This is a genomic window from Exiguobacterium sp. s89, assembly GCF_018617735.1.
Lineage (GTDB): Bacteria > Bacillota > Bacilli > Exiguobacteriales > Exiguobacteriaceae > Exiguobacterium > Exiguobacterium marinum.
Genome location: NZ_JACSKS010000001.1, coordinates 574,023 through 804,708 on the forward strand (window position 1 = coordinate 574,023; position 230,686 = coordinate 804,708).

At 47.2% G+C, this 230,686-nt stretch carries 238 protein-coding genes, 1 riboswitch and 1 other annotated feature (1 of these 240 running past the window's edge); of the genes, 17 read left to right on the top strand and 221 right to left on the bottom strand.

The window, feature by feature from the left end; translation table 11 throughout:
* From KNO96_RS02945 to bshB1, 13 genes are all read right to left on the bottom strand, one after another.
* Positions 1–194, bottom strand: the beginning of a protein-coding gene (locus tag KNO96_RS02945) for a DnaD domain-containing protein (RefSeq protein ID WP_026826145.1). 391 nt of this gene lie to the left of the window's left edge; the window shows 194 of its 585 coding nt (coding positions 1–194); its start codon is at positions 192–194; the stop codon falls past the left edge of the window.
* A 62-nt stretch (positions 195–256) separates the two neighbouring features.
* Entirely contained in the window at positions 257–1,558 is a 1,302-nt protein-coding gene (gene asnS, locus KNO96_RS02950; RefSeq protein WP_214702198.1) for an asparagine--tRNA ligase, read from the bottom strand.
* Between the two features lie 20 nt (positions 1,559–1,578).
* Entirely contained in the window at positions 1,579–2,766 is a 1,188-nt protein-coding gene (locus KNO96_RS02955; protein ID WP_026826147.1) for a pyridoxal phosphate-dependent aminotransferase, read from the bottom strand.
* 20 nt (positions 2,767–2,786) lie between these two features.
* On the bottom strand, positions 2,787–3,272 hold the full coding sequence (locus tag KNO96_RS02960) for a hypothetical protein (protein ID WP_026826148.1): 486 nt from the start codon (positions 3,270–3,272) through the stop codon (positions 2,787–2,789).
* Complete coding sequence (locus KNO96_RS02965; RefSeq protein ID WP_015881492.1) at positions 3,269–3,454, bottom strand: YpmA family protein; 186 nt, start codon at positions 3,452–3,454, stop codon at positions 3,269–3,271. Before KNO96_RS02965 ends, KNO96_RS02960 begins: the two co-directional genes overlap by 4 nt.
* Before the next feature lie 64 nt (positions 3,455–3,518).
* A complete protein-coding gene (gene dinG / locus KNO96_RS02970) occupies positions 3,519–6,329 on the bottom strand; it encodes an ATP-dependent DNA helicase DinG (protein WP_214702199.1) in 2,811 nt (936 codons plus the stop codon).
* Positions 6,330–6,435: 106 nt separating this feature from the next.
* Positions 6,436–6,819 (bottom strand): aspartate 1-decarboxylase, encoded by a 384-nt coding sequence (gene panD / locus KNO96_RS02975; RefSeq protein WP_026826150.1) that lies wholly within the window; start codon positions 6,817–6,819, stop codon positions 6,436–6,438.
* A 5-nt stretch (positions 6,820–6,824) separates the two neighbouring features.
* Positions 6,825–7,655: a pantoate--beta-alanine ligase gene (gene panC / locus KNO96_RS02980; protein ID WP_026826151.1), complete on the bottom strand. Its 831-nt coding sequence runs from the start codon at positions 7,653–7,655 to the stop codon at positions 6,825–6,827.
* The gene (panB, locus tag KNO96_RS02985; RefSeq protein WP_214698296.1) at positions 7,655–8,488 is read right to left on the bottom strand and encodes a 3-methyl-2-oxobutanoate hydroxymethyltransferase; all 834 of its coding nucleotides are present in this window, start codon (positions 8,486–8,488) and stop codon (positions 7,655–7,657) included. The genes panC and panB overlap by 1 nt, the downstream gene beginning before the upstream one ends.
* Before the next feature lie 225 nt (positions 8,489–8,713).
* The gene (locus KNO96_RS02990; RefSeq protein WP_214702201.1) at positions 8,714–9,676 is read right to left on the bottom strand and encodes a biotin--[acetyl-CoA-carboxylase] ligase; all 963 of its coding nucleotides are present in this window, start codon (positions 9,674–9,676) and stop codon (positions 8,714–8,716) included.
* Positions 9,649–10,788: a CCA tRNA nucleotidyltransferase gene (locus KNO96_RS02995; protein WP_026826154.1), complete on the bottom strand. Its 1,140-nt coding sequence runs from the start codon at positions 10,786–10,788 to the stop codon at positions 9,649–9,651. The genes KNO96_RS02990 and KNO96_RS02995 overlap by 28 nt, the downstream gene beginning before the upstream one ends.
* Positions 10,785–11,906 (bottom strand): N-acetyl-alpha-D-glucosaminyl L-malate synthase BshA, encoded by a 1,122-nt coding sequence (gene bshA, locus KNO96_RS03000; protein ID WP_214702203.1) that lies wholly within the window; start codon positions 11,904–11,906, stop codon positions 10,785–10,787. The genes KNO96_RS02995 and bshA overlap by 4 nt, the downstream gene beginning before the upstream one ends.
* Positions 11,903–12,586, bottom strand: a complete 684-nt coding sequence (bshB1, locus tag KNO96_RS03005) for a bacillithiol biosynthesis deacetylase BshB1 (RefSeq protein ID WP_214702204.1) — start codon at positions 12,584–12,586, stop codon at positions 11,903–11,905. The genes bshA and bshB1 overlap by 4 nt, the downstream gene beginning before the upstream one ends.
* Positions 12,587–12,698: 112 nt before the next feature.
* Between bshB1 and KNO96_RS03010 the strand changes: the two genes are divergently transcribed.
* The gene (locus tag KNO96_RS03010; RefSeq protein ID WP_026826157.1) at positions 12,699–13,574 is read left to right on the top strand and encodes a YitT family protein; all 876 of its coding nucleotides are present in this window, start codon (positions 12,699–12,701) and stop codon (positions 13,572–13,574) included.
* 46 nt (positions 13,575–13,620) lie between these two features.
* On the opposite strand, the gene KNO96_RS03015 is transcribed toward KNO96_RS03010, so the two are convergent.
* From KNO96_RS03015 to prsW, 27 genes are all read right to left on the bottom strand, one after another.
* On the bottom strand, positions 13,621–14,079 hold the full coding sequence (locus KNO96_RS03015) for a GreA/GreB family elongation factor (RefSeq protein WP_026826158.1): 459 nt from the start codon (positions 14,077–14,079) through the stop codon (positions 13,621–13,623).
* Positions 14,080–14,136: 57 nt separating this feature from the next.
* On the bottom strand, positions 14,137–14,820 hold the full coding sequence (locus KNO96_RS03020; protein ID WP_026826159.1) for a zinc metallopeptidase: 684 nt from the start codon (positions 14,818–14,820) through the stop codon (positions 14,137–14,139).
* A gap of 38 nt (positions 14,821–14,858) precedes the next feature.
* A complete protein-coding gene (locus KNO96_RS03025) occupies positions 14,859–15,476 on the bottom strand; it encodes a DUF1405 domain-containing protein (RefSeq protein ID WP_214702205.1) in 618 nt (205 codons plus the stop codon).
* A gap of 80 nt (positions 15,477–15,556) precedes the next feature.
* Complete coding sequence (locus KNO96_RS03030; protein WP_214698286.1) at positions 15,557–16,351, bottom strand: menaquinol-cytochrome c reductase cytochrome b/c subunit; 795 nt, start codon at positions 16,349–16,351, stop codon at positions 15,557–15,559.
* A gap of 33 nt (positions 16,352–16,384) precedes the next feature.
* Entirely contained in the window at positions 16,385–17,056 is a 672-nt protein-coding gene (gene qcrB, locus KNO96_RS03035; RefSeq protein WP_026826162.1) for a menaquinol-cytochrome c reductase cytochrome b subunit, read from the bottom strand.
* A gap of 15 nt (positions 17,057–17,071) precedes the next feature.
* Positions 17,072–17,575 (bottom strand): QcrA and Rieske domain-containing protein, encoded by a 504-nt coding sequence (locus tag KNO96_RS03040; RefSeq protein ID WP_026826163.1) that lies wholly within the window; start codon positions 17,573–17,575, stop codon positions 17,072–17,074.
* 110 nt (positions 17,576–17,685) lie between these two features.
* Complete coding sequence (locus tag KNO96_RS03045; protein ID WP_214702206.1) at positions 17,686–18,126, bottom strand: DUF2487 family protein; 441 nt, start codon at positions 18,124–18,126, stop codon at positions 17,686–17,688.
* A gap of 160 nt (positions 18,127–18,286) precedes the next feature.
* Positions 18,287–18,820, bottom strand: coding sequence for a ReoY family proteolytic degradation factor (locus KNO96_RS03050; RefSeq protein ID WP_214702207.1), 534 nt, complete (start codon positions 18,818–18,820; stop codon positions 18,287–18,289).
* Positions 18,821–18,843: 23 nt separating this feature from the next.
* Positions 18,844–20,118 (bottom strand): tetratricopeptide repeat protein, encoded by a 1,275-nt coding sequence (locus tag KNO96_RS03055; RefSeq protein WP_214702208.1) that lies wholly within the window; start codon positions 20,116–20,118, stop codon positions 18,844–18,846.
* 29 nt (positions 20,119–20,147) lie between these two features.
* Complete coding sequence (gene aroA, locus KNO96_RS03060) at positions 20,148–21,398, bottom strand: 3-phosphoshikimate 1-carboxyvinyltransferase (RefSeq protein WP_214702209.1); 1,251 nt, start codon at positions 21,396–21,398, stop codon at positions 20,148–20,150.
* Complete coding sequence (locus tag KNO96_RS03065; RefSeq protein WP_214702211.1) at positions 21,395–22,450, bottom strand: 3-dehydroquinate synthase; 1,056 nt, start codon at positions 22,448–22,450, stop codon at positions 21,395–21,397. Before KNO96_RS03065 ends, aroA begins: the two co-directional genes overlap by 4 nt.
* Positions 22,444–23,607, bottom strand: coding sequence for a chorismate synthase (aroC, locus tag KNO96_RS03070; protein ID WP_026826169.1), 1,164 nt, complete (start codon positions 23,605–23,607; stop codon positions 22,444–22,446). The genes KNO96_RS03065 and aroC overlap by 7 nt, the downstream gene beginning before the upstream one ends.
* Before the next feature lie 9 nt (positions 23,608–23,616).
* A complete protein-coding gene (locus tag KNO96_RS03075; protein WP_026826170.1) occupies positions 23,617–24,396 on the bottom strand; it encodes a CheR family methyltransferase in 780 nt (259 codons plus the stop codon).
* A 100-nt stretch (positions 24,397–24,496) separates the two neighbouring features.
* The gene (gene ndk / locus KNO96_RS03080) at positions 24,497–24,916 is read right to left on the bottom strand and encodes a nucleoside-diphosphate kinase (protein ID WP_026826171.1); all 420 of its coding nucleotides are present in this window, start codon (positions 24,914–24,916) and stop codon (positions 24,497–24,499) included.
* A gap of 91 nt (positions 24,917–25,007) precedes the next feature.
* A complete protein-coding gene (locus tag KNO96_RS03085; RefSeq protein WP_026826172.1) occupies positions 25,008–25,970 on the bottom strand; it encodes a polyprenyl synthetase family protein in 963 nt (320 codons plus the stop codon).
* Positions 25,971–25,973: 3 nt separating this feature from the next.
* Positions 25,974–26,675, bottom strand: a complete 702-nt coding sequence (locus KNO96_RS03090) for a demethylmenaquinone methyltransferase (protein WP_214702213.1) — start codon at positions 26,673–26,675, stop codon at positions 25,974–25,976.
* Positions 26,676–26,695: 20 nt separating this feature from the next.
* Positions 26,696–27,268: a heptaprenyl diphosphate synthase component 1 gene (locus KNO96_RS03095; RefSeq protein WP_214702215.1), complete on the bottom strand. Its 573-nt coding sequence runs from the start codon at positions 27,266–27,268 to the stop codon at positions 26,696–26,698.
* A gap of 125 nt (positions 27,269–27,393) precedes the next feature.
* Positions 27,394–27,666, bottom strand: a complete 273-nt coding sequence (locus tag KNO96_RS03100; protein WP_015881465.1) for an HU family DNA-binding protein — start codon at positions 27,664–27,666, stop codon at positions 27,394–27,396.
* A gap of 109 nt (positions 27,667–27,775) precedes the next feature.
* Positions 27,776–28,486: a hypothetical protein gene (locus tag KNO96_RS03105; protein ID WP_214698274.1), complete on the bottom strand. Its 711-nt coding sequence runs from the start codon at positions 28,484–28,486 to the stop codon at positions 27,776–27,778.
* A 5-nt stretch (positions 28,487–28,491) separates the two neighbouring features.
* The gene (locus tag KNO96_RS03110) at positions 28,492–28,692 is read right to left on the bottom strand and encodes a DUF2768 domain-containing protein (protein ID WP_026826176.1); all 201 of its coding nucleotides are present in this window, start codon (positions 28,690–28,692) and stop codon (positions 28,492–28,494) included.
* Positions 28,693–28,789: 97 nt separating this feature from the next.
* Positions 28,790–29,815: an NAD(P)H-dependent glycerol-3-phosphate dehydrogenase gene (locus KNO96_RS03115; RefSeq protein WP_214702217.1), complete on the bottom strand. Its 1,026-nt coding sequence runs from the start codon at positions 29,813–29,815 to the stop codon at positions 28,790–28,792.
* Between the two features lie 17 nt (positions 29,816–29,832).
* On the bottom strand, positions 29,833–31,143 hold the full coding sequence (gene der, locus KNO96_RS03120; RefSeq protein WP_214698268.1) for a ribosome biogenesis GTPase Der: 1,311 nt from the start codon (positions 31,141–31,143) through the stop codon (positions 29,833–29,835).
* Between the two features lie 137 nt (positions 31,144–31,280).
* On the bottom strand, positions 31,281–32,429 hold the full coding sequence (rpsA, locus tag KNO96_RS03125; protein WP_214702218.1) for a 30S ribosomal protein S1: 1,149 nt from the start codon (positions 32,427–32,429) through the stop codon (positions 31,281–31,283).
* 155 nt (positions 32,430–32,584) lie between these two features.
* Positions 32,585–33,208: a lysophospholipid acyltransferase family protein gene (locus KNO96_RS03130; protein WP_251125012.1), complete on the bottom strand. Its 624-nt coding sequence runs from the start codon at positions 33,206–33,208 to the stop codon at positions 32,585–32,587.
* Positions 33,205–33,879 (bottom strand): (d)CMP kinase, encoded by a 675-nt coding sequence (gene cmk, locus KNO96_RS03135; protein ID WP_214702220.1) that lies wholly within the window; start codon positions 33,877–33,879, stop codon positions 33,205–33,207. The genes KNO96_RS03130 and cmk overlap by 4 nt, the downstream gene beginning before the upstream one ends.
* Positions 33,880–33,953: 74 nt before the next feature.
* A complete protein-coding gene (locus tag KNO96_RS03140; protein ID WP_214702221.1) occupies positions 33,954–34,619 on the bottom strand; it encodes a flagellar brake protein in 666 nt (221 codons plus the stop codon).
* A 15-nt stretch (positions 34,620–34,634) separates the two neighbouring features.
* Positions 34,635–35,291: a glutamic-type intramembrane protease PrsW gene (gene prsW / locus KNO96_RS03145; RefSeq protein WP_026826183.1), complete on the bottom strand. Its 657-nt coding sequence runs from the start codon at positions 35,289–35,291 to the stop codon at positions 34,635–34,637.
* Between the two features lie 107 nt (positions 35,292–35,398).
* Between prsW and KNO96_RS03150 the strand changes: the two genes are divergently transcribed.
* Complete coding sequence (locus KNO96_RS03150; RefSeq protein WP_214702223.1) at positions 35,399–36,370, top strand: asparaginase; 972 nt, start codon at positions 35,399–35,401, stop codon at positions 36,368–36,370.
* Between the two features lie 51 nt (positions 36,371–36,421).
* The gene (locus KNO96_RS03155; RefSeq protein ID WP_026826185.1) at positions 36,422–37,402 is read left to right on the top strand and encodes a YpdA family putative bacillithiol disulfide reductase; all 981 of its coding nucleotides are present in this window, start codon (positions 36,422–36,424) and stop codon (positions 37,400–37,402) included.
* A 78-nt stretch (positions 37,403–37,480) separates the two neighbouring features.
* Here the strand turns inward: KNO96_RS03155 and KNO96_RS03160 are convergent, their stop codons facing one another.
* The 7 genes from KNO96_RS03160 to KNO96_RS03190 all read right to left on the bottom strand — a co-directional run bounded on the left by KNO96_RS03160 (position 37,481) and on the right by KNO96_RS03190 (position 44,238).
* A complete protein-coding gene (locus tag KNO96_RS03160; protein WP_026826186.1) occupies positions 37,481–38,749 on the bottom strand; it encodes a Glu/Leu/Phe/Val family dehydrogenase in 1,269 nt (422 codons plus the stop codon).
* A 144-nt stretch (positions 38,750–38,893) separates the two neighbouring features.
* Positions 38,894–39,820, bottom strand: a complete 927-nt coding sequence (locus KNO96_RS03165) for a D-alanine--D-alanine ligase (protein ID WP_214702224.1) — start codon at positions 39,818–39,820, stop codon at positions 38,894–38,896.
* 97 nt (positions 39,821–39,917) lie between these two features.
* Positions 39,918–40,496 carry an adaptor protein MecA gene (locus KNO96_RS03170; protein ID WP_026826188.1) on the bottom strand — a complete coding sequence of 193 codons (579 nt, stop codon included), beginning with the start codon at positions 40,494–40,496 and terminating at the stop codon, positions 39,918–39,920.
* Between the two features lie 60 nt (positions 40,497–40,556).
* Complete coding sequence (locus tag KNO96_RS03175) at positions 40,557–41,426, bottom strand: MerR family transcriptional regulator (RefSeq protein WP_026826189.1); 870 nt, start codon at positions 41,424–41,426, stop codon at positions 40,557–40,559.
* 136 nt (positions 41,427–41,562) lie between these two features.
* Entirely contained in the window at positions 41,563–41,763 is a 201-nt protein-coding gene (locus KNO96_RS03180; RefSeq protein WP_026826190.1) for a hypothetical protein, read from the bottom strand.
* A gap of 41 nt (positions 41,764–41,804) precedes the next feature.
* Entirely contained in the window at positions 41,805–43,232 is a 1,428-nt protein-coding gene (locus KNO96_RS03185) for a RecQ family ATP-dependent DNA helicase (protein WP_353047575.1), read from the bottom strand.
* A complete protein-coding gene (locus KNO96_RS03190; protein WP_214698250.1) occupies positions 43,216–44,238 on the bottom strand; it encodes a YpbB family protein in 1,023 nt (340 codons plus the stop codon). Before KNO96_RS03190 ends, KNO96_RS03185 begins: the two co-directional genes overlap by 17 nt.
* 142 nt (positions 44,239–44,380) lie before the next feature.
* Between KNO96_RS03190 and KNO96_RS03195 the strand changes: the two genes are divergently transcribed.
* Positions 44,381–44,629 (top strand): ferredoxin, encoded by a 249-nt coding sequence (locus KNO96_RS03195; RefSeq protein ID WP_026826193.1) that lies wholly within the window; start codon positions 44,381–44,383, stop codon positions 44,627–44,629.
* Positions 44,630–44,791: 162 nt separating this feature from the next.
* Here the strand turns inward: KNO96_RS03195 and KNO96_RS03200 are convergent, their stop codons facing one another.
* From KNO96_RS03200 to smc, 84 genes are all read right to left on the bottom strand, one after another.
* Positions 44,792–45,751 (bottom strand): ABC transporter permease, encoded by a 960-nt coding sequence (locus KNO96_RS03200; RefSeq protein ID WP_026826194.1) that lies wholly within the window; start codon positions 45,749–45,751, stop codon positions 44,792–44,794.
* Complete coding sequence (locus KNO96_RS03205) at positions 45,748–46,815, bottom strand: ABC transporter permease (protein ID WP_026826195.1); 1,068 nt, start codon at positions 46,813–46,815, stop codon at positions 45,748–45,750. The genes KNO96_RS03200 and KNO96_RS03205 overlap by 4 nt, the downstream gene beginning before the upstream one ends.
* Positions 46,812–48,338: an ABC transporter ATP-binding protein gene (locus tag KNO96_RS03210; protein WP_026826196.1), complete on the bottom strand. Its 1,527-nt coding sequence runs from the start codon at positions 48,336–48,338 to the stop codon at positions 46,812–46,814. The genes KNO96_RS03205 and KNO96_RS03210 overlap by 4 nt, the downstream gene beginning before the upstream one ends.
* Positions 48,339–48,401: 63 nt before the next feature.
* On the bottom strand, positions 48,402–49,490 hold the full coding sequence (locus KNO96_RS03215; protein WP_214702863.1) for a BMP family lipoprotein: 1,089 nt from the start codon (positions 49,488–49,490) through the stop codon (positions 48,402–48,404).
* Between the two features lie 133 nt (positions 49,491–49,623).
* Positions 49,624–50,343 (bottom strand): GntR family transcriptional regulator, encoded by a 720-nt coding sequence (locus KNO96_RS03220; RefSeq protein ID WP_026826198.1) that lies wholly within the window; start codon positions 50,341–50,343, stop codon positions 49,624–49,626.
* Between the two features lie 398 nt (positions 50,344–50,741).
* Positions 50,742–52,937 carry a DNA translocase FtsK gene (locus tag KNO96_RS14325; protein ID WP_214702226.1) on the bottom strand — a complete coding sequence of 732 codons (2,196 nt, stop codon included), beginning with the start codon at positions 52,935–52,937 and terminating at the stop codon, positions 50,742–50,744.
* A gap of 61 nt (positions 52,938–52,998) precedes the next feature.
* A complete protein-coding gene (locus KNO96_RS03230) occupies positions 52,999–54,666 on the bottom strand; it encodes a ribonuclease J (RefSeq protein WP_026826200.1) in 1,668 nt (555 codons plus the stop codon).
* A 95-nt stretch (positions 54,667–54,761) separates the two neighbouring features.
* Positions 54,762–55,415 carry a M15 family metallopeptidase gene (locus KNO96_RS03235; RefSeq protein WP_214702227.1) on the bottom strand — a complete coding sequence of 218 codons (654 nt, stop codon included), beginning with the start codon at positions 55,413–55,415 and terminating at the stop codon, positions 54,762–54,764.
* On the bottom strand, positions 55,412–56,665 hold the full coding sequence (locus KNO96_RS03240) for a lipid II:glycine glycyltransferase FemX (protein WP_026826202.1): 1,254 nt from the start codon (positions 56,663–56,665) through the stop codon (positions 55,412–55,414). Before KNO96_RS03240 ends, KNO96_RS03235 begins: the two co-directional genes overlap by 4 nt.
* A gap of 3 nt (positions 56,666–56,668) precedes the next feature.
* Entirely contained in the window at positions 56,669–58,162 is a 1,494-nt protein-coding gene (locus KNO96_RS03245; RefSeq protein ID WP_235181849.1) for a UDP-N-acetylmuramoyl-L-alanyl-D-glutamate--2,6-diaminopimelate ligase, read from the bottom strand.
* Positions 58,163–58,213: 51 nt separating this feature from the next.
* Positions 58,214–59,431, bottom strand: coding sequence for a M16 family metallopeptidase (locus KNO96_RS03250; RefSeq protein ID WP_214702228.1), 1,218 nt, complete (start codon positions 59,429–59,431; stop codon positions 58,214–58,216).
* 51 nt (positions 59,432–59,482) lie between these two features.
* The gene (pnp, locus tag KNO96_RS03255; RefSeq protein ID WP_026826205.1) at positions 59,483–61,699 is read right to left on the bottom strand and encodes a polyribonucleotide nucleotidyltransferase; all 2,217 of its coding nucleotides are present in this window, start codon (positions 61,697–61,699) and stop codon (positions 59,483–59,485) included.
* Between the two features lie 129 nt (positions 61,700–61,828).
* Positions 61,829–62,098, bottom strand: coding sequence for a 30S ribosomal protein S15 (gene rpsO / locus KNO96_RS03260; RefSeq protein ID WP_026826206.1), 270 nt, complete (start codon positions 62,096–62,098; stop codon positions 61,829–61,831).
* Between the two features lie 124 nt (positions 62,099–62,222).
* Positions 62,223–63,149: a bifunctional riboflavin kinase/FAD synthetase gene (locus KNO96_RS03265; RefSeq protein ID WP_214702230.1), complete on the bottom strand. Its 927-nt coding sequence runs from the start codon at positions 63,147–63,149 to the stop codon at positions 62,223–62,225.
* 17 nt (positions 63,150–63,166) lie between these two features.
* A complete protein-coding gene (gene truB, locus KNO96_RS03270; RefSeq protein WP_251125009.1) occupies positions 63,167–64,081 on the bottom strand; it encodes a tRNA pseudouridine(55) synthase TruB in 915 nt (304 codons plus the stop codon).
* 42 nt (positions 64,082–64,123) lie between these two features.
* On the bottom strand, positions 64,124–64,471 hold the full coding sequence (gene rbfA, locus KNO96_RS03275; RefSeq protein WP_026826209.1) for a 30S ribosome-binding factor RbfA: 348 nt from the start codon (positions 64,469–64,471) through the stop codon (positions 64,124–64,126).
* An 18-nt stretch (positions 64,472–64,489) separates the two neighbouring features.
* Positions 64,490–66,685 carry a translation initiation factor IF-2 gene (gene infB / locus KNO96_RS03280; RefSeq protein WP_026826210.1) on the bottom strand — a complete coding sequence of 732 codons (2,196 nt, stop codon included), beginning with the start codon at positions 66,683–66,685 and terminating at the stop codon, positions 64,490–64,492.
* A 21-nt stretch (positions 66,686–66,706) separates the two neighbouring features.
* Positions 66,707–67,003, bottom strand: a complete 297-nt coding sequence (locus tag KNO96_RS03285; protein ID WP_026826211.1) for a YlxQ family RNA-binding protein — start codon at positions 67,001–67,003, stop codon at positions 66,707–66,709.
* Positions 67,000–67,275, bottom strand: coding sequence for an RNase P modulator RnpM (rnpM, locus tag KNO96_RS03290; protein WP_200868282.1), 276 nt, complete (start codon positions 67,273–67,275; stop codon positions 67,000–67,002). Before rnpM ends, KNO96_RS03285 begins: the two co-directional genes overlap by 4 nt.
* Positions 67,272–68,435 carry a transcription termination factor NusA gene (gene nusA, locus KNO96_RS03295; protein ID WP_026826213.1) on the bottom strand — a complete coding sequence of 388 codons (1,164 nt, stop codon included), beginning with the start codon at positions 68,433–68,435 and terminating at the stop codon, positions 67,272–67,274. The genes rnpM and nusA overlap by 4 nt, the downstream gene beginning before the upstream one ends.
* A gap of 14 nt (positions 68,436–68,449) precedes the next feature.
* Positions 68,450–68,920, bottom strand: a complete 471-nt coding sequence (gene rimP, locus KNO96_RS03300; protein ID WP_026826214.1) for a ribosome maturation factor RimP — start codon at positions 68,918–68,920, stop codon at positions 68,450–68,452.
* A gap of 119 nt (positions 68,921–69,039) precedes the next feature.
* Positions 69,040–73,335, bottom strand: a complete 4,296-nt coding sequence (locus KNO96_RS03305; RefSeq protein ID WP_214702234.1) for a PolC-type DNA polymerase III — start codon at positions 73,333–73,335, stop codon at positions 69,040–69,042.
* Between the two features lie 70 nt (positions 73,336–73,405).
* Entirely contained in the window at positions 73,406–75,106 is a 1,701-nt protein-coding gene (locus KNO96_RS03310; RefSeq protein WP_026826216.1) for a proline--tRNA ligase, read from the bottom strand.
* Positions 75,107–75,138: 32 nt separating this feature from the next.
* The gene (gene rseP, locus KNO96_RS03315) at positions 75,139–76,389 is read right to left on the bottom strand and encodes an RIP metalloprotease RseP (protein WP_214702236.1); all 1,251 of its coding nucleotides are present in this window, start codon (positions 76,387–76,389) and stop codon (positions 75,139–75,141) included.
* A 3-nt stretch (positions 76,390–76,392) separates the two neighbouring features.
* The gene (gene dxr / locus KNO96_RS03320; protein ID WP_026826218.1) at positions 76,393–77,550 is read right to left on the bottom strand and encodes a 1-deoxy-D-xylulose-5-phosphate reductoisomerase; all 1,158 of its coding nucleotides are present in this window, start codon (positions 77,548–77,550) and stop codon (positions 76,393–76,395) included.
* A 13-nt stretch (positions 77,551–77,563) separates the two neighbouring features.
* The gene (locus KNO96_RS03325; RefSeq protein WP_026826219.1) at positions 77,564–78,361 is read right to left on the bottom strand and encodes a phosphatidate cytidylyltransferase; all 798 of its coding nucleotides are present in this window, start codon (positions 78,359–78,361) and stop codon (positions 77,564–77,566) included.
* Position 78,362: 1 nt separating this feature from the next.
* Positions 78,363–79,100: an undecaprenyl pyrophosphate synthase gene (locus KNO96_RS03330; protein WP_026826220.1), complete on the bottom strand. Its 738-nt coding sequence runs from the start codon at positions 79,098–79,100 to the stop codon at positions 78,363–78,365.
* 84 nt (positions 79,101–79,184) lie between these two features.
* Complete coding sequence (gene frr / locus KNO96_RS03335) at positions 79,185–79,745, bottom strand: ribosome recycling factor (protein WP_026826221.1); 561 nt, start codon at positions 79,743–79,745, stop codon at positions 79,185–79,187.
* Positions 79,742–80,467, bottom strand: a complete 726-nt coding sequence (gene pyrH / locus KNO96_RS03340; protein WP_026826222.1) for a UMP kinase — start codon at positions 80,465–80,467, stop codon at positions 79,742–79,744. Before pyrH ends, frr begins: the two co-directional genes overlap by 4 nt.
* Before the next feature lie 110 nt (positions 80,468–80,577).
* Positions 80,578–81,459, bottom strand: coding sequence for a translation elongation factor Ts (tsf, locus tag KNO96_RS03345; RefSeq protein WP_026826223.1), 882 nt, complete (start codon positions 81,457–81,459; stop codon positions 80,578–80,580).
* Between the two features lie 116 nt (positions 81,460–81,575).
* Entirely contained in the window at positions 81,576–82,316 is a 741-nt protein-coding gene (gene rpsB, locus KNO96_RS03350; RefSeq protein ID WP_015881415.1) for a 30S ribosomal protein S2, read from the bottom strand.
* Between the two features lie 152 nt (positions 82,317–82,468).
* On the bottom strand, positions 82,469–82,861 hold the full coding sequence (locus KNO96_RS03355) for a hypothetical protein (RefSeq protein ID WP_026826224.1): 393 nt from the start codon (positions 82,859–82,861) through the stop codon (positions 82,469–82,471).
* 12 nt (positions 82,862–82,873) lie between these two features.
* Positions 82,874–83,644, bottom strand: a complete 771-nt coding sequence (locus tag KNO96_RS03360) for a FliA/WhiG family RNA polymerase sigma factor (protein WP_026826225.1) — start codon at positions 83,642–83,644, stop codon at positions 82,874–82,876.
* A 12-nt stretch (positions 83,645–83,656) separates the two neighbouring features.
* Entirely contained in the window at positions 83,657–84,142 is a 486-nt protein-coding gene (locus KNO96_RS03365; RefSeq protein ID WP_026826226.1) for a chemotaxis protein CheD, read from the bottom strand.
* The gene (locus tag KNO96_RS03370; RefSeq protein WP_026826227.1) at positions 84,135–84,734 is read right to left on the bottom strand and encodes a chemotaxis protein CheC; all 600 of its coding nucleotides are present in this window, start codon (positions 84,732–84,734) and stop codon (positions 84,135–84,137) included. The genes KNO96_RS03365 and KNO96_RS03370 overlap by 8 nt, the downstream gene beginning before the upstream one ends.
* Entirely contained in the window at positions 84,724–85,155 is a 432-nt protein-coding gene (locus tag KNO96_RS03375; protein WP_026826228.1) for a chemotaxis protein CheW, read from the bottom strand. The genes KNO96_RS03370 and KNO96_RS03375 overlap by 11 nt, the downstream gene beginning before the upstream one ends.
* Positions 85,156–85,167: 12 nt before the next feature.
* A complete protein-coding gene (locus tag KNO96_RS03380) occupies positions 85,168–87,168 on the bottom strand; it encodes a chemotaxis protein CheA (protein ID WP_214702238.1) in 2,001 nt (666 codons plus the stop codon).
* A 19-nt stretch (positions 87,169–87,187) separates the two neighbouring features.
* Complete coding sequence (locus KNO96_RS03385; protein ID WP_034771109.1) at positions 87,188–88,027, bottom strand: MinD/ParA family protein; 840 nt, start codon at positions 88,025–88,027, stop codon at positions 87,188–87,190.
* Entirely contained in the window at positions 88,006–89,064 is a 1,059-nt protein-coding gene (locus KNO96_RS03390; protein ID WP_026826231.1) for a flagellar biosynthesis protein FlhF, read from the bottom strand. Before KNO96_RS03390 ends, KNO96_RS03385 begins: the two co-directional genes overlap by 22 nt.
* Position 89,065: 1 nt before the next feature.
* A complete protein-coding gene (flhA, locus tag KNO96_RS03395) occupies positions 89,066–91,087 on the bottom strand; it encodes a flagellar biosynthesis protein FlhA (RefSeq protein WP_026826232.1) in 2,022 nt (673 codons plus the stop codon).
* Positions 91,088–91,100: 13 nt separating this feature from the next.
* Complete coding sequence (gene flhB, locus KNO96_RS03400) at positions 91,101–92,195, bottom strand: flagellar biosynthesis protein FlhB (RefSeq protein ID WP_026826233.1); 1,095 nt, start codon at positions 92,193–92,195, stop codon at positions 91,101–91,103.
* Entirely contained in the window at positions 92,192–92,962 is a 771-nt protein-coding gene (gene fliR / locus KNO96_RS03405) for a flagellar biosynthetic protein FliR (protein WP_026826234.1), read from the bottom strand. Before fliR ends, flhB begins: the two co-directional genes overlap by 4 nt.
* Entirely contained in the window at positions 92,959–93,231 is a 273-nt protein-coding gene (gene fliQ, locus KNO96_RS03410) for a flagellar biosynthesis protein FliQ (RefSeq protein WP_026826235.1), read from the bottom strand. Before fliQ ends, fliR begins: the two co-directional genes overlap by 4 nt.
* A gap of 11 nt (positions 93,232–93,242) precedes the next feature.
* On the bottom strand, positions 93,243–93,908 hold the full coding sequence (gene fliP, locus KNO96_RS03415) for a flagellar type III secretion system pore protein FliP (protein WP_026826236.1): 666 nt from the start codon (positions 93,906–93,908) through the stop codon (positions 93,243–93,245).
* Entirely contained in the window at positions 93,905–94,399 is a 495-nt protein-coding gene (locus KNO96_RS03420; protein ID WP_026826237.1) for a flagellar biosynthetic protein FliO, read from the bottom strand. The genes fliP and KNO96_RS03420 overlap by 4 nt, the downstream gene beginning before the upstream one ends.
* Positions 94,396–94,761: a response regulator gene (locus KNO96_RS03425; RefSeq protein ID WP_026826238.1), complete on the bottom strand. Its 366-nt coding sequence runs from the start codon at positions 94,759–94,761 to the stop codon at positions 94,396–94,398. Before KNO96_RS03425 ends, KNO96_RS03420 begins: the two co-directional genes overlap by 4 nt.
* Before the next feature lie 13 nt (positions 94,762–94,774).
* Entirely contained in the window at positions 94,775–95,890 is a 1,116-nt protein-coding gene (fliY, locus tag KNO96_RS03430) for a flagellar motor switch phosphatase FliY (RefSeq protein ID WP_026826239.1), read from the bottom strand.
* Entirely contained in the window at positions 95,887–96,876 is a 990-nt protein-coding gene (fliM, locus tag KNO96_RS03435) for a flagellar motor switch protein FliM (RefSeq protein ID WP_026826240.1), read from the bottom strand. The genes fliY and fliM overlap by 4 nt, the downstream gene beginning before the upstream one ends.
* Before the next feature lie 9 nt (positions 96,877–96,885).
* Entirely contained in the window at positions 96,886–97,338 is a 453-nt protein-coding gene (locus KNO96_RS03440) for a flagellar basal body-associated FliL family protein (RefSeq protein WP_026826241.1), read from the bottom strand.
* On the bottom strand, positions 97,331–97,549 hold the full coding sequence (locus KNO96_RS03445) for a flagellar FlbD family protein (protein ID WP_026826242.1): 219 nt from the start codon (positions 97,547–97,549) through the stop codon (positions 97,331–97,333). The genes KNO96_RS03440 and KNO96_RS03445 overlap by 8 nt, the downstream gene beginning before the upstream one ends.
* Positions 97,549–98,439 carry a flagellar basal body rod protein FlgG gene (flgG, locus tag KNO96_RS03450; RefSeq protein WP_026826243.1) on the bottom strand — a complete coding sequence of 297 codons (891 nt, stop codon included), beginning with the start codon at positions 98,437–98,439 and terminating at the stop codon, positions 97,549–97,551. Before flgG ends, KNO96_RS03445 begins: the two co-directional genes overlap by 1 nt.
* Before the next feature lie 17 nt (positions 98,440–98,456).
* Entirely contained in the window at positions 98,457–98,885 is a 429-nt protein-coding gene (locus KNO96_RS03455; RefSeq protein ID WP_026826244.1) for a flagellar hook capping FlgD N-terminal domain-containing protein, read from the bottom strand.
* A complete protein-coding gene (locus KNO96_RS03460; RefSeq protein WP_214702240.1) occupies positions 98,857–99,942 on the bottom strand; it encodes a flagellar hook-length control protein FliK in 1,086 nt (361 codons plus the stop codon). The genes KNO96_RS03455 and KNO96_RS03460 overlap by 29 nt, the downstream gene beginning before the upstream one ends.
* A gap of 22 nt (positions 99,943–99,964) precedes the next feature.
* Positions 99,965–100,531 (bottom strand): MotE family protein, encoded by a 567-nt coding sequence (locus KNO96_RS03465; protein WP_026826246.1) that lies wholly within the window; start codon positions 100,529–100,531, stop codon positions 99,965–99,967.
* 1 nt (position 100,532) lies between these two features.
* Positions 100,533–100,967, bottom strand: coding sequence for a flagellar FliJ family protein (locus tag KNO96_RS03470; protein ID WP_214702241.1), 435 nt, complete (start codon positions 100,965–100,967; stop codon positions 100,533–100,535).
* A complete protein-coding gene (gene fliI / locus KNO96_RS03475; RefSeq protein ID WP_026826248.1) occupies positions 100,964–102,283 on the bottom strand; it encodes a flagellar protein export ATPase FliI in 1,320 nt (439 codons plus the stop codon). The genes KNO96_RS03470 and fliI overlap by 4 nt, the downstream gene beginning before the upstream one ends.
* Positions 102,270–102,995, bottom strand: a complete 726-nt coding sequence (locus tag KNO96_RS03480) for a FliH/SctL family protein (protein ID WP_214702242.1) — start codon at positions 102,993–102,995, stop codon at positions 102,270–102,272. The genes fliI and KNO96_RS03480 overlap by 14 nt, the downstream gene beginning before the upstream one ends.
* Complete coding sequence (gene fliG, locus KNO96_RS03485) at positions 102,979–103,986, bottom strand: flagellar motor switch protein FliG (RefSeq protein ID WP_026826250.1); 1,008 nt, start codon at positions 103,984–103,986, stop codon at positions 102,979–102,981. Before fliG ends, KNO96_RS03480 begins: the two co-directional genes overlap by 17 nt.
* Before the next feature lie 5 nt (positions 103,987–103,991).
* Positions 103,992–105,563 (bottom strand): flagellar basal-body MS-ring/collar protein FliF, encoded by a 1,572-nt coding sequence (gene fliF / locus KNO96_RS03490; RefSeq protein WP_214702243.1) that lies wholly within the window; start codon positions 105,561–105,563, stop codon positions 103,992–103,994.
* Positions 105,564–105,585: 22 nt separating this feature from the next.
* Positions 105,586–105,867: a flagellar hook-basal body complex protein FliE gene (gene fliE, locus KNO96_RS03495; protein WP_026826252.1), complete on the bottom strand. Its 282-nt coding sequence runs from the start codon at positions 105,865–105,867 to the stop codon at positions 105,586–105,588.
* Between the two features lie 13 nt (positions 105,868–105,880).
* A complete protein-coding gene (gene flgC / locus KNO96_RS03500) occupies positions 105,881–106,309 on the bottom strand; it encodes a flagellar basal body rod protein FlgC (protein ID WP_026826253.1) in 429 nt (142 codons plus the stop codon).
* Positions 106,310–106,312: 3 nt separating this feature from the next.
* On the bottom strand, positions 106,313–106,681 hold the full coding sequence (flgB, locus tag KNO96_RS03505; protein WP_214702244.1) for a flagellar basal body rod protein FlgB: 369 nt from the start codon (positions 106,679–106,681) through the stop codon (positions 106,313–106,315).
* Between the two features lie 272 nt (positions 106,682–106,953).
* Positions 106,954–107,733, bottom strand: coding sequence for a GTP-sensing pleiotropic transcriptional regulator CodY (gene codY / locus KNO96_RS03510; protein WP_026826255.1), 780 nt, complete (start codon positions 107,731–107,733; stop codon positions 106,954–106,956).
* A 36-nt stretch (positions 107,734–107,769) separates the two neighbouring features.
* Positions 107,770–109,140: an ATP-dependent protease ATPase subunit HslU gene (gene hslU, locus KNO96_RS03515; protein WP_214702245.1), complete on the bottom strand. Its 1,371-nt coding sequence runs from the start codon at positions 109,138–109,140 to the stop codon at positions 107,770–107,772.
* Entirely contained in the window at positions 109,137–109,685 is a 549-nt protein-coding gene (hslV, locus tag KNO96_RS03520) for an ATP-dependent protease subunit HslV (protein WP_026826257.1), read from the bottom strand. Before hslV ends, hslU begins: the two co-directional genes overlap by 4 nt.
* Before the next feature lie 11 nt (positions 109,686–109,696).
* Positions 109,697–110,578: a tyrosine recombinase XerC gene (locus KNO96_RS03525; protein ID WP_026826258.1), complete on the bottom strand. Its 882-nt coding sequence runs from the start codon at positions 110,576–110,578 to the stop codon at positions 109,697–109,699.
* 184 nt (positions 110,579–110,762) lie between these two features.
* A complete protein-coding gene (trmFO, locus tag KNO96_RS03530) occupies positions 110,763–112,073 on the bottom strand; it encodes an FADH(2)-oxidizing methylenetetrahydrofolate--tRNA-(uracil(54)-C(5))-methyltransferase TrmFO (RefSeq protein ID WP_214702246.1) in 1,311 nt (436 codons plus the stop codon).
* Complete coding sequence (gene topA / locus KNO96_RS03535) at positions 112,073–114,169, bottom strand: type I DNA topoisomerase (RefSeq protein WP_214702247.1); 2,097 nt, start codon at positions 114,167–114,169, stop codon at positions 112,073–112,075. Before topA ends, trmFO begins: the two co-directional genes overlap by 1 nt.
* A 65-nt stretch (positions 114,170–114,234) precedes the next feature.
* Entirely contained in the window at positions 114,235–115,029 is a 795-nt protein-coding gene (dprA, locus tag KNO96_RS03540) for a DNA-processing protein DprA (protein ID WP_214702249.1), read from the bottom strand.
* A gap of 50 nt (positions 115,030–115,079) precedes the next feature.
* The gene (sucD, locus tag KNO96_RS03545) at positions 115,080–115,997 is read right to left on the bottom strand and encodes a succinate--CoA ligase subunit alpha (protein WP_026826262.1); all 918 of its coding nucleotides are present in this window, start codon (positions 115,995–115,997) and stop codon (positions 115,080–115,082) included.
* 12 nt (positions 115,998–116,009) lie between these two features.
* Positions 116,010–117,170: an ADP-forming succinate--CoA ligase subunit beta gene (gene sucC / locus KNO96_RS03550; protein WP_026826263.1), complete on the bottom strand. Its 1,161-nt coding sequence runs from the start codon at positions 117,168–117,170 to the stop codon at positions 116,010–116,012.
* A gap of 120 nt (positions 117,171–117,290) precedes the next feature.
* Entirely contained in the window at positions 117,291–117,551 is a 261-nt protein-coding gene (locus KNO96_RS03555) for an EscU/YscU/HrcU family type III secretion system export apparatus switch protein (protein ID WP_026826264.1), read from the bottom strand.
* Positions 117,548–118,393 (bottom strand): hypothetical protein, encoded by an 846-nt coding sequence (locus KNO96_RS03560; protein WP_214702250.1) that lies wholly within the window; start codon positions 118,391–118,393, stop codon positions 117,548–117,550. Before KNO96_RS03560 ends, KNO96_RS03555 begins: the two co-directional genes overlap by 4 nt.
* 14 nt (positions 118,394–118,407) lie before the next feature.
* Positions 118,408–119,160, bottom strand: coding sequence for a ribonuclease HII (locus tag KNO96_RS03565; protein WP_214698206.1), 753 nt, complete (start codon positions 119,158–119,160; stop codon positions 118,408–118,410).
* 44 nt (positions 119,161–119,204) lie between these two features.
* Complete coding sequence (ylqF, locus tag KNO96_RS03570) at positions 119,205–120,065, bottom strand: ribosome biogenesis GTPase YlqF (RefSeq protein ID WP_214698205.1); 861 nt, start codon at positions 120,063–120,065, stop codon at positions 119,205–119,207.
* Between the two features lie 12 nt (positions 120,066–120,077).
* Positions 120,078–120,620 (bottom strand): signal peptidase I, encoded by a 543-nt coding sequence (gene lepB / locus KNO96_RS03575; protein ID WP_026826268.1) that lies wholly within the window; start codon positions 120,618–120,620, stop codon positions 120,078–120,080.
* Between the two features lie 82 nt (positions 120,621–120,702).
* Complete coding sequence (rplS, locus tag KNO96_RS03580; RefSeq protein WP_015881369.1) at positions 120,703–121,056, bottom strand: 50S ribosomal protein L19; 354 nt, start codon at positions 121,054–121,056, stop codon at positions 120,703–120,705.
* Positions 121,057–121,170: 114 nt separating this feature from the next.
* Positions 121,171–121,887, bottom strand: coding sequence for a tRNA (guanosine(37)-N1)-methyltransferase TrmD (gene trmD / locus KNO96_RS03585; RefSeq protein ID WP_026826269.1), 717 nt, complete (start codon positions 121,885–121,887; stop codon positions 121,171–121,173).
* Positions 121,877–122,395 (bottom strand): ribosome maturation factor RimM, encoded by a 519-nt coding sequence (gene rimM, locus KNO96_RS03590; RefSeq protein ID WP_214698201.1) that lies wholly within the window; start codon positions 122,393–122,395, stop codon positions 121,877–121,879. The genes trmD and rimM overlap by 11 nt, the downstream gene beginning before the upstream one ends.
* A gap of 54 nt (positions 122,396–122,449) precedes the next feature.
* The gene (gene rpsP, locus KNO96_RS03595) at positions 122,450–122,725 is read right to left on the bottom strand and encodes a 30S ribosomal protein S16 (RefSeq protein WP_015881366.1); all 276 of its coding nucleotides are present in this window, start codon (positions 122,723–122,725) and stop codon (positions 122,450–122,452) included.
* 82 nt (positions 122,726–122,807) lie between these two features.
* Positions 122,808–124,148 carry a signal recognition particle protein gene (gene ffh / locus KNO96_RS03600; protein ID WP_214702251.1) on the bottom strand — a complete coding sequence of 447 codons (1,341 nt, stop codon included), beginning with the start codon at positions 124,146–124,148 and terminating at the stop codon, positions 122,808–122,810.
* Between the two features lie 11 nt (positions 124,149–124,159).
* Complete coding sequence (locus tag KNO96_RS03605) at positions 124,160–124,483, bottom strand: putative DNA-binding protein (RefSeq protein ID WP_214702252.1); 324 nt, start codon at positions 124,481–124,483, stop codon at positions 124,160–124,162.
* A gap of 96 nt (positions 124,484–124,579) precedes the next feature.
* Positions 124,580–125,605, bottom strand: coding sequence for a signal recognition particle-docking protein FtsY (gene ftsY / locus KNO96_RS03610; RefSeq protein ID WP_026826273.1), 1,026 nt, complete (start codon positions 125,603–125,605; stop codon positions 124,580–124,582).
* Positions 125,602–129,159 (bottom strand): chromosome segregation protein SMC, encoded by a 3,558-nt coding sequence (smc, locus tag KNO96_RS03615; protein WP_214702253.1) that lies wholly within the window; start codon positions 129,157–129,159, stop codon positions 125,602–125,604. The genes ftsY and smc overlap by 4 nt, the downstream gene beginning before the upstream one ends.
* A 114-nt stretch (positions 129,160–129,273) precedes the next feature.
* Here smc and KNO96_RS03620 point away from each other — a divergent pair, with 114 nt between their 5' ends.
* The gene (locus KNO96_RS03620) at positions 129,274–129,468 is read left to right on the top strand and encodes a DUF1128 family protein (protein ID WP_214702254.1); all 195 of its coding nucleotides are present in this window, start codon (positions 129,274–129,276) and stop codon (positions 129,466–129,468) included.
* 36 nt (positions 129,469–129,504) lie between these two features.
* Here the strand turns inward: KNO96_RS03620 and rnc are convergent, their stop codons facing one another.
* From rnc to KNO96_RS03675, 11 genes are all read right to left on the bottom strand, one after another.
* Positions 129,505–130,284 (bottom strand): ribonuclease III, encoded by a 780-nt coding sequence (rnc, locus tag KNO96_RS03625; protein ID WP_285800405.1) that lies wholly within the window; start codon positions 130,282–130,284, stop codon positions 129,505–129,507.
* A 60-nt stretch (positions 130,285–130,344) separates the two neighbouring features.
* On the bottom strand, positions 130,345–130,584 hold the full coding sequence (acpP, locus tag KNO96_RS03630) for an acyl carrier protein (RefSeq protein WP_026826277.1): 240 nt from the start codon (positions 130,582–130,584) through the stop codon (positions 130,345–130,347).
* A 58-nt stretch (positions 130,585–130,642) separates the two neighbouring features.
* The gene (gene fabG / locus KNO96_RS03635; protein ID WP_026826278.1) at positions 130,643–131,383 is read right to left on the bottom strand and encodes a 3-oxoacyl-[acyl-carrier-protein] reductase; all 741 of its coding nucleotides are present in this window, start codon (positions 131,381–131,383) and stop codon (positions 130,643–130,645) included.
* A complete protein-coding gene (fabD, locus tag KNO96_RS03640) occupies positions 131,376–132,296 on the bottom strand; it encodes an ACP S-malonyltransferase (protein ID WP_214702255.1) in 921 nt (306 codons plus the stop codon). The genes fabG and fabD overlap by 8 nt, the downstream gene beginning before the upstream one ends.
* 18 nt (positions 132,297–132,314) lie before the next feature.
* Positions 132,315–133,304: a phosphate acyltransferase PlsX gene (gene plsX / locus KNO96_RS03645; RefSeq protein ID WP_214702257.1), complete on the bottom strand. Its 990-nt coding sequence runs from the start codon at positions 133,302–133,304 to the stop codon at positions 132,315–132,317.
* The gene (gene fapR / locus KNO96_RS03650; RefSeq protein WP_015881355.1) at positions 133,301–133,870 is read right to left on the bottom strand and encodes a transcription factor FapR; all 570 of its coding nucleotides are present in this window, start codon (positions 133,868–133,870) and stop codon (positions 133,301–133,303) included. Before fapR ends, plsX begins: the two co-directional genes overlap by 4 nt.
* Positions 133,871–133,955: 85 nt before the next feature.
* Positions 133,956–135,986, bottom strand: coding sequence for an ATP-dependent DNA helicase RecG (gene recG / locus KNO96_RS03655; RefSeq protein WP_214698191.1), 2,031 nt, complete (start codon positions 135,984–135,986; stop codon positions 133,956–133,958).
* Positions 135,973–136,860 (bottom strand): L-serine ammonia-lyase, iron-sulfur-dependent, subunit alpha, encoded by an 888-nt coding sequence (gene sdaAA, locus KNO96_RS03660; protein ID WP_026826282.1) that lies wholly within the window; start codon positions 136,858–136,860, stop codon positions 135,973–135,975. The genes recG and sdaAA overlap by 14 nt, the downstream gene beginning before the upstream one ends.
* 12 nt (positions 136,861–136,872) lie before the next feature.
* Positions 136,873–137,535, bottom strand: coding sequence for an L-serine ammonia-lyase, iron-sulfur-dependent subunit beta (gene sdaAB / locus KNO96_RS03665; protein ID WP_214698189.1), 663 nt, complete (start codon positions 137,533–137,535; stop codon positions 136,873–136,875).
* A gap of 62 nt (positions 137,536–137,597) precedes the next feature.
* Entirely contained in the window at positions 137,598–139,277 is a 1,680-nt protein-coding gene (locus KNO96_RS03670; protein ID WP_214702259.1) for a DAK2 domain-containing protein, read from the bottom strand.
* A 22-nt stretch (positions 139,278–139,299) separates the two neighbouring features.
* On the bottom strand, positions 139,300–139,662 hold the full coding sequence (locus tag KNO96_RS03675) for an Asp23/Gls24 family envelope stress response protein (protein ID WP_015881350.1): 363 nt from the start codon (positions 139,660–139,662) through the stop codon (positions 139,300–139,302).
* A 252-nt stretch (positions 139,663–139,914) separates the two neighbouring features.
* Between KNO96_RS03675 and rpmB the strand changes: the two genes are divergently transcribed.
* Positions 139,915–140,103, top strand: coding sequence for a 50S ribosomal protein L28 (gene rpmB / locus KNO96_RS03680; protein WP_015881349.1), 189 nt, complete (start codon positions 139,915–139,917; stop codon positions 140,101–140,103).
* 57 nt (positions 140,104–140,160) lie between these two features.
* Here rpmB and KNO96_RS03685 read toward each other — a convergent pair whose 3' ends face one another.
* The 13 genes from KNO96_RS03685 to gmk form a co-directional block, all read right to left on the bottom strand.
* Positions 140,161–140,745 carry a thiamine diphosphokinase gene (locus KNO96_RS03685; protein WP_214702260.1) on the bottom strand — a complete coding sequence of 195 codons (585 nt, stop codon included), beginning with the start codon at positions 140,743–140,745 and terminating at the stop codon, positions 140,161–140,163.
* Positions 140,742–141,317 (bottom strand): energy-coupled thiamine transporter ThiT, encoded by a 576-nt coding sequence (gene thiT, locus KNO96_RS03690; protein WP_026826286.1) that lies wholly within the window; start codon positions 141,315–141,317, stop codon positions 140,742–140,744. Before thiT ends, KNO96_RS03685 begins: the two co-directional genes overlap by 4 nt.
* Before the next feature lie 73 nt (positions 141,318–141,390).
* A riboswitch (TPP riboswitch) is annotated at positions 141,391–141,491 on the bottom strand.
* A gap of 20 nt (positions 141,492–141,511) precedes the next feature.
* Positions 141,512–142,168, bottom strand: coding sequence for a ribulose-phosphate 3-epimerase (gene rpe / locus KNO96_RS03695; protein WP_026826287.1), 657 nt, complete (start codon positions 142,166–142,168; stop codon positions 141,512–141,514).
* 3 nt (positions 142,169–142,171) lie between these two features.
* On the bottom strand, positions 142,172–143,059 hold the full coding sequence (gene rsgA / locus KNO96_RS03700; protein ID WP_214702870.1) for a ribosome small subunit-dependent GTPase A: 888 nt from the start codon (positions 143,057–143,059) through the stop codon (positions 142,172–142,174).
* Positions 143,060–143,100: 41 nt separating this feature from the next.
* Positions 143,101–145,053: a Stk1 family PASTA domain-containing Ser/Thr kinase gene (gene pknB / locus KNO96_RS03705; protein WP_214702261.1), complete on the bottom strand. Its 1,953-nt coding sequence runs from the start codon at positions 145,051–145,053 to the stop codon at positions 143,101–143,103.
* A gap of 5 nt (positions 145,054–145,058) precedes the next feature.
* Complete coding sequence (locus KNO96_RS03710; protein WP_026826290.1) at positions 145,059–145,793, bottom strand: Stp1/IreP family PP2C-type Ser/Thr phosphatase; 735 nt, start codon at positions 145,791–145,793, stop codon at positions 145,059–145,061.
* An 8-nt stretch (positions 145,794–145,801) separates the two neighbouring features.
* Complete coding sequence (rlmN, locus tag KNO96_RS03715) at positions 145,802–146,887, bottom strand: dual-specificity RNA methyltransferase RlmN (RefSeq protein ID WP_214702262.1); 1,086 nt, start codon at positions 146,885–146,887, stop codon at positions 145,802–145,804.
* Positions 146,888–146,891: 4 nt separating this feature from the next.
* Complete coding sequence (gene rsmB / locus KNO96_RS03720; RefSeq protein WP_214702263.1) at positions 146,892–148,223, bottom strand: 16S rRNA (cytosine(967)-C(5))-methyltransferase RsmB; 1,332 nt, start codon at positions 148,221–148,223, stop codon at positions 146,892–146,894.
* Positions 148,210–149,610, bottom strand: a complete 1,401-nt coding sequence (gene fmt, locus KNO96_RS03725; RefSeq protein WP_214702264.1) for a methionyl-tRNA formyltransferase — start codon at positions 149,608–149,610, stop codon at positions 148,210–148,212. Before fmt ends, rsmB begins: the two co-directional genes overlap by 14 nt.
* Before the next feature lie 11 nt (positions 149,611–149,621).
* Positions 149,622–151,946: a primosomal protein N' gene (gene priA, locus KNO96_RS03730; protein WP_214702265.1), complete on the bottom strand. Its 2,325-nt coding sequence runs from the start codon at positions 151,944–151,946 to the stop codon at positions 149,622–149,624.
* Positions 151,943–153,133 (bottom strand): bifunctional phosphopantothenoylcysteine decarboxylase/phosphopantothenate--cysteine ligase CoaBC, encoded by a 1,191-nt coding sequence (gene coaBC, locus KNO96_RS03735; protein ID WP_214702266.1) that lies wholly within the window; start codon positions 153,131–153,133, stop codon positions 151,943–151,945. Before coaBC ends, priA begins: the two co-directional genes overlap by 4 nt.
* Before the next feature lie 58 nt (positions 153,134–153,191).
* Positions 153,192–153,401 carry a DNA-directed RNA polymerase subunit omega gene (gene rpoZ, locus KNO96_RS03740; protein ID WP_026826295.1) on the bottom strand — a complete coding sequence of 70 codons (210 nt, stop codon included), beginning with the start codon at positions 153,399–153,401 and terminating at the stop codon, positions 153,192–153,194.
* Positions 153,401–154,048 carry a guanylate kinase gene (gmk, locus tag KNO96_RS03745; RefSeq protein WP_214702267.1) on the bottom strand — a complete coding sequence of 216 codons (648 nt, stop codon included), beginning with the start codon at positions 154,046–154,048 and terminating at the stop codon, positions 153,401–153,403. Before gmk ends, rpoZ begins: the two co-directional genes overlap by 1 nt.
* Positions 154,049–154,179: 131 nt before the next feature.
* On the opposite strand from gmk, the gene KNO96_RS03750 reads away from it, so the two are divergent.
* On the top strand, positions 154,180–155,871 hold the full coding sequence (locus tag KNO96_RS03750) for an Rqc2 family fibronectin-binding protein (protein ID WP_214702268.1): 1,692 nt from the start codon (positions 154,180–154,182) through the stop codon (positions 155,869–155,871).
* Between the two features lie 588 nt (positions 155,872–156,459).
* On the opposite strand, the gene KNO96_RS03755 is transcribed toward KNO96_RS03750, so the two are convergent.
* The 36 genes from KNO96_RS03755 to KNO96_RS03930 all read right to left on the bottom strand — a co-directional run bounded on the left by KNO96_RS03755 (position 156,460) and on the right by KNO96_RS03930 (position 193,437).
* Positions 156,460–157,398: an FUSC family protein gene (locus KNO96_RS03755; protein WP_214702269.1), complete on the bottom strand. Its 939-nt coding sequence runs from the start codon at positions 157,396–157,398 to the stop codon at positions 156,460–156,462.
* The gene (locus tag KNO96_RS03760) at positions 157,395–158,225 is read right to left on the bottom strand and encodes a hypothetical protein (protein ID WP_214702270.1); all 831 of its coding nucleotides are present in this window, start codon (positions 158,223–158,225) and stop codon (positions 157,395–157,397) included. Before KNO96_RS03760 ends, KNO96_RS03755 begins: the two co-directional genes overlap by 4 nt.
* A gap of 89 nt (positions 158,226–158,314) precedes the next feature.
* Positions 158,315–158,941 carry an orotate phosphoribosyltransferase gene (pyrE, locus tag KNO96_RS03765; RefSeq protein ID WP_026826300.1) on the bottom strand — a complete coding sequence of 209 codons (627 nt, stop codon included), beginning with the start codon at positions 158,939–158,941 and terminating at the stop codon, positions 158,315–158,317.
* Positions 158,925–159,629, bottom strand: coding sequence for an orotidine-5'-phosphate decarboxylase (pyrF, locus tag KNO96_RS03770; RefSeq protein ID WP_214702272.1), 705 nt, complete (start codon positions 159,627–159,629; stop codon positions 158,925–158,927). Before pyrF ends, pyrE begins: the two co-directional genes overlap by 17 nt.
* Complete coding sequence (locus tag KNO96_RS03775; protein ID WP_214702274.1) at positions 159,604–160,530, bottom strand: dihydroorotate dehydrogenase; 927 nt, start codon at positions 160,528–160,530, stop codon at positions 159,604–159,606. The genes pyrF and KNO96_RS03775 overlap by 26 nt, the downstream gene beginning before the upstream one ends.
* On the bottom strand, positions 160,527–161,246 hold the full coding sequence (locus tag KNO96_RS03780; RefSeq protein ID WP_214702275.1) for a dihydroorotate dehydrogenase electron transfer subunit: 720 nt from the start codon (positions 161,244–161,246) through the stop codon (positions 160,527–160,529). The genes KNO96_RS03775 and KNO96_RS03780 overlap by 4 nt, the downstream gene beginning before the upstream one ends.
* On the bottom strand, positions 161,243–164,446 hold the full coding sequence (gene carB / locus KNO96_RS03785) for a carbamoyl-phosphate synthase large subunit (protein ID WP_214702276.1): 3,204 nt from the start codon (positions 164,444–164,446) through the stop codon (positions 161,243–161,245). The genes KNO96_RS03780 and carB overlap by 4 nt, the downstream gene beginning before the upstream one ends.
* A gap of 1 nt (position 164,447) precedes the next feature.
* The gene (locus KNO96_RS03790) at positions 164,448–165,530 is read right to left on the bottom strand and encodes a carbamoyl phosphate synthase small subunit (RefSeq protein WP_214702277.1); all 1,083 of its coding nucleotides are present in this window, start codon (positions 165,528–165,530) and stop codon (positions 164,448–164,450) included.
* On the bottom strand, positions 165,508–166,788 hold the full coding sequence (locus tag KNO96_RS03795) for a dihydroorotase (protein ID WP_214702278.1): 1,281 nt from the start codon (positions 166,786–166,788) through the stop codon (positions 165,508–165,510). The genes KNO96_RS03790 and KNO96_RS03795 overlap by 23 nt, the downstream gene beginning before the upstream one ends.
* The gene (locus KNO96_RS03800; protein WP_214702279.1) at positions 166,785–167,699 is read right to left on the bottom strand and encodes an aspartate carbamoyltransferase catalytic subunit; all 915 of its coding nucleotides are present in this window, start codon (positions 167,697–167,699) and stop codon (positions 166,785–166,787) included. The genes KNO96_RS03795 and KNO96_RS03800 overlap by 4 nt, the downstream gene beginning before the upstream one ends.
* A 127-nt stretch (positions 167,700–167,826) precedes the next feature.
* A complete protein-coding gene (locus KNO96_RS03805) occupies positions 167,827–169,131 on the bottom strand; it encodes a uracil-xanthine permease family protein (protein ID WP_026826308.1) in 1,305 nt (434 codons plus the stop codon).
* Positions 169,132–169,179: 48 nt separating this feature from the next.
* Positions 169,180–169,713, bottom strand: a complete 534-nt coding sequence (gene pyrR, locus KNO96_RS03810) for a bifunctional pyr operon transcriptional regulator/uracil phosphoribosyltransferase PyrR (RefSeq protein ID WP_026826309.1) — start codon at positions 169,711–169,713, stop codon at positions 169,180–169,182.
* Positions 169,714–169,913: 200 nt separating this feature from the next.
* Positions 169,914–170,825: an RluA family pseudouridine synthase gene (locus tag KNO96_RS03815; RefSeq protein WP_214698154.1), complete on the bottom strand. Its 912-nt coding sequence runs from the start codon at positions 170,823–170,825 to the stop codon at positions 169,914–169,916.
* Positions 170,825–171,298 (bottom strand): signal peptidase II, encoded by a 474-nt coding sequence (gene lspA, locus KNO96_RS03820; protein WP_026826311.1) that lies wholly within the window; start codon positions 171,296–171,298, stop codon positions 170,825–170,827. The genes KNO96_RS03815 and lspA overlap by 1 nt, the downstream gene beginning before the upstream one ends.
* A gap of 57 nt (positions 171,299–171,355) precedes the next feature.
* Positions 171,356–174,082, bottom strand: a complete 2,727-nt coding sequence (gene ileS / locus KNO96_RS03825; protein WP_214702280.1) for an isoleucine--tRNA ligase — start codon at positions 174,080–174,082, stop codon at positions 171,356–171,358.
* Positions 174,083–174,135: 53 nt separating this feature from the next.
* Positions 174,136–174,356, bottom strand: a binding site (T-box leader).
* A 3-nt stretch (positions 174,357–174,359) separates the two neighbouring features.
* Positions 174,360–174,908 carry a DivIVA domain-containing protein gene (locus KNO96_RS03830; RefSeq protein WP_026826313.1) on the bottom strand — a complete coding sequence of 183 codons (549 nt, stop codon included), beginning with the start codon at positions 174,906–174,908 and terminating at the stop codon, positions 174,360–174,362.
* Between the two features lie 19 nt (positions 174,909–174,927).
* On the bottom strand, positions 174,928–175,698 hold the full coding sequence (locus tag KNO96_RS03835) for a YlmH family RNA-binding protein (protein WP_214702282.1): 771 nt from the start codon (positions 175,696–175,698) through the stop codon (positions 174,928–174,930).
* A 3-nt stretch (positions 175,699–175,701) separates the two neighbouring features.
* On the bottom strand, positions 175,702–175,971 hold the full coding sequence (locus tag KNO96_RS03840; RefSeq protein WP_026826315.1) for a YggT family protein: 270 nt from the start codon (positions 175,969–175,971) through the stop codon (positions 175,702–175,704).
* Between the two features lie 4 nt (positions 175,972–175,975).
* Entirely contained in the window at positions 175,976–176,446 is a 471-nt protein-coding gene (locus KNO96_RS03845; RefSeq protein ID WP_026826316.1) for a cell division protein SepF, read from the bottom strand.
* A 23-nt stretch (positions 176,447–176,469) separates the two neighbouring features.
* Positions 176,470–177,123 (bottom strand): YggS family pyridoxal phosphate-dependent enzyme, encoded by a 654-nt coding sequence (locus KNO96_RS03850; RefSeq protein WP_214702283.1) that lies wholly within the window; start codon positions 177,121–177,123, stop codon positions 176,470–176,472.
* Positions 177,120–177,881: a purine nucleoside phosphorylase YfiH/LACC1 family protein gene (locus KNO96_RS03855; protein ID WP_214702285.1), complete on the bottom strand. Its 762-nt coding sequence runs from the start codon at positions 177,879–177,881 to the stop codon at positions 177,120–177,122. Before KNO96_RS03855 ends, KNO96_RS03850 begins: the two co-directional genes overlap by 4 nt.
* 52 nt (positions 177,882–177,933) lie before the next feature.
* Positions 177,934–179,076: a cell division protein FtsZ gene (gene ftsZ / locus KNO96_RS03860; RefSeq protein WP_026826319.1), complete on the bottom strand. Its 1,143-nt coding sequence runs from the start codon at positions 179,074–179,076 to the stop codon at positions 177,934–177,936.
* 47 nt (positions 179,077–179,123) lie between these two features.
* Complete coding sequence (gene ftsA / locus KNO96_RS03865) at positions 179,124–180,410, bottom strand: cell division protein FtsA (protein WP_214702287.1); 1,287 nt, start codon at positions 180,408–180,410, stop codon at positions 179,124–179,126.
* 228 nt (positions 180,411–180,638) lie between these two features.
* Positions 180,639–181,409 carry a cell division protein FtsQ/DivIB gene (locus KNO96_RS03870; protein WP_026826321.1) on the bottom strand — a complete coding sequence of 257 codons (771 nt, stop codon included), beginning with the start codon at positions 181,407–181,409 and terminating at the stop codon, positions 180,639–180,641.
* A gap of 14 nt (positions 181,410–181,423) precedes the next feature.
* The gene (murG, locus tag KNO96_RS03875; protein ID WP_214702288.1) at positions 181,424–182,500 is read right to left on the bottom strand and encodes an undecaprenyldiphospho-muramoylpentapeptide beta-N-acetylglucosaminyltransferase; all 1,077 of its coding nucleotides are present in this window, start codon (positions 182,498–182,500) and stop codon (positions 181,424–181,426) included.
* Complete coding sequence (gene murD, locus KNO96_RS03880) at positions 182,497–183,834, bottom strand: UDP-N-acetylmuramoyl-L-alanine--D-glutamate ligase (RefSeq protein ID WP_026826323.1); 1,338 nt, start codon at positions 183,832–183,834, stop codon at positions 182,497–182,499. Before murD ends, murG begins: the two co-directional genes overlap by 4 nt.
* A 13-nt stretch (positions 183,835–183,847) precedes the next feature.
* Positions 183,848–184,807 (bottom strand): phospho-N-acetylmuramoyl-pentapeptide-transferase, encoded by a 960-nt coding sequence (gene mraY, locus KNO96_RS03885; protein WP_026826324.1) that lies wholly within the window; start codon positions 184,805–184,807, stop codon positions 183,848–183,850.
* 21 nt (positions 184,808–184,828) lie between these two features.
* A complete protein-coding gene (locus KNO96_RS03890; protein ID WP_214702290.1) occupies positions 184,829–186,133 on the bottom strand; it encodes a UDP-N-acetylmuramoyl-tripeptide--D-alanyl-D-alanine ligase in 1,305 nt (434 codons plus the stop codon).
* 57 nt (positions 186,134–186,190) lie between these two features.
* The gene (locus KNO96_RS03895) at positions 186,191–188,338 is read right to left on the bottom strand and encodes a penicillin-binding protein (protein ID WP_026826326.1); all 2,148 of its coding nucleotides are present in this window, start codon (positions 188,336–188,338) and stop codon (positions 186,191–186,193) included.
* The gene (gene ftsL, locus KNO96_RS03900; protein ID WP_026826327.1) at positions 188,338–188,700 is read right to left on the bottom strand and encodes a cell division protein FtsL; all 363 of its coding nucleotides are present in this window, start codon (positions 188,698–188,700) and stop codon (positions 188,338–188,340) included. Before ftsL ends, KNO96_RS03895 begins: the two co-directional genes overlap by 1 nt.
* 24 nt (positions 188,701–188,724) lie before the next feature.
* Positions 188,725–189,657 carry a 16S rRNA (cytosine(1402)-N(4))-methyltransferase RsmH gene (gene rsmH / locus KNO96_RS03905; RefSeq protein ID WP_214702291.1) on the bottom strand — a complete coding sequence of 311 codons (933 nt, stop codon included), beginning with the start codon at positions 189,655–189,657 and terminating at the stop codon, positions 188,725–188,727.
* A 157-nt stretch (positions 189,658–189,814) separates the two neighbouring features.
* Positions 189,815–191,371 (bottom strand): bacillithiol biosynthesis cysteine-adding enzyme BshC, encoded by a 1,557-nt coding sequence (gene bshC, locus KNO96_RS03910; RefSeq protein WP_026826329.1) that lies wholly within the window; start codon positions 191,369–191,371, stop codon positions 189,815–189,817.
* Positions 191,372–191,395: 24 nt separating this feature from the next.
* A complete protein-coding gene (locus KNO96_RS03915; RefSeq protein ID WP_026826330.1) occupies positions 191,396–191,755 on the bottom strand; it encodes a DUF3397 domain-containing protein in 360 nt (119 codons plus the stop codon).
* Positions 191,749–192,594: a ketopantoate reductase C-terminal domain-containing protein gene (locus KNO96_RS03920; RefSeq protein ID WP_026826331.1), complete on the bottom strand. Its 846-nt coding sequence runs from the start codon at positions 192,592–192,594 to the stop codon at positions 191,749–191,751. The genes KNO96_RS03915 and KNO96_RS03920 overlap by 7 nt, the downstream gene beginning before the upstream one ends.
* 119 nt (positions 192,595–192,713) lie before the next feature.
* On the bottom strand, positions 192,714–192,887 hold the full coding sequence (gene rpmF / locus KNO96_RS03925) for a 50S ribosomal protein L32 (protein ID WP_015881300.1): 174 nt from the start codon (positions 192,885–192,887) through the stop codon (positions 192,714–192,716).
* A 22-nt stretch (positions 192,888–192,909) separates the two neighbouring features.
* Complete coding sequence (locus KNO96_RS03930) at positions 192,910–193,437, bottom strand: YceD family protein (RefSeq protein WP_026826332.1); 528 nt, start codon at positions 193,435–193,437, stop codon at positions 192,910–192,912.
* A gap of 156 nt (positions 193,438–193,593) precedes the next feature.
* On the opposite strand from KNO96_RS03930, the gene KNO96_RS03935 reads away from it, so the two are divergent.
* Positions 193,594–194,724, top strand: coding sequence for a tRNA(Met) cytidine acetate ligase (locus tag KNO96_RS03935; protein ID WP_214702292.1), 1,131 nt, complete (start codon positions 193,594–193,596; stop codon positions 194,722–194,724).
* Here the strand turns inward: KNO96_RS03935 and KNO96_RS03940 are convergent.
* The 5 genes from KNO96_RS03940 to KNO96_RS03960 are packed head-to-tail and all read right to left on the bottom strand — an operon-like array spanning position 194,703 to position 197,498.
* Positions 194,703–195,695, bottom strand: a complete 993-nt coding sequence (locus tag KNO96_RS03940; protein ID WP_026826334.1) for a SepM family pheromone-processing serine protease — start codon at positions 195,693–195,695, stop codon at positions 194,703–194,705. The genes KNO96_RS03935 and KNO96_RS03940 overlap by 22 nt on opposite strands.
* Complete coding sequence (coaD, locus tag KNO96_RS03945) at positions 195,692–196,186, bottom strand: pantetheine-phosphate adenylyltransferase (protein ID WP_026826335.1); 495 nt, start codon at positions 196,184–196,186, stop codon at positions 195,692–195,694. Before coaD ends, KNO96_RS03940 begins: the two co-directional genes overlap by 4 nt.
* 5 nt (positions 196,187–196,191) lie before the next feature.
* On the bottom strand, positions 196,192–196,758 hold the full coding sequence (gene rsmD / locus KNO96_RS03950) for a 16S rRNA (guanine(966)-N(2))-methyltransferase RsmD (RefSeq protein WP_026826336.1): 567 nt from the start codon (positions 196,756–196,758) through the stop codon (positions 196,192–196,194).
* Between the two features lie 52 nt (positions 196,759–196,810).
* Complete coding sequence (locus KNO96_RS03955; RefSeq protein ID WP_235181850.1) at positions 196,811–197,065, bottom strand: DUF2129 domain-containing protein; 255 nt, start codon at positions 197,063–197,065, stop codon at positions 196,811–196,813.
* Positions 197,049–197,498 (bottom strand): YlbF/YmcA family competence regulator, encoded by a 450-nt coding sequence (locus tag KNO96_RS03960; RefSeq protein ID WP_026826338.1) that lies wholly within the window; start codon positions 197,496–197,498, stop codon positions 197,049–197,051. Before KNO96_RS03960 ends, KNO96_RS03955 begins: the two co-directional genes overlap by 17 nt.
* A 132-nt stretch (positions 197,499–197,630) precedes the next feature.
* Between KNO96_RS03960 and KNO96_RS03965 the strand changes: the two genes are divergently transcribed.
* Complete coding sequence (locus KNO96_RS03965; protein ID WP_026826339.1) at positions 197,631–198,386, top strand: ATP-grasp domain-containing protein; 756 nt, start codon at positions 197,631–197,633, stop codon at positions 198,384–198,386.
* Between the two features lie 104 nt (positions 198,387–198,490).
* Positions 198,491–198,853, top strand: coding sequence for a YugN family protein (locus tag KNO96_RS03970; protein WP_015881291.1), 363 nt, complete (start codon positions 198,491–198,493; stop codon positions 198,851–198,853).
* A 456-nt stretch (positions 198,854–199,309) separates the two neighbouring features.
* Here the strand turns inward: KNO96_RS03970 and KNO96_RS03975 are convergent, their stop codons facing one another.
* The 9 genes from KNO96_RS03975 to cyoE all read right to left on the bottom strand — a co-directional run bounded on the left by KNO96_RS03975 (position 199,310) and on the right by cyoE (position 206,633).
* Positions 199,310–199,585: a hypothetical protein gene (locus KNO96_RS03975; protein WP_214702293.1), complete on the bottom strand. Its 276-nt coding sequence runs from the start codon at positions 199,583–199,585 to the stop codon at positions 199,310–199,312.
* A gap of 5 nt (positions 199,586–199,590) precedes the next feature.
* A complete protein-coding gene (locus KNO96_RS03980) occupies positions 199,591–200,205 on the bottom strand; it encodes an SCO family protein (protein ID WP_026826342.1) in 615 nt (204 codons plus the stop codon).
* Between the two features lie 21 nt (positions 200,206–200,226).
* Positions 200,227–200,688 (bottom strand): DUF420 domain-containing protein, encoded by a 462-nt coding sequence (locus tag KNO96_RS03985; protein ID WP_214698118.1) that lies wholly within the window; start codon positions 200,686–200,688, stop codon positions 200,227–200,229.
* A 23-nt stretch (positions 200,689–200,711) separates the two neighbouring features.
* Positions 200,712–201,635 (bottom strand): cytochrome c oxidase assembly protein, encoded by a 924-nt coding sequence (locus KNO96_RS03990; protein WP_026826344.1) that lies wholly within the window; start codon positions 201,633–201,635, stop codon positions 200,712–200,714.
* Positions 201,636–201,769: 134 nt separating this feature from the next.
* Entirely contained in the window at positions 201,770–202,099 is a 330-nt protein-coding gene (locus KNO96_RS03995; RefSeq protein WP_214698117.1) for a cytochrome C oxidase subunit IV family protein, read from the bottom strand.
* Position 202,100: 1 nt separating this feature from the next.
* On the bottom strand, positions 202,101–202,727 hold the full coding sequence (locus KNO96_RS04000) for a cytochrome (ubi)quinol oxidase subunit III (RefSeq protein WP_034771133.1): 627 nt from the start codon (positions 202,725–202,727) through the stop codon (positions 202,101–202,103).
* Positions 202,728–204,596: a cytochrome c oxidase subunit I gene (gene ctaD, locus KNO96_RS04005; RefSeq protein WP_214702872.1), complete on the bottom strand. Its 1,869-nt coding sequence runs from the start codon at positions 204,594–204,596 to the stop codon at positions 202,728–202,730.
* A 38-nt stretch (positions 204,597–204,634) separates the two neighbouring features.
* A complete protein-coding gene (coxB, locus tag KNO96_RS04010; protein ID WP_214702874.1) occupies positions 204,635–205,612 on the bottom strand; it encodes a cytochrome c oxidase subunit II in 978 nt (325 codons plus the stop codon).
* A 97-nt stretch (positions 205,613–205,709) separates the two neighbouring features.
* The gene (gene cyoE / locus KNO96_RS04015) at positions 205,710–206,633 is read right to left on the bottom strand and encodes a heme o synthase (RefSeq protein WP_214698116.1); all 924 of its coding nucleotides are present in this window, start codon (positions 206,631–206,633) and stop codon (positions 205,710–205,712) included.
* Positions 206,634–206,966: 333 nt separating this feature from the next.
* On the opposite strand from cyoE, the gene KNO96_RS04020 reads away from it, so the two are divergent.
* Positions 206,967–207,872, top strand: a complete 906-nt coding sequence (locus tag KNO96_RS04020; protein ID WP_214702294.1) for a COX15/CtaA family protein — start codon at positions 206,967–206,969, stop codon at positions 207,870–207,872.
* A 33-nt stretch (positions 207,873–207,905) separates the two neighbouring features.
* On the opposite strand, the gene KNO96_RS04025 is transcribed toward KNO96_RS04020, so the two are convergent.
* The 4 genes from KNO96_RS04025 to KNO96_RS04040 all read right to left on the bottom strand — a co-directional run bounded on the left by KNO96_RS04025 (position 207,906) and on the right by KNO96_RS04040 (position 214,383).
* Positions 207,906–209,258 (bottom strand): cryptochrome/photolyase family protein, encoded by a 1,353-nt coding sequence (locus KNO96_RS04025; RefSeq protein ID WP_214702295.1) that lies wholly within the window; start codon positions 209,256–209,258, stop codon positions 207,906–207,908.
* A gap of 53 nt (positions 209,259–209,311) precedes the next feature.
* Positions 209,312–212,761, bottom strand: a complete 3,450-nt coding sequence (locus KNO96_RS04030; RefSeq protein ID WP_214702296.1) for a pyruvate carboxylase — start codon at positions 212,759–212,761, stop codon at positions 209,312–209,314.
* Between the two features lie 21 nt (positions 212,762–212,782).
* Entirely contained in the window at positions 212,783–214,018 is a 1,236-nt protein-coding gene (locus KNO96_RS04035) for an FtsW/RodA/SpoVE family cell cycle protein (RefSeq protein WP_214702297.1), read from the bottom strand.
* 86 nt (positions 214,019–214,104) lie between these two features.
* A complete protein-coding gene (locus KNO96_RS04040) occupies positions 214,105–214,383 on the bottom strand; it encodes an Fpa/YlaN family protein (RefSeq protein WP_015881276.1) in 279 nt (92 codons plus the stop codon).
* A 171-nt stretch (positions 214,384–214,554) separates the two neighbouring features.
* On the opposite strand from KNO96_RS04040, the gene KNO96_RS04045 reads away from it, so the two are divergent.
* Together KNO96_RS04045 and KNO96_RS04050 are read left to right on the top strand one after the other, a co-directional pair.
* A complete protein-coding gene (locus tag KNO96_RS04045) occupies positions 214,555–215,022 on the top strand; it encodes a hypothetical protein (RefSeq protein ID WP_214702298.1) in 468 nt (155 codons plus the stop codon).
* A 125-nt stretch (positions 215,023–215,147) separates the two neighbouring features.
* Positions 215,148–216,320, top strand: a complete 1,173-nt coding sequence (locus KNO96_RS04050) for a multidrug efflux MFS transporter (RefSeq protein ID WP_251125006.1) — start codon at positions 215,148–215,150, stop codon at positions 216,318–216,320.
* A gap of 39 nt (positions 216,321–216,359) precedes the next feature.
* Here KNO96_RS04050 and KNO96_RS04055 read toward each other — a convergent pair whose 3' ends face one another.
* Both KNO96_RS04055 and KNO96_RS04060 read right to left on the bottom strand, forming a co-directional pair.
* Positions 216,360–217,676, bottom strand: a complete 1,317-nt coding sequence (locus KNO96_RS04055; protein ID WP_026826356.1) for a PhoH family protein — start codon at positions 217,674–217,676, stop codon at positions 216,360–216,362.
* A 33-nt stretch (positions 217,677–217,709) separates the two neighbouring features.
* The gene (locus tag KNO96_RS04060) at positions 217,710–218,159 is read right to left on the bottom strand and encodes a PNPOx family protein (protein ID WP_214702299.1); all 450 of its coding nucleotides are present in this window, start codon (positions 218,157–218,159) and stop codon (positions 217,710–217,712) included.
* A gap of 115 nt (positions 218,160–218,274) precedes the next feature.
* Here KNO96_RS04060 and KNO96_RS04065 point away from each other — a divergent pair, with 115 nt between their 5' ends.
* A complete protein-coding gene (locus KNO96_RS04065) occupies positions 218,275–218,475 on the top strand; it encodes a YlaI family protein (RefSeq protein ID WP_026826358.1) in 201 nt (66 codons plus the stop codon).
* Positions 218,476–218,512: 37 nt separating this feature from the next.
* On the opposite strand, the gene KNO96_RS04070 is transcribed toward KNO96_RS04065, so the two are convergent.
* Together KNO96_RS04070 and typA are read right to left on the bottom strand one after the other, a co-directional pair.
* The gene (locus KNO96_RS04070; protein WP_051545981.1) at positions 218,513–218,857 is read right to left on the bottom strand and encodes a YlaH-like family protein; all 345 of its coding nucleotides are present in this window, start codon (positions 218,855–218,857) and stop codon (positions 218,513–218,515) included.
* 85 nt (positions 218,858–218,942) lie between these two features.
* Positions 218,943–220,787: a translational GTPase TypA gene (gene typA, locus KNO96_RS04075; protein WP_026826360.1), complete on the bottom strand. Its 1,845-nt coding sequence runs from the start codon at positions 220,785–220,787 to the stop codon at positions 218,943–218,945.
* A gap of 163 nt (positions 220,788–220,950) precedes the next feature.
* Here typA and KNO96_RS04080 point away from each other — a divergent pair, with 163 nt between their 5' ends.
* Positions 220,951–221,130, top strand: a complete 180-nt coding sequence (locus KNO96_RS04080; protein WP_026826361.1) for a DUF5325 family protein — start codon at positions 220,951–220,953, stop codon at positions 221,128–221,130.
* Positions 221,131–221,183: 53 nt separating this feature from the next.
* Here the strand turns inward: KNO96_RS04080 and KNO96_RS04085 are convergent, their stop codons facing one another.
* The 3 genes from KNO96_RS04085 to KNO96_RS04095 all read right to left on the bottom strand — a co-directional run bounded on the left by KNO96_RS04085 (position 221,184) and on the right by KNO96_RS04095 (position 223,205).
* Complete coding sequence (locus KNO96_RS04085) at positions 221,184–222,437, bottom strand: inositol monophosphatase family protein (RefSeq protein ID WP_214702300.1); 1,254 nt, start codon at positions 222,435–222,437, stop codon at positions 221,184–221,186.
* Positions 222,438–222,513: 76 nt separating this feature from the next.
* Complete coding sequence (locus tag KNO96_RS04090; protein WP_015881266.1) at positions 222,514–222,702, bottom strand: hypothetical protein; 189 nt, start codon at positions 222,700–222,702, stop codon at positions 222,514–222,516.
* Between the two features lie 236 nt (positions 222,703–222,938).
* Positions 222,939–223,205 carry a UPF0223 family protein gene (locus KNO96_RS04095; protein ID WP_026826363.1) on the bottom strand — a complete coding sequence of 89 codons (267 nt, stop codon included), beginning with the start codon at positions 223,203–223,205 and terminating at the stop codon, positions 222,939–222,941.
* 157 nt (positions 223,206–223,362) lie between these two features.
* Here KNO96_RS04095 and KNO96_RS04100 point away from each other — a divergent pair, with 157 nt between their 5' ends.
* The gene (locus KNO96_RS04100) at positions 223,363–224,844 is read left to right on the top strand and encodes an aminotransferase class I/II-fold pyridoxal phosphate-dependent enzyme (protein ID WP_214702301.1); all 1,482 of its coding nucleotides are present in this window, start codon (positions 223,363–223,365) and stop codon (positions 224,842–224,844) included.
* A gap of 119 nt (positions 224,845–224,963) precedes the next feature.
* Here KNO96_RS04100 and KNO96_RS04105 read toward each other — a convergent pair whose 3' ends face one another.
* A complete protein-coding gene (locus KNO96_RS04105; protein WP_034771146.1) occupies positions 224,964–225,269 on the bottom strand; it encodes a DUF3055 domain-containing protein in 306 nt (101 codons plus the stop codon).
* A gap of 79 nt (positions 225,270–225,348) precedes the next feature.
* Between KNO96_RS04105 and aac(6') the strand changes: the two genes are divergently transcribed.
* Positions 225,349–225,801 (top strand): aminoglycoside 6'-N-acetyltransferase, encoded by a 453-nt coding sequence (gene aac(6'), locus KNO96_RS04110; RefSeq protein ID WP_214702302.1) that lies wholly within the window; start codon positions 225,349–225,351, stop codon positions 225,799–225,801.
* Between the two features lie 19 nt (positions 225,802–225,820).
* Here the strand turns inward: aac(6') and lpdA are convergent, their stop codons facing one another.
* The 4 genes from lpdA to pdhA all read right to left on the bottom strand — a co-directional run bounded on the left by lpdA (position 225,821) and on the right by pdhA (position 230,675).
* Positions 225,821–227,233, bottom strand: coding sequence for a dihydrolipoyl dehydrogenase (gene lpdA / locus KNO96_RS04115; protein WP_026826367.1), 1,413 nt, complete (start codon positions 227,231–227,233; stop codon positions 225,821–225,823).
* A 4-nt stretch (positions 227,234–227,237) separates the two neighbouring features.
* Positions 227,238–228,530 (bottom strand): dihydrolipoamide acetyltransferase family protein, encoded by a 1,293-nt coding sequence (locus KNO96_RS04120; RefSeq protein WP_214702303.1) that lies wholly within the window; start codon positions 228,528–228,530, stop codon positions 227,238–227,240.
* 78 nt (positions 228,531–228,608) lie between these two features.
* Positions 228,609–229,586, bottom strand: a complete 978-nt coding sequence (locus KNO96_RS04125) for an alpha-ketoacid dehydrogenase subunit beta (RefSeq protein ID WP_026826369.1) — start codon at positions 229,584–229,586, stop codon at positions 228,609–228,611.
* A gap of 3 nt (positions 229,587–229,589) precedes the next feature.
* Positions 229,590–230,675 carry a pyruvate dehydrogenase (acetyl-transferring) E1 component subunit alpha gene (pdhA, locus tag KNO96_RS04130; RefSeq protein WP_026826370.1) on the bottom strand — a complete coding sequence of 362 codons (1,086 nt, stop codon included), beginning with the start codon at positions 230,673–230,675 and terminating at the stop codon, positions 229,590–229,592.
* Positions 230,676–230,686: the final 11 nt, after the last annotated feature.

Sequence of the window (230,686 nt, forward strand, 5' to 3'; positions counted from 1 at the left end):
TCCGACACATTCAACCGTTTCCCTAACTCGCTCGGAAGAGGCATGACGATGCCTTCACCAGTCATTTCGAGTAGATGAACGATAAGACTGAACTCAATCGGTGACAAATCGAGTCGTCTTGCATCGGTAAACAGTTTTCGCGGAATGACGACCGGACTTTGCTCGAATAATTGAATCAATTGATGTGCATCCATGTCGCACTTCCTTTCTAAGACACATCAATCGGGGAGGACATGACGTCTTCCCCGATTAATCGTTAAGGGTGGATTCGGTTTAATAGACGTGGGAACGGGATCGCTTCACGGATGTGCTCGATTCCACTAATCCAAGCGACCGTACGCTCGAGTCCGAGTCCGAAACCAGAATGAGGGACCGAACCGTATTGACGGAGTTCGAGGTACCAATCGTAAGCATCTGTTTCGTCAAGACCTTCTTTGATGATCTCTTCTTTTAGACGATCGTAGTCGTCCTCACGTTGAGATCCCCCGATGATTTCTCCATATCCTTCTGGTGCAATCAAATCTGCACACAGAACGAGTTCTGGGTTTTCCGGGTCCACTTTCATGTAAAACGGTTTGATTTCTTTTGGCCAGTGCGTGATGAATACTGGTTGATCGTGTGCGTTGGCAATCGCCGTCTCATGTGGTGCACCAAAATCGTCGCCGAATTCGATATCATCGAACCCTTCTGATTTTAAGAATGTTATTGCATCCTCATAACGGACACGTGGGAATGGTGCCTTCACTTGCGCCAATTTTTCAAGGTCACGTTCGAGAAGTTCAAGCTCGTTCTTACAGTTCGTAAGCGCTGATTGCGCAATGTATGAGACGTATTGTTCTTGAATCTCGAGGCTCATGTCGTGATCGAAGAATGCCATCTCTGGCTCAATCATCCAGAACTCGATTAAGTGACGACGTGTTTTTGATTTTTCCGCACGGAACGTCGGACCGAATGAGAATACTTTACCGAGCGCCATTGCAGCGGCTTCCATATACAATTGACCCGTCTGCGAGAGGTAGGCTGATTGACCGAAGTAGTCTGTCTCGAACAACTCTGTCGTGCCTTCCGGTGCACTGCTCGTAAGGATTGGCGGATCGATTTTGACGAATCCTTCTTTGTTGAAGAATTCATATGTCGCACGAATGATTTCGTTACGAACTTTCATGATCGCGTGTTGGCGACGTGAACGGAGCCATAAATGACGATTGTCCATCAAGAATTCCGTTCCGTGCTCTTTTGGTGTGATTGGGTAATCCACTGACTCCGCAATCACTTCTAAATCTGACACTTCTAACTCAAATCCGAGTGGTGTACGTCCACCATCCGATTTGACGTTACCTGTTACCCATACAGAAGTCTCTTGTGTCACGCCTTTAGCGAGGGTGAACAATTCTTCAGCAACATCAGCTTTCACGACGACTGCTTGAGCAAATCCGCTCCCATCACGTAGTTGGAGGAACGCAATCTTCCCGCTTGATCGTTTGTTAGCAATCCAGGCCCCTACACGGACCGTTTGGCCTTCATAGTCTTTAAATTGGTTAATCGAAATTGTTGTCATGTTCATTTCCATCCTTTCGCTTATCGAGCGCGCTTCGTAACGAAGTCTTCTACTCGATCGAGCGCTTCTAAAACGCGTTTTAATTCAGTAGCATATGATAATCGTACGTAATCGTCCTGTCCAAAACCAGAACCTGGCACGAGTGCCACGTTCGCCTCTTCGAGAACAGCCTCACACCAATCATCTACTGTATCGTATCCGCTCTCTGTCGCGGCAACTTTTGCATTGGCATATAAGTAAAATGCGCCTTGCGGTTTCAAACATGTGATTCCAGGGATTTTGACGAGACGATCATAGACGATTTCAAGTCGTTCTTCAAACGATTGACGCATCATTTCCACATCATCCTGTGGGCCGTTATAAGCTTCCACTGCAGCCGCTTGGGCGAGAGACGTCGGGTTCGACGTCGAATGTGAAGCCAAATTCGTCATCGCACCAATAATTTTAGCATCACCAACAGCGTAACCAATCCGCCATCCCGTCATCGCATGAGACTTCGATACACCATTGATGATGATGGTACGTTCGCGCATATTTGGGAGTGTGGCAATCGATACGAATTCCGCATCACCGTAAATCAATTTTTCATAAATCTCATCGCTCACAACGAGAAGGTTGTGTCGAAGAACGACATCGGCGAGTGCCTGTAGCTCTTCTTTCGTATAAATCATTCCCGTTGGATTCGAAGGACTGTTTAAGATAACGGCCTTCGTGCGAGCTGTAATCGCATTCTCGAGTTGATTTGGCGTCAATTTAAATGACGTCTCTTCATTCGTATCGACTAGGACAGGCTCTCCGTCCGCCAATTTGATTTGTTCTGGGTAACTGACCCAATACGGTGTCGGGACAATCACTTCGTCCCCTTCATCTAGAATGGCTTGGAACAAAGCATAAAGGGCATGTTTCGCACCAGAAGCGACCATCACCTCGTTGCGTTCGAACGACAATCCACTATCGCGTTTCGTCTTTTCGATGATGGCATCTTTCAACGCGACCGTCCCGCCAGATGGCGTGTATTTTGTATCCCCATCTCGAGCCGCTTGACAAGCAGCATCAATGATTCGTTCCGGAGTATTGAAATCCGGCTCACCCGCCCCAAGACCAATGACGTCTTTGCCCGAAGCCTTGAGCGCCTTTGCTTTAGCTGTGATTGCTAACGTTGTCGATGGCGTAAGTTGTTTCACTCGTTTCGCTAATAGATGATCCATCATAATCCCCCTCTAATTCGTCACATTTGATCAGTCAGTTGAACACGTCGAATAAACTCTCCGGACTGTAGCGTATAGTATGAGTACGTATAAGATGCATCTGCTTTTGTAACCACTTCGATGAGTGCTCGCTCGTCGAACCCATATTTACAGCTGACAAGTTGTCCGCCAGTTTCCTCGATAGAACGTGCGCAGACGTCTTTCGCTTTCACTTCACCGAATTCACGTTGCTCAATCTCTAGTTTGTCATCAAGTGGAACAAACCAAATAGAATTCCCGTTTTCTTCTGAAAAAACAACATACGCATCCGTTCCATTGAACAGTTCACCCTGTTCCACTTTCAGGTTAGGTGCCTCTTCAGTGAGACGATTCGTCGCTTCCTCGACAAGTTGTTCCTTTTGGTTTTCTGTATATCCAATCGTGAAGCGATACATCAAACTAAAGACAAGGACGACACCAATCAGTGCCGTCAGTAACGAGACGATCCATTTTGTTTTTCTTGTCATTCTGTACGATAGATGGTGAAAACCATCTCTTCCTTCTTTGGATCATTCACTTTCTTCTCAAGTGAAAGTCCGAACATCAAATCTTGACTTTTTAAAGTACGATTCAATAAATCGACAATCTTATAGACGTCCGCCGTCGGTTCGATGCGTACGCTCGCAAGCGTCTCGATATTCGAATTCATATTGATTCCTCCTCCAAAACACTATACGTATCATTATAAAGCGATAATATCATGATGCCTAGCGTTATCTATCATTTCGTGTTACAGACTTTTCTTTCTCATCTAAGAACAATTCCAACTCAGACAGAGAGGTATCTAACGTTCCTTCGATTCGATCGACTTTTGGCAAACTATTGATAAACTGTTTGCCATAACGGGTCGTCTCCACACGACGATCAAATACAAAAATCGCCCCGTAGTCCCCTTTTGATCGAATCAATCGACCGATACCCTGTTTAAATCGAATGACGGCTTGAGGGAGTGATAGTTCAAAGAATGGCGATTTCCCTATCGACTCAATTTTTTCTGAACGGGCTTGCATGATAGGCTGATCCGGTGGGGCGAATGGTAGTCGAACAATGACCAGGCACGTCAACGCCTCTCCCGGAATGTCGACACCTTCCCAAAAACTTGCTGTCCCAAAGAGAATGGATTGTTCCATCCGCTTGAACTGTTTCGTCAATCGGCTACGAGAGCCTCCGCTGACACCTTGTGCGAGGAGCGTATAAGACGGGTCGAGGTGATCTTTTACTTGTTCGTAAGTCAAACGTAACAACTCATTCGATGTGAAGAGGACAAGCATTCGTCCTTTTGTCACGTTCGCAATTTGAACAATCGATTGCGCCGTCTGGTCGACAAACTGTGAAAGCGGTACATCGTTAATCAACGGGAAGTCTGATGGGATAAACAACTTGGCTTGTTCTTTAAAGTTAAACGGTGAAGGTAATACGACTCTTCGGATTGGCTCACCTTCTAACCCGAGCCGTCGCTCCATAAAACTAAACTTACCAGAGACCGTCATCGTCGCCGATGTTAAAATCGTCGGTCTCTTCTTAAACAGCCGTTCATGTAACAACGGTCCAATTTCAACCGGTTGCGTATATACCGAGGTCAACTTTCGGTTACCTAAATTCAACTCGACCCAACTGACTGCATCATCGTCTCGTGTCAACATTGTTTCATAGATGACACTCTCAAGTTCTCGAACATCCCCGATTAGTGTTTTTAAATCACCCAAGAGCGCGCGTTGTTTAAACGTCATGTGCTCTTTCCGTTCATCAAGGAGTCGATGCAAATGCCTAAGTGACGTTCTGAGCGTCCGAAGCTTGTCCTCTAATCGATTCGCCACCTCACGAATCGGGCTGAACGATGAGCTTTCCCGTTCAAAACGAACCGTTTGTCGTGGTTCTTTTTTCTTCCCTAACGATTGGAGCGCCGTCAGGAGGTCTTCAAGTTCTTCTTCGACCTTGGCGAGTGATGAATCAATCTGTTGGCTAAACGCTTCCGCCTCTTCGGTGACGGATGTCAAGTCCGCCAGCTGAATGATGCGAGAATGGAATTTCCCATCCGCGCCATATCCGAACCACTTGAATAACCGATCAAATTGAATAGCGTCAAACGTTACACCAAAGTGATGCGAAGCTACTTCTTCGACTTGATGCGCCTCGTCTAGGACGAGTGGTGTATCGGTTGGCAAAATACCTGCCTGATGTTGTAAGTCGGAGAACAACAAAGCATGATTCGTTACAATCAAGTCTGCTTCTTTTGATCGAAGCACAGCTTTTGTGAAAAAGTCACGACTATACCATGGGTCAAATCGACCGAATTCACTCGAAGCATCGGCTTGAATCAAACGTTTGAACGAGGCGGGACCTTGCGTCGCAGATCCTGGAAAGGAGAGCTCTTCTAAATCTCCAGTCTCCGTTTCCGTCAGCCATACGAGGACCATCGCTTTACACATCGCTACCAAGAGTCCGTCATTTGATTCATCTAGTATCATCTCAAACTTACGTAAATCGATATAGTTTCGTCTTCCTTTTAAAAGTGTAAATTCAATCTCAGGAAAAATTTGGCGAAGTACCGGTAAATCTCGATTTAGTAATTGTTCTTGCAATTGTATCGTATGCGTACTAATAACAACTGGTCTTTTCGTCTCGAGTGCATGATGGGCACTCGGAATCAAATACGCCAACGTCTTTCCTGTCCCGGTTCCGGCTTCAACCAATAACGTCTCCTCGTCATCTAACGCTTTATAGACGTGTCGCATCATTTCAAATTGACTTTGTCTCGGCTCGAACTGCTCAAAAAGTGACGGGAGCGTCTCTTCAATCGTGCGAAGTAGGAACGGTTCAAACGGTTCGCGATCTTCGGCCGGAACAAATCCGTCTGTCGGTCGATGTAGCGCAATTTTTCGATGAATATCAAAGCGTGACTCGTCGTCCGGTCGAATCCCAACATCCAAAATCAATTCATCAAATAACGGTTCGATGTGGCTTGTCCACGACTCAGACAAGACGCGAAGTTTCTTCAATGTCACCATAGGTAAATCGCGTAATCGGTCGAGCATCCGGATGAAAAGCTCGGCTGTCGCGTCGGCATCACTAAGTGCCCGATGCGCGTCTGTATGTATGAGGTTAAATGTATCGGATAATGCTTCTAACGCATGGCTCTCCAATGTCGGATAAAGAATACGAGCCAATTCTACCGTATCAATCGCTCGTCCTTGAAATGGAAGATACCCAGCTTGTTCAAGACTCTCGTTTAAAAAAGTTAAATCAAAGGCGACGTTATGCGCGACAAATACCCGACCATCTAACATCTTCCAAATGTCGGGAATCACATCTTCGAATGTCGGTGCATCACTTACGTCATCATCACTAATCGTTGTTAATTGCGTAATAAAAGGTGGGATTGGTCGACTCGGTCGAATCAAGGTGCTGTAGCGCTCAATCACTTCACCATCTCGTACGACGACCGCTGCAAACTCAATCAATTCATCACCGGACTTAACGGAATGTCCCGTCGTCTCTATATCCACAATCACATACGTGTCCATAACATCCATCCCATCTTAGGCACGCTCGTGCTTTCTATCTGTCTCATCTTACCATAGAATGAACGACGAAAAAACGGGGATGCCTCTGTCGACACCCCCGAATAATTCACAAAATTGTATGGGCAATCTCTTCGTAAAGAAGTTGATCTACCTCGTTTTGCTCGTTCAATACAGCAACTTTTGGACGGTGCGTATTTGCCTCTTCCGCAGTCATTTGACCGTACGCCATAATAATGACGACATCACCGACTTGGAAATGGCGTGCTGCCGCTCCATTCAAACAAATCACACCAGATCCACGTTCTCCTTTGATGACATACGTCTCAATGCGTGCCCCGTTATGGTTATTTGTGATGTGCACATGCTCATTTTCCATGATGCCTACAGCATCCATCAAATCCTCATCGATTGTAATCGAACCGACGTAGTGTAAGTTTGCTTCTGTCACCGTTGCCTTATGAAGCTTAGCGTGCATAAATGTTCGAATCATTGGATTCACCCCTTCTTCCAAATCACATTATCAATCAATCGGGCCCGTTCAAACTGAACAGCCACCGCAAGTAATAGTTCATCTGAGTCGTTTGAGGCAATACCGAGCGTCGGATAATCGACGAGTTCTACATAATCGATTTGACTGTTCGGAATCTCGTTTAATCGTACGGTCAGTTGTCGTTTCACTTCTTCAATCTCAAGACCTGCCTCAAGCGTTTCTCTTGCTGCCCTCAGCGCTTTAAAGATTTGACTCGCCTCTTCTTTTTCGACGTCAGACAAATACACGTTTCGAGAAGACTTGGCAAGTCCTGTCTCCTCACGAATAATCGGGCAACGTCGAATCTCGACCGGCACAAAGTAATCTCGGACATAGCCTTCAATGAGAGCTACTTGCTGGGCATCTTTTAGACCGAAGTACGCACGTGTCGGTTGAACAAGATTAAATAATTTAGAAACGATTGTCAATACACCATCAAAGTGACCAGGACGACTCGCTCCGCACAGTACGTCAGCTCCCTTTCGAATGGAAACGCGTGCCATATCGATTGGATACATCGTTTCCGTCACCGGATAGAACAGAAGGTCGACACCTGCTTCTCGAGCCAACTTTTCATCTCGTTTAAAATCTCGTGGATAACGATCGAGGTCTTCGTTCGGACCGAACTGAGTCGGGTTAACAAAGATACTCATGACAACAAAGTCATTTTCGCGACGCGCATTTTCGACGAGACTCATATGACCTTCATGTAAATAACCCATCGTCGGAACAAAGCCGATGGTTTGATTAAACGGTAGAGCGTGACGTAATTCTTCGACAGTCGATACAATCTTCATCATTTTCCTCCATACAACGAGTCGAGTAGTGACTCATCCATCGTGAACGTATGGCGTTCAAGCGGGAAGTGACCATTCTTCGTCTCTTCGACATAAGAACGGATGGCATCAGTCGCCACTTCACTCACATCCGCATACGCTTGAACGAATTTAGGGAGACGATCGACTCCATATTTCAAGACGTCATGGTAGACGAGGACTTGGCCGTCGACATCCGCTCCCGCACCGATTCCGATGACAGGAATCGTCAATTCTTCCGCGATTCGTTTTGCCAATTGATGAGGGACACATTCGAGAACGAGCATCTTCGCACCAGCCCGTTCAGCATCTAAGCTATCACGAAGGAGCATTTCAGCAGCCTCGAGAGACTTTCCTTGTACTTTATATCCTTCTAGCACCCCAACCGATTGAGGCGTCAATCCTAGATGGGCAACACAAGGCATTCCTACTTGAGTGAGACGTTCAATCGTTTGAAGTACTTCACCGGCACCTTCTAGTTTGATGGCATCCGCATGGCCTTCTTGGAACATGCGAGAAGCTGCTTGAAGCGTCCGATCAAAATCTCCATGATATGTCGCAAATGGCATATCCACAACGACGAACGTATTTTGTGCTCCACGGCGCACTGCTTTCGAATGATGGAGCATATCTTCCGTTGTCACGGGGATTGTCGAGTCGTAACCGAGGACGACCATACCGAGTGAGTCGCCGACTAAAATCAAATCTACCCCAGCCGCCTCGGCAAGTTTGGCTGATGGATAGTCATACGCCGTCAACATGACGAGCTTTTCCTGCTCATTCATCTTTTTTAATAACGAAGTCATCGTGTGCATGTGTTTCTCCTCCTAAACGTGGAGACAGGAAAGAATAAACGCCTTCTTACACGATTGGCAAGAAGGCGCACGAAAAACAAATTCATGGTTTTCATGAGTTAGTGTCCTTCTGTCCCTGTCAAAATGATCAAGGCAGACAACTGAATGTGACAGTCTGCAAGCGCGGTACACTTCAAGAATCGATAGCGTCCGACACATTAAGTATAGACGATGGTCTCGCTTTCATCAATCATTCCACACTGCAATCTCTGCAGAGTAAATCGATTCAATCTTTCCTTCTTCTTCAAGAAGTAAAGCTCCTTCATCGGAAATACCTCGCATTACGCCCGTGCGAGTTGTTCGGGAAGCATGTATAGTAACCGTTTCATTCAAATAAGCAGCATGTCGCATCCAATTTGTGCGAATCGGCGCAAATCCTGACTCGAGGAATTGATCGTACTCGATTTCGAGTTCTGTTAATAGGTCGGCTAGTATCTCGCTTCGATGATATTTTGTCTCGGTCTCTAGATAGAGTGAGCTGGCCCGGTGCGCTAGCTCTGTCGGTATTTCTTCACCGTTTACATTTATCCCAAAACCTAAGATGACCGCCTGGATACGATCGCCTTCCGTCTGCATCTCTGTCAAAATGCCGCCAATTTTCTTTCCATTCATCAGTAAATCATTCGGCCATTTGATTGTCACATCGATATTTCGGTTGTTGAGCGCCCTTGCGAACGCACTTGCTGCCATCAAGGTCAATTTCGACGCATCTCGAATCGGCAACTCCGGTCTCAGGATAACGCTCGCCGCAATATTAACATGCTTCGGATTATGCCAGTTACGACCAAGTTGCCCACGACCCGACGTCTGTTCTTCGCTGATGACGAGCGTTCCTTCCGTCACGTGTTGTTGTGCGAGTTCATGCGCAATTCGTTGTGTCGTATCGACCTGATTGAACGCATGGACGACTTGACCGAAACGTCCTTTACGAAACGAGACAAAGGCTGGCTCATCAAACCGATCACTCTGTTCAAGCAATTGATATCCTTTCCTTGGAATGGTATGAATCGCATATCCGTCTTGTTTAAGGGTTTCGATATGTTTCCAAATAGCGGTACGTGAAATATTTAACTGACGTGCCAGCTCTTGACCGCTCCATACTTCACCGTCTTGTAATAATGTCAGGACACGCCCGCGCGTTGAAGCCATCGTTTCGCCTCCTCTTTCAATACAGTCTCGTGGTTCGGCACCTCTTGTAAGACGACGCGCTGTTCAAGGTCGGCCAACAGATGCTTGATGGTTTCCCCTCTCGCCCCGAGTTCAAGGGCATCTCGTCCGTTAAACATCATCTCTTTGCGTGATTTCATCGGAAGCGACTGTTTCAGTTCGTGGCTACGGTCACTTTCTCCGTTCATTCGGAAATAGGTCGAGAGCGTGTGTTCGTCCGTCAGATAAACGGTCATCGTATCAAGTCCCACCTCACATAATCGTGCAAGCGTACGTGCCTCTCGTTTAATAGTGTTAGATCGTTTCCACGGCAGAAGCCAATCCTCGTCTTTCGCATGATAGATAAAGAGCGCCCATCCACTGACCGCATTCACCGGTGTTCGCACGTCTTCCTGTACACATCGCATCAGTTCTGTCGAAACGTTCGGTAAGTAGTGATGAATACCGAGCTCAATCATTTCACCTAACGCCCGTCTGTAGGCAGGACCGGTCAACAGTTTTTCAAATTCGATTGCGATGCGCTCCATCGCAATGTGTTCGAGCCTGTGACCTAGCCTATTCGCTGCGTGGCGCAACTCCTCATGTAACGTGAAGTCGAGCTGCGACATAAACCGGAGTGCACGCATAATGCGTAGGGCGTCCTCTCCGAACCGCTCGTATGGGCTTCCGACCGTCCGGATGATTCGTTCCTCAAGGTCATGTTGACCACCAAACAAATCAACGACTTGCCCATCATGGAATGCCATCGCGTTCATCGTGAAATCACGACGCAACAAATCTTCTTCTAGCGACACCCCTAGCGCGACATGGTCGGGCCGTCTCGAATCCGAATACGAGCCTTCCGAACGGAATGTCGTCACCTCGAACGGGTGATGATTGAGAATGACGGTGACCGTTCCATGTTCAATACCGGTCGGGACTGCTTTCGGGAACAGCGTCATTACCTCTTCAGGAAAAAGTGAGGTCGCCAAATCAATATCGTCTGGCAAACTCCCGAGCACATAATCGCGTACGGCGCCACCGACAATATAGGCTTCACCGCCATGGTATTCAATTGTTTCGATGATTTTTTTTGCATATTCCCATTCTGTCATGATGTCACCACCTGTTCATACAAACGCTCATATTCGGTCACGATGTCTTGCGAGGCAAAGCGTCGGGATTTCTCTAATCCGTTCTGGCTGAAGCGTTCTCGTAGCGAATCATCTGTCAACATACGTTGTATCGCCTCTGCGGCCTGTGTCACATCTCCTCTCGGTACGACAAAGCCGTCCTCGCCATCTGTGATCACTTCTGGGAGACCTCCTGCGTCACTTACGACTGACGGCACGCCTGTCGCCATTGCTTCGAGGGCGACGAGACCAAACGCTTCTTTATCTGATAACAAAACATGGACGTCACTTATTGCGAGAAGAGCGGCGACTTGTTCTTGCTTTCCTGCAAAAATGACCTGGTCTTCAAGCCCCATCTCTGCCACGAATCGACGCATCGCCCCCATCAGCGGACCGTCACCTACAAGCAATAGTTTTTTGTTCGGCACATCCATTTGGTCGAATGCTTCCAAAACCAGGTCGACTCGTTTGACAGGACGGAAGTTCGAGATGTGGATGACGACCCGGTCCTCTTTCGACAAGCCGTATCGTTCCCTTAGCGTCGGGTCGAGTTGAGGCGTATAGACCGATTCGTCGATAAAGTTGTGAATGACTCGAATCGGTAAATCACTCGCAATCCGCTCTTCAGTCTCTCGCTTCAAACTGTGTGACACGGCCGTAATCGCGTTCGATTGACGCAATCCGTATAAAATGGCAGGTTTCAATTCCTCATCCTCACCGAGCACCGTGATGTCCGTTCCATGTAACGTCGAGACGATTGGAGTCTTCACCCCTGCCATCTCACGACCGAGCGCTGCACATACGGCGTGCGGTACCGCATAATGGGCATGTATGACATCGAGCCCGAACGTTTGGATGACACTTGCGATTTTCGCTGAAAGCGTCATGTCGTACGGTGGATAACGGAAGACCGAATATTGGTTGATCTCGACTTGATGGAACGTAATATTCGGATGGTAGGCGTTCAGACGAAACGGCATGCTACTCGTGATGAAATGGACGTCATGTCCCCGATCTGCGAGCTTCATCCCGAGTTCTGTCGCCAAAATCCCCGAACCACCGACTGACGGATAACAAAGAATCCCGATTGAATACTTCATGCAAGATCACCTGCTTGTTTCACGACATATGGTCGAACACGTTTTAATCCTTCCGCGTACGCCACACCGATCAAACTACCAAAATGTCGTTCGCGGGCGACGACTCGTTCCACGTACGCGTCAGTCAAAGGTGTCTGTACCCCATCCACGGGTGTGAATTGACTCGCATAACACTGTAACGCCTGTTTTTTCACTTCAATCATGTCACTAATATCCACACACACATCCGGCTCTACGTATGCATTAATCATGTACTGATATACACTTTCCGGACGGTATGCGTCGAGATCAGGTAAGTATTTGCGGATGCCGGCATTAAACAGCGCCTCGGTCACGAGGTGTGCGCAGGCCGCATGATCCGGATGACGATCGACCTCATAGGGATACAGCAAATGAGTCGGGCGCTCATTGCGAATCAAAGAAACGATGGCTTTTAGTTGTTCCTCACTTCCGTCGATTCCTCGGTCTTTGAACCCTAAATTTACACGGCGTACACCTAACACCGAATTTGCTTCCCTCGCTTCTTGTTGTCTCATTTCGACATCTCCATTAGAAGACAACTCCGCTCTCGTCAAATCGACATAAACGACTTCAATCTTCTCTTTCGTCCATTGGGCGGTCATGCCGGCGATCCCGATTTCAATATCGTCTGGATGTGCCCCGATGGCTACTACTTTCATTTACATCACCTCTTCTTTGAAAAGTATAGCCGACTCGTTTCTGAATGTCATATGTTCAGGCTAGTCAACTGAACTGTTTTTCGAGTACTCTATCTAAGGGGAGGTGAACCTGATGACGGTACAATTACCGATTCGCGTTCGGAATATTATTTTTATACTAATAGGTTCGTTTATTTTTGCATTCGGCGTTTATCACTTCAACGTCCAAAATAATTTGGCTGAAGGTGGATTCACCGGAATCACATTGATCCTTCGTGGTCTGTTCGATATTTCGCCATCTGTCACCAACTTGGCTCTAAACATCCCACTCTTTTTCATGAGTTATAAACTGTTAGGTCGAACGACCTTCATCTATACGCTCATCGGGACGTTCTCATTTTCACTTTGGTATGCGCTTATCGCTAAATACTCGACGCTCGTCATCGACTTGACAGACGACATGGTGCTTGCGAGTCTCTTCGCTGGTCTCTTTATCGGGGTCGGGCTTGGTATCATCTTCAATAACGGTGGCACGACTGGAGGAGTGGATATTATCGCTCGTCTCGTACAACGATATTTTGGTTGGTCAATTGGCAAGACGTTTCTCATCTTTGACTTCTTTGTCATCGTCCTCAGTTTGACTTATCTCGATATCCGCGAAGCGATGTATACACTTCTCGCCGTCTATATCGGGGCTCGTGTCATCGACTCGATGCAGGAAGGGACATATGCTGGTAAGGCGGCGATGATCATCAGCGACCATCGGACCGCCATTGCGGACGGGATCCATGCGACGATGAATCGTGGAACGACAAGATTGCTCGCAAAAGGTGGCTACTCGAACCGAGAACTCGAGGTCCTCTACGTCGTCGTCGGTCGAAACGAAGTGAATCGATTGAAAACAATCGTTAAACAAATCGATCCGCACGCGTTCGTCACGTTCCACCATGTTTATGAAGTCGGTGGAGAAGGATTTACGTTCGACGAGAACCGTATGCCGCTGAAATAAGGTCATACAAACATCGCTCCGTTCACTTAATGAACGGAGCGATGTTTTATGCCTCGATTTGGAGAACTTCAAATTGAAGTGCACCACCTGGTGATTCAATCTGAACAATTTGGCCGGCCTCCGCACCAATCAACTCACGACCGAGTGGCGATGTGATTGAAATGGTCCCATTTTCTATGTTTGCCTCGGCTTCACCGACAATCCGATAATTTTCGGTCTCATCCTCTCCCACTTCTCGAATGACGACCTTGTTACCGAACGTGACAATTTTCGATTGTTCCGACTCGATGATGACCGCATCATCAAGCACCCGTTCAATTTCTAAAATATCGGTCTCAATCTGTTCATAATGATCGACTGCCTCGGCGTATGTGACATCCTCTCGGAAATCGCAAAACTTACGGGCAGTGCGAAGGCGTTCCCGTGCATCCGTCTTTTCGTCTCTCAACTTCGAAAGTCTAGTCTGCAGTTGATTGTGACCGTCTACCGTCAGTTTTGGTTTCATCATCAAACATTCCTTTCAGACAATAATAAAAATCCCGTCATTCGACGGGATTCACTTCTATTCATCACGTGGCATAAAGACGATGAGCGCCAAGCGAATGAGTTCGGCAACCGCAACGAGTGTTGCAGCCACGTATGTCCATGCGGCAGCATTCAACACTTTTCGTGCACCTGTCTCTTCCGTCGCCGTCACGATTCCGTGCGACGTCAACTGAGTCATCGCACGCTTCGAAGCATCGAACTCGACCGGTAACGTGATGAGTTGGAATATGACCGCCCCGAGCATCATGATGACACCGAGTTGTGCAAGTCCGAGTGCGCCGAACAAGAAACCACCAAGTAATAATGGGAATGACAAGTTTGATGTGATGTTGACGACAGGAACAAGACTATGACGAACACGCATCATCTTATAGTCCGTTGCATCTTGAATCACGTGACCGATTTCGTGCGCCGCGATTGCAGCCGATGAAATCGTCGATCCTTGATACACTTCACGCGACAACCGTACAACTTTATTGACCGGGTCGTAGTGGTCGCTCATCAATCCATCGACCATCTCGATTCGAACATTATGAACACCGTTTTGTTTCATGATGAAATCAGCTACTTGTGCACCTGTGACACCGCTTTGGAGCGGTTTTTGTAGAAACTGTTTATACGTACTTTTCACTCGCATCTGGGCCCATAATGGAATGAGCATAATCAGTGCAAGATAGAAAATATAGCCACCTAATGACATTTTCTATTTCACCTCTGAATGTATTTGATAATTTGATTTTACATTCTTATGAACTTATTTTCAAGCGATGGACGCAGGACGAACGCATATCCCATAAAAAAACATAATCCCGTCAACCAGAACGAGCCGTAGCCGATCCACATAATCTCTTCTGCGAGTGACGGATAACGTGGCCATTGACCGAGCACATAATCTACTACGTCGTTATGAATCACCCAAATTAGAGAACAGACAAACGATGCAACCGTCCATTTCATAAACGGAGCATAGATGAGTGCTTGCAAAGCCATCGCACCGTGCGAAACCATCAACATAACTGCCATCAAGATGGTAATGGTCGGTGCATCCGCCGGTAGCTTTCCTAAATACATAATATTCATTATGACTGCCCAGACTCCATATTTAATCAACGTAATAAACGCAAGTGTCTCGAATAAAGGGGAGCTTTTTTTTATCATCCATAATCCGAGCACAATCGTAAAGAAGAGAGATGCCGTCGGACTGTCCGGGACGAATGGCCAATAAATATATGGAGTGTCTCGTAGTTGCGGTTCATACCAGATATAGCCGTAAATCGTACCCCCTAAGTTAATCATGAAAAGAATGGTTAGTACGATTCGATGCGTCAAGAAAGGTTTTAAAAACATCGGGTTCATTGTCTCAATCCTTTTTTCTTTCAGTTTATCGTAATTAAAGTAAAAAAGTGTAGCCCGGTATTCAGGCTACACTTTATGGCTTACTCGTTATTTTCGCCGCCTTCACCATATGAAGCGATGAATTCAGATAATACTTGTAAATCTTCAGGTGAGCCGTCCCACTGTCCAGCAGGCATCGTCCCAATTCCATTTACAGCGATATCCGCAATCTCGTCAGCCGTGTACGTCGTACCGACCAAGCCAGGAGCCGCTGCTCCACCTTCTAGGTTTTGACCGTGACAGTTCACACATGATTGAGCCGAATAAATCTCATATCCCGGTGCCGCTGTATCAATTTCAGGACCTTCACCTGGAACTTGAAGTTCACCTTGAGCGTGGACTTGATCCCAGTGTGTCGTTTGAACAGATTCCCAAGTCAAGTAAAAGACCGAGAGAATACCGAGCAACATGAAACTGATGGCGACTGGTCGCTTAGCAGGTCGACGCTCTAGACCTTGGTCAAGCCAAGGTGCGATGAGAAGTGCCGTAAACGCCAAACCTGGAATAATGACCGTACCGAGCAAAATCCAGTCTCCAGCAGCGAATTGATATTTTAACAACTGATACAAGAACAAGAAATACCAGTCCGGTAACGGAATGTATGACGTGTTCGTTGGATCGGCGATATTTTGAAGCGGTGCTGCCTCGACGATTGTCAAAGCGATGAAGCCGATCAAGAAGACCGACCCTACCATCCACTCTTTAAGCAAGAAGTTTGGCCAAAACGCTTCTGTGCGTCCTGGATATTCTGAATAGTCTTTTGCAATGTTTTGTTTCCGATTCGAGATTCCTACTCGAGAGTCGGTTACAAATTTCATCCCTTTACCGCGATGCATATCGTTTCTCCTCCTTTTTCTCCTCGAATCGGTTTATAGCGGTCCAGAAATACCTTGTTTACGAATCATCAAGAAGTGGGCTCCCAACAATCCAAACAATGCCGCCGGCAAGAAGAAGACGTGGATCGCGAAGAATCGTGCGAGTGTGCTCGCCCCGACAATCTCACCACCGGCGAGAAGTGTCTTCGCAATACCACCGATGACCGGTACACTTTCAGCGATTTGAAGCGTAACTTTCGTTGCGAACAATGCTTTCATGTCCCAAGGAAGCAAGTATCCTGTAAGTCCAAGCGCCAAGACGACGAAGAACAAGAGAACACCAACAACCCAGTTAAGTTCACGTGGCTTCTTATACGATCCCGTGAAGAACACGCGGAGCGTATGTAAGAATAACATGACGATGGCGACTGATGCGCCCCAGTGGTGCATCCCACGTACAATTTGTCCGTGTGCGATTTCATTTTGTAAGTAGTACACTGACGCGTGAGCGTTAATGATGTCTGGTACGTAATACATCGTCAAGAACATCCCCGAAAGGATTTGAATGACGATTGTAAAGAACGTCAAACCACCAAAACAATAGACAAATGCAGAGAAGTGATGAGCAGGGTTGACGTGTTCCGGTACTTCGTGGTCTGCGATATCGCGCCAAAGTGGTGTGATGTCTACGCGTTCATCGACCCAATCATAAATTTTTTGTAACATCGACTAGTCCCCCTCTCACTTCTGTGAAATTGGGCTACCTAGATATAGGAACCCATCTTTTTCTTCTTTTTCATAACGAGCAAGTGGTGCTGTTGGTGGTGTACCTGGGATGTTCGTCCCATCTTTTTCATACCGTCCTAAGTGACATGGGCAGAAGAATTCAGTTGGACGAGTTGGATCACCCGCGTAAGCTACTTGACAGCCGAGGTGTGTACAAATCGGAGAAAGTGCGACAATCTCGCCACTTTCTGTTTTGTAAACCCATGCTGAAAGTGTTTCTTCAAATTCGTACCAAGCATCTTGTGTTTGTTTCTTAAAGTCGACACGTTGCGGCTCAGTCGTGATGTCATCAAGACTCATAACTTTTACTTTGTCGCCTGCTCCAGTTTTTTTCAAGACCGGATCGATCGCAAAGTTGACCATCGGACTGATCAATGTTGCCGCCATAAAGCCACCTACTCCAGTCAGTGTGTACGTTAAGAACTGACGGCGTGTGACTTTTGACCCATTTTGAGCCATTTCGTTCCCCCCTCATTCGTGTGCATAACCCCATAATTCTTTATGCATTCTTCACAAAAATTTCTCACTCAACAAAATAGTATATCAATAAAACCTCTACGTCAACCGCTTCATGTCGCCATCCAACGGCTCGAAAGCTCTGTAATAACTTGTGTCGCAAAATTTTGAACCATCGTGTGCGCTTGATCGCTCGACATCGCTCCTAACGCAAGCGGCGGTACAAACATAATCGGCAAATCATACGATTTGAAACGGATGTCTGACGCAATAAACAATACGTGAGAAAATCCGGATGAATCCGCTTTTGTCACTACATCTTTTGCCAATTCCACTCCGGCTTCGACATCGGTGTAACTAATTGGCGGGCTGAGCATCGTTCGACCAGATAACTGACGTTCTGTTTCAACCGTGACGGCATGAATCACTTCATAGCTTTCGGCTTTACGAACCATGTCTTCACCAAACGCCAATTCTGCGAGCGGAACGATGAGCGTATCGACATATTGTCGTTCGGCAATCGAGCGCAGTGCCCCTTGACTATCGAACCTCATCTTTTCCCTCCTCTCCAACTTATCTCATCATGTCTATTGTAGCGTACATGACATCGCTCACATTCCAAACTTATGAACGAACTGTGAAATAATTGTGTATTCCTACGTTATTAATATACCAAAAAACAAGCGACTACCGGAACGGAAGCGCTTGTTTTTTTCAAAATAATTTCGATGCCCGCACTTGATGGAGTTGACTCGTCAAGTTACGGAATAAATTCTCGTCTCTGCAATCAAGCGCCTTATCGATTTCAATCAATAATCGCTCTTCTTCAAATTGAGCAACAGAGGCTTGTATGACCGTTTGGGCTGAGGAGGATACTTCATCTTTCACTTCCGCCACAGGTTCAAAGGGATTCTGTTCCACGATGTCCACCCAATTCTCATCAATCATCATGCCTTGAAAATTTAACTCCACATAGATTGGCCCATCGTGTAGACGAATATCATGATAGGCTTTCTCAGGATTCATGGTCACAAGGTCTCCCCGTCGGTATCGAAACGGTTCGCCGTCAAAGCCGTAAGCCGTCATCACAAGACTTCGTGGCGAGACCGAGGCGTTTGTCACGAAATGAACGTTTCCCAGCTTATCAGGATGTCTCAACCAATAGTCAAGAATCCACTTTGCTTCGCGCTTCCGAAGTGTATGATGAGCGACGAATCGCTTCAAAAATTTCCGTTTCCGCTCGACCATTTGACCTCATTCCCTTCCCTTTATCATTCTACGTCATCAGACAATTGTTCGAGCTGATCTTCGAGTACTTGACGATCTTCGAGATCGACCATCAATGCAAGCGATTGCTCGACCACACGTCGTGCTTCTTGTCTACGACCTTCCTCTATCAACAGTGTAGCCCATTCCGTCACAAATGACACGTCCTCTTTCAAAATCGGTTCGATTGATGAATACAGACTGACCGCTTCTTCGTACTCTTCGAGCTCATATTTCGCTTTCGCCTTATACCATGTCATGAGCGGTGACGTCGTGTGGTCTTCGAGTGCGTCTATTGTTTCGAGAACATCATCGAATTCTCCTGTCTCGAACAAAATTGATAAGAGGAGTTCTGTCGCTTGAATCGATTCCGGATTTAGCACGAGCGCTTCACGGAGTTCCTTAATGGCACCTTCTCGATTTCCAAGTTTGAGAAGCAGTTTTGCTTTGACATGACGAAGCTCATCATTGTAATCATCACGTGTGATACCCTGGCCGATGATTTCTAATGCTTCTTCCGTTTGTCCGATTGCATCGAGCGACTCGGTATAAGGAAGGTAAAGCGAAGTAAAGTCCGGGTCCATCGCCTGAAGTTCTTTAAACTGCTTAATCGCAATTTCCTCTCGTCCAATCCGATGTGCCGTCATCGCATGACCGAAGACGGTATTCAAATCACGATGGGTTGCTGATTCGTACTCTTCAAGCGCCTCTTCGAACGAGCCGACCATCGTGAGGGCCTCTGCGTAATCCGCCTGATAATCAATTTCTGAAGGTAGTTTCATTTTTGGAAGTCGCGCATAGAGCGGGATCGCTTGTTCAAATGAACCGGTCGATGCGTAAAGTTCGGCCAAGCCATAAATCAATAACGGTTCGTCTGGGTTCTTTTCAAGTGCTTCCATCAGTTTTTTCACAGCCACTTCATCCAACCCTTGAGATTGATATAAGTCAGCTAACAAGACGAGGCTTCTCACTTGTGTTTCCGCGTCATTCGACTTGATTTTCTCAAGAACAGCAATCGCTTCTTCTTCCCGGTCGCTATCTAAATATGCTTCCGCGAGTGATAGGGCAACGTTTGGGTCCCCTTCGTAATCGACGTACAGTTTAGAAAGTACTTCGGTAGCACGGTCGGCAAGACCTAGTTCTAAATACAGGTCAGCAACCGCTAAACGATCATCATCTGACCCTTCTTTCTCAAGTTGTTCAATATGCATGAGCGCATGTTCAGTCTCACCAGACTCAAGCATCTCGATTATATGTGTTAATGCTGATTCATCTAGCATGTTTCGTCCTCCTGGCCTTCGGTTTGTCGTTATTCTATCTTACGTTGAACCCGTTGTAAATCTTGACGGAATCGCGGATAGCTGACATCGGATGCTTCTATTTCTTCAATGTGAACGAATTCATCTGTCATGAGTGCGGCGATTTGTAACATCATGGATAAGCGGTGATCTCCATACGTCGTGACACTTCCTCCGTGAAGTCGACTCGGATTAACGATGAATCCGTCCTCGGTACCGACGATGTCCACACCAAGTTTTCTGAGTTGTGAGACGACCGAATCAATACGGTCTGTCTCTTTCACCCGAAGTTCCGCAGCGTCTTTCACGACTGACGGTGAGTTCGCCTGTGAGGCGACGAGTGCAAATAATGGCAATTCATCAATCTGTGAGGGAATCATGTCCTTTTCAACAACTGTACCGGATAGTACGCTCGTCTTGACCGTGACGTCACCGACGATCTCTTCTCCGACCAGTCGTTCATTGGAAATGACGACGTTCGCCCCCATCCGCTCAAGCGTCCGTAAAAAGCCGATTCGTGTCTCATTCAAACAAACATCTGTTGTCGTCACCGAGCTTCCAGATACGATGGATGCCCCGGCCCAGAAAAAGGCGGCCGAAGACGGATCCGCCGGCACGTTCACCGTCGCTCCGTTCAACCGAGATGGGTCGACGCGAATGACGCGCTCCCCTTTTTCCACTTCGACAGATAGTTTCGCTCCGAATAGTGGTAACATACGCTCTGTATGGTCTCGTGACAACATCGGTTCGCGAACAATCGTCGTTCCCGAGGCGCGTAATCCGGCGAGTAGAATGGCTGACTTTACCTGGGCGCTCGCCACAGGTAACGTATAGTCAATGGATTGAAGCATCGCCCCTTCGATGAAGAGCGGTGCCTGATTTCCTTTGACGTGTGCTCCCATCTCACGTAACGGCGCGGTAACCCGTCGCATCGGACGTTTCGATAGCGAGTCATCACCCACAAGTTCAAATGACCCGTTATAGCCGGACAAGAGACCGATCAATAAGCGCATGGTCGTTCCCGAGTTTCCACAGTCAAGACGTGCCGATTGCGGTGACTCGATTCCTGTGATGATCAGCTCTTCTCGCTGTTCCTCCACGTCGGCTCCGAGTAATCGAATCACTTCGAGCGTCGAACGACAATCGGCACCGAGAAGAGGATGCCGCACACGCGTCGTCCCGCTCGCCATCATTCCAAATAACAGCGCCCGGTGCGTGATTGATTTATCACTCGGGACACGGATTGAACCGTTTAAACTCATCGTTCCCACCATCCTTTCATCTGCTCAAACGTACGTTGAAGGAGCTCTAGCGCCACCGGTTCAACAGTAATTGATTCACGAAGTAATACAAAACGAATCGACCCGTTACGATTCTTTTTATCCCGAACCATTTTCTCCACATAATAAGAGAACGGTTTCCAGTCGATCGGCGTGACATCATTCAAACGCATCCAATCGAACAAACGCTTGGCCCGGACTTCATCCCCGGACAGTAAAAAGGCGAACACCATACCATGCAATACTGCTTCACCATGTGGGATGCGATAAGTTTCGACTGATTCAAGGGCATGTCCGAATGTGTGTCCGAAATTAAGCCAAGCTCGAATCCCTTGTTCTCGCTCATCTGTTTCGACTATCGCTCGTTTCACTTCAATTCCACGGGCAAGCCAACAAACCCAATCGATTTGTTCAACATCCGTCAAAGCTAAAAACAAGTCGTCCTCGAAAGAGGTTTCGAGGACGTAACGTGACAAATACGCATGTTTCAACAGTTCACCGAGACCACTCCGCACTTCTTGAACCGGTAAGGATTTGAGTCGAGACACATTATAATTGACTCCAATCGGTTGATAAAACGCCCCAATCGCATTTTTCGCAAGTGGATGGTTGACCGCAACTTTGCCACCAACAGCGGAATCATGGGCTAAAATCGTCGTCGGAACTTGTATGTAAGGAACACCACGCATGTAGACGCTTGCTAAAAAGCCAGCCAAGTCACCAATCATCCCACCGCCGAAGGCGACAATCAGTGAGTGACGATCGCATCCGTGACTTAACCCTTCCGCGACAAGATGTTCTAGATGGGTTAACGACTTTGACGCATCACCCGCCTCAACGACGGACCAGACGACGTGTGAATGCACTTGTTCCAACTGTGTACGAAATGAGTTCCCGTATAGAGAATCGACATGTTCGTCCGTGACGACCCAAAGTATCGGATAACCTGATAACTCAATCGTTTTAATCCACCGGTCTTGATCATCGACGACGACATCATACGGGGTCGATGCCGCAATTGGAATCGTCACCATATGCGTATCTCCTCCCGGTAATCCTCGACACGGCGACTGATTCGTTCCATCGTATCATGTCCGAACGTCTCACACACTTCCTTTGCGATTTCAAACGCGATGACCGCCTCGACGACGAGGGATGCTGCAGGTACAGCACACGAGTCACTCCGTTCAATTTGAGCAAGGAATGCCTCTTTTGTATCAATATCGACGGATTGAAGCGGTTTGTAGAGCGTCGGAATCGGTTTCATGACCGCTGAACAGACAATCGGCATACCCGTTGTCATCCCGCCTTCGAATCCGCCGAGGTGATTACTGAGTCGGGTATACCCCTCATCTCCATAAGCAATCGGGTCCATTACTTCCGAACCAGGCCGATACGCCATCTCGAATCCGTCCCCAAATTCGACACCTTTGAAAGCATTGACACTCATGACAGCTTGCGCGATTTTCGCATCCAGTTTTCGATCGTATTGTACGTAAGAGCCTAGACCAGGAACGACACCATGCACTTCGGTACAGACGATTCCGCCAATCGAGTCCCCATTCGCTTTCGCTTCATCGATTCGTTGCATCATTCTTTCTGCAGCTTTCGTATCAAATGTACGTACAGGTGATGCGTCGATAATCTCCAAAGTTTCTTCTAACGAATCGAACGTCTGCATGTCTGCCTTCTCCCCACCAATCACTTTTACATAGCTAAAGAGTGACATCCCAACTTGTTGAAGCAGTTGCTTACAAAAAGCCCCGACTGCGACACGGGCTGCCGTTTCTCGCGCACTCGAGCGTTCTAAAACATCTCGCAAGTCTCGATGGTCATACTTTAATCCACCAACTAGGTCCGCATGTCCAGGTCTCGGTCGTGAGACGCGACGCTTCACCTCGATGTCGCCTTCAATCGATTCTGCTTGCATCACGTGTTTCCAGTGCGTATGATCTTTATTTTCAATCCAAAAAGTGATTGGGGCACCGGTTGTCTTCCCATGTCGAATACCAGAACGAACCTCCACTTGATCAGACTCGATTTGCATGCGACGTCCTCGCCCATATCCGGACTGCCGCTTCTTCAATTCAAGATTCATCTGATCAATGTCTACGACAAGTCCTGCAGGTGCACCTTCTACGATGACCGTCAGTCCCGGACCATGTGATTCACCAGCTGTCAAATAACGCATCCGTTCACCTCATCCATCTATTTTTTCGTAAAAGAAACTTTGTTTCATCGCATAGCCGTAACGCTTTGGCTGGAAAATTTGTTCGGTTCCACCGACAAATAACATCCCACCAGGACGTAACGCCCGTTGAAACGACGAATATACTTTTCCTTTCGCATCTTCTGTGAAGTAAATCAATACATTTCGACAGACGATCAAGTCGAAGTTTCGTTCATATACATCCGCTAATAGGTTATGTTTTTTGAACGTAACCAGTTGCTTAATTTCGTCTGAGATGAAATAGTCCTCCCCACGACGCGTAAAGTAACGCTTTTGAAACTCAACGGGTAAGTCAATCAGTGCCCGTTCATGATACTTTCCTTGTTTCGCCTTTTCGATGACGACATCATCTAAATCTGTAGCCATGATTGAAAATTGAGATGGAGCCAAATGTTTTGACAGTAACATGGCGAGCGAGTAGGGCTCTTCTCCTGTCGAACAGGCAGCACTCCACACGCGAAGCTTCCCTTTACTCGAACGGATCAAATAAGGCAGAATATCCTCTTCTAGCTGTTGCCACCGAATCGGGTTACGGTAAAATTCACTCACATTGATCGTCATCCGGTCAAGAAATTCCTCGTATAACTGACGATCCATATCCATCGCCTTCAAATATTCAAGGAACGATGCATACCCTTTCTTTTCACGCAAGGCGACCATTCGACGCTTCATCTGCGCCTCTTTATATAAATTCAAGTCAATACCAGACTTGATATAAAACTTTTTTACGAAGATGGCATAATCATTCATCACCAATTTCAACCTCAATTCTTTCTCATTTCCTCATTCTTCTGAACATAGGCATTTCAAGGGAATCAAAAAGGGACAGGTTTCCCCGTCCCTCGAAAAGTCATGAAACGTGTGAGGCGATTTCAGCGAACCAAAGTGCAAGTTCGCGCTCTGCGCTTGCCACACTATCAGAACCATGAATCACGTTTTGTGACATCGTTGATGCAAAATCGCCGCGAATTGTTCCTGGTTGCGCATCAAGTGGCTTCGTCTTGCCAATCATAAGACGAGAGACCGCTACGATGTCTTCACCTTCCCATTCCATCGCAACGACCGGACCAGAAGTCAAAAACTCTACCAATTCACCGAAGAATGGTTTTTCTTTATGCTCTGCATAGTGTGCCTCCGCGACCTCAACTGACGGGGTCACCATTTTGAGACGGTTCAACGTATATCCTTTGTTTTCAAAGCGTGAGACGATTTCCCCAATCAATCCACGTTTTACCCCATCCGGTTTAACCATTAAAAATGTCTTTTCCATTCCCCAAATCCCCCTAAGTCAATAAGTGTGTACGATGTACGTTTTTAGTGTACATGGTCTTTCACATTTTTGAAAGGGGTTCCATGGGAGTTTACCATTTACGCTTTCCAATATATTGTGCAATTTCAATCAACGATCGCTTATCAGGGACATCTGGCAACCCTTCTAACCGGCTGATGGCACGATTGACATATCGGTCAATCGTGTGTTGACTTCGTTCTAGCGTTCCATTTTGTTGCACTTCCCGTACGAGAGACTTCGTCACTTCCGAATCCGTTGACGCGTTCACCCGGCGAAGACGATCATAAAAACCTGGGTCTTCAGAAGAATAAAGGAGTGGCAAAGTCTTATGACCGTGTTTTAAATCTTCACCGACTGGTTTGCCGAGTTGAAAGCTTTTCGCCGTAAAATCCAACAAGTCGTCCGTCATTTGAAACGCCATGCCGATATCATATCCGAACAGGCTCAACTGTTTCACCACTTGAGGAGATGCTCCTGAAATGACGGCGCCAGCCGCACAACTCGTTTCAATCAAAAGAGCAGTCTTTCGTGCAATTCGATCTAAATATCGCTTTGGTGATTGTGCCCATTCATATTGATCTTGGATTTGATTGATTTCACCTACACAAATACGTTCCATCGTATCTGCCATAATTCGCATCACTTGCGGTGACTCAATTTCGGATACGAGACGAATCGCCTCTCCAAATAACGTATTCCCTGTATACATCGCCACTGTTTCATCATATCGCTCCATTACGGTCGGTTTTCCGCGACGGAGCATCGCATCATCGATGACGTCGTCATGGACGAGTGATGCCATATGAATCAACTCAAGACTTGAGGCAACTTTCGTCAAACGGATATCTTTCGTCTCACCGAACCCTGCGCTCAATAGGACGAAGGCTGGACGGATGCGTTTGCCACCCGCATCGAGAAGTTGGCGCGATGCTGATTCAATGACGGGGTGGTCCGTCCTGACTCGAGTAGATAAAAATTGATCGATTTGATCAATCTCTCGGTTCATATGACGATAGAGTCGCTTCAAAGACATGTTTCACCACTTCTTTCCTAGATGCATAGCACATGCACCTCCGGAGAATGTCTTCACTTCGACTTGTTCAAACCCGGCCTCTTCGAACATGCGTTTGAGCTTCAAACGATCCGGAAATTGGTCGGTCGATTCTTGGAGCCACTTATACTGATCATATGACCCGGCAAACATTTTACCGAATAACGGCATGACCGTCCCAAAATAAAATCGATACAATTCTTTAAAGACCGGTGCTGTCGGTTGGCTTGTCTCGAGACAGACGACCGTCCCTCCCGGTTTCAAGACCCGATGCATTTCATGCAATACCGTCATGTAATCCGGAACGTTCCGCAGTCCAAATCCGATCGTGACGTAATCAAATGAGTGATCTCCAAATGGCAGTGCCATCGCATTGCCGTGAAGTAACTCGATGTTCGACCATGATTTCACCTTTTCTTCTCCAACTTTTAGCATGTTTTCTGAAAAGTCGAGACCTTTGACGACACCCGTATTTCCGGCAGCGTCCGCCAATTGAATCGTCCAGTCGGCTGTCCCGCAACAAACATCTAGACATTTAGCCCCCGGAAAGACGTTCATTTTTTTCATCGTTGTCCGTCGCCACCATTTATGAAGTCGGAAGCTGATAATCGAGTTCATCGTATCGTAGCTAGGAGAAATGGACTGAAATACTTCGTATACTTTTTGCTCTTTTTCTATCGGTTGCAACGTGTAACATCCTTTCCGTTCTAAGCGACCGCATATGCGAGCAACGTCGTCAGTTGCTCTTTTTGGTCTTGCCTGAGGGTTGTCGCTTTCTTTTCAATCATTTGTTTCCCACTCGTTGTTAAATAAGGTTGTTTAATCAATTCGGAAAGTGTTTGAATCAATCCGATGTTTGCTTCAAGCCAAACAGTCATCGAGGCGTTCTTCTCGAGCAACAAGGTACACTTCGCCGCATTGACGCGCTGTACGGACTGCCCAAACCGGTCACCATATGACGATGGAAAGTCTGTCAAGATTTTATAAAACTGAGCCGAAGCAAAGTCGCCAGCGAGCACTTTTAATTGGCGGGCTAGAGACCCTCTCGGACTACTGTTCACTTGATCGTGTAATTCGAGCGCTTGATGTGCAAAATAGGTTGCCATCACGAGTTGTCGATGCTCAATCGATTCCAAATCAATCATCTCGACCATCCAACGAAGCAACAGCATGTCGATGGCTGGTACCACCTCGTGTTTCGTCAAATAGGGATGATTCATACGTGTTTCGATTTGACGAGCAAGGTCTGTGACAACAAATTCATTTGTCAACTTTTCCATGCTATCCCCCCTCGCCCACTTCATTGTCATTCTGACATAGTATAGCACATTTTTGTCACATTCACGTCATTAGAACTCGCAAACACAACAAAAAAGCCGCCTATCGGCGACTTATGTATTGCAGATTACTTGACCGCATCTTTGAGCGCTTTACCTGCTTTAAATGCAGGAACTTTACTCGCTGGGATTTCGATATCTTCTTTTGTACGTGGGTTACGACCTTTACGGGCAGCACGCTCACGAACTTCAAAAGTACCAAAACCGATCAATTGAATTTTCTCACCGTTTTGGAGTGCTTCAGTGATTGATTCAAACGTAGCTTCTACGATTTTCGTTGCTTCTTTTTTAGAAACATCGGCTTTCTCAGTAACAGCTTGGATCAATTCAGTTTTGTTCATCACGATTCACCTCCTCTCACAGGGAGTTTACGGGATTAATCATATCGTACAAACGTTGATATGACAACATTTTTTGCATGATTTCATGACATTCACTATCAAAACAAGCTCAATTGTTTAAAAAAACGACTTCTCCTTGTTCATCTATTGTATAACCTTGAGAATAAGCTGGGGCAAATGGAGCGTCTTTATAGAGCAAATAACGAATATCATCACCGATTTTTGGCGACTCATCCGTCTTTTGAAGCGCTTCTTCCACATCTTTTCGATAGTCTACAAAAAGTTGTCCCGTGCCATCTACATAGATTGGAAGCTCCCGATCAGAGTAAGGGCTTGGAATGACCGGTTCCTCCGTGATAAAGATTTTATCGTAGTCTAATGTGAACTGATTCTTGCCGAGTGATCCATCGAACGGAAATTTCCCCTCTTTTGCTCGGAAAGCATTGATGTTTGTTTGAAGTTGCTGTAACCGCTCCGAGACACGTAAATCAATTAATTTCACAGTCGGTTCAGTCTCGACGTCAACGAGAATATATTGGAATAATCCACCACCCTCGAAACTGTTCGCCGGCGGGTCAGACAAGTACCCAGGGACGAGACGTGAAAATTCGATTGGGTAACGCTCCATAAGAGGCGTTTCCGCCGGTTTCGTCTTAATCGGCAACACGCCGGATTGTTCACGATACGCATCGACCGCACTTTGTACGGTAGTTAATTGATTTTCATACGGAACATTATTCGTCCGTTCCGATTCAGGAAACATACAACCTGCCAACAGAGTCGTCAGTACCAAACTGACAGCGATGATCATCTTTTTCATAACGTTTATCCTCCCGTCGGTCCTGAGACGACGACAAAAATCATAATAACAGTCCCAAACAAGAAAATGATGAACGCGATTATTCTTACAAGAGTCGCAAACCAACCGGTCAGTTTCGTATGACTGATGGCGACCATTAATGCAGCAACGGCAAAAGCACCGATCCCTGCAAATGAAATCCACATTTTGATGAGTGACGGTGTCACGTCTATCCCCCTACTTTCTCTATGTTCTCCAGACTTCAAGTTTAGCAAAAAAAAGCGAGGAACTGAACGAAAACGTCAGCCCCTCTTCAAACCATTCTTATTCTTCGAAATGAAAGACTTGTTCCATCTCGTGCTTTTGTGGTCGTCTCATTAGTTTTTTCACTTCATCATGAGGGCTCTTGCCTTCGAACAACACATTATAAAGTGCTTCCGTGATCGGCATCTCGACACCTGCATCTTTCGCAAGAAAGTGAGCCGCCTCACAAGCCCGAACACCTTCGACGACCATTCCCATATTGCCTAGAACGTCTTCAAGCTTCTCACCGCGTCCAATCGCATTTCCCGCTCGCCAGTTTCGGCTATGTTGTGACGTTGCTGTCACAATCAAGTCTCCGATTCCAGTGAGGCCCGAGAAAGAAGCAGGGTTCGCACCGAGTTTCACGCCAAGCCTTGCAATTTCAACAATCCCACGGGTCATGAGGGCTGCTTTCGCATTATCCCCATAGCCAAGTCCGTCTGTCATTCCGGCAGCAAGGGCGATGATGTTTTTGAGCGCTCCGCCATATTCAGCACCAACGACGTCTGAGTTCAAGTACACACGGAACTGATCGTTTGTGAGCAACTCCTGCACTTCGTCCGCGACATCGAGGTCCTCACAGGCGATCGTGATGGTCGTCGGTTTTCGAACCGCGACCTCCTCCGCATGTGTCGGACCTGTCAATACGCCGATTGCCCGGCGTTTCGATGGTTCGATTTCTTCTGCGATGATTTCCGAGAGACGCTTATGCGTCTTCGGTTCAATCCCCTTCGCGGCATGGACAATTGTGACAGGCTTCGTCAACAGTGAGTTCAACTCTTTTGAGACCGGACGAATTGCCGAACTCGGGACAACAAGAAAGACGATGCTACGATTGTCGAGAGCTTCTTTCATATCCGTCGTCGCACGAATCGATTCCGGTAATGGCGCATCTTTCAAATAAAACGAGTTGGTGTGCGACGAGTTGATTTCATCGACATGTTCCTGTTCACGTCCATAGAGCAGGACATCGTGTCCATTATCTGCTAAAACGAGCGAGATGGCCGTTCCCCAGCTTCCCGCTCCTATGACAGCTACGTTTGCCATAAGTGGCACCCCCGTTATTAGTTTTTCTGACGAGCCACGATATGAATCGGTGTCCCGGTGAAGTCAAATGCTTTACGAATTTGATTATCTAAATAACGTTTATAAGAGAAATGTAACAATTCAGGGTCGTTGACGAACAAGACGAATGTCGGTGGTTCGATAGCAACTTGAGTCGCATAGTTAATCTTCAATCGCTGTCCTTTATCCGTCGGTGTCGGGTTCATCGCGACCGCGTCGACGATGACATCGTTCAACACGCTCGTCGAGATACGACGACGATGTGTTTCTGCCACTTGTTTGATGACAGGCAACAATGTCTGTAAGCGTTTCGACGTGAGCGCTGATAAGAAGACGATCGGTGCATAATCAAGGAACAAGAATTCTTGACGAATCTTTTCTTCCATCTTCTTCATCGTCTTGTCATCTTTTTCGACGGCATCCCATTTGTTGACGACGATGACAATCGCTTTCCCAGCTTCATGCGCGAGACCTGCAACGCGTTTGTCCTGTTCAATGATGCCTTCTTCACCGTCGAGGACGACGAGGACAACGTTCGAGCGCTCAATTGCTTTCTGCGCACGCATAACACTGTAACGCTCTGTCGATTCGTATACTTTCCCGCGTTTACGCATACCCGCCGTATCGATGATGACATACTCTTGTCCATCACGTGTGAATGGCGTGTCGATTGCGTCGCGTGTCGTACCGGCAATATTTGAGACGATGACACGATCTTCACCAAGAATCGAGTTTGTCAAACTAGACTTCCCGACGTTCGGACGACCAATCAACGAAAACTGAATGACATCGTCGTTATATTCATAGTCGTCTTTTTCTGGAGCGAGTTCAAATACTTGGTCGAGTAAATCTCCAAGACCGAGACCGTGTGTCCCAGAAATCGGGAACGGGTCCCCAAATCCAAGTGAATAGAACTCATACATAAGATCTCGCATTTCAAAGTTGTCCACTTTGTTCACGGCAAGAACGATCGGTTTGTTCGAGCGGAACAACAAGTTCGCCACTTCTTCATCGGCTGCTGTGATTCCTTCACGACCATTCACCATAAAGATGATAACATCTGCTTCATCGATTGCAAGTTCTGCTTGATGACGCATTTGAACGAGCAACGGCTCATCCCCTATTTCGATACCACCTGTATCGATTAAATGGAACTTACGATTTAGCCACTCTCCTGTACCGTAAATACGGTCACGTGTAACGCCTGGCTTATCATCAACGATCGAGACACGATCTCCGATGATGCGGTTAAAAATTGTGGATTTCCCGATATTCGGTCGGCCAACGATGGCCACTGCTGGAATTCCCATAACAACACCTCACTAACTTTCTATCAAAATTTCATCATTTCATCATTTCGAAACGCAACTTACCTATCATATCACAGGCAAAATTAAGTGACCATACAAAAAGAAGCGGGAGTATGACTCCCGCTTGAACGATCATTTTATTTTGAGTCGTCCGAAGAGTCATCCCCTGTCAATTCAGAAACAGAGAATCCTCCTTGGTCGCTATATTCATCGAGCAACGCTTGGTCATCATCTTGACGAGTCGGTTCAGATGATTCGAGTGCACGCATCGACAATGAGATTTTCTTATCGTCAAGATGAACGTCCAACACTTTCACTTTCACTTCCTGGCCTTCTGACAATACTTCAGATGGCGTTGCGATGTGACGATTCGCAATTTGTGAGATATGAAGGAGTCCTTCCACTTGCGGCGCGACTTCGACGAACGCACCGAACGTTACGAGACGTTTGACCGTTCCTTCAATCACGTCCCCTGGTTGGATTTTCCCTTCGATGGTTTCCCACGGGCCTGGTTGCGTTTCTTTAATCGAAAGTTTCACTTTTTCATTATCTAAATCGAGTCCGAGAACTTTCACTTTGACACGATCGCCTTCTGTTACGACATCGCTCGGCTTCTCGACACGGCTATGAGCCATTTCCGAGATGTGAACGAGACCGTCCACGCCACCGATATCGACGAACGCACCGAAATCTGTCAATCGTTGAACCGTTCCTTCGATTACTTGACCAACTTCAAGCGATTCGAGCGTTTCCGATTTCTTCGCGCTCATTTCTGCTTCGACAACTGCTTTATGTGACAAGATGACGCGATTTTTTTCGCGGTCAATCTCGACGACTTTTACGGTAATTGGGTTGTTCAAGTATGACGAGAAGTCTTCAACGAAGTGACTTTCGACAAGGGATGCAGGGATAAACCCACGAATTCCGATATCGACAACAAGGCCACCTTTGACCTTATCTTTTACCATCACTTCAAACACTTCACCCGATTCGAATTTTTCGACGATTCGATCCCAAGCTGTTTCGGCATCGACGTCCTTTTTCGAAACGACCACTTCTTCGTCCGTGACTTTTTTTACTTTGACACGAATCTCGTCGTTCACTTGGAGTGATTCGTTTAAATCGTCTAGATGCATGCTTGATACTTCGCTAATTGGCAAAATCGCTTCGGTTTTATAACCGATATCGATCAGCGCTTGCTTATCCTCGATTTTGACGACTGTCCCGGTCACAATCTGACCACGATTAATTTCAAAATCAGGCATATCTTTCATTTCTTCGACCATTCCAACACTACCCCCTCACGATGAGTACAAAAAGGAGCGCCATAAGGCGCTTACACCTAGTATAAATCTCTTATAATTCCGAGAATTTGTCAAGGCGTTATGAAGATTGTACCTCTATTGAAAGAAGTTTAAACCTCAATTCCGTAATCCTTCCCTCACTTCGTGAGTGAATGCTTTAAATAGAGGTCAGCAATCGTATTCATGATCAAATCGGACGCTTCTTGCGCACTTGCCTTACGTGCTTTCAGTTCTGACAAGTCAATCGGCTTTCCGATGATGACGCGGAGTTTCGCACGAAACTTGTATTTGCCAATGATGGCAATCGGTAAGATGTGCGCCTCCGAACGCATCGCAAAGAATCCGACACCCGCTTGTGCCTTCCCGAGCGTACCGTCTTTTGATCGCGTTCCTTCCGGAAAGATAGAGATGACTTCATCCTCTTTCAACTTTTGAAGCACGACACGAAGCGCTTGACGGTCACCTTCCCCACGTGACACCGGAATCTGACCTGCCCGCTTCAAAATATGCTTCAATACCGGAACACTAAAAAGTTCCTTCTTGGCAAAAAATCGGAGCGGACGCTGCTTTGGAATGGCGCACGCGAGAAGCACGGGATCCCAATTCGATTGGTGATTCGAGCAGACGAGAATCGACCCGTCCATAGGGACATTCTCTCGTCCGATAAATTCGACTCGGAATAATGCCCGTTGAATGACGTTCACGACGGCTGTTGCCAGCCGATACATACCGAACGGTCCATTGTTTAATGGTTTACTCATGCTTTCACCTCTTCAATTAATCGTTCGATTGCTTGAACAACGCCATCAATCGTCAACGTCGTCGTGTCAAGGAAGTGTGCATCGTCAGCTTGGCGGAGAGGAGCGACTTCACGTTCTGAATCCCGTTTATCACGAAGCGCTATTTCTTGTTTCAATAGTTCGTAATCACTCGCAATCCCTTTTGACAGGTTTTCTTCGTGACGGCGACGAGCTCGCTCTTCGACCGATGCCGTCATGAAAACTTTCAAATCGGCATTCGGGAGAACATGCGTCCCGATATCGCGACCGTCCATAACGACCCCACCATGTTTCGCCAAATCGCGTTGTAAATCCATCAAGGCATCTCGCACTTCCGGTTGGCGTGCGACAAAACTTACGTTATTCGTCACTTCACTCGAGCGAATGACGTTCGTCACTTCCTCCTCTCCATCGAATACACGCTGTCCTTCTTCAGAAGGAACGAGTCGAAGCGTCATCTTCTCAATCATCCGAGCAAGTGCAGGTCCATCTTCGAGCGCAATCCCTTCGCTCAGCGCACGAAACGTGACTGCCCGATAGATGGCACCTGTATCGATATAGACATATCCCAATTGTTTCGCCAATGACTTGGCGATTGTACTTTTTCCGGCACCCGCCGGTCCGTCTAAAGCAATTTGTAATGATTTTTTCATACAAAACGGGTATCGAGTGATCCCGATACCCTCCTCCTCTCGGTCAATAATCCCGAGAACATCATAACAGTTTTTTATCGTGAAGAAAATACAGACCCTGTCCGTTTTCGTGCTTCAAGCTGAATGCGGAAACAGTATCGTAAAATCGTTTCCTGGTCACGTGATGTCAAATCTTCAAAGGCTAAGGAAAGTTCCTGCTTCACTTCTTGCTTATGTATCCGCACAAGGCGGCTCTTTACACGGAAGAGCTGAGGTGTACCATGTTCGTCTTCAATTCGAAAGACGACGATGAGGGACTCATCAACTTCTATAGGAGCGCGATTCGCAATAATCTTCATTCCGCCGGCAGAGACATCGAGGGATGTCGTTTCGAACGATTCAAAACTATCTCCGTCGACCGCGAGCACTTTCACGTCAATCATTTCAGGGACTCGTAAGTATTCACGACGCTGGATCCGTTTGATTTTTTTCTCGTCGGGAAGATGGAAAGCGTAGCGAAGTGTCATCTGTGCATCGCTGATTCGTTTCACGACTTTTGTATCGAATGCATACAATTGATTTTCTCCTTGAAAGAAATAGACTCGCAGCTGTTCCTCTTCATGTAAAAAAAACGTTTTTAACGTCGTCATGTCGCTCGGTGATTCAATCCATACGACTTGATCAGTAATGGCGGCAATCTTCGTTTTCCCCTCAGCGCGCCCTTCCACTTCAATTCTCAACTCTTGACCTTCTTTTAACATACTTATTCTTCCCCTTTATTTAAATTGACGACGATTGGACAGATTGGCAGCTCGTACGAGCAAAAGTGCCACCATCCATAAAATGACGATATAGAGCACGGCAGGCAGTTTGTGGTTCGGTTCAAGAATCAAAATCAAATCGAACGTTCCGTGAATGACTGTTGCGGAAAGGACCGCCATGAATAGCCACAGACGTTCACGTGTCGAGTGCTTTGCCCGTCCTAAACAATAACCCATCACGACTGCGAACAAAGCATGTCCACTTACCGGCAGAACGGCTCGCCAAATCGCGATTTCTAATGAATCATACACCCATAAGTATAAAAAATTCTCCAATGTCGCAAAGCCTAATGAGCAGGCGACCGCATAGAGAATCCCGTCGTAGTAATCATCAAAGACTTTATGTATATATATTGTATAATAAATCATAAACCATTTAAAAAACTCTTCAAGTAAGGCAGTAGTGATATACGCCTGCCAAAACGGTCCAGTAAGCACTCCTTCTTCAACGAACGCATATTGGATAAACATGATCGGAAACACGAGAACGGCCCCGGCCACGAAAGAACGAATCACATATCCGAGCGGTTCTGCTTCTAGTTCATGGCGAAGATAGAAGTAGGATAGAAGGGCGAGCCCAGGTGCAACCGCAGACAAAGCGATTGCGATCATCATACATCTCCCCTTTCTTTCTTTAGCATACACTGAATTGCTTGAAAGAAAAAGTATAGAACGCCTAGAAAATGGAAATCTTCATAAAAATAATTAGGAGGACATCTATGAATCATTTATTACTCATCCACACCGGCGGTACGATCGCCATGTCTCAATCTGGCACTGGTCACGTAGAACCAAGCGACGTCAATCCGATTGATGCCACACTTCCGAAAGCGACAGATATCGCTCATATTACAACGAAACATTTTTCGAATATCCCGTCACCACACATGACACCAGAAAAAATGCTTGAGTTGGCGCATTTTATTCAACGAGAATTGACGCAAGATACGTATGATGGGGTTGTGGTCACACACGGTACCGATACGCTTGAAGAGACTGCTTACTTTCTGCAGATCACGCTCGGCGCACCAGTCCCAATCGTCTTGACGGGTGCGATGCGTTCCTCGAATGAAGTCGGTTCGGATGGAGAATTCAATTTAATTACTGCCCTTCGTGTCGCAAAAAGTGAAGCCTCCCGTGGAAAAGGGGTACTCGTCGTATTTAACGGCGAAATCCACTCGGCTTTCAACGTCACAAAAACCCACACTTCTTCGGTCGATACGTTCAAATCCGTCCACTTCGGAAATGTGGGTATGGTCACAAAGGACCACGTACTCATCTATAGTCAACCGATGACTAGACAGCCGAAAATGATTCCATCCATCACAAAACGCGTCGCGGTCTTGAAAGTTGTTGCCGGGATGGAACCTGATTTACTCGAATCTGTGATCACTCTCGGATACGACGGACTCGTCCTCGAAGTGTTAGGCCAAGGGAACGTCCCACCGTCTCTTCTGTCAGCACTCGAACATTTGGTCGAGGAAATTCCAGTCGTGATTGTTAGTCGTTGCTTCAATGGCATCGTGCAAGATGTATATGGATATGATGGTGGCGGCAAACAATTGAAAGAAATGGGCCTCATATTCTCAAACGGATTAAATTCACAAAAAGCCCGACTCCGGCTGCTCGTGGAACTCGAGTCCGGTTCCTCACAGTCAGTCATGGAACACAGTTTCAGTTTCCAACAATAACCTTGCGCACAAGCGTCTCCTTCCCTACAATGAGCAAAGAGGTGATTTTCAGTGAATAAACAAGCGATTATTGTCGGCGCTGGACCATGCGGTCTTTCGGCGGCCATCGAGTTAGAGAAGATCGGGGTTTCTTGTAGTGTGATAGAACGGGGAAATATCGTCGATGCAATCTATCGATATCCGACACATCAGACGTTCTTCTCATCTGCAACCCTGTTAGAAATCGGAGACATCCCGTTTATATGTAAAGACTTAAAACCACGAAGACAAGACGCACTCGTCTATTATCGGGAAGTCGTCACGCGCACCGGACTAAACGTTCACCCGTTTGAAACGGTTGAATCTGTCGAAAAAACCAATGACCGCTTCGTCGTGACTTCAAGACATGACCGACGCGGCGTCACAGTTCGTGAAGCGGACTATGTGATTTTAGCCACAGGGTATTACGGACGTCCACGTATGCTCGATGTACCAGGTGAATCGTTGCCACACGTCCATCATTATTTCAACGAGGCACATCCCTATTACCGTCAACACGTTACGATTATCGGCGGGAAGAACTCCGCTGTCGATGCTGCGATTGAGCTCGAAAAAGCCGGGGCATATGTCACAGTACTCTATCGAGGCGACTCGTATAGTCCTTCCGTCAAGCCATGGGTCCTCCCAAACTTTGATTCGCTCGTCCGTCATGAGAAAGTCCGAATGGAATTTGGCGCGACGATTGATCGAATCACTGAGGACGGTGTCTATTATCATCAATCTGGCGAAGAAAAACATGTTGATGCGGATTACGTTCTCGCAATGACCGGTTATCAACCAGACCATCATTTATTCGAAAGCTCAGGGATTATCATCGATGAAGAGAGTGGGGTCCCGACATACGACGAAGAGACGTTTGAAACGAACGTCGAACACTTGTTCATCGCTGGTGTTGTGGCAGCTGGGAACGATGCGAACAAGATTTTTATCGAAAATGGTCGATTCCACGGCAAGGCGATCGCAGCTACAATTGCGAATCGAATCCAAGTTTAACTCCCGCGCCTACGTCGATAAACCGCAAAGTATAGATAAAAAAGTTCGGTCAACTTGAGTTGACCGAACTTTTTTTGATTAGACCCAACCGCGAAAACGTGACGCTTCCGCCATCTTCCGTACACCGACCATATAGGCAGCCAGACGCATATCGACTTTACGGGCTGAAGATGTATTGTAGACTGTATTAAACGAATGGACGAGCACTTTTTCAAGTTTTTCTTCAACTTCTTCTTCCGTCCAATAATAACCTTGATTGTTTTGTACCCATTCGAAGTAAGAAACCGTGACACCACCACTTGATGCCAAGACATCCGGCACAAGAAGAATCCCACGCTCTGTCAAAATTTTCGTCGCTTCGTTTGTCGTTGGACCATTCGCTGCTTCGACAACGATTGAAGCTTTGATGGCGTCCGCATTCTCTTCTGTGATTTGGTTCTCGATTGCTGCCGGTACGAGAATGTCACAATCAAGTTCCAACATGTCTTGATTCGAGATTGTATTTTTGAACAATGTCGTGATTGTACCGAATGAATCGCGACGATCTAACAAATATGGGATATCGAGACCGTTCTCGTCATGGATGGCACCGTAAGCGTCGCTGACCGCGATTACTTTCGCTCCAGCATCGTACATGAACTTCGAGAGGAAGCTACCAGCGTTCCCAAACCCTTGAACGACGACGCGTGCTCCTTTGAGTTCGATGCCACGACGGAGTGCCGCTTCCCGAATCATGATGGCCACACCCTTCGCAGTTGCTGTCTCACGTCCATGCGAACCACCAAGGACGAGTGGTTTACCAGTGATAAATCCAGGTGAGTTGAACTCATCGATTCGGCTATACTCATCCATCATCCAAGCCATGATTTGTGAGTTCGTAAACACGTCTGGTGCTGGGATATCTTTCGTCGGTCCAACAAATTGGCTGATTGCGCGAACGTAACCGCGACTTAAACGCTCAATCTCACGGAAGCTCATTTCACGTGGGTCGCAGACAATTCCGCCTTTTCCTCCACCGTACGGCAAGTCGACAATTCCTGCTTTCAAGCTCATCCAAACAGACAATGCTTTGACCTCTACTTCAGTTACGCTCGGATGGAACCGAATGCCTCCTTTTGTAGGTCCGACCGCATCGTTATGTTGGGCACGATATCCTGTAAATATTTTCGTCGAGCCATCGTCCATGCGAACTGGGATCCGAACGGTCAGCATGCGAAGCGGTTCTTTCAACAACTCGTACATCTCATCTGGATAGCCGAGTTTATCTAAAGCTTCGTGAATCACCTCTTGTGTCGATTCCAAGATGTTTTTTCGTTTTTGATGACCTTTTTCTTGATCCGTTATCATGAAGGTTTCCTCCCCTAAATTGTCAATTCTCCCCCAAGAATTAACCTCGTATTCGTTTAAAAGTATAGCCGATACGCGTTCAATTTGAAAGGGTTTTACAAAAATAATGAAAGCGTTTTCTTTAAGGCTAGAATAATCGTTCCCTTACTTCGTTTCACGTTTTAATGCTAAATCGATGAAACGATCTAAGAGTTCCCCATAAGAGATACCAACTGTTCTTGCGCTATCCGGGAACAGGCTAAGCGGTGTCATACCAGGTAATGTGTTCGTTTCTAAAATATAGGCTTCTCCTATGTCAGAGACCAAAAAATCTGAACGCGAGTACCCTGAACAACCTAGCGCGCGGTGTGCGAGTTTAGCAGCCTGCTGAACTTCTTCCGTTAGTTCTACTGGAATTTCAGCCGGACAAACATGAATCGAACCACCTTCTGTATACTTCGATTCATAATCATAAAACTCATTTTTTGGAATGATTTCGATTACGGGTAACGCTTCTTCTTGCCCAAAGCTCCCGATCACCGGCACAGTCAATTCTTTTCCTTTGATATACTGTTCTACGAGAACCGCTGAATCACATGCGAACGCCTTTTCAATCCCAGTGCGCAACATCCCCTCATCAAACGCGATCGTCAATCCGTTAGAAGACCCTTCTTGGGCAGGTTTGACAACACATGGGAACTCATTTCCCCACTCCCTTACTTTCGCATCAATAGACTTTGGTGATTCAATCAAAACATCCCGTGCAACACGAATGCCAGATGCAGCAAAAATAATCTTCGCTCTCGCCTTGTCCATCGCGAGGGCCGACGCCAACACACCTGATCCTGTGTACGGGATACCCGCCATCTCTAGTAAAGACTGGACTCGACCATCCTCTCCATACTTTCCGTGCAACGCACTGACGACAACATCGACATCTAATGTCAACAACTCGTTCGCTCGTTCCGGATGAAAGTCGATGGCCGTGACCTCGTGACCACGTTCCTTCAGTGCTTCAATCATCCCTCGTCCGCTTGTGAGGGAAACCTCTCGTTCTCCTGACACTCCACCATATAAAACAGCGACTTTCATTCCAATCTCTCCTTCAACTAACTACTAAAAATTCAAGTCTAATCATAACACGGACACCTTAAAAACAATAGGAACAGAAAAGTAAAAAAAGCCGTACTCATGCGAACGCATCGTACAGCTCTTTCACGGCTTGTTTCGTTTGAATTGTGTTTCCGTACTCCATCATGACGTATGGACTTACCGTAGTCGTTTTTCCATACTCGGACAAGATGGCAGCAAGCCTTTCTTCCACTTGTGCAGGAAGCACCTCCACAAAGTGGAGATAATAACGACCTTCATAGTGATAAAGCGCCCCACCCTGTTCGGTTTCATGTATATGTGGAAAGAGACGAATCGAAGCGTTGATTACATCTTCAAGGTCCTCGAACTGATAAATCAAGTGGTGAATCACGTCAATCGTCAGTCGAATCTCGACCTGCTCGATATCAAGCTCGGCAATCGCTTCACCTTTTTGAACATCGATGACGAGTCCATCACGAGGAAACATCGTCACGTTTAAATCAACCGCGCCTTGTGGAGAAAAGCCATACTCACTCTCTGCTGTTTCAAGCAACTCTTTCCACAGCTGTTGACCATTTTCTCCTACAATCGTATCGATGGCGATTCCACGTAACGAGAGTTCATTTGCAGTCACATATACACGAAGATGTTCTTTTGTTTGTTTTTCAAATCTCAATCGAAAACCTCCAGTGAATAATCAATCCTACTAATAAGCTACTCCCGTTTTAATCCCGTGTCAAATAGTTGATAACCATTTGGTCCATTCTTCCGGTGAGTCCCCAAGAAATGCTCCATTGAATCGATCCCGCTCGAGACTGACCGCATATCCACCTGCCCCGATTTTCAAATCAGAATGCTCTTCTTGAATATAATCGATGGCATCTAATAGGTCGGGGATATGTTCTGTCAGTGTGCATGCAAAAATGAGGCAAGTCGTATCAATATCATGCAATGCCTTACTCAAGTCTTCTTTCGGGAACCCTGCTCCCAAAAAGACGACATCGTATCCATGTTGACGTAAGTAAAGTGTAACGAACAACAAACCAATCTCATGCATTTCACCGGGCGCACATACACATGTAATGCGTGGAAGGAATGGATTCATCGGCATTTGAAGAGACAAAGTGGAGAGCCTTGCTCGTAAAAATGCCGTCGCAAAATGCTCATGGGCGATGGTAATCGATCCTTCTTCCCAACGTGAACCTATATCCATCAGGAGCGGTCCAATGATGTCCTTTGTCACTTTTTCAAAACTAAATGTATTAAATGCGCGATTGATTAAGTCGTGCGCTGACCGCTCATCAAAAGAGAGCAACGCATGAAGCAGTCCATCCTTCAATTCTTCGTCATATAACTTGGTAGATGATGGCTCTGGCTCTATTTCCGGCGCTTGATGTAGCTGTTGAATCGCTTGCGAGACACTCAGGCCTTCTTTTTGCTTATCGACCACCCATTTAATTTTTTCCACATCTTGATCTGAATATAGGCGGTGACCAGATTCCGTTCTGCTCGGTACAATAAATTGATAGCGACGCTCCCAAGCGCGAATCGTCGTAGGATTAACGCCCGTTAACGTCGCGACCGTTTTTATAGAGTATTTCGGCATCTCCGCCCTCCTCTCATACTCGTTCTATGATTTTAGTATATCCTCATTCTAAAAGGTTTACCCCTTTTATTGTGCAATCGTGTGTTTTTATAATTCGTCAATTAAAAAAGGGTGCGAACCTTGCTCGCACCCTACTTCAAAATATGGCATGTCGCCCGATATATATGAAAATGAGAATAATCGCTAACATGGCGAAAGTTAATGTCATCGCCAACGGGCGCTTCATCCAGTTATCATTTAACTTTCTCTTTCGTTCGTGCTCTTGTCTCTCAGATCGAGACGGCAATGTGTCCGCCAACTGCTCGCGTAAAGAATCCGCTTGATTCCGATGTCGCAACATATGCCCTCCTTTACCTTTTTTATCATTTTACTATGATATTATTCAAAGGAAAAGATTTGCGTCAACCGTATTTTCCATTCTGTCACATTTTCCCGAACGATTTTAGGTGTGTCTGGGAACACGATGGGGCCACATATATCGCAACATTCGTTTTGTTCAATCGTTGGTTCCGAAAAGTAGCGTAGTAAATAATCGCGCCGACACGTGCGAATGAGTGCATAATCCATCATCTGTCCAAGCTGACGGTATCGGTCGCGCCTTCTTTCTTTTACCCAATCCAGTGCTTCTTGAAGAGAACGTTCGGACAACAACTGCTTTAACAACAAGAATTTTGAATCTTCTTCATTCATTTTTAGTAAACGCGGTAACTGCGCTAGAGATGTGCCGTTCTCACGCTCAAAATACGCCAAACGAACATCCTCGTCTTTTGGATATTGACCGTCAATCAAAAACTGCTGGATTCGCTCGTCCCCATCTGCATATAGGAGCACAGCAAACGCAGGCTGTCCATCGCGTCCGGCCCGGCCGATTTCCTGCATATACGCTTCGACCGTCGCAGGTAATTGGAAGTGGATGACCGAACGAACGTTATCTTTATTGACCCCCATTCCGAAAGCGCTTGTACAGACCATGACCGACACCTCGTTCCGTAAGAATTGAGATTGCACGAGTCGTCGGTCTTCTGTAGACATTCCACCGTGATAAAACAATGCGTCTTCTAGCTCAAACGCCAGCGCCTCTGCCTCCCGACGTGTTGCCGTGTAAACGACGATCGGTTTCGGAATCTCTCGAACTAATTCCTTCAGTCTCTCGAGTTTCTTCTCTTTCTCCAGTCGCTCGACCATTAATCGAATCTCGGGTCGATTGGCTGAATGAACGAATTGTTCGGGTGAGAAGAGTGCTAACTTCTCAACGATATCCTGCTTTACGCTCTCAGGAGCCGTCGCCGTGACCGCCATACATTGCGGGCTGCCGATTTGCTTTCGCAACTCGCCTAACCGGGCATATTCTGGTCTAAATTCATGGCCCCATTGGGAGATACAATGCGCTTCATCAATTACAAGCATTTGAATTTTCACATACGCCAACGCACGCGTGACATAAGGAACAGCCAATTGTTCGGGTGAGAGATATAAAAAACGATAACGCTTCAAATGATTGATGATGTCCTGCTTTTCTTCCATCGACTCCATAGATGTCAATCGGGCTACGCCACGCTCACCACGTTCCCGGATATGAAGCATTTGATCCTCAATCAGAGAGAGTAGCGGCGAGACGATGATCGTCAAACCTCCATTCTTTATGTAGGAGGGGAGTTGAAACGTCAACGATTTTCCCGCACCGGTCGGCATGACGGCCAAGACATCCTGTCCTTCCACCACTGCTTGAATGATGTCGTGTTGACCAGGTCGGAACGAATCATATCCAAAGACTCGTTTCAATGTCGATTCATACAAATGTCTCACCTCGTTTCAGCCTTGCGAACACAAGACGTATTTGAAAATAGCTGACGTTACCCATTTCTTCAAAGACAGGCTTCAAAGCCCAACTGACCGGATCTCGTAATTTTTCGATGGCGACAATGTCCTGCATCGGCACAAATTGTTCGAGCGGGAAGACAGCTAAATACATCGCCATCTCCACCACATGGTCTTCAATCGTACTCGTCCGCAATCGACGCCTTGCCTGAACTTGATCGAATGTGTATCCCTTCAGAAAGAGGTCATACGATTCATGCGCAGAATACGTCATCCGGTCTGTCGATAACCCATACGTGAACCCTCGGATTTTCGCATCTTCCGGTAACACTTTCAGCAACTCGTTCCATCCTGCCAAAAAATAGAGGCGGGCCGTTTCGGCATCGACATCAAGCAAACTAGCAATTTGTTCATACGTCAATCCTGTTTCGAACGCTCCAGTAAACCGGTAGACGACCGCAGTCGCATACGGATCCCCAACGTGATCAAGCGCTTTTTCAATCTCTAGATGGAACGTCCGCATGAGCGCTTTCCAATCACGATCGAGTTGCAATAACTGTTTTACCCATTGCTCTGCAGGACGGTCAGCTTGAACCGGATAAAATGTTCGCGCATGCTCTTTAGACATGAAGGTCTGCACGAATAAACTCAACCTTTTCCACGTCGTCGCATTATAGTCGCGTCGTTCTCCACCTAACCGATTGAATAAACGCTCAACAGCCTCAGGTGATGAGATCATTTCGCCTGCTTTCGTCAATTTGAATTGTTTTCGGTCCAACCACCCCCGTTTTTCAAATCCTTTCAACATGGACTCATATGAGTATGTCGCTTGCGGAAACTGTCCAAAAATAGACTCTAACTCATAGAAGAACGCATCTTGTAACGTTGTGGCCGAACGTTTCCCGTTCAGAACATGAAATAGACTACGTTCACTCCGTTCTCCATTTAATCGTTTAATGGCCAGCAGTAAAATCCCATCCGCTAAATGAACCAAATCGTCACTTCCTTAAAAAAAACATTATCGTACCAAAAAGACACTCGTTTCCTCATTGAAATAATTGGGTATGTAGACTACAATTACTCATAGTCAGTAGAATGATTTCTAAGAGAAACAAACCGTTTGGAGGGTTATTATCATGGCAAAATTTACTATCGTCGATAAAGATACATGTATCGCATGCGGAGCTTGCGGCGCAGCGGCACCAGATATTTACGATTATGATGATGAAGGTCTCGCGTTCAACTTGATGGATGACAACACAGGTACTGTTGAAATCCCTGATGAATTACACGAAGACATGATGGATGCATTCGAAGGTTGTCCAACTGATTCAATCAAAGTGGCGGACGAATCATTCGACGGCGATGCTCTAAAATTCGAATAATTTACGAAGGACGTATCGGTCATTTGACTGATATGTCTTTTTTCATGTCTTTTCGATTCACTCTCTTATAATCATGACAGCTCTAGCCAAGTATAACAAAAAAGGTTGTTTGGCTTAAGTACCAAACAACCTTATCATAGTGGACATATGTCCTATTTCTAATCAGCGTTTCCCTTTAATATATGGGATACCGACCGACTTCGGTGCATCCGCACGCCCGACAAGACCAGCGAGTGCAAGAATCGTGAGCGCATATGGCGCAATCAACAGGAGAAGTTGTGGCACATTATTGATAATCGGCAAATTACTTCCGATAATCGAGAGCGCCTGCGCAAATCCAAAGAACAGTCCGGCGCCTAGCGCACCGAGTGGATTCCACTTCCCGAAGATCATTGCGGCAATCGCCAAGAAGCCTTGACCAACAATTGTCGTTCCACTGAAGTTCGTCGTAACGGTTACAGCATATACTGCACCGGCAAGACCACCAAACGCACCAGAGAGCATGACACCCATGAAGCGCATTTTCGTTACGTTGATCCCCATCGTATCAGCTGCCATCGGATGCTCACCGACTGAGCGAAGGCGAAGTCCAAACGGCGTCTTAAAGATGACGAACCATACGACAAACGCCAAGGCAATCGCCACGAATGATGTATATTGAACGTTAATGAAGAACATTTTGAGTACAGGAATATCTGATAAAAACGGTACGTTCTCTTTCGCAATCCGATATTCGATAAAGTCAGTTTGTCCTTTATTGTAGAGCACACGTACAACAAAGATGGCAAGACCGATCGCGAGCATATTGATTGCTACCCCAAGAACAGTTTGGTCCGCGCGCCACAGAATCGCAGGTACGGCCAAAAAGAGAGAGAATAATGCACCGACTACCATTGCTACAAGCAAGGCAATCCATGGACTGAAGACGCCAGCACCTAAATCAGTTAAAGTAAGCGTTGTGATAATCCCAGTCGCGGCACCGATGATCATAATTCCTTCGAGAGCAATGTTGACGACACCAGAGCGTTCGCTGAAAATCCCACCGAGTGCTGCGATAATGAGTGGAGTCGCATAGGCAAGTGCAACCGGTACGACGATATAGAGGACTTCTAAGAAGCTCATTTTTTCTCCACTCCTTTCTTACGATTTCCTTTTAGTTTTTCTACGACATAGTTGATGGCGTAACCAGATGCCACAAAGATGACGATTGCTGCAATGATGACTTTGACGAGTTCTGACGGTACGTTCGCACCAAGTTGCATCGCCAAACCACCAATATTCAATCCTGCAAAGAGAATCGCGGCTAGAACGACACCGATCGCTGTATTAGCTCCTAAAAGGGCCACGGCAATCCCATCAAATCCGACACCTGTGAACGATGCCGATAAAGTCATACTTCCGAATGTTCCAAGACCTTCCATAGCTCCAGCAAGTCCAGCGAACATACCTGAAATGACGAACGACAGGACGATATTTCTGTTTACGCTCATTCCTGCATATTGAGATGCATTTTTGTTGAACCCAACTGCACGTAACTCATAACCAAGCGTCGTACGCTGAAGAATATAGTAGTACACAATTGCTGCAAGGACAGCGACGAGAACACCCCAGTGAAGTCGAGAATATGTCGTCAACTCTTGTAGCCAAGGTGATGCGAGAGATGCAGACTCATTGATTGATTCTGTCCGCTCGTTCGTCACACCGATGACATTACGCAAAATCGCATTTGTCGTATAAAGTGCGATATAGTTCATCATAATGGACGTGATGACTTCATGGACGTAAAACTTCGCTTTCAAGAATCCTGGTACGAAAGCCCAAATTGCTGCTGCGATCATTGCTGCGAGAAGCGCGAGCGGCAAGTGGATAAACATCGGCAAACCATCGAAGTTGATTCCTACATATACGGCCGCGACCCACCCAATCAATACTTGACCTTCTACTCCGATATTGAAAAGCCCTGTACGGAAGGCGAACGCAACGGCAAGACCCGAGAAGATGAGCGGTGCAGCCGCTCGCAGCGTTTCACCGATGGCATACGGACTACCAAACATTCCTTCGAATAATGAGATGAACCCTTGAACCGGGTCGTAACCACCGATCAACATGACGATGGCACCGACGAGAAGACCTAAAATAATCGATAGGAATGGAATGAGGAGCTGGTTTAAACTTAATTTTTTCATTCTGTTTCGTCCCCTCTCTGACCGCCGGCCATCAAGAAGCCAAGTTCTTGTTCAGTCGTCTCTTTCGGATCACGAATCCCCACGATTTTCCCTTCGTAAAGAACAGCAATACGGTCGGATACGTGTAAAATTTCATCAAGTTCGAATGAGATGAGCAAGACGGCGCGTCCTTTTTCACGCTCTTTAATGAGCTGTTCATGAATAAATTCAATCGCACCGACGTCAAGACCACGTGTCGGTTGTGCAGCGATGAGTAAATCTGGTGAACGGTCGACTTCCCGGGCGATGATTGCCTTCTGCTGGTTCCCTCCCGAGAGCGCACGCGCCGGCACATCGATAGATGGAGTTCGGACGTCAAACTTCTCAATTAACGCCTTCGCCTTCTCTGCAACAGCTTTGTAATTCATTAGCCCTCGCTTAGAGAAAGGTTCTTTGTAATACGTTTGTAAAACCATGTTGTCCCGAATCGAGTAGTCGAGGACGAGTCCGTGTTTATGACGGTCTTGCGGAATATGTCCGATGCCGGATTCTGTCATCTTACGCGGTGTTTGACCAGTCACATCTTTCCCATTGAGCTGAACTTTTCCTGATTCCGGTTTTTTAAGACCCGTAATCGCTTCAATTAACTCGGTTTGACCGTTACCATCGATTCCAGCAATTCCGAGCACTTCCCCAGCCCGAATTTGTAAGTCTAATCCTTCAACAACCTTCAATCCACGGCTGTCTTTAACGACGAGCCCTTGAACATCGAGAACAACTTGTTGCGGTTCTGCTTTTGAATACTCAGCAGCGAAGTTGACTTCACGCCCGACCATCATTTCAGCCAGACTATCTTCATTAACCGTTTCATCCACTTCAACCGTTCCAATGTAGCGACCACGACGAATGACCGTACAACGGTCCGCCACTTGCATGATTTCCTTCAGCTTGTGCGTAATCAAGATGATCGACTTACCTTCAGCAATCAAACGTTTCATAATTTGGATAAGTTCTTGAATCTCTTGCGGCGTCAACACTGCCGTCGGTTCGTCGAAAATCAAAATATCCGCTCCACGATAGAGCGTTTTCAAGATTTCTACTCGTTGCTGCATACCGACCGAAATATCTTCAATCTTCGCATCTGGATCAATTTTAAGTCCGTACTGTTCTGAAATATCCATTACCTTTTGACGAGCTGACGCGCGATCGATTGTCACACCGCTCTTCGGCTCAAGTCCAAGGATGATGTTCTCCGTGACGGTAAACTTTTCAACCAACATAAAGTGTTGGTGGACCATCCCGATCCCAAGATCATTGGCGATGTTCGGATTCTCAATATCAACTTTCTTCCCGTGTACGCGAATCTCTCCACCTTCAGGCTGATATAGACCAAATAACACGTTCATGAGCGTCGACTTCCCGGCCCCGTTTTCTCCTAGAAGCGCATGGATTTCTCCTTTACGCAATTGGAGCGTGATATTATCGTTCGCAACGAACGTACCGAACTCTTTGCGAATATTTAGCATTTCAATTACATATTCCAAGGAAGTTCACCCCTAACTTTAAGTAAAGGGAGACCACATGGGTCCCCCCTATACTCAAATGAATTATTTTACTGTTTTCATGAACTCTTCGAACTCAGCGTCAGTTGCTGGTGCAACTACCTCGCCGTCGATGATTTGTTGACGATACTCGTCAACTTTCGTAAGAACGTCAGCAGCAACGTTTTCTTCAGAAGTTGGCGCGATTCCTACACCTTCGTCTTTAAGAGAGAACTCAACGATTTCACCAGCTGGGAACTCCCCGTCCATTGCCATTTTCGAAACTTTAAGTGTAGCTGTATCTACACGTTTAACCATTGATGTAAGTGTGACGTTTTCTGGAAGTCCTTCTTCATACTGGTCACGGTCAACCCCGATAACCCAAACATCTTCGCCGTTCTTCTTACGGTTTTTCGCTTCTGTGAATACCCCTACACCCGTACCACCAGCTGCATGATAAATGATGTCAGAACCAGAACCGTACATACCTGAAGCGATTGCTGTTCCTTTTTCAGCTGAGTTGAAGTCTTCAGCATATTTCACATCGATTGTCGCATCAGGGTTTACAGCCATTACACCAGCTTTAAATCCATTTTCAAACTTCTTGATCAAATCTGACTCTACCCCACCGATAAATCCAACTTTGTCAGTTGTAGTCGTAAGACCAGCAACAACACCTACGAGGAACGAACCTTCTTGTTCTTTAAAAGTGATTGAAGCAACGTTCGGAGCGTCAACAACCATATCGACGATTGCAAAGTTGTTGTCAGGGAATTGTTCTGCAACTTTACCAATATCTTCTGCCATCAAGAAGCCGATTCCATAGATCAAGTTAAAGTTATCACGTGCCAATTGCTGTAAGTTCGGCTGATAGTCTGCTTGTTTTGCTGACTGAAGATATTTATATCCTTCGTTTTCAGTCAAGTCGTTTTCTTCACCGAATTTTTTCAACCCTTCCCATGCAGATTGGTTGAACGATTTGTCATCTACACCGCCGGTATCAGTAACCATCGCTACTTTGAAGTCGCTACCTTCTCCGCCTTCACCGTTTGTAGATGAGCCACCTTCGTTGTCATCGCCACCGCAAGCCGCGAGTACTGTAGAGAGTGTGAGTCCTGCTGCTAAAGCTGAGAGAATCGTTTTCTTTTTGTTCATCATCGTCGTGTTTCCCCTTTCGGTTCATAACAAATTTTGTTGTCATGTCATCAGTAGTCTTTACACCGGTATAAGAAAGCGCTTTCACGCTATTCCCCAAAAATAACCCTTTCCGTCAAAAAAATTGGTCGTTTTACACTCGTTTACGTACGACATGGAAATCGAATCGATCTGCTCGGAAAAAGTTGGCCGAATCGAGCAATGGTAAATCACTCTCATCGTAATGCAATTGCTTTAAAGCGAGTAACGGTTGGTCCGTCTGAAGTTGTGACGATATGTCAGAGCTGACGCTCGGCTCAATATGCGTAATCGCATACGCGACTCGACGTCCTACCTCTTTTTCAAGAGCATCAAACAATGACTTCCCTTCAGTCAATGTTTCAGGATTTGAGACGAGATGGGCCGGCACTTTATCGACACAATATACGACCGGTGTGTCATCCGCATATCGAATTCGAACAATTCGATAAATCGGTGAGTTCGGCTCAATCTTGAGACGATCGGCTTCTCTCTCTGTTGCCAACACCTTCTCGGCCACCAATACTTTCGTTCCTGGTGTCATCTTCGCACGCGTAATCATATCAGTGACACTGAATAACTCTTCAATTCCTGATGTAAACGGCGGCTTGGAACTGATAAATGTCCCTACCCCATGCTTTCGCACCACGAATTTCTCATCTTCGAGAATTCGGAGTGCCTCACGAAGTGTTGCTCGACTGACTCCAAGTTGTTTCGAAAGTTCGAATTCCGAAGGTAACTTTTCGCCTTCCCGATAGACACCAGCGTCGATATCTTGCTTAATTTTTTCAATTACTCGAAGATAGAGCAATCGATGATCGAGCTTAATCGACATTGGCCTCACCACCTTTAATTTACTTACCAGTGCTCAGACATCTGACGTATGAATGTCCTTGCCAATATTAAGTATAGGGATTCGAGAATTAGAACGCAATAGTTTTTGTTCGGAATCAGGGAAATATTTTTTTTAATCGTGTTGAACCGTACCACTGAGTCCATTTTACTCTTTTCTTTCATGTTTGAAAAAACTTTGTAAAATGAAAACGTTATTAAAATATGTAAGCGTTTCAAGGTTTTTTTAAAGTATGCATTATTAAATAATATAGGTCATATGTGCTATATTACATTTCTATTATAACGAACTTCTTTAATTATCGCTAATATTTCCGCATTCTATGTATACCATTAAAAAACGAACGATTATATATTAGTATATATAATCGTTCGTTTTTATTATTCTTCTCGTTCTTGAATGAACACTTTTCGAGGTTTCGAACCTTCTGACGGCCCCACGTAACCGGCTTCTTCAAGCGAATCGATCAATCGGGCAGCCCGATTATACCCGATTCGAAATCTTCGCTGAATCATCGATGTCGATGCCGTTTCCTGAGTGACAATGAATTGAACGACTTCTCCGAACAATGAATCATCCGAGTCGATTGTCGTCACTTCTTCCTCTTTCGGCATCATCGCTTCCACATACTGCGCTCGTTGCTGTGCGATGACATGATTGACGACCATCTCGACTTCTTGGTCGGAGACGAACGCTCCCTGAATACGGACAGGTTTGTTCATACCGTTCGCAAGCATCAGCATATCCCCACGTCCGAGCAATTTCTCTGCTCCCCCTCCGTCAAGAATAGTTCGCGAATCGGTTTGAGAAGAGACCGCAAATGCAATCCGTGATGGGATATTCGCCTTGATGACCCCGGTGATTACGTCAACCGATGGGCGCTGAGTAGCGAGAACCATATGAATACCTGCAGCCCTAGCCATTTGCGCAAGTCGCATAATCGCATCTTCGACATCATTTGATGCGACCATCATCAGGTCTGCTAGTTCATCGACGATAACGACGATGAACGGTAGACGTTTCGCATCTTCATCGTCTGATTGATTGACGAGTTCATTATACCCTTCAATGTTGCGTACCCCGTATCGACTGAATAGTTCATAACGTCGTTCCATCTCGGCAACTACCTGTTTTAGTGCCTGAGCGGCTTTCTTCGGGTCTGTGACAACCGGAGTCAATAAGTGAGGAACACCGTTATATACATTCAATTCGACCATTTTCGGGTCAATCATCATGAGCCGGACCTCATCAGGTCGAGAACGCATCAACAAGGATACGATCATGCCGTTGATACAAACTGATTTTCCTGAACCTGTTGATCCCGCGACGAGCAAATGCGGCATTTTGTTAAGTGAGATTCCGACGGTCTCCCCACTGATACTACGACCAAGAGCGACGAGCAATTTTGAATCGTCTTGTTTGACTGGATCTGCTTCAAGCACTTCTCGTAAGCACACCGGAGCGACTTCCTGGTTCGGTACTTCAATACCGATGGCCGCCTTCCCTGGGATCGGTGCCTCAATTCGGATATCTTTAGCAGCAAGTGCAAGTGCTAAATCATCACTTAACGAGGTGATTCGACTTACTTTCACACCAATATCTGGTTGTAACTCATATTTCGTAACGGTTGGTCCGAGATGAATCTTTAACACTTTGACTCCGACACCAAATGACTTTAGTGTTTTCACGAGTTTTGCCGCATTCTCTTTCAAGCGCGCATTTTCTCCCGATAAATCAGTGATTACCGGCTCCTTTAAGTTTGAAAAAGGAGGGAGTTCATAAGTATCTGAGACATCTTGAGCTGCAGTCATCATCATCTCTTCTGTCGTGCTGGATGCATCAGTTTCCGTAGATTGGGGTGTTTCCGTTTCAGCATCTTTCTTTTCTGCCACAACTTTCTCGCTAAATCCTACAATCGGGATGTCATTCATCGTGACGGTGTCTGACTCTGATTCAGATGCTGCCTCTCTTTCCGTATGTAACACCTTTTGATTTTGTTGTGCAGTACGTGTTCGATTCGAGGCTTGCTTCTTCTCGGTTTTTGGTCGTGCTTGCCATTCTTTCTTCACAGCTGCAACGGATTCACTCATTCGATGGTACAGCTTCCCCCAAACTGTCGGCACATACAGAGATACTCCGACAACGAAGAACACGACGCCTAAAAAGACGAGACCAAAATCAGAAAACAAATATTGATTTAAATCATATAAAGCACCATTGACTCTACCACGCTCTTCTCCCCACAATAAGTCACCGAACAACAAGAGTGAGGCGGTCATATTGAGTAAACCTGCTCGTTCCATCAGTCTCATTGAATTGAGCACGACCCATAAGATGACGGCTACCATCAAATAAGTAAGCGCACCCCAACCACCAAAAATATATTCGGACAGCTCGGACAACTGTTGACCAATCCAGCCTAAATTAAAGAAGGCAAATACGAATGCAACGATGGAAAGAACAAAAATTCCCCATCCGTATGTACGTGGCGCAATCGGTTGTTTTTTTCGTTTTCTCGTATTTCGTGGCGCAGGTCGTTTACGCTTCACGGGAGTCTTTCTTGTTTTTTGTGCCACTATAGTCCCTCCTAAAAAAAGAAGGCAAAAGTCGGATGACTTTTGCCTCACTCACATTCCATTAAATCTCCATGATGATCGGCAAGATCATCGGACGACGTTTCGTCTGTTCAAACAAGAAGACGCTTAGTCGCTCGCGGATATTTGATTTCAATTCGGTCCAGTCACTGCCAGCTTGCAGACTCTTTTCAATCTGTTTCGTGACAATACGGTTTGCCTCTGAAATCATCTCTTCCGACTCTCGCATATACACGAATCCACGTGAGATGAGTTCAGGTCCTGAAATCAATTTCTTCTGTTTTCGATTCAATGTGACGACACAAAGGACAACTCCATCTTGTGACAATAATCGACGATCACGAAGAACGATGTTTCCGACATCGCCGACGCCGATTCCGTCAATCAAGACATTACCAGCAGGAACTTTTCGGCTCATCCGGGCTTTTCGACCTGTAAACTCAACGACATCACCTTTTTCAACGATGAAGATATTGTTTGATTTTACGCCTACTTGTTCAGCAAGTTTTGAGTGCGCCATTTGCATACGATATTCACCGTGAATCGGTAAGAAGTATTTCGGTTTGACGAGGTTGAGCATCAACTTCAACTCTTCTGCCGAACCGTGCCCTGATACGTGAACTTTACGTTGGTTATAAATGACGTTCGCACCAGAGCGGAATAATAAATCAATCGTCTTCGAAACTGACTTCTCATTCCCAGGAATCGGAGTAGCGGCAATGACAACCGTATCGTTCAAACGAATGTTGACTTGTTTGTGCGCATTACGTGCCATACGAGTCAATGCTGCCATTGGCTCTCCTTGAGATCCCGTTGTTAAAATGACGACTTTATTATCCGGCAGTCGATTCACTTGCGACAATTCGACGAGTGTCTTCGCCTTGAAACGAAGGTAGTTTAATTTTTGAGCAACTTCGACGATATTGACCATACTACGACCTACAACCGCCACTTTACGGTCATTTGCTTCCGCTGCCGCGAATACTTGTTGCAAGCGATGGACGTTCGATGCGAACGATGCCACGATGACACGGCCTTCGGCTTGATAGATGACGTCGTTCAATTCAGCACCGACGAGCGATTCAGAACCAGTTTGTCCCGGTCGCTCTGCATTTGTCGAATCTGAAAGTAGAGCGAGAACCCCACGTTGTCCAATCGCCGCTAACTTGTTAAAGTCGGATTGCTTACCGTCGACCGGTGTATAATCAAACTTAAAATCTCCGGTATGGACGATTGCACCTTGAGATGTTTGAATACAAACACCGACACAGTCGGGAATCGAGTGATTGACGCGGAAGAATGTGATGAAATGATCAGCGATAGTCAATTTCGTTTTGGCGTCAATCATGCGAAGGTCGACTTCTTTTAACAAACCAGCCTCTTTTAATTTCAATTCAATCAACCCAAGAGTTAATTTCGTTCCGTATACCGGAACGTGCTTCAAATCGCGTAGCACGTAGCTGAGTCCACCGATATGGTCTTCGTGACCGTGTGTGATGAAAATTGCTCGTACGCGATCTTTGTTTTCTTTTAAATAGGTGATGTCTGGGATGACAATGTCAATCCCAAGCATCTCATCGCCTGGAAACATGAGTCCGGCATCGATGACGAAGATGTCGTCGTCTAGCTCCACGACGTACATGTTCTTCCCGATTTCGCCTACGCCTCCAAGCGCAAAGACGCTAATATTCTCTGTCTTCTTTTTAGACACTAACAAAAACCTCCTAATTGATTCATATTCTGTTTCGTCCCCTTATCGCTACTGAATATTGTAGCGGAAAACGGCTTCATTGCCAACATTTCCGTTCAATCTAATAGAGGCTTTAGTGCATCGGCAATCGGTACAACCGCTTCTTTGTCAGGTCGTTTCCCTGCGATAAGTTGTCGGATTGACAAGCCAAAGTCCATTTGGAGGTGAGGATAGTCCGGAAATGAGTTCCAGTCACCGCCCCATTCGAAGCCAAGCGCCTTCCCTAATTCCCCGAGTTCTTGCCAATCTGGTACATCATTTCGATTGCGGTCAGTGTTCAAATCATAGTCCGCCTTGTTGTTATGGATAATGACGAAATCAATCGCAAGTCCATAGTTATGATAACTTTGACCCGCTTTGGCATTCGTCACAACTTGTCCTGGTTCAGACCGACCTTGTGCATACAAAGTATTTTGTTCCTTCGCCGAGCGATATCCTGATGTGAGTCGTACTTCAAGGTCTAGACAAGATTGCGCTAATCGTATGAACGAGACTCCTCGATTCACGACTTGTGGATGTAAACGATCAAATTCAATCTTTGTCCTCGCTAACACGGCGTCCTCCGCCTCTTTGTTCCGCACACACATATCCGCCTCAAACGTAGGTTCGTCCACCCATGGTACCGGTTCAGGTTGCATATAAAAATAAGCTAGCGTAATTCCAATCAAGAAGGCGACCATCGCAAGTGATAACACACCTGTCCATCTCATCTTCTTAACCGTTTACGTAATCCTTTAAGGATTGGCAAACCTTTTTCGAGTGCCATATAGAAAGGACGATTTAAGACGAGATCAAATTCCCCGACCTTCTCAATCATGTCACTTCCCCATCCAGACTTGAAGGCATATAGACCTGCATATTCATCATTTGGGTCAGTACTTCCCGATACTCCACCGAAGTCATATCGCTCTGCACCGCTCTCCTTAGCTGCCTTCATCATTGTCCACTGCATCAAGTGGTTTGGCATGAATTCACGGAATTCATTGGATGAGGCACCGTATAAGTAATACGAGCGACGTCCTGCAAGTGTCAATAACCCACCCGACAAGACGATTCCATTCGGATATGTCTGGTCTAGTTCAACGAGCTCAGGTAACGCTTGTTCGGCTTTTTGAATTTGCGCTTCTGTCTGCTCTTTGCGGTTAAGAAGGCTCGTTCGTTTCTTTTCGAGCGTCTCCTTCTCTAACCCCCGTTCGATTTTACTCAACTCTTTTTTCGCTTTTTCGAGTGTTGCTTGTTGCTGTTCAAGCGCAATTTTCGGCTCAAGTTTGGTTAAAAATAGACGGGCATCATTCGGTTGTAGACAATCATATAGGTTTTCAAAATAATCGAGACCTCGAGTGGCGAAACCATCACGCTCTCCTGTCACTTTCATCAGATTAGCGAACGTCTTGAGTCCATCACGATCGACTTCTGTACAGACAATGCCTTTCTTTTCAGCTAACCGAACATTATATCTGAACTTGTGATGGAATTTCGCAAAAATATCTTTCTCGCTTGGACGTAAATCTGTTTCCATCGTGAAACGGGGCTGTGCGTAGTCAAATCCGCCACCATAGCCTTTATGTTTAAATCCAATCGCATCCATTTCCGTCAATAGACCAGGCATCTCGTCACGATCAATATTTGGGTCAATTTTAATCACGATGGCTTTATGTGCCGTCGCAACACGTTTTGCTTCATTCACAAGTGCTTGAAGAGATGCCAAGTCGTCATAGTCCACGACAAAACCACGAGGTGCATAACATAAAGTAAATGGTAATTTTGGAACACGTTTAAATAAAAGCAGTGCGGCACCGGTCGTCGCTCCATCACGCGCTACAGCGATGCGCTCTGATGTCCATCCATTTTGGCGCTTCACATCTCCCCAACTCGACAGTTGCAATAAATCACCACGGTCATGCGTTTTGACGAAGTCGTCATGTTCTTTTTCTGTCAACGTAATTGATTGTACTGCCATAAATCACGATTCCTCCGTATTCAAAATGGTTGCTCGGACAATCGCCTCTTCATCGAGCGGCAACTTTTCATTTCCGATAATCTGATACTTTTCATGCCCTTTTCCTGCTAATACGATGATATTATCCGCTTTGGCTAAACTTGCCGCATAACGAACTGCCTCTTCACGATCACCAATCTCGACATAACTGTCATGAGTCATTCCAGCCGCGATGCCGTTCGTGATGGATTCGTAAGCTTCGAAGCGTGGATCATCTGTCGTGATGATGACGGTTCCAGCGTAGGTCGATGCCATCTCACCCATCGCCGGGCGTTTCGTGACATCACGGTTTCCACCGGTCCCAATTAAAAAGACAATCTTCTCTTTTGGTACGCCAACAAGGGACTTCAAACACTGTTCGATTCCATCTGGTGTATGCGCATAGTCTGCGTATACATTATAACCCGGGACGTCTAGGCGTTGCATTCGTCCTTTGGCAGGATGAATCGTTTCAAGTGCTTCAGCGATTCTCTCAAGCGAATATCCGGCAGCGAGAAGACAACCTGTCGCAAGCAACAGATTGTATACGTTGAACCGACCGATAAACTGTACGGTCACCGGGAGACGTATGCCTTGGTAGTTCAACACAAAACTCGTCTGAGAGAGTGTCTGTTCAATGTCCGATGCCATCAAGTCCGCTAGCGTATCGATTCCATATGTCAATACTTTAGCACCGGTCATCGTTTCGTAGAGCGCACTTTGGGCATCGTCTGCGTTCAAGACGGCTACTTTTCCCCGTGAAGCCATTTGACCGAGTTGTGCGAAAAGCAATCCTTTCGCACGCGCATAGTTTTCGAACGTACCATGAAAATCCAAGTGGTCATGCGTCAAATTTGTGAATCCTACGATGTCAAAATCCGTTCCGATGACACGACCGAGCTCAAGGCCGTGTGATGATACTTCCATCATGACATCAGTCACGCCTTCGTCACGCATTTGTGCAAGCAACTGTTGAAGCTCTGAACTTTGAGGCGTTGTATTTTTACTTGGAACAATGTTGTCATTAATACGTACTTCGACAGTTCCAATCAATCCGGTCGAGTGCCCAAGGACGTCAAGAACATCACGTAAGATCGTCGTCGTCGTTGTTTTCCCATTAGTTCCCGTAATCCCGAACAGTCGCATCTGTTCAGAGGGATACTGATAAAAAGCTGAAGCCAGTAGTCCGACTGAACGTGAGCTATCACGTACAATTAAGTTTGGAACCGTTAGCTCGAGTGGGCGTTCACTGACAACCGCTACCGCTCCTCGTTTCACCGCTTGCGCCGCGTATTCATGGCCATCGACCGTATAACCTTTGATGGCGACAAACAACGTTCCCGGAACCACTTCTCGCGAATCGGTCGTCACATGCGTCACTATGATGCCTTCAAGATTTGGTTGATTAATTAGTTGTATCGTCTTCACTAAATCCGTTAAGTTCAAGTCTTTCCCTTCTTTCACCTGTATCCTATCCACACTAAAGAATACCTCTTAATCAGTGTAGAGAACTTACAATTCGGTTTCAAGTCACCCTTCGTTTGGGAGGACATATGATTTCGCTGGTTGCTGTTGAAGCACTTCACGAATCAATGCATTGACCTCTTCGACTTCGATGCGTTCCACTTTTTGAATCACGTGTTCAATCGGTTCAACTTCGTCAAGTAAGAGCAAGTTTCGTCCATTGCGATTCATACGTGCGCTCGAGCTTTCGTTTCCAAGCACGAGAGAACCTTTCAATTGCCGCTTGCCTTTATCCACCTCTTCATCCGTCAATCCTTCTTCGACGAGTCGGGTTAACTCTCTTTCGAGAATGACTTCGACTTGCTTTAACGTATCGGATGATGTTCCGACATAGATGGTAAAGGTGCCATGATCAGCGAATGTCGTGTAGTAAGAGTAGATTGAATAGGCCAAGCCTTCCTCTTCACGAATCGACTGAAACAGTCTCGAGGACATCGTCGCGCCGATTGCGTTATTCATCAGTGCCAAGTGTGGTAACCGTTCATCCGTCGCTGAAATTGCTCCATAGTTCCAACATAGGTGCGCCTGTTCTGTTTCCTTCTGTTTTGTCACGGTATCATGGAATAGCTCCGGTTGATTGAGTTGTTTCGAAGATTCCCTAGAAGGGATGTTGGCAAACCTACCCTTCACGGCATCAATCAACTCATTGGATATATTCCCTGCAATCGAGACGACAATTTCTTCTGCTGTATAGCGTTCTTGCAAATAGTCAACGAGTTGGTCTCGTGTCAATCGATTGACACTCTCCTCCGTTCCAAGAATTGGTTGGGCGAGTAGGTCATCCCGATATGCCGCGATAGCCAGTAATTCGTGCACGAGATCTTCTGGCGTGTCTTCGTACATTTTAATTTCTTCCACGACGACACGTTTTTCTTTTTCGAGTTCGTTTTCGTCAAGCACCGACTCGAACAACATATCCGTCAACACATCAAGCGCCATGACCGCATGTTCATCGAGCGTCTTCACATAGAAACACGTATGGTCTTTCGAGGTGAAGGCGTTGACACTTCCACCAAGTTCATCGAAAAAAGAAGCAATCTCTTTTGCGTTTTTCGTTTTCGTTCCTTTGAACAACATATGCTCAATCAAATGGCTGATGCCGATATTTTCAAACGATTCCGTGCGTGTGCCAGCTTTAATAAACACACCGGTTGAAGTGCTGTGCGAACCCTCGATTGGTTCGATGATGATGCGTACACCGTTCTCTAGTGTCATCCATTCCATGTTCTCACTCCTATGAAAAAGGCCATCGCACCAAGACGATGGCCAGAATAATTAATTTGTCGAGCGCGGTGGACGACGGTCCCCGTCACGACGTGGCGGACGGCCTTCGCGAGGTGGACGGCTTTCACGTGCAGCCTTCCGTTTCGCTTCGTAAGCCTCACGCTCTTCAGGAGACAATCCTTCTAAGATGAGCGCTTTATGTGATGCGTTGACACGACCTTTATCATCGATTTCTGTGACTTTGACTTGAATCGTATCACCGAGTTTCACCACATCCTCGACGTTCGCAACACGCTCAAGGCTGAACTCTGAAACGTGTACGAGTGCATCTTTTCCTTTGAAGAGCTCGACGAATGCGCCGAACTTCTCGATGCGGCGAACCGTTGCGTCGAATACTTCCCCAACGACGACTTCGCGAACGATATCCCCAATCAATGACATGGCAAGATCGATCCCTTCCTGGTCGGTCGAGGCGATGAATACTGTACCATCTTGTTCAATGTCAATTTTGACACCAGTTTGATCGATGATGCTGTTGATCATTTTACCACCCGGTCCAATGACGTCGCGGATTTTATCCGGATTGATTGTCATCGTCACAATCTTCGGTGCATATTTCGATAGTTGCGTACGTGGTGCCTCTAACGTTTCAAGCATATGATCAAGAATGTGTAGACGACCAGCACGTGCCTGCTCAAGAGCTTCCTCTAAGATTTCGCGCGTGATTCCCGCAATCTTAATATCCATTTGAAGAGCCGTGATTCCGTCTTTTGTTCCAGCAACTTTGAAGTCCATATCGCCGAGGTGATCTTCAAGTCCTTGAATATCTGTCAAGACCGTGTAGTGTTCACCTTCCATGATGAGACCCATGGCGATTCCAGCGACCGGCGCTTTGATTGGCACACCTGCATCCATCAAAGCGAGCGTCGATCCACAGATTGACGCCTGTGAACTCGAGCCATTTGATTCGAGTACTTCCGAAACGAGACGAATCGTGTACGGGAAGTCTGCTTCTTTCGGAATAATCGGCAGAAGTGCTCGTTCACCGAGTGCCCCGTGACCAATTTCACGACGACCTGGTGCGCGGACCGGACGTGCTTCTCCGACTGAGAACGGCGGGAAGTTATAGTGGTGCATAAAGCGCTTATTCTCTTCCAAACCGATTCCGTCGATGATTTGTGCGTCACCAATCACGCCAAGCGTTGCCACCGACATGACTTGCGTTTGACCGCGTGTGAAGAGACCAACACCATGTGCACGTGGCAATAAGCCAGTTTCTGATGCGAGCGGGCGGATGACTTCCGGGCGACGACCGTCCGGACGAACTTTGTCGACCGTGATCAAACGGCGGACTTCGTCTTTAACGAATTTGTTCAAAATGCCAGACACTTCTTTCAACTTGGCTGGTTCATCGGCGAGCGTCTCTTCATAGGCAGCTACGTATTTAGCGATCACTTCATTGATTGCTTCGTCACGTGCATGTTTTTCTTCGACTTGGACCGCGGCGTTGATTTCTGGACGAGCCGCCTCGAGTTCTTCTGTTAAGGCGTCATCAAATTTCGATACCGTGTATTCGAACTTCGGTTTCCCAACAGCCTCTACGATCTCTGATTGGAACGCAACTAGTTTCTTGATTTCTTCATGACCGAACAGAATTGACTCGAGCATGACGTCTTCCGGTACTTCGTTCGCGCCTGCTTCAACCATGTTGATCGCATCTGCCGTTCCGGCGACTTGGAGTTCGAGGTCCGTCTGTTCGAGCTGAGCTGTCGTCGGGTTAACGACGAACTCACCGTCAACACGTCCGACCGTCGCTCCAGCAATCGGGCCATCGAACGGGATGTCTGAAATCGAGAGTGCGATCGACGTACCGAGCATTCCCGCCATTTCAGCTGAACAATCCGGGTCGTTCGACATGACATAAATCATGACTTGAATATCATGACGGAATCCATCTGGGAAGAGTGGACGAATTGGACGATCGATGAGACGCGATGTCAAAATCGCGTTTTCACCTGGACGACCTTCACGGCGGAGGAATCCACCTGGAATTTTACCGACCGAGTAAAGTTTCTCCTCATAGTTGACCGTCAATGGGAAAAAGTCTAAATCTTTTGGTGCTTTTGAAGCTGTTACTGTCGCAAGGACGACCGTGTCACCATAGCGAACGAGTGCTGAGCCGTTTGCTTGCTTCGCAAGTTGACCGACCTCTACAGACAATGGGCGTCCGCCCCATTCTGTAGAGAATACTTGTTTCGTACCTAACATGTACATTCTCCTCTCAAACCTTATCTAGTTTATTATGTAACTCATTCCTACGAATGTCTAATCATTTTCCTTTAAAAAAGAAGAAACGGACTAGGACGTTGTCCCAGCCCGTTGAACAGTCTCAATCGATTAACGACGGAGACCGAGGCGTTGAATCAATTCACGGTAGCGCGTAACGTCCTTGTTACGAAGGTACGTAAGCAAGTTACGACGACGTCCAACCATTTTCAAGAGACCGCGACGTGAGTGGTGGTCTTTCTTGTGTGTACGAAGGTGGTCGTTCAATGTGTTGATTTGTTCAGTCAACACTGCCACTTGTACTTCCGGTGAACCAGTGTCACCTTGTTTTGTCGCGAAATCCGCGATAATTTCGTTTTTACGTTCTTTTGAGAGTGCCATTGCCTCTCCACCTCCATTTAATAAAAAATTGCCGCGTTGCCGAGCCGGCGTTGGTGAATCGTCCAGCCAAGCGAAACGGTGTACTTTGCGTACTTGACAAGGATAGCGTACACGCTCCTGAAAGTCAAGATAGGATTGAACGGGCCGACACCTCATCTTGTTTGAGCTGTGCGACCAATGCATCCAAGCCATCAAATGCGCGTTCGTTACGGATAAATTGAATCCATTCGATTTCAATGACTTGCCCATATAAATCCTCTGAAAAATCAAACAGATGACTTTCGACGGAGACCGCTCCCGTCTCGTAAAACGTCGGGCGACGTCCAACATTTGTCATAGCATAGAACGTCCGACCATCTTGAAGCTTGACTCGTGTCGCATAAACACCTAGACGTGGCATGACATAAGAAGCATCCATCAAGACGTTCGCTGTTGGAAATCCAATTGTACGTCCTCTAGCATCTCCATGTATAACTTCACCACAGATGACATAGGGAGCACCGAGTAGTTCGTGGGCCTCATCGACTTGCCCCTCTGCCAATAACTTACGGATTCGGGTTGAAGACACTTTTTCTCCATGCCTCGTCTGTTCTGTGACGACAGACGTTGTGAATTGATCACGCGCATGATAAGGCAGCGTCTCCATCGTCCCTTCTCCGAATTTGCCATACGAATAGTCAAATCCTGCCGTCACATGTACAGCCCCCGCGCCGATTAAATAATCATCAACAAACTGTTGCGGAGAAAGTCCAGCCAATTCTTTTGTAAACGTTAAGACGAGACAACGTTCCACCCCGAGCGCTTCAATGCGTTTCAATTTTCGGGATAACGGCGTGATATAGCGCACTGCATCCGGTTTATTTGAGAGCACTTGCTTCGGATGTGGGTCGAACGTGACGACCGTCACCGGAAGGTTATGTTCAGCTGCCACACGTTTGGCATGTGAAATCACAGCTTGATGCCCTTTATGGACACCATCAAAAAAGCCGAGTACCATGACGGATGGATACGCGTCTGGTGTATCTGGATAAGTGAGATGTCTTGTTTCCATACTGTCAAAATTCCCCCTTAGTCGATGGCCAGCATGACCTCGACTGTAGCGTCTGTCGTTCCATCTTGTCTTCGATATAAAGCAAGAGGGATTCCTTCTTCATTATAGACAGTAAATAAATCAAATTCGAGCGAAATGCCGTTCAGTTTCCCACCGTTCCGAATATAACGTTCTCTATTCTTTGGAATTGTAATGGCCGGCCAACGCTTGATCACGTCCTCAAGCGGCACGACATGCGCCATTCGCTCATCGACTGTGTCGAGTGCTTGTAAGGCATCGAGCGATACCGCACCACTTTCCTCGAACGACCCAGAGCTCGTGCGACGAAGTTCACTCATGTGGGCAGGGTAACCGAGCTTCTCCCCGATTTGTACAGCGAGCGTTCGAATATACGTCCCTTTCCCACAATCGATTTCCATTCGGAATCGGCACACACCGTCTTCAAACGTCAACGCACTTGTGCGTTCCAAACGATGTATCTCGACCATGCGACGGGGACGTTCGACCGTTTGTCCTTTTCGCGCGTACTCATACAGTTTCTTCCCATTCACTTTGACCGCCGAGTAGTACGGTGGAACCTGTTCAATGATCCCGATCAGTCGACTCATCACTTCATCGATTTGGTCTTCATCCAATTCGTTTTCTGCAATCACCTTCTGTTCAACGACCTCACCATGAGCGTCCTCAGTCATCGTCGCGGTCCCAATCGTCACTTCGGCCACATAACGTTTTCCTTCATCCGTCAAAAAGCGGGAGAGTTTTGTCGCTCGTCCTAAACAGATGGGTAATACGCCCGTCACTTCCGGGTCAAGCGTACCCGTATGACCCACTTTTTTCGTATGAAACAATTTTCGTAATTTAAATACGCAGTCATGACTTGTCATGCCACGATCCTTATCGAGTACGAGCACTCCGTTCGGTTCCAATTTCATCCCTCCATATAAAAAAAGGGAGAACGACGTCTCCCCTTCTACTTATTGATCTTTGTTCAAATCACGAATCAATGAATCGATATGCGTACCATATGCGACTGATGAGTCGTATTCAAACGAGATTTCTGGTGTTTTCCGAAGACGGATGCGGTTCCCGATTTCGCGACGGATAAATCCTTTCGCTTTGTCGAGACCTGCTTGCGTTTCTGCTTTCACATCTTCCTCATCACCGAGCACCGTATAATAGACCGTTGCTTGCTGTAAGTCCCCCGTCACGTCAACACTCGTGATTGTAGCGTTTTTAGTGCGCGGGTCACTGACTTCCCGTAACAAGACGTCTGTAATTTCTTTACGCATTTGCTCGGCGACACGTTGGGCACGAATATTCATACGTGATCCCTCCTCACATTATTTACGTTCGATTTCTTTCATGACGAACGCTTCGATGACATCCTCTACTTTGATGTCATCAAACTTCTCTACTTTAATCCCACACTCATACCCTGTCGCAACTTCTTTCACGTCATCTTTGTAGCGGCGAAGTGTATCGAGTTTACCTTCGTACACGACGATTCCGTTACGAATGACACGGACACCTGCGTCACGTGTGATTTTACCTTCTGTCACATAACAACCTGCAATCGTACCGACTTTCGATACTTTGAAGACATCACGGACTTCAACTTGACCAGTGATTTCTTCGACGAATTCTGGATCAAGCATACCTTTCATCGCGCTCTCAATTTCTTCGATCGCGTTGTAAATGATGCGGTGAAGACGCATTTCAACATTTTCTTGTTCAGCCATTGAACGGGCGTTTCCGTCAGGACGAACGTTGAATCCGATAATCACGGCGTTTGCCGCTGATGCGAGGATCACGTCACCTTCTGTGATTGCACCGACACCTTGGTGGACGATATTGACTTTGACGCCTTCTACATCAATTTTGCGGAGTGACCCAGCCAATGCTTCTGCTGAACCTTGAACGTCCGCTTTGATGATCACGTTCAAATCTTTCACTTCACCTTCTTGAATGCGGCTGAACAAGTCATCAAGACTTACTTTCGCTGATTCACGGCGCTGTGACTCGAGGTAACGTTGGTAACGTTTCTCTCCGATTGCACGTGCTTTTTTCTCATCTTCAAAGACGATGAACTGGTCACCGGCTTGTGGAACATCGTTCAAACCTGTGATTTCAATCGGCGTTGATGGACCGACTTGTTTCACACGGCGGCCAATATCGTTGACCATTGCCCGTACTCGACCGAACGTGCTACCGACGACGATTGGATCTCCGATGCGAAGTGTACCGTGTTGAACGAGCAGTGTAGCGACCGGTCCGCGTCCTTTATCGAGTTTTGCTTCGATGACTGAACCACGAGCTGGCATTTCAGGTGTTGACTTGTACTCTTCAACTTCAGATACGAGGAGAATCATCTCGAGCAACTCGTCAATTCCTTCGCCTTTAATCGCAGAAATTGGAACGAAGATTGTTTCGCCACCCCACTCTTCAGGAATGAGACCGAACTCTGTCAATTCTTGTTTGACACGGTCAGGGTTTGCGCCTTCTTTATCCATTTTGTTCACCGCAACGATGATTGGAACGTTCGCCGCTTTCGCGTGTGAGATTGCTTCTTCTGTCTGTGGCATGACGCCATCGTCAGCAGCTACGACGATGATGGCGATATCTGTCACTTCCGCACCGCGGGCACGCATCGTTGTGAACGCCGCGTGACCTGGTGTATCAAGGAATGTGATTTTCTTATCGTTAACAGAAACCTGATACGCCCCGATATGTTGCGTGATTCCACCAGCTTCTCCTGCTACGACTTTCGTGTTGCGAATCGAGTCAAGAAGCGTTGTTTTCCCGTGGTCAACGTGACCCATGATTGTAACGACAGCCGGGCGCTCTTCAAGATCATATTGCGAGAAGTCAACCTCAACTGTTTCAAAGTCTGTCTCATCTACGACAACTTCTTTTTCGACTTCATAACCGAACTCGGTTGCGAGTAACTCAATTGTCTCGTCATCGAGCGTTTGGTTAATCGTAGCCATCACACCAAGCCCCATCAATTTCATGATGATTTCGTTCGGCTTTTTGTTCATTTTTTCTGCAAGATCTGAAACGCTGAGTACATCTTCATATTTGATGACGTTACCCATCTCGGCCTCTTGCGCGAGTCGAGCCGCTTTCCGTTGGCTCGTCTTCGAGTTTGGATCGGCTTCTTGTGGGATGGCAGCTTTTACTGGCTTGCCTTTGCCTTTCCCTTTTCCACGTTTTTTATTGCGTGGGTCGTTGTAACGGTTTTGACCACCGCGATTGTTTTGACCGCCACGGTTTTGTTGCCCCGCTTGCGGACGTGCTTTTGGAGCTTCTTTTTTCTCTTGCTTCGGTTCGTTCGAAGTTGAAGCCGGTTTTGATTCAGCTTGTTTCTCGGCACGATATTTCTCAGGATTGAACACTCGGTCTAACTGTTTTACCGTTTCCTCATCGAGGACGGCCATGTGATTTTTCACCGATTTGTTCAATTTTTCTAATTGAGTAATGACTTGTTTACTCGTTACATTCTGTTCTTTTGCAAATTCATAGACGCGTTTTCCCAAAGCATCCACCTCCATTAATAGTTAAGAGAGAAGTTGCTTAAGCTTGTTCGCAAATCCGGATTCCGTGACCGATACGACGACACGCATATCTTTACCAAGTGCAGCGCCGATTGTGTAGCGATCGCTCACTTCAATCAATGGCACTTGATAAGACGCACACTTGTCAGAGACTCGTTTTTTCGTCGAGGCCCCTGCATCTCCGGCTAGAATGACGAGCTTGGCACGGCCCGCTCGGACATCCTTCAATACAAACTCTTCTCCCATCGTTACTTTCCTCGCTCGAGCAGCAAGGCCTAACAATGATTCCCACTGACTCATGATTCGTCACCTGCGACAGTTTTCAACTGTTCATACAAGTCATCGTTCGTCTTTACTTTCAAGTGATGGTCGAGCGTCCGTTTTTTCTCTGCTTGACGAACAACATCGATATCTTTTGATAAGTAAGCCCCACGACCGTTCACTTTGCCCGTCTGATCGATGACTACGTCACCTTCAGGCGTTCGAACGACACGAATCAATTCTTTTTTCGGGAGCATTTCTTGTGTGACCACACACTTACGCAAAGGAAGTTTCTTTTGCTTCATGGTCATTCCTCTTCTTTCACCGCAGTCGTTTCAACTGTAGCATTTGATAAGTCTTGTTCAACTTCATTTTGAACAATTTCTGATTCGGATTCAACTTTTTCAGCGAACGTATCGAACAAGTCGAGTGCTTCCGCATCCGTTTCACTCTTAATGTCGATTTTCCATCCTGTCAATTTCGCAGCAAGGCGTGCGTTCTGCCCACGTTTCCCGATTGCGAGAGACAATTGATAATCTGGTACGACGACCGTTGTTGATTTCGCCGGTTCATTGACATATACGGCAACGACTTGAGCCGGGCTAAGTGCATTACGGACAAACTCTTTTGGGTCTTCAGACCAGCGAACGATATCAATTTTCTCACCGTTCAACTCATCGACAATCGTTTGGACACGCTGTCCTTTCGGTCCAACACACGCCCCGACCGGATCGACGATATCCGAATGAACAGCGATTTTCGAACGGTCACCTGCTTCACGCGATACAGACATGACGTCGACTGTCCCGTTTGAAATCTCAGGCACTTCAAGTTCAAATAGACGGCGCAAAAGTCCAGGATGCGTACGTGATACTTGAATCGCTGCACCAGATCCTTTTGTCGTCGAATCAACTTTTGTAACGTATACTTTAATTCGGTCATGAATCTGGTATGACTCATTTGGCATCTGTTCATTCGGTGTAAGGACCGCTTCAATGTTGTTTTCTAAACCGATATACAAGTTGCGCGGGTCAAAACGTTCCACGATTCCAGTCATGATTTCGTCTTCTTTGTCCGCGAAGTGGTTGTAGATGCGTTCGCGTTCGGCTTCACGCATTTTTTGTGTAACCACTTGTTTTGCCGTCATCGCTGCGACACGTCCGAAATCACTTGGTGTGACTTCTTCTTTATGAAAATCACCAAGCTCATAGTTCGGATCGATTTCGTGTGCCTCTTCGAGTGAGAGCTGTTGATCTGGTTGTGTGAGTCGCTCTACGACTTCTAGTAGTGCGTAGACACGGATATCTCCCGTCACCTGGTCGAACTCGACTTTCACGTGCTCATTCGGATTCGCCACGTTGCGACGATATGCAGAAATGAGCGCTTGTTCGAGTGCTTCGATAATAATATTTTTGTCGATTCCTTTTTCTTTGGCAATCTGATCGATTGTAGTGAGTAATTGTGGACCCATCTTCTTCCCTCTCCTTAACTAAACGTGACCGCTAAGCGGGCTTGTGCAATTTTGTCTACCGGTAGCGATACCGCTTTTTTTCTTGTCTTGATGCGCGTCTCGATCACGACCGTTTCCCCATCATATGCCGTCAAAATTCCTTCAAACTCTTTAGCACCATCGATCGGAGCGAACGTTTTCATGTAGACGTTTTTGCCTACCGCACGTTCAAAATCGCTCGGCTTTTTCAGCGGACGCTCCGCACCAGGACTCGAGACATCAAGATAATAAGCCTGTTCAATCGGATCGGATTCGTTCAGTTTTTCCGAGAGTTGTTCATTGATATTGACGCAATCGTCTAAATCGACGCCCCCTGGTTTATCGATATAGACACGCAAGAACCAGTCAGGACCCTCTTTTACGAATTCCACATCGACCAATTCCATGTTTTCTCGTTCGACGATTGGCGACGCAATCGATTCAACGACTTCTGTTATTTTGGACACTCTCATCCCTCCTTCTGGCTTTTACATACAAGAAAGGAGTAGGGTTCCCTACTCCTTTCCGTCGTAGTATCCAACTTTGTTCGATACTAATATATCATATTTTCCCGATAATTCGCAACTTACACCCCAAAATCAAAGAATGAGAGTTGGTTCTCATCAGGCAAGCCTTCGAGACATTTCATCGTATCGAGTGTCTCAATGACCGTTTTTGACAGTTTCGCTCGTTTCCGTAAATCTTCTTTTGACAGGAACTGCCCTTCTTCCCTCACCTCGACAATCGCTTTCGCAGCATTCGTGCCAAGTCCGTCGACTGCATTAAACGGTGGAATCAGCGTATTGTCTTCAATCAAAAACTCGGTTGCACTCGATCGGTACAAGTCGATGTTTTGAAATTTCATTCCTCGCTCTAGCATCTCTAACGCGAGTTCGAGGACGGTATGAAGTCCTTTATCTTTCGCGGTCGCATCAAACCCTTTTTCACGAATATCCGACATCGCTTTCTTTACAGCTTGGGGACCTTTGATCATGGCGGACAAGTCAAAGTCTCCTGCTCGAACGGTAAAATATGTCGCATAGTAAAGGATCGGGTGATGCACTTTGAAGTAGGCGATTCGGACCGCCATCAACACGTACGCCGTCGCGTGCGCTTTAGGGAACATGTACTTGATTTTCTTACAAGACGAGATATACCATTCCGGCACATCATTCGCCCGCATCTCGGACTCCATCTCGTCCGTGAGTCCTTTCCCTTTACGGACAGACTCCATGATTTTAAATGCGAATGATGGTTCAAGACCCGCATAAATCAAGTAAACCATGATGTCGTCACGACATCCAATCACGTCTTTCAGTTCGCACGTGCCGTTGTAGATTAGCTCGTTTGCATTACCTATCCAAACGTCGGTTCCGTGGGACAGTCCCGAGATTTGAACGAGTTCTGAGAACGTTGACGGTTTCGTCTCTTCGAGCATTTGGCGCACGAACTTCGTCCCGAACTCTGGAATCCCGAGTGTTCCCGTTTTCGATTCGATTTGCTCCGGTGTAACACCGAGCACGTCCGGGGACGAGAAAATTTTCATGACGGTCGGGTCATCTGTCGGGATTGTCTTCGGATCGATGCCGGACAAATCTTGCAACATCCGGATGGCGGTCGGGTCATCGTGCCCGAGAATATCTAATTTGAGCAAGTTGTCGTGAATCGAGTGGAAGTCGAAGTGGGTCGTCTTCCATTCGGACGACTTATCATCGGCCGGATATTGAATCGGTGAAATTTCGGCGATGTCCATATAATCAGGTACGACGATAATCCCCCCCGGGTGCTGACCCGTCGTCCGTTTCACACCGGTGACACCGGACACAAGACGATCGACTTCGGCGTTACGGTAGATTTTATCGTTCTCAGTCGCATATCCTTTTACATACCCATAAGCCGTCTTATCCGCAATCGTTCCAATCGTTCCTGCACGATATACATATTCTTCTCCGAACAATACTTTCGTATAGGCGTGGGCATGCGGCTGATACTCACCTGAGAAATTCAAGTCAATATCCGGTACTTTGTCCCCTTTGAAACCAAGGAACGTCTCGAACGGGATGTCGTGCCCATCTTTTTTATACCATGTCCCACATTCCGGACATTCTTTGTCCGGTAAATCGTATCCTGAACCGACAGAACCGTCATTGAAGAAGTGAGAATGTTGACAGTTAGGACAGACATAGTGTGGCGGTAACGGGTTGACTTCGGTGATTTCCGTCATCGTGGCGACGAGACTTGATCCGACCGACCCACGTGAACCGACCAAATATCCATCATCCAACGATTTTTTAACGAGTTTATGTGAAATCAAATAAATGACTGCAAATCCGTGTCCGATAATCGACTTCAATTCTTTCTCGAGACGTGCCTCAACGATTTCCGGTAGCTCGTCACCATAAATCGATCGAGCCATGTCATAACTCATGTTTCGAACCTCATCGTCCGCCCCTTCAATTTTTGGCGTGTACAGATCATCCGGGATAATCTGAATTGATTCGATTTGGTCGGCAATCACGTTCGGGTTTGTGATGATAATCTCATGCGCCAACTCATCTCCCAAAAATTTGAACTCTTCCATCATTTCTTTTGTCGTCCGGAAGTGGGCGTGCGGTAATTCTTTTCGTGTGTTAATGAAGTTTGCCCCACCTTGGGTACGAATTAAAATTTCCCGATACGATCGGTCTTGGCGATCCAAATAATGCACATTCCCTGTCGCACAAACCGGTAATCCAGCCTTATCAGCGACACGGATGATTCGTTTGATAATCTCACGGAGCTCCAATTCGTTTGCAACGATTTCTTTATCAATCAAGTGATGATAGAGCGCCGGCGGATGAATTTCGATAAAGTCATAAAACGACATCATCTTCTCGAGTTCATCGTCTGATTTGTTCAAGGCGGCATCAAAGATCTCACCGTTGTCACAAGCTGAGCCAATCAGTAACCCTTCTCGGCGTTTCACAAGTTCTGACCGCGGCATCCGTGCCATCCGATGTAAATAATCAATATGGGATAACGAAATGAGTTCATATAGATGACGGAGTCCAGGTTTTTTATTCTTCGCATAGATGGTCGCATGGAATGGACGGATTTTTGACACGTCACTCCCGACTTTCGCATTTAATGAACGATGCGTCGTCATTTCGAACATCTGTTTGGCATGGTCTAGTAACTTCAGCAATAAATATGCCGTCGCCTCCGCGTCATAGATGGCACGGTGATGCTGAGTCAATTCGATATCGAATCGTTTCGCGAGAGTGTTCAGCCGATGGTTTTTTAATGTCGGCATCAACGTACGGGCTAGTTCAAGTGTATCGATGACCGGATAGTCGTCCGGCTCATGACCACCACTTCGAAGTGTCGCCTCAAGGAAACCCATATCGAATGAAGCATTGTGGGCAACGAGAATACTATCTCTAGACCAGTCGACGAACTGCTTTGTGATGACTTCCGGGTCAGGCTGTCCTTGAACCATATCATCGGTGATTCCAGTCAACTCAATTGTTGTCGCTGATAAGGGATGTTTCGGGTCAGCGAACGCCTCAAACCGGTCGATAATCTCTCCATCTTTGATTTTGACACCAGCGAGTTCGATGATTTTGTTATAGACAGCAGAAAGACCTGTCGTCTCGACGTCGAATACGACGTAAGTCGCATCGTCTAACGCTACATCGGTCGCATGATAAGCGACAGGGACACCATCGTTGACGACATTCGCCTCGACCCCGTATAACACTTTGATATCATTCTTTTTTCCAGCATAATACGCTTCTGGGAACGCCTGGACACCAGCATGATCCGTGATCGCGATTGCTCGATGACCCCATTGCGCTGCACGCGCGACAAGAGCAGACACATTTGTGACAGCATCCATTTGACTCATTTGTGTATGCGCATGAAGTTCTACACGTTTCTCGCCTTCCCACTCATCACGCGGCGGTTCGACTTTCACTTCCTGGAGTTGCGATGCCATCATACACAATTCACGCATGAAGGAGTCATCTTCGACCCGACCAGCCGTTTGAATCCACATCCCTTTTTTGACAGCACTGAGCATCCGGTCATCATCGTCATCGCGCGCAAATACTTTCACAATCAACGAATCGGTGTAGTCGGTCATTTTGAAAGTGAACAATTTCTTGCCACTCTTCAGCTCTTTCCGCTCCGCAGAGAAGACGAGACCACGAATCGCGACACGTCGTTCTTCTTCGATAATCGTCTTGATTGGTACAATCTCATCTTTGATGAGCGCACCCATCCGAATTTCCGTAATCGGTTCGTCGTTTATTTCCGTCGCTTTGGCGAATTGGGCAGCAAGCGCCATTTTCGCTTGTTCGATATCTTCTTGAACGACCTGTTCGCGAAGGGCCTGACTTGCCTCGGCATCTTCTGAGAAATGGGCCTGACACGGTTTTTTCGTGAACCCATAGGCACTATAAAGCGCTTGGATTTCTTGGCAGAGTTCTTTGTCCACGTAACTGGCTTCAGGTGCGGAACGCACGGGAATCAATAGTTTATTCTGCTCAAAACGAGGAGATACAGAACCGAAATAACCGCGCATCGCACCAGACACTTGACTCAATTCACTGACGATTCTAGGCCAATAATCGATATAGTCTTGCTCGCTCCCACCTTTTGTCGTTGAGAATCGGGCGTACACTTCGTCCGCGAACGTCGCATACCGGTTTTCTAATCGACTCATAAACAACTGGTGCACCTCGTACGGTAAAACTGCTGGAAATGAAAAATAAAAAGTCCACGTACGTCGTTTTTTATTGACGACGAGTCGTGAGAGTTCTGCCTCGTCGAACAAGTCGTTTGACTCTGTTGTAATCCCAAGGTCACCTAACAATAATTGCATTTTTTGATTCGCTTCCACGGGTTCATCTTTCCCCCTTCATGCCAATTCGACAAATGAAGGTGACCGCTTCCGCTGTCACCTTCATCCATTAATGAGCCTCGCTAAACTTTGTAGCGATGACTTGTTCCAACTCATCGATTGATGTTTCAACCACTTCACCAGTCGCACGTACTTTCACTTCGACGATGCCTTCGGCCGCCTTTTTACCGACGTTTACACGAATTGGAAGTCCAATCAAGTCCGCATCCGCAAACTTGACGCCAGCTCGCTCTTTGCGATCATCAAACAAAACATCATACGTTTGACCAAGTTCATCATGTAGACGGTTTGCAAGTTCAAGTTGCGTCTCGTCTTTCGCGTTGATTGCAATTAAATGAAGATCAAACGGTGCAACGTTACGTGGCCAAACGATTCCACGGTCATCATGATGTTGTTCCACGATAGCTGAAAGTGTGCGTGACACCCCGATGCCGTAACAACCCATGATGAGTGGTTCGGCACGACCCTCTTCATTGAGGAATGTCGCACCCATCGCTTCTGAATATCGTGTTCCGAGTTTAAATACTTGGCCCACTTCAATTCCGCGTGCAAAACGAACCGGACCTGACTCGTCAGGCGCTAAGTCGCCCTCGACCACAAAACGTAAATCGTGATACGTCAACTCTGAGAGATCACGCTCTGCATTCACGCCTGTGAAGTGCGTATTCGCTTCGTTCGCTCCACATACAGCATTTACTAAATATTTAACCGCATAATCAGCGACCACTTTGACCGGAGCGTTAATCGGTCCGAGTGTACCTGGCGCACAGTTGAACAACTCAACGATTTTTGCTTCTTCTTCAAGTTGAATGTCGAGTCCACCGAGTGCGTTCTTCACTTTGACTTCGTTCGCTTCGTGGTCTCCACGAACGATCGCCATGACTGTCTCTCCGTCGACATTGAACAAGACGGACTTGATTGTCGTCTTCGAATCGATATTCAAGAATTTTGCCACGTCTTCAATCGTACGATTTTCTTCAGTATCCACCTTCTCAAGCGGACGAACTTCCGCCTGTTGCATCTCATAGCGGTCTAACGTTTCTGCCATCTCAATGTTCGCCGCATAGTTCGACGTGTCTGTATAGACGATTGTATCTTCACCGATAGCTGCAAGTGCTTGAAATTCATGCGTGTCTTTCCCACCGATTGCCCCAGAGTCCGCAACGACTGGACGGTATTTGAGGCCAGTGCGGTCGAAGATTCGTGAATACGCGTTATACATATTTGTATATTCTTCATTTAAACCTTCTTGTGTCGCGTGGAATGAATACGCGTCTTTCATCAAGAACTCGCGTCCGCGAAGCAAACCGAAGCGTGGCCGACGCTCATCACGATATTTTGTTTGAATTTGGTATAGGTTCATCGGAAGTTTCTTATAAGAATTGAGTTCATCGCGAACGATGGACGTAATCAATTCTTCATGTGTCGCGCCGAGTGCGAAGCGACGGTCATGACGGTCTGTCAATCGCATCAATTCAGGGCCATAAATGTCCCAGCGTCCCGTCTCCTCCCAAAGTTCTGCTGGTTGAATGGCAGGCATCAATAGTTCTTGTGCACCTGCCCGGTTCATCTCTTCACGAATAATCGTTTGAATGTTGTGTAACACGCGATGTCCGAGTGGAAGATAAGAATAGATTCCAGCCGCATTTTGGCGAATGAAACCTCCACGGACGAGAAGTTGATGGCTGACCGCTTCCGCGTCAGCCGGTACTTCTCTTAATGTAGGCATGAGCAATCTAGATTGTTTCATACAGTTCAACGTTTCCCTTCTCTACAAAAAAATTATTTAAAGAATGATTGAATGTCGTTCCAAGTGACAATTAACATTAGGAGCATCAATAGTGCGAACCCGATAAAGTGGACGAACCCTTCTTTTTTCGAATCAATCGGACGTCCTCTTACCGCTTCGAACAGGAGGAAAATCAATCGTCCCCCGTCTAACGCAGGAAGGGGAAGCAAGTTGAAGATGGCGAGGTTGACCGAAAGAAGCGCAGTCCAGTTCAACAACATAATCAAACCGCTCGCTGCTACTTCATCTGTCATGCGTACGATTCCAACCGGACCTGCGAGTTGATCGACCCCAACTTGACCCGTCACTAAATCTCCGACCGCAGAAAAGATAAGGGTAGACATCGTCCACGTCGTCTCAGCACCTGTCGTCACGGCTTTAACTGGTGAACGTTCAAGCGCGTTCGTGACACCGAGAATGCCGACAGTTTCTCCATTTTGTTCGACCGCTTGAGGGGTGAGTGTGACTGTCGCTTCCTCACCATCACGAACATACGTGACTTCCGTAGGGCTGTCAGCCCGGTCAGAAAGAGCCGAACGTAAATCGAGCCAATCTGAAATCGATTCGCCTTCAATCGATACGATTTCATCCCCGCTCATCAAACCTGCCTCATCAGCGGCTGAATCGGGTTGAACCGTACCGATTTGCCCATCGTTCGTCGGAGTCCCTTGAACAAGGCCGACAATAATGAGCAAGATGAACGCCAACACGAAATTCATCGCCGGACCGGCTGCGATTGCCAAAACACGTTTCCAAACCGACTGAGCTCCAAACGTTCGATCGTACGGTGCGATTTGAATTTCCATCCCTTGATCGACAAGGAGTGTGTCTCGTTCTAGTGAATAGACGCGTACTTCCTCATCGATGAGGAGTTGTACTTTCAATTCATGTGTCGAGTCAAACTTATCGACAGTTCCAACGACTTGAACATCTGTTGCCGTGTCCGGTTGGAAGTAGACGCGATCTACCGTCCCTTGCTCGGTTAAACGGAGTCCGACATGCTGACCCGCGCGTACTTCAACCGGTTCAAAGTCTTCTCCGGCCATTTTGACATAGCCACCGATTGGTAAAAGACGAATGGTATAGAGCGTTTCATTTTTACGGAACGAAACAATTTTTGGACCGAATCCGATTGCAAACTCGTGACAGAGAATGCCTGCCCGTTTCGCCATGACGAGGTGTCCCCATTCGTGTACCGAAATGAGAACGCCAAACATCAAAACGATGGCGATAAAAGTCGTCATGATTTATTCCCCACCTTCAATTCCTTGCTGAATCTGTTGACGTACTACTCGGTCAACTTCTAGAATTTGCGCGAGCGTCGGTTCGGCGATCACCTCATGTTGAGCCATCGCCTCTTCAACGAGTCGTTCAATTTCTAAGAAAGTGATGTGACCGTTCAAGAATAGGTCCACTGCCATTTCATTGGCTGCATTCAGAACAGTCGGCATTGATCCTCCGATTATTCCTGCTTCGAACGCTAACCGGAGTGCCGGATAACGCTCGAAATCAGCCTCTTCAAAATGAAGCTTTCCGATTTCATTCAAGTTTAACCGCTTATTCCCCTCAATTTCAAGCCGCTTCGGTTCCGAAAGCGCATAGAGAATCGGTCCCCGCATATCCGGGTTTCCGAGCTGAGCCATTACGGCTGCATCTTTAAATTCGACCATCGAATGAATGATTGATTCTCGATGCAAGATGACTTCAATATCATTATAGTCGATATCGAACAACCAGTGTGCCTCGATGACTTCTAGTCCTTTGTTGAACATTGTCGCCGAGTCGATGGTTATTTTCGCTCCCATCGACCAGTTCGGATGATTCAACGCATCTTCAACCGTCACATCGACTAATTCTTCCCGTGAACGGTCACGGAAACTTCCACCCGATGCCGTTAAAATGATTTTCGAGACATCTTCTCTACGTTCCCCGTTTAAACATTGAAAGATTGCAGAGTGTTCGCTATCGACAGGTAACAAATTGACCCCATATTCTTTCACGGCAGCTTTGACGAGATGTCCTGCGGTGACGAGTGTTTCTTTGTTGGCGAGCGCGATATCTTTTCCTGCTTGAATCGCTGCAAGTGTCGGTTCAAGACCAACCGCTCCTACCACCGCTGTCACGACGATATCGGCTCTTTCTGCCGTCGCGCATTCTTTCAGGCCTTCTGGACCAATAAAATACAGTGGTTCATATGTAAGGCGCGGTTTTAATTGTTCGAGTACCTCGATACTTGTCGCTGACACATATTTTGGTCTAAGTCGATTGATCCATTCTGTGGCGACATCGACGTTCGTTCCGAATGCATACGCCTCAAGTTCAAACAGGTCGGGGTGCTGTTCAATGACGTCACACGTTTGCACACCAATCGAACCAGTCGCTCCAATTAAGCTAATTCGCTTCATCTCGACACTCCTTTTATAGCAGATTAAACACCCAAATGACTGTGAAGACCGCAATCATACTATCGAATCGGTCTAAGATTCCTCCATGACCAGGTAAGAGATGACCCGAGTCTTTTACTCCGAACTGACGTTTATAAGCGGATTGTACCAAATCACCGAGCTGTCCGACGACGGCTACGACGATAGCTAAAATGATCACTTCGAATACTGGTAAGATTGGATCGATCCAGACGAAGATGACGCCGAGTACAACGGAAGATACAATACCGCCGATTGCTCCTTCAATCGTCTTGTTCGGACTGATTGATGGCCATAGTTTTGCTTTTCCGAACGCCTTCCCACTGAAATAGGCTCCAGAATCCGTCGCCCAAATCATGAACAAGATGAGCAACACTTTCGACAAACCATCGTCAGACAGACGTACTAGAGCGAAACTTGAGAACCCGACGACCAAGTAGACAGCCGAGACGAAATAGAATCCGACATCTTCATAGGTGAATCGATTTTTAGTGACGACCGTCCAAAATAGTAATAACACAAGTCCTAACACGAGCCATTGTTCGATCGTGAACGGCATCTCGTCCGTAACGATTTGCGTTTCAAGTAACAACAAAATGAACGGGAACGCCACGAGGAGTGACGTCACTAAAAATGGGAATGCCAATAGTTTATGCTGTCGCATCAATGTGAATTCACTTAATCCAATGAGCGCAAGAATGCCCATCAATGAAACAAATGCGTTGCCTCCAAGCGCAATCACCGTAATAAAGATGGCTCCGGCCCAAAGCCCTGTAATGATTCTTGTCTTCATGTTACACCCCACCAAAACGACGCGTGCGCGCGTTATAAGATTCAATCGCTTCTACAAAATGCTCACGCTTAAATTCCGGCCACAATACTTCTGTGAAATGAAGTTCCGCATATGCGCTTTGCCATAATAAAAAGTTAGAGAGTCGTTGTTCACCGCTCGTTCGAATAACGAGATCCACATCTTGGACGTGCGTCATGAGTCGTTCACCGATTAAGTGATCGTCGATGGCATTCGATTGAATTAATCCCGACTGTACATCTTCGGCGATACTGCGCATCGCTTGAACGAGCTCATCGCGCCCACCATAGTTAAGCGCAAACACAAGCTTCAATCCGGTATTCATAACGGTCCGCTCTCTCGCCTCGTCGACGGCCTCACGCGTCTCTCGAGGAAGTTTGGTTGTATCTCCTGCGACGAGCACCCGCACATTCTGTTCATGGAGTTCTTTTAAATCCGTCTCTAAGAACTGTTTTGGCAGTTTCATTAAAAACGAGACTTCCTCTTCCGGACGAGTCCAGTTCTCCGTAGAGAAGGCGTAAAGTGTCAGAGATTGAATCCCGAGTTCCTGCGCTGTTCGAACCGCCTCACGGATTGACTTCATCCCTTCTCGGTGACCCATGATGCGAGGGAGACCACGTTTTTTGGCCCAGCGTCCATTTCCATCCATGATGATGGCCACGTGCTCAGGAACACTCAACTCTGCCTCGATTTTCGTTTTAGGATTCACCCATTTAAACATTCTGTTATCCTCCTGATTGTATGAAAGAAGGACCCTCTCAGAAAAAGGGTCCCCACACAGCTTTTTGGTATACCACTTCCGTGATTACACTTCCATGATTTCTTTTTCTTTCGTTGCTGCAGATTCATCAATCTTTTTAATATACGAATCCGTCAACGTTTGAACGTCATCTGCATATCCGCGGAGATCGTCTTCAGTTAATTCGCCATCTTTTTCGAGTTTCTTTAAGTTTTCGTTTGCGTCACGACGAACGTTACGGACAGCGACTTTCGCTTCTTCCGCATATTTTTTCGTGATTTTAACTAATTCTTTACGACGCTCTTCTGTCAAGGCAGGGATTGCCAAACGGATGACTGTTCCGTCAGAAGATGGAGACAAGCCGAGGTCTGCCTTTTGAATCGCTTTCTCAACATCCGAAACCATTGATTTATCCCATGGTTGAATCAAAAGCAAGCGAGCTTCCGGTGTATTGATGTTCGCCACTTGATTGAGCGGTGTCGGGACACCATAATAATCAACTTGGACAGGGTCCAAAATCGATGCGCTGGCACGGCCAGTGCGAAGCGTTCCGAAATCACGTTTTAGTGAAGAATGTGCTTTTTCCATCTTTTCTTCAGCTGTTTTCAATACTTCTTTGACACTCATGAATTGACTCCTCCTACTACCGTCCCGATATGTTCTCCGAGTACGACACGTTTAATATTACCTTCTTCAAGCAATGAGAATACAATCAATGGAATGTGGTTGTCCATACAAAGCGATGTTGCTGTCGAATCCATGACTTGAAGTCCGTCTTTTAAGACATCAAGATAAGACAACGTGTCATACTTCACTGCAGTCGTATCCAATTTCGGGTCGGCAGAATAGACGCCATCCACGTTATTTTTACCCATTAAAATGACGTCAGCTTCGATTTCAGCAGCACGTAGAGCGGCTGTCGTGTCCGTTGAGAAATATGGGTTCCCTGTGCCGGCTGCAAAGATGACGACGCGTCCTTTTTCAAGATGACGCATAGCACGTCGACGAATGTATGGTTCAGCAACTTGTCGCATTTCAATTGATGTTTGGACGCGCGTTTGGACACCGTACGTTTCAAGGCTATCTTGAAGAGCGAGTGAGTTCAAGACAGTCGCGAGCATACCCATATAGTCTGCATTTGCCCGATCCATCCCCAGTTCACTGCCTGTCTTTCCACGCCAAATGTTTCCGGCACCTACAACAACGGCGACTTCTACACCCATCTCAATCAATTCTTTAATTTGACTTGAGATTGAGTTTACAATGTTAGGATTGATTCCATAACCTTGATCTCCAGCGAGCGCTTCTCCACTCAATTTTAACACAATTCGTTTATATTTCGGTTCCATAACTTTGCCTCCTCTTGCTTGAAAAAAGGGAACACGCTCCCTTAACGAACTAACTCAAGGTTATAAAGACGTGTTCCCAATTTTAGTTGCATCACATGTCATGACGCAGATTATTTTTTAATTTGGTTCATAACTTCTTCAGCAAAGTTCTCTTCACGTTTCTCCATACCTTCTCCTACTTCGAAGCGTACGAACGAGTTGATTTTTCCGCCTTTTGATTCTACGTATTTACCAACTTTGAAGTCGCTGTCTTTTACGAACGTTTGGTCTACGAGGCAAATCTCCTCGAAGTACTTGTTCATACGACCAGCAATCATCTTCTCAACAATGTTAGCAGGCTTCCCTTCGTTAAGCGCTTGCTCAGTCAAGACCTTCTTCTCGCGGTCGATTTCTTCAGCTGATACTTCATCGCGTGTAGCGTAAAGTGGACGTGCTGCAGCAACGTGCATCGCTACGTCTTTTGCAACTGTTTCGTCAGATGTTCCGTCGATCACAACGACTGAACCGATGCGACCACCCATGTGGAGGTACGTGCCAAATACTGCATCGTCAGCTTTTTCAAGAACTGCTACACGGCGGAGTGAAATTTTCTCTCCGATTGTAGACGCCTCTTCTTGGATATACGTTTCAAGCGTTTTATCTGCTTCGTACTCAGCTGCAAGTGCAGCTTCTGCAGTTGTTGCGCCTGATGCGAGAACTGCTTTCGCTACGTTGTTAACGAGTGTTTGGAACTTCTCGTTTTTCGCAACGAAGTCTGTTTCTGAGTTGATTTCGACGAGCACAGCTTTGTTGCCTTCAACTGCTACTGCTGTCAAACCTTCAGCGGCGATACGATCACCTTTTGCTGCTGCTTTTGCAATCCCTTTTTCACGAAGGAAGTCGATTGCTGCTTGCATGTCACCGTCTGTTTCGACGAGTGCTTTTTTGCAATCGAGCATTCCTGCTCCTGTTTTTTCACGAAGTTCTTTTACCATTGCTGCTGTAACTGCCATCGGAAATTCCTCCTTGTAAAACTACAAATTTTAAGAAAAAGCACGGGGCTTCTTGTATACATGTCCTAAAAAAAGGTGATAAAAGGCTTTCCCTTTATCACCTATTGTCTCACTGATTACTCAGCTTCTGTAGCTTCAGCTTCTGTCGCTACAGCTTCTTCAGCAACTTCTTCTTCACCTTGCTTCGCTTCGATGATTGCATCAGCCATCTTCGAAGTGAGCAATTTAACAGCACGAATTGCATCGTCGTTCGCTGGGATTACGTAGTCGATTTCATCTGGGTCACAGTTTGTGTCGACAATCGCAACGATTGGGATGTTCAATTTGTGAGCTTCCGCGATTGCGATACGCTCTTTACGTGGGTCAACGATGAAGAGAGCGTCAGGCACACCAGGCATGTCCTTGATTCCGCCGAGGAACTTCTCAAGACGAGTCATTTCTTTTTTCAAGATGATGACTTCTTTCTTAGGAAGTACTTCGAACGTGCCGTCTTCTTCCATTTTTTCGAGTTGCTTCAAGCGGTTGATACGCTTTTTGATTGTTGAGAAGTTAGTGAGTGTTCCACCCAACCAACGCTCGTTAATGAAGAACATTCCTGAACGGATTGCTTCTTCTTTGATTGTATCTTGAGCTTGTTTCTTCGTACCAACGAAGAGGACGTTTCCGCCTTCTGCCGCGAGTTCACGAACAAAGTTGTAAGCTTCGTCTACTTTTTTGACCGTTTTTTGAAGGTCGATGATGTAGATCCCGTTACGCTCTGTAAAGATGTATTTCGCCATTTTTGGGTTCCAACGGCGTGTTTGGTGACCGAAGTGTACACCAGCTTCAAGCAATTGTTTCATTGAAATTACTGCCATGATAAATTTCCTCCTTGTGGTTTAAAAAAGTCCTCCGCCTCGTTCATTGTTATATTCCGACCTTTCGGCACCGAGGAATATGATCCCGAGACGTGTGTGATGTGTTTAACACCGAGAACTACTATAGCATATGTCTTGAATTCCGGCAACTCTCACTTTTTACGAAGTTTCGCATATAGAGCTAGTTCTCCTTCGCCTTTTCCAAGGATTCGGGCAGCATCTCTGACCGAATGCCGTAACAAGACATCGTCTACGTCAACCGACGCAGACGATTTTGTTTCATCTGTCGTTGTTTTCAATGACTCATTGGACTCTTCAACAGATGTTAAAGGTAAACTTTCTTCTTGAACCTTTAGTTCGCGTTCAGGTGGCTCCGAAGCGACGAGATCGTTCATCGACTCCATGAAAGAAAGAAGCAATGTTTCTGTCTCCTGCTTCTCTCTTTCGAGCCGTTCTACCCGCTCTTGTAATATTTGAACTTGGCGGTAACCGAACAAAAAACCGTAAGCAACCAAACAAGCAGTCATCACATATACAATATACACTTGTTCATCTCCTCACGATGTTTTTTCTTCAAGATAGGACCGCCCAAGCGCATTTTTTAACGTCTTCAGAGCTTTCGAGTGAATTTGCGAGATACGGGATGTCGAAAGTTCTAGCACCTCACCAATCTCGGTCAATGTCAATTCATCAAAATAAAACAATGAAACAACAAGCCGTTCTTTTTCAGACAAATGATCGATTTCTGCCGCAAGCACGTCAATCAACTCTCGCTGCAACAGCGTATCTTCCGGTTTTTCGGAATCAGGGTCAAAGTATGTGACAGACATGACTTTCCCTTCTTCCTGCAATGTCACAGCTTCGTCAATCGATAACATATTCGCAAAATACCCTTCTGCCATCGTCCGTTCAATCTCTGAAACCGAAAGGCCACAAGCACTCGCTAATTCACTTTTTGTAGGAGCACGATGCAACGATTGTTCAAGCTGTTCTGCCACGTGGTCGATTTTTTTTACTTTTTCCCGGACTGAACGAGGCAACCAATCAATTTTTCGTAACCCATCGATAATGGCTCCCCGAATCCGAAAAGCGGCATACGTATCAAATTTATTATTATGCTCTGGATCATATTTCATAAGGGCATCGTACAATCCCATGTAACCCAAACTTTTCAATTCGTCGCGTTCGACGCTCTTTGGAAGCGTCACGATCATCCGTTGTACGTGGTAGTGGATTAGAAACTCGTAATGTGCTAGTAGTTCGTTTGCTGTATCCATATCACGGTCCGTATTCCAGCGATCCCACAACTGTGTAAGATGAGTCGTCATGTCGATCCCCCCTTATAGTTCTTTCGTACCCACGCTCACCGTCCGAATCGATAAAATTGATGTGGCAACGTCAAATTCAATCGTTCGTCCGTTATGTCCACCACAATCTTCCGCCACGAGCGGGATGCGATGAACTTTTAATGCTTGGCGAATCGCTTCGGCGTTTCGCTCACCGATTCGCATCGCTTCGTTCTCATATTTAAATTGAAACATCTGTGCGCCGCCTGCCATTTTGGCTTGAAGTCTTGTCGCACCTTCTCGTTTTAAAGACTGTACGAGCGTATCAATGGCGGTGTCCGCATATTTTCCTACTTCAATCGTTTGATTCTTTCGAGCAATCGCCGAGTCCGGTAACATCACATGGGCCATTGCCGCCAATTGGAGGCGGGTATCATACAAGATGATACCCACACACGATCCGAGACCGGCTGTACGTAACCGATTCGGCGCAGTTGTCTGTTTCCATTCGGCAATGCCAATTTTTAATACATCAGCCATTTCTAAGCAACCGTTCTTGAATCCGTTTGAGCGACCCATGTGTCGGTAGGAACAACACATGTCCTGCACTTACTTTTTGATCGATCATAAATGTCGTATCAATATAGAGCGCTGCATCCTCTTCGGGTTGGACCGATGTGACGACAAATTCGACGATGGACCCTGCCATATCGATTGCCGTTGCCGGTACTTGAATCATAATCGGTGTCTGTAACCAATCACCAAGTGCCCGGGCGTATGCACCGCTCATGATATTCCCAACTTCTTCCCATGCCGATTGACCGAGTACATCACCAGAGTCAAATGAGTAGGGCATTCCGATTAACGTGGATACCATCTGTTCAGCGTCTTCAACTGCGAACAAGATGAGGATCATTCCGCGAATCTCACCATCTAATTCTAATAATACCGAGGCGACATGCCGCTCCGGACCACCCACTCGATCAGGTAAATACATAATCGGTTCCATCTCAGCAGAGGACACGGTAATGTTCACCGGCTTCGCTAACATGGCGGACAAGGCAGTGGCCGCATGTCCAGACCCTATATTTCCCAGTTCCTTTAACAGGTCTTGTTCAAACTCACTCAGCATACTGTTCCTCGAACAACGCATTCGCATCGATCAGAGAGAAGAGTTTGTCTTCCCCTTTGGCAATCGCTGTCAAATGTGCTGAAATCATATCGCGGCTCGATTCTGGAATCGGCTCAATCCGTACTTCATCGCTTTCGACAACTTCGTTCGCACGGTCGACGATGAACCCTGCGTCTCCCTGATTCAAAGAGGCGATTAAGATTCTTGTTTCGTCTGTTGGCTCAATTTCTTCATAACCTAAGCGTAAACGAAGGTCGATGACCGGTGTGACGACACCTCGAAGGTTGATGACCCCTTTGACATGTGATGGTGCGTTCGGGACCCGTGTGATTGGCTGAAGACGCTCAATTGAACGTACCGATTGCACGTCGATCCCATACGTATTTTCTTCAAGTGAAAAGACTACCCATTTCTGTTCCATCAATATTCCTCCTTAAAAGAGATCGTTACTATCTACGATAAGGGCGACGCGACCGTCACCGAGAATGGTCGCCCCAGAGATAGCCGGAATCCCTTCAAGATACGTACCGAGCGGTTTCATGACAATTTCTTGTTGGCCAATCAAATCATTGACGACGACTCCGACGAGTTTATTGCCTTTACGAACAACGACAACCGGGAATTGCGATTTTGTTTCCGATTCAATCTCAAACATTTCTTTCAAGTAAACGAGTGGGACCAATTGACCTCGGAAGTCAAAGACCCGCTCACGATGTGCTGTTAAAATATCTGCTTCATCGAGTAATGTCGTCTCAAGAATTGATGTCAACGGAATTGCGTAAGACTCCTCGCCAACTTGTACGAGCATCGCCGAGATGATCGAGAGAGTGAGCGGTAAACTAACTTGGAATTTCGTACCTTGCCCTGTGACCGTCTCTAAGGAAACGACACCACCGAGTGACTCAATTTTATTTTTGACAACATCGAGTCCAACCCCACGTCCTGACAGGTCAGTCACCACGTCTGCCGTCGAGAAACCTGGAGCAAAGATGAGCATCGCCAATTCGTTCTCAGACATCGCCGTCGCTTCATCATCCGTGATGACACCACGTTCCAACGCTTTCGAACGAACCTTGTCGACGTTAATACCTGCGCCGTCATCCTCAATCTCTATAAAGACGCGGTTTCCGCCATGATAAGCGCGTAAAGATAGCATACCTTGCTCTGGTTTCCCGGCTTGAAGACGCGCTTCTGGACGTTCGATTCCATGGTCAATCGCATTCCGAATCAAGTGAACGAGTGGGTCGCCAATCTCATCGATGACCGTGCGATCAAGTTCTGTTTCTGCACCAGAGATATCCAGCTGTACTTTCTTGTGGATTTCTTTTGCGACCGAGCGAACCATACGTGGAAAGCGATTGAACACTTGCTCAATCGGCATCATACGGAGAGTCAAGACGAGTGATTGCAATTCGTTCGTTCCACGTTTGATTTTTTCGACCGTTTCATTTAATTCAGGTTGACCAACTTCATCAGCTAAGCGCTCTAATCGTCCGCGATCGATGATGAATTCTTCGAACAAGTTCATGAGTCGGTCGATGCGTTCTAAGTTGACGCGAATCGTTTTTGCTTGAGCCTGTGCTGCCACTTGCTCTTTTCCGTCCTTCGCGTCTTTCGATTCTTCCTTATCCGGAACACTTTGTACGATTGGTTCGGGGGCAATCGTCTCGGCCGTCACAGCGACTTCTGGTTCACTGTCGGACTTTTCTGTGAACGTACTGACTTCAACGCGTTCTACTTCTGATACTTGGGCGATGGCGTGTTCAATCATTTCTGTCGTCTCCTGCGATAGGAATAAGACGTCAAACGACAAATCGAATTGTTCTTGTTCAATCTCTTCTGTCTCAGGGTACGTACGTACGACTTCACCCAACTCTTGGAGGCGATCAAATACCATATACGCCCGTGCCGCTTTCAACACAACAGCTTCTGATAATTTGACAGTGATTTGATATGCTTCAAATCCAGATTGTTTCGCTTGATCGATGACCGAATTCGTATACAGATCGACTTCGAACGTATTTGTCTCTGACGTTTGTTCGACTACAGCCTCTTTACCACCGATGAATGATTGGAATCCGGCGACCGTTTCAGAAACATCCACGTTCGCGCCCTTTCCTCCGCTTTCGATGTCTGCAATCATGTCCTCCATCTGTTCCATAGCGATGAACATCGTATCCAACAATAATTGGTTACTTTCTTTTTTACCGCCCCGCACGAGGTCGAGCGCACTTTCCATCTCGTGTGTCAAATTTGCGACTCGTTCATATCCCATCGTCGAAGACATACCTTTCAAGGTATGTGCAGACCGGAAAATCTCTTGTACGACATCTGCGCCGCCTGTTTGCTCCAATTTAAGTAATTGCGTGTTGATTGATTGGATATGTTCTTGGGACTCATCTAAAAACAACCCTAAGTATTCGTTCACGTCCATCTCTATTACCTCCCTGTCGTTATACTCGGTTCCACTGTTTCCTTAAATTCCCCATCAAACGATTCATCAAGTGACGTGGTTTCGGCGGCGTCCCCGTAAGCGTTGTCAAAATTCGTTCGAGCCGCCAGCTAATATCACTTTTTCGATTGTATTGATAAAACGGGACTTGTGCGATGACTGCCTTTCTGACAGATGCGTCATCTGGTAGAAAGCCGAGGAATCGAATCGTTTTATTTAAAAACTGTTTGCATGCGACTTCCATCCGTTCGAAACATTGAAGTGCTTCCTCACCAGACTGAGCTCGGTTGACGATGACGCCTAGCGGTAAGTCAGGATACTGATGATGCACCAGTTTCGTATATGCATAACCATCCATTAACGAGGTAGGTTCAGGAGTCAAGATTAAAAACATCTCATCACACCCGGCAATAAATTGGAGAGAAGTGTCCGTCGCTCCAGCCCCCATATCGAAAAGGACGTAATCATATTCGGTCAGTACTTCGAGTTCTCGCATGAGAAATTGCATGTCATCATCTGAGAGATGGACGAGTTGGTCCTGCCCACTCCCTCCATGTAATATATCGACACCATACACATTTTTCTGAACAGCTGAAGCCAACGGAATACGAGCTTTGACAGACTCAATCATCGTTCTGGACTTCATTGCATTCATAAGAATATGAACGTTGGCCATACCAATGTCAAAGTCGACAATCAACACCCGTTTCCCGAGCTCGGCTAAGGCGATCGCTGTGTTGACGCATACGTTCGTTTTTCCGACTCCGCCTTTTCCACTCGCAAAGGCAATCGTCGTCGGATGGGCACCATTAATTGCTCTTAAACGCCTTGCTTGGTCCATCTTGCCCACCCTTCTTTCTCGAACAGTCGTTTCGTCAATGCATCCGCATGTCCTCGAATCAAGTCATCTGGCACTTCTTGACCATCCGTCATCCATGCGACCGGCAGACCACTCTTTTTCACCATGCGGTACATCGCATGGATATCACTCGTTTCGTCCGCTTTCGTAAAGATGAGCGAGCTGAGGGGCAACGATTCAAACTGGGAATAGATCATGTCCATGTCTTTCATTTTTGAAGTCAAACTCAACACGAGTGAAAGACTCGTTTCTGTAAAGTCATGATGCTCATGAAATTGTTCCACATATGCAGGATCACGGAAATTTCGTCCCGCCGTGTCAATCAATACGATATCTTTACGGGCAAATAATTGCTTCGCCCGTTTAAAATCATGAAAGTCATACGCCACCTCGACCGGAATACTCATGATTTCAGCATACGTTTTCAACTGTTCAATCGCTGCGATTCGATACGTATCGGTCGTGATCAAGCCGACCGTCTTGCCTTCCTTCAACTTGAAGTGCGCTGCAAGTTTAGCAAGCGTTGTTGTCTTCCCAACCCCCGTCGGTCCAACGACCATTACATATCGTTTGGCATCCGGTGGTTCAATGAAGGACGATTTGACTTGTTCGTACACATATCGTTCGACCTCTTCTATGGATTTTGTCGTATAGTACAACTCGTTCAGTGTCTCTTCCCATGATTCATCTTCAAATGACCCTGTCGAGAGTAACGATTCAACGTGTCGCAGTGAAGAGTGAAGCCTCGGTGCCGGTGCACCAACTACGCGAGGAGGTGGCGTTTGAGGTGTTACAGGTTTCGTTGATTCCGTCCGTACCGGGACAGACTGCCGCGGCTGTATGGTCGTTTGTTCTTTTTCAAGCGCTGCAATGACTTCCACTTGCTTTGAGGCGAAGAGCCCGAACCATCCGGTCTTCACTTGTCGTGAATTGAGGATGACCGCTTCATCACCGAGCTCTTGTTTTACTTTCGCCATCGCTTCTGCCATCGTCTTAGCCGTAAACTTTTTAATCTGCATCTTAAATCACCCCAATACTTTTCACTTCGACGGAACTGAGTAATTCGTTATATGCCAACACTGGAACATCGGGATAATACCGTTCGAGCAATTGTCGAACGAATAGACGAATTGTCGGTGAACATAAAATCACAGCCGATGCCCCATACCGTTCAAACATGGACAGTTGCTCGCCCGTACGTTCGATAATTTCCCGAGCTTGCTCCGGGTCGAGGGCTAAATAGTTCCCAAACTCCGTTTTCTGAACCGCTTCTTGAACGGTTTGTTCTGTCTGACCGCCGAGCGTGACCACGTAAAGCGGCCCCTCAGGAGGCTTCACTTGATCGGTCAACTGACGTGACAAGCCTTGACGGCAATACTCTCCAAGAATCTCTGCATCTTTCGTCACTTTTCCGTAGTCTGCCATCGTCTCGAACAAAAGAGGCAAGTTTCGAATCGATACATTTTCCTGTAACAAGTGGCGTAACACCTTTTGAATCTCGCCGATTGAGAGAACCGATGGCGTGACATCTTCTACTAGAACAGGATGAGTTTCCTTCAAATGTTCGACGAGTTGCTTCGTTTCTTCTCGTCCGAGTAAGTCAGCGGCATGTTTCTTCAGCGTCTCTGTTAAATGTGTCGCGACAACGGATGGGGGGTCGACAACGGTATACCCGCTCATCTCTGCCCTCGTCCGAGTCTCCTCATCAATCCAAAGAGCAGGAAGCCCGAATGCCGGTTCTGTCGTTTCAATCCCATATACTTCAGGGTCTTCAATCCCCGGACTCATCGCCAAGTAATGGTCAAGCAGCAACTCACCTTCCGCGACGACATTCCCTTTCACTTTAATTCGGTAGGCGTTCGGTGAAAGTTGCAAGTGGTCACGAATCCGGACAGTCGGTAAGATAAACCCGAGTTCGAGTGCGAGTTGACGACGAATCATGACGACCCGATCTAACAGGTCACCACCTTGCGACTCGTCCGCAAGCGGAATCAAGCCATATCCGAATTCAAATTCAATCGAGTCAATTTGCAACAACGAGACAACCGACTCAGTCGGTGCTGTTGAAGGTTCTTCCTCGATCATCGGTTCTTCCGTTGCCTGACGGATGTTACGTCGCATCGTATAGGCACCGAAGAACGCGGTACCAGCGATAATCATCGTTACCGGAAGAAGTGGTGGTGACACGAATCCAAGCATGAAGACGATCGAGCCTGCGATATAGAGCAGCGCCGGGTTTTGCCCGAGCTGGTCAATCACATCTTCTCCTAAGTTCCCGTCCGAGACGGCACGGGTCACGATAATCCCAGTCGCTGTTGAAATTAAGAGAGCCGGGATTTGACTGACTAGCCCGTCCCCAATCGTCATGAGTGAGAACGTTTGAAACGCTTGTCCAACCGGTAAACCCATTTGAGCGACACCGATGATAATTCCAAAAATCAAGTTGATTGTTACAATAATAATCCCAGCGATGGCATCCCCTTTAACGAACTTCGAGGCACCATCCATCGACCCATAAAAGTCGGCTTCACTTTGAATTTTACGGCGACGAATCTGAGCCTCTTTGTCATCAATCAACCCAGAGTTCAAGTCAGCATCAATGGCCATCTGTTTCCCTGGCATCGCATCGAGCGTAAAACGTGCAGATACTTCAGACACACGTTCCGCACCCTTCGTGATGACGACGAATTGAATGATGACGAGAATCAGGAAGACGACGAACCCGACAAGGACGTTCCCGCCGATTACAAAGTCACCGAATGTCGCGATGACTTCCCCACCGTACCCGTTCGAAAGAATCGAACGAGTCGTCGATACGTTCAACCCGAGACGAAACAACGTCACAATCAATAAGAGAGAAGGGAATACGGAGAAGTCGAGTGCTTCCCTGGCATTCATCGCTACAAGTAAAATCATGATCGCGATTAATATATTTACGATGATTAAAAAATCTAATAAAAAGCCCGGTAACGGGATGATTAGCATAATGACAATCATCAAGACGCCAATCAAAATTGCAAAGTCTTTCGCTTTTACTGCCAACACATACTCCTCCTCAAGACGGTTGCTTCATTTGGTAGACGAATGCGAGAACTTCCGCAATCGCTTGATAAAACGACTCATCTACCACCTCACCGATGTCGATTTGCGCATAGAGTGCTCGTGCGAGCGGCTTATTCTCTACAATCGCCACGTCATGTTCTTTTGCTACATCTCGAATATGAAAGGCGACTCGGTCGACACCTTTTGCGACAACGAGTGGTGCAAAGTCTTTCGTATCGTCATATCGAATGACGACCGCGTAATGGGTCGGGTTCGTGATGACGACGTCTGCATTTGGAATTTCTTGCATCATACGTCGCATCGCCATTTCTCGTTGCTGCTGTTTGATCTTTGATTTAATGAGTGGATCACCTTCGGAATTTTTGTACTCATCTTTAATATCTTGCTTTGACATTCGAATCGATTTTTCGAAATCAAAACGTTGATAGAAAAAGTCAAGTAACGCAAGTGCGAGTAAAGCGACACTCACCCAAAGTCCAAGCTGAATCGTAATACTCGCGAGTGCGATAATCGATTCTCGAATCTGTTCGACGGCCATGCGAGACAATTCTTTTTGATTTTGCCAAAGGACAGCAACTGCGGTTGTCAGGATGATTAAAAATTTGAATAAGGACTTTAAAAATTCGACGACCGCTTTCATACTGACGATGCGTTTCACCCCTTTAATCGGGTCAATCCGCTCGAGCTTCGGCTGAATGGCCTCTAACGAAAATAGCGCTCCAATTTGGAGGTAGTTGATCAAAATCCCAAACACGACGGCAACGATAAAGAATGGTGCTAAAATCAATCCAACGCGCAGCATCAAATCGACCACCATATCCGACATGCCTCCAGTCACATTGAACAATAAATATTCCGGACTGAGTAAATCTCCAATCAACGAAAGTAATTGTTGACCGATAAATGGCCCAAAAAACGATAACATGAGGAACATTACAAAGAGCGCAAACGCTCCAGTCAAATCCGCAGACTTAGCGACTTGCCCTTTCTTACGAGAATCCTCTCGTTTACGCGGTGTCGCTTTTTCTGTTTTTTCACCTGCAAAAAACTGTAGATTGACCGATAAAGGGTATAGAGGCTTCTTCATGACGCGTCTCCTAGTATAAGCATAAAATCGTGCATCACTTCTTGAAGCAACGGAATGAACTGGCTAATTGATGTCAGTGTCAGCCCTAACAACAAGACCATGACGGAGAACCCGGCAATGAGTTTGAATGAAAAACCGATAGCAAAGATATTGAACTGCGGTGCCGACTTCGCCAAAAAACCAAGTGCTAAATCAACAAGTAATAAAGACGCCATCATCGGTAACGCTAACTGTAATGCGACCATCATCGTCATCGTGACGACTTTTACGGCCATCATGAGCGAGGCTTCGGTAAAGTTGATCATCGGTTGACCGGGTGGGTAGATTTGAAAACTATAGTAAATACCATCAATCAGCAGAAGATGCAAGTTACTCGTCAATAAAATGAATAGCGTAAAAATATAATAAAATCGTCCGATCAATGGCGATTGCCCTCCAAACATCGGATCATACGCGGAAGCCATTGCCAAACCGAGTTGTAAATCGATCACCCCACCGGCAATTTGCGGAGCAAAGAAGAGAATATTGATCAATAATCCGAGCAATAGTCCGATTACGACCTCATATACCACTTGCAACACAAACCCATTGGTCATTTGTATCGGCTCGGTCAATGTGAACATCGCGTAATACGCTAAAAACGCACTGAACCCCACGCGATGCATGACCGGTAACTGCTTCGTCGAGAACAACGGGACACTGACAAAAAAGCCAGACAGTCGCGCGAACGTTAACCCATACATACTGATGAAATCGACTGCATTCATTTCGACGCAACCTCAACCATTAGCTCGAAGATCAATCGGGTGAACCCTTCAATCTGTTGAAGCATCCATGGTCCGAAGATGACCAGTCCAATAAAGACTGAGATGATTTTTGGGACGAACGATAATGTCTGTTCTTGAATTTGAGTCGTGGCCTGTAAAATCGAGATCACGAGACCGACAATCAGTGAGATGAGTAAAAGTGGCATTGCAATTTTTAATAATGTCCACACACTCTCTGTTGCCAAATAGATGACCATTTCTTGTGTCATGTCCGTTCCCCCTACATACTTCTAAGCAATGATTCCACAATCAAGTGCCAACCATCGACCAATACAAACAGTAATAATTTAAACGGTAGTGCGATCATAACCGGTGGAAGCATCATCATCCCCATCGACATGAGGACACTTGCGACGACCATGTCAATGATTAAAAACGGTAAGAAGATCATGAAGCCGATTTGGAATGCGGTCTTCAACTCACTGATCGCGTAAGCAGGTACCAAAGCGAGAAGCGGTACATCATCAAGTGTTTCAGGCTGGTCGTAATTCCCATACTTCAAAAACAATTGCAAATCCTCTTGTCTCGTATATTTCGACATGAATGCCTTCATCGTCCCACTCGCCTCATCGAACGCCTCATCTTGTGAGATCTTGTCATCGAGGTAAGGCTTCAAAGCGTTCTCGTTTAAGTCAGAGAGAACCGGCGACATGACGAACAGTGTGATAAACAATGCCAATCCGACAATCAATTGGTTTGGCGGGGTTTGCTGTGTACCGAGCGCTGGTCGAATGAATGACAGGACGACCACGACCCGGGTGAAACAGGTCATCAAGATTAAAAAGGATGGTGCAAGCGTCAGTAACGTCAACAAAATCAATAACTTGATGGATGTCGAGGTACTGTCCGGTGTTTCTAAATTGATTAATTGCTCAAACGTTGTCATGATTTCTTCCTCACTTCTTCTAGCTGAGCAAGTTGTTTCTTAAAGGTGTCTAAAAATGCATTCGAATTTGACGTTCGGAGTGACAAAGATTCTGTTTGCTCGTCATCCACCGCTTCCGCATCGAGTCGATCGATCAGTTGAATCGAGTCACCTACACCAAGGACGTACACTTGGTCCCCGAGCTTCACGAGCTGGACAGAGCGATCTTTTCCGAGAGGGACACCTCCGAGATGTTTCATATGTTGAGTCGCTTTCACGCCTTGTGTTTTTGAACTGAGCCAACGCATCAAGACGATGAAACCACCGACCACGACAACGAGACTTAACACGACTTTCACGCCATTGCCAATCGTTGACGCTGTCGTTGGAACTTTACTTTCCACTTCATCTGTCTGTTGTTGCTCGAATTGTTGGTCTACGGTGGCGGCCTCAACCGTGGCCGGAACAAAGAGCCCGACCACGAGAAGAATAATCAACCACCATTGCTTCATTGTGCGACCGTTTTAGAAACTGCTTCGATGACGCGTTCTGCGTTGAACGGCTTGACGATGAAATCTTTCGCACCGGCTTGAATCGCATCAATGACCATCGCTTGTTGCCCCATCGCCGAACACATAATAATTTTAGCGTTTGAGTCAAAACTGCGAATTTCTTTCAAGGCTGCCAAACCGTCCATCTCAGGCATCGTAATATCGAGTGTGACGAGATCCGGTGTGAGTTCACGGTATTTCGCAATTGCGTCCGCTCCGTTCTCCGCCTCACCTACTACGTCATATCCGTTCTTTGTCAAAATATCTTTGATCATCATGCGCATGAACGCTGCGTCATCCACTACTAATACTTTTGCACTCATTCTAATTTCCTCCTTAGACGATTCCGATCCGCTCATGCGGTTGAATAATTTCTGTTACCCGTACCCCAAAGTTTTCTTCAATGACCACAACTTCTCCTCTAGCGATTCGTTGTTGATTGACATAAATATCGACCGGTTCACCTGCTAGCTTGTCGAGTTCGATGATGGAGCCTTGCGATAACTCAAGCACTTCCCGAACGGATTTTTTCGTTCTTCCTAACTCTACTGTCACGTTCAACGGAACGTCATACAATAGACCAAGGTTCGCCGGGGCTGCATCTTGTGAGGCCGATGATTGGAGCGGCATAAATTCTGCCTGACTCACTGCCACTTCAGGCATGGGCTTTTGCTTATCCGGTTGCGGGGCAACAGATTGTGATTGTGCTTGCGGTTGCGGTTTTGGTGCTTCCACTTTCGGTTGCTCTTTTACCGATTGTTTTACTTCCCCGGTTGCTTTCATCAACTCATCGACCAATTGCTTTCCAAACTGAATTGGTGCAATCTGGACGATTTTAGAGTCAATCAATGTGCCCACTTTGAGATTGAATTCAATGAGTACCATTGTTTCCCAAAGTTCAAGCCGATCGATAATGGTCTGATTCTTCGTTGCATCAAATACTTCAACAAGTGGTGGGGAAATGTCGATTTTTTTCGAAAATACCGTCGACAGTGACGTTGCTGCCGCACCCATCATCTGGTTCATCGCTTCTTGAACAGCCGATAAACGAATCTCATCGAGACTATCAGGATCTACATTCTCACCCGTTCCACCTAGCATAAGATCAGAAATGATGGCCGCATCTTCGCGAGTCAACACGAGGACGTTCTCCCCTTTAATTCCTTCTGTGTAACCAACACGTAAGGCCACGTGAGGAGTTGGGTAACGCTCACGCAAGGCATCAATTGTCACTTCACTGACAATCGGTGTCGTGATTTCAACTTTTTGTTGTAGTAGTGTCGACAAGGCCGTTGCCGAGTTGCCGAACGAAATGTTACCAATTTCCCCAAGTGCGTCGCTCTCCATCGAATCTAAATGTTCTTCTTTCACTTCGACTTCCGGCGTCGGCGTATTGTCGCTTGTTCCACGTAATAACGCGTCAATTTCATCTTGTGACAGCATCTCACTCATTGCTCTTCCTCCTTCACACGGTGAAGCACTTGCACAGCCATTCGCTTCCCGCTCACACCGACTTGCCCTTTAAATACTTTATTTTCTCCCACCATGACGGATAGAGGTTCTTTCGCTAATTGATCAAGTGCCAAACAATCTCCAACTTCTAGATGCAGTAAATCTCCAAACGTAATTGTCGTCTCACCGAGTAAAGAGACAACCTCGACCGCCGAGTTCATCAACTGGGCTTTGAGCGGTTCTTTACTCGATTCGCTCGCATTCCGACGATTCGCTTCCTGCATCCAATAATGACTCGAGAGTTTGGATAAAACAGGTTCGATTGTCACGAATGGGAGACAGACGTTGATTGTCCCACTCACTTCCCCAATCGTCACTCCAATCGAGATCAACACGACCGTCTCGTTTGGTGAAACGAGTTGCAAGAACTGCGGATTCACTTCAACAGCAGACATTTCTGCTTTAATCTCTGCAATCGATTCCCATGCATCCCCATAACTTGAAAAGGCACGCTTGTACAATTGCGTCAAAATCCGCATCTCGATTTCAGTGAACGATTCGATTTTATCCACCTCGACACCCGGGCCACCAAGTAAGCGGTCTAACATCGCATACGAAATGTTCGGGTTGACCTCGATGATGAACCGACCGTTGAGCGGTGGCGCTTCAATCAAGTTGATCATCGTCATACTCGGAATAGAATGAATGAATTCATCGTACGGTAATTGTTCGACCGAGTTGACCGAAAATTGAACATATGTGCGAAGCTGGGCCGAGAAAAATGTCGTTAACATGCGAGTGAAGTGCTCGTGAATCCGAGTTAAACTACGAATTTGATCTTTAGAAAATCGAACGGCTCGCTTGAAGTCGTATTGTCGAACTTTTTTCTCTTCCTCTTGTGCGAGAAAGGAATCCGCTTCGACATCCCCACTGCTTAGAGCAGATAGTAAGGCATCAATTTCTTGTTGAGACAGTACTTCTCCCATGATGCCACCTCACTGAATAATTTTCTTCGTCATATAGACGCGTTGGACTTCACCTTCTTCAAGCAGTCCGTTAAGTTGTTCTCGTAATGTTTGTTCGAACTTTTGCATATCTTCTTTCGTCGTCAACTGTGCTTTGGTCATGCCAGCCAAATCGCCAAGAATAACGTTATGAACTTGGAACTTGCGCAGTTCTAAATTCTCTTTTGTTTCAGCTGCATCAGTGACAATCGTAAATTGAACGTTGATGAAACGCTCGTCTTGAATGTTTGTCGTCATATCATCTGTCATGAAACTACGTTCCGCCAACTCTTCAGCCGTGACCGGTTTCGTTTTAGCAGTGACGTTATCACCGAAGACGTATTTGTAGGTCATGAACCCGGCTCCGCCCATGACGAGCAGGACGACTAGCAAGATAATCACGACCTTCAGGCCGCCACCTTTTTTCTTTTCTTCTTCACTCATCTTCTTCACCTCTTGTGAACATCGTTCCGACTAAACCAATTGAGCGGTAAAAGACTTCGGTTCGTTCAATGATTTGGTCTTTCGTTTCTTTCACGAGATACGTTTTGCCATTAAACAATTGGATAATCGTGTCGGGCTCTGCTTTCACCGTTTCGATGAGCAGGGCGTTGAGCACGAACTCCTCACCTCGAAATGCCGTGACGCGAATCATCAGCGTTTCAAGTTAACGAGCTCTTGAAGAATCTCGTCTGAAGTTGTAATAATACGTGTATTCGCCTGGAAACCACGTTGTGCCACAATCATTTCCGTGAACTCTTCAGAGAGGTCAACGTTTGACATTTCAAGTGCACCGGAGACGAGTGTTCCTCTACCTTCTGCCCCCGGGACTCCAATCTGCGGTACACCTGAGTTTTGTGATTCAGAAAAGTTGTTTGCCCCAGTCTTTGAAAGACCTGCATTGTTCGCAAAGTTTGCTGTGACAATATAACCCGCAACTTGTAATTTACCTGCATCATCTACAAAGCTGACTTTACCGTCTTTTGCAACCGAAATCGCTTTGGCAGTTGGAGGAATCTGAATACGGCCATATCCATCTGCTGGACCAGGAGTTACCGTTGGATCGTATGGTGCAATTGCGGTTTCAACAGAATTAAGTGGTGGAGTTCCAGCTGGTGGTGTCGCTGTACGAGAAGCTAGTAAGAACGTCCCGTCCCCAGTGACAAGGTTTCCATCATTGTCAGTATAAAAGTTACCTGCACGAGTATATTGGAATCCATTTTCAGTTCGTGTTACATAAAAACCTTCACCTGAAATTCCAACATCAAGGGCACGCCCTGTATTTTGCATGGCCCCTTGGTTGTACACGTTATCGACCGTTGCCATCGTACCACCTAGTCCGATTTCTTTCGGGTTAATCCCCCCTGCAGTCGTTCCGTTACCACCCGATGCACTACCAACTTGCTGACTGACGAGGTCTTTGAACGTGACGCGACCTTTTTTATATCCGAACGTGTTGACGTTGGCGATGTTGTTCCCGACGACGTCTAGCTTTGATTGAAAGTTCTTCAATCCACTGATTCCTGAGTACATTGCTCTTAACATTATATTTCCCCCTACGCTTATTTGATGGAAGTGATATCGTATACGCTGACTGACGTGCCGTCTTCAAGATCGGCCATATACCCTGTTAAATCATTTCGAGAGATTGAGACAACGCGACCTGACCCTTTTGTCGTCTCTTCGCTCGTTTCTGATGTGAAGTCGATTGTTTTACCAATCATGCTACTGTATTCAGAAATCGATGACATATGGCGGTCAACGAGGACAGAGTCAAGTTGTTTCGAGATCGTTTGCATCTGTTCGAGTGAAGAGAATTGCGCCATCTGTGCGATGAATTCACGGTCTTCCATCGGCGACATCGGGTCCTGGTTCGCGATTTGAGCGAGTAACAATTTCATGAACATGTCCTTGTCGTATTGATTCGTCGCTTTTGGAAGCGACTGGTCTGGCAATGTATAATCATTCGTCTTCGGCTGGATGCTCGTCATCTTCAGATCCTCCTTTCGGCTGTTCGTTAGGTTGTTCCTGGTCCGGTTGCTCAGAACCTTCTGACGTGCCCGACTTCGAATCAAGAGCTTGTTGTGTCAAGTTGACCTCAACCCGAACGTTTTGAGAATGAGGTGCCAATGTTTGCTGCAACTGTTGGACTTGCGACTGAATCAGTTGCTTCGCCTCTTGGCTACTGGCAAACATTTTGACGACAAGCTCCCCGTTCTTCCGTTCCAACTTGACGACAAGTTCTCCAAGTTGCTCCGGATATAGCCTCACGGTGAACACTTTTGAACCATCCGCCCCACTTTTGAACGGTGCCTTTTGAAGAGCCGCTTCAATCCGAGCTTGTAAGTTTTCAGGAATTGACCCTTTTGAAGCATACATGACGGTATCCACATCAATTTGTGGTCTCGACCAGTTCATTCCTTTCGGCATCCAGTCGACATTACTTGACTGAAGTGCAGGTTTTGCTATTTTTACGGTTTCAACATTCGTCATTACGGGAACTTCTTTCATTGTGCCCTCGCCTGGACCTTTATGTTGCGTGATGATCCGCTGAATCGTTTGAACATGCTTTGCAAGTTCTTGATTCGGAACAGGTTGAGTGACTGGAACATGTGGCGTTTGACCAGCTGCTTCTTTTTGGTTCATTACATTGATTGATGAGCTAGCCTGCGTAATCACCGGTAAAACCGAAGTTGAGAGCGTCTCAGCTTCTTGTGAGGAATTGGACAATTGCCCGAGTAATCCTACATACGCATCCATAAACGTACGATACGCATCTTGCGGTAATGACTTAAGCCAATCCAACGTGTCAGGTTTTTGAAACCATGACTCGAGTTCCTTAGCCATCTTTTCAAGGTCGACCGCTGCTTCAGGAAGCGCGCCTTCTTCAAGATGAGGAAGTGCTGTTTGCTCTCCAGAGCCTTGCGTCGAACCGAGCATCGCCGACAGGAGGTCTAGAAAGCCGCCTGCGCTCTGCGACTCACCTTCCGCAACTCCGGCTCGAGCCGTTGATCCTTGAATGGCTTGTGTCAATAAAGCGATATTCAATGTTGGCCCTCCCTTTTCATGTTCATTGGAGAAGCTGCGTCACAACCGCAGCTTGCTGTGCGTTCATACGCCCTAAAATATCCGCCTGCTGTTTAGGAGATAATTCCTTTAACAGGTCAGCTACCTGCGGGCTCTCTAGCTCGCCCATGATTGCTGCAGCCTGTTTGGCAGACATTTCTTCATAGACACTGGCAACATCGGATGAGGTTTCATCTTCTTTAGTCGCTGCTTCAAGCTCAGAGGTGAGACGATCTCGTTCGCGAATCAAATCGGTAATTTCTTCTTGTCTCGCTTTTACTTCGTTCGTCAATTCAACATTCTCATTCCGTAATTTTTCAATCTCACTGTTCGCCGCTTTCAAGCGATTCGTTGTTTCTGAATCGATTCCCGTTACATTGACTTGAGTCTCAGACGTTTTAGTTTCCCCCGTCTTTTCGTCATTCTTTACTTCTAGTAAGGGAACAGATAACAGTGGACGGTCCATCGCATAGTTCATGACGACGATTCCGCCAACTAAAATGAAAATCGCTGGGATGAGGACCAACGCCACAATCATTTGCTTGCCTCGTTTATTGTTCTCTTTTGCCATGCTACTTCCCTTTCCCATGATGAATCACAGCAAGTTCGTCCATCATTTGTTGCTCTGTAAGTTTTGCCACTGTCATCTCATGCAGGCTGGCTTTTTCATGCAGTGTCACATATTTCTTTTCTTCCACCACTTTGCCGAGCAATCGCTCTTGCGATACATGATAGTGATTGCGCGCTTGTTGAACGACGAGCTGTTGCGTCTCGATTTGACGTTTCACTTGTTCTCGTGTTTTTTCACGATATTGCGACATGAGGAGATCGATTCTTCCAGATTGTTCATCTTGATGTTTAATCAATGTTTCATACATTAAGAGGAGATCATATAACTTCTCCATCTCCGTTTCGAGTTTCGATTTCAACCCCCTTACTTCTAAGGCAGCATCTTCTTTCTCATGTTCAGCTATAGGCATGATTCGTTCTAATATGAGTCTATTCATGATTCACCTCGCGCGATATGTGACAAGTGGCCCATCGTCTGTTCAAATGCGGCGTCTTCCTCAATCGATTGCTTCAAGAACGTCAATAAGAATGGATACTTCTCAATTGCCGTATCGATTGCCGGATTGGTCCCTTTTTTATATGCACCGATATTAATCAAATCTTCTGCATCGATATAAGTTGCCAACCAGCTACGGAATGTTTGAGCCGCTTCCCGATGTACAGGAGACGCGATTTGATTCATGACCCGGCTAATCGACTTTAAGACATGGATCGCAGGAAACTGTCCACGGTTCGCAAGCGAACGGTCCATGACAAAGTGTCCATCTAATATCCCTCGCACCGCATCAGCGATCGGTTCGTTCATATCATCCCCATCGACAAGCACCGTATAAAACGCCGTGATTGATCCGCTGGCTGCGGTACCACTCCGTTCTAGCAGTTGTGGCAACATGGCGAATACAGACGGTGTATACCCTTTAGATGTCGGTGGTTCACCGGTTGCGAGTCCAATTTCACGCTGCGCCATCGCAAAACGTGTCACCGAGTCCATCATGAGAACCACTTCTTTTCCTTGGTCGCGGAAATACTCTGCAATCGCGGTAGCCGTGTATGCACCCTTCAAGCGGACAAGCGGTGGCTGATCACTCGTCGCTACAATCACGACGGATCGAGCCATTCCTTCCGGTCCAAGCTCTTTTTCGATGAACTCTTTTACTTCTCGCCCACGTTCTCCAATGAGTGCAATGACATTAATGTCAGCAGAAGAACGTTTGGCAATCATCCCGAGCAACGTCGACTTTCCTACGCCAGACCCGGCAAATAATCCGACACGTTGACCTTTTCCGACGGTCAAAAGACCATCAATCATGCGGACACCGGTCGATAGAGCTTCTAAAATCCTCGGTCGATTCAGTGGGTTCGGCGGTTTGCGTTGAACGTCGTAACGTTTTCCGGTCACGAGTTGCTCACCGGATAAGGGACGTCCTAAACCGTCGAGTACTTGTCCGATCAGTTCTGCGCCTACAGGAACTTGAAGCATCTTCCCTGTCCCTTTTACAAGACAACCCGGTGCGATTTGGATAGTTTCACCGTATGGCATGAGAAGAACACGCTCTTCATTGAAGCCAACTACTTCTGCTTCAACCGTTTCATTTGAAGGAAGGACAATCAAACATCGTTCCCCGACAAACGCGCTCGGTCCATTTGATTCAATCATCAATCCGACGACCCGACAGACTCTACCGATTTTACGCGTATACTCGCCATCTGCGGACTGCTTGATTGATTCGATGACCTGTTCAATAAGCGCCATCCGCTAAAACCTCCTCGATTTTGGCTTGGATGCGTTCGAAGCTGTACGATAAATCGACTTCATTTCCTCGATGTGGCGATTCAATTCGAATAGCTGTTTCGTCAAGCGATCCATCTCCACGATACTTAAGAGGCGGTGTCTCGTCTGTCCGCCACATCGATTCGAATTGCTGAATCGATGCGAGTCGGGTCGGATGTACAAAGATTGTGAGTGCTTCGGCGTCAATTAGGTGTGACATCTGTTCACGAATCATCGTCGCAAACAACTCTTCATCTTTTCGAACAAGATCCGTTGTCACATGAGCACTGACTGAAACGGCCAATTCAATCAGCTGTTCTTCCGCTTGCTTCCATTTTTCTTCAAACAAGAGTTCGAGCTCGGTCGAAACGGAATTTAAACGCGTCGTGATGTCTTCAAACTCCGCCAGTCCATCCTGTCTCCCTTGAAGAAGACCAGCTTGATACCCTTCTGAACGGGCTTCTTCAAACGCTTGTTGTTTCAAACGTTCTAATTGCTCTACTTCTGTCAGTTGAAACTGTTGAAATGCTTCTTCATCCTGTTTCAGCTTCTCGTAGCGCGACTCGATGACTTGATGATGGTCGATGTGATCGGTCGGTTCAATAACGGGTGTTTCTAATCGTTTGGATTCAATCCGTTGCGGAATGTTCGACATTGCACGTTGACGTTTGATTACATTAGACAACGATGTCATCTCCTCCACCTCGGCTGATTACAATCTCGCCGACATCCTCTAGGCGGCGAATGATTCCGACGATGCGGCTCTGCGCCTCTTCCACGTCACGCAATCGCACTGGCCCCATGAATTCCATGTCTTCTTTGAACGTTTCGACCATCCGTTGTGACATGTTTTTGAAGATGATTTGTTTTACTTCTTCTGAAGACACTTTGAGTGCTAACAACAAATCATCGTTCGCCACTTCACGGATGATTCGTTGAATCGCACGAGAGTCGAGTGTGACGATATCTTCGAATACGAACATGCGTTTCTTGATTTCTTCTGCGAGCTCTGGGTCTTCGATTTCGAGCGCATCGAGAATCGTGCGTTCCGTCGTCCGGTCGACACCATTCAACACTTCGACAACCGCCTCAATACCACCCGACTGGGCATAATCTTGCATATCCGTTTGCGAGAGGTTCTTTTCAAGAATTTGTTCCACTTCATGAATAACGTCAGGATTGAGTCGATCCATCGTCGCAATCCGTTTTGCTACTTCCGATTGAATCTCAGGCGGTAGCTCCGATAATATCTGGCCTGACTTGACCGGTTCTAAATGGGCTAATATCAATGCAATCGTCTGTGGATGTTCATTTTGTATAAAGTTCAGTAACTGTTTCGGGTCTGCTTTTCGTGCAAACTCGAACGGTCGTACTTGTAAGGTCGATGTTAGACGATGAATCAATGCCATCGCTTTATCTTCACCAACGGCCTTCTCAAGGACCGTTTTCGCAAATCCGATCCCACCTTGAGTGATGTAGCTTTGTGCCATGGCGAGCTCATGGAACTCACCGAGAATGCTATCTTTTTCTTCCGGGGACACTTTTTTTAACGCTGAAATTTGAAGCGTCAGTTGTTCCATCTCTTCTTCAGAAAGATGCTTATAGACGTTCGCCGCCACTTCCGGTCCCAGGGAAATCATGAGCATCGCTGCTTTTTCGCGATTCGATTGTTTTGCATAATTCACGTTACTCACTCCTCAGACATCCAAGTACGAAGCAGTTTAGCAAACTCTTCTGGATTACTTTCAGCTAATTTTTCTAACTGTTTCTTCTTCACTGCCCCTTCACCTCGCTCCTCGAGGTCCAGGTCTGGAACTTCATCTTCATATGGGACTTCCCATTCGTTCGTCTCTTCCACGACTTCTTGCTTGCGTCTACGCATCGCGAAGAAGATGAGCGCAATAAGAATGACCGCTCCGGCTGCTGTCGCATACATCCACCATGGTGTAGGTAGTTCCGTTGCCGCGATTTCTTCTACTTCGGCGAACGGTCTCGACACAACGACGACCTTCTGTTCGAGTTCGGCATCTGTGATGGCCACATCCGTCTTCGCTAATGAAGTTCGAATGATGGAATACATCATCGTTTCGAGATCACCTTCGAGTTGTGGATCGATACTCGTTGCACCATCTGGCGGCTCAACAATGAGTTGCACACCTAGGTCGCGAATCGTATACGGTGCATTTTGAATCTGTTTGGTGATGCGATTCACTTCATAATTGATGATTTCATGATTCTTTTCACTTTCTTCCGTTCCGTCCCCTGTAGCTGCCGGGAAGTTGATTGTGTCATTTTCACCAGTCCCAGTTGCTTCTGTCGCCGTCCCAGTTGCGCCTGTGTAAGCTTCTGCGATTCGTTCAGCTGAAGTCACAATACCTTCCATATTTTTTTCATCAACTGGCGTCACTAAATTCTGTTCTTCGGCTGTCTGTGTCGTATCGATATCAGCTGTGACAGAAACGAGTACGCTCCGTTCACCTAGTAAGACAGATAACATCTGTTGGATTTGTTGACGGACATCTTTTTCGACTTGACGTTTTAGTGCCAATGGGTCAGATGAAGAGCCCCCTGCAACTACCGTTTGATCGAGATCATAATACGTAAAGTATTGATCCATAATTGAAATATTTTCAGGTTTTAAGTTAGGAACACTCTTACTGATTAAATGATAGAGGCCTTTCACTGTATTCGGTTCCAAGCTCGTTCCTGCACCGACGTTTAATACAATTGAAGCTGTCGGTTCGCCTTGATCTTCTGCTAAAAAGACAGACTTTTCAGGAAGGGAGATGATGACTTTCGCTTGATTGATACCTTCAATTTGAGTGATGAGACGCTCTAACTCCGTCTGCATTGCACTTCGTTCGATGACAGCCATTTCACGGTCTGTCGTTCCAAAACCTGCGTTTTCACTGAAGAAGCTATAGTCAATCGATCCGGATTTTGGAATCCCGGCCGCGGCAAGGCTCACTTTTAACTGATCGACCATTTCATTTGGTACATATACGCTCACACCGTTCGAAGTCGCCTTGATTTCTGACTTCACTCCGTCCGCCGTCAACTTCTCCGTCACTTCACCTGCTTCTTGTGCAGACAAGTTCGTATAGAGAGGTGACATGTTTGGTCTCGAAAGGAAGAATGTGAGTACGAAGGCCGCGATTAGAATGACCGCAATCGAGATGCCCCATACGAGTTTTTGCTTCGTTGAAATCGCCTTCAATGAGTCGGTCATGGATTTGAATCGTTCTTTTAATTGTTCATTCATCGCAACTTGTCATCCTCTACAATTAAACTTGCATTCGCATCATTTCTTGATAGGCTTCAACAGCCTTGTTCCTCACCTCGATGGCAAGTTGCATCGCAATCGACGACTCTTCGCTTTGGATCATCACTTGATGAAGGTCAGCTTTTCCGACGGCCAAATCTTTACGGGCCTCACTTGTCGCTTGTTGTGTCTCATTCAGCGCGTTCATCGCTTCATTCAAATACGACCCAAACTGAGATGGGTTCGTTTTGTTCATTGATGGCATGACTTCCGGGCTCATCAATTGAATCGGATTAATTTGCATCCCTGATCACTCCTTATCCTTTTCCAATCTCCATCGCTTTGACGAGCATCGCCTTCGATGCGTTCATTGCAGCAATGTTCGCTTCGTAAGAGCGAGTTGCACCCATTAGGTCGACCATCTCTTTTAACAAATCAACGTTTGGCATTTGTACGTACCCACGCTCGTCCGCATCGGGATGGCTCGGATTGTAGGCCAACTTGAAAGGTGCATCGTCTTCGATAATTTGAGACACTTGCACCCCACCATTAACAGCATCCATTTGTTTTCGGAAAGGTGCTTCCTGCAACACAGTCATCTTTCTCGTATAAGGTTGCCACTCGCCATCTACGAGTTTCCCTCGTGTCGTTTGGGCATTGGCAATGTTGGCTGAGACGGTATCCATTCGTAAACGTTGAGACGTTAACGCTGATGCTGAAATATGAAAACTATCAAACATTCCCATCGATTAACGCCCTCCCCGAATAACTGATTTTAATCCTCCGAGCCTGCGATTTAATTGCTCCATCGTCGCCTCGTACTGGAGTTGGTTTCGTGCCAGTTCACTCATTTCATAATCTAAGTCGACATTGTTGCCATCACTTCTCATCGCTCCACCTGCTCGATCGACTACTTTTGATTGAGTCGAGTCACTCGGTCGACCACCTTGTAGTTTGAGACGCATCTCACTTTGAAGTGTCTGCTCAAATATCGCTTGTTTCGCTTTAAAATTTGGTGTGTCAATGTTTGAAAGGTTATGACTGATAACCTTCTGATTGAGAACTGCATGATTAACGGCTTGCTTGAGTAATTGATAGTCACTACCAATCCAATTCACGGCGTTCACTCGCTTTCGTGTGATAACTACTGAATATACCTGATTTGGAAATTCCACTATTTCATTGAAACAAATCTGTAACAGTTCTGAAAGATATTTTTTAAAACATAGGTAAATGGCTTAATGTATTTTTGTCGAATTGCCGACAAATTCTGAAAAAAATTACTTTTGCACTAAAAAAAACCGCCCTCTGCCAAGAGAAAGCGGTTTTTTAGGAATAAAGTCCCTTTTTTAAGGGTTTGCAATGTTAATTATACATCAAAAGTTGCGTTCTAGTTTGATTTTAGTTTTTGTAATTCAAACAAGAAGTTGTCATTTAATATTTTAATATACGTTCCTTTCATTCCTAAAGAACGTGACTCAATAACCCCCGCACTTTCCAATTTTCGAAGTGCGTTTACGATTACTGAGCGTGTGATTCCCACTCGGTCGGCAATTTTGGAAGCAACTAGCAGTCCTTCGTTACCACCGAGCTCCTCAAAGATATGCTCGATTGCTTCAAGTTCTGAATACGATAATGAATTGATCGCCATTTGAACGACAGCCTTCTTACGGGCTGATGTCTCTGCTTCCGCAGCTTTTTCCCGAAGGATTTCCATTCCAACTACTGTCGCTGAGTATTCAGCGAGGACGAGGTCGTCTTCTGTGAATTCATTCGCCAAGCGCCCTAAGACGAGTGTACCTAGACGCTCACCACCGCCGATGATCGGAACAATCGTCGTCATCGAGTTTAGGAAGAGATCATGGTTCTCGACAGGGAATGCCGTATATTCGCTGTCGATATCGATGTTCGCTGTCGTTTCCTTGACATTGAACAAGTTTGAGGCATAAGGTTCTGGGAACTGTCGGTCCACCAAGAATGCCTTCATGCGTTCATTTTCAATTTGTTGTTTGATTGCAAAGCCGAGTAAACGTCCACGACGGCTCACGATAAACGTGTTTGATTCAAGTACTTCACGCATTTTGTCCGCCATCTCTTTAAAATCAACGTGCGCACTTGCTTCTTGTTGAAGCATCGTGTTTAATTGGCGAGTTTTGTCTAGTAAATTCATAATGTCTATTTCCTCCCTGTATGTGCATACAGAATCTTATAAAATATATTGACTCAAGTCTCGATCATCTGCGATTGAGCCTACTTTTTCTTGTACGTAAGCTGGTGTGATTTCCACGCTCGTTTGTGGCATATCCGCAGCTTCAAATGATAAATCTTCCAAGACACGCTCCATGATTGTATATAGACGGCGTGCTCCGATATCATCGGTCTCGCGGTTGACATGTGTCGCAATTTTTGCTATTTCTTCAATCGCTTCATGTGTAAACTCGACCGTGATTTCTTCAGATTCTAACAATGCTGTATATTGTTTAATCAGCGCTTGTGATGGCTCAGTCAAAATTTTGACGAAGTCTTCCTCTGTCAAACTGTTCAATTCGACGCGAATCGGGAAACGACCTTGTAATTCTGGAATCAAGTCAGATGGCTTCGCCATATGGAAAGCACCGGCTGCGATGAAGAGCACATGGTCCGTTTTGACCGGTCCGTACTTCGTGACGACCGTAGATCCTTCGACGATCGGAAGAATATCTCGCTGTACACCTTCTCGAGAAACACCGGCGTGATCTTGTGACTTTGTTGCGATTTTATCGATTTCATCAACGAAGATGATCCCCATTTGCTCGCTTCGCTGTACCGCTTCATCGTGGACTTCGTTCAAATCAAGAAGGTTTTCTGCTTCTTCTGCTACGACAAGGGGGCGTGCCTCGCGAACTGTCAGCTTACGTTGCTTCCGCTTCTTCGGAACGATTTGTCCAAGCATATCCTGTAGATTAGACAAGCCTTCCATTCCTTGCCCTTGGAACAAGTCGACAGTCTGTTTTTCTTCAAGTTCGACTTCAATGACCCGATCTTCAAGTTCACCGAGCTCGAGCAGACGACGGAGTTGGGCCCGGTCTGTTTTAGTCGTGTCATTCGATGACTCAGGTTGTTGTGTCTGACCGCCGAACAATGCTTCAAACGGGTTTGATGAGCTCGGTGCAGCTTTCGCTTTCCCTTGAAGGGCATCTAACAATCGTTCAGTCGCCGCACGTTCAGCAGGTTCTTTTACATCTTCTTTCTTCTCTTCTTTGACGAGACGTACAGATGCCTCCACAAGGTCACGCACCATCGATTCGACATCCCGGCCGACGTAGCCGACTTCTGTAAATTTTGTCGCTTCTACTTTGACGAACGGTGCTCCGACTAGTTTAGCTAAACGGCGGGCAATCTCAGTTTTCCCGACCCCTGTCGGCCCGATCATCAAGATATTTTTAGGGGTGACTTCATCTCGAAGGTCTGAACTTAACTTTTGACGGCGATAACGATTGCGTAATGCAATCGCTACGGCCCGTTTGGCATTCTTTTGACCGATTACGAAGCGGTCTAATTCCGATACGATTTGTCTAGGTGTCAACTCTCGATTCATTCAGCAGCGCCTCCGATCGTTTCTACAATGACTTGATCATTTGTATACACACAAAGCTCACCAGCAATTTCAAGAGCGGCTCGCGCAATTTCTTCTGCGGATTTGTCAGGAGAATGACGGACGAGCGCGCGACCTGCCGCGAGCGCATAATTTCCGCCTGACCCGATCGCGAGGATCCCATCATCCGGCTCGATGACTTCTCCATTCCCAGAGACTAATAATAGATGTTCGGCGTCCATGACAATCAATAACGCTTCAAGCTGACGTAACATTTTATCTCCGCGCCATTCTTTCGCAAGTTCGACCGCGGCACGCGGCAAGTTACCGTTATACATTTCAAGTTTCGATTCAAACTTCTCAAACAATGTGAAAGCATCGGCTACGCTACCTGCAAAACCGGCAACGACTTTCCCGCCGTACAGGCGTCTCACTTTCTTCGCCTTGGTTTTCATGATGACGGCATTCCCAAACGTAACTTGGCCATCTCCACTCATCGCACATTGGCCATTGTGTCGAACTGCAAAAATCGTCGTTGCATGAAACATATCGTAACCTCCTACTTTCTTGGATGTGTCGCTTGATAAATCGAACGTAGTCGTTCAGTCGATACGTGGGTATAGCGCCCGGTCGTTGACAGTGACTCATGTCCGAGCAACTCTTGCACAGCGCGCAAGTCCGCTCCACGCTCTAACAAGTCCGTTGCGAAACTATGACGCAACGAATGCGGGGTGAGCGGCTTATGTACCCCACTCTCTTTTCTCAAACGCTTCATAACATACCGAATTTGGTCTGTTGTCATTCGATTCCCTCTTTGACTCAAAAATAATGCATTTTCCGAAGGAGGAACGACTTCTACGCGTATTTCGATGTAATGTCGTAACGCTTCTACAGCATATTGTCCGACCGGGACATACCGTTCTTTTTTCCCTTTTCCTAACACGTGTACGAATGACAATACTTCATCAAAGGACGAGAGGTTCATCCCACAAAGCTCAGCAACACGAATCCCCGTCCCATATAGAACTTCGAGAATGGCTACGTCTCTCGCTTTTAAAAACGGATCGTCCTGCTTTAACGCAGCCTCTAGCAGTAGCTCGACTTCAGTCGGGACAGCGAAGGTCGGTAATGACTGTCTTTTTTTCGGTGAAGTGAGATCGTGAAACAGCGGTTCTCCCCCATACTCCCTTGCCATATACTTCCCGAATTGCTTGAGGCAAGACACTTTTTGGGACACCGTGGACGCGGCCAACTGTTTCTCGTAAAGGACATATAAATAACGCCGCGCCGTCTGTGCATCATAAGGGTCTTGATGCGCTGATTGGCAATATGCGGCGTACTGTTCGAGCGTTTGCTCGTAAGAGCGTTTCGTATGAGGAGACAGTCGACGTTCAATTTGGCAATAGCGTAAAAATGATTGTCGATCCTCTAAGAATCCCATTTTATCGCCTCCTCGATGACACGTAAAAACGCATGTTCTCGTCAAATCGAAATTAGCATAGCATACAGAATGTACGGTGACAATAGATAGTCGTTCAATAATCTGAAAATTTTCAAAGTATGAAACAAAATACACAATTGAAATTTTACTTCAAAACAAAAGAGCCAAAAATTGGCTCTCTTTTTCAAAGGTCTTTAAATTGTTGAATCGTATCTAAAGCTCGATTGGCATAACGTTCGTACCGTTCTTGCTTTTTCATTTTCTTTGGAGTGTCTTCGAGTGAAGGGACTAATCCGAAATTCGCATTCATCGGTTGGAAGTGTTTCCCGTCAGCTGTGGTGATATAATGCGCCATCGAACCAAGCATCGTCTCTCTTGGTAAAACGACAAGTTCTTCACCCGCAATCATCTTCGCTGCATTAATTCCAGCTAAAAGTCCAGATGCCGCTGATTCTACGTATCCTTCAACACCCGTCATCTGACCGGCAAAGAAGAGTGTATCACGCGTGCGTGCCTGATACGTCGGCTTGAGCAGGCTCGGTGAATTGATGAATGTATTTCGGTGCATGACACCGTAACGGACGATATCTGCATTTTCAAGCCCAGGGATCAGTCGAATGATTCGCTTTTGTTCGCCCCACTTCAGATGCGTCTGGAAGCCAACTAAATTATAAAGCGTCCCTGCTGAGTTGTCTTGGCGAAGTTGCACGACCGCATACGGACGTTTGCCCGTCTTCGGATCTTCTAATCCGACCGGCTTCATCGGTCCGAATAGAAGTGTCTTCTTCCCACGCTCCGCCATGACTTCAAACGGCATACATCCTTCGAAGTAAATTTCTTTTTCGAACTCTTTGAGCGGGACGACTTCCGCTTTGACCAGTTCTTCATAAAACACATCAAACTCTTCTTCTGTCATCGGACAGTTCAAGTAAGCAGCTTCACCTTTGTCGTAACGCGACTTCAAATATACTTTTTCGCGATCGATTGTATCGCCATCTAAAATTGGGGCAGCCGCATCATAGAAGTAGAGATAATCTTCACCTGTAAACGCTTTGAGTGACGCAGAAAGATCAGGAGACGTCAATGGGCCTGTCGCTACAATGACAATGCCTTCTGGAATTTCTTTTAACTCTTCAGTATGCACTGTGACGTTCTCATGATTTTTTAGTTTCTCGGTGATGAATCCGGCAAACTCATGACGATCGACAGCGAGGGCGCCACCAGCTGGCACGCTTGCCGTGTCTGCCGCTTTCAAGATGAGCGAATCAAGCGTCCGCATCTCTTCTTTCAAGACACCGACCGCGTTTTGAAGACCGTTCGCACGAAGCGAGTTCGAACAAACGAGCTCTGCGAATTGATCTGTGTGGTGAGCCGGTGTTTGGCGTACCGGTCTCATTTCATACAAATCGACTTGAATGCCGCGTTTGGCGAGTTGCCATGCCGCTTCGGAACCGGCCAACCCAGCCCCGATTACAGTTACACGTTGTTGCAACATTAATCCTCCTCTTGCTGATGTACCTCGGTATGGGTACAGTTCGTACATTGATATTTCAGACCGTCTTTAATTTTCTTCTCGACCATCAAGCTGTCGCACACTGGACACGGTTTCGCAACCGGTTTGTCCCATGAAACGAACTCACATTCCGGATAATTCGAGCACCCATAGAAAAGACGACCTTTTTTACTGCGTCGTTCCACGATTTGCCCATCCTTACAATTTGGACAAGGAACCCCGATTTCGACTTGTACCGGTTTCGTGTTAGTGCAGTTCGGGAAATTCGAACAAGCCATAAATTTACCGTATCGTCCCATTTTGATGACCATCGGCGAACCACAGACTTCACAGTCGATTCCCGCAGGCTCATCTTTCACTTCGATTTTTTCAATTTCTTCTTCGGCACGCTTCAAGCGCTTCTCGAATGATCGATAAATCGGTGCGACGACCTCGGTCCACTCGACTTCCTTATGCTCGATTGAGTCAAGGAGTGTCTCCATATCGGCCGTGAACTGAACAGTAATAAAGTCATTGAAATACTCATCAATCATTTCAATCACGAGTTCTCCAAGTTCAGTCGGAACAAACTTCTTCTCTTCTAAAACGACGTAACCTCGTCGTTGAATCGTGTCGAGTGTCGGTGCATAAGTCGACGGTCGACCGATACCGAGTTCTTCCATCGCCCGAACGAGGCGCGCCTCTGTATAACGTGGTGGTGGTTGCGTGAAGTGTTGCTTCGGTTTGATCGTTTCGAAACTAACCGTATCCTCCACTTCAAGAGGAGGTAGTAGTCCTTCCTTCTCTTGATTCGTATCCACGATATCATCATCTTTCGATTCAATATACACTTTCATGAAACCTGGGAATTTAACGGTCGATCCATTGGCACGGAAAATCATGCCGTTCGACTCGACATCGATTTTAACTGTGTCTAATACTGCTGGTGCCATTTGGCTTGCAATTAAACGCTCCCAAATCAATTTATATAGTCTCAACTGGTCGCGTGACAGATAAGGCTTCAAGGAAGCTGGGTCACGTAGCGCTGAAGTCGGACGAATGGCTTCGTGGGCATCTTGTGCGTTTGCTGCTTTCTTTTCCTTTTGTTTCTGCAGAGCTACATATTCCTCGCCGAATGTCGATTCAATGTATTCTTTTGCCTCTGTCTTCGCCAAATCAGAGATCCGTGTCGAATCTGTACGCATGTACGTGATCAGACCGACCGTGCCCTCTTTCTTACCAAGATCGATTCCTTCATATAATTGTTGGGCGAGCATCATTGTTTTCTTCGCACGGAAATTCAATTTACGCGCCGCATCCTGTTGCAACGAACTCGTCGTAAACGGTAGCGAAGCGTTTCGCTTTCGTTCTTTCTTCGTTACGTCAATGACTTTAAACGTGTCATCGATGGTATCAAGAACTGATTGAGCGTCCTCTTCCGACTTCAATTCCATCTTCTTCCCATCTTTTCCGTAAAATGAAGTCTCGAACATTTCCCCATCATGATTCAAATCAAGCTTGATTGTCCAATACTCTTCCGGGTCGAACGCATTGATTTCGCGTTCACGGTCGATGATCATCTTTACAGCAACCGATTGGACTCGTCCAGCAGATAGTCCTTTTTTTACTTTCTTCCATAATAAAGGACTCATCCCATAACCGACGAGACGGTCTAGAATACGCCGGGCTTGCTGCGCATCGACGAGGTCATGATTAATTTTACGTGGGTGTTTAAACGATTCTTTAATCGCATCTTTTGTGATCTCGTTAAAGACGACGCGACATTCAGTCGTCTCATCGACACCGAGCGCGCGAGCCAAATGCCAGGCAATCGCTTCCCCTTCTCTATCGGGGTCGGCCGCGAGAAAGATTTTCGTGGCTTTTTTAGCCGCCGTCTTCAATTCTTTCAATACCGGCCCTTTACCACGGATGGTAATATACTTCGGTTCAAAGTCGTGTTCCACGTCTACACCGAGTTGACTTTTCGGTAAATCGATGACGTGTCCCATCGAAGCTTTGACCATATAATTCGGACCTAAATAACGTTTAATAGTTTTTGCTTTCGCAGGTGATTCGACGATCACCAAATATTTTGCCATACATCTGCTCCCCTTTTAGAGGTCATTTAAATCCCTACCATAATATTCATGTTCTCACCGGTTTGTCAACGTACAATCTTAAGATTTTGAATAATTTGATCAGAATTCGTCAATGGAATCGCACCTTCTTCAATCAATCGATTCGGTCCTTCAGCAAGTGGATCGAGTGGTGAACCTGGTACCGCGAATACCGTCTTTCCTTGCTCTAAGGCGTGTCCGACCGTATTCATGGTTCCGCTCTTTCTCCTTGCTTGTAAGACGACGAGTGTATCACCGAGACCACTCACCAATCGATTTCTTTCCAAAAATTGAAATTTTTGAATCGGGGTGTCGGGCGTGTACTCACTCAACAAAATTCCATTCAGAGGAAGTCGTAGAAGCATGTTCCGGTTCGCTGCTGGATAGAGGTTTTTTAACCCCGCTCCGAGCACCGCCACGGTCGGACGATTTTTATTTAAGGCAAGCTCGTGGACAAGGCCATCAATGCCAAGCGCTCCGCCTGAAACCGAAACAGTTTCTTCTATTAAAGAGTGATAATGATTCACGAGCGATTGACTGATTCGATTCAACTCACGACTTCCGACCATCGCAGTCGTTCTTTCTTGTAGTACCTCTAAATCTCCATCGTAAAACAAGCAATATGGTGGGTTGGGGATGTCGAGTAACCGTTTTGGAAACAGCTCATCTTCCCACGTGACGAACTGAGTATACGACTCAGACGCGTGCAACGCCCGTTCAGCCCGCTTCCAAACGTGTGTAGAGATTTGAGTGCGATGTGCTTCTAGCGTCCCGTTCAAATAATGATGCACAAATTCAACCGGAATTCGTGCAGCGGCAAACCGAGCTATTGTTTGATTCATCACAAAATCTCCTTTAAAAAAATGAGGGATGCAAGCATCCCTCAAGACTCTTATGTCGTCGGTTGACCCGTGACACACGCTTCGTATAAACCTTCATTTTTCAAGACACGAATCAATGTTTCACCGATGACAGCTGGCGTTTCAGCTACTTCGATCCCATTTGCGTTCAATGTCTTAATTTTCTCTGCAGCCGTCCCTTTGCCGCCTGAGATAATCGCGCCGGCATGTCCCATGCGCTTGCCTTCAGGTGCCGTTTGGCCACCGATGAACCCGATGACTGGTTTCGTCATGTTCGCTTTCACCCATTCAGCAGCCTCTTCTTCAGCTGTTCCACCGATCTCCCCGATCATAATGACAGCTTTCGTGTCTTCATCTTCGTTGAACGCTTTGAGCGTATCAATGAAGTTCGTTCCGTTGACTGGGTCTCCCCCGATTCCAACAGCCGTTGATTGACCGATTCCCGCAGTCGTCAACTGATGTACCGCCTCATACGTGAGCGTCCCAGAACGTGAGACGATTCCGACATGCCCTTTCGTATGAATATAGCCAGGCATGATGCCAAGTTTTGCTTCTCCTGGTGTGATGATTCCAGGACAGTTCGGTCCAATCAAGCGCGCCGGTTTGTCCTCGAGATAGCGTTTCACTTGAATCATATCTACAACAGGGATTCCCTCTGTGATACAGATGATCAATTCGATGCCGCTGTCCGCAGCTTCCATAATCGAGTCCGCTGCGAAAGCTGGTGGAACATAGATGATGGATGCATTGGCACCTGTCGCTTCTACCGCTTCAGACACCGTGTTGAAGACTGGCACGTTGTCGAGCACCGTCGTGCCACCTTTACCAGGTGTGACACCACCGACTAATTTCGTGTTATATGCAAGCATCTGTTCGCCGTGGAACAGACCTTGTTTCCCTGTAATCCCTTGAATGATTACTTTCGTATCTTTATTCGCCCAAATACTCATGTCGTTTCCCCCTTATCGAACAAGTGCTGCGATTTTTTCCGCACCATCAGCCATCGAGTTGGCTGTCGTGATCGCAAGTCCAGATTCATCGAGAATGCGTTTCCCGGCATCAACGTTCGTTCCTTCTAAGCGAACGACGAGTGGCAAGTCGAGTCCGATTTCTTTCGTCGCTGCGACAATCCCCTCTGCGATGATGTCACACTTCATGATTCCACCAAAAATGTTAACGAAGATTCCTTTGACCTGGTCGTCTGACAAAATCAACTTGAATGCTTCTGTTACCTTTTCTTTCGTCGCGCCGCCGCCTACATCGAGGAAGTTAGCGGGTTCGGCGCCGTAATGTTTGATGATATCCATCGTTGCCATCGCAAGGCCGGCACCGTTGACGAGACAGCCGATGTTCCCGTCAAGTGCGATATAGCTGAGGTCATGTTTAGACGCTTCCACTTCACGCGGGTCTTCTTCTGTCGTGTCACGGAGCGAAAGGATCTCCGAGTGACGATAGAGTGCGTTGCTATCGAAGTTCAATTTTGCATCGAGCGCGATGACGTTGCCGTCTTTCGTCGTAACGAGCGGGTTAATTTCTGCAATCGTGCAATCTGTCTCGACGTACACTTTGTACAACTTCATGACCATGTCACTGAACTTGTTGACGAGTTTCGTCGGGACTTCCATCTTGAATGCGAGACGACGAGCTTGGAATGGACGTAAGCCCACGACTGGGTCGACGATCTCTTTATGAATCTTCTCCGGTGTATGTTCAGCGACTTCTTCGATGTCCATACCACCTTCAGATGAACCCATGATGACAATTCGGCCGATCGAACGGTCAAGCACGAGTCCTAAGTAAAATTCTTGGTCAATCGCAGAACCTTCTTCGATATAGAGACGCTGGACAACTTTTCCTTCCGGACCAGTTTGGTGTGTCACGAGCGTTTTCCCGAGAATCTCTGAAGCGTATTGCTTCACTTCCTCATCTGTCTTCGCAAGTTTGACGCCGCCAGCTTTACCGCGGCCACCTGCGTGAATTTGTGCTTTTACAACTTTCACTTCACCATCAAGCTTCGCAGCTGCTGCTACAGCTTCTTCAACCGTAAAGGCTGGATAACCCGTCGGAACGGCTACCCCAAACTCTTTTAGCAATTCTTTTGCCTGATACTCATGGATATTCATATGTTTTCCCCCTTAGTCCCCTTTAATATCGGCACGTCTATTGTAACGAAAAACTGAAAGCGCTGTCTATCGTTCTTGCTTTAAGTTTTCATCTTTTTTTCACATATATCCCTAGACAAATCAAATTTTATCCTGTTCCATCTGATAAAGAAACACAAAAAGTTCGGCAATGACTTGATAGACGTCCTCCGGAATCTGATCTTCGATATTCAAAGCAGAGAGTAAGGAAAGCAGTGCTGGGTCTTCATGAACAGGTATTCCGTTTTCGAGTGCAATCTCAAGCATGCGTTCGGCTACAATTCCCGTTCCTTTGGCGACGACATGTGGCGCATCCATCGACTGCTCATAGGAGAGCGCCATCGCTTTCTTCTGGTCTTTCATACTTGGAGGTCCACCTTTCCAAGCGGCGCGAACGTAGCAGGAACATGTTCTCGTTTCACTTCATACGAAAAAGAAGATAGTTCGAACGAAACGCGATTCAAGCTCTCTTTCAAGAGCGGTTCATATGCGCTAACATATTGACTTAAATCGTGTCGCTCATTGAACACTCGAACAGACACGTATCGCTTTTGAATCAACACATCGATTCCCGTTTCGCCAAACTTTGGCGTCTCAAGAAACAACACGATCCTTGCATGATCAGAGTCAATTACATCCCGCTTCGGTGCCTCTAACCGAAATTGGACGTTTTCAAACGTACCTAATTGCGGTATGTGAAATGCTTGAGCGACGAATGGTGGATGTTGGGCTGCGTTGAACGCCTCCTGTGCTCTCACGAACTGCTCAAACTTTGGCTCGCCTTTCGCTTTGAACAGTTCTCCGACGAGTGTCTTCACATCATTGCCGGATCCGCTCTCTAGCATTGTTTTTCCCGCGTTTTTGAGGGATTCCGGCGTCTGCATCGGCTCCCGCATGAATCGCGCCAGTTGCTCCCCTAGCACTTGTAGCGGGGACTTAGCAGTCATGAGTGACTCTGTCGCTTGGGTAACCACTTTCAAGACAAGCTTTGGTTCGACGTCCGTGACGACCATCTTATACGTCACATTCTCCTTGACGTTCGCATTGACTCCGACTCGGAACATGCCTTGCGGTAGTTGCATAACCGCCTCGTTGCCGGGTAACAATTGCAACACCTTTCCGACCACTGTATTGCCTAGCAAAAGCGGTCGCGATGTTTGTTCGGTCACTTTGAACGGTAATACTCCTTGGTGATCGATACGCAACGCGATCACTCCTTTCACATATGCTTGATAGGGGCAAACGTACGACGATGAATTGGCGTCACCCCGAGGCGCCTCAACCCTTCTATATGTGCCTCGGTCCCGTATCCTGCGTTCTTGTCAAATCCGTAGCCAGGATATGTAAGGTCGTATTCTTCCATCATCCGGTCCCGAACGACTTTGGCGACGACACTTGCCGCGGCAATCGAGACACTGAGCGAGTCCCCTTTGATTAGAGATTGTTGTGGAATATCGAGGTCAAGCTTCATCGCGTCAATCAATAAGGCATCGGCGTCTCCGACTTGACGGATGGCCTCCATCATTGCAAGTTTTGTCGCTTCATATATGTTGATATCATCAATTGTCCCCGACTCGACGATTCCGACACCGACTTCTGCAACTTCCATGATTTGATTGTAAGCCGCATCTCGTGCCGTTTTCGTCATTTTTTTAGAATCATTCAACCCCGCGACGTAAAATCCTTCAGGTAATAAAACGGCAGCCGCCACGACTGGTCCTGCGAGTGGACCGCGACCGACCTCATCCACGCCGACAATCCGTTCATATCCTGCACGTGTTAACTCGCGCTCATATGTCAAGCGTCGTTCGAAATCGGACCGTAACATCCGCTCCCGTTCAAATTGCAGCTCCTTCTGCCGAATCAACGTCTGCACACCCACCCGTGGGTCTTGTGATAATGTTGACTTCATTTGTATCCACTCTTCATATCGGATATCTTGAAGCTGTTGTTTAATCTGTTGAATCGTCACAATCTTTCTCCTCCTACTCAAAAAAGCCCTGTTTTCACAGAGCTTCAAATCATTTCATGGTCGGCCGGTGTCTCGAGGGAGACCCGTCCGATTTTTTCATGTCGAAGTTCATTCAAAAGTAGTTCGCTCGTTTTTTCAAAATCGACGTATCCACCACTGAGTAAACCGCGTTTCTTCCCAATCATCTCGAGAAGTTCCACCGCATCATCAGGTAACGTCTCGATTTTGAATCGTTCCTTTAATTGCTCCGGGTAACGCGCCTGCAATTCTCGGACGGTGTACAGGGCGATGTCGTCCAAGTTGAGAATCTCATCTTTGATGGCGCCTGTTGCGGCCAAGCGATAACCAACTTGTTGGTCCTCAAATTTCGGCCAGAGAATACCTGGCGTGTCCAAGAGTTCCATCTCGCCGCCTTTCATCTTGATCCACTGTTGACGCTTCGTCACACCCGGACGGTCGCCCGTGATGGCGATGTTTCGTCCTGCGAGACGGTTGATGAGTGTTGACTTCCCGACGTTTGGGATACCGATGATGAGTGCACGAATCGGTCCAGGGTTACGCCCCTTTTCACGCATGCGGTCATGTTTTTCTTTCATCAACTTTTGAGCACCCGTGATGAGTTGTTTCAAGCCTTTACTATGCTTTGCATCGACGGCGACGACCTCGACGTCATCGCGCTTCAAGGCGCGGAGCCAAGCGTCGGTGACGACGGGATCCGCCATGTCTGACTTGTTCAAGACGATAAGACGGGGTTTGCCCGCCGTAATCTCATCGACCATCGGGTTACGGCTCGATTGCGGCACACGCGCATCTACGAGCTCGATGACGACATCAATCAGTTTTAACTTTTCAGTAACTTGTCTTCTTGCTTTGGCCATGTGGCCAGGAAACCATTGAATTGCCAAAAAAGCACCACCTTAATCTTCTATCGTGCCAACATCATCGAGCGGCCAGAAGATGAAGTTTGTCTTGCCGACAATCTCCTCTTTCGACACAAACCCAATCTCACGGCTGTCTTTCGAGTTTTGACGATTGTCTCCCATGACGAAATACGAATCCTCAGGAACGACCGACTCACCCGTCACTTGTTCAAGTGTAAAGTTCTCCGTCAGCGGAAACCCGTTCATCTGTGCACGGAACTCATCTAAATACGGCTCTTCAACCGCTTCATCATTAATATAGAGCACGTCATCTCGATATTCGAGCGTGTCGCCTGGAATAGCGATGACACGTTTAATATAATCTTTTGATTCTGTCGCATGGAATACGACGATATCGCCTCGGTCTAGCTCTCCAACATAGTTCGAAATTTTACTGACGATCATTCGATCCGCATTGTGGAGCGTCGGCATCATTGACTCTCCTTCAACGATGACAGGAACGAAGATGAACGTCCGGATAACGAACGCGATGACAAGAGCGACGACGATGGCTTTTAGCCAACTAAACACTTCTTTCAACTTCACTCACTCCTCTATCCATTTGAACTTATTGTACTAGAAAAAAATAAGCTTGTCGCAAGCGACAAGCTCAATTCCCATCTTAACGACGGATTTCTTTAATACGTGCTGCTTTACCGCGAAGGTTACGGAGGTAGTAAAGTTTCGCACGGCGAACTTTACCGTAGCGTACAACTTCGATTTGCGCAACGCGTGGTGAGTGAAGCGGGAATGCACGCTCAACACCTACACCGTAAGAAATCTTACGGACTGTGAATGTTTCGCTGATGCCGCCACCTTTACGCTTAATGACTACGCCTTCGAAGATCTGGATACGCTCGCGCGTTCCCTCTACAACTTTAACGTGGACACGTACTGTGTCACCAGGACGGAAAGCAGGTACGTCCGATTTGAATTGTTCTTCTGTGATTTCACGGAACAGTTTTTGTGTGTTCATGAATCATATCTCCTTTTTCTTCAATGTTCATATCTTCATATGCCCAAGCATCCAACAGCGGAACATCGGTAATCGGTGGGTTTAACCCACATGTTCAAACATAGCATATATTTCTCAATCGCGCAACGATTGCAGAAACTTTTTATCATGTTCCGTCAACTCGGCATGTTCGAGCAAATCCGGCCGTTTTCGATAGGTCCGCTCAAGCGATTGTTCCCGCCGCCATTCCTCGATTCGGGCATGGTTCCCCGATAGGAGGACGTCCGGTACTTTCAACCCACGAAATTCAGCCGGTCGTGTATAGTGCGGATACTCAAGAAGTCCGGTCGAGAAAGAATCATCTTCATGGCTCGCCTGATCGCCGAGGACGTCCGGAAGTAGTCGCACGGTCGCATCGATCATCACCATCGTCGCAAGCTCTCCACCAGTCAGAACAAAGTCCCCAATCGACACCTCATCGGTCGCCAGTTCATCATGGATACGCTGATCAAACCCTTCATAATGCCCGCATAAAAAGATCAGATGTTCTTCCTTTGCCCATTCCTCTGCCATCTGTTGATTAAACGGTTTTCCAGTTGGGGTCGTGAGGATGATTCGAGGCTTTCGTGCCTCGAGAGAGTCAAACGCATCAAAGATTGGTTGTGGCGTGAGTAACATGCCCGCCCCGCCGCCATACGGATAATCATCGACTTTATGATGCTTGTTCGTTGAAAAGTCCCGAAAGTTGACAAAGGTCATGTCCACCTGCCCGAGCGCTTTCGCCCGGCCAACGATGGAATGATCGAGCGCCTGAAACATGTCCGGGAACAACGTCAACACATCAATCTTCATCGTCAATCATTCCAGGAATCGGTGTGATGACAACTCGCTTCGTTTCCAAGTCGATTTCTTTAACGACCGATTCGATATAGGGGATGAGAGCATCCGACTTACCTGGGCGCTTGATCACCCACACATCGTTCGCACCGTTCGTTTCAAAGATGTCATCGACGACACCGATGACAATCCCGTCCACGATGGCCTCACAACCAATGATTTCATGATAATAGAATTCATGTTCATCTAACTCGTGGACGTGTTCGGCATGAACATATAGCTTCAATCCTTTATATTTTTCTACGAGGTTGATATTCTCAAGTCCTTTGAACGTGACAAGATGAAACTGCTTATGCGGACGATATGTCGTGATTGTCATTTCTTGTTTCGTTCCGTCCACATCAAGAAACAGCGTGTTTCCTTTTTTAAAACGTTCTTCCGGAAAGTCTGTTGCCGCCAAAATCTTCACTTCGCCTTTAAGTCCATGCGTATTGGCGATTTTTCCAACATATAACCAATCCATCTCATTTCCCTCCTCAACAAAATAGGCCGACCTCAGAAAAGGTCGGCCACATCATTACTTCGCGTTTTTCGCGTTGTGGAATTTCTCCATGATCCCTGCTTTAGAGAACAAGTTACGTACTGTGTCAGATGGCTTCGCGCCGTCTGCCAACCATTTGAGCGCGAGTTCTTCGTTGATGCGAACTTCTGCTTCTGGTTTTGCAACCGGGTTGTAGTGACCAACTTGCTCGATGAAGCGACCGTCACGTGGTGAACGTGAGTCTGCTACAACGATACGGTAGAAAGGTGATTTTTTTGCGCCCATGCGCTTAAGACGAATTTTAACTGCCATGGTAATATACCTCCATCATGTGTTTAAGAATTGACAACTTTTATAGTATACAGCTTTTTCGTTCGACTGACAAAAGTTTTTGTTAGAAGAATGGAAGACCGAGGCCTTTTTTCTTCCCTTTCATTTGTCCTGACATTTGTTTCATCATCTTCTTCATGTCATCGAACTGTTTGATGAGACGGTTCACTTCTTGAATCGAGCGACCGCTCCCTTTTGCGATCCGCTTTCGACGACTCGCATTGAGCACTTCCGGATTGGTGCGCTCATGTTTTGTCATCGATCGAATGATCGCCTCGACGTGATCGAGTTGTTTCTCGTCGATTTGGACGTTCTTCAACCCTTTCATCTTACCTGCACCAGGTAACATCGAAAGTAATTCATCAATTGGTCCCATGTTTTTCACTTGAGCCAACTGTTCAATGAAATCATCGAACGTGAATGACGCGTCACGAATTTTGCTTTCTAGCTCCTTCGCTGCGTCTTGGTCCATTTGTGTCTCGGCTTTTTCAATGAGCGAGAGCACGTCCCCCATTCCAAGAATCCTTGACGCCATGCGCTCTGGATGGAATGGTTCGAGGGCATCCAACTTTTCTCCGAGACCGACGAACTTAATCGGCGCTCCCGTGACTGCCTTAATCGAAAGGGCTGCCCCGCCTCGTGTATCTCCGTCGAGCTTTGTCAGCACGACCCCGGTGATTCCGAGTTTCTCATTGAAACTGTCGGCCACGTTGACCGCATCTTGACCCGTCATCGAATCGACGACGAGGAAGATTTCATTTGGTTTGGCAATCGTCTTCACATTTTCGAGCTCACCCATGAGCGTCTCATCGATATGAAGGCGACCAGCCGTATCGATCAACACGAAATCGTGATGATTTGTTTTTGCGTACTCGAGTGCTTTCGTCACAATCTCTTCCGGTTTTACTTGATCGCCAAGTGAGAAGACCGGTAAATCGAGTTGCTTCCCGAGTGTCTCGAGTTGCTTGATTGCCGCTGGACGATATATATCCGCCGCAACGAGAAGTGGACTACGGTTATGCTTTTTACGAATCAAGTTCGCTAGCTTGCCGGTCGTCGTCGTCTTACCCGCCCCTTGCAGACCGACCATCATGACGACTGTCGGAGGTTTCTGACTAAATGAAATCGGGACGACATCGCTTCCCATCAAATTCGTCAACTCTTCGTGAACGATTTTGACGACTTGCTGACCTGGCGTCAATGATTTCATGACATCCTGACCAACCGCGCGCTCTTTCACGTCATTGACGAATTGTTTGACCACTTTAAAATTGACGTCGGCTTCTAGTAGTGCGAGGCGAACCTCACGCATCATCTCTTTGACGTCTGCCTCCGAGATTTTCCCTTTACCGCGCATTTTTGAAAGTGTCGATTGCAACCGTTCTGATAATCCTTCAAATGCCATGCTCCAGCCCCCTACTCTAAATTCTCAAGCGCAGAAATCGTGGCATTCACGTCATCCGTGAGCTCGACTTGACGTTTGAGGGTCTGAAGAAGTTGCTGACGCTGTTCGAATTTTTCGAATAGAGCAAGCTTTTCCTCGTACTGTTCAAGCATCGTTTCTGTACGCTTTATGTTATCGTAGACCGCTTGACGGCTGACTTCAAACTCTTCCGCAATCTCTCCGAGCGAGTAGTCATCTAGGTAATAAAGAGACATATAGTTGCGCTGTTTCGGTGTGAGGAGCGCTTGATAAAAATCGATGAGATAGTTCATGCGATTCGTTTTTTCGAGCGTCAAACCTTTCACCTCCACATGTTAAGTGAAATCCCTTTACAACTACCAATAGTACAGCCGTCCCAAGTACTTGTCAAGTTTTTTTCTTAACAGTAAAACTTAGGCGAGGTCTTTGTTTGTGTCGTCTTTTTCAGTCGAGTCACCCTGTGTCTTGTCTTCAAAAACATCACCGAACAATCCAAGGACGAACTGTTCCGGATTGAACACCTGTAAATCATCCATCTTCTCTCCGAGACCGACATATTTAACCGGAATGTCGAGTTCATTACGGATTGCAAGGACAATTCCGCCCTTTGCCGTCCCATCGAGTTTAGTCAAGACGATCCCACTTACGTTCGTTGCCTCTTTGAACGCTTTCGCTTGAATCATGGCGTTTTGTCCCGTCGTTGCATCGAGTGCGAGCAAGACTTCGTGTGGTCCGTTCGGAATTTCTCGTTCGATGACACGTTTCACTTTCTCGAGCTCTTTCATTAAATTGACCTTATTTTGGAGACGTCCTGCCGTATCACAGATGAGTACATCCATGTTACGTGACTTCGCAGACTGAACGGCATCGTATACGACTGCCGCTGGGTCCGATCCTTCCGTTTGACGAATGACCGGCACCCCGACACGTTCTCCCCACACTTCAAGTTGCTCTATAGCACCGGCACGGAACGTATCACCTGCCGCGAGCATGACGGAGCGACCTTCTGACTTCAATTGGTGCGCCAGTTTCCCAATCGTCGTCGTCTTTCCGACGCCGTTGACGCCGACAAACAAAATGACAGTGAGTCCATCCTGCATATTGAGTTCACGATCCGATTCATCTTCTTGAAGCCGATTCGCTACGACCTCGACGAGTGCGTCACGGACAAGGACCGGGTCTTTCAAATTGCGTCGTTTCACTTCTTCCTTCAAGTCTTCGACGAGGTCCATCGTCGTCGTGACACCGACGTCCGCTTGGATGAGCAAATCTTCGAGTTCATCGAAGAAATCCTCATCCACCTCACGGAAACGATAGACGAGGTCATTGACGGCACTCGCAAATCCGTCACGTGTCTTCGTCAATCCATCTGTAAACTTCTGTGACACCTCTTGGGTAGATGTCGTTAATTTATCTTTTAACTTTTTAAAAAAACTCAACGTGATTCCTCCATCTCTTCATCCATTTCGACGACACGTTTTGCTTCAGACAGTTCAACCGAGAGCACCTCGGACACCCCATTCTGTTGCATCGTGACGCCGTATAGCGTATCTGCAGCTTCCATCGTACCTTTTCGGTGCGTGATGATGACGAATTGCGTGTCAATCGACAGCGTACGAATGTATTCTCCAAATCGATGTACGTTCGCCTCGTCAAGAGCCGCCTCGACTTCATCGAGGACACAAAACGGTACCGGACGCGTCTTCAAAATCGCAAACAACAAAGCGATGGCCGTCAACGCACGTTCCCCTCCGGACAATAGACTGAGCGTCTGTAACTTTTTGCCAGGTGGTTTGGCCACAATATCGATTCCCGTATTCAGTAGATCCGACTCATCTATTAATTTCAAATCCGCTTCACCTCCACCGAACAGTTCAGTGAACGTCTGTTTGAAGTGAGCACGAACGCTCGTATACGTCTCCTTGAAGAGACGAGTCACTTCACGGTCCATTTCGGCGATAATGTCATATAAATCCCCTTTTGCGCTGACGAGGTCGTCTCGTTGCTCAGATAAGAATGTGAAACGTTCATGAACACTATCGAACTCTTCGATTGCATTCAAATTGACAGGTCCGATCTCCTCAATTTGACGAACGAGCAGCTTGAATTCCTCTTTCGCATCTTCGAGCGGGATCTCGAGTTCTGGTAGTAGCTCGGCGACGAGTCCGTTCTCTTCTAACGCATCGAGCTTCCATTGTCGTTTTAATTCGAACTCTTGTTTGGCCGTTTCAAACTTCCGAACAATCGTGTCTGCTTGACGTTGCGCTTCCGTCGCCTGGTCGACTCGCTGACGCATGATGCGGTACGCCTCTTCATTCGACTTGAGTGTTGTCGTCAACTCGTGAAGTCGTCCTTGGATTGCTATGAACTCTGTCTCCGCAGCTGCGAGCGTCTCTTCAAGCTGTGCCGATGAGACGACTTCTCCACTGTCGAGTCGCGCGAGCTCACGCTCTAACTGACTCAAACGGTCCTTCAAACGATTCCGTTCAGTCGTCAAGCGATCCATTTCATGCCGAACTCGCTCTTCTTCAAGGGTATGCCGTTGCAAATCGAGTTCGTTTTGACGAAGCAACGTTTCGAATTGGCCCGTGCTCTCAGCGCTTTTCGCTTGTTCAGCACGGAGTGACTCGAGACGGACACGAATTTCTGCCTGCTCGCGGTCCGTATTGGCTAATTCTATCGTCAATCGTTCTAGTTCAGCGGTCGACGTTTCAATCGTTTGCTCATAGCGCATCATTTCATGGTCGAATAATTCAAGTTGTGACTTCGCATCGAGCGAGGCACGCTCGGCCGTACGATAAGCTGCCTCGACCTCTCGAAACGTCACTTCGACGGTACGTTTCTCGTTTCGGAGTGTTGATAACGCTTGCGTGATCTTTGTCAACGCGTCTGTATACTCTTCAAGACGTTGTTTTTGCTCGTGAAGCATAGCAAGACCTTGTGTCAAACCTTGTTTCAAGTCATCTAATTCACGCGATTGCGTGAACAGGGCCACCCCTTGCTTACGACTACCACCCGTCATCGAACCGCCGACGTTGACGATGTCCCCTTCTAACGTGACGACACGGAAACGGTATCCTGTCGATTGTGCGATTTGGTTCGCGACTTCAAGCGTCTCGGCAACAAGTACCGCACCAAGAAGTGATTTTTTCAGCGTTTCGAACGATTCATCCGTCTCGACGAGCTCCGATGCCACGCCAATAAATCCACACATCGATTCGAGTCGATGCAACACTTCACTCGGTACGAATCTTGGTTTGATGGTCGTCATCGGTAAGAATGTCGCACGACCCGCGTTTGCTTTTCGTAATTTGTCGATTTCCCGTCGTCCCACCGTTTCATCCCGAACAACGACATGTTGTTGTGTCTGCCCAAGAGCCGTTTCAATCGCGGCTTCATACGAAGGACGAACACGAATCAATTCAGCGACAGCACCAAGTACTCCTGGGGAGCGCTCTTTCAAGACGAATTTGACCGCATGGAAATAGCCTTCATACGATTGCTTCATCCGTTCGAGCATTTCAATTCGGTCTTCTGTCTTTTGACGACGGCGTTCGAGGTCATAGTACGATGTCTCTGCTCGCGTTAATTTTTCACGGATTGTCGTCTCTTCTTCGCGAAGTTCCGTCTCTTTTTCACTCAAGTGTTCGAAGCGACTTTGTACTTGTTCATATTGCTCTCGCGCCTCATTGAGTGTCGCTTCTTGTGAGGAACGTTCATCAAGACGGTGTTTATTCTCCCGTAGAAGACGTTCCTTCGACTCGACGGCGACATCGATATCCCGTTGCTCCCGTTTTTGTTGGTTACTGATCGTCGCTCGCGTTGTCGCGAGTTCGAACGCTTCGCTTTGTACCGCTTCGATTTCGGAATTAAAATCACGCGAGGCTGCTGTCAATTGTTGTTGAAGCGCATTTCTCGACTCAGTCGTCTGGCGCAACGTGGCTACTTTTTGAGACAAGTCGTCACGAACGACTTGTAGCCGCGTCTCAAGTTCTGCCATCTCGGCGCTCACTTCTTCACGTTGACGAAGGAGACGGTCTTTCATCTCGGCGCCGTGCTCTTCTTGTGCTTTGGCGAGCTTGATGTCACCTGTCAATCGTTCGACATATGTCGAATGTTCACGCTCTGTTTGATTCAATTCGGTCAACTCGTCACGAAGCGTCGAAAGTGCAGCCTCGAGTTGACTTCGTTCTTCAGTAAGGTCACGAACCGAATGGTCGCAATCAGATAACTGTTGAACAGATTCTGCATGACGGATCGTCACTTGTTCAATCTCACGTTGAAGCAACTGAATTTCGGCACCCATAATGCCTGTTTCAAGTTCATCGTGTCTTGCTTTCGCGACTTTATACTCTCTTGCAAGTGCTGCCTGTTCACGTAGCGGTTCGACACGATCAGCCAATTCAAATAAAATATCATCGACTCGGGACAAATTTAACTCGGTGTCCTGTAATTTACGCTCAGCCTGTTTTTTACGCTGACGATATTTGAGGACTCCCGCTGCCTCTTCGATGACGGCTCGGCGGTCTTCTGGTTTCCCGGAAATGACTTGTTCGACCCGACCTTGCCCGATGATGGCGAACGCATCCCGGGAAAGACCTGTATCGAGAAACAAATCAATCACGTCTTTTAATCGACAAGGTTTTTTATTCACAAAATAGTCGCTGTCCCCACTTCGGGTCACGCGACGGGTCACACTCACTTCTTCATAAGGCAAACGTAACTGTTCGTCGCGATTATCAAGGACGAGCGTGACCTCGGCGACGTTACGGTGATTCTCACCCTCACTTCCGGCAAAGATGACATCTTCCATCTTGGCACCACGAAGTGATTTGGCCGACTGTTCTCCGAGTACCCAGCGAACAGCGTCCGATATATTTGATTTCCCGCTCCCGTTCGGCCCAACTACAGCCGTGACGCCGGGACGGAAATCTAATTCAATTCGCTTGGCAAATGATTTAAAGCCAGCGAGTTCGATTCGTTTTAAGTGCATCGTGACCATCCTATCCGCAGTAAGCATTCATCTGTATATTTTACCACAGTTAACAGTTCGTCAAAATGCCCGAATCATGCTATTCTTAAAAGAACTGTAGAAAGGGGAATACAGATGACGAATGAACAGATGATTGAAGCTATTTTGGATAAGATGAATATTATTAACCGCGGTGCGATCAAAGCGGAAGAATATAATGCAGCCGACCCAACAGCGGTGAAAGAGATTTACGAGTACGTAATGACACGTTCTTCCCTTTCTATATCGGAAGTTGACGGGATTGTCGAAGAGCTCGGTCAATTGACATGAAAAAGGAGTGGACCTAATCGGGTCCACTCCTTTCGTTTATAAATCTGCGTAACGCCTGTTAAAGGCGATGAGCGCTTCTTTCGCCGCCAATTGCTCGGCTTCTTTTTTAGAGCGTCCAATCCCTTCACCGACGATATCGTCACTGAGACGGGCATGCGCCACGAATTCACGGCTATGCGCCGGACCACGCTCTTCGATAATCTCATACGATACAGGACCGAGCCCTTCGCGTTGCACACTTTCCTGCAACTGACTTTTAAAATCAGTCTGTTCTTCAAATACACCCGCTAAGACTTTCGGAAAAACCGCTTCGGCGAGGAATCGTTCGACTGCCTCAATTCCTTGGTCCAAATAAAGAGCACCGATATAGGATTCGAATACATCGGCAAGTAGTGCCGGACGTTTTCGCCCACCGGTCAACTCTTCACCTTTTCCAAGCAAGGTGAAGTCAGAAAAAGCATAGGCTTCCGCAAAATTCACGAGTGACGGTTCGCAAACGATCGCCGCTCGTAATTTCGTTAATTCCCCCTCGGAGCGCTCCGGATAAGTCTCATATAAGAAGCGAGATACAGTTAACTCTAGAACAGCATCCCCTAAAAATTCTAAACGTTCATTATCTTTCCGTAACCCTCGTTGCTCATTCACATAAGAAGAATGGGTGAACGCCTGCATGAGTAAGTCGCGATCTGAAAATTGAACGTCTAAACGTTCTTCTAATGATTTGAATAATTCTAAGATGCGTGCTCGTTCCATCTCCTGTCGCCGACGTCGCTGCGCCGACCCTTGACGGTCAAACCGTCTTTTGTCTTTTGTCATAGTTCCCTCCATGAATAAGCACAAGCCCACCGCTCGGTTCCGGGCGGTGGGATGGCTTGATTACACTTTTGTTTCGATATAAGCCACTACGTCGCCGACAGTCGCAAGTTTTTCAGCGTCTTCGTCTTCGATTGTGATGTCGAATTTATCTTCGAGGTCCATCACCATTTCCATCACTTCGAGCGAGTCAGCGCCAAGGTCATCCTTGAATGATTTGTCCGCTGTGATCTCAGATACATCTTTCCCGAGCTTCTCTGCCACTGCTTCTTGTACGTCTACTAAAATTTGTTCTTTTGTCATGATAAAATCCCTCCAAAGGTAAGTATATTAAATGTCAGTCTGTTGGTAAAGTTCTCTTTTACGCCATTGTCATGCCACCGTCGACGGCAATTGTCTGTCCGGTCACATATGCCGCTTGTTCTGATGCTAGGAACGAGACGAGATTCGCCACCTCTTCGACTTGACCAAAACGGTTGAACGGAATCTGCTCGAGTGTAGCCTCTCGTTGTGCATCTGTCAAGGCATCGGTCATGTCGGTTTGAATGAAACCAGGACACACGGCATTGACTGTCACATGACGTCCCGCGAGTTCGCGAGCCACCGATTTTGTCAATCCGATTAACCCTGCTTTCGCAGCCGCATAATTCGCCTGTCCCGCATTTCCAGTAATCCCGACAACCGAGGCGATATTGATGATTCGACCTGCATTCGATTTGAGCAAAGGTCGCGTGACGGCTTGCGATGTCAGAAAGGCCCCTTTCAAGTTCGTCGATAGCACGTCTTCGAAGTCGGCTTCTTTCATTCGCATGAGTAACCCGTCACGTGTAATCCCCGCATTGTTGACGAGGCAATCGATTCGTCCAAATGAATCGACTGTCGTCTTGACGAGCGCTTTAACATCATCTGCGTTTGAGACGTCTGCCTTCACGGCAATGGCTTCTCCGCCTGCCTCCACAATCGCTGTCACAACGTCATTTGCCTTCTGTTCACTACCCGAGTAGTTCACGACGACTCGAAAACCGTCTTCCCCTAAACGTTTCGCGATGGCCGCACCGATTCCACGGGACGCGCCAGTCACAATCGCTACTTGATCATGCACGAACTTCTCCCCCTAACGAGGCGACTTCTTCGAGCGTGGTCGCCTTTTGAATCGAAACGCTCGAATCGATTCGTTTAATCAATCCAGAAAGTGGTGAAGACGGACCGAATTCAATGAATGTGTCCACACCATCTGCAATCGCTTTTCGAACACAATCCTCGAAGCGGACTGACGAATAAAGTTGTTTCGTCAATAGCACCTTCAATTGTTCAGGGTCACGATGTACAGCAGCATCCACGTTCGAGATAAAGTCGACTGAAGCCGCTTCAAACGGTGACGAGGCGAGGACATCTTGGAATCGTGTCGCTGCCGGCATCATGTAGGAACTATGAAACGCTCCAGATACATTCAATGGCAATACCCGTTTCGCACCAGCGGTTTTCAATTCAACGCTCGCCTGTTCGATAGCGTCGACATGCCCTGAAATCACAAATTGACCAGGACAATTCAAGTTAGCGATTTGAACCAAATCCCCGCTCGCACTGATTTTTTCTGTGATGTGATGCGCTTCTGTCAAATCGGTCATCCCGACGACAGCCGCCATCGTTCCGTCCTTCACTTCAGACATCAAATGACCACGTTCACGGACGAGCACGGTCGCCTCTTCTAAATCGATGACACCCGCACTGACGAGCGCTGCGTATTCACCTACGCTATGCCCAATCACGACATCTGGTGCCGCCCCTTTATCCGCATAGGCTTTTGCGAGCAACGAGGCATGCGCCACGATGGCCGGCTGTGCGACTTCAGTTGCTTGAAGGTCTTCTTTCGATCCCGATGACATGACTTCAAGAAGGTCAAACCCGAGTCGACGCCCGATTGCTTGAAGTGTCTCCGGATGATCTAAAAATGTCTGTCCCATTCCTACGGCTTGAGAGCCTTGTCCTGGGAACACCCATGCTACTTTCCCCATGTCCTCACCTGCTTTCGCTTAGTCTATCGCTTTGGCACGCTTGATTTTATCGACGACATCGTGGTCTACCATGATTTTTGCCTGTTTCAATGCACTCATGATCGCGAGTGCATCACTCGACCCATGAGCTTTGATGACAGGCGCATTGATCCCAAATAATCCAGCTCCACCATGTTCGCGATAATCAAGCGTTTCTTTCAATCGTCTTAATTTTGGTTTTAAGATGAGAGCGGCGAGTTTTGATACAAGATTGCTCGTGAATTGTTCTTTCATCATTTTCATGAGCATCGCCGACGAGCCTTCTACACCTTTTAATAAGATGTTTCCAGCAAATCCTTCTGTCACGATGACGTCCACGTCACCTGACATCGCTTCACGTGCCTCGACATTTCCAACGAAGTGGACAGGGGCCTCTTCAAGGAGGGGGAACGCATCTTTTGTGAGCGCATTTCCTTTCCCGGCTTCTGTCCCAATATTGAGAAGGGCGACACGTGGCGTTTTAATGCCACGGACGTGTTCCGCATAGAGCGAACCCATGATCGCATAATCTACAAGGTGTTCGGCCTTCGCATCCGGATTCGCTCCGACATCTAGTACGACGACACCACTACCTGTATATGTAGGGAACGTCGGAGATAATGCCGGACGCTCGATTCCCGGGATTCGTCCGATGATGAAAAGAGATGCCGCCATCAATGCCCCGGTATTTCCGGCAGACACGAGGGCATCCGCTTTCCCTTCTTTGACGAGCTTTGCCGCTACAACGAGCGAACTGTCTTTCTTACGGCGAACCGCTCGAACCGGTTCATCCTCACTTGTGATGATCTCACTTGCTGGAACGACCGTCACACGCGGGTCGTCAAGACCGTATGAGGCAATTTTTACCTCATCACCGACTAAAAAGAGTTCCATCGATTCGTTCGGATATTGTTCGACGAACCGTTTCACACCTTCCACAATCGCCTTCGGTGCGTGATCGCCACCCATTGCATCAATCGCTAACTTCATGCTTGTTCCTCCTCACCACGTCGGTAAATCGTGAAGTCGCCGTCAAAGACGCACTCCTCGCCGACATAACTTTCGACCGTGACATCTGTTCTCCCGTCCCCACGTAGCTTCATCACACGAGCCTTGGCAACGACTCGCTCTCCAAGATGGACTTGGCGACTGAAGCGGATGTCCGCTTTAGTGGTCAACGCCAATTCATCATTGATGAGCGCCACCGCTAACGAGTTGGCTTGCGCGAACAAGACGTGTCCACGGGCAATCTCATTGCGGCTAAAGACGTGTTCTTTTTCTATATCGAGGACTGAGATGGCAGAGTCATCTAGTTTTAAGTCAATCATATCACCGATGACCTCGCTCATTGAAAGCGATTTGACTTCATCGAGATGTTCGGAAGCCACATGTTTGATTCGTTCCCTTACTTCTGGAATTTTTAATTCCATCCGGTCGAGCCGAATCGTCTGGATGCTGACGGAAAACTGTTTTGATAGTTCTTCGTCTTTGATGAACGGGTTGTGTTCAATCGTCTCTTGTAACAAGCGTTGCCGCTCTTTCTTAGGTACCCGCATTCAGTTCCCTCCTAAACTAATCACTAAAGAACTTAACACCTGGTACTAATAGCAGTATATATTCTTTAGTCGTCATTTTCAAGTATTATTCTAACCTTTCCCCTACGAGAAGGTCGAGTTGTTTTAAATAGCTACGTAGCACCTTAAACTGGTCTTCATGCCAAAATGCATCACTTTCGAGCATCGCCACAGCATCTTGTCTCGCCACTTCCATCACTTTCAAATCGAGAACGGGATCGGCGACCCGGAAGCTTGGTAGACCACTCTGCGCGGTACCGAAGAAATCACCGGCACCACGTAACTCCAAATCTTTTTCCGCTAATACGAAGCCGTCGTTCGTTTCAGTCATCGTTTTCAGCCGAACTTTTCCGACGTCGGACTTAGGGTCTCCGACAAGGACACAGAATGATTGATGGGCGCCACGACCAACCCGGCCTCTCAGCTGATGTAACTGGGCGAGCCCAAAACGTTCGGCATCATGAATGATAATGAGAGAAGCGTTCGGAACGTTCACGCCTACCTCGACGACAGTCGTCGACACAAGAATTTGTGTCGCATTATCGGCGAACGACTTCATCACGTCATCCTTTTCAGCACTCGATAACTTTCCGTGCATCAGTCCGACTTCATGATTCGGGAAGCGGTCTTTCAAAATTTCATACAAAGCCGTCGCACTCTCCACTTCGAGCGTATCCGACTCTTCAATAAGTGGCGCAATCACGTATGCTTGGCGACCGAGCGACAGTTCCCGATCGACCATCGAATGAACACGATCGATTTGGTCATGTTTCGCCCAATACGTTTCAATCGGTTTTCGTCCTTTTGGCATCTCATCGATTGTCGAGACGTCCATCTCTCCGAACGCGCTAATGGCAAGTGTTCTTGGAATCGGAGTCGCGGTCATATATAACACGTCCGCAAATTCAGCCTTGTCTCGTAGCTTCTTCCGCTGCTCGACACCAAAACGGTGCTGTTCGTCCGTGATCGCCAAATGTAAATTCGAAAACTCGACCGGCCCTTGAATGAGTGCATGTGTCCCTACGATGATGTCGACGTCTCTTGATTGGATTGCTGTAAGGAGCGCTTCTCGCGCCTTTCCTTTTACCGAGCTCGTCAACAGGGCGATCGTGATGCCAAACGGTTCAAACAATTCCTGTAAAGACGTCGCATGTTGTTCTGCTAAAATCTCGGTCGGCACCATCAATGCACCCTGATACCCTGCCATGACGGTCGCATACAAGGCAATCGCGGCAACGACGGTCTTCCCGCTCCCGACATCCCCTTGTAATAGTCGGTTCATCCGTTCTGGTTTTTCAAGGTCAGATACAATTTCACGGATGACCCGTGTCTGAGCTCCCGTTAACGGAAATGCGAGTCGTTTGACGAATTCATTCAATTGATGTTTGTCGAGTTGAAGGGCCCGACCGTTTCCTGACCGCTCCATTTTCCGAAACGCCTGCAATTTCAATTGATACATGAGACATTCTTCATATACATAACTTCGTCTCGCTCGTTTATAAGTGTCAACAGTATCTGGAAAGTGCATCCCACGAAGCATCGTCATCCGATCTTCTAGTCGATACCGGTCGCGAATGACTTGCGGCACCTGTTCCGGGAGATCGCTCACCTGTTCAAAAGCCAGTTTCACGATTCGACTGAAATTCTTTTGCGTCAGCCCGGCTCGAAGTGAATAAATCGGCTGTAGTCCGCCTGACGGGGCACCAAATTCGAGGTCGGTCGCGCTGATCGTCATCCGATTCATGTCCCATTTTCCTTTGACCGTCACCGTTTCGCCAATCACTAGCTTGTCCTTGTAAAACGCGCGATTGAACATCGTCACTTGAACTGCATACCGTTCTTCTAGTAATAGTCTGAACTGAAGGCGATTTTTACCTTTACTATAATAACGAACGAGCGGTTCGCCTTGGACTGTCCCACTCCATTTGACAAGGTCCCCATGTATAGCCGTGGTCACAGTTCCGCTATTATAATTCTCATAACGAAACGGGACGTGCTCTAGCACGTCCTCGATTCGAACAAGTCCCATCACTTCTAATTTTTTGGCCATTTCTGGCCCGACTCCTTTCAAAGTCGTCAGTCGTTCATTGTTTCGCATCTTCTTTCGCTCCAAATATATTTCGTTCGAGACGACGAGCCGTTGGTGTATTGGCAAGTCCACCTTTTGCCGTCTCTTTTAATGCGGTCGGCATCATTTGACCGACTTCATGCATCGCCGAGATGACTTCATCACATGGAATACGCGAGGTGATGCCCGCGAGCGCCATGTCTGCGGCGACAATTGCATTGGCACCACCCATAGCGTTACGTTTCACGCATGGGACTTCTACGAGACCCGCCACAGGATCACAGACGAGACCAAGCATGTTTTTAAGTGCGATTGCAAATGCTGTAGCCGATTGGTCCGGTGTTCCGCCGGCCGCTTCGACGATTGCAGCTGCAGCCATCGCGGTCGCCGATCCGACCTCGGCCTGGCATCCGCCCGCCGCTCCCGATATGGAGGCGTTGTTCGCCACGACGAATCCGAATGCACCTGATGTGAACAAGTAACGAATCATCGCATCACGGTCCATCTCGAGACGATCCTTCACTGCAAACAACGTTCCTGGCACGACGCCCGCGCTCCCCGCAGTTGGTGTCGCACAGATTCGTCCCATCGCGGCATTCACTTCGTTCGTCCCGATTGCTTTTGACACCGCATCTAAAATGAGGTCTCCGGCAAGCGATTTGCCTGAGCGAATATAGTCTTGCATGAGTACGGCATCGTTCCCCGTCAATCCCGTAACAGACGTGACACCTTGGAGCGCACGTTCGACCGCTTCTTCCATCACCTCGAGATTCCGGTTCATCATACCGATGATGTCCTCCCGACTTGAGCGTCTGACGTGCATCTCTTGTTCGATCATCACTTCAGAAATCGGAATGCCTCGTTCTGTGGCAATCGTCACTAACTCTTCTACTGATTTAAACATCACACATTCTCCTTATTCCCCAAAAATAGCTATCCGTTCAATTTGTGGCAACCGCTCGAGTTCTGCTAGCACGTCAGCAGGGATGGTCTCATCAATCTCAATGGCCATCAAGGCCTGCATTCCTTTTTCGTGACGGCTCACTTCCATATGACCGATGTTCAATTGGTGATTCGCCAAAACTCCCGTAACTGCTGCGATTGCACCGAATCGATCATGGTGTAAGACGACGAGTGCGGGTCCCCCTCCTGTCAATTTTAACGGGAACCCGTTCAATTCGGTAATTTCAATCGTTCCCCCACCGATTGAGACGCCGACGATTTCAAATGTCCCAAGTTCATCTTCGAGCAGGACGCGTGCCGTATTCGGATGATCTGTCAACAAATCACTCGTTTCAAAGATGACTTCGATGCCTTTCTCACTAGCGATGTCTAACGCCTGCGGGATTCTCAAGTCGAACGTATCAAATCCCATGATTCCACCGACGATGGCAACATCTGTCCCGTGACCTCGATATGTGTCAGCGAATGACCCGTAAAATGTGATATGCGCGGTACGTGGTGTTCTCCCGAACAACTTCCCTGCCATCAACCCAATTCGAGCGGCTCCTGCTGTATGTGAACTCGACGGACCGACCATGACTGGACCGATAATGTCAAACACACTACGATATTTCATCAATTTTCCCCCTTTCAAAAATCCCTACCTTCATTATACAGAAGGTAGGGACTTGAAACAGCTTATTCCACACTAAAAATATAAGAGTAAAGCGGTTGTTTGCCGTCGTGAACTTCAATTTCTATCTCGTCATTCACTGATTCGATATATGACGTCAACGCTTCTACATCTGATTCAGATGAACCTTCACCCGTTAAAATTGTGATGATTTCGTCATCCGCGTCGATGAGAGCATCGACTAGTCGCTTAGCCGCTTCAAGGCTTGATGAAGACGACGAGACGATTTTCTTCTCTGCAATCGCCATATGCTCGTCCTTTTTAATCTCAACGCCATCGATGCTCGTATCACGAACAGCGTACGTCACCTGGCCGGATTTCACTGTCTCAGCAGCCGACTTCATCGCTTGTTCGTTCATCTCGACATCTGCCTCAGGATTAAAGGCGATTGCTGCTGCAAGGCCTTGCGGGACCGTCTTCGTTGGAATGACCGACACGCCACAAGGTGCGACAGACGCTGCTTGTTCAGCAGCCATGATGATATTTGAGTTATTCGGGAAGATGAAGACATGTTCCGCATGTGCAGATTCAATCGCCTTGACGATATCTTCTGTTGATGGGTTCATCGTCTGTCCGCCTTCGATGACGTGTGCCGATCCGAGGGAACGGAACAACTCACTGACACCTTCACCCATTGCCACCGTCACGATTGCAAATGGTGCTTTTGGTTTCTCATCTTGTTGAACGCCTTGTAGATTTATGCCGTGTTCTTCTTCGAGAATTGTCGAGTGCTGTTGACGCATGTTCTCGATCTTGACTGCGACGAGTTCACCGAAGCGCTGCCCTTTCGTAATGACCTCACCTGGTGTCTCGACGTGAACGTGAACTTTTAATAATTCTTCGTCCGCGACGACAAGAAGTGAGTCCCCTAGTTCAGACAATTCGTTACGGAACGTGTCTTCGTTGAATGGTGTATCTTTCAACTTATCATCTTGGAAACGAACCATAATTTCCGTGCAGTAGCCGAATTCAATGTCTTCTGTTGACATGAATCCTTGCGCCGCATGCGCGTGATGCTCTGCCTCGATCAACGCATCCATCACTGGAGCATGAGGTTTTTCGAGTTCTTTGCCTTCTAGGCTCGCGAGGAATCCTTCATAGATGACGAGAAGTCCTTGACCGCCAGAGTCGACAACACCGACTTCTTTTAATACCGGTAACAAGTCCGGCGTACGATCTAACGATGCTTTCGCTTCAACGATGACACGTTTCATAAATTCAGTGAAATCACTTGTCGACTCTGATGCAAGGAGCGCTTCGTCGGCCGCTTCACGAGCAACCGTCAAAATCGTTCCTTCAACCGGTTTCATAACCGCCTTGTATGCCGTGTCGACACCTCGCTTGAGAGCTTCCGCAAAATCAACTGTCGTGAGTTCTGTCTTTCCTTCAACGGCTTTACCGAATCCGCGGAACAACTGACTTAAAATAACGCCCGAGTTCCCACGTGCCCCCATGAGCAGTCCGCGAGCGAACTTTGATGACACCTCTGCAATATTTGATGAGTTCATGGTCGCTACTTCTTTCGCACCTGACGTCATCGTCAAATTCATGTTCGTTCCCGTGTCTCCGTCTGGAACCGGGAAGACGTTAAGCGAATCTACATAATCTGCGTTTTGGCTCAAGTTGGTCGCTCCGTTCGCAATCATGTTTGAGAGCGCCAATCCATCTAAACGTTTTAAACCCACACCAAATCCTCCTCCGTTTTCGTCAGTCATTCGTCAGACGAACGCCTTGAACGAATATATTTACCGACGAAACGTTTAATCCTAAAGTTTCTCCGAGCGTGTACTTCACTCGGCTTTGCACGTTGTATGCGACTTCAGATACTTTCGTTCCGTAGCTTACAATGATGTGCATGTCGATATGTACGTCTTCATCTTCTTGACGTACGACGACACCACGTGCATAATTTTCACGTTTTAACAATTCAGCAATGCCGTCTTTCAATTGTGCTTGTGAAGCCATGCCGACCACACCGAAGCATTCCATCGCTGCACCACCTGCGAGTGTTGCGATGACGTCACTTGTGATGTCAATATTGCCATATGTTGTCTTCATTTCAATTGCCATATGGAGTAGCCTCCTTTATTCGGAATGATTCCTAATGTACATTCTACAATAAGTACCTAGTTATTAAAAGAACCTGCTCCAGAAACTCGGTCAATTAGCGCGATAACCTCATTCATTATTCAAATCCTTGCGAGTAATGTCAAGTTTTTTTCTTGTCATGGTATGATTTTCTAGTTGCATCGGGAAAAAAGCCGTGCTAATATAAACGAGTGTCTATTAGGACGAACCCACATAAAAAAGGAGGGGAAACGCATGGCACGTAAATGCTACGTAACAGGTAAATCACCTAAATCAGGTAACAACCGTTCGCACGCACTCAACAAGACAAAACGTACTTGGGGTGTGAACGTACAAAAAGTTCGTATTCTCGTTGACGGTAAACCGAAACGCGTTTGGGTTTCAGCTCGCGCACTTAAATCTGGTCTCGTTGAACGCGTATAATACTTATACACGAACGAATAAATCCCAACGGCATTCGCCGATGGGATTTTTTTTTGCTTATTTTTTGACGACCATGACGAGAACGATCCCCCGATGAACCGTCAATCGGGCAAATGCTTCAGTCCATTCATTGGAAATCGTCAGCGCTTCTTCACTCTTGATGTCATGATGTTCGAGCGGGTACTTGACACCATCAATAGAAATAGTCGCTGTCTTCCAAGGTATGAAAGACAAATAGTAGCCTTCTTTTTTTGAAAAGCTATAATCACCGGCTTTAACGAGATAGACCGTTTGACCATTCCCATGCAAAACCATCTCAGGATACTTCTCGAGCAAACCGACGTTCGCGAACGTCATATCGACTCGCCCACCGAGCGCCCCGTATACGTGCATCCTCGTTGCCCCTCGCTCTCTTGCCAACTGAAGCGCAATCTCAAGGTCCGTCATATCTTTCTCGGACGGATAGCGTAACGCTTCTTTCGGTGGTTTTCCCACAAACGAGTCAAAATCTCCGACCACAACGTCCGGTTCAATCCCTTCATCTAACAGTCTCTGATAACCTCCATCAACACCGATGACATAATCGGCATGACGCGGTAAAGGAATAACTTCCGGACTTGCCGCGACGATCAAGACATTCATTGACGAATGTCCCGTGTAGCTACACGTGTGAAACGTGGAGCTGTTGTAAAGAGTAATACTAATACGATGGCTGAAATAATAAAGGATGGGGCCATGTACGTCGCGTTATAACCGAGTGAATACGCTACGACCGGACCTTCCGCATACTCGGCGAAAAAGACGATACCCGAGATGACATGTGCCGCATAACGCAACACCGACCCGATCAAGGCACCGAGCACCAAATATGTCGCGAGTGTCTTCGTCGCACCTTGACCGGCCGCCTGTTTCACACGACCAGCAAACATACCCGCCATACCGACGAGGCCATAAGCGACCGTATAGTCGAGCAAGAACTGTACAGGTGTGAAGATGTAGGCACCGAACAACAGTTGAAGCGTCCCGACGAGTGCACCTGTCGCAAGTCCCCCTTTCAATCCGTGACGGAATGCCATCACAAAGATTGGGAGCATCGCTAGACTAATCGAACCCCCTTGTGGCAAGCGGTATGGGATGAGTAAATCAAAGATTAGCCCGAGCGCCGCAAACAATGAAATTTCGATGAGCGCTTGTAATTTAAAACGTGATTTCATCTTTCTTCCTCCTTTAACTGTTTGAACGACAAAAAGCAGCATGACGTAAACGCCATGCTGCTTAGATTCGCAACGTGCATTTTCGCCACATCCCTACGTCCGTGTGAACGGAACAGGTTCAAAGGGTTAGCGTATGCCTCTCAGCCACATCATGTGACACCCCTTGCGACAATATCTTGTTGTTCTATCGTTGATTATACACGAGATGCGCCACGAATGCTATCGATGGCTGCTTTATAATCCGGTTGATTGTAGATGGCCGAACCGGCAACTAGTACATCGGCACCCGCATCGATGCAATGTTTCGCCGTCTCTTCGTTGACCCCACCATCGATTTCAATTTCAAAATCAAGTTGGCGATCCTGACGCAGTTGGTTGAGCGCTGAAATTTTCGGTACGACCGATTCAATGAACGCTTGTCCACCAAACCCTGGGTTGACGGTCATGAGCAATACCATATCAACATCTGGGAGCACATGTTCGATCGTCGACAATGGTGTATGCGGATTCAAGACGACTCCACATTTCGCACCAGCCACTTTGATTTGTTGCAAGACACGATGCAAATGGTTCGTTGCTTCCACATGAACGGTCACGATATCCGCGCCTGCCTTCACAAAATCTTCCACGTATCGCTCCGGTTGGTCAATCATCAAGTGCACATCGAGGACCATATCTGATTTTTTACGTAAGCTCGCGAGCACAGGTAGACCAATCGAAATGTTTGGCACGAACTGACCGTCCATCACATCGAAATGGATATAGTCCGCTCCCGCTTCTTGAACAGCTTTCACTTCTGCCTCCAAATTGGCAAAATCGGCAGCTAAAATGGATGGTGCAATTTTAATCATCTGTCAATACCTCCGTTTTCGATCATTTAACTCTTCCATAAAGGTAACATAATTATCGTAGCGAGTTGAAGCAATTTTACCATCTTGAACGGCTTGTTTAATGGCGCAGCCTGGTTCGTTGATGTGAACACATCCTCGGAACTTGCAATCGTCGTGTCGTTCGACAAACTCCGGGAAACACCATCTGAGCTCATCAGTCTCGAGTTCCTGTGGAAACTCCAAACTCGAAAATCCCGGTGTATCTGCTACTAGTCCGTCCGCCAATTGAATCAACGTCACATGACGCGTCGTATGCTTCCCCCGACCGAGCGACTTGGAGATTTTACCGGTTGCTAACTCGAGTTCTGGTGCGACTGCATTCAGTAGCGAACTTTTTCCGACGCCCGTCTGCCCGGCAAAGACACTCGTCTTCCCTTTAAAGAGTCTCCGTACTTGCTCGACTCCATCCGAAAGCTCCGTTGACGTCTCAATCACATCATATCCGATTGCACGATAGCAATCGGCCGCCTCTTGAATCGGTCCGGTTTCTGTTTCACTCAGCAAGTCCATCTTCGTCAAGACGATGATCGGATGGATCTGTTTTGACTCAATCAGAATGAGGAATCGATCAAGCAAATGATAGGAAAATGCTGGCTCTTTTACTGAAAAGAGGAGAAATGCTTGATCGATGTTGGCAATCGGCGGTCGGACGAGATGGTTCTGACGCTCCTCTACTTCAAGAATATATCCGGTCCCATCCTCTTGGTCTTGAATCACTACATCGTCACCAACTACAGGCGAGATGTTACGTTTCCGAAAGTTTCCTCTGGCGCGACACCGAATCTCTTGATTCGATTCGGTCATGACATCATAAAATCCACCCTGTAAGCGAATAATCGTTCCTTTCAATATGACTACCTCCTTTAAAAAGAGGTGACGCTACCGTCACCTCTTTATTGTGCCTCTTTGGCTTGCGCATATGTGACTGAATCGGTTCGGACGATCTCACCATCAACTTCAATCGTTGCTGTCCCGACTTCGTTGGGGGCAATGACGAGCGTATACGAATACGTTGTTGTTTCTGTGATTTCATCTCGTAATACTTCAATTTCACCACGTGCATCGACCGTACGAATGACGACTTCGACCGCTTTCGGTTTTTTGTCTTTATCCGGTTGCTCGACTTCGACACTGACTTCTCGTTCAATCGAAACATCGGTCGGTTCAACGCCCTCTGAGACGATGACTGTGAGTTCTGTACCAGGGTCAACTGCAGTCCCTGCCGTCGGAAGTTGGCGGATGATTTGACCTTTTGGAACACTTGTCGAAAATTCATCACGTCTCACAATTTTCAGTTTGTTTTGCTCAGCATAGGTCGATGCTTCCTCGAACGTGTACCCGGCAAGATTCGACAGTTCCACTTTGTTGCTTCCTGTCGATACGACGAGCGTGACCGTTACTTCGGACGGCACGACCTCTTCACCTGGTTCGAGCGATTGGGAAATAACATCTCCATTGTCGACCGTTTCTGAAGCCTCTGTTTTAATTTCAAGGTCACTGAACGCCAAGTCTTTTAGCATTCGTTCAGCCGCAGTTTGCGAAAGTCCTTCCACATTCGGCATCTCGACCGTCTCTTTACCGGCAGAAACGACAATTGACACCGTCGTGCCTCGTTTCGGTTTACGTCCTTCTTGAGGGTTTTGCGAAATGACCTCACCTTCTTTGACGTCATCGCTCGCCCGCTCTGTCACTTCGACGACAAAGCCTGCGTTTTCAAGTTCAGACGTGGCATCACCGATGCTCATTCCGACAACATCAGGTACGACGGCACGTGACACCTCATCAGCGACCACGTATGCTGCGATACCACCACCAATTAATAACACGACGAGCAAAATCCAAATCCACCATTTACGCTTCTTCTTTTTGACGGGTGGCTGTTCTTCAGCTTCCTGCTCTTTTGATGCAGAAATTGAAGATGTCGATCCAGGTGTTTCCGTTTTTTCTTCAGTCATAATTGGTGTCATGACGAGCGTTTTGTCGAACTCATCCTGATTGGTTGGGAGACGTCTCGGTTCATCGGCACGTTCACGACTCAATGCGGTCATACAATCTTTCTTGAAGGCTGCAACCGAAGTATGACGGGCTCCCGGTGACTTCGCCAACGCTTGCATGACACAGTTTTCAAGTGCTTGGGGAATATTCGGATTCAAGTCCATCGGTCGAATTGGATCGTCCTGCAGATGTTGAAGCGCAACGGCAACCGGTGTCTCTCCTATGAACGGCACACGACCTGTCAACAGCTCATAAAGGACGGCACCGAGCGAATAAATATCTGACTTCTCATCAGCAAATTTACCACGTGCTTGTTCAGGCGAGAAATAGTGGACAGATCCAAGTACCGACATCGTATGCGTCAACGTCGCATTCGACATCGCAACCGCAATCCCGAAATCGGTCACCTTCACGTTTCCAAGTTGATCAATCATCATATTTTGTGGTTTGATATCACGATGAATGATTCGGTTCGCATGGGCATGATCTATCGCATCACAAATCTGTCCCATGATACGCAGTGCCTCATCGACAGATATGTACTCTTCTTGCAAATATTGTTTCAATGTCACCCCATCGACATGCTCCATGACGATATAGTACAAATCTTCTTCATCGCCGACGTCATAGATGGCGACGATATTCGGATGGTTCAGACTCGTAGCCGCATGGGCTTCTCGCTCGAACCGGCGTATAAATTGTTCGTTATGTGAGAATTCAGATCGCAACACCTTGATGGCGACGGTTCGGTTTAAGATCTCGTCATGAGCTCGGTAGACATTTGCCATGCCTCCGCTGCCGATTTGTTGTTCGATCCGATAACGATCGTTGATTCGTTCTCCGCTTCGCATCGGATTCATCCTCTCTTTCTATCTGTAAATTGAATGAGGGCGACCGTGATGTTGTCGCTCCCTCCCAATTGATTGGCTTCCGCAATGAGTTGTTCAGCTTTTTGTTCAGCCGATACAGCTTGTTGTAAAACGTGTTGAATCGCCCCATCGGTCATATGCGTCGTCAATCCATCCGTACAAATTAAAATCACATCAAACTCAGGGTCAGCGAGCACTTGCACGTCAGGTTTGACCTGTTCGCTTGAACCGATCGCCCGAGTGATGACATTTCGTTTCGGATGAATCCGCATCTCTTCTTCCGTCAATTCACCGAGCTGTTTGAGCACGTTGACGTAAGAATGGTCTTCCGTAAGACGTCTCAATTCGTTCGCTTGGAGCGCATAGACACGACTATCTCCAATATGGACAATAACAACCGTCTCCCTGCTCCAACAAACGGCCGCTACAGTCGTTCCCATCATGACGAGATCGGATTGCTTCGCAAATTGTAGCACTTGTTCATTCGCCAGGTCGATGTGATGGCGGAACCATCGTTCGATTTCGACAGGAGTTTGAGGGAGCGACGGGAAAGCACGTCGAAACTCTTCAATCACGATTTGACTCGCGACCTCTCCCGCTGCATGTCCACCCATCCCGTCTGCAACTAGCGCAATTCCTGATAAGGTATCGCCTAAGATTAAAACTGCATCTTCATTTTGTGTGCGTACTTGTCCGCGATCTGTTCGAAATGCTAATTCCATCTATCTGATTACCTCGTTTCTTGTTCGCGCTCCTTCGCTCGAAGCTGTCCACAAGCGGCATCGATATCCGATCCTTGCTCGCGGCGAATCGTTACGTTCACGTTGCGGTCTTTGAGCACTTTTTCAAAGGCGAAGATTTGAGCTCGTGGTGTCCGTACGTAATCACGTTCGAGTACATGGTTGACGGGGATCAAGTTGACGTGACATTTGATTCCTTTCAATAGGTCCGCTAAAAGATGGGCATACTCTTCCGTATCATTTACGCCACCGAAGAGTCCATATTCAAACGTGATCCGACGACCGCTCTTTTCCGTGTAATAACGGACCGAGTCCATCAACTTGTCTAAGTCAAAGGCACGGTTGATTGGCATGAGCTTGGTGCGCAATTCAGTCGTTGGCGCGTGAAGCGAAATGGCGAAGTTGATTCGCATTCCTTCATCGGCAAACTTATAAATTTTAGGAACGATCCCACTTGTTGATACCGTGATATGACGCGCTCCGATGTTGAGCCCGTTGTCATGGTTGACCGTACGTAAGAAACGCATCAACTCATCGTAGTTGTCGAACGGCTCGCCGATTCCCATGACGACGACCGAGTCGACACGCTCTCCTGTTGCGTCTAATGCACGCTGCACGTCGAGAACCTGCGCCGTGATTTCACCGGCTTCTAAATTTCGTTTCAATCCACCGAGTGTGGACGCACAGAACGTACATCCGATGCGACATCCGACTTGTGTCGTGACACAAACTGAGTTTCCGTATTCGTGACGCATAAGAACCGTTTCAATCGAATAACCGTCTTGTAATTCAAATAGGAACTTGATTGTACCGTCCTGTGATTCTTGTTTGACCAATTCTTTTAATGTCGTCAATTGGAAGGATGCTTCAAGTTTGTCGCGAAGCGCTTTCGGGACGTTCGTCATATCGTCGAAAGTTATGACACGTTTGACGTACATCCAGTCATATAACTGTTTCGCTCGGAATGACTTTTCTCCTGCTTCGATCACCCATGTCTCGAGTTCAGGAAACGTCAACGAATAGAGTGACGGCTTTGCGCCTACGAGTGGATTCTTTTCAACTGCTTTTGGATTCATTGTTTTATACCTCTTTCTTAAATGCGGCGATATAGAAGCCGTCGGTACCGAATGTCGTCGGTAATAATTTTAGTTCAGCACGGTCCGATTCCATGATCGGACGAACAGATTGCGGGAGACGTCCTTTGAGCGTTTCGTCCCACGCCAATCCTTTCGACAGAATGTAGTCAGCCTGTATCTCATTTTCAGACGGGTCGATCGTACATGTCGAGTAAACTAGCGTACCACCTGGTTTGAGCAGTGGCAATACGGCATCGATGACTTGTCGTTGGATCTTTGGTAAGTTTTCAAGCTGGGTCTTATCCTTCGTCCATTTAATATCCGGCTTCCTGCGAATGACGCCGAGTCCTGAACACGGAACGTCTAAAAGAATCCGATCAAAGCTCTCTCGTTCAAACCGTTCACCTGCTAAACGAGCATCAAGGGCAAGTGCGGTCACTCCATTGATGTGTAAACGTTTGGCTTGCTGGTCGATCAACTTTGCTTTATGTGGATGTAAATCTAGTGCGGTGAGCGACCCATTTTCCATTCGCTCGGCCGTATGCATCGCCTTCCCACCAGGGGCGGCACATGCGTCCAAAATATGATCATTTGTCGAAACACCGAGAGCATCTGCGACAATCATCGAACTCTCATCTTGAATCGACAAAAGGCCTTCCTCGATGAATGAGGTCGAATGGACGTTTCCGGACTCTACTACTAATCCATCGATGGATAGTTCAGACCGCGACGTCAGAACACCTGCGTCAGCCAATTTGTTCATCATCTCATCTACCGTAATACGTTTGCGGTTGACCCGAACCGTTACAGGAGCAGGTTCGTTGTTCAATTGACAAATCGCCTCTGCCGTCTCGACTCCATACAAGTCAATCCAGTCTGCGACGAGCCATTCCGGGTGACTATGCTCGATTGAAATCCTTTCCGCGTCGGTCAAGCCACTGAAGTCCGGAAACCCTTCACGGAGGACGTTACGTAACACCCCGTTCACAAACTTACTCGTTCCGAGATGATGCCCCCGTTTCTTCGCGATTTCGACCGCTTCATGTAGGACGGCTCGGTCCGGTACTTTATCGAGATAAAAGAGTTGATACACACTCATTCGAAGTAGCGGGATGACGAACTTATCGAGCTTTTTCGGGGAACGAATGCGATCTTTTAAAATGTAATCGAGTGTTCCCTTACGGCTTAGTGTCCCGTAAACGAGTTCTGTATAAAGGCCGACATCTTTTGGGGTCACCTTTTTTTGTTTCAATGTGTCATTGACGGCAATCGTAGAGTACGCGCCGCCCTGTTCAATTTTCATCAGCGTATCAAGCGCTGCTTCACGTACGTTCATGATTTCCTCCTAATCGGTCGCCAACACGTAGCTTCTGTCCGGCGCCACGCATGAAGGTCGCACCATCCATTCGTTTTTTACCGGCCGGTTGCAAATCCGTCACTTTGATGGCAACATCGTTTCCGGTCGCCACGACAAATCCGTCTTCTTCGAGACGAATAACTACTCCAGGTTGTCCTGTGCCGGTCGTTTTTTCTCCCATGAACAACTTCACCCGTTCTCCGTCCAGTGTTGAATAGGCAGTCGGGAAGGGATTCATACCTCGAATATGGTTGTATATGGCTTCCCCGTCCATCGTCCAATCAATCTGTTCCCGCTCACGGCTGATATTTGGCGCAAATGTTACCTCACGTTCATCTTGAGGGACTGCTTCAATCCATCCTTCCAAGAAGGCCGGAAGGGTGCGAATGAGCAGGTCACTGCCTGCTACAGCTAGTTTATCAAACAATGATCCGACTGTATCCGTTTCTTTAATCGGTACAATCGTATTGGCAATCATATCACCTGCGTCCAACTTGTCGACCATATACATGATCGTCACACCCGTCTCAGACTCACCATCGAGGATCGCTTGATGAATCGGTGCACCTCCACGGTATTTTGGAAGAAGAGAGGCATGGACATTGATGGCTCCGTTTGGCGGTGCCTCGAGTAATCCAGTCGGAACGATTTGTCCGTACGCCGCTGTGACGATGAGGTCTGGGCGTAACTCTAAAATCTCTGCATAATCTGTTCGAACTTTCTCGGGCTGTAGAACCGAAATCCCATGACGAAGGGCACATTCTTTTACAGGCGTCGGCTTCAGCTCACGTTTTCGACCGACCGGTTTGTCGGGCTGAGAAACGACACCTACGACATTGTATCCTTCTTCAAGCAGTCGCTCAAGTACAGATACGGCAAACGTCGGCGTACCCATGAAGACGATGCGTTTGTCCTTCCCGGAATTAGGCACCGCGAGCTTGTCTGTGAACAAGACGCCGTCCAGATGGTCCATCTCATGTTGAATCGCACGGGCAAAAAAGCCATTCGCTTTAACCGTATAAGTACGTCCTTTCAAGTCCTGATTTTTGACGACAATCGATTCATGTCGTTCCACGAATCCGAATTCACCCGGGATACTTAAACATCCTTCAAGTCCGACTTCTCGACCTGACGTCTCAATGATTTCCGGATTGATCAAGACGAGCGGTCCCGTCTCATCGTCTGTATGGACGACCGCAAGTCGCTGATTCAAATTGACTTGCGGTGCCGCGACACCGACTCCATCATACTCATACATTGTATCGAATAAACGGTCGACCGTTTGACGTAACTTTTTATCGAACTTTGTCACTGGTTCGCACGTCACGCGTAAAATTTCATTTGGTACTTCTACTACTTTATACATGTCTCTCCACCTCACATGAATACGTATGGGTTCACATCGATACTCATTTGATATTCTTTCTTACTGATCGCTTTTGCTCTTGCTTGCTGTAATCGTGCCAGCTCCACATAGAGCGCTTCGGGTTGCTTCGTTTTTATAAACACTTGATAGCGATACGCGTTCTTCAGCTTTGACAAAGGCGCAGGCATTGGACCGTTCAAGCGGCTGTTTTCCACTTGCGCTTGTAAAAAGTCGGATGCGAACAATTCCGCCTCACTCTTGGCGACAAGCGGATTTTCCGCCGAAAACGTGACGAGCGTCAAAAACCAATACGGAGGATGATTTCCGACTTGCCTTAGACCCATCTCTTTGGCAAAAAACGACTCATAATCATGTTCACTCGCTGTTTCAATCACATAATGGTCAGGATTATACGTTTGGACGAATGCTTCACCTGGAAGTTTTCCCCGTCCCGCACGTCCTGCCACTTGTGTGACGAGCTGGAAGGTACGTTCGGTCGCCCGAAAATCAGGCATTCCGAGCGTCGCATCCGCTGCGAGCACCCCGACGAGTGTGACGTTCGGGAAGTCGAGTCCTTTTGCGATCATCTGCGTGCCGAGTAAAATATCAGCCTCTCCTTCTTCGAAACGGCGCAACAATTGCTCATGTGAACCTTTTCGTGACGTCGTATCTTGATCCATACGAATGATGCGCGCCTCTGGAATTCGGTTCAGTAATTCTGTCTCGATTTTTTGAGTGCCTGACCCGAACTGTTTGATTTTCTTACTGCTACATGACGGACACGTCGATGGCATACCTACCTCGTAGCCGCAATAATGACACTTCAACCGGTCCCCATGTTGATGATACGTTAAATTGACGGCGCAATGCGGACATGTCATCCCTTCTCCACAATCACGGCACATGACGAATGTAGTAAACCCGCGACGATTTAGCAAAATAACGCACTGCTCTTTTTTCTCGATTCGGTCGAGGATGCCGTTAAACAATTCTTCCGAGAACATTGTCGTATTGCCCTTGGCCAGCTCACGACGCATATCGATGATGTGGACCGGCGGCATCTCGCCACCATACCGCTCTTTCAAATGTAAATAGCGGTAGACACCTTTTTGTGCTCTAGCATACGATTCAAGTGATGGGGTCGCACTGCCTAATACGACCGGACACCCATGATACCGCGCCCGCCAAATGGCGACATCACGCGCATGATAGCGCGGATTCTCTTCTTGCTTGTACGTCGTCTCGTGCTCTTCATCTAATATGATCAGACCAAGTCGGTCGAGCGGGGCAAAGATGGCAGAACGTGCGCCGACGACGACGTCGACTTCACGACGTTTGATTTTTCGCCACTCATCATACTTCTCACCTTTTGAAAGTGCACTGTGTAAGACCGCGACCCGTTCACCGAACCGTCGCTTAAACCGTTTCACCATCATCGGGGTCAAGCTGATCTCAGGGACGAGTAAGATCGCCTGTTTCCCTTCATCGATGACTTGTCCGATTGATTCTAAATAGACCTCAGTCTTCCCACTCCCCGTCACACCATGGACGAGAAGTGTCTCGCCCGCGTCCGCCTCATGGATGGCCTGGACCGCTCTCGCCTGACTGTCATTTAATTGGACCGTTTCTTTGACTTGTTCAATCGTCGCGTACGGATCACGATTCAATTCTACCTCGGTCAATCGAACTGCACCTAAGTCCGCGAGCTTTTGTAGCTGCGGACGGGTCAATCCGATTTGTCGAAGCGCGGACCAATACATACGAGGAGTCTCTTCAAGCTGACGGATTGCCTCGAGTTGCTTTTTCGCACGTTTCGAGACGACAGTCGCATCGAGTAGCTCGACAAGGACATCGGTTTTGACCGTTTTCTTTTCTTTCAAGACAGGTGCAAGAGTCAATTCCCCCTTTTTAGCTAGCCCGAGGATGAGCGATTGTACGTCTTTCGGATATTCAGACAGATGCGTTCCTAAACGGACACCGTCTGGGACCTGACCTTCTTTGATTTCTTTGTCATAGCTGACCTTGAGCGCAGCCGGGAGCATCGCAAGAAGAGCGGATGACCGAAAGCAAAGCGTCGTCTCTTTCACATGGATTGACAGGTCGAGTAATTCTTCCGTGAGTGAGGATTCCTCATCTAACAAGGCTTCTAACGGTTTCAATCCTTCTCTCGTCCCGTCTGACGTTCCGACGACGATTCCGAGTAAACGTCGTGACCCGAACGGAACCGATACACGCATACCTGGTTCAATCAACGTCTCAAACTGTTCGGGTACTTCATAATCAAACGGGCGATCAATCGTGATCACCGGCGCATCGACATGAACATGTGCAATCATCGGACCGCTTCCTTAAAGTATGTGAGCAACTCGAAGGCCAACTCTTTTTTCGATTGTTTCGGCAACTTAAGAATCGATCCGTCCCCGCTAAACAAGACGACCTCATTGTCGTCCGCACCGAAGCCGATGTCACTGCCAGATACATCGTTAGCAACGAGGAAATCGACATTCTTTCGCTTCAGTTTGGCTGCCGCATGCTCCTCAAGTCGTTCCGTCTCTGCCGCAAAGCCGACCAACACTTGATGGGTCTTCTGTTCACCAAGTGTCTTTAAAATGTCTGTCGTTTCTTCAAGTTCGATTGTGAGCGGACCGTGAACCTTTTTATGTTTTTCTGAATAAACGTTTTTCGGGCGATAGTCCGCGACCGCTGCCGACTTCACAACGAGGTCGAGCAACTCGAAGCGGCTCGTCACTTCTCGAAGCATCTCTTCACTCGACTCGACCGGAATGGCCTTCACACCGTCTGGGACCGGGACTTGAAGAGGACCGTGGACGAGTGTGACGCGGGCGCCCATGTCACGTGCCACTTCAGCGAGCGCTACACCCATTTTTCCAGATGAGTCGTTTGATAAGTAACGGACCGGATCGATGCGTTCGACAGTTGGACCAGCCGTGATCAATACTTCTTTCCCCATATATAGTTTCGGAACGAACTGACTCTCGATGATGCGAACCAAATCTTCAGGTTCCGGTAGACGTCCACCGCCAATCCAACCACATGCCAAATTGCCGACGCCGGGCTCAATCAACTGATAGCCGTATGATTTCAACGTCTCGATGTTTCGCTGCGTCGCAGGATGTTCGAGCATATTCACATTCATCGCCGGTGAGACGATAACTGGACACTTCGCCGCCAAAATCGACGTCGTGATGAAGTCGTCGGCAATCCCGTTCGCTAATTTCGCAATGGTGTTTGCCGTTGCTGGAGCCACGACGATCAAGTCGCTCGAGTCGACCACATCGATATGGGCAATTTTTGTCGGGTCATGTTCTTCGAATACGTCCGTATAGACCGGGTTTCGACTGAGTGCCTGGAAGGTCGCCTGACCCACGAATTGTTCTGCTGACTTTGTCATCGCGACGTGAACATTCGCTCCGGCTTGAACCAATTTCGATGTGAGCGAACACGCTTTATAAGCCGCGATGCCACCACTCACACATAACAAAATAGTACGATCCTTCACCATTCCCAAACTCCCCCTTATAGACAATGAGACCCAAGTCGCAAACGACTTGGGTCACACTTCATCCGTTGTTTTTTTCGTTCACGATGATTGTCGTATCACCCGAAAATAGTTCTTCTAACGCTTGACCGACCGGCTTATATGATTTTGGCTCGGCGACTTTCGGTGCTTTTCCATCTTGAATCTGACGCGCCCGTTTTGCAGCGACCGTAACGATCGTGTATTTTGACGGGATAACACGTTGTAAGGCATCAATCGAAGGGTATAACATTAAATGACCTCCATCATAGCTTTTTTATAGAGTGACGCAACACGTTCACGTTTACAATGCTCAGCTGTCACGATCGCTTTAATTCGATCGATGGCTTTGTCGACCTCGTCGTTCGTGACGACGTAGTCATAGGCATCCATCAACTCGATTTCCTCACGCGCGACGAGCAGGCGTTGCTTGATGACTTCTTCTGACTCTGTTCCCCGTCCGATGAGACGATTACGGAGCTCTTGAAGGCTAGGTGGTGCCAAGAATAAAAAGACGGCTTCCGGGAGAAGTTCCTTCACTTGGAACGCCCCTTGCACCTCAATTTCAAGAATGACATCTTGGCCGTTTTCGAGCGTTTCACGCACCCACTCTACAGGCGTCCCGTAATAGTTGCCGACAAATTCGGCATGTTCAAGCAGTTCTTTTTGTTCGATCATCCGTTCGAACTCTTCTCTCGATTTAAAAAAGTAATGTATTCCCTCAACTTCCCCTTCACGTGGCTTTCGAGTCGTAGCCGACACCGAATATTTAAGGTTGTTGTCCTCTTCCTCACGAAGAGCACGACAAACGGTTCCTTTACCGACACCGCTTGGTCCAGACAAAACGATTAATAATCCTCGTTCTTTAAAATTCACTGCAAGCCCTCCATCTTCTAACATCACATTTAATTATAATAGCAGTCAATCAATTGTTCCGGCAAGAAGAAGTTCGGATTTCCTACTCCATCGTACCATATTTTCTGTTTTTCTGATAACGTAGAGACAGAAAATGAACAAAGGTGATGAGATCATTGGCTTATGATGGATTAATGACATATCGTGTCGTAAAAGAATTACAATCGCTCGTCGGAGGACGAGTCAACAAAGTACATCAACCGTATTCACTCGACTTGATGCTACAGATTCGCTCGAATCGACAGAACGCGCAACTACTCATATCAGCAAACGCAATGTATGCCCGTCTCCAATTGACGGATACACCGATTAAAAATCCGCAAGAACCACCGATGTTTTGCATGATGCTTCGTAAGCATATAGAAGGCGGATTCATCACGGCGGTCGAACAAATCGGACGGGACCGCGTCATCGTCATTTCGGTTCGCTCTCGTAATGAGCTCGGCGATGAAGAATCGAAGAAAGTATACATCGAACTGATGGGGCGCCACTCGAACGTCGTCTTGACGACGGAAGAGGGCAAGATTTTAGATGCAATCAAACATCTTCCCCCTTCACAAAATACGTACCGGACAATCATGCCAGGAAGTGACTATCTACTCCCGCCTGAACAAAACAAGTTTGATCCGTTGACAGAAATGACGGAAGGATTGAAGCGCATCGATTGGAATGCCGGTAAGTTGGATAAACAAATTGTCGCCACGTTCGCAGGCGTCAGCCCTCAAATCGCTCAAGAAGTCGTCCATCTCACGAAGATGCCGAACCGTGATTCCTTGCAGCAAGCGTTCGAGAACGTTCTACGTCAACTCGACGGACCATACGTCTTTCAACAACTCGCGAGTGGGAAAGAACGATTCGCTCCGATTGCGTTGACAGCTGGAGACATCGAAACCGAGGAAACGTATGAATCGAGTAAAGAAGTGCTCGACCGTTTCTATTATGAAAAGGCGAACCGGGACCGCGTCAGACAACAAGCGCACGATGTCGAACGTCTCTTAAAATCAGAACTCGAAAAGAATCAATTGAAACGCCGCCGCCTCTTGGATGATTTGAAAGCGACGGAGCGAGCGGATGAGTTACAAAAATACGGTGAGTTGTTGACGACATATCTGTTCCAATTGGAGAAAGGGATGCGTGTTGCCGAAGTCGTTGATTATTATGACGAGAACGGTGCGACCATCTCCATTCCACTCGACCCACTCAAAACACCGAATGAGAATGCGCAACAATACTATAAGAAATACAACAAACTGAAAGTCGCGAAAGTCGAAGTAAAGAAACAGCTTGAACTGAACGATGCGGAGATTGCGTACCTAGAAACACTCATCGCGCAACTCGACGTCGCATCACCATCGGATCTGCTCGAGATTCGGGAAGAACTCGCAGAAGAAGGATACATCCGTCAAAAGCGTCAAAAGAAAAAAGCAAATCCGAAGATTTCACTCGAGGCATACACCTCTTCAACGGGCACAGAATTCTTCGTCGGGAAGAATAATACACAAAACGACCATCTGACGTTCAAATTTGCGCGTCGTGACGAGATTTGGTTACACGTCAAAGACATCCCAGGTTCTCACGTCATCATTCGTTCGACGGAACCGGATGAGACGACATTACTCGAAGCCGCATCAGTCGCAGCCTATTACTCGAAGGCACGTGCGTCGAGTGGCGTCCCTGTCGATTACACACGTGCTCGCTTCGTGAAAAAACCGAGCGGTGCGAAACCAGGGTTCGTCATCTATACGGATCAACAGACCGTCTATGTGACCCCAGATGAACAATTGATGAAGTCATTGAAACAATCGTGAACATGAAGACCCGCCATGGTGATGGCGGGTCCAGACTATAGACAAAGTATAGGTGTTATGCCCAATCCGGACATGGCTCGCTTTCCTAGGGGCAAGCAGGGAGCCGCATCGCGACTGCGTCACTGCTGGGTCTCCCTTTGCTTGCTATTCCCTCAGGAGTCTCGCCTGCCCGTTCTTGGTCACCTTTTGTCCTTCGTCCCATATAATGGTGTGAGAAGAACACACAGGGGGCGGATCTAATGATCAACAAGTCGACACGATCCATCCTTCACGGTCTGACGAACGGAACGGATCTTGAACAGCGGCCCGAGGAGGATGATCTCGGGGTCAATGACGGGCGGGCTCGGCGTCTACCTTCCCTTCCCCCTGATACATCGATTCGAAGTAAGTATCGAGCTTTTTCTTCGGCCGTCGAGGCCTTGGAAGAAAACAAACGGCCGCCAGATGACGACCGTTTGCGTTGCTCGCCCGACGGCGCCCCCGACTCCTACAAGAAAGCGTGGGCGCCGGAAGGACGAGTTCGAACATGTTATTTGTCAACAAGCTGGACCCGTCATCATCATGGCGGGTCTTCTACGTGTAGAGGGTTCACGTTTTCGGATCATGCTTGAACGCTTCGAGCTGTTCATGATAGTCGAGCAAATGCCCATGTAAAATTTCTGAAACGGATAAATCTTCATGTGGAAGTTTGAAGAGCGAATAGGGCTTGTCACATGTATAAAGAATATCGTGATGGTGTGCCAGTAAATATAAAAATTCAGATTCGAACGCTTGTCGTTCTTCCTCACTCATCATTAAAAGCGCTTCTCGATGTTCGGCTAAACTTTCTAGTAACAATACGAGTTTGTCTTCAAGGTGAATCAATAATCGGTACTGTTTAATCGTCATATATTTCAATTTAACGTTCGTCACTTTCATATCCTCTTGAAGCATCATATGCAACTCTTGATGCCCTAGAATACGGGCTCGCGTCTCCAATAGTTCAGCCGGTGAGCCGACGAGTTCGCGCCAATGATGAAACAGGAAGGATGAAGTCTTTCGTACCTCATTTAATAACCGATCTTCATAACGAGGCGGCAAAAACGCATAGTTGACGCCAAGTGAGACGAACACTCCGACCGCCGTCAATAACGAACGCGTCCATGCGTAATGAAAGAAATCAGAAGTCGGACTTTCGAGCATCATGACGATGGCAAATGCCGCATATGTCGACATATGTGTCTTATCAAACGTCGTATTGAGCGTGAGGGCCACGATGACGGCCAATCCGATTGATAGCGGATTGACGCCGAATAAGTAAACGATAAAGAGTCCGCACATGAGACCGACTACCGTTCCAAAGATTCGGCTGAATACAATATTTGAGGAACGTTTGACCGTCGGTTGCATCGCAACAACGGCTGCGATGGCCCCCATTCCAGAATAAATTCCAAATACATACCATGAGATAGCGACGGTAATCGAAACGGCAATACCAGTCTTTAACGTACGAAGCCCGACTTTCGGGATGTATCGTTTTCCATTCATTTCAAATCGACCTTCCCTGTTTCAGAAATCAACTCCACGACTGGTCGATTCGAGGTAGACAATTGATAGACACCCGGCTCGACTTCCTCATAACGGTCGCTGCTTGTAACCTTCCCCGCTGTCGTCACGTTCACTTGCCCGGTCGCATGTTTTGGCGTATAACTGAGCGTTCCCGCTTCCGTTTGAATGGTCATCGCCTGATTGACGACGACGTCACTGACGGTCGCATGGCGATAAGAACGAATGACCCCGCTCACGAGCCTTGCCGACTCGATCGTCGTATCACTTTTTGATTCGATTCGCAGACGGTCGCTATCGATTTGCTTCAAGTTGACGGCATTGACGTTCATGACAATGGTCTTCGCGTTTAATCCTTGCCCGGTCACTTGTTCTGCATCGAGATGAATCGATGTCATCGAGCTAGGCAATGAGACACGGATTTTATATCGCGATGGTTCGTCACTTGCTCGGCTACCAACATAACTGAACCATCCATAACGCTCGACGATATAGATGGTATCTCCGACTGATTTGACTTTGATTCGTCGTTCTTTTGAGTTCGTTTGCATCACTTCAATCTGAACTTTTTCATTTGGACTTCGCACAAATTCGACGTTGCCATGATTCGTTTCGAGTCGCAACTTTTTCATTTGATATCGGTCTTCGTATTGGTCTCCTAACGCTAATAAATGGCTGAATACAAATAAATTCACGAAAAACAGCGTTGGGATGATGGTCAAGACAAGACCGAAGGCGATTTTACGGTGTTTCGGAATCGCACGAAACCGTGCGCTCCATGTCTTCTCTTTGCTTCTTGAATACGCCATATGCCTCTCCTTTTTGAATCACTTCCGTTATTTTACCATGAAGTATGACATATGCCGAATCGAAAAAGAATCCGCCCGAGGGTGGATTCTTAAGAGGTGACCAAATCGCTCCAAGCACGGGGGTCTTGCTGCCACTCACGTAAAGAATTAAGTTCCGAACGGTTGAGGATTCCTTTCGTTTCTGCAACTTCAATTAATTCTGAGAATGTCGTCAATGACTCGGCAGAAAGGTTTGCCGCGGCTAGATTTTTTTCGAGAATCGGCAATTCGTAAGAGAAGATGGCTTGAATCCCAACGACCTTACTACCCGCTTCAAGAATCGCTTTCGCTGCATCGATACTTGACATCCCTGTCGACAACAAGTCCTCGATGACGAGCACGCGTGCGCCTATATCGAGTTTCCCCTCGATTTGATTTCCCTTTCCATGTCCTTTCGCACTCGAACGAACATAGATGAAAGGAAGACCAAGTCGGTCAGCGAGCAATGCCCCGTGAGGAATACCGGCCGTAGCTGTGCCTGCGATGACATCAACCTGTGTAGGGGTAATCGACTTCACCAACTTATCGATGATCACCTGACGAACTTCAGGATAACTGAGTGTTAACCGATTGTCGCAATAAATCGGACTCTTTAGCCCGCTCGACCATGTATATGGCTCGGTCGGCGAAAGTGTGACAGCTTCAATCTGTAATAGTGCTTCAGCAATTTGTTTCATACGTTTGTCCCCATTCCATCATGAATTGTTCGTACATGGTAACCGGATCGGTCGCACGTGTAATCGGTCGCCCGACGACAATCGAGTGGACACCAGCCAGCCTAGCTTCACTCGGTGTCGCGACCCGTACTTGATCATCATCGGTTTCACCGAGTCGGATACCTGGTGTGACGGTCATAAACGTGTCCCCGAGTTCCTGATGAATCATCTTCGCTTCTTGAACAGACGCGACTACCCCGTCGAGTCCAGCCTGTTTGGCGAGGGTCGCTTGGCGGATGACAGCTTGATCGAGTCGTCCTGCGATTCCTAGTTCCGTCTTCATCATTCGTTCATCTGTCGACGTCAACTGTGTGACCCCAATCAAACGAGTCGTATCACTTGCCTGACGTAACCCGTCTAACGCATAACGCATCATCTTTTCGCCACCTAGTGTGTGGACGTTCGTCACAGCCACCCCAAGTTTTCCGATTTGACGCATCGTACGACGTGCCGTCTCCGGGATATCATGTACTTTCACATCAAGAAAGACCGGGTAACCGCGGTCGACCAACTCTTCAACAAATCGTGCGCCTTCCCGATAGAAAAGTTCCATCCCGACTTTGACAGCCGGTCGGTTCGGGAACGGTTGTAACAAGTGAAATGCTTCTTCTCGTGTCTCCACGTCAAGGGCGAGATACAAGTTGTGCATAAGCCTTCCCCCTCACATCCAAAATATGTTCGATTCCGAGTGAATCAAGTCGTGCCGGTAGCGCATCAATGATTTCCTGACAGACGTATGGATTCTCAAAGTTTGCCGTTCCGACCGCGACGGCTGACGCCCCAGCGTAGATGAATTCAAGCACATCGTCGACCGTTCGAACCCCACCCATGGCGATAATCGGAATATTGACCGCTTGCGCGACCTCATATACCATTCGGACGGCTACCGGTTTGATGGCTGGACCGGATAATCCGCCGATTCTGTTCGCTAAAATCGGTCGCCCCGTTTCGATATCGATTCGCATCCCGACGAGCGTGTTAATCATCGTCAATCCGTCCGCACCGGCCGCCTCGACCGCTCGTGCCATGTCGGTAATCGACGTGACGTTCGGGGACAGCTTGACATAGACCGGCTTACTCGAAGCCGCTTTGACGAGTCGCGTGAGTTCTGCAGCCATCACCGGGTCCGTCCCAAACTGCATGCCCCCACATTTCACGTTCGGACACGAGATGTTCAATTCGACCGCTTTAATGGTCGGGTCTGCACTGATTCGACGAGCGACTTCTACATACTCACCCGGCGTCGAACCGGCGACATTGGCGATGATTTCCGTGTCGAACGTCGAGAGGAATGGCAATTTTTCTTCGATGATCGCATCGACGCCTGGATTTTGAAGACCGATCGCATTGAGCATGCCTTGTGCAGTCTCGGCGACACGTGGGGTCGGATTTCCGAACCTCGATTCCTCCGTCGCTGCCTTAATCATGATGCCTCCTAAGATGGAGAGATCATACAGTTTTGCAAACTCTTCACCGAATCCGAAACATCCCGAAGCCGGAATAATCGGGTTTTTTAAATGAAGACCTGGTAACTCGACATTCAATCTCATAACAGCACCTCTTCCGCATTGAATACCGGACCGTCACTACAGACTTTCACATAACCCTCCGGTGCCTGACAGACGCAGGCAAAACAGGCGCCAATCCCGCAGCCCATCCGATTCTCGATCGAGAGATATCGTTCAGGAATGGGTGAAGCGGCGACTGCCTTTAACATGGCTTCCGGCCCACAGCTAAACAACACGTCCGCTTCGACGCGTTCAAGTGGTCTCGTGACGAATCCAAGCTCCCCGTGACTGCCGTCTACTGTCGTGATGATGGTCTCACCAAGTTCACGAAATGCGTCTTCATAAAAGACACTTTCTTGTGAATCAAACCCGAGAATCGCAATCGTCTCGATCCCCATCTCATGTAGTCGACGTCTGACGTAGTATAGGGGTGGGACCCCAATGCCACCACCGACGAGGACGACCCGCTTTCCATGTTGTGCAAGTGGAAATCCGTTTCCGAGTGGACCAAGAACGTCCAACGTGTCCCCAACACGCTTAGCAGCTAATTCAGATGTTCCTTCCCCAATCACTTTATATATGAAGGTGATTTCGTCTCCTTCGACGTTCGCCACTGACAACGGCCGACGTAACAAGCCGGACGTCTTGATATGAAAGAACGTCCCAGGGGCGATCTCCACCCCGGGGCAGCGTACTTTCATCTCCATCGTCGCTCTGGCGATTTGACGGTTGCTGACAATTGTCACGTCACGTTTCATACCATCACCCCGAACTTTGTGAACGCCGGAATGCTGACCGTTTGGAACGATAGACTTTCAATGACTTGTAACAAGGCTTCGGCTGTATCGAGCGATGTGAGGCAGAGCGTGCCTTGTTCTGCAGCCATACGCCGAATCAAGAAGCCATCTTTTGTGACGAGGGCATCACGACTCGTCGTATTGATAATCAAGTCGACGTCTCCTCGCTCGATCACGCTGAGCATCGTCTCACCATCTTCTTGAATTTTGCCGACTCGACGAACACGCATCTGTTCCGCTTCGAGACCGTCTGCCGTCCCACTCGTTGCCATGAGGCGGAAACCGAGACGGTCGAAACGTTTCGCCAAGGCGATGGCCTCATCCTTATCATGATCGGCAATCGTCATGAGCACGTTCCCTTTCAAGGCGATGTTCATCCCCGCTGCGACGAGCCCTTTGTAGAGCGCTTTTTCGAGCGTCCGGTCTGTCGCCATGACTTCCCCTGTCGACTTCATCTCTGGTCCGAGCGATGGGTCTACCTCTTTCAATTTCGCAAACGAGAAGACTGGTACTTTGACCGAGATACCGTCTGACTCTGGATGAATGCCCGTCCCGAGACCGAGTTCTTTCAAGCTCGTCCCAAGAATCGTCTGAGTCGCGATCCGTGCGACCGGTAAACCTGTCACTTTCGAGATGAACGGCACGGTACGACTCGCACGTGGGTTCACCTCGATGACGTATAGGTCGTCCGCATAGACGAACTGGATATTGAGAAGCCCTTTGATTCGGAATGCTTTCGCCAATTTGATCGTATAGTCGACGACTTTTTGCTTCAATTCGTCACTGAGACGTTGTGGCGGATAGACGGCAATCGAATCGCCCGAGTGTACGCCGGCACGTTCGATATGCTCCATGATCCCTGGGATGTAGACGTCCGTCCCGTCACAGATCGCATCGACTTCAATCTCAATTCCTGTCAAATAGCGATCGATGAGTACCGGTCGATCTTTCGAGGCGATGACCGCATGTCGCATGTACCGCTCAAGCTCAGACTGTTCATAAACGATTTCCATCGCCCGTCCACCGAGGACATACGATGGTCGGACGAGTACCGGATAGCCGAGTTCATTCGCACAAACGACGGCGTCTTCCACATTTGTCGCTGTCTTCCCTGGTGGTTGAGCCAATCGCTCAGCGGACAATGTGGCTTCAAACGCCTTCCGGTCTTCGGCACGGTCGATATCTTCCAGAGCCGTCCCAAGAATCTTTACGCCGTTCGCTTCTAGCGATGCCGCCAAATTGATGGCAGTCTGCCCACCGAATTGGACGATGACACCAAGAGGATTCTCGTTCTCGATGACCTCGAATACATCTTCTGTCGTCAACGGCTCGAAATACAATCGATCGGAGATGGAAAAGTCCGTCGAGACCGTTTCTGGGTTGTTGTTGATGATGATTGCTTCGTAACCCGCATCTCGAATCGTTTGGATCGAGTGAACGGTCGCATAGTCGAATTCGACACCTTGACCGATTCGAATCGGTCCCGACCCGAGGACGAGGATGGACTCCCGGTCTGTCTTGACCGCTTCATTCTCCACTTCATACGTTCCATAGAAGTATGGCGTCTCAGAAGCGAACTCGGCCGCGCACGTATCGACCATCTTATAGACGGGACGTATGTTCCATTCTTTCCGTTTCGTGCGAACCGCTTCTGTATCCATCGAGAGCATGCGGGCGATTGCCACATCACTGAATCCGAGGCGTTTCACATCGAATAAACGTTCTGACGTTAACGGCTCCGCGACGAGTTGTTGCTCAACTTGCCAAATCCGACTCAGTTTGTGTAAGTAGAATCGATCGATTTTTGTCAGTTGGTGTAGCGCTTCTACCGTGTATCCGCGACGAAGGGCCTCATATACGATGAACAAACGCTCGTCTGTCGGATGGATGAGTCCATTCTCGAGCTGTTCTGTGTCTAATGCTTGAAGTTGTGGAACATAGAGTTCTTCCGTGCCCAGTTCGAGCGAACGTACCGCTTTTAACAGTGCCTCTTCTAAATTTCGACCGATGGCCATGACCTCACCCGTCGCCTTCATTTGTGTGCCTAAGCGGCGATCCGCGGACTCAAACTTATCGAAAGCGAAACGTGGGATTTTGGCGACGACGTAATCGAGCGCCGGTTCGAACGAGGCGTAGCTCGTCTCTGTGACCGGGTTTTTCAATTCTGATAACTTGTAGCCGACAGCGACCTTTGCAGCGAGTTTGGCAATCGGATAGCCTGTCGCTTTTGAAGCGAGCGCCGAACTTCGGGAAACACGTGGATTCACCTCGATGACGTAGTACGTGAAGCTGTCTGGGTCGAGGGCGAATTGGATGTTGCATCCTCCCTCAATCCCAAGTGCCCGAATGATGTCGAGCGAGACGCTACGTAGCATCTGGTAATCCCGATCTGACAGCGTCTGAGTCGGGGCGAACACAATCGAGTCACCGGTGTGGATTCCGACCGGGTCAAAGTTTTCCATCGCACAGACGATGATGGCTTGGTCACTCGAGTCACGCATCACCTCGAACTCGACTTCTTTCATCCCGGCAATCGATTTCTCTAACAAGACTTGCGTCACAGGACTCGCTTTTAGTCCAGATTCGACGATTTGCTCGAACGATTCCCGGTCATGGGCAATCCCTCCACCGGTTCCCCCGAGCGTGTACGCAGGTCGGATGATGATCGGATACCCAATCCGTTCCGCAAATCCCCAAGCAGACTCGAGCGTATGGACGATCTCACTTTCAGGTACACCGTGACCGAGTTCAAACATCAAGTTACGGAACTGTTCCCGGTCCTCCGCCTGAACAATCGCAGACAGTTTCGTCCCGAGAAGTTCCACGCCACAATCACGTAAGACACCCCGTTTGTCGAGTTCAAATGCCAAGTTCAACCCTGTTTGTCCTCCTAGCGTCGCCAGAAGTGCATCGGGACGTTCTTGCCGGATAATCCGCTCGACGAATTCTGGTTCGAGCGGTTCGATGTAGACACGGTCCGCTGTCGTCGGATCCGTCATGATTGTTGCAGGATTCGAGTTGACGAGAATGACTTCATAGCCTTCTTCTTTCAAGGCAAGACATGCCTGTGTACCAGCATAATCAAACTCCGCTGCTTGTCCGATTACAATCGGTCCTGATCCGATTACGAGGATTTTCTGAATATCTGGTCGTTTTGGCATGTCAAATTCCCACTTTCTGTTTGTTTTCTTGTACGAGTTGCATGAAACGGTCAAACAAGTCGTTGGCGTCGTACGGTCCCGGTGCTGCCTCGGGATGGTACTGTACCGAGAACGTCGGATGGTGGAGGTGTCTCACCCCTTCAATCGTTCCATCGTTGACCGCACGATGTGTCACGATGAGCGGTGTATCGAGTAGTGACGTTTCCTCTACCGCATATCCATGATTTTGTGACGTGATGGTCACGGCACCTGTCTCGAGCTCAAGTACCGGATGGTTCGCGCCACGGTGTCCGAACGGAAGCTTGAACGTGTCCGCCCCGTTTGCGAGAGCGATCAGCTGGTGACCGAGACAAATCCCGAACATCGGAGTCGTCGGCATGAGTTGTTCGATGAGTGGTAGTGCCGTCGGAACATCTTTTGGATCTCCAGGTCCGTTCGACAACATGATACCGTCCGGCTCATACCGCAATACGTCTTCTGCCGTCACGTCGTGCGGGAAGACGATGACCTCACACTCTCGCTTCATCAGTTCACGCATGATACCGAGTTTCGCCCCGAAGTCGATCAAGGCGATGCGAGGACCAGTTCCCGTACTCACATACGTCCGTTTCGTCGATACGCGTGCCACCTGATCTGTTGGAGAAACTTCATCAAATCGAGCCCGTACCTCGTCCCAAGTCAACTCTCCATCGATGAGGACGCCGCGCATTACCCCTTTTGCACGTAAATGACGTGTCAACATCCGTGTATCGATATCCGTTAGTCCTGGAATGCCGAAGCGGGTAAGTGTCGCGTCGAGTGTCGCCGTTGAACGAAAGTTCGATGGCGTATCGCACGCCTCTTTCACGATTAATGCTTTTGCCATCGGTACCGTCGTTTCAAAATCCTCACGATTGACGCCATAGTTCCCGATCAGTGGGTTCGTAAGAACAATCATTTGGTCGCAGTACGATGGGTCCGATAAGATTTCTTGGTAACCTGTCATCCCTGTCTGGAAGACGACTTCCCCCATCGTATCCGCCGGTGCCCCGAATCCTTTACCGACAAATGCCATGCCATCCTCAAGCCATAATGTTCGTTTCATCAAATCGCCCCTTATATACAATTTCGCCGCCGACCATCGTCATGACTGGCCACCCGACAAGCTCTCTCCCCGCGAACGGTGTATTCTTTCCTTTTGAATAAAATGTCGTGGGATCGACCACACGCGTCGTTTCCGTGTCGATGAAAACCATGTCCGCGTCCGCCCCCACCTGAAGTTCCCCTCTCGATAAGCCGAATACGTCACTCGGACGTTTCGTCATCCAGTCGAGCAACTGATGCTCTTCCATGACCCCGGTTTTTACAAACGTCGTGTAAAGAAGTGGAAGTGCTGTTTCGAAACCGGTAATGCCAAACGGAGCCCGCTCCATCCCTTGTGTTTTTTCTTCAGCTGTATGGGGAGCATGGTCCGTTGCGATCATGTCAATCGTCCCGTCGAATAATCCTTCGATGAGGGCTTGTCGATCATCCTCGCTCCGGAGCGGTGGATTCATCTTGAAGTTTGCATCGAGACCCGGGATGTCCTCTTCGCTCAAGACGAGATGATGGGGCGTCACTTCTGCGGTCACTTTGATGCCTGCCCGTTTCGCATCCCGGATGACACGAACCGATTGCCGCGATGAGACGTGACAGACGTGATAGTGACACCCTGTCTCTTCAGCAATCAAAACGTCGCGAGCGATATGAATGCTTTCGGCGAGGCTCGGAATCCCTTGAATTCCATGCACCTCACTGAATTTCCCTTCGTGGACCGCGCCCGCTTTAAGCGTATTGTCCTCACAGTGAGCGACAATTGCTTTGTTCAATCGTTTCGCTTCACGCATCGCTTCACGCATCATCGCTGCTGATTGGACGCCGACCCCGTCATCTGTGAAAGCAAACGCATCTGCGAGCGATTCCATGTCGACTTGTTCTTCACCGAGCTGTCGTTTCGTGATGGCGGCGTATGGAAGGACACGGACGACCGCATCCTGTTCAATCTTTTGAAGGAGAACATCCATCGTCTCGCGATTGTCTGGAACCGGTCGCGTATTCGGCATAGAGCAGATGGTCGTGAAACCACCTGCCGCAGCAGCCAGCGTCCCTGTCTTGATCGTCTCTTTCGCTTCGCCTCCTGGTTCTCTTAAATGAACATGCACATCGACAAGTCCTGGAGCGAGCAAATAGCCCGATGCATCGACGATTTCTTGTCCCGTCGTCTCCCCTTTATAGTCAAGTGATTCAATCTTTCCGTCTTTCACTTGAATGGCTGTCGTACGCTTCGTTCCCTTGTCATACCATGTCGCGTGTTGAAGTATCATTGTTGACCTCCTAATGCTCGATTTAAGATGCTCATACGGGCGTATACCCCATTCTTCATTTGCGGGAAGATTCGTGACCGTTCATGCTCAATCAAACATCCGGCAATCTCGACATCCCGATTGACCGGAGCCGGGTGCATGATGATGGCACCTTCTTTCATTCGTTCGATTCGTTCGACCGTCAAGCCGTAACGCGTGTGGTACTCTTCTTTTGAAAAGATGTCACCCATAATGTGGCGCTCGTGCTGGACACGGAGCAGCATGATGACATCACTTTCACCTAAGACATCATCAAGCTCTTTTCGCTCCAACCCCATCGAATCGTCCCACCAAGAAGCCGGACTACATCCGACCACATTTGCCCCGAGGCGATTCAGAACACTTGCATTCGAGCGAGCGACACGACTGTGAACGAGGTCTCCACAGATGGCGACGTTCAATCCTTGAAACGTTCTGAACTCTTCAAAGATGGTGACGAGATCGAGTAACGATTGGGATGGGTGTTCGCCACTGCCATCACCCCCATTCAGTACCGGGATGTTCAATTTCTCAACGAGTTCATGATAGTACCCCGCTTCCGGGTGTCTGATGACGAGCGTGTCTACTCCGATTGCTTCAAGCGTCTTGCATGTGTCATACAATGTTTCACCTTTTGTGACAGATGATGTCGTCACATCGAACGGAATCTCTTGCATGTTCAAATGTCGCTCGGCCATTTGAAACGAGTTTTTCGTCCGGGTCGAGTTTTCAAAGAACAAGTTTGCGACCGTCTTTCCGTCAAATAGTGGCGGAAGATCACCTTGCTTGTAGCGCAACGACTCTTCAATCATGCCCATGATTTCATCGAGAGAAAGTGTGTCTAAGCTAACGAAGTGTTTGACTGGTTTGACATTGGTTTGCATCGTATTCATGTTCGTCTCCTCCTTTTGTAGAGGCAAAGAGAAAAGGCGTCTCTTCACCGAGTGAAGGGACGCCTTTACTTGAGCAGAGTACGCCCAAATAAACGAGCCTTCACTTTGCCGACCTCACGGGATCGATTTAAAAGTTACTTGCTTGTTTCGTTTCTTCAGTTGTGTTGACTTCGTCAATCGAATCGTCTTCTTCTTTCGGTAAGATGACGTTTAAGAGAATCCCGACGACTGTCGCGAGCGCCATTCCTTGTACAGGGAAGCTGCCAAGTTGTACCATTGCCCCGCCTAGACCGATGACGAGGATGACCGATGAGATAATCAAGTTGCGTTTCTCCGCCAAGTCGACTTTACTTTCCACCATCGTGCGCAGCCCGTTTGAGGCGATAACCCCGAACAAGAGGATCGAGATGCCCCCTTTTACCGGATTCGGGATGGTCGAGATGAACGCTTCAACGTGACCGAGGAATCCGAAGCTGATGGCCATGAGCGCCGCTCCTGCGATGACATACACACTGTACACCCGTGTGATCGCCATGACACCGTTGTTTTCCCCATACGTCGTACACGGTGGACCACCGAGCGCAGAAGCGACTGCCTTCCCTACCCCATCACCTAGTAATGTCCGGTGGAGACCCGGATCTTTCATCGTCTCCCGTCCAATGATTTTCGAGGTGACCATTTGATCTCCGATATGCTCCGTCATCGTGACGAGTGCGACGGGTACGATGGCGAGGAGCGCACCGACTTGCCACATCGGCATATAGTCGACGAACACCATTGTGAAGTCAGGAAGTTGGAACAAGCTAGCTTGTTGGATTGGTGAGTAGTCGATGATTCCGAACGCAGCGGCGATGGCATACCCTCCAACGATTCCGAATAGAATCGGAACCGCTCCCCAAACACCTTTCAATTTCGTCATGGCGAGCATCGTGATCCCAAGTGTAAGTAGTGCAATCATCATGAATGTGCCATTGTATGCACCATCTTGATTCATCGACATGTCGATGGCGACTGGTGCGAGCGAGAGCCCGATGACCATGATGACCGGTCCGACAACAACTGGTGGAAGCAATCGAAGCAACCAATTGACACCTGTTTTATAGATGATCAACGAAACAACACCGTATACGGAACCGGCAACGATGCCGCCGAACAGTGCGGCTTCGACACCCCATTGCTGACTGACCGCAATGATTGGCGCGATGTAGGCAAAACTTGAACCTAAGTATGTTGGGACTTTGAAGCGAGTGATCGCTAGGAATGAGAGCGTGGCCACTCCGGAAGCGACGAGGGCGACCGATGTATTTAATCCTGTCAAAATCGGGACTAAAATCGTCGCTCCGAACATGGCGAAGACGTGCTGAAGGCTGAAAAGTAGCCATTGTGGAAAGTGAGCGGGACGCTCATGGATGTGTAGTACGGGTTGTTTCATATTGAATTTCTCCTTCCTGGCCTCTCTGGACCACCTTAAAGGTATGATTTATTGCTGGTTGATTGTGACTTCATCTGCCGTGTCGACTTCACTGAGTCGGACGACGACTTGCTCGGATTTGGATGTAGGAACGTTCTTCCCAATAAAATCAGGTCGAATCGGAAGTTCCCGATGTCCCCGGTCAATCAAGACCGCGAGCTGGATATAATCCGGGCGACCGTGGTCGACGAGCGCGTCCATTGCGGCACGAACCGTACGACCGGTATAAAGCACATCGTCGACGAGGACGACAGTCTTTCCATTGATGTCATGTGGCAGTTCTGTTGCTTTCACTTCCGGATCTAACGACTTTTTCGATAAGTCATCGCGATAAAGAGTGATGTCGAGATTCCCTAGTGCGACCGGTTTACCTTCAATCTCCTCGATGCGACGGGCAAGCCGATCGGCGAGTGTCTCCCCTCTCGTCTTAATCCCAACGAGAACGATATCATCGATTCCTTTGTTACGCTCGATAATTTCATGGGCGATTCGCGTCAAGGCGCGACGGATGGCTGACTCATCTAAAATAACTGATTGTTTCACGTGATTCCTCCTTTCATGCTTCATTCAAAAAAGAAGACTCCCTCGTCCGGCTGGAAAGGGAGTCTTCATCAAAAACGGCAGTCTGATGCCGGGGTTGAATTGACGTAAATGTGACCTCGGTCACAATCCTTTCGCAGCCTCTCTGGACTGGGTTTAAAGGTGTTATGCTTCCTAGACTATAAATCGGAACGGGATAGAAGTCAACGAGTTTTCTCGATTTTATCTAACTTTGCGAGTTCCGCTTTAAAGTCTTCAGGGAGTGGCGCCTCAAATTCCATCCATTGTTTTGTTCGAGGATGGTAAAAACCGAGTGTCGCCGCATGCAATGCTTGACCCCCTAAATCGATTGTACGACGCGGTCCATACTTCGGGTCTCCCGCGAGCGAATGACCGATATAGCGCATATGCACACGAATTTGGTGCGTACGACCTGTCTCAAGCTTACATTCGACGAGGGTAAAGTCTTTATAGCGTTCGAGCAAACGGAAATGTGTAACGGCTTCTTTTGCGTTCCGGTCCGTCACCGTCATACGCTGACGATCATTCGTATCGCGTCCAATCGGCGCTTCAATTGTCCCAAGTTCATGGACAAGTTCACCATGGACGAGCGCGATATATTCACGTTTGATCGTCTTGTCTTTCAATTGACTCGCAAGTGATTCATGAGCCAAATCATTTTTGGCGACCATGAGGAGTCCCGTCGTATCCTTATCAATTCGGTGTACGATTCCCGGACGCTTCACACCATTGATACCTGATAGGTCATCACAATGTCCGAGAAGGGCGTTGACGAGCGTTCCGGACGTGTGACCGGCTGCAGGGTGAACGACCATCCCTCGTGGCTTATTGACGACGATGACGTCTTCGTCTTCATATACGATATCGAGTGAAATTTGTTCAGGCAACACTTCTAGTTCTACCGCTTCCGGTATGTTCACTTCAATCTCATCGCCCAATTGGAGCTTATAGTTCGGTTTGACGGCAGTACCATTAACGAGTAATACCCCTGTCTTTATCCATTCTTGTACTTGCGAGCGTGACCACTCTCCACGGTCACTTACCCACTTATCAATCCTTGCCTTTTCATCGGCGACAAAAGTATAGGATTCCATTACGATTGTCCCCTTTCTTTGTGTAATTTTTCTTCAAATAAAATACCAATAACCATCAAAATGACACCGAACGTGAGCGCCATATCAGCCACGTTAAAAATCGGGAAGTTGTAGCCGAACGGATACGTGTCGACAAAATCGACGACTTCGCCACGAAACAAGCGATCGATAAAGTTACCGATGGCACCGGCCAACAATAATCCGACGCTATATCCAAGAAGTTGATACCCGTTCACCTCTTTGTGTAAGAAGTATACCAAACCGGCGACGACGAGAATCGTGATGATGAAGAAAAACACCATCTGTCCTTCTAACATCCCCCAAGCCGCTCCCTTATTGCGATAAGAAGTCCAATACAACAAATTCGGGATGACCTCAATTGATTGACCAATCGTCATCGTCTGTACAACGACCCATTTCGTTAGTTGGTCGAGCAAAATCAAGATGAAGGCCAATCCATAATATCGTTTCATATACGTCTCCTTTCAAGCCGTTAAGAAACCGGAGTGGGGACGCCACTCCGGTTCGTCTTAACCGATTACTGATGCACAGCGTGGGCAAAGCTCAGGATACTCTTCGTTTTGTCCAACCTCTGTCGAGTACGTCCAACAACGTGCACAAGCGGCACCATCTGCTTTCATGACTGTGATTTTTGTCGTCGCATAATCAACGTCTGCCGTCTCAGCCCACTCCACTTGTGATACTTGAAGCAGTTGGCTTACGTTGTCGATTGTATTCAACAAGCCGGCAGTCTCGGCTTTCGGTGCAAGAATCAATTTGGCTTCGAGCGGTTTCCCGATCAGCTTCTCGCCACGTGCGATTTCGATCGCTTTGAGGACATCGTCACGGAAGACGAGGAATTTCGACCATTTCTCTAACAACGTTTTCTCGTCAGTAGTCAACGCATCGACTTCTTCAAGATCAGTCAAGAAGATGCTTGCTTCTGACTTCCCAGGAACCTCTTTCCACGCCTCGTCGGCAGTATGTGGAAGGATTGGCGCCAACAGTTTTGTCAAGAGGACGACCGCATCGTACATGACCGTCTGAACGGCACGACGACGGAGATCGTCTTCACGCTCGATATACAAAATATCTTTTGTGAAGTCAAGGTAGAACGATGACAACTCGTTGACGCAGAAGTTATGAACGAGATGGTACACGGCCATGAAGTCAAATTCATCGTAGGCTTTAACAACTTTCGCCTGCAATTGCTTGAGCTTCGTTGCCATGAAACGGTCCGCTTCCGGCATATCTTCAAACGCGACACGCATCGATGGTTCAAAGCCGTTCAAGTTTCCAAGAAGGAAACGGATTGTGTTACGCATCTTCCGGTAAACTTCTGATACTTGTTTAAAGTTGTCATGTGACGCACGTACATCAGACTGATAGTCGACAGATGCGACCCAAAGACGTACGATTTCAGCACCGTACTGCTTCACGAGATCGTTCGGTGCAATGGTGTTACCAAGAGATTTCGACATTTTGCGTCCGTCCCCATCAAGAACGAAACCATGGCTCAAGACGTTACGGTACGGTGCTTTGCCTGTCGTCGCAACAGCTGTTGAGAGTGATGAGTTGAACCATCCGCGGTATTGGTCAGATCCTTCAAGGTAAAGATCTGCCGGACGACGAAGATTTTCACGTTCTTCTAACACACCGGCATGGGATGACCCTGAATCAAACCAGACGTCCATGATGTCGAGTTCTTTACGGAATTCTCCGTTCGGGCTGTTCGGATGTGTGAATCCTTCCGGAAGAAGATCTTTTGCTTCTCGCTCATACCAAACGTTTGAACCGTGTTCACGGAACAAGTTTGCGATGTGATCGATCGTCTCGTTCGTGATGATTTCCGTTCCATCTTCCGCATAGAAGATCGGGATCGGAACACCCCACGCACGCTGACGGCTGATGACCCAGTCTCCACGGTCACGAACCATGTTGTAAAGACGAGTCATTCCCCATTCCGGGACCCAGTTCACTTCTTCGACTTCACGGAGCATATCCTCTCGGAAATCTTTAATTGAAGCGAACCATTGCGGTGTCGCACGGAAGATGACCGGTTTCTTTGTACGCCAGTCATGTGGATACGAGTGTTTGATGAACTTTAAATTGAGCAAATATCCATTCTCCTCAAGTTTCATCCCGATTTGCTTATTTGCATCCTCGTAGAATAGCCCTTCGTATCCAGGTGCTTCATCCGTCATATATCCACGGTCATCTACCGGACAAAGGACATCTAATCCGTACGCTTGTCCGACGCGGTAGTCGTCTTCCCCGTGCCCAGGAGCTGTGTGAACGAGTCCTGTCGCATCCGCTGTGACGTGATCGCCAAGGACGACGAGTGACGTGCGTTCATACAACGGGTGTTGTGCCGTCATGTACTCGAAGTCACGTCCATTCCAAGAACCGCTCACTGTGTAATCTGACCATCCGAGCGCTGTCGTCACTTCTTCGACAAGCGTCTCAGCGACAATATAACCTTTTCCTTCATGTTCGATGCGCGTATACGTCAACTCATCACTCACCGCGATACCAAGGTTCGCCGGGATTGTCCAAGGTGTCGTCGTCCAGATGACAAAGTGATCGTTTGACGTCAACGTATCTTTCCCATCTACGACACGGAATGCCACGTAGATTGCTGGTGACTTTTTATCATAGTATTCAATTTCTGCCTCAGCTAGTGCCGATTCAGAAGATGGTGACCAATAGACAGGTTTTTTCCCTTTATAGATATAACCTTTTTCAGCCATCGTTCCGAACAAGCGAATCTGTGCAGCCTCATACTCAGGAAGGAGGGTGATGTATGGATTTTCAAAGTCTGCGAGAAGACCGAGACGTTTGAATTGTTCACGTTGCGAATTCACTTGCTCCATTGCATACTCCGCACACTTCTCTCGGAATTCAGCGACCGTCATCTCTTTACGGTTGACGCCTGCTTTTTGAAGGGCATTCTCGATTGGAAGTCCGTGTGTATCCCAACCTGGAATCATTGGAGACTGATATCCGTTCATCCCTTTGAAACGAACGATGATATCTTTTAATACTTTATTCATCGCGTGTCCCATGTGGATGTCGCCATTCGCGTATGGAGGTCCATCATGCAAGATGTATTGTGGTTTCCCAGCATTTTTTTCTTGCACCTTGTTATAAAGGTCCATGTCTTCCCATTCCGTTTGCATCGCTGGTTCGCGTTTTGGTAAATTCCCACGCATCGCGAATTCAGTGTTTGGCATTAATAGCGTATCTTTGTAGTTCATCGAAACTCCTCCATCAACATTTTTTAGAAAACAAAAAAAACCAACCCATCCCTGATAGGGACGAGTTGGTTGACTCGCGGTACCACCCTACTAGTCTCACCTCAAATGAGACCGCTCTCGGTAACCGATAACGAGGTCAGGCGGACACGCTTACTCAAGTTCAGCGTGACAACTCATAGGGGATACCGATTCGAGTCTTTCTCTTAGGCTCTCACCGCCCCTAAGTCGCTTCGTAGGTATGACTCGATCGACGCGTCCTACTCAACGTGTTGATCATTTATCCATGTTGTTCTTCATTCTGTGTGACTTCGTCGTCATTATACGCAAGTTCAGTTCTATCGTCAAGAACCGTCTGTACAGGCGGCTCGCCGACAATCGTTTCCCACTCCGTACTATTGAGGAGCTCCATTTGGGCATCTACGAGGACACGGAAACGTGTACGGTATAACTCAACCTTTTTGAGCATTTGAACGACTTCTCGTTCAGCAAGTTTCTCTTTTCGGGCTGCTTCTTCTTCACGGGCGTACGCCTCACGCTCTGCTTGTTTCAAAATGAGGCTCGCTTCTTTTTGAGCGTTGTTCTTCACTTCTTCCGCAGCTTCCTGTGCAACGATAATCGACTTGTTCAACGTATCTTCCATCGAGGAAAAGTAGTCAATGCGAGCTTGCATATCGTTGACAAGTTCTTCATACCGTCGATTCTCACGAATCAATAGTTCAAACTCTTTAATGATTTGATCTAAAAATTCATTGACCTCATCGATGTCGTACCCACGAAAACGGGAAGAGAATTCTTTATTATGAATATCAATCGGTGTCAACGCCATTCGACTTTCCTCCTAAAATTCAACGTATGGTGCCATACTGTATTTTAATTTTTTCACGTTTGGTCGAACCTAGAATTTCCATCAATTTGATGCGACCGTGTCCACGAACGGATAGAAGGTCGTCTGGTTCGAGAATGAAGCTCGCATCTTCAATGACTTTATGATTTACTTTGCAGTCGCCATGTTTGACGAGTGCTTGTGCTTTTTGACGGGACATGTTTAAAACCTCGCTCACAACCGTATCAAATCGTAAAGAAGAAACGATACCAAATCCTTCGACCCATTCAATTGTCGGAACGACAAGAATCTCGTCTTGCTCAACGGAGGAAATGCGAACTTTCGCTTTTCCGACACGATCCAAATTCATTTCGATGAATCCGACTGATTCACGCGTCGTCGCAAATTGTACAATCTCATCTTGAAGGACGACATCTCCAAACTTTTGACGTTTCAGCCCTGCATTGAGTAAGGTTCCCGTCACTTGTCGATGCGTCAAATCCACAAACTTTGTTGGGTATTCGATACGTCGGATTTCAATTTCAAAATCATGAGGATTCAGTTCATAGTAATCCGGAGCCAAAATAAGTCGACACCTTTCTGCGCCTTCGAATCCGCCATCACTATGCATCACAAGTTGATTACCGACAATCTGTTTGACGATTTGTTGTTCACGCGGGTCCAAAAAGTCCGTCAATTTCAACACATAACTACTCTCGACTTGTTGCACCCAGTCGAGCACTTGTTCGACGAACGCCCGTTCACTTGGTCTGTAGTGGTCATAGACGCTCATACATCACCCGAAAATCGCAGCAATTCCGGCTTGTGCCATACGAAGCACGAATAAAGCGACGATTGGAGAGATATCAAGCATGCCACCAATTGGTGGGATGATTCGACGAAACGGTGCCAAGAACGGTTCACACAAAGCCGATAAAATTTGACCAAACTTTGATTCACGTGCGTTCGGGAACCATGATAATAAGATATAGCCGATGAGAATCCAACTATAGATGCCAAGTAGATCACTCAACGTGTTGCCTAAGGCAGGAATTACATTTTCCATTCAGTTACCACCCTTTACTGTGAAGTTCATCCTCCGAGATCAAGTTTGAGATTGAGCCAGTCAATTCGACGTTGTTCGGAGTACACAGAATCGTGTTATGTCCAATCGAAGTCATCGACCCTTCCAATGCATAGACAACACCTGAAAGGAAGTTGACGACTTGACGCGATTGTTCTTTTGACATGCGTTGAAGATTGACGATGACAGCACGGTTTTCTTTTAGTTGATCACTAATGTCCTGTGCTTCAGCGAACACACGCGGTTCAGCCAATACGACTTTTGAACGTTCTTTCTTTTTCGTATTTAACGCGACGAGGTTATTCGCTGATTTTGGACGATCCTCTTGTTTCATGACCGATGTTTCAGTCGTTGAAGGAGTTGCTGTATTTGCGACGGCATACTCTTCTTCCTCATATGTGCTGTTCGGATCTTCCTCGAGTCCAAAGAAATCTTTCATTTTGTTTTTGATTGACATAACGGATTCCTCCTTAAGATATATTATTGCACAAGTACGGTACCAATACGAACAAACGATGCGCCTTCTTCAATTGCGATTGGATAATCGTTTGACATCCCCATCGACAGTTCCGTGCAAGGAGCGTGATCGTATCCTTTTGCCGTCACTTCATCACGTACATGGCGTAAACGACGGAACGTCTCACGAAGGATTGTCTCTTCTTCCGTGAACGGCGCCATTGTCATCAACCCAATGACTCGAATATGAGGATACTGTTTACAATTCTCGATGAATGGCATGACTTCCTCTATTTCAAGCCCATGTTTTGAATCTTCTCCTGACGTGTTCACTTGAACGAAACAATCAATTGTTCTGTTTGCTCGTTTATCAATCTCTGATGCGAGTGACAACCGATCTAGAGAATGAATGGCTGCGACGTGATCGATGATTTGTCTCACCTTGCGCGTCTGTAACGTACCGATAAAATGAAATCTCGCATCTTTCGGCAAGTTTTCGACTTTTTCGAGCAATGACTCCGGACGATTTTCTCCAAAATCACGAATCCCTTCTTCATAGAGGGCATTCGTCACATCCACGCCAACCGACTTCGTGACGGCGATTAACGTTGGTTCCACTCCTTGAACGTGCGCTGACATAATCGATTGAACTTGTTTTACATTATCTGAAATACTCACAATTTACGCTCCTTGACGATGACTGCTGCAAATCGGCGCTTAACCTCTCCATCACGATACGAGAAAAACGGGGCGTCTGCACCAGTCGTTAAATTCGATTGGATGACGGTTGTGTCATGCTCTTTTGCCAATACTTCATTAACAGTCTGAAGTGATAAATGGGCATGATTGCCTGACTCATCTCGTACCGCTTGGTTATAGGCAATCGGCGAAACGGATTGAACCGCATCTAGTACACGACGGTCGACCTCATAGTCGTATCCTGAAATCGACGGACCGACAAGCATTTCCACTTCTTTAGCATCAATCCCCTTGTCTTCGAATGCGCGAATCATAGACTCGACGATATTACCGACAGTTCCCTTCCACCCGGCATGGGCGATCCCAATGACTCCATAGTCTTTTGCACAGAAGAAGAGCGGCACACAATCTGCAAAGACAAGTGCTAACGGCAACGATTCTTCCGTAGTTAAGAGACCATCTGTTTGCGGAATCGCTTCATCGTATCGAAATGCACCCTTCCCACGATCCGAGGCATTCACATATCGAACGCTCGTTTCATGTACTTGATCGGTCCATACCGAGCCTTCTAAAGAAAGGTTAGCTTGTTGAAAGAAAAACTGACGATTTAGAACGACCTGGTCAATGTCATCGTCGACGTGAAGTCCGACATTCCCTGCATTGTGTCCATCCGTTCGCGTTGTCACATAGGCGTGATAGCGATTCGTCTTTGTTTCCCATGTATGTAACAGTTGCATCGGTCTCTCCTTTTAGAAAAAGGGATGCCGAGAACCGGCATCCCTATCTTGTTTAGTTACGACGTTGTCTCACGAACGCAGGGATGTTAATCGTCTCATCTGGGACGTCTCCTCCATACACTGGGCGATGGAAGTTCCCTTCATCTTGTTGAGCCGTTTCATTTGCTTTTGGTTGAGGTTCCTTGTTCTCAACTTCAGGCTGCTTTTTCGGTTGCTGAGGGAACGGATTCGTCCCTTGCGCTTCCTCAGCGAATTCAGTTGCAATCACCGTGACGATGATTTCATCGTTCAAGTTTTCGTTGATAACCGAACCAAAAATCAAATTCACTTCTTCATCGGCTGCACTTTGAACGATTTGAGCCGCTTCTGTCACTTCATACAAGCTGAGGCTAAGTCCACCCGTAATGTTCATCAAGACACCTTTTGCCCCTTCAATCGAAGATTCAAGAAGTGGAGACGAAATCGCTTTCTTTGCTGCTTCAATAGCTCGGTTTTCACCTGTAGCGACACCGACACCCATAAGAGCAGATCCTTTTTCCGTCATAATCGTTTTCACGTCAGCGAAGTCGAGGTTGATGAGACCTGGAATCGCAATCAAATCTGTAATCCCTTGCACACCTTGACGAAGTACGTTATCCGCTTCACGGAACGCTTCAATCATCGGCGTGTTACGTTCAACGATTTCAAGAAGCTTATCGTTTGGAATCACGATGAGTGTATCTACTTTTTCTTTAAATGCCTGTATCCCGTGCTGGGCGTGTTGCATCCGTTTCCGTCCTTCGAACATGAACGGCTTTGTGACAACACCAACTGTTAGCGCGCCAATTTCTTTCGAAATCTCAGCGATAACTGGAGCAGCACCCGTTCCGGTTCCGCCCCCCATACCCGCCGTGACGAAGACCATATCCGCTCCGTCAAGCGCTTCGAGTAACTGTTCACGACTTTCTTCTGCCGCTTTTTTTCCGATGTCAGGGTTCGCACCTGCACCGAGACCACGTGTCAATTTAGCACCAAGTTGAAGTTTCACATCAGCTTTCGACATGTTCAAGGCTTGTGCATCCGTATTGACAGCGATGAATTCGACTCCTTGCACCCCATGCTCAATCATCCGGTTAACAGCGTTCGACCCGCCACCACCGACTCCAATTACTTTAATTTTTGCTACGGCGTCAATCGCCTCATCAAAGTACATCATTTCAGGTATCCCCCTACATATTTTCCAAGTTGTATTACAACGTCAGCTTAAACGCCAAATAATTTTTCCATAAAACGACTAAAACCTTTTTTCGACTCTTGATCGGTCTCGTATTCGTTCTCTCCAACATGAGTATCGGTCGCTTCCTGCTTATTATTAAGCGATTCATAGCGAACTTCCGGTTTTTCAAGTTGAGATTTTGAAACGTGATGATCACTCATTAAGACATATTTCAATACTCCGACTGCCGTCGCATATTTTGGGTGTCTCACCCCAATCGACGAAGGTTGATATAATCTCGTCTTTTGGCCCAAAATACGCGTTGCCAATTCTTGAATACCAGGTAGAGCAGCTGCTCCACCACAAAGTAAATATCCACCATTCAGCGTCGGAACACCTACTTTTTGAACCTTATTCAACATAAGGGTAAACATTTCCTCTATTCTCGCTTCTAAAACATAGCTAATTTCTGATTGTGGTTCAAACGCCACTTCCCCATTGATATTCGTGTAGGAGAAACCTTCTGTCTCATCAGCCATTTCTTCGAGTGCGAGACCGTACTCTTCTTTCGCCACTTTGGCATCTTGATACTTACAATTTAATTTATAGACTAAATCTCTCGTCATATGATCGCCACCGACTGGAAGGATATACGAATAGACGAGGTCTCCACGATAAAATACTGAGACCGTTGTCTTTTCATGTCCGACATCGACAAGTCCAATCCCTAAATCGATTTCGTCAACAGAGGCCGCACTCATGCCGAGCGCGAGGTTCCCCAAAATAAATCCTTCGAGACGTAGTCCGGCGCGTTCAATCGAACGACGAATACTATGTAAAATTGTCTTCGATCCGGTAACCATTTTCCCATGCATCTCTAGTCGATAACCAAGCATGCCACGAGGGTCCACGACACCCGTTTGTTGATCGACCGTGAATGAAGATGGAATCACATCAATGACACTCATTTCATCTGGTAGTCGCATCACTTGAGCTGAATTAATGACTTCCATCACGTCTTCATCTGTAATTTCCTGATCTTCTCGCTTCACGGATGCGATCCCATGACATGGGGCAATTTGGATATGTTCTCCTTCAATGGCAACGTATACAGATTGAATTTGATCGCCTAACGATGTTTCAGCATGTTCAACGGCTTGTTTGATCGCTTGGACTGTTTTATCGATGTCTACGACAGCGCCACGTTTTACACCCGCAGACGGTGCACACCCTTCCGCCAAAATATTAAGCGTTCCGCCGAGCAATTCACCGACGACGAGCTTAATCTCTGACGTTCCAATATCTAATGCGGCCACATAACCATTCGCTTCCAAAAGGGAAACACCTCCGCTCTATAATTTTCCTATACAAATTACATGACAAATATGACAGATATCCAATAAAGTTGTTGGTTTCGACAAGATATCTCACGTCTAAGTTTACAACAAATAAGATAGTGAGAAAAGGTAGAATCCTACAATTTAAGCGGTTTCGCGTTATCAATTCGTTTACAAACGACAAAAAAACAGTCCTTATCTGTCTAAGGACTGTAATATAACTGATTATTCATTCGTTTTCTTGTATGGAACAAAATAAAAACCACCATCCATGACGACTGTTCCACGCTCGCCTTTAGGGATGTTTTCATATATTTCTCCATACTTTGATACGGTTTCGCTTAACTTCAAAGGCGGTGTGAGCAACGTATTTCCGTCATTCATAAAAATCTCGTAGCGCGTCGGTTCTCCTTTTTGTTTTGACAAGATGATTTCCGACATACGGGCACGCGTCGCATCATCCACTTGTTCAAGTTCACTCGCAATTTTTTCAAGCTCTTGCTCCGAATTAAATTCCCTAAGCAATGGACCATCTTTTAATTTCCTCGGGTCGGTGATGGTACCTGTCGGATGGAGTGAACCATCGGCTAAGACGACGACGTCGCCTTTGTCCGCTCTCGCATATGCAATCATCTTCTCTTCCGTTACGTTGACGTATACCAAATTATACCAAGAGCGATCAATTTCTACCCGCTTGACACCAGGCAACTTTTCCATTTGCGCACTCATCTTTTTTGGGGACAAACCGATGAACTTTGTCGATGTGTCGAGTTCCATATCTTGAAACACATAAGACTCTTCTAACCAATAGAGTCCGGATACAGTCACTTCTTTCACGTTCGACATCGAGGTTTGCATATAGACCACAAGTAAGATAAGGATCCCAAACAGTGAGAGCACAGAGAACATCCGACGATTCGCTTTTTTTCGTCGTTGTTTCTTCATGTACGGAATACGGTCTTCTAAACTGCGTACCGTTTGTTGACTTGGTTCCATCGGATTCTTCTCCTTTATCGAATGACTTCTTCTACTAAATCGGCCAAGGCATTTGATGCATCCGGGAATCCGAGTGCACGGGAGGCTTTCGCCATCTCTTCCTGACGTTCAAGGACTTTTCGAATCGCTTGAATGAGCGTTTCTCCCGTCAAAACTTCTTCTTTTACGAGGAGCGCCGCCCCGTTCTCGACAAGGGCAGAAGCATTTTTTGTCTGATGGTCTGCCGTCACGTAAGGGCTCGGAATCAACACGCTCGGTAATCCGAGTGCGGTCAATTCTGAAATCGTCGATGCCCCTGCTCGAGAGATGACGAGTGACGTACAAGCGAGCAGTGATGGCATATCATACACATATGGATGAATATGAACATTTTCAGACTTTGGCGCTTGTTTTAACACGGCTTCGTAATGTACTTTACCCGTTACGTAGAGTACATTGATTGGCAAGTCCGAGATTGCTGGAACAGCCTCTATAACTGCACGGTTGATTGCTTCCGCACCTCGGCTTCCACCGTATACCAAGACGATTGGACGTGCATCTAACTGGTAATGTTCTCGTACGGCAGCCGCATCGACTTCCGTCTGCAATACTTCGCTACCACGCGGATTTCCGATCAAGCGGACGTTCGCGCCTGGGAAATGGACATCCGATCCTTTAAACGAAAGAGCGACCCGATCAGCTTTTTTGGATAAAAACTTATTCGTCAACCCTGGGATGCTGTTTTGTTCATGCAGGATGGTCGGGATACCTAGTTGTTGCGCCGTATAGACGACCGGTCCTGACACGAATCCGCCTGTTCCGATGACGACGTCTGGTTTGAATGCTGCCATATCTTTTTTTAGAGAGCGTACAGCCTTCAAGAACCAGTACGCCGTCTTCAAGTTCTCGAGGGAGAGGGAGCGCTTCAATCCAGCGATTTGAATTGATTTGAACGGGACACCAGCTCTAGGAACAAGATCGGCTTCTAACCCATTCTCCGTTCCGACGTATTGTACCTGTAAATTAGGGTGACGTTTTTGTAACGTCTCAATCAATGCGAGGGCCGGGTAAATATGACCACCGGTACCTCCACCAGAAATCATGATTTTCATCGGTTCGCCTCCTCATATGCGCGAACGAGATGGATGAAGTGTTCACCTCGTTCTTCAAACGTTTTAAATTGATCCCAACTCGCACAAGCAGGGGATAACAAGATGATATCTCCTGTTTCAGATTGCTCAAACGCGAGTGTGACGGCGTCTGCTAACGTCTCGACCGTGAAAGATGGGATTTCTTGGGACTCCCCAAGTTCTTTGAAACGCTCTTTCGTCTCACCGTACGCGACGACAGCTTTGACGTTGGAAAGGGCAGCGACGAGCGAAGATAAATCTGCACCCCGCTCAAGTCCTCCACAGAGCCATACGATCGGAGCATCAAATCCTCGTAGCGCCGCTTCCGCCGCGACGTTGTTCGTCGCCTTCGAATCATTGTAGACGGCACGTCCGAGAACATCACCTAAACTTTCAGTCCGATGCGCGACACCACCAAAGTTTCGTAATACACGCTCGATGTGTGCTTTTGGAATATCAAACGGTTCGACCAACAGGAGTGCCGCTAGTATGTTCTCGACATTATGGGCACCGCCTAATGCCAATTCGTTCACGCGAATGACTCGCTCCCCGCGTACCGTGACCCAACCGTCCACGACGGAAGCATCTCCTCGCTCAAAACTAAATGTGTTTGGTGCAAGATGAGCAGGGACACGTTTCATCACTTCGGAGTCTGTCAATTTGACGACGATTTGGTCGTCACGTGTCATCTGACGGAACAAGTTTCCTTTTGCATCTGCATACGAGTCGAAGTCGCCGTGATAATCGAGATGGGCTTCTGATAGATTCAGCAATGCTGCCGAACGCGGATGGAAGGACTCGACCCCCATCAACTGAAAGCTCGACAATTCAATGACAATCAAATCGTCCGTCTTTGCATCAGCCGCAACTTCAATCGCGGGGAATCCGATATTACCTGCAAGATGTACCGGACGTTTCCCTCCTTTGAGTAGCTCATAGACGAGTGTCGTCGTTGTTGTTTTCCCATTTGAGCCGGTGATGGCGACGAAGTCTGCTTCAGTTGCCAAATAAGCGAGCTCCACTTCGGTATAAATCGGGATTTCACGAGAAATTGCTTCTTGGAGCAATGGAATCTGATAAGGAATACCTGGATTTTTAACAATCACTTCTGTCTCATTCAATAAACCGACGGGATGTTCATTGAACACCGAGCGGATTCCAAGAGCTTGAATTTTATCTTGTTCGTCTTCGGGTGGGATGTTCCCCGTGTTGATCGTCACATCTGCTCCCGCATGATGCAGATATGTTGCCGCTGCAATTCCGCTCTTAGCGGCGCCGAGGACGAGAACTTTTTTACTGTGCCATTGCTTTTCCATCTGTCTCACCCTTTTACATGAGTAATAATGATAAACCTGCCGTAATTAAACTGATTCCACTGAACGTTAGCACGATGCGCCATTCTGACCAACCGACCATTTCGAAATGATGGTGAATTGGACTCATTTTAAAGAGTCGTTTCCCTGTCGTTTTAAACGAGATGACTTGCAGAATCACACTCAACGTTTCGATAACGAAGATGATGCCGACAAAGACAAGAAGCAACTCAAGTTTTAACATGAGCGCGAGTCCGGCCACAGCCCCACCTAAAGCGAGTGACCCTGTGTCACCCATGAAAATCTTCGCCGGATACTTATTGAAGACGAGGAATCCAATCAATGCGCCAACGACCGCAAAAGCGAACCAGGCAATGCCAAGCTCATCTTGTGTAAGGGCATAGATTCCAAAGAACGTAAATGTCGGGATAGCTGAGAACGAAACTAGTCCGTCTAGCCCATCCGTCAAATTGACGGCATTTGAGAATCCGACGAGCCAAAAGATTACGATGGCGATATAAAACCAACCTGTATCAAACGAGATCGAAGTGAACGGGATTGAAATCGACGTATCAAGTTCTCCTCCGAGTGATAAGAACCATGCGAACAAGACCGATACTCCGATTTGACCAATCAACTTCTGAAGGGACGTCAATCCGAGGTTGCGCTTATTGACGACCTTGATGTAATCATCTAAAAACCCGATCACCCCGAACGCCATCGTCACGAATAAAAGTGTCCCGAATCCGGCGACCGCTTCTCCAAAGATGACGGACACGATGAACCCGACGAGAATGGCGAGCAAGATGACAATTCCACCCATCGTTGGTGTGCCTGACTTCTTTTGGTGCCAACCTGGACCTTCGTCACGAATTTCCTGTCCAAACTTTAACTGACGCAATGCCGGAATCGCTCGTGGCATGACGATTAAGACACTTAATAATGAACTGATTAATACGATTAAACTAATTAACATGTTGCTACCTCACTACTCTATTTATTGAACGAGACGCTCAAGCGCCAGTCCTCGAGATGCCTTTAACAATACCACAGTATCCGGTCGCTGATAATGATGAAGAAGTGTCTTTGCCTCTTCAACTGTCGGGACCACGTGGACGTTCACACGCGAATCTTGAATCCCATCCGCAATCCATTTTGCTTTTTCGCCAACGAGAATGCAATCTGTCACTGGGGACGTCACGACGATGCCCACTTGTTTGTGTTGTTCTCGTTCATCGGCACCTAGCTCGTACATGTCACCAAGGACGAGCACACGTTTTGAGAATCCTTCGAGTGACTTGACCGTTTCAATCGCTGCGATCATCGACGTCGGACTCGCATTGTAAGCGTCGTTAATGAGATGTGTTTCCCCGAACATCTGTTTTTCCATCCGCATCGACGTCAACTTGATTCGATCTAGCCCGCGTTGAATCATTACATGACTAAGACCGAATTCCAATCCACATGCAATCGCATAGGCTGCATTTCGAATCTGATGAGCACCTAACACCTTCAGTTCATATAAATCACCGTTGTATTTAAAGATGGATGCATCGAACGTCGTCTCGACCACGTCGATTTTCCCATCGGCCGTTTCAGCATATCCGACCCTATACCCTTGATTTGCGAGAAGCGGTTCATCCGCATCGACAATCAGTCGACCGTCCGGTTTGAGACCCGCCTTGATTTCAAGCTTCGCTTTTGCGATACCCGAACGACCTCCGACTTGCTCACCGTGAGACTCCCCGATATTCGTAACAAAGGCCACGTTCGGTTTAGCGAGTTTCGACAATTGTTCGATTTGACCGAATCCGTTCATGCCCATCTCTAATACAGCGACTTCCGTGTCCCACGGCATTCTGAGCACGGTGAGCGGTAAGCCGACGTCCGAGTTGAAGTTCCCAGCCGTCTTATGTGTTTTATACTTTTCTTCTAAGACGACGGCAATCATATCTTTCGTGGAGGTTTTTCCGTTCGATCCCGTAATCGCGACCACGAGCGGATTGATTTCTTCTAAATAACGGGATGCTGCCGTTTGAAGTGCCTCGACCGTCGATTTGACAGGGATGACGAAAAGGTTGTCAGGTTGCGGACGTCCTTCTTCCCAAAACGTGACGATTGCTCCTTTTTCGATTGCTACATCGATGTAATCATGTCCATCGACACGCGCGCCGACGATTGGGACGAATAGCCCCGATTCATTTTCATCTCTCGAATCCGTAGCGACGCGTTTGACAAGACGCTCGTCGTCTACCTCAATCCCAAACCAAGACGCTAACTTCTGAACTGTCAATTGTTCCATTCATACTTCCTCCTCATACATAGGAAAAGAGAGCCGCAGCCCTCTTGATCTCGTGCGTTAATTCGACGGTGTCTCCAATTTCACTTTCAAGGAGGCACCAGTTTTAACCGGCTTTCCTTTGCTAATCGATTGTGATGTGACAAAACCGGTCCCATCGATTTCTAAATTTAGTTGATAGAGGGTCGCTAAGCGTTTCACATCACGTAGCGACCAACCTTTTAATGTTGGCATCGTAAACGAATTACTCGTTTTTAGCAACAATCTTTCTCCGACAACATATGACTGCCCTTTAACAGGACTTTGTGCTGTCACTTCGTCCCCGTCACCTAACACGATTGGATTAAATGAGTGATCTGTCGACTCTTTCACCGCATCTTCGCGGTTATTACCGATATAAGAAGAAGTCGTCTTCGTCGACGCTTCGACCGCTTTTTCTTGCTTTTCAGGTTCGACACTCCGATAACGTAACGCGACATCCATCACGTCTTTGAAGAGCGGGGCCATGATGCGCGGTCCAGTCGTCGACGAGTCACTGTTTGGTCTATCGACAGCGATGTACATGACGAGTTCCGGATCGTCTTCTGGCGCCATCCCGACAAACGAGTGAATATACTGTCCACTCAAATACTTCCCGTTCTCTGCAATTTGGGCAGTCCCTGTCTTCCCGACGACGCGATAATTGTCTAACGCATACAATTGCCCAGTCCCCACATCGCTGTTCACGACACCGTCCAGTGCTTCACGCGTTTTTTTTGCAGTCTCTGCAGTGATTGGCTGACCAACCTCTTTCGGGTTCGTCGTCCGAATCGTCTCTCCGGTCTCACTATTGACGATTTTTTTAATGACGTGCGGTTGTTTCATCGTTCCATCAGTCGCAATCGCTGATGTCGCCTGCAAAATTTGCATCGGTGTCACCGCGGTGGATTGACCCCAGGCCGTAATTAAGACGTTCATCGGACTTTCAAAGTCGAATTGACTATTGACCTCTCCAGGCAAATCGATTCCAGTTCGTTGATCAAACTTGAATGCTTTGAAATAATCCTCATAACGGCCAAGACCGAGTCGTTCGTTCGCTAAAATCGAGAACGCGACGTTTGATGAGTGCCACACCCCTTCTTCCATAGGAATGGTACCCCATCCGGTAATGTTGTAATCATTGAAGACCGTCTTCCCGTATTTGTACGACCCTGATTCATACAGTTCGTTTGGGTTGTATACTCCTTCATTGATTGCAGCCGCTAGCGTAAAGATTTTCATCGTCGATCCTGGTTCAAATCGAGAAGAGACCGAAAAGTTGCTGTACGAAGAAATCTCACGCGTGTTCGGATCAAAAGACGGACGGTCAGATAGGGCGACAATCTCGCCTGTTTTCGGGTCCATGATGATGGCCGTTGCGTGTTTTGGTTCGTATTCCTCATACAATTCGTTCATCTTCGTCTCAAGCAACTGTTGAATACGGTGGTCGATCGTCAATTGGACATCGGCTCCGTCTTCCGGTTCAATCTTCAGCTGTTCGTCACTCGACACGAGTTCACGTCCGGCTAAATCTTTCTCGAATCGATATAATCCGTATGACTCACTTAAAATATCGTTAAGTGACTTTTCAATCCCAAGTTCACCAACGAGTTCGATCCGACCATTTTGGTCAATCTTTTGCGCGTATCCGATGACAGATGAAGCGAATACTTTATTCGGGTAATAGCGCTTCGGTTCTTCGACGAAGGTAATCCCTGGAAGCTCAAACGCTTCGATTTCTTCTTTTTGCTCAACGGTCAAATCACGGCCGGGAACACCGAACTCGATTTGCCCACGGTCGATATTTTGCTCGAGCCGTTTCAATAAATCTGCCTCTGTCATCGGAAGGACCGTCGAAAGTTTTTTTGCGGCCTCGTCAATCTCATCTGGCATGAGCGTTTTCCCTTCGACTCGCTCGCCACCAAGCTTCATTACCGCGACAAGTCGATAGGAAGGGATATTGATTGCGATTGGTTGGCCGAATCGGTCATACACCTCGCCCCGCTCTGCCTCCAACGTACTGACTGCTTTCCACCGTTGTTCTTCTGCGAACGCCAGCATGTTCTCACCTTTATACGTATGCGTGAGCGATAAGTAAAGAAACCATCCGACAAAAAATAAAAAGAGCGGGGTGAAGCAGACAATCGCTACCCACGCCACTCTTTTTTTACTCTGTTGTAGAGAATTCATCAATCAATCACCTTGACATTCTTCTCATTGAATTTCATTCCGAGTTTCTCGGCAATCGCGTAAATTCTTTCTGGCGAGCTTAATTGGGCGATTTCATACTTTAGTTCTTCATTTTCTTTTGCAACCCCGTCGACCTGCTGATTAACGGCTGCTGTATCACGCATAATGTTATATGCTTCGTTGTGTTTCGACACCGTGATGCCACCGAACATGACCACTGAACCAATCATTACTGGATACAGGATCGATTCAAACAAGGTCAACGTGCGTCGTTTTGGAACAGGTATTGGTCGTTCTTGCGGAATCGGATTTCGATTCGGTGTAACTTGAGGCTGCAACGCCTTACGGGCAGCTTCTGGCATCAGGTATCCCTCCTACTAGCTAAATTATTTTTGTTTTTCGGCCACTCTCAGTTTAGCTGAGCGTGCACGACGATTATCTTCGAGTTCTCCTTCACTCGCCATGATCGGTTTACGCGTGATGAGTTTGAGCTCGGGTTCGAATTCTTCCGGAATGACCGGCAACCCTGGTGGTAAAGGTGGATATTGGCTCCGTTCTTTAAACACTTGCTTACAAATTCGGTCTTCTAATGAGTGGAACGTAATGACACAGATCCGTCCGTTCACTGCGAGTAAATCGATTGCATCTTGAACGGCACGGTCGAATACGTTCAACTCGTCATTGACGGCAATTCGAATGGCTTGGAACGTCCGCTTCGCCGGATGACCGCCCTTGCGTCGTGCTGGTGCAGGAATCGCTTCTTTAATCAAGTCGACAAGCTCGAACGTCGTCTCAATCGGTTTATCAGCACGAGCTTGCTCAATTTTTCGTGCGATTTGTTTTGAAAACTTTTCCTCCCCGTATGTAAAGAAAATACGAGCAAGTTCCCCAAACGACCATTCATTCACAACATGATAAGCTGAAAACTCCCGTGACCGGTCCATTCTCATATCGAGTGGTGCGTCATAATTGTAACTGAATCCACGTTCTGCCTCATCTAGCTGTGGCGAGGAAACGCCTAGGTCGAATAGTACACCGTCCACTTTCATGACACCATGTTGCTGAAGTTCTTCTTTCAAGTGAACGAAGTTGCTCTTTATAAACGTCACACGGCCTTCATAAGGAGCCAATCGCTCTTTCGCATGCGCGAGTGCGACGTCATCTTGGTCGAATGCATATAGTTGACCCGTCGTTAGACGCTTTGCGATTTCTTCACTATGACCCGCTCCACCTAACGTACAATCCACATATACCCCATCTGGTTTGATGTTCAATCCCTCGATGGACTCCATTTTTAAAACCGTTTCATGCTCAAACATTCAAAAAACCCTCTCAACCTACATATTTCAACTGTATTATTACACTTACTTTATCATAAAAATGTCAAGGTCCGTACAGGTTTTTAGCGAAAAGAGGAAACAAAAAGGTAACAACAAAAAAAACTCCTGACAAATGTCAAGAGCCCATATGAAAATGTTATACAAGGAATAAACAACGCTCCGCTTCTGAGTCTTCATAAACTAGTTTCAACCGATGAAAAACGTCTAGACCGTGACGGTTTAAAATCGGAACCATCGATAAAATACGCTCTTGAGGAGCATCCATCGGGAACAGTCGGGTCGAAAGATGAATCCGGCGGGCGTTCAATCGATATTGATTCCGTTTCGCTTCAGCACGCATCTCATCTGCCAACTGCTCGAGAACATGTTTCGACTTCGATTCGAATCGTCTTCCGTGCTTACTTGCTTCCTGACTGACCGCTTCCGTGAGCGTCCGAAATGCATACAACTTCGCTTCGAACGATTCATCATCAAATGGATAGTCCGGTAGTGGCTGTTTCATATATTCCTCTAAGGTCACGCTTTCTTGTCGTAATTTTTTTTCATCATTTCTCGACACGATCACGCCACCAAGACGTGGGAGGAGAAGCGGCATCTTCCATCCGAGTTCATGGAATAACGGACGTAGTTGCAACCAGTAAGCGATTTCGCCGGGACCACCGACGTACCCAAGTGTCGGAAACAAATATTCTTGCATGAGCGGGCGTGAGACCACATTGTTTGAAAAACGTTCCGGGTGCGCTTCTATTTCACTGAGCAACTCTGTCTCCGTGAATCGATGTCCACGTTTGGTCGTATACACCCCATCAATTTTTGTGAGCAACTCACGCGTGCCGTCATGATAAAACAGATGTGCCGCCTCTTTATTTAATTCTACTGACGGCATTCCTTCTTCATAGGAATGGGCGAGCGTATGCTGGAGCGCGTCTTGATGTTCGATGAGACGTCGGAACATCGGACGTTCGAGTGCACGGACGTCTTGAGTATGTGGATCAAATAACAAAAAATCAGTTCCTACGAATCGACGCATCATCCTACCAAAAAACTGAGCGAAAGAATGGCTCATTTGAATAAGGTCGATTAACTCATTGTACAAATCAGAGGTATACGGGGTCTCCGTCTCGTTCAATAGTAACTGCTGCGCCATTTGAACAAGCTCGAGTTTTAGACGATCGAACTCCAGTTCCCCTACGGAAGCTTTTCCTGCTAGCGGAATTGTGGACAAAGCATCTTTCTTTAAAGTTCTCGAAAACGTCTGGGTCGTGAAAACATGATTGATTTCAGCGAAGTCATGGTCCTCCGTCGCCATCCAAAAAATCGGAAGGACCGGCTTTCCTAGTTTTTTCTCTGCCTGCTTCGCCCGTTTGATGACTGCCAACAGTTTGTACACAGCAAACAAAGGTCCACCGAATACGCCAACCTGCTGTCCCGTCACCATGACGTATGCTTCTCGCTGTTCGAGTAGATCAAGGTTCGCTACTAGTCGATCCGATAGTTCCCCAAACTGCCGTTGCTGCTGTTTTAAAATATGGACAATCTCATGCAAATGTTCATAGGAGCGTCCCGTAATCTCCTGCGCACGTTTCTCGACCTCATCCATGCCTCGATAATCGAGCCAACGCCCGTACCCATGCTCCACTTGAATCATCGGAGATGTGGGTGTATATAGGGCATCAAATGCTTCTACTTTCACGAATAACAACTTCCTTTCAATCAATCAACGAATCATTTCTCGAGCCACACCGATTGCGAATAAAATCGCATGTGTCGGCACAAGGAGCAAAAAGAGCAAACGCCAGCCGTGGACAAACATCTTTGTAAACAATACTTCCTCATATCGAATCCGTTGCCAGATTGCATTGATTGGAAAAATGGCACAACAAATAGCAAGGAATAAAAGAAACACTTCCGTCCCGACGATAGCCTCGAGTAAAACGCCACATGCATAAAACCATAGGAGAACTCCAGTATCACAGGCGAGTTTAAATGAGTTGATTGATTTCGGCATAATTTTTCTAAGTATCATATACACCATAAACCATAAGATGAGTGGAAATGAAACGATATACACTAACACGATGCGCTCGCTCCTATAATCAATTTATGTAGCAGTGGAATGACGGTGAGTGAATTCTGCGTCAGAGCGGCTTTTTCAATCACCGGCTTTAAAATTGCATCCACTTCTGTTGGCCTACCTTCTTCAATGTCTCGAAGCATCGAGGAACGGTTCTCCGCGGTGCTTGCGATGATTGACTCAATGTATGTGTATGGGACTTGTTGCGGAAACAACGGCGTCAACTCACGATAAATTGACTGCGCAATCTCACGATATGGAGAGTTAACGAGTGCTCCATTCGGGACACGACATAATGCTGTGATGGGATTGATGATGGCATTGGCGAATAGCTTTTCGATGACGACTTGTTCGATATCCTCTTCCCACACAAGCTGGAGCGGACTCTCTTTAATCTGAATCGGGGGAAGACCTGTCGAACTTCCGATTCGAATACGTCCGAGTCCTCGGTGTTCTATCCCGCCCCTTGATTTCGTCACACCGTGTTCGACGATTCCCAAATGAAAGCCTCGGCGTTTCGCATAGTCAAGATGTGCGATCCCATTTGAACAAATGAAGACCGGCACTTTTCCTGTCAGTCGCTCCGTAGCTCCCTCTACTTGATGGGCTTTTGTCGTGACAAAGAAGATGTCCTCGTCGGTCTCTTGTAACGTCTCGCTAGACTTGAGAGATACATGCGCTGATCCATTCGTCATACCTGTCCTCGTAATGGATAGCCGCTCGTCGGGTGATGATATGTTTCGTCCATAGACTGTCACCTCATAATCATCAGCAAGTAAGGATGCCATCAATAGTCCGACCGCTCCGTTTCCGATTATCCCGATACGTTTGATGGAGTTCATAGTTGCCCTCCTCCTATAAAAACTATTTTCGCACAAAAAGTTTACCACATCTTTTCGCTATGACCCAAAAATCGCAAACAAAAAAGAAGCGACCTGAAATCAGATCGCTTCTTCTCGCATTATTTGCTTGTTACTTCTTTACCGTTGTAATGTCCGCAAGATTTGCAAACACGGTGTGAAAGTTTCATTTCCCCACAGTTCGGGCACTCGTTCATACCAGGTACGTTGAGTTTGAAGTGAGTACGACGAAGACGTTTGCGAGTTTTCGACGTTCTACGGAATGGTACTGCCATCGTTGTCCACCTCCTTGAAAAGTTAACCTTCCTCGTTCTCTTTTTTCGAGAACAGGTCAGCCAGTCCCGCGAAGCGCGGGTCAATTTTTGGTTGGGTTTCGGGCTGATCGTCAGTGAGCGTCCAGCCTTCTCCTTCAACCTGAGTTTTGTCTGTTTCGTTCCCGTAAACTTGCATCGGGACGTCTAACATGATGAGCTCTTTTACAATCGGTACAAGACTGATCGTATTTCCTTCTGGCAAATTCACGTCATCGAATTGCTCCGTATAACGCCCATTCTCCAAAAAGAAAGGCTCGAGCGATTCAATATCGAATTCATAAGTGACATCTTCTAACGTTCGCGCATCTGGCAACGTCAGGTCACCTTGAATCTTCAGATTGAATGTAACTTGATTAGATGTGAACGATGCATCCCCGTGCACATGCACCGGGCGAATCGAACGGATATCCGGATGGAGCTGAGTCAGCTCTGGTAGTTCTACCATCTCATCGATTGTAAAACCGTCACCCTGGTTTCGGAGCTTAAGTAGCTGTGCAATAGACCATTTCATCCGAATCACCTCAATTGCAACAATATGAATTATAGATAGGCCAACTTGTTTTGTCAATGTTTTTTCTTTACACTAAAATCAGTTGACGACGGCGCTTTGCCAAAGCGTACTTACTCATCTTACACCAATCCATACGACAATGCAAAGGAGTAAATCATGCAAAAGACGGCCATTATTGCAGAGTACAACCCATTTCACAACGGGCACTATTACCAAGCGCAAACTGCACGTCAAGAAACAGGGGCTGATATCATGATTGCCATCATGAGTGCACAGTTCACTCAACGAGGAGAACCAGCATCGTTCGATAAGTGGAAACGGGCAAAAGCGGCCGTCGAGAGCGGTGGCATCGACCTTGTCATCGAACTGCCGACCCAATATGGTGTGCAGCGCGCCGACCGTTTCGCCACAGCCGCTGTCTCAATCGCAGAACAACTCGGTTGCCAAACCTTATCGTTCGGGAGCGAGAGCGGTGATGTCGATGCTATTCTTCATGCAGCACGAGCAGACGTCGAAGAGATGCCGATATATAAAAAGGAACTCCGTCAAGCGCTGCAAGCAGGTCATTCATCTGCACAAGCTTCGAGTCGTGCGTTTCAGACCGTCTATCCTACATTTGATTTGACTCGCCCTAATAATATTTTGGCCTATCATTACGCCAAAGCGGCGAAGACGATTCAGTTGCACACGGTCAAACGACTAGGTGCGGATTATCATGATCCTTCATTGGCGGACGTCATGTCAGCGACAGGCATTCGGGCACATTACTTGGACTCTGGAGAAGTTCGTGCCGTGCCAAAAGCGACAGAAGCGATGTTTCGGACGCAATCGATGACCCATTGGGAATTGTATTGGCCAGTCTTGCAATATAAACTTCGAACACTTCCACTCACCACGCTAACTGAACTCGTAGGGATTGATGCATCTCTCGCACCGCGACTTATACGTGCAGGATTAGAGACGTCTTTCGACCAGGCCCTTACTGCCGTCTCGACCCGTCGTTACACGCGTACCGCGATTCAACGGGCGTTTGTGTCAGTTCTGCTTCATTGGTTAAAAGAGGAAGTCCCGACACTTTTTGACGATGTCCCATACGTGAGACCGCTCGCATTTAATGAAATTGGGCGACTTGCGCTACGAGATGTGAAACAAGACCTTCCAATCGTCAGTAAGTTCGATGCACGTCTCGACTTCGAAGCCCGTGTAACCGAAGCGTATCGACTCCCTCTTCAAAACGATGAGTTGATTGAACATCGCCAACGCCCTCAGTTCATTTTTTCTAAATAACGAATCGCATCTTCGGCCGTCTTCACAGGGACAACTTCGATGTCACTGTCGAGACGGTCTCGCGATTCAAGCGCTTCTTCATAGTTCGAACCAGATGGGACAAAAAAGACTTCCGCGCCTTCTTCATCGGCCGCGACGATCTTCTGCCACGCGCCCCCAATCGGTCCGACATTTCCTTCCTCATCGACCGTTCCCGTTCCGGCAATCCGTTTGCCATTCGCCAAATCACCCGGCGTCAATTGATCATAAATTTCAAGCGTGAACATCAATCCTGCGGAGGGTCCTCCGACATTCGTCAAGGACACATTCACTTCAGGGTTGGCTGTGATTTCCTGCACGGGAAGGGGCTCGTATATCCCGATTCCGACCCGATCGCCGCTCTGGTCAATCGGTTGAATGAGCGTTTTGACGATGCGCTCTTCCCCGTCTCTCTCAATCGTCAATCTCACTTCATCACCTGCATCAAATTCCATCACCCGCTTTAAAAAGTCTCCGCGTGTTGCAAAAGACATCCCGTCAATTGCGGTGATAACATCTCCGGGCTTTAATATATTGGCAGCGAGCGACCCTGGAATCGGTGCGGACACATAGATTCCATCAAAGTCGACTGTCACTTCCTTGCCAGCGAGTTTATAGGCATATTGAATCGCTGCTTGTTGCGACGAATCCATTAATAATTTCTGACGACGGTCGTAATCTGCTTCGCTTTCACCATCATATAAATAGCGACTAGATAAATTTGCTTCCGTGAACGGTGTGATCCAACTTTCTACTAACCAAAAAGGTGTCGCGCGTCGTTGGGAGATCGTCACCATCATCAGTTCCCCTTCATCCTTTACGCCGCCTTGCACAGTCAGGAACTCTTCAATCGAGGTCGCTGCTCCAGGTGAGGAGATGTAGTAAGGGAGCGGGACGAAAAGAAAGAGCAGCACTGTAACAAGTAGACCGAGACCAATTTTTAACGATTTCATTGTCCCGAGCTCACTTGATATTTTTTCCGTAACGCCACTTCGACTTGCTCCGGTACGAGCTCACTGACCGACGCACCGTATTTCGCCACTTCTTTGACGATGGACGAGCTGAGGAACGAATATTGACTATTCGTCATCATGAATAACGTCTCTACGTTCTCATTCAACTTTTTGTTGATTGATGCGATTTGAAGCTCGTATTCAAAATCCGATACTGCACGAAGCCCACGGACAATCGTCGCCGCTTCCCGCTCTGCAGCATACTCGACAAGTAATCCACCGAACGCATCGGCCGACACGTTTGGAAGATGTGTCGTCACATCTCGTATAAGTCCTAATCGTTCTTCCACATCAAACAGTGGGGCCTTGCTTGAATTCTCAAGGACGGCGACAATGACCTCGTCAAAAATGGCCGCCGCTCGTTCAATTATATCTAGATGTCCGTTCGTGATGGGGTCAAAGCTGCCCGGACATATCGCAATTCGTTTCATTCGTTTCACTCCTCAATCGATGCATACTCATAAAAACTGATGGTGATCACATCTGAGTATCGCTGTTCTTTAATTCGTTCAAATCGTCCCACTCGCTCCGGTAACGTCACGTCACTACCATGTTCACAGACGATTACGCCGATATCGATCAACATGTCAGACTCATCGATTAGTTGTAAGAACGCAACGTGTTCTTCCGCATGATAGGGAGGGTCCATAAAGATGAGTTTGAAAGATTCCTGTTTCAGTTTGAGCTGCTCGAGCACAGCTTTGGCATCTTGACGATATACCTTCCCTTTCTCTTCATAATGGGTCGTCTGTAAATTCTCTTGAATCGTTTGGACGGCTTTCGGTTGACGGTCGACGAAAATGGCTTCGTCACAACCTCTCGATAATGCCTCGATTCCTAGTCCTCCGCTACCCGCGTAAAGGTCTAGCGCTTTCCCCCCGGAAAAATAAGGTCCGATGATGTTAAATAATGACTCTTTCACTTTGTCCGTCGTCGGCCGCGTAGCCGTGCCCGGGACCGCCTTCAATCGGGTCCCTTTTCGTTCTCCAGATATGACACGCATGTCTTTCCCTCCAGCAGAAAAGATGAAGGTGACGCCACCTTCATCTTTTTGATTATTTCAATTTTGTCTCGTACGTTTCTGAAACGAACGGACGCTCACTCCGAACGACCGCTTCCACGAATGGCAGAGCCTTCACTTGTTCGATTACGGTTTCATAACCTTCGAGGTCCGTGTAAAGAAAAGCATACTTCTCTCGTTTCGAGACAAAGTACAGGTTTGCATAACGTCTGAGTGCCTTCAATTGTTTCAAGGAATTCACATATACGACGATACCAATCCGTTCATTCAACTTAGACGGCGCATCCACAACTTCCGCCTCCTCCGCAACTGCCCCCTCCGGAACATCCACCTTCGTCAAAGAATGGGTTGCCGGTCGGGACTTTGATTTTAGGAGAGACTGAATGAGCCAATAGTTCACTCACTTCCCCTAACAACTTATCCAAGTTTCGTTCCGCTTTTTTGAACGCCGCAATTTCCGGCTGAACGTCGAGACGACGTTTGATGAGATGCATCTCTTTTTTTATGCGGTCATGATCCGGATGATGTTTCCCGAAACGTTGGACATATTCGTAATCTTCTTTCATCTTTAAAAACTCGCGCTCGATTTCCTTGGCTTCCTGCGATGTGCGCCGTGCCGCTTTCGTTTGAATATATGTTTGAAACGATTCGCTTGCTTCAATCAAATCGGTCAATTCTTCTGTTTGATCGAGCAGGGCAATCGTCTGTTCAGTGATTATCATACCCCTCACCCTTTCTGCCATGATTTTACCACAATTGTTTCCCTATGTAAGCAATCCACACTATAATTGAATGTGACCGCAAGGCGTTCAATGTAGAAAGGAAGTGAAGAGACGCACCATGTGCGTCTGTATATGAAAAAAGTTTCTTTTAATATGATTCGATCAGCCGGCATCAAGACGGATTATGCGAAACCCGAATATTATTTCGACCAACTCGACAAGGTACGCGCTGCCGACCTCGTCTTGTTCCCCGAGTATTGGATGGTCAATTCCATCATCTATGGGATGAACAAAGCCATTTTCCCGTCTCCTGCGACATATCACCTCGGTCACGACAAAATCGAGATGACGCGTGCATTTAAAGCGACGTATCCTCATCGCATTCCGAAGACGTTGATTTACGGAAAAAACCCATACACAATTGAACGCGTTTTGGAAGAGTTCCACTATCCGTTCGTCGCCAAAAAAGCCAAGTCCTCGATGGGTCAAGGCGTATGGTTGATTAAAAACGACCAGGACTGGTTAGAATACGTCGAGAAACATGATACGTTCTACGTACAAGAGTTTATTCCGAATGATCGTGACTTACGCGTTATCGTGATTGGAGAAGAAGTCGTCGGTGCCTACTGGCGTGTCAGTGAGGCCTTTTTAAACAACGTCGCCCAAGGAGCCAACTTTTCGTACGAAGACATCCCGGAAGACGTCGTCAAAGAAGTTCAAACGATTGCGAATACGTTATCCATCAATCACGCGGCGTTTGACGTCATCGTGACGGAAGACGGATTTTATATTTTGGAGTTCAACGTCTTTTTCGGTTCAGAAGGACTGCTTCCGCTCGGTGTAAAACTTCCCCAAAAAATCGAGGAATACTTAAATACACTTGGTTGATTAATCGTTCATCTTTTTTTCACAATTTGAACACACGTTATTCCAAGAACGTTTTTGAATATGGTATGATGACATATGAGGTTTATTCGAAAAGGGGGATTATGATGAAATTTGAGCAGTTCCACATCGAGGGAAAAGAAATCCGTTTTGGTTTGCTCGAGACGATCATGGATCATCATCATTTCATCCGTGAAGGTGCTTGGGACTACGAGCGTGCCACGTATGATATGAAATATGAGAAACAATCGACCGGCGAAACATTCTATCTTCGCTTACCTGTATACGCGATCGAAGGTCAAATCGAAGATCGTCACGCTGTTGTCAAAATGCTCACACCGATTTTAGGAAAGCATTATTACCCACACGGTGTTGAATACGATGAAGTCTTCCCAGAAGAAATCGTCCGCGACTGCGAACGTCGTCTAAAGGCACTCGCAGAAACACTAGAAGTCAAACCCCTTGCATAAGCGAAGGGGTTTGTTTTTTGACTAGATTGAAGGCTCCCGACCTTGAATCACTCGATTTATTTTGAAAGAGAGGGCAGCATCTTATACACTGGGGCGTCACGCATCCAATTAGAAATGCTTCCTCTGCCTGATTCAAACAATGAATTAGAACAAATGATTTGTTCTGAATCCATCCAGACTCTTTATTTCTCAACTTATCAAATACATGATCGGAATATACTAGATCCTCACCTCAATCAATCAGCGATATTCAATCTCATTAGAGCGAGTCATACAAATCTCATATCGTACTTTCAAATGAAGCAGACCTAGATGACTTTCAAGATGGGTATTGCTTCTTTGCAGAACTTTTTCATGACCCACTTAAGAATAAAATTTTTATCTTGTATCAATCTCATTAAAAAGTACGAATGGAAACAAAGCCCACCGAAGCAGATTCGCTTCCGTGGGCTTTAATCAGTTCGTCGCAATGACGGTCAATGTCACATCGACTTGACCGAGCAATAAATCGAATTGGTCTCGAACATAGCGATACAATCGCTCTGCCTCGACGAGTGATAATGGTGCAATGATTAGATAATCATAGTGGTCTTTCGAGCGAGAGACGACTTTCACTTCTTTCAAGCCAAATTCAATGGCGCTACAGGCAATCAAATCTTCAATCGCCCGTTCCGCGATCGTCACGTCTCCGTATGAATAGTCATTCCCAATCACAGCCATCGTATCATTCATGGTGATCACTCCTTTTCATTCGCGAGTACTTTCACGTCCTCCATGATAGATTCAATATCGACCGGGTCATCCCCTGCCGTTGCCATCTGAGCGACAGCACGTACATCATGGTGACGGTCGATGACGTACATCGTCGTCGCGTGCGTCACGAGTCCACTGTTCGCCTTGGAATAATAAAATTGAAGTTGACGCGTGATGCGGTCGATGTCGACCTGGTCTCCCGTCAACATCTTCCATCCCGTCGGCTCCGCTTGGAACGCCTCACCATAGTTTTTAAGTACGGGCACGGTATCCACGTCCGGGTCGACCGTGATGGCGACGAGTTCTACGTCTGAGCCGTATAAGTTCTCATCTTTTAATTCTTTTTCGAGCTTCATGAAATCACGTAACGTGAGCGGACAAATATCTGGACAGTTCGTGTAAAAGAACGTCACGATTTTCACTTTTCCATTATCGGAATTGTACGTCTCTTCATTTAATGCGTTCGTCAATGTGAACGGGGTTGGCTCTTGAATGACGGGTAGGTCGTCTTGATTGAAGAAAACAAAATACACGGCTACTCCGATGACAACAAGCGTCAAGACGGTCAAACCGACCGTCATATAGCTATTCCGTTTCATACAGCTCTCCCTCTCTATAAATCATCCTCCGATTATCGCGCGGAATACGTTCGTCGTTTCACCAGGGTCATATGCCACATAGAGAAGAATGTAAACCGTCACACCCGTAATAGCCGTAAAGAACCAGACGACTGAAGCTTTTGGTCCAATCTTACGGTGTTTCTCGATTTTATTTTTATAACCGAGATAGAGCGTGATCAATCCGAGGACACCACCTGTTGTCGCGAGAAGGATATGGAAAATCATAAACCCGAGATAGAATGGTTTCACTGAATCCGGTCCTCCGAATGCCGTGTTTCCGACAAAAATGGTACGCGAGACGTATAGGATGAAGAACGTCGTCGCTGCAATCGCGGCAGCCGTCATCACCTTTTTATGTTTTTCAATGTTGCTGCGGTCTTTTGCGATAATCACCCATCCGATGGCGACTAGAATCGCACTGATGACGATGAATGACACACTAATTAAGGCAAGATAGTTCATCAACGTTTCCCCTTTTGTTCTTTTTAATTTTTCTCATTTGTTTCTTGCGGAGTGAATGACATGCCTTCATCGAGAGCAAGAGATTTCGTCCGACGCACCCAGCCGAAGAACGTCCAGCCGAAGAAGAAACCATACACGATTTCTTGACCGAGCTTCATGAGGACCCCACCGAAACGTTGGTCTTCGAGCGCGCTATTCGTCGCTCCCATTAACGCCTCTAAATCGATTCCGGACACGTCACCGTTCGGTAGACAGTATCCAAGGACCGTCGCAAACGTCTGCGGATCCGTATACGCATTATAAAGCGTCGTTTGACTAAAGATGATGAGCGCACAGGCCGGTGTCAACAAGACCCCATTGGCGATAATATATACCATTCGTTTCAAATCGGACATTCCTTCCTCTTCGTCTGAGACGAGCGGAACGATGACCGGATACCACATCGTCAAACTAAAGACGACTAGTGCACCGTGGAAGATCCGGTGAACGCCATAGTTCGTCAAGACGTAGTCGAATACGACCGGCATATGGTAAATCGAGAACAATGCGTTGAATAAAATGAGCGCAATCAGTGGCGTCGTTAAAAACTTAAACATCGGTCCAATAAACTTGAAGCTAAGTACTTTTTCAAACACCCAGTACGGCAGACCGTAAACGACGAGTGCCGGTGCCAAAATGTAGACGAGCACCATCTGGAACATATGCACCGATAAAATGATATGTGCCATGACATCGATTGGACTTCCAAAACCGATGTAATACAAGACAATGGCAAACAACATACTAAACTTTTGTAACAACGTGGTCGAGGCATATCCTCGCTTCGCCATTCTCTCTGTCACGACGGCGTATAATACATAAATCCCGACCATGAGCAATCCGAACAGCGGACTCCATAACGTGAGCCAATCAAATTGATTGAGCAGCTCCGACGTATTCCAGAGCATCCGTTCACCCCTTTTCTTTCTCTCCCTAACCTTTGAAACCGTTCACTTCAAGATTACTATTCATTCATTTTTGAAGTAAAGGAAAAAGGACCGAATCATCCGTGTTTCCACAGATGTTCAATCCTTTGTCACAATTACCAAATGAGTAAGCGTAGTGCAGCTACCGTGATGATAGCAATAAAGATGCCTAACCACATCATACCGACGATCCATGTGTTCCCACGGTTATTCATATGCATGAAGATATATAACTGTAGAAAGACTTGAATGACTGCCAAGATGATCAAGAAGCCACCTGCTGCCCAAACTGGCATGAGTTCCGCATAAACGGCACCGAATGCCACGAACGTGAGTAAAATCATCATCGCAAAACTAATCAATTGAAGCTGATACTCACGCTTTGATTCTGCTTTTACTTCTAGCTCTAATTGTTTGTGTGATTCGTTCATAGCTCGTTTTTCCATATTAGTTCACCATCCCTAAGAGGTAGACGATTGAGAAGATGAAGACCCAAACAACATCGATGAAGTGCCAGTATAGACTTGATACATAAAACTTTGGTGCGTTGTATACATCAATCGGACGGTTCCAGTTACGAATCAAGAGCGTCGTAATCCAAAGGAGACCGAACGTGACGTGCGCTCCGTGGAAGCCGACTAACGTGTAGAAGGCTGAACCGAATGCGCTCGACGTGAACGTGTGACCAATGTGGTAGTAGTGAATGAACTCGTAAATCTCCGCACCAAGGAATCCAGCACCAAGAAGGAGTGTCACAATCAACCAAAGCTTCATCCGTCCTGGATTGTTTGCTTTCATGTTCATCATCGCAAGGACACTTGTGAGTGAACTTGTGAGGAGGAGCATCGTCATGATGAAGACGAGCTCCATTTCAAAAATGTTATATGAGCGTAATTCCTCTGGCGCACCAGAGTTCAAGAGACCAACGTATGTTCCAAAGAGCGAGGCGAAGAGGACTGTCTCACCACCAAGGAAGAACCAGAAAGCCACATATTTATTTTTCCCTTCCAGCGTTGCTTTCTCTGGATTGGCCGGGATACCGGTCACTGGGTGTTTTTCAACTGTATGTGCCATTTATTGTTCTCCTTTCTCACGAATCGCTTTCAAGTCTGCTTCGACTTGTGACTTCGGAATGTAGTAGCCGTGATCGTCAATCCAAGAACGTAGGAACATCGAGACGAACGTCATCGCTAATCCAAATCCGATCAATGACCAGCCGACAACTGTGTTATCCATCTGGAAAATGGCACCGAGTCCTGCGATGAAGAGGCCGAGTGACATGAAGAACGGAATGAGCGAGTTGTTCGGCATGTGGATGTCCGAAACTTCTTCAGCGACTGATACGCGTTTGTTACCAGCCATTTTCTCGAGCCAGAACGTATCAAGTCCTTTGACGAGTGGTGTTTGTGCAAAGTTGTACTCCGGAGTCGGAACAGGAAGTGTCCACTCAAGCGTACGTCCGTCTCCCCAGTGGTCTGTTTTGACGCGTTCTTTTGACAAGAAGGCTTTCACAACAGCGACGAGCAAGACAATCGTTGACACACCCATGAAGAATGCACCGATTGTCGAGAGCACGTTGAGTGTATCCCAACCTTGACCATCGAGGTATGTGAAGACTCGACGTGGCATACCGAACAATCCGAGGAAGTGTTGCGGGAAGAACGTCAAGTGGAATCCGATAAAGAACAACCAGAACTGCCAGTATCCAAGCTTTTCAGAAAGGGCTTTTCCGAACATGAGTGGGAACCAGTAGTAAAGTCCTGCGAAGAGACCGAATACAACTCCACCTACGATAACGTAGTGGAAGTGAGCGACAACAAAGTAGCTGTCGTGGTACTGATAGTCAGCGGGTGCGACTGAAAGCATAACACCTGTCATCCCACCAACGAGGAATGAAGGAATGAACGCGACTGAGTAAAGCATAGCGACGTTGAATTTAATTTGACCGCCCCACAGTGTGAAGAGCCAGTTAAAGATTTTAACACCCGTTGGTACGGCAATCGCCATCGTTGCAACAGCGAAAATCGAGTTGGCAACCGGACCAAGACCGACTGTAAACATGTGGTGAACCCAAACCATGAATCCAAGGAAACCGATGAGCATTGTCGCGAAGACCATCGTCGTGTAACCGAAGAGACGTTTACGCGCAAATGTTGGAATGATTTCCGAGAAAATACCGAATGCCGGTAAGATCAAGATATATACTTCCGGGTGACCGAAGATCCAGAAAAGGTGTTCCCAGATGACAACGTTCCCGCCAAGTGCCGGGTCAAAGTATGCGGCTCCGAAGAGTCGCTCGAACATCAACATGAACAATCCGACCGTAAGTGGCGGGAATGCGAAGACGATCAATGCCGATGCAACGAAAGTCGTCCATGTGAAGAGTGGCATACGCATGAGTTTCATTCCTGGCGCACGCATGTTCAAGATGGTGACGAGGAAGTTAATCCCGGCCATCAGTGTACCGAAACCTGAAATCTGAAGACCAAGAGCGTAGAAGTCTACCCCTGTCGCTTCCGGTTGTGTTGAAAGTGGCGCGTATGCTGTCCACCCTGCGTTTGGTGCTGCTCCGAAGAACCAGCTCAAGTTAAGCATGACTCCACCGAAGAAGAACAACCAAAAACCTAATGAGTTAATGAATGGGAACGCAACGTCGCGTGCCCCGATTTGAAGCGGTGTGACCGCGTTCATGAAGCCGAATAGCATCGGCATCGCCGCAAGGAAGATCATCGTCGTCCCGTGCATCGTAATCAATTGGTTAAATGTCTCACCGCTGACAAAGTCGTTCATTGGTTTAACGAGTTGCCAACGAATCAGTAATGCTTCAATTCCACCGAGAAGGAGGAAGAAGATTCCTGAAAACAAATACAAAATACCGATTTTTTTGTGGTCAACCGTCGTAATCCAATCCATGATGCCATTGTATTTACGCGATTGCTGCATTGCAGTGGTCTGTGCCACGTGAAATCCCCCTTTTCCCGTTAGTCAATCTTCTGCTCATACAAGAAGTCAACGAGTGCGTCTAATTCTTCGTTGCTGATTTGACCTTCATTGAAACCTGGCATGAGAGCCCCTTGTTTCTTCTCTTGCGGGTCACGAATCCACTCTTTCAAGTTGTCCTCGTTGTTTTCGAGGTAACCTGCGAGCCATTCCCGATCACCGAAGTTCGTTAAACTTGGTGCCACTTTACCGCCGCCGTGACAGCTCAAGCAACTTTCGACATACACTTGTTCACCTGTCGTCAAGTTCGTGTTGTCTGCGACGAGGTTCTCACCGTTATCGTCTTGCTTGACTTTCATGTCAGCGAGCCATTGATCGTATTCTTCTTGCTCGAGCGCGATGACTTTAAAGTCCATAAGGGCATGTGACGGACCGCAAAGCTCAGCACATTTTCCATAGTAAGTACCTGGTTCATTTGCATGCAACCACATTTCGTTATCAAGTCCTGGGTTCGTATCTGTCTTACCAGATAAAGCCGGTACCCAGAATGAGTGAATGACATCTTTAGACGTCAAGTTGATGCCGACTCGTTTTCCGACTGGAATGACGAGCTCTTGCCCTGTCACTACACCTGCCTCTGGATATTCGAACTCCCACCAGTACAAGTTAGCTGTAACATTGATTTCTTCTTCTTTTTTCGCTTCTTTCGCTTTCGCGAGTTCGACAGTCGTCGTGATTGTCGGAACAGCGAGAATGATGAGAAGGATAATCGGAACGACTGTCCAAATCATCTCAAGTGTACTGCTACCTTCAACTTGCTTCGGAATCGATTCGTCTTTCCGACGGAACTTCATGAGCACGTACACGTAAATGACCGAGACGATGATGAGTACGAAGAGCATGATTGCCAAACTGATGAGAATGATGCGGAGCTGAAGCTCAGCCCCTTCTCCCATCGGCTTCAATGCAGACAATCCCTCTTGACCGCAACCTGACAACAGGACTGCGAACATCATCATCGGGACGATGCCAAACAGAAGCTTCTTAAATGATTTCACAACAATCCCCACTTTCTCCCAAAATGATGTGTAATGGTTTTCTATATAGTGAGTGCGGTCACCAAAGTGCTGTCAAAATCAGCGCGATAATCCACACGACTAAATAAATTAATGAATAGAAGAACATTTTGTTTGCCCACTTGATTTCATCCTCGGCGTTGAATCCTTTCAACCCGAGATACAACCAGTAGCCCCCTAAACCGGCTGCGACTGTCAAGTAAACAAGACCGTAATGCATAAATAAGAGCGATGCTGGAATTAGCGTCGCAATCCACCAGATGATTTGCCGTTTCGTGATGGCAAATCCGTTCACGACCGGAAGCATCGGAATGCCTGCCGCTCGATACTCTTCCGTACGTCGCATCGCGAGCGCTAGGAAGTGCGGTGGTTGCCATAAAAACATGACAAGGAACATGAGCCACGCATCGATATGAAGTGTCGGATCAAGCGCTGCCCAACCGATGAGCGGTGGAACGGCTCCCGAAATACTCCCGACGACCGTATTGAGCGTACTCGTACGCTTAAGCCACATCGTATAAATCACGACATAAAAAAATGCCCCGATTAAACCGAATACTGCAGCGACGTACGATACAAGGAGCAATAACAGTGTTCCAATCGCAAGTTGTGTCAATCCGAGGAGTAAGATTTTCTCCCCTGAAATCTTGCCGGTTACACTCGGTCGATTGTCCGTACGATCCATTAAGTAATCGATATCTCGGTCCACGAAGTTGTTTAGGTAACAACTCCCCGAAATCACGAGTGCGCTTCCTAACATCGTTAATAAGAGCTGTGGCCAAACTTCAAACAAGTAAAGTACTGGCGTATCGCTCTGATACGTCGCTGCCACGAAAAATCCCGCAAACACCAACAACAGGTTGGCACGAACGATTCCCATTTTCGCTAAGGCGACGTAATCTCGAAATGACGTTGACTCTGTATATTCTAACTCTACCGTCATTCCTGGGTTGACTTTTGTCATACTGACCCCCCCACATAATCACGAAATCCTCGCATTCTCTTCACAGAAAAAACACAATATGAACAAAATACACTTAACTCTCTACAAAGATACCATATTTCTTTATAAAATACGCCTTTTATGCTTGTGAAATAGCGAGTTTTTTGTGTCGATAGTGTGATATTTGTCACACCTAATGTGCTTTACTAATATTAGAATAACGTTTTTGATAACGATTGCAAGCTTTTCCATTTCGTTTTTCGAACAGAAAGCCGTATAATAAGTATGGCGAAAAAAATATAAATAAACAAGGCACAATTTTATCGGATTTTGATTAGAAGCAGGTGGTAATGCATGCATAAAAAACTCGCGTTTTTCTCAGGGTTTGTCACCCTCGGAATGATGCTTGTCCTCATCATGGGTGGAACCGTGACGAAGACGGACTCAGGGGATGGTTGTGGGACGGACTGGCCACTCTGTCACGGAAAATTGATTCCAACGAACCCGAGCGTTGAAACGATGATTGAATACAGTCACCGTGTAGTATCTGGCTTTGAAGGCCTTCTCATCATTGCGCTCGCAATTTGGACGTTCATCGCTGTCAAACGTCGTATTGATGTAAAAATCTTTGCATTTCTCGCATTTATCTTCATGCTCATCCAATCGATCATTGGAGCAGGAGCAGTCATATGGCAACAATCAGATGCCATTTTGGCACTTCATTTCGGTATCTCTCTCGTCTCATTCGCATCGCTACTCATTTTGACGATTCTCTTATTCGAGGGGGACCGAGAACATAAAGTTGTATCAAAGAAATTGCGCGCTCATCTGTACGGCCTTTCTATTTATACGATGATTGTCGTCTATACGGGAGCGTACGTCCGACATTTAGGCGCTACTTACGCATGTGTCGGTTGGCCAATCTGTGACCAAAATGTATGGACGTTCGAATCTTATGTTCAAATGGGACATCGATTGATGGCGGGGCTCCTTGTCCTGTACACATTATTCGTTCTCTACTTAGCGAAGAAAGAGATGGATCAGTTGATCGAACGTGGGATGATGGCGTCCCTCTTCTTCATCCTTCTTCAAGTCGGAACAGGAGCATGGATCGTACTTGGTGGCCACGCCACATACGTGCCACTTCTACACGCATTCTTGATTACTTGCTACTTTGGTATTCTGTCATACCTTTCTTACCACGCTTATCGATCGACAGCTCGGAAAGATGTAGCACGACTGAAAGACATGAATGGATAACTCAAACAAAAAAGCGCTTCAGCGCTTTTTTGTTTACAATTCTTTAAATCGTTCGAGGGCACGTTCTCTCGCTTCTTTATGGTCGACAAGCGGCATCGGATAATCTTCCCTTTCCGACGGGTCCGGGAAGTGAATTGACTTATCTGACACATGCTTCAGTTCCGGCACATAATGTCGAATGAACGTTCCATCGGGGTCAAACCGTTCAGATTGCGTCGTCGGATTGAAGATGCGGAAATATGGAACGGCATCGGTCCCAACCGAAGCAGCCCATTGCCACCCACCGATATTCGACGAGGCCTCGTAATCAATCAGTTTCCGTTCGAAATAAAGTTCCCCTTTTCGCCAATCGAGAAGGAGATGTTTCGTCAAGAAGGACGCGACAATCATACGTAGGCGGTTGTGCATCCATCCGGTCTCGTTCAGTTGACGCATCGCTGCGTCTACAATTGGATAACCGGTCTCCCCGTTACACCATTTTTCGAACTGTTCATCATTTTCTTCCCATTCAAGCGACTTATATTTGGGATTGAACGGTTGTTCTTTCAATCCGTGGAACTTTGCCATGACCATGTAGTAAAATTCGCGCCACAATAGTTCGTCGTAATACGTGTCGCGTCCTTTCGACTGTTTAGCGGACAATACCTGTTCGGTGATGGTTCGAATCGACAATACACCGGTACGTAAGTATGGGGACAATCGACTCGTTCCTGCGATGCTTGGAATGTCACGTTTCTCACCGTAATCGACCATGCGATCATTGACGAAGCGGGTCAACCGTTTCTTCGCCTCGGTCTCCCCTAACCCTTTCCACTCGCGTTCACAACGTTTGAACAAGTCTTTTAGTTCACTCGGTATTTCATTCTTTGTGCTAATGAATTGCGCTAAGCGATCGACATCCACATCGTAAGGTTTCGGCGGCTGTTCGGCATATGCCGCTTTTTTGAACGGGGTGAACACCTTGTATGGATCACCGCTCTTTGTCTTAAACGCATCAGGTTGAAACAGATGCCGGTCAAGCAGTCGTACGACTTTCACTTCTTCACCAAGTTTTTCGATGACGCGATCGTCGCGCTGTTTGAACGGTTCCACATATTCCGCATTAAAATAAAGAACGTCGATGTCACCGAGCTGTTTCACAAAGTCAGCTTCTGACTCGGCGACGAGGACACGAAGTCCTAACCCATCCGCTTCTAAATCATCCATAAAGGTACGCATTGTCGAAAAGAAGTAGTCGTGGCGTACCTCAAACGGATCACAATATTCAGGGTTTAACCAAAAAACAAAATCTAGGTCGTCACCTTCCCCCATATCTTTCAAAACACGGTGTAGCATATGATTATCGGTCAGTCTAAAATCGGATCGGAACCAACATACTCGTTTCATGATTTTCACTCCTATCTACAAAAAAGAAGCATAGCGAACTATGCTTCTTTTGATTATACAAATTCAATCAACAAATCGTCACTTTGTATTGTGTCGCCTTCTTTTATGTGGATGGCTTTAATCTCACCATCTTGTGCTGCTTGAATGGTCGTCTCCATCTTCATCGCTTCCGTGACGAGCAGCTGCTCCCCACGATGAATACGACTGCCTGGTTCAACCAGTACTTTCAAGACAGAACCTGGCATCGATGCACCAACTTGTTTCGGATTCCCCCGGTCCACTTTCGGACGGCTCGTCGTCGCCGACTTGACGTTAACGTCTTTAATCTCGATTTCACGTGGTACCCCGTTCATCTCATAAGAGACGAGACGAATGCCATCTTCGTTTGGTGCACTGACTTGCACGAGCTTAATAATCAACGTTTTCCCAGTCTCGATTTCAACATGGATCGTCTCGCCAACGTTTAGTCCATAGAAGAACGTTAACGTGTCGAGCACCGATACGTCACCATATGTCGTTGTATGTTTGATATAGTCTTCATACACTTTCGGATAGAGCGCATGGGCGAGAAGCTCAAAGTCCGTGACCGGTCGTTCGAATTTCTCGAACAGTTCTTGACCTGCAGATTTAAAGTCGTACGGCTTGATCAGTTTACCCGGACGAACGTTTAGTGGTTCTTCCCCTTTCAAGATGACTTGTTGCACTTCTTTCGGGAATCCACCAGGAGGCGTCCCTAACTCACCTCGCATCATTTCGACGACCGAGTCTGGGAAGTCTAACTGATGACCACGCGTCATCACATCTTCTTCCGTCAAGTTGTGCTGGACCATGAAGAGCGCCATGTCACCGACGACTTTTGATGACGGTGTCACCTTGACGATATCACCGAACAACATATTGACCCGTGCGTACATCGCTTTGACTTCTCCCCAACGGTCCCCGAGTCCGACTGCTTTCGCCTGTTGTTGAAGGTTTGAATATTGCCCCCCTGGCATCTCATGTTCGTATACAGACGGATGTGGAGCGCGCATATCACTTTCAAACGGTTCATAGTTGTGACGAACGTCTTGCCAGTAGTCACTGATGACTTCATAGTGTTTTGGATCAATCTTTGGTTGACGTTCATGATGGTTGAGCGCATACACTAAGCTTCCACCTGAAGGCTGTGACGTCATCCCTGACAACGAGCTCGCAGCAACGTCTACGATGTCGACCCCGGCATCTGTCGCCCGTGCATATGTGAAAATCCCGTTTCCGGATGCATCGTGTGTATGAAGATGAATCGGTAAATCGACAGCATCTTTCAATGCCGATACGAGTGCATATGCAGATTCTGGCTTCAAGAGACCAGCCATATCTTTGATTGCCAAGATATGGGCACCACTCGCCTCAAGCTTCTTCGCAAGATCGACGTAGTAAGGTAAGTGATATTTCGGGCGGTTACCGTCATATAAATCGCCTGTATAACAGATGGCAGCCTCTGCCACTTTCCCTGTCGGCAATGTCGCATCAATCGCAAGTTGAATCGACTCTAAGTTGTTGAGACTGTCAAAGATTCGGAATATATCAACACCTGCATAAGCCGCTTCATGTACAAACTTCTCAATGACATTGTCTGCATAGTTTTTATATCCGACCGCATTCGCACCGCGGAGCAACATTTGAATCAAGACGTTCGGCATCTTCTCACGAAGCTTCATGAGTCGAACCCATGGATCTTCAGACAAGAAGCGATAAGCGACATCAAATGTCGCCCCTCCCCACGCCTCGACCGAGAACAATTCCGGCATCAGTTTGCTCGTTGGCTCCGCGATATTGAGGATGTCCTGCGTCCGCATACGTGTCGCGAGTAATGACTGATGCGCATCACGCATCGTCGTATCTGTCAATAACAGTTCAGGTTGATGCTTGATCCAGTCGGCGAGCCCATCAGGTCCGAGTTCAGTCAGGATTTGTTTCGTTCCTGGCTTCGCTTCTGACGGGAGGTTATGCGGGATTCGCACTGAACGGCTAATCGGCTTATCCTTCAATCCGACACCAGGGAATCCGTTCACCGTGACGTCTCCGATATAGTTCAACAGTTTCGTTCCACGGTCTTTCCGTTTCGGGAAAACGAAAAGCTCTGGCGTCTCATCGATGAACGACGTGTTGTAGTCACCACTGATAAAATTCGCATGTTTCATCACGTTAATCAAGAATGGAATGTTCGTTTTGATTCCACGGATCCGGAATTCATTCAAGTTTCGAACCATTTTTGAGGCAGCTTGTTCAAATGTCATCCCATGTGTCGACAATTTAACGAGAAGCGAGTCATAGTATGGAGAAATTTCTGCACCGACATATGCGTTCCCACCATCCAAACGGACACCAAAGCCGCCCGGTGAACGATACGCCATAATTTTTCCAGTGTCCGGCATGAAGTTGTTGCCTGGGTCTTCTGACGTAACACGTGACTGAATCGCGTATCCGAGAAGTTTAATGTCCTCTTGTCGTGGCATTTGAATCAAATCGCCGTGAAGCGACTCGCCTTGAGCGATCATCAGTTGTGTTTGAACGATATCAAAGCCTGTCACCATCTCGGTAATGGTATGTTCGACTTGGACACGCGGATTGACTTCGATGAAGTAGAACGATTCGTCTTCAGTCACCAAAAATTCGACCGTACCGGCGTTGACATATCCAACGTGCCGCATAAGTTGAACCGCTGCATCACAAATCGCTTGTCGAGATGCTTCAGACAACGTCACACACGGAGCCACTTCGACGACTTTTTGGTGGCGACGCTGAACCGAGCAGTCACGTTCGAACAAGTGAATGATGTGACCATGCTCATCCCCGAGGATTTGGACCTCGATATGTTTCGGACGTTCAACTAATTTTTCTATGTACACTTCATCAGAACCAAACGCTTGTTTCGCTTCTGATTTCGCACGTTCAATTAAATCTTTCATTTCGGCTTCCGTACGAATGACACGCATACCGCGTCCCCCGCCACCCATAGATGCTTTGACCATTAGCGGGAAACCGTGCTCATTGGCAAACGCCTCCGCATCTGCATAAGATGTGAGTGGACCGTCTGATCCCGGAATGACAGGGAGTCCAGCGGCTATTGCACTTTGGCGTGCACGTACTTTGTCCCCGAAGGCATGTAGGTGCGACTCGTGAGGTCCGACGAAGATAATCCCCTCTTCGCGGCAACGTCGTGCCAACTCGATATTTTCAGAAAGGAATCCATATCCTGGGTGAATCGCATCACTGCCCGATTCTTTAGCGATTCGAATAACGTCTTCGATATCGAGATACGCATCGATCGGCTTTTTATCCAGTCCCACTAAATAGGCCTCATCGGCTTTAAAACGGTGTAACGAGCCGCTATCTTCTTGCGAATAGACGGCCACGGTCCGAATACTTAACTCCGTCGCCGCTCGGAATACCCGAATGGCAATTTCCCCACGGTTTGCAACAAGTAACTTTTTGATTGCTTTCAAATGAAAACCCCCCATTAATGAAATTAGATATTGATATTACCTGATCACGTGAAGCGGTGAACGTTGTACATTTTCTTCTGACTTCACTCGAATTTCTTCTCGTCTTGTCGCTTCTTGATGACGATTTCGCATCGAGATACTACTGAGCACACCGAGAACCCCCATCATCATAATGAGCGATGTCCCACCATAACTGACAAGCGGTAAGGTCACCCCTGTCCCTGGGAACCAACCGGACATCGCACCGATGTTGATGGCCGTTTGAACAATGATTTGTGATGCAATACCAAACGAGACGAACATCGCAAAATGATTATCCGCATGATTGGCGATATGAATCGCGCGAAACGCGATAAAGAAGAGTAATACCAAAACCGTCAACACACCGAAGAACCCTAACTCCTCAGCAATGATCGACATGATGTAGTCAGTCTCAGGTTCTGGCAAATACCCATACTTTTGAAAACTGTTCCCGAGCCCGACACCGGTCAATCCTCCATGCACAATCGAAATGATCGACATGAGCAATTGGTGACCATATCCTTCCGGGTCCATAAATGGGTTGAACACGACTTCAATTCGGCTTCGTTGATTCTCCGAGAAGATGGTCGTAAACAATAAGAAAACAACTCCAATCCCCGCTAAAATACCAGGAATCAAAACCCGAAGTGGTGCCCCGACACCGAACCACATAAGTAGCATGATGGAACCGAGAACAAACAATCCACCCATATCCGGTTGACCGTTGATCGCGATGGCATAGAGCGAGAAGTAAAAGAGGACCGGTACTAAAAAGAAGGCACCGATTTGTGCGCGCCACCCTTTTTTCACAATGGCGGCTCGGGCTAGTCGACCCGGTAACCCTTTCAACTCGTTATTCCATAATTCATGGTAGTAATTCGCAAGTAAAATGATGAGAACGAATTTTGCGATCTCGACCGGTTGAATCGTGAACCCTCCGATGATGAGCCAAGCCCGCGCCCCATTTAACGGCGGCATCGCCCATGTGACAAACAGCAGAATGACCGACACCGTATAGAGAGTGAGGCGAAGACCTTTATTACGAAACATCTCATAACGGAATAACGTCGCAAACAAGTAGACAAAAATCCCGATCCCGACGTAGATGAGTTGGCGATAAAATAAGCTACTATTTGCGTAATCCCCACGATTCCATACGCTCGCGCTATAAATCATGATGGAGCTGATCCCTACGAGCAAGAGCACTGACAAAAACAACGCAAAATCAAAATACCGAAACCGTGTTTTCATGTATTCACTTCCTTATGTACAACAATCCGACAACCTTTATAAAAAAATACTCAAACAGCGCCACTTGCACAGTTTGAGTATAAGGTTCATAATTCTGAAGCTTCTGCCAAGGCAGACAACTTTTGTTCCAATGAATCGAGCAGTCCTTTACCTTCAATGTCTGAAATGAGTCCAAGACGAACCGCAAAATCAATTTGGCGCGATAGTCCAAACATATGTGTATCAAGCACCTCTTCATAAAGCGGGCACTTCGGCATTTTAAGGTTTTCTAACTGTACTTCAATCAGACAACGGATTTTTTCAGCATCCGCCTCGAGTAATTGAAGCGCTTGCTCCCGTTGGATTGCAGCCAAATTTGTCGCCACTACGACCCCTCCTCCGTACGATGACAGACTGTTTGTCATAACTCAACTGTACATTATCTTTCATCATAATTCAATGTACAGTATAAATGAATGCGACATTCTTCCTTTTTCCATTTTAAAAGAAAGAACGCTATAATGAAACATGTAATGTGCATGAAGGGGGACGTAATCATGATATTTCCACTAGACGGATCGGTTCGCCACAGTTTGACGATTGACCCGACCGTATGGATTTTTGACGAACGGAAACGAAAGATTGAAGATTTGGACGCGGTGACAGTGAATGACCGTGATGCCTACTATGCGAAAATGGGGAAAGCATGGGATGATGGATTATCACAAGGAACCCGAATCGACCACAATAAACCGATGTCACGACAAGACAAGGACGAAGCACTTCGCGATTCGTTCGCCATGCCGCTCGCCCCATTTTTGAACAATGCTGAACCTGTCGACTTGGCGACACATATACGATTTTATGGCGACACGATTTTGACGATTCCACTCAACGAGGCGCCACGTGTGTATTTACAATTTTCAAAGGACGGAAAAGTACTCGCTGATGGTCCGGTCTATGTGTTGTATGAGGATCAAGTCATTCGTCAAGTCAACCACATCACCGTACTGAGCAATCAATGAGGAGGAAATTTCCTTCTCATTTTTTTGGACTTTTTAGTTCATAAAGTGTAACATATAGTGTATTGATTATAATGAATCTATGAAAGGTTGTGACGCTTACGATTCCTTTATGGAAACGAAATTTAATGGTAGTTTGGATCGGTAGCTTCTTGACTGCCGCTTCGATGAGTCTTGTTCTACCATTTCTTCCACTATTCATTGAACAGCTCGGTGTGAAGGACCCAGATCATGTCGTCACCTGGTCTGCTGTTGCGTTTGGTGCGACATTCCTCGTTGCCGCAATCGTCTCCCCGATGTGGGGCCGATTAGCTGACCGAAAAGGGAGAAAACTGATGCTGATCCGGGCCAGTCTCGGTATGGCCGTCGTCATGTTTCTCATCAGCTTCGTCCAAGATGTCTATCAACTTGTCGGGTTGCGCTTACTCATGGGTGCCGTCTCTGGATTTATCTCGGCCGGTATCACCTTGGTCGCTTCCCAAACCCCTAAAGAGAAAAGTGGCTGGGCGCTTGGTACCCTGTCAACCGGTGGCATCACCGGAGGTCTTTTAGGCCCGCTTATCGGCGGGTTGCTCGCAGACTGGATTGGGCTTCGATCCGTTTTTCTCTTTACCGGAAGTGCACTCTTCCTGACATTTCTCATCACGCTCTGGTTCGTCAAAGAAGATTTCGTTCCCGTGAAGCGTGATGAGCTCGCTTCGATGAAGTCCATTTTCGCCTCACTGCGACATCCTCAGTTGATTGTCGGACTGTTTGTGACAACGTTCCTTATTCAGTTCTCGACACAATCCATCGGACCGCTCTTGACATTATATGTACGTGAATTGAACCCGCATACGACCGCCCTCGCTTTCATGGCAGGTATCGTCGCATCCGCCCCAGGACTCGCCGCTCTCTTTTCAGCTCAGCGCCTCGGACGCTTATCGGACAGATACGGGGCAGAACGTATCTTGTTTTGGGCACTGCTTCTCTATAGCGTTTTCTTAATTCCGCAAGCATTCGTCACATCGACGACCCAACTCATTTTACTGCGTTTTGGAATTGGATTCGCGACAGCCGCCTTGATGCCATCGGTTCAGTCACTCTTACGCCAACACACTCCCGTATCGGCGACGGGTCGAATCTTTTCGTATAACCAGTCCGCTCAATTTATGGGGAATTTACTCGGGCCGCTATTCGGTTCTCAAATCGTAGCCTATTTCGGTTTTTCGGCCTTGTTCATCATCACGGGACTAATCATGATCTCGAACGCTTTCTTAGAACGGACGAACGTCCAGTCGCTACAACTCGATACAAAATAACGCCGGGCAAGGTGCTCGGCGTTATTTGTCGTGCATCCGTCATAGTAAATCTGCAGCCAATCTTGCGAGCGACGAACGCTCCCCTTTCACCAGCCGGACATGTCCGAAGACATTTTGTCCTTTGAACCGTTCCACCGCATACGTCAATCCGTTCGAATATTCATCCAAGTACGGATGGTCGATTTGGTATGGGTCACCGACGAGTACGATTTTTGAGTTCTCCCCGACTCGGGTGAGAATTGTTTTGATTTCGTGCTTCGTTAAGTTCTGCGCCTCATCGATGATGATGAACTGGTCAGGCATGCTTCTACCTCGAATATAGGTGAGCGCTTCGAGCTGAATCGATTTCATACCGGCTAATATATTCCCGAGCTCGTCTTTTGAATTCGCATTAAATAAAAATTCCAGGTTATCATAAATCGGTTGCATCCATGGGCGAAGCTTTTCTTCCATTTCCCCTGGCAAGTAGCCGATATCATTCCCCATCGGCACGACCGGGCGAGCGACGACCAGCTTATTGTAACGCTGTTCATCTTCAACAAGCGAGAGCCCTGCTGCTAGAGCAAGGAGCGTCTTACCGGTACCAGCTTTCCCAAGTAAAGTGACGAAAGGAATATCATCTCGAAGCAACAGGTCGAGTGCCATTCGTTGTTGGACGTTTCGCGGGTGAATTCCCCAAATGTGGTCAGCGTCGAGCGCCAATGGCCTTATGATTGGTTGGAGAGCATCGACTACCGCAAGTACACTCGCCTTTGAGACATTACTTTTCAAGACGACAAACGAGTTCGGATAAAGGACTTGTTGGGTAAAGGCGGATGTTGGTAGTTGACGAACCTTATAAAATTCATCGACGAGTGACTGGTCGACCTCAATTTCGCGGTATCCAGCGTACAAGTCAGTTGTATCCACGATATGGTCTGTCAAATAATCTTCTGCATCGATTCCAATCGCATCTGCTTTCACTCGGACTAATATATCTTTTGAGACGATGACGACTTTTCGATTTTCATCATCCTCATATTGTTTCATTAGTTTCAACGCGACGACTAAAATCCGATTATCGTTCGTCATCACGTCAAAAGGAATATCGACCTGATGCTCGTGACCAATCTCGACAAAGAGACGGCCCCCGTTTTCAAGTGGCACGCCATCATGAAGTTTACCTGTTGCCCGAAGTTGGTCCAAGACACGCGACGTTTCACGAGCATTACGTCCAACTTCATCCATGTTTCGTTTTTTACCATCAAGCTCTTCTAAGACGATGGCCGGAATGACCACATCATGTTCTTCGAATTGAAATAAGGATAGCGGATCATGTAGAAGTACGTTCGTATCTAAGACATACGTTTTTTTCATAGACTTTGCCGCCCCTCGAATATAGGATGGTGGTCAAGAATGAAGGCTTTCTCCCACTTCACGGTCTAGCTTCTCCGCCGCACGGATATCATACGTTTTTGTGATTTCAGGCTGAGCGTAGGATGCACCATAAAACGAGATGTTCCTCACTTCTTCAACATGCCCTTCGAAAAAACGAAGGTGAAGGCTCGGTTTGATCGATGGCTCAAATTCTTGGATGGATGAAAGCAAGACGTGATAAGATTGACCATCTTCGATAAAGATGAGACCTGCCGTCTTTTCAGTCGTCAAGATGGTGACGATGTGTGAGTTTTTGGTCAAAGCAAGTCGAATCGTGACAGCATCGATTGCTTGCACCCAACTGATGGCATGGCTTATTGGCCAACGCTTCGCCTCATCAAAACCGACGAGAAATGTTAACGGCATGTCATTTAACAGACGCTCTTGCGCGGATGTCAATTCAAACGTTGCCTTACTCGCCATTCAACTCCCCTCCTTTTAATCGGGTATGGTTGTACCATTCTCCCTTACCGGTTTAATTCCCTGCTTTCAACGGATGAAATCATGCTATACTCATCCTATAGAGGAAGGTGAGAAGATGCGTGTAAAATGTTCTCTTTGCGATAAAATCGAAACGATCGATTCATGGTCATTTGAAGCAAAACGATTGCGCAATAAACCGGCTAAAACGTATATGTGTCAAGAGTGTCAGGCGCGAATCAGCGAACGAACCACCGAACGCGCTGCATCTGGACAATTTAAGTTATATCCTACATTTCGTCAAAAACGAAATTGGTAATGCAAACGGGCGCCTCCGAAGAGACGCCCGTATTTTTTTATCCTTCAACTGCATCTTGACGACGGTTCCACCAGAGGCGTCCCCGATAGATAGCCAACACAATCGCCATAACGGTAAGGACTTCCGGAATTGGCCAAGTGAAAAAGACGAGTGCCATCGTCCCTGCTCCAAGTGACAGAAGAATATAGACAATGAGTGACTTCCACCACGCCAACTGTTTCGCAAAACCAAGTTTAAAAACGAGAATCGTCAGTAAAATGACAACAACGACAAGTGCATTAAAACCGACGGAAAAGTCGTTCTGGTCGCTACCGACACCTAACATCGAGGCGATCCACGGAACGTCAATCTGTGTGATATCGATTGTTTGAGAAGCTTTCAAGACAATAAGTCCCCCTTTATTTCATACACATCCATTCTACACTATTCCACATAAAAGGGAACGCCGAAGCGTTCCCTTTTACCATTTATTCTTTACCAAGTTTACGACGCTTGTCAGCTTTCTCGCGTTCGTTTTTGTTCAAGACTTTCTTACGGAGACGGATTGACTCTGGCGTGATTTCGCAATATTCGTCATCGTTCAAGAACGTGAGCGACTCTTCGAGCGAGAATACGCGCGGACGTTTCAAGACTTGTGTAGAGTCTTTTGCCGAGGCACGCATGTTTGTCAACTGCTTCCCTTTAACAGCGTTGATGGCAAGGTCGACGTCACGGTTACATTCACCGATAATCATCCCTTCATATACATCCGTACCTGGCTCGATGAAGATCGTTCCACGGTCTTCAAGGGCGCCGATTGAGTAGGCTGTAGACTTACCAGGCTCGATACAAACCATGACACCGCTGCGACGACCGCCGATGTCAGCCTGGATGAACGGACGATACTCTTCGAACGTGTGGTTCAAAATCCCATATCCGCGTGTCGCAGACAAGAACTCGTTACGATAGCCGATGAGACCACGTGAAGGAACGATGAATTCCATACGTGTTTGTCCATTGTCGTTCGTGTTCATGTTTGCGAGTTCCCCTTTACGGAGACCGATTGATTCCATGACAGGTCCTGTATACTCTTCTGGAACATCGATGAGAACGCGTTCGAATGGCTCAACTTTCGTACCGTCTTCGTCTTCACGAATGATGACTTGCGGCTTAGATACTTGGAGTTCGTATCCTTCACGGCGCATGTTTTCAATCAAAATTCCGAGGTGAAGCTCTCCACGACCAGATACAACCCATTGGTCCGGTGAGTCAGTCGCTTCGACACGAAGTGAAACGTCTGTCTCGAGTTGCTTCAAGAGACGCTCTTCGATTTTACGCGCTGTGACAAAGTCCCCTTCACGTCCTGCGAACGGTGAGTTGTTCGTCATGAAGCGCATTTGAAGTGTCGGTTCATCGATACGAAGAAGCGGAAGTGCATCCTCTTTCCCAACCGGCGTGACCGTCTCCCCGACGTTGATGTCTTCCATACCGGCAACTGCAATCAAATCTCCAGCTTTCGCCTCTTCGATTTCAACGCGTTTGAGTCCGAAGTAACCGAACAATTTTGTGACGCGAAGTTGCTTGATTGACCCATCCGTCTTACAAAGTGAGACTTGTTCTCCGACATTAATTTTCCCGCGGAAGACGCGACCAACACCGATTCGACCGAGATAGTTGTCGTAGTCGAGCATTGTGACTTGGAATTGGAGCGGCTCATCCGAGTTATCGATTGGAGCCGGTGTGTTTTCAAGAATCGTGTCGAGCACGTGAGTAATGGTATCTTCTTGTTTTTCTGGATCAGGATCGAACGAACTTGAACCGCTGACAGCCGATGTGTAGACGACAGGGAATTCAAGTTGATCTTCATCTGCACCAAGGTCAATCAAGAGATCAACGACTTCGTCGACAACATCAAGCGGACGAACCATAGGCTTATCAATTTTGTTGACGACAACAATTGGACGAAGTCCTTGGTCGAGCGCTTTTTTCAAGACGAAACGAGTTTGTGGCATACAACCTTCACGCGCGTCGACGACAAGGATTACGCCGTCTACCATACGCATGATTCGTTCAACTTCGCCACCAAAGTCTGCGTGGCCTGGAGTATCGACGATGTTAATTCGTGTGTCTTTATAATCGATGGCCGTGTTTTTCGCGAGAATTGTGATTCCGCGCTCACGCTCGATATCGTTTGAGTCCATCGCACGTTCTGCGACTGCCTCGTTCGTCCGGAATGTACCAGACTGTTTCAATAATTCATCAACTAACGTTGTTTTACCGTGGTCAACGTGAGCGATGATGGCTACGTTACGAAGGTTTGTTCTTACGTTCATGTAGTTATTCCTCTCTTATTTAAAAAATTTCAACTTTTCTTCAACTTTAAGAGTATAGCACACGTCACAGTACCTTTGTCGAGTGGAATCGACTGTGAACGTTTTCATTGCATGTTTTTTATCATACAATAGGGAAGATAACAGAAAATGAGGAGGAGTCTCCATGCAGCTTATGTTTTTATTGATTGCTTTAGCCGTCGTCGCTGGATTTGTCGGTGTCGGCATCGGAGTTGCCGAAGGGAGCACCGCTATCATCTTAGGTAGTCTCGTGTTAAGTGGTGTCGCAACGTTCTTTGGCATCCAGTTACGCCGTCGCATTCTTTCAGACCGTCAATCTTCATGAAAACAAAGGTGTAGCTTTGACTCAGGTCAAAGCTACACCTTCTTCATCAAAAGTTAAATCGGACGCGTCAAACAGACACGATCTCGAAGGAGTAATCCATCTTCTTCAATCACTTCGTATCCGTGGTTGATAAAGTAATCCCGTTCAACCGAGTCGAATCGGAAACCGGCTTGTTGATAAAAGCGAAGTTGCATGATGCTAGAGTTTCCCGTACAGACGAGGAGTTCTTTTCCGCCGAACGATGATGCCCGCTTCACTGCATCCTGTAGCATTCGCTGTCCGATTGTTTGGTTTTGGCGTTCCGGCTTCACTGCGATATTCACGAGTTCGACCCGTCCCACCTCGTGTGACACTAACATGTATGCACCCACGATTTCACCACCGAGTAACGCTTTGAACGTACGCCCTTCCTGAAATTGTTTTAGGACCATCGCTTCATTCGGATTCGCTAACACGAGAAGATCCCGGACTTCTTCATAAGACTCATGCTCCACGATGTGAAGATCTGGCTTCGCTTCGGCTGTCACCCCTTTTGCGATGACATAATGTTTGATGACATCGTTCACGAATGATTCGCTGCCTGCCAATACGGACGTTTTGCTATCATACTGAATCGGTTCACCGTATACAGAAACGACACGCCCTCCTACTTCTTCTACGAGCAGCTTCCCAGCAGCATAGTCCCACGGCATATTACGCATCGTGATGTACCCGTCAACACGCCCGGCAGCTAGCCAGGCAAGTTCAAGTGACGCGGCCCCGTGCGCCCGTGTCCCAATCGAGTCCCGTACAATCGGAGCGAGGATTTCCGGGGCGATTTGATGGTTCGGCGTAACCCACGTGGCATTCATACTTAAAAAAGCATCTCGTACTTGATGTTCATGAAGAGTCGTCAACATCCTACCGTTTAACGTCGCACCAAAACCTTTTCGAGCCATAAACATCTCATCTGCCATCACATCATACACGAATCCATACTCCACGGCTCCATCAATCATTATAGCAACCGAAATCGCAAACATTCGTTTCTGATGAATGAAATTTAACGTCCCATCAATCGGGTCAACGAACCATACCGTCCCTGTTAACGTGTCCGGTGAGTCTGTCGTCCCTTCTTCCCCCATGATTTGATGGTGTGGAAATGCTTCTTGAATACGACGAACAATCAGCTGTTCCACCGCCCGGTCAATTTCAGTGACCAAATCCCCCTTTCCGGTCTTTCGTTCCACTTCATAACTTTGATCTATCTCACGACGAATTAACTCCCCCGCCTGTTTGATTAAATCGACTGCAAACCATTCTATCATCTGTGATCACCTCAACTGTATTGTACCAAACAAAAACCAGTATCCGCTCGGAATACTGGTTGAATGTGTGTAATGGTTAGGCTTCGAGACGCAATAATTCTTGGCGGTACTTCTCTAACCGATGCTTGCTAGCCTGAACTGTGGCATCATCTTGTGACGCCATCGCATCGAAGAGGGTTGCCAATTCATAATCAATCTCTAAGCGCAGCACCGGAATCCGTTTTTCTGCGTCTTTTCTTTTGAATGCCTCAATCACTTGTTTCATAAGATGCCACACTCCTTTTGTTGGGCTACAAGTTACGGTTTAATGAGTTGAATTGAGTATATCAGATAAAATCTGAAAAAGAAAGAGAATTGTCTGACTATTTTGAATTTTTTATCTTACTGGATATATTCCCAATTTTGAGCCCATTAAACCTGAATCAGTGTTAAAGAACTGTACCCGATTTAAAAGAGAAATAACAAAAAAGTATGCCTCAAATTGCACAGGCATACTTAGACTTACAGTTTGATTCTTTTATTCGAGGACTTCATTGCCGCTTGTACGGTACGATAAGTGGAATATCCCGTCTGTTCGTCGTGAACCGCGTTCAGTTGTTTCTCCTCTGACTTAGATGTTACGATTTGTTTGAAGGTCCGATATGCGTCGAGGAAAACTTCCCGCTCGACCCCACCTTCATTCGCCTGTGCGACGACATTATAAAACTCGACGACATCAATCAATTCGTCTGTCGTCCAATCCGGATTGATTGGATAATTGATTTGCATATTGTTCACCTCGACACTCATTGTAACAACAAAAAAAACTATTGCAAGTTGAGCTAGAAATCTCTATAGTTTTTTTGTTGCTTCTTTTTTAAATCAGCATATAACGTAACGATATCTTTCATCATATAAATAAACTGTTTCCAAGGGGGATTTACGATTGAAATTAAAAGGTGCTACTCAGCTCGAAACGCCACTATTTGACACGTTGCTTGAACATGTCGACTCGAACCCGATAGCGTTCCACATTCCCGGTCATAAAAGCGGGAAAGGTATGGATCCTGAGTTTCGTGACTTTATTGGCGAAAACGCCTTAAAAATTGATTTGATTAACATCGCCCCTCTAGATGACCTCCATCATCCAAAGGCGGCAATCGCTGAAGCGGAGCGCTTAGCGGCAGAGGCGTTCCGTGCTGATGAGACCTTTTTCTCCGTACAAGGAACTTCGAGCGCAATCATGGCGATGATCATGGGCGTCGTTGGACCGAATGAAAAGATTATTGTGCCGCGAAACGTGCACAAATCGGTCATGTCTGCTCTTGTCTTAACTGGTGCTCATCCGGTCTTCATCCATCCAGAATTCGATGAGACGTACGGTATTGCGCATGGCATCACAGCTAGCGCGGTAGAACGTGCTCTCGAACTTCACCCTGATACAAAAGCTGTGCTCGTCATCAACCCGACTTATTTCGGTGTCGCCGGTGACTTAGAACGCATCGTTTCCGTCGCCCATGCGCAAGATGTTCCTGTTCTCGTCGATGAGGCACATGGGGTTCATCTCCCGTTCCACGATGAACTTCCTCTTTCAGCTATGCAAGCTGGAGCTGATGTGGCCGCTACGAGCGTACACAAACTTGGGGGCTCGATGACTGGAAGCTCCATTTTGAACGTACGTCGCGGTCTCGTTTCACCGGAACGGATCCATGCGATGCTTTCAATGATTACAACGACCTCAACGTCTTACTTGCTCCTTGCTTCTCTTGATGCTGCACGTCGACAACTCGCGACAAAAGGGCATGAGATGAACGAACGGGCATTAGATCTCGCTAGAACGTCCCGTACGGCCATCAGTCATATGCCCAACTTGTCTGTATACGGGCATGCCGAGCTTCATTCTGAATCGACTTACGCACTCGACGAGACAAAAGTGCTCGTATCGGTACGTGAACTCGGTGTGACAGGCTTTGAAGTGGAAAAATATCTTCGTGAAAAACATCGGATCGAAGTGGAGATGTCGGATTTACTGAATGTTCTCTTCATTGTCACATCAGCAGATGATGAGTCGACAATCCAGGCATTGATCGATGCGATGCACGATGTCGTCTCCGTTTATCAGAAGTCTGGGAATGACTCGTTATCAATCATGCTTCCTGAGATTCCACCACTTGCGCTTAGCCCACGTGATGCGTTTTATGAAGAAACGGAAACAATTCCACTCGAGAACGCTGTCGGACGCATTTCAGCGGAATTCATCATGGTGTACCCTCCAGGGATTCCGATTATCATCCCAGGTGAATTGATCACAACGTCGACGCTCGACTATATCATGGCCAACATCGAAGCAGGACTACCGGTTCAAGGTCTCGAAGACGAGTCGCTCCAAATGATTAAAGTCATCCAACAAACAAAAGCGATTCGTTAAACAAAAAAATGAGCCGGTCATTACGACCGGCTCATTTTTTATGTCATCTCAGAAAAGGTGGCTGTAGATGATCGAATTGCTTCCCCTGTTACCTATTATAAGAAAACGCTTACATTTTTTCAAGTATCAATTTCCTCTGATTCTTTTATTTTTTCAGCTAAACAAACCCGTAAAAATTCAGCGACGTGCGCCGTATCATTCAAGTTGATACCTAGCATCGGATATAATTGGCGCGGCTCTTCTAGCGCATGTTGATCGAGAAGGGCCGATTGTCCGGTTTGCATACATACGACCAACACTTTTCCCATAAACTGATGGGTGTACACAAACCCAAAATCATAACGTGCAGCTTCTGTTTCGATTCCAGTGAATCTTACGCGACTCGTCTCGGATACGGTATATAATAACTCCTCATCGAATGCCATCAGGATTCCCTCCCTTCTCTCTTCACAAGTATTTTCCTTTATACTATGAGTATGAAACCTAAACAAAGGAGCGTTCGACATGAAAATTGCATATGCCTCACAATCAGATCAAACCGCACTCGTTCAATTGATGCATCAGTTATGGCCTGACGCACCGATTGACGAACTCCAGATGGAGGTCAAGCTCGGTCTCACTTCAAAGAAGATGCATTATTTCATCGCATCCTCCGACACGGGAGGATCCATCGGTTTCTGTCAACTCAGTTTCCGGTATGATTATGTGCCCGGTTCGTCTGCATCCCCGACTGCCTACGTGGAAGGTGTCTATGTCATCGAATCAGCACGACATCAAAGTGTTGCATCGCATTTGATTGAGGCTGCCTCTACCTTTGCCACACGTAACGGGTGTATCGAACTGGCTTCGGATACCGAACTTGAAAATAAAGACAGCCAACAGTTTCACAAAAAAATTGGATTCAAGGAAGTCGAACGCATCGTCACCTATATAAAAAACCTCTCTCACGAATCGTGAGAGAGGTTCATTGCCGTTATTATTTTACAACGTGGATTGGCATCCCCATTGCGATTTCAGCAGCTTCCATTGCCATCTCACCGAGTGATGGGTGAGCGTGGATTGTAAGCGCGATATCTTCAGCAGTCATACCAGCTTCAATTGCAAGACCAAGCTCAGCAATCATATCTGATGCGCCAGTACCCGCAATTTGAGCACCGATCAAGAGACCGTCCTCTTTGCGTGTGATAAGCTTCATGAAGCCGTCTGGCTCGTCAAGTGCGAGTGCACGACCGTTCGCTGCGAATGGGAATTTCGAAACTGTGATTTCGAGTCCTTCTTCTTTTGCGAGTGGTTCTGTGTAACCGACAGTTGCGAGTTCAGGATCAGTGAAGACGACTGCAGGGATTGCAGAGTAGTCGAGGTAAGCTGGCTTACCTGCAGCTGCTTCTGCTGCAATCTTCGCTTCGTAAGAAGCTTTGTGTGCAAGTGGTGGTCCAGGAACGATATCACCGATTGCGTAGATGTTTTCGTTCGATGTTTTACACTGGTCATCGATTTCAATGATGCCACGGTCGCTAATTTTCACTTCCGCGTTTTCAAGACCGATGTCGCCTGTGTTTGGACGACGACCAACTGTGACGAGGACATAGTCCGCTTCAACAGATTGCTCTTCACCGTTTACTTCAAACTTAACGGTTACGCCGTCTTCCGTTTCTTCAACACCTTTAGCAAGTGCATTCGTGTGGATTGTGACGTTTCCTTTTTGTTTGAGTTTCTTCTTAACGATTTGCGTCATTTGTGGTTCGAAACCAGACAAAATGTCGCTAGCGCCTTCTACAACGACGACTTCTGTATCGAAGTTAGCGTATGCAGTTCCAAGCTCCATACCGATGTATCCACCGCCGATAACGACGAGTTTTTTCGGTACTTCAGGAAGTGCCAATGCACCAGTTGAAGAAAGGACGCGTTTTGACCATTTGAACGATGGGATCTCGATTGGTGTAGAACCAGTCGCGATAATCGCTTTTTTGAATTTGTAAGGAGTCGAGCTATCTTCTGTGATGACACGAACTGTGTCTTCAGAAGCGAAGAACGCTTCACCTTGAAGGATTTCAATCTTGTTTCCTTTAAGGAGACCTTTGACACCGCCAGTCAATTTGTTAACAACTGACTGTTTCCAGTCTTGAACTTTTGTGAAGTCCACTGACACGTTGTCAGACGAGATCCCCATTGAATCGTGTCCTTTAGCGTGTTGGAAGTTGTGTCCAGCTGTGATTAACGCTTTCGACGGGATACATCCTACGTTCAAGCAGACACCACCGAAGTTGCCTTTCTCAACGATCGTTACTTTCATTCCGAGCTGTGCGCCACGGATTGCGGCAACGTATCCACCAGGACCGGCACCGATGACAAGCAAATCAGTTTCTTGTGCGAATTCTCCTACTACCATGTTCTTATCCCTCCATCATTAGAAGTGCTGGGTCTTCGAGCAAGCGTTTCACCATGTTAAGAGCGTTTTGTGCAGTCGCACCGTCGATGAGGCGGTGGTCAAAGCTGAATGAAAGTGCAAGGACTGGCGCGGCAACGATTTCACCGTTCTTCACGACAGCTTTCTCAGCGATCCGGCCGATACCGAGAATCGCAACTTCTGGGTGGTTGATGACAGGCGTGAACCATTGTCCACCGGCTGAACCGATGTTTGTGATTGTGATTGATCCGCCTTTCATGTCGTCCCCAGTGAGCTTGCCTTCACGAGCTTTACCCGCAAGTTCGTTAATGTTTGTAGCAAGTGAATAGATTGATTTACGGTCTGCATCTTTAACGACTGGTACAACGAGTCCGTTGTCTGTGTCAGCTGCGATCCCGATGTTGTAGTAGTTTTTGTAAACGATTTCTTCGTTCACGTCATCGATTGAAGCGTTGATTGTTGGGAATGCTTTCGCTGCAGCAGTCAATGCTTTCACGACGAATGGCAAGTATGTGAGTTTCACACCTTGGTCAGCCGCGACTTGTTTGAAGTCTTTACGGAGTGCGACGAGTTTTGTAACGTCGACTTCGTCCATGAGTGTAACGTGTGGTGCAGTGTGTTTCGAGTTAACCATTGCTTTCGAGATAGCTTTACGGATTCCACGGATTTTCTCACGTGTTTCAAGCTCTGGAGTCGCTGACTCGTAAGGCTTGATTTCCGTTTTTGCAGCTGCTGCCGGTGCTACAGAATCTGTTTTTTCTGTTGTAGCTTCTGCAGACGGTGCTTCACCGTTCGCGAATGCATCGATGTCTTCTTTCATGACACGACCGTTGTCGCCAGAACCGCTCACTTCACGGATATCCACACCTTTTTCACGTGCATATTTACGGACAGATGGCATTGCGATGACACGCTCAGATTTGTGAAGTTGAACGTCGCGTGGCGCGTCTTCTTTCACTTCTTCTTTTACGTCTTCTGTTTTCTCTTCTGCTTTCGGTTGTTCAGGAGTCTCTTCTTCTTCTCCTGCTGGTGCGTCGCCTTCGATGTCAAATGTAACGAGGACGTCACCGACTACGGCAACTGTACCTTCAGAAACTTTAACCTCTTTGACTGTACCGTCGACTGGAGCCGGGATTTCAACGACTGCTTTGTCGTTTTGTACTTCCAAGAGAACATCATCCTCTTTGACCGTATCCCCTGCTTTTACGAACCACTTGACGATTTCACCTTCGTGAATACCTTCACCGATATCTGGTAATTTAAATTCAAATACTGCCACTGGTTTTTCCTCCCATCAATTCATCATGTAAACACGATAAGGGAGACAAATCTCCCTCATCGTTTATTCGACACGATCTTAGAAGTTCACAACTTCTTTAACTTTTGCAACGACATCTTTATGGTCAGGCAACCACATGTCTTCACCTTGTGCGAATGCGAAGACTGTGTCTGGTGCAGTCACTCGAAGAACTGGTGCTTCGAGGTGAAGAATTGCGCGCTCTTGAATTTCAGTTACAACGTTTGCTGCGATTCCTGCTTGACGTTGAGCCTCTTGAACGACGATCGCACGACCTGTTTTCTTAACAGACTCTACGATTGTCTCAATATCAAGCGGGCTCACTGTCATGAGGTCGATGACTTCAACGTTGATGTTTTCTTTTTCAAGCTCTTCCGCTGCTTTAAGTGAAGTGTGAACCATCGCACCGTAAGTGATGATTGAAACGTCTGTCCCTTCACGTTTCACATCTGCTTTACCGAGTTCGATTGTGTAATCACCTTCAGGCACTTCGCCACGGAATGAACGATACAATTTCATGTGCTCGAGGAACACAACCGGGTCGTTGTCGCGGATTGACGCGATCAACAAACCTTTTGCATCGTAAGGAGTTGATGGAATAACGACTTTTAGACCTGGTGACTGAGCCATTAAACCTTCAAGGCTGTCCGCGTGAAGCTCAGGTGTCTTAACGCCACCACCGAATGGTGAACGAATTGTAATCGGTTGGCTGTAAGCGCCACCCGAGCGGTAACGCATACGTGCCATTTGAGCTGCGATTGAGTCGAAAACTTCGAATACAAATCCGAAGAATTGAACTTCCATGATTGGACGGAATCCAGTAAGACCTAGGCCGATTGCAAGACCACCAATCCCTGATTCAGCGAGTGGCGTGTCAAAGACACGGTCTTCGCCGAGCTCGTCTTGGAGACCTTCCGTCGCACGGAATACCCCACCGTTTTTACCAACGTCTTCTCCAAAGAGAAGTACTTTCTCGTCGCGTTTCATTTCAACGCGCATCGCATCAGTAATCGCTTGGATCATTGTCATTTGAGCCATAACTTACTTCGACTCCTTTGCAGTATATTCTTCAAGCTGTTCTTTCAAGTTTGAAGGAAGTTCTTCATACATGTTGTTGATGAAGTCCGAAACTTTTTGTTTTGGTTCTTTGTCAGCTTGGCTGATTGCTTCTTTCACATCTGCCTTCGCTTGCTCGATCACTTCGTTCTCCATATCCTCGTTCCAAAGCTTCTTGTTCTCAAGGAAGAGACGGAAACGAACAAGCGGATCTTTTTCTTGATACTCAGTATCGAGTTCTTTTGTACGGTAACGTGTTGGGTCATCCCCAGCAAGCGTATGTGGTCCGTAACGGTATGTGAGTGACTCGATGAGTGTAGGTGTTCCTTCGAGTGCGTCTACACGAGCTTGTTGTGTCGCTGCAAGCACTGCAAGAATGTCCATTCCGTCTACTTGGATTCCGTTGATTCCAGCTGCAACAGCTTTTTGCGCGATCGTCTTAGCTGCCGTCTGCTTCTCAACTGGCGTCGAAATAGCGAAGCGGTTGTTTTGAACGACAAAGATTGCTGGTGATTTGAATGCACCTGCAAAGTTCAATCCTTCGTAGAAGTCACCTTGTGATGACCCGCCGTCACCGGTGTAAGTAATGGCGACATTTTTGTTGCCGTTGCGTTTGAGACCCATTGCCACACCCGCAGTTTGAACGATTTGTGCACCGATGATGATTTGTGGCATCAATACGTTGACACCTTCAGGGATGCGGTTTCCTGCCACGTGTCCACGTGAGAACAAGAATGCTTGATAGAGCGGAAGTCCGTGGAATACGAGTTGTGGAATATCACGGTATCCTGGAAGAATCCAGTCCTCTTTGTCGAGCGCATATTGCGTCCCGATCATCGTCGCTTCTTGACCTGCCACTGGCGCGTAGAATCCTAGGCGTCCTTGACGGTTAAGTGAGATGGCGCGTTGGTCCCAGATTCGAGTATAGACCATGCGGCGCATGAGCTCCTGAAGTTGCTCGTCCGTTAAGTCAGGCATTGCGTCTTGGTTGACGACCTCACCCTTCTCGTCGAGAATACGGAACGTTTGGAAATTTTCTTCCACGTTTTGAAGTACCTGAACGTTGTTCATTCGTTTCACCT

Excerpts from the sequence above, each read along its gene's own strand:
- rsmH (WP_214702291.1), bottom strand. The coding sequence starts at position 189,657 with ATGTTTGAGCATGAAACGGTTTTAAAAATGGAGTCCATCGAGGGATTG.
- KNO96_RS03685 (WP_214702260.1), bottom strand. The coding sequence starts at position 140,745 with ATGAATGTCTTGATCGTCGCGGCAAGTCCGGAAGTTATTCCTTTACCG.
- KNO96_RS03960 (WP_026826338.1), bottom strand. The coding sequence starts at position 197,498 with ATGATAATCACTGAACAGACGATTGCCCTGCTCGATCAAACAGAAGAA.
- coaD (WP_026826335.1), bottom strand. The coding sequence starts at position 196,186 with ATGAAACGAATTGCGATATGTCCGGGCAGCTTTGACCCCATCACGAAC.
- KNO96_RS02960 (WP_026826148.1), bottom strand. The coding sequence starts at position 3,272 with ATGACAAGAAAAACAAAATGGATCGTCTCGTTACTGACGGCACTGATT.
- KNO96_RS03855 (WP_214702285.1), bottom strand. The coding sequence starts at position 177,881 with ATGCAACTGTTACATACATGGGAAACAAAGACGAATCGCTATCACGCC.
- panC (WP_026826151.1), bottom strand. The coding sequence starts at position 7,655 with ATGAAGATTGTATCGACTGTCGAAGAATTACGTCACGCTCTACCGTTT.
- cyoE (WP_214698116.1), bottom strand. The coding sequence starts at position 206,633 with ATGACAAAAGTCAACCCAGGAATGACGGTAGAGTTAGAATATACAGAG.
- prsW (WP_026826183.1), bottom strand. The coding sequence starts at position 35,291 with ATGATCGCAATCGCTTTGTCTGCGGTTGCACCTGGGCTCGCCCTTCTA.
- coxB (WP_214702874.1), bottom strand. The coding sequence starts at position 205,612 with ATGATGATGTTCGCAGTCCTGTTGTCAGGTTGCGGTCAAGAGGGATTG.
- rseP (WP_214702236.1), bottom strand. The coding sequence starts at position 76,389 with ATGACGACTTTTATCGCCATCGTTTTGATGTTTGGCGTTCTCATTTCG.
- fliE (WP_026826252.1), bottom strand. The coding sequence starts at position 105,867 with ATGCAAATTAATCCGATTCAATTGATGAGCCCGGAAGTCATGCCATCA.
- dinG (WP_214702199.1), bottom strand. The coding sequence starts at position 6,329 with ATGGACACGTATGTGATTGTGGATATAGAGACGACGGGACATTCCGTT.
- KNO96_RS03325 (WP_026826219.1), bottom strand. The coding sequence starts at position 78,361 with ATGAAGACAAGAATCATTACAGGGCTTTGGGCCGGAGCCATCTTTATT.
- KNO96_RS03780 (WP_214702275.1), bottom strand. The coding sequence starts at position 161,246 with ATGAAACGTGACGTGACAATTGTCAGCAACCGTCAAATCGCCAGAGCG.
- priA (WP_214702265.1), bottom strand. The coding sequence starts at position 151,946 with ATGATTGCACATGTTCATGTCGATGCGCCGGTGATCACGATTGATCGC.
- sucC (WP_026826263.1), bottom strand. The coding sequence starts at position 117,170 with ATGAATATCCATGAGTATCAGGCAAAAGAATTGCTAAAAGAGTTTGGG.
- KNO96_RS03465 (WP_026826246.1), bottom strand. The coding sequence starts at position 100,531 with ATGGCAAAAGAGAACAATAAACGAGGCAAGCAAATGATTGTGGCGTTG.
- KNO96_RS03085 (WP_026826172.1), bottom strand. The coding sequence starts at position 25,970 with ATGTCTTTGAAGCGACTCTATCGTCATATGAACCGAGAGATTGATCAA.
- KNO96_RS03025 (WP_214702205.1), bottom strand. The coding sequence starts at position 15,476 with ATGAACCCGATGTTTTTAAAACCTTTCTTGACGCATCGAATCGTACTA.
- KNO96_RS03870 (WP_026826321.1), bottom strand. The coding sequence starts at position 181,409 with ATGGAACCAAGTCAACAAACGGTACGCAGTTTAGAAGACCGTATTCCG.
- hslU (WP_214702245.1), bottom strand. The coding sequence starts at position 109,140 with ATGAATCGAGAGTTGACACCTAGACAAATCGTATCGGAATTAGACCGC.
- KNO96_RS03815 (WP_214698154.1), bottom strand. The coding sequence starts at position 170,825 with ATGGAATCCTATACTTTTGTCGCCGATGAAAAGGCAAGGATTGATAAG.
- fmt (WP_214702264.1), bottom strand. The coding sequence starts at position 149,610 with ATGTATAAAGTAGTAGAAGTACCAAATGAAATTTTACGCGTGACGTGC.
- fliY (WP_026826239.1), bottom strand. The coding sequence starts at position 95,890 with ATGAGTGAGATGCTGTCACAAGATGAAATTGACGCGTTATTACGTGGA.
- fliP (WP_026826236.1), bottom strand. The coding sequence starts at position 93,908 with ATGACAACGTTTGAGCAATTAATCAATTTAGAAACACCGGACAGTACC.
- KNO96_RS03760 (WP_214702270.1), bottom strand. The coding sequence starts at position 158,225 with ATGGCGTATTCAAGAAGCAAAGAGAAGACATGGAGCGCACGGTTTCGT.
- KNO96_RS02990 (WP_214702201.1), bottom strand. The coding sequence starts at position 9,676 with ATGGCTTCAACGCGCGGGCGTGTCCTGACATTATTACAAGACGGTGAA.
- KNO96_RS03620 (WP_214702254.1), top strand. The coding sequence starts at position 129,274 with ATGACGAATGAACAGATGATTGAAGCTATTTTGGATAAGATGAATATT.
- rimM (WP_214698201.1), bottom strand. The coding sequence starts at position 122,395 with ATGGATTGGTTATATGTTGGAAAAATCGCCAATACGCATGGACTTAAA.
- KNO96_RS03130 (WP_251125012.1), bottom strand. The coding sequence starts at position 33,208 with ATGAGTAAACCATTAAACAATGGACCGTTCGGTATGTATCGGCTGGCA.
- typA (WP_026826360.1), bottom strand. The coding sequence starts at position 220,787 with ATGAACGTAAGAACAAACCTTCGTAACGTAGCCATCATCGCTCACGTT.
- KNO96_RS04050 (WP_251125006.1), top strand. The coding sequence starts at position 215,148 with ATGGTAGTTTGGATCGGTAGCTTCTTGACTGCCGCTTCGATGAGTCTT.
- ftsZ (WP_026826319.1), bottom strand. The coding sequence starts at position 179,076 with ATGATGTACTTTGATGAGGCGATTGACGCCGTAGCAAAAATTAAAGTA.
- KNO96_RS04095 (WP_026826363.1), bottom strand. The coding sequence starts at position 223,205 with ATGCAAATCAATTATCCAATCAATCCGGATTGGACGACAGACGAATTG.
- fliF (WP_214702243.1), bottom strand. The coding sequence starts at position 105,563 with ATGAATGAACAATTAAAAGAACGATTCAAATCCATGACCGACTCATTG.
- topA (WP_214702247.1), bottom strand. The coding sequence starts at position 114,169 with ATGGCAAAATATTTGGTGATCGTCGAATCACCTGCGAAAGCAAAAACT.
- rnc (WP_285800405.1), bottom strand. The coding sequence starts at position 130,284 with ATGACAAAAGACAAAAGACGGTTTGACCGTCAAGGGTCGGCGCAGCGA.
- KNO96_RS03370 (WP_026826227.1), bottom strand. The coding sequence starts at position 84,734 with ATGCTGAGTGAGTTTGAACAAGACCTGTTAAAGGAACTGGGAAATATA.
- KNO96_RS03240 (WP_026826202.1), bottom strand. The coding sequence starts at position 56,665 with ATGGCAGTACAATCAATTACGTTGACAGAAAAAGAACATGACGACTTC.
- KNO96_RS03045 (WP_214702206.1), bottom strand. The coding sequence starts at position 18,126 with ATGAGGTTCGATAGTCAAGGGGCACTGCGCTCGATTGCCGAACGACAA.
- KNO96_RS03360 (WP_026826225.1), bottom strand. The coding sequence starts at position 83,644 with ATGACGACTCATCTTACACAGTTGTGGGATCGCTGGAATACGGACCGT.
- asnS (WP_214702198.1), bottom strand. The coding sequence starts at position 1,558 with ATGACAACAATTTCGATTAACCAATTTAAAGACTATGAAGGCCAAACG.
- bshA (WP_214702203.1), bottom strand. The coding sequence starts at position 11,906 with ATGAAGTATTCAATCGGGATTCTTTGTTATCCGTCAGTCGGTGGTTCG.
- KNO96_RS03840 (WP_026826315.1), bottom strand. The coding sequence starts at position 175,971 with ATGGAAAATGTAATTCCTGCCTTAGGCAACACGTTGAGTGATCTACTT.
- KNO96_RS03675 (WP_015881350.1), bottom strand. The coding sequence starts at position 139,662 with ATGGCAATTGAAATGAAGACAACATATGGCAATATTGACATCACAAGT.
- KNO96_RS03015 (WP_026826158.1), bottom strand. The coding sequence starts at position 14,079 with ATGAAACCAAAACTGACGGTAGACGGTCACAATCAACTGCAGACTAGA.
- KNO96_RS03095 (WP_214702215.1), bottom strand. The coding sequence starts at position 27,268 with ATGGAAAAGTTGACAAATGAATTTGTTGTCACAGACCTTGCTCGTCAA.
- KNO96_RS04090 (WP_015881266.1), bottom strand. The coding sequence starts at position 222,702 with ATGAAACAAGTGATTGAGGCATTCAAAAGAAAAGACGCAGAAAAACGG.
- rsmB (WP_214702263.1), bottom strand. The coding sequence starts at position 148,223 with ATGAACGTACGTGAAGCAGCGCTTGATACGCTGATGAAAATTGAACAG.
- KNO96_RS03970 (WP_015881291.1), top strand. The coding sequence starts at position 198,491 with ATGAAATTTGAGCAGTTCCACATCGAGGGAAAAGAAATCCGTTTTGGT.
- KNO96_RS03470 (WP_214702241.1), bottom strand. The coding sequence starts at position 100,967 with ATGAATAGACTCATATTAGAACGAATCATGCCTATAGCTGAACATGAG.
- KNO96_RS03930 (WP_026826332.1), bottom strand. The coding sequence starts at position 193,437 with ATGAAATGGTCTATTGCACAGCTACTTAAGCTCCGAAACCAGGGTGAC.
- KNO96_RS04035 (WP_214702297.1), bottom strand. The coding sequence starts at position 214,018 with ATGAAAACACGGTTTCGGTATTTTGATTTTGCGTTGTTTTTGTCAGTG.
- KNO96_RS03965 (WP_026826339.1), top strand. The coding sequence starts at position 197,631 with ATGAAAAAAGTTTCTTTTAATATGATTCGATCAGCCGGCATCAAGACG.
- fliQ (WP_026826235.1), bottom strand. The coding sequence starts at position 93,231 with ATGACACAAGAAATGGTCATCTATTTGGCAACAGAGAGTGTGTGGACA.
- KNO96_RS03160 (WP_026826186.1), bottom strand. The coding sequence starts at position 38,749 with ATGATAACGGATCAAGAAAAAGGTCATCAAAAACGAAAAAACATCTTG.
- rpmF (WP_015881300.1), bottom strand. The coding sequence starts at position 192,887 with ATGGCAGTACCATTCCGTAGAACGTCGAAAACTCGCAAACGTCTTCGT.
- thiT (WP_026826286.1), bottom strand. The coding sequence starts at position 141,317 with ATGAAATCACGTTTTAAATTACAAGCGCTCATCGAAATTTCATTGTTT.
- KNO96_RS03220 (WP_026826198.1), bottom strand. The coding sequence starts at position 50,343 with ATGTCGATTAAGCTCGATCATCGATTGCTCTATCTTCGAGTAATTGAA.
- hslV (WP_026826257.1), bottom strand. The coding sequence starts at position 109,685 with ATGTTTCATGCAACGACGATTTTTGCAGTTCGACACAATGGCCAATGT.
- KNO96_RS04105 (WP_034771146.1), bottom strand. The coding sequence starts at position 225,269 with ATGGCATTCGATGAGGAGTTATTATATACCGTATCCGAGACGAGTCGC.
- pyrF (WP_214702272.1), bottom strand. The coding sequence starts at position 159,629 with ATGCACAACTTGTATCTCGCCCTTGACGTGGAGACACGAGAAGAAGCA.
- cmk (WP_214702220.1), bottom strand. The coding sequence starts at position 33,879 with ATGAAAAAATCATTACAAATTGCTTTAGACGGACCGGCGGGTGCCGGA.
- KNO96_RS03040 (WP_026826163.1), bottom strand. The coding sequence starts at position 17,575 with ATGGCTCAAAATGGGTCAAAAGTCACACGCCGTCAGTTCTTAACGTAC.
- smc (WP_214702253.1), bottom strand. The coding sequence starts at position 129,159 with ATGCACTTAAAACGAATCGAACTCGCTGGCTTTAAATCATTTGCCAAG.
- KNO96_RS04125 (WP_026826369.1), bottom strand. The coding sequence starts at position 229,586 with ATGGCTCAAATGACAATGATCCAAGCGATTACTGATGCGATGCGCGTT.
- flgC (WP_026826253.1), bottom strand. The coding sequence starts at position 106,309 with ATGGGAATGTTTGATAGTTTTCATATTTCAGCATCAGCGTTAACGTCT.
- KNO96_RS03790 (WP_214702277.1), bottom strand. The coding sequence starts at position 165,530 with ATGAAACGAACATTATGGCTTGAGGATGGCATGGCATTTGTCGGTAAA.
- dprA (WP_214702249.1), bottom strand. The coding sequence starts at position 115,029 with ATGAATCAAACAATAGCTCGGTTTGCCGCTGCACGAATTCCGGTTGAA.
- KNO96_RS03775 (WP_214702274.1), bottom strand. The coding sequence starts at position 160,530 with ATGAGATTGAATGTCGAGTTACCAGGTCTTCATTTAAAAAACCCGATT.
- acpP (WP_026826277.1), bottom strand. The coding sequence starts at position 130,584 with ATGACAAAAGAACAAATTTTAGTAGACGTACAAGAAGCAGTGGCAGAG.
- sdaAB (WP_214698189.1), bottom strand. The coding sequence starts at position 137,535 with ATGAAATATCGTAGTGTGTTTGACATTATCGGTCCAGTCATGGTCGGT.
- KNO96_RS03445 (WP_026826242.1), bottom strand. The coding sequence starts at position 97,549 with ATGATTCGCGTCACGGCATTTCGAGGTGAGGAGTTCGTGCTCAACGCC.
- rpsP (WP_015881366.1), bottom strand. The coding sequence starts at position 122,725 with ATGGCAGTTAAAATTCGTCTTAAGCGCATGGGCGCAAAAAAATCACCT.
- ffh (WP_214702251.1), bottom strand. The coding sequence starts at position 124,148 with ATGGCATTTGAAGGATTATCAGAACGGTTGCAATCGACACTTTCAAAA.
- pyrH (WP_026826222.1), bottom strand. The coding sequence starts at position 80,467 with ATGGAACCGAAATATAAACGAATTGTGTTAAAATTGAGTGGAGAAGCG.
- KNO96_RS04055 (WP_026826356.1), bottom strand. The coding sequence starts at position 217,676 with ATGAAAAAAACGTATGTCTTAGATACGAACGTACTTCTACATGATCCG.
- sucD (WP_026826262.1), bottom strand. The coding sequence starts at position 115,997 with ATGAGTATTTGGGCGAATAAAGATACGAAAGTAATCATTCAAGGGATT.
- flgG (WP_026826243.1), bottom strand. The coding sequence starts at position 98,439 with ATGTTAAGAGCAATGTACTCAGGAATCAGTGGATTGAAGAACTTTCAA.
- mraY (WP_026826324.1), bottom strand. The coding sequence starts at position 184,807 with ATGTTAATTAGTTTAATCGTATTAATCAGTTCATTATTAAGTGTCTTA.
- sdaAA (WP_026826282.1), bottom strand. The coding sequence starts at position 136,860 with ATGTTTAAATCAGTAGAAGAGTTAGTGACGATTGCCACAGAACGAGGC.
- KNO96_RS03845 (WP_026826316.1), bottom strand. The coding sequence starts at position 176,446 with ATGTCAATCAAAAACAAAATGAAAGATTTCTTTGGACTCGAGGAAGAT.
- aroC (WP_026826169.1), bottom strand. The coding sequence starts at position 23,607 with ATGCGTTATTTGACAGCTGGTGAATCACATGGTCCGGGACTGACGGTC.
- KNO96_RS03140 (WP_214702221.1), bottom strand. The coding sequence starts at position 34,619 with ATGTTAAAAGAAGGTCAAGAGTTGAGAATTGAAGTGGAAGGGCGCGCT.
- KNO96_RS02965 (WP_015881492.1), bottom strand. The coding sequence starts at position 3,454 with ATGAATTCGAATATCGAGACGCTTGCGAGCGTACGCATCGAACCGACG.
- coaBC (WP_214702266.1), bottom strand. The coding sequence starts at position 153,133 with ATGGTGAAGGATCGTACTATTTTGTTATGTGTGAGTGGTGGCATCGCG.
- KNO96_RS03985 (WP_214698118.1), bottom strand. The coding sequence starts at position 200,688 with ATGAACTATCTTGCCTTAATTAGTGTGTCATTCATCGTCATCAGTGCG.
- ileS (WP_214702280.1), bottom strand. The coding sequence starts at position 174,082 with ATGAACTACAAAGATACGCTATTAATGCCAAACACTGAATTCGCGATG.
- nusA (WP_026826213.1), bottom strand. The coding sequence starts at position 68,435 with ATGGGTCCACAATTACTCACTACAATCGATCAGATTGCCAAAGAAAAA.
- KNO96_RS03055 (WP_214702208.1), bottom strand. The coding sequence starts at position 20,118 with ATGCTAGATGAATCAGCATTAACACATATAATCGAGATGCTTGAGTCT.
- fliI (WP_026826248.1), bottom strand. The coding sequence starts at position 102,283 with ATGGCGCTTATTGAACAGGTCATCGAATCAATCAAGCAGTCCGCAGAT.
- KNO96_RS03380 (WP_214702238.1), bottom strand. The coding sequence starts at position 87,168 with ATGGACGTGAACGAATACTTAGGGTTGTTTTTAGATGAGTCCCAAGAA.
- KNO96_RS03935 (WP_214702292.1), top strand. The coding sequence starts at position 193,594 with ATGCAAAAGACGGCCATTATTGCAGAGTACAACCCATTTCACAACGGG.
- recG (WP_214698191.1), bottom strand. The coding sequence starts at position 135,986 with ATGCGAAACAATGAACGACTGACGACTTTGAAAGGAGTCGGGCCAGAA.
- lpdA (WP_026826367.1), bottom strand. The coding sequence starts at position 227,233 with ATGGTAGTAGGAGAATTCGCACAAGAAACTGATTTGCTTGTCATCGGT.
- KNO96_RS03895 (WP_026826326.1), bottom strand. The coding sequence starts at position 188,338 with ATGAATTCTCTACAACAGAGTAAAAAAAGAGTGGCGTGGGTAGCGATT.
- KNO96_RS03800 (WP_214702279.1), bottom strand. The coding sequence starts at position 167,699 with ATGAATACGATGCAAACCAATGTCAAACCAGTCAAACACTTCGTTAGC.
- rpsA (WP_214702218.1), bottom strand. The coding sequence starts at position 32,429 with ATGGTCGAAGAAATGAAAGATATGCCTGATTTTGAAATTAATCGTGGT.
- ndk (WP_026826171.1), bottom strand. The coding sequence starts at position 24,916 with ATGGAAAAGACATTTTTAATGGTTAAACCGGATGGGGTAAAACGTGGA.
- rsmD (WP_026826336.1), bottom strand. The coding sequence starts at position 196,758 with ATGCGTGTCATATCTGGAGAACGAAAAGGGACCCGATTGAAGGCGGTC.
- KNO96_RS03940 (WP_026826334.1), bottom strand. The coding sequence starts at position 195,695 with ATGAAATCGTTAAAAATTGGTCTCGGTCTACTTGTTACAGTGCTGCTC.
- bshB1 (WP_214702204.1), bottom strand. The coding sequence starts at position 12,586 with ATGAAAGTAGTAGCCATCGGGGCACATCCAGACGATATTGAAATCGGG.
- KNO96_RS03165 (WP_214702224.1), bottom strand. The coding sequence starts at position 39,820 with ATGAAAGTCGCTGTTTTATATGGTGGAGTGTCAGGAGAACGAGAGGTT.
- trmD (WP_026826269.1), bottom strand. The coding sequence starts at position 121,887 with ATGAAGATTGATGTGTTGACGTTGTTCCCGGACATGTTTCAGGCGCTC.
- KNO96_RS03250 (WP_214702228.1), bottom strand. The coding sequence starts at position 59,431 with ATGGAATGGATGACACTAGAGAACGGTGTACGCATCATCATCGAACCA.
- rpe (WP_026826287.1), bottom strand. The coding sequence starts at position 142,168 with ATGATTAAAATTGCACCATCCATTTTAGCTGCCGATTTTGCCAATTTG.
- KNO96_RS03420 (WP_026826237.1), bottom strand. The coding sequence starts at position 94,399 with ATGAAGCAATGGTGGTTGATTATTCTTCTCGTGGTCGGGCTCTTTGTT.
- tsf (WP_026826223.1), bottom strand. The coding sequence starts at position 81,459 with ATGGCAGTTACAGCAGCAATGGTAAAAGAACTTCGTGAAAAAACAGGA.
- KNO96_RS04065 (WP_026826358.1), top strand. The coding sequence starts at position 218,275 with ATGCGTGTAAAATGTTCTCTTTGCGATAAAATCGAAACGATCGATTCA.
- pknB (WP_214702261.1), bottom strand. The coding sequence starts at position 145,053 with ATGCGAAGCGGAGAACGAATCAACGATCGTTATCGGATCGAACAACAA.
- KNO96_RS03980 (WP_026826342.1), bottom strand. The coding sequence starts at position 200,205 with ATGAAACGGAATAGCTATATGACGGTCGGTTTGACCGTCTTGACGCTT.
- KNO96_RS03890 (WP_214702290.1), bottom strand. The coding sequence starts at position 186,133 with ATGGAACAATTGACAGTTCAGAAGTTAGCGTCTTGGTTTGGGATTGAG.
- KNO96_RS03480 (WP_214702242.1), bottom strand. The coding sequence starts at position 102,995 with ATGACATCGTTGTCTAATGTAATCAAACGTCAACGTGCAATGTCGAAC.
- KNO96_RS03710 (WP_026826290.1), bottom strand. The coding sequence starts at position 145,793 with ATGGAATTAGCATTTCGAACAGATCGCGGACAAGTACGCACACAAAAT.
- fliM (WP_026826240.1), bottom strand. The coding sequence starts at position 96,876 with ATGGGAGAAGTACTGTCTCAACAAGAAATTGATGCCTTACTATCTGCT.
- dxr (WP_026826218.1), bottom strand. The coding sequence starts at position 77,550 with ATGAAGCGAATTAGCTTAATTGGAGCGACTGGTTCGATTGGTGTGCAA.
- KNO96_RS03835 (WP_214702282.1), bottom strand. The coding sequence starts at position 175,698 with ATGAGCGTCTATGACCACTACAGACCAAGTGAACGGGCGTTCGTCGAA.
- flhB (WP_026826233.1), bottom strand. The coding sequence starts at position 92,195 with ATGAAGAAGCCTCTATACCCTTTATCGGTCAATCTACAGTTTTTTGCA.
- KNO96_RS03075 (WP_026826170.1), bottom strand. The coding sequence starts at position 24,396 with ATGAATGATTATGCCATCTTCGTAAAAAAGTTTTATATCAAGTCTGGT.
- rpmB (WP_015881349.1), top strand. The coding sequence starts at position 139,915 with ATGGCACGTAAATGCTACGTAACAGGTAAATCACCTAAATCAGGTAAC.
- KNO96_RS04000 (WP_034771133.1), bottom strand. The coding sequence starts at position 202,727 with ATGGCACATACAGTTGAAAAACACCCAGTGACCGGTATCCCGGCCAAT.
- KNO96_RS03755 (WP_214702269.1), bottom strand. The coding sequence starts at position 157,398 with ATGAATGGAAAACGATACATCCCGAAAGTCGGGCTTCGTACGTTAAAG.
- pdhA (WP_026826370.1), bottom strand. The coding sequence starts at position 230,675 with ATGAACAACGTTCAGGTACTTCAAAACGTGGAAGAAAATTTCCAAACG.
- KNO96_RS03455 (WP_026826244.1), bottom strand. The coding sequence starts at position 98,885 with ATGACGAGCATCCAGCCGAAGACGAATGATTATACATTGCCAGACCAG.
- KNO96_RS03195 (WP_026826193.1), top strand. The coding sequence starts at position 44,381 with ATGGCAAAATTTACTATCGTCGATAAAGATACATGTATCGCATGCGGA.
- KNO96_RS03175 (WP_026826189.1), bottom strand. The coding sequence starts at position 41,426 with ATGCCGAAATACTCTATAAAAACGGTCGCGACGTTAACGGGCGTTAAT.
- fliR (WP_026826234.1), bottom strand. The coding sequence starts at position 92,962 with ATGAATGCAGTCGATTTCATCAGTATGTATGGGTTAACGTTCGCGCGA.
- KNO96_RS04085 (WP_214702300.1), bottom strand. The coding sequence starts at position 222,437 with ATGATAGAATGGTTTGCAGTCGATTTAATCAAACAGGCGGGGGAGTTA.
- panB (WP_214698296.1), bottom strand. The coding sequence starts at position 8,488 with ATGCACACGATGACTTCGTTATTAAAAAAGATGAATGAGCAGGAAAAG.
- KNO96_RS03375 (WP_026826228.1), bottom strand. The coding sequence starts at position 85,155 with ATGGAACAGAAATGGGTAGTCTTTTCACTTGAAGAAAATACGTATGGG.
- qcrB (WP_026826162.1), bottom strand. The coding sequence starts at position 17,056 with ATGTTACAAAAAATTTATGATTGGGTCGATGAACGCGTAGACATCACA.
- murG (WP_214702288.1), bottom strand. The coding sequence starts at position 182,500 with ATGAAAATCATGATTTCTGGTGGAGGTACCGGTGGTCATATTTACCCG.
- KNO96_RS03385 (WP_034771109.1), bottom strand. The coding sequence starts at position 88,027 with ATGGACCAAGCAAGGCGTTTAAGAGCAATTAATGGTGCCCATCCGACG.
- KNO96_RS03050 (WP_214702207.1), bottom strand. The coding sequence starts at position 18,820 with ATGGTCGAGCGGAAACGGAAATTTTTGAAGCGATTCGTCGCTCATCAT.
- lspA (WP_026826311.1), bottom strand. The coding sequence starts at position 171,298 with ATGAAACGATATTATGGATTGGCCTTCATCTTGATTTTGCTCGACCAA.
- KNO96_RS03065 (WP_214702211.1), bottom strand. The coding sequence starts at position 22,450 with ATGGTGACGATTCCAATTGCGGCATCGACCCCGTATGATGTCGTCGTC.
- aroA (WP_214702209.1), bottom strand. The coding sequence starts at position 21,398 with ATGAGTTTAAACGGTTCAATCCGTGTCCCGAGTGATAAATCAATCACG.
- murD (WP_026826323.1), bottom strand. The coding sequence starts at position 183,834 with ATGGAAAAGCAATGGCACAGTAAAAAAGTTCTCGTCCTCGGCGCCGCT.
- truB (WP_251125009.1), bottom strand. The coding sequence starts at position 64,081 with ATGAAATTGGAACCGAACGGAGTGCTCGTACTCGATAAGGATCGTGGC.
- KNO96_RS04045 (WP_214702298.1), top strand. The coding sequence starts at position 214,555 with ATGATATTTCCACTAGACGGATCGGTTCGCCACAGTTTGACGATTGAC.
- KNO96_RS02955 (WP_026826147.1), bottom strand. The coding sequence starts at position 2,766 with ATGGATCATCTATTAGCGAAACGAGTGAAACAACTTACGCCATCGACA.
- KNO96_RS03390 (WP_026826231.1), bottom strand. The coding sequence starts at position 89,064 with ATGCAGATTAAAAAGTTTACGGCTAAGACGATGGCAGAAGCGATGGCG.
- KNO96_RS04020 (WP_214702294.1), top strand. The coding sequence starts at position 206,967 with ATGCATAAAAAACTCGCGTTTTTCTCAGGGTTTGTCACCCTCGGAATG.
- pnp (WP_026826205.1), bottom strand. The coding sequence starts at position 61,699 with ATGTTAGGTACGAAACAAGTATTCTCTACAGAATGGGGCGGACGCCCA.
- der (WP_214698268.1), bottom strand. The coding sequence starts at position 31,143 with ATGGGAATTCCAGCAGTGGCCATCGTTGGCCGACCGAATATCGGGAAA.
- trmFO (WP_214702246.1), bottom strand. The coding sequence starts at position 112,073 with ATGTTGCAACAACGTGTAACTGTAATCGGGGCTGGGTTGGCCGGTTCC.
- rpoZ (WP_026826295.1), bottom strand. The coding sequence starts at position 153,401 with ATGTTATACCCTTCGATTGATGCCTTACAACGTGTTATCCCGTCAAAA.
- codY (WP_026826255.1), bottom strand. The coding sequence starts at position 107,733 with ATGAATTTACTAGACAAAACTCGCCAATTAAACACGATGCTTCAACAA.
- KNO96_RS03830 (WP_026826313.1), bottom strand. The coding sequence starts at position 174,908 with ATGGCGTTGACACCGATTGATATTCATAATAAAGAATTCTCTTCCCGT.
- KNO96_RS03205 (WP_026826195.1), bottom strand. The coding sequence starts at position 46,815 with ATGAAAAAATTAAGTTTAAACCAGCTCCTCATTCCATTCCTATCGATT.
- KNO96_RS04025 (WP_214702295.1), bottom strand. The coding sequence starts at position 209,258 with ATGAAACGAGTATGTTGGTTCCGATCCGATTTTAGACTGACCGATAAT.
- rplS (WP_015881369.1), bottom strand. The coding sequence starts at position 121,056 with ATGAACACACAAAAACTGTTCCGTGAAATCACAGAAGAACAATTCAAA.
- KNO96_RS03200 (WP_026826194.1), bottom strand. The coding sequence starts at position 45,751 with ATGAGCTTCTTAGAAGTCCTCTATATCGTCGTACCGGTTGCACTTGCC.
- KNO96_RS03330 (WP_026826220.1), bottom strand. The coding sequence starts at position 79,100 with ATGTTTAAATGGGTGAATCCTAAAACGAAAATCGAGGCAGAGTTGAGT.
- rnpM (WP_200868282.1), bottom strand. The coding sequence starts at position 67,275 with ATGACCATGAAGCAAAAGAAACTTCCTTTGCGTAAGTGTGTGGTCACA.
- fabD (WP_214702255.1), bottom strand. The coding sequence starts at position 132,296 with ATGGGGAAAGTAGCATGGGTGTTCCCAGGACAAGGCTCTCAAGCCGTA.
- KNO96_RS03020 (WP_026826159.1), bottom strand. The coding sequence starts at position 14,820 with ATGTCATTAGGTGGCTATATTTTCTATCTTGCACTGATTATGCTCATT.
- panD (WP_026826150.1), bottom strand. The coding sequence starts at position 6,819 with ATGATTCGAACATTTATGCACGCTAAGCTTCATAAGGCAACGGTGACA.
- KNO96_RS03990 (WP_026826344.1), bottom strand. The coding sequence starts at position 201,635 with ATGCTCTGGAATACGTCGGAGCTGCTCAATCAATTTGATTGGCTCACG.
- KNO96_RS03975 (WP_214702293.1), bottom strand. The coding sequence starts at position 199,585 with ATGAATGATACGATGGCTGTGATTGGGAATGACTATTCATACGGAGAC.
- KNO96_RS02995 (WP_026826154.1), bottom strand. The coding sequence starts at position 10,788 with ATGACAGAATGGGAATATGCAAAAAAAATCATCGAAACAATTGAATAC.
- KNO96_RS03265 (WP_214702230.1), bottom strand. The coding sequence starts at position 63,149 with ATGGAAACAAGACATCTCACTTATCCAGATACACCAGACGCGTATCCA.
- KNO96_RS04030 (WP_214702296.1), bottom strand. The coding sequence starts at position 212,761 with ATGGGGGGTTTTCATTTGAAAGCAATCAAAAAGTTACTTGTTGCAAAC.
- carB (WP_214702276.1), bottom strand. The coding sequence starts at position 164,446 with ATGCCAAAACGACCAGATATTCAGAAAATCCTCGTAATCGGATCAGGA.
- KNO96_RS04080 (WP_026826361.1), top strand. The coding sequence starts at position 220,951 with ATGCAGCTTATGTTTTTATTGATTGCTTTAGCCGTCGTCGCTGGATTT.
- rlmN (WP_214702262.1), bottom strand. The coding sequence starts at position 146,887 with ATGAATCCAAAAGCAGTTGAAAAGAATCCACTCGTAGGCGCAAAGCCG.
- KNO96_RS03310 (WP_026826216.1), bottom strand. The coding sequence starts at position 75,106 with ATGAAACAATCTAGATTGCTCATGCCTACATTAAGAGAAGTACCGGCT.
- pyrE (WP_026826300.1), bottom strand. The coding sequence starts at position 158,941 with ATGAAACAAATTGCTGAAGCACTATTACAGATTGAAGCTGTCACACTT.
- ctaD (WP_214702872.1), bottom strand. The coding sequence starts at position 204,596 with ATGCAGCAATCGCGTAAATACAATGGCATCATGGATTGGATTACGACG.
- KNO96_RS03365 (WP_026826226.1), bottom strand. The coding sequence starts at position 84,142 with ATGGCTGATGTATTAAAAATTGGCATTGCCGAATGGAAACAGACAACT.
- rbfA (WP_026826209.1), bottom strand. The coding sequence starts at position 64,471 with ATGAATATTCGTGCCCAACGTGTCGCCGAGCAAATGCGTAAAGAAATT.
- KNO96_RS03995 (WP_214698117.1), bottom strand. The coding sequence starts at position 202,099 with ATGGAAAAACGAGCTATGAACGAATCACACAAACAATTAGAGCTAGAA.
- KNO96_RS03525 (WP_026826258.1), bottom strand. The coding sequence starts at position 110,578 with ATGGGATTCTTAGAGGATCGACAATCATTTTTACGCTATTGCCAAATT.
- KNO96_RS03150 (WP_214702223.1), top strand. The coding sequence starts at position 35,399 with ATGAATCATTTATTACTCATCCACACCGGCGGTACGATCGCCATGTCT.
- KNO96_RS04060 (WP_214702299.1), bottom strand. The coding sequence starts at position 218,159 with ATGGCGAGTAAGGCAACGTTTGAATTGACATCCGCGCAAGAGCGTCTG.
- rpsO (WP_026826206.1), bottom strand. The coding sequence starts at position 62,098 with ATGGCACTCTCAAAAGAACGTAAAAACGAAATTATCGCGGATTTCGCG.
- KNO96_RS03100 (WP_015881465.1), bottom strand. The coding sequence starts at position 27,666 with ATGAACAAAACTGAATTGATCCAAGCTGTTACTGAGAAAGCCGATGTT.
- gmk (WP_214702267.1), bottom strand. The coding sequence starts at position 154,048 with ATGTTAGAAGATGGAGGGCTTGCAGTGAATTTTAAAGAACGAGGATTA.
- KNO96_RS03235 (WP_214702227.1), bottom strand. The coding sequence starts at position 55,415 with ATGAGATGGACAGGTGTGTTATCACTTGCGATGGTCGCCTTCTTGATT.
- rpsB (WP_015881415.1), bottom strand. The coding sequence starts at position 82,316 with ATGGCAGTAATTTCAATGAAACAATTGCTTGAAGCTGGTGTACACTTC.
- KNO96_RS03030 (WP_214698286.1), bottom strand. The coding sequence starts at position 16,351 with ATGCATCGCGGTAAAGGGATGAAATTTGTAACCGACTCTCGAGTAGGA.
- KNO96_RS03440 (WP_026826241.1), bottom strand. The coding sequence starts at position 97,338 with ATGAGTGAAGAAGAAAAGAAAAAAGGTGGCGGCCTGAAGGTCGTGATT.
- KNO96_RS03010 (WP_026826157.1), top strand. The coding sequence starts at position 12,699 with ATGACGGTACAATTACCGATTCGCGTTCGGAATATTATTTTTATACTA.
- KNO96_RS03805 (WP_026826308.1), bottom strand. The coding sequence starts at position 169,131 with ATGAAACAACCCGTACTACACATCCATGAGCGTCCCGCTCACTTTCCA.
- KNO96_RS03555 (WP_026826264.1), bottom strand. The coding sequence starts at position 117,551 with ATGAAAGACCAGAAGAAAGCGATGGCGCTCTCCTATGAGCAGTCGATG.
- KNO96_RS03920 (WP_026826331.1), bottom strand. The coding sequence starts at position 192,594 with ATGAACTCCATCAAACGTATCGGGATAATCGGAAACGGAGCGGTCGGA.
- KNO96_RS03795 (WP_214702278.1), bottom strand. The coding sequence starts at position 166,788 with ATGATACTTCAACACGCGACATGGTATGACAAGGGAACGAAGCGTACG.
- frr (WP_026826221.1), bottom strand. The coding sequence starts at position 79,745 with ATGAGTGTCAAAGAAGTATTGAAAACAGCTGAAGAAAAGATGGAAAAA.
- fapR (WP_015881355.1), bottom strand. The coding sequence starts at position 133,870 with ATGCGGGTACCTAAGAAAGAGCGGCAACGCTTGTTACAAGAGACGATT.
- KNO96_RS03285 (WP_026826211.1), bottom strand. The coding sequence starts at position 67,003 with ATGAGTCAGTGGGAATCATTGTTAGGCCTTGCTGCTCGAGCGAGGAAA.
- plsX (WP_214702257.1), bottom strand. The coding sequence starts at position 133,304 with ATGAAGTTAGCGATTGATGCAATGGGTGGCGATCACGCACCGAAGGCG.
- KNO96_RS03115 (WP_214702217.1), bottom strand. The coding sequence starts at position 29,815 with ATGGCAAACGTAGCTGTCATAGGAGCGGGAAGCTGGGGAACGGCCATC.
- KNO96_RS03215 (WP_214702863.1), bottom strand. The coding sequence starts at position 49,490 with ATGAACAAAAAGAAAACGATTCTCTCAGCTTTAGCAGCAGGACTCACA.
- KNO96_RS03105 (WP_214698274.1), bottom strand. The coding sequence starts at position 28,486 with ATGAAAAAGATGATCATCGCTGTCAGTTTGGTACTGACGACTCTGTTG.
- ftsL (WP_026826327.1), bottom strand. The coding sequence starts at position 188,700 with ATGCCAGAAGCTGCCCGTAAGGCGTTGCAGCCTCAAGTTACACCGAAT.
- KNO96_RS03425 (WP_026826238.1), bottom strand. The coding sequence starts at position 94,761 with ATGAGTGCAAAAGTATTAGTAGTGGATGACGCAGCGTTCATGCGCATG.